Source organism: Pedobacter xixiisoli, from assembly GCF_900215335.1.
Lineage (GTDB): Bacteria > Bacteroidota > Bacteroidia > Sphingobacteriales > Sphingobacteriaceae > Pedobacter > Pedobacter xixiisoli.
Genome location: NZ_OCMT01000001.1, coordinates 692,057 through 922,742 on the forward strand (window position 1 = coordinate 692,057; position 230,686 = coordinate 922,742).

Consider the following 230,686-nt stretch of genomic DNA (forward strand, 5'->3'; position numbering starts at 1 on the left):
ATAAGCGTTTCTCAGAGCTTCTCTAAGATCAATTTCCTCTCCGCTTAAGTGCGATACTGCATCATTATAGTACCATTCTACAGAATCTGAAATGCTACTTTTACCTGTACCATTATCACCATATAGCAATACCGACTTTTCACCCAATGTAAGGGAGAAAGTATCTTTGACGCCACGGAGGCCTGTAATTTCCAGTTGTTTGATTTTAACCGCCATCTTTCTCCCTTAGCTTTTGAAGTTCATTTCTAACATTTGTGTCTGTCAGCTTTCCCTGCTCGTACAGAGATGCGAGAGATTTTGCAATTTCTTCATTAACCTCTGGCATCTTTTCAATGTATTTAAAGAAATCATCTAAAATCTCCTTTCCGGACTTAACCTCTTTTTTTTCCATATCTATTTAAAGTAATTCCAATCAATCTTAAAATGGGTTGCAATATCATTGTTCATCACATCAAGCCCTGTTTTATTGTTGCATATTGGGTATACACCAAAATGCTGCACAAAATCTAAAATGAAGTAGCTTTCTAAATCTTCAATTCGATATGCCCATATATTTTTGAGCATATCAAAATTGATGTAGGTAAACCATAGTGGTTCCACATTTCTGTAATTTGTCAAGCCAACGTTTTTTGATTTACCTCCAAAATGACCATTTAAACGATTACCAATACTATTAGTTCTTTTCTCGCTCATCCCAATATATAAAAGTCTTGATTTGTCAAATGGATATTGGATTTGGATGGATGAAGAGAAAATAAAATATAGTCCTGCAATTCCATTAAGCGGAAGGATATTACTCGCTTCAAAGTTTTTTGGGGAATCGAAATATATATTTACAGTTTGGTTTATTTGGTTCATTAATCGGCTGGTGTTTTTTGCTAAAGTTAGGAAACTGATGTTTATACAATGCCTTAGTCATTTCTAAGATTATTTATCCATTCACTATCAAGATTAATCAAAGTAAATGGTAAACCATAATTGCTAAAACGCTGATGAAAAATAAAGATTCTAGAGAAAAATTGATCTTTCAAGTTATATCCAGCTGTCTTATCATAGTTAAAAAGCAGCCATTGCTGAACTAGGTTTATTGGTACATTAAATTTAAGCTCTAATCGATCGGTCGAAATGTTACTTCCTCTTATACTTAGCGTCCATCGGGTTGGGTTATCAGCATTATAATGTATTCTTGCCTCATTTTTATCCGAGAACCGAAATTCACTCATGAGATTCCTTACGTTATCCTGTCTTGAAAATAAGAACAACAAATCTCCAGTTTCAAGCAATCCGATTACAAACCTATTAATTGTTCTATCAAAAGTTCTAAGTATTGCACCGATTAGTAAATCTCCCATCAGATAATCTAATAGGGGTTCGTATATAGAATCATCTTTTGAATCTGGAGATTTGTCTTTAAGGTACCTATATAGAAGTTGTCTAACATTTTGAGGAATTGATGTTAGGTAATTTTGATCAATCTGATGAAACAAATCACAGGTATTGGATGGGAGAAACCAGCGTAGCGATAATAAAGGAATTTTATTATTTGCAGCAAACTCAAACGCTGGCTTGCTAAACTCTTCAATGGAGGCTACACCAATCTGATATTGATACCTCTTCCTGTTTGAAATGGCATAATTGGCTCTTCTATTGTTTTGCCTTTGCTTGATACTATCTTCGCTAACAATTTCAAATTCATTTATGTCGTACCTCAAGCCTAGGGCATTTCTAATCACATCAAGTCCAATTGTTTTATCATAACTTTTACATTCAAACAGTAATCTTGATGGATAAGAAAATGGCATTTGGATTGGTGGCTCCATGAGTACATCTGCATCATGAGCAGCACCTTTTCCATTGATGAAAAATAGCCCAGTTCCACGTTGCTGAAATATATAATGTCCATCTGGCCTCACAGAAGCAAAACCACAATTTAACATCAAGCTCCTTATTGTAAATTCTAAAAGAGCACCTTTCAATTGTCCTGTTGTCATATAGAGAGGTTAATTAACAGCATTTAAATATACAATTATCATTAAATAATTCAGCTATATAAAAGCAATCAGTCATTTAACTAAAAGATACATTCACTTGGAACGTTTCTTTTTGAGTTTTAAATTTCAAATTCAGGTATCAACAAAAAGGGACTGCTATATAGCAATCCCCTCAAACTTTATAAAACAAAAAATGCCTGTTACCCTCAGGCCATGAAAAATTTCTTACGATGATCTAATATACAATTAAATCATTAAAAATCAGCAAAATACCGTTGGAGTTCCCACTGCAATGCCAACCTCCAAGCGAATTTCCCACCGTAGATGCCAAAAGCGGGAACTGGTGCGGGCAAGTGCGTGGGCGTTCCGCAGGCCGAAAATGAGCGTGGGGAAATATGACCTATACATCATCGGACAGACCATCCAGAAGATACTTGGAGCGGTATGCCAGTATTGCCTTGTGCCATTCGACCATTAGGTTTCTCGCTTCTGTTTCAGTCAGCTCAACCTCTTCTTCGCTGGTAGATGGCTTCTGGGAAACGATATTGTGCAGTTTTTCCATATAGGGTTCGTGTAGGGCAAGTTTCTCCTCGCTAAAATCAATTGTGTCCAAGTGCTCCAACATGATCAGTGTCGACCAAATTTCCTTTCCATTCTGGCCACTGTAATAGCGTGGAAGTGATATTTCATCCAGTATCTTTTGGATGAACTCCTGCGGTCGGATCTCGAATATTTCACATATCATGATGAAGTCTTCGGGCAGTTCAAGTTTAATTGGCGTTTCCATAATGATTTCCTTTCTCTTTTAGTATATTGTAGTAATGCGATAAAAAGAAATCCCGATAGCATTCGGTTCTTTTCTTCAGGTCTCGCACGATAAAGTGCCTTGCGTTGAGCTTCTGTAATTCTGTAATGTACAAATCGATTGCCTCGGTCAAGGGTATGATCTTCGATCGCTCATCCCTGTTCCTGCTGATATAATCAAAGACGAAAAGTTGGGGCATACTTTCGAGCTGTCTCTTCAATGCGACCTGCGCCCTAAATTCCGCAAGGGAGATACACGACATAAAATACTGTAGATAGCTGATCGCATCCACTGCATATAGTTCGCAGATGATCCTAAGGTCCTTTCCGAAGACCAGACAAGCCCCATCTTCCAAAAACAGCTGCTCGGGGCTGCTCTGATACTCCTTCCTATAACCATAGAGCTTTTCCACAAGCGATATACTACGCTGATGCCGCTGCTGCTCACTACCGACATTACTTGTTCCAAGTGCTACCAACTGCCGCAATACCTTTAGGGCGGGCAGGCTGAATGCCGTATTGATTGCTCCCGTTTCGGCCGATTTGCCGTTACCGTTTTCTGTTGGTAGCTGTTCAAGGTTCAGGTCGGTTATGACACTGGTAGCCTCGCTAAAGCCATCAAGCGGGCCGCCCCCTAGAAAACAGTATACCGAAACATGGTCGATAAAGCGCTGTAGTACCACACCTATCTCTAGGTTTAATAATTTGCAGGCAACCCTGAACTCTAATGGTATTTCAATAGGGACTTCTTTTCTTTTTTTCATATCATTCGGGATTTTCAGCGGTAACCAAACTATTCCTTGAAAGCAGGTTTGCATCGCCAACAAATGCTTCGGTTTTCCTGTACAGCCCCCACGCATCACTCCAGTCATCGATCTCATCTATGCCATATCTTGCGTTGGACTGCCCTTCGGACAGCCTGCGGTACATACTTTTATCATTGTTCAATACCGTCGGAAAATACAGTCTTGCCTGCGGCCAGAACATTCCACAGATATTCAATAGATGAGCTACACGGCACAAATTCGGCTTATACTCAAGATATTTGAGGATAAGCCCGAGGCAGGCCTGTTCCACCGCTTGGGACATCAGGGAAATTGAAAGCACCATATGTCCCTCGTCTATCATCTCGCCCGAACATCTTAAAAGTTCCTCAGCCCTTGTATTCCTGTTCAGTGTGCTGCGATCCAGCTTTTCTGCGCTGTACCTCCGTGCATCTGTTGCGACCATTTTCGAAGGGATTTTGCTGCCCAGCAATAATTTTCCAGATTTGGCTATCGCATGAAAAAAACTATTCCCTCTGCTTACAGCCTTAGCGAATTCATTCTGTCCATGTATCAACAACAATACCGATACGCCCTCTCCACATCTATGGGTGATATGCTGTTGAATGTTCAGTCCATAGGGATAGGCCACTTCACTAATGACCAATAGGTCATAATGCACACCGCTTCGTGCAATACTCGCGCTGCTATCAAAGATGCCATCCTGCTTATCGCTATCAGTGCGCATCCCAAGCTGATAGACCGCCTGCGGCTCAAGATAATGTGTGATGATCTCCAATATGCCTGTAATTTCCTCCCCACAGGTTTGTTGTTCTGTAAACTCCGATAATTGCAAAGGTATTTTAGTATCGCTTGGTATATGTGTAGCAATGCTATCCGCCTTGGCAAGTAGAATTTCCATCTCTGCTTCTACAGCATTACGGAATTCCTCCGCTAACAGATACACCGCCTTTATATCTATTCCCTCGGCAGAAAATCCGCTCTCGTACCTTACAGCCGAATAGGCCTTGTCCAACTGTTCAAGCAATCCACGGTCGAATAGGCCATCGTTAGGTATGATCCTGATCTCTGGCATCATGGAGCGCAGGAACTTTAGATGCTGGCTAATGTTGTGCGTTCGTTTCTCCCGTCCACACATACCGATCTCCAAAGCCCTGCAACTCAATTCACATACCTGATGCAACATAAAGAGTGCTACAGCAGTATCGGTATTTTCTATGAAGAACTTTGCTCCATTATCGAACGAAGCTATGCGTGACATCGCAGCCCTAAAATTTGCCTCGGCCTCGACAGACCATTTTTTGATCATTTCTTTTGTAAACGTTGGCATTTCATCAGCTCCGCTAGCCTCATATAAAAGATTGGAAACATCGCAACAGACCAGATGGTAGATACTGCCCTCCCTCTGCAGTTTTCTGATTTCGCTTCTGTCATAGATCTTAAAGGTCAATTTATCATTCTGTTTTATCGCCATCCTAACGAAAGGCTCGAGTTCTCCTATCTTAATGCCGTCTGAAGATAGTGCCACAATAATTAGGTGGAGACAATTTTCGCCACCGTATAGAAATTCCATTCCGTAGATGCGCTCTACAGCTATCGCATCAGCAATGTGCCCTGCGATAATAATCTTGTTTTCCTTTTCCATAATTCCTAGCTGGTTACCTTTTCGTATGTGATTTTTCTTCCTTCATTAGACTTATTCAGCAACAGCTTGGGATAGCTGCGCCTTGAGGTCATTTCCCCGAGAACCTTCATGACGTGTCGGGGTAGTACGTACTGATCGGTCAACAGACTGCAATGCTGACAGATTTCGATTGGTGTCTTCGAGCTAGACCAATTGTCGTTCAGCTCGACATCGAGGATTTCCCGTACCGCTTTCAATTTTTGATCTTCGCTATTCGGAAACTCGATATAACTTGGATTTTGTTCAAAGAGCTTGAAGGCCAATCTTTCAGTTCCAATACTATCCATCACGTATAGCGCATGCTCTATGATCTTCTTGCGCTTAGTCCGAACCATGTGGCAGGGAAAGTAGCCTCCCCTGAGGTCTGAACTGAAAACTATAAGACCTGCAAAGGATCGTTCTCCCAGACCAGCGACCATACCCAAGAGTATGCCCGCTGTCATCCTCTTGCGGAGGAGCTTTTCTAATCTGCCGATAATGTCGCTGCTCATTCCCATAAGGAATGATGTTTCCTCTGAGAGATATCCCTTTGATATCCTGAGCAACATCATGCTGTATAGGATGTTAATGTCAGGTCGGGACAAATCGGCCTTGTAGTGGCCTGTACGGATCACTTTTCCGCCGAGTAGGATGTCGTCTTGATTTTCCATTGTCTTTAGGTTTAGGTTATCATCCTAAAGTTCCGCAGGCCATTTGCCGTATCCTACCAATTATATTGGTATCTTACCACAGAACCGTAGTTCCGTACTATTTCAGAATTTATTATATTTGCTTTATGGAAACGCCTACAAAATCTAACAAAGTGCATCTCGGCAGAAAGATCAGCCGCATCAGGGAAATACGTGGTATCAAGCAGGATCATCTTGCCATCGAACTTGGCGTAAGCCAGCAGACCATATCAAAGATTGAGCAGAGCGAAGATGTGGAAGACGCAATGTTAGATAAAATTGCAGGTGTGCTTGGTGTTAGTGCAGAGGCAATTAAAAATTTCAGTGAGGAAGTGCTTATCTTCCATATTCAAAATATGCACGATAATGCTTCGGCATATCAGTATAACTATCAATGTCACTACAATCCGCTTGATAAAGTTGTTGAGCTGTACGAAAGACTGCTTGCTAGTGAGCGAGAGAAAATAGAATTATTGAAAAAAGGAAATCAATAAACCAACAGTTTAGATAAAATGAGAAGAGACAGCTTATACAAGCTGTCTCTTTTTTTATGTAGTCGAACTACATATATGCTTCATCAGCCATGCTGAGATAGCCATTTTCACTAATGATCAAATGGTCGTGGACAGCTATATCCAACAACTTACCACCTTGTTTTATCTTTTCGGTAATCCTTATATCCTCACTTGACGGTCTTAAATTACCACTTGGATGATTGTGGCATAATATGATGCTGGTTGCGGTCGCCTTTAATGCAATTGTGAAGAGTATTTTGGTATCCAATACGGTAGAAGCACTGCCTCCAGTAGAAAGGTTGACGATCCCAAGCACCCTGTTATTACTGTTTAGGAGGATCATTTTGGCCTGTTCGATATAGTTGATCAGTTTCATATCCCAGTTGTTGAGCAATACCTGATAGGCTTGTTCGGAAGTACTAATCTGTGGTCTTTCCTGAGCTCTGAAATGTGGCTTGTAGCTTAGTTGCACCTCGGCAACCCTGAAGATTTCGTTCTGTTCCATTGTTAATGTATTTAAATTAATGAATGGAACCCTTCAATCTTTCTGTCCAACTAAGCAAAGGAGGAACGGAATAAATGGGTCAGAGCGCAAAGGCCGTGAGCGTTTATGCCGTAGTTCCTTTAGGCGTGTTGGAGAGAAAGGTTAACTTTGTGGGAGTTATTAATTGAATGTTTTTATTATTCTTTTTTCATTGGGCAATATGATTAGTATCTAATAATCATTGAACTGAGGATAACGACTTGCAACTTGACGAAGTAGCGGATTAATAAGTAGAAAGTTTGATTTTAGGACTAACCTTTATTAGAAAACCAAAACTTGATTTAAATACCGAACCCACCATTTCGCCAAATTGCGGTTAGCCGTTCGGTGTTTTTTTCGTTATTTTCCACTTTTTCGTCTGTTGTCGTCTTTGCATAACATTTGGCAATTTTCTTCTATTGTTTTTCCGCCTTCGTGCCAAGGTGTTATGTGGTCACCTTCCATTGCTGAAATATCATAACTTTTCTTGCAAATAGGACAAATTCCTTTTTGTTTCTCGTAAACTTTTTGTTTTACGCTATCCGAAAAAGTTCTAATTCCTAAATATCTTTCGTCTCTTGTCAAAATATAGGTATAAATACCGCTCTTCTTTTCGACTTCATCATCCGCGATTAGTCTTGCTGTTTCTTCTTCAATGGCTTTCGTGTCATAAACAACATCCTTGTATTTGTTGTAAAGAAAACCCCATTGAATACCTTTCATAAACTTTTTACGTTTATTGGTAAAAGTTGCATTTACCCACGTTATGACAGACTGAAAATACATCCATAACGCTGTTGCGTTTGGGTCGTGTTGGTGCGTTGCCATATAGTTTTCAATTTTGCCTTCTGAAATCCAAGAAATGGCAGTTTCTAAAAATTCTTGTCTGATTGGTGAACCATTTAAATAATCGCCACCTATATTATAAGCAACACAACTACTTTTACTAAAATATCGTTTCGCATCAGAAACCCAACTACCTGTATAAACTGCATTTCGCAGTTCTTGTTCAGTTAGTTTTTCACCTGCAATGTTTATCGTTTTAAACCATTCTAATTTTTCGCTTTCAGTTCCGCTACAAATATATACCATCAATTTGTAGTTTAAGATTTGTTCTTTTTCGTCTGCTTTTAAGTTGTGAAAATATCGGTTTTGATATGCAAATTCTCCATCAACATATTGGCAAATTGAAATAGTTCTTTGTTGTCCGTCAATAACTTCGTAAGTTCCGTCTTCTCGAACTGCCCAATACATTACATTTAAAGGAAAGTTTTTTTTAATTGTATTTATTACAGCATCTCTTTGTTTGTCTTTGTAAATAAATTCACGTTGGTAAGGTGGACGAATGTCCAACTGACCACCAAAACCAACAACTCCGTTTTCATTGTTGTCTTGAAAGCCGTCAAATAATTCTTGTACTGTTATTTCTTTAAGGTCTATATTCATTTTTGTATCTTTTTAATTATTATTCTAGCATAAATGCTTGAATATAACTCTCCTGTTTCAACATTCTTAAAACTTGGGGATTTATCAGTTAATGGATTATATTTTCTGTATAATGTACCTTTTGCATTAAATGTAAATTTTCCTGTTGGCAAACCATTTTTGTCTAAAATTTCCATTTTCTTATTACACTTGAAATCTATTGAGCCAACAATACCCAAAGCAATAATCTCAAACTGGTCAAGACTAAATTTATCTAAGAAAGTAATTGGTACACCCATTTCACCGTCATAATCAATTGGAATGTCTTTTGTTTTCTCAACATTTATAGCATCGTAATTGTCATACTTTGGATATTCTTCGGGTGTATAATTTTTGTAGAGTATAATATTTTCGTGCCTTTTTGCATTGTCTAAATTAGTTAGCCATAAACAGTTATTTGTAGCAATAATCCTGTTGCCTTTCTCATCAACACGAGCTTCTGAACCATATAATTCATAATGTTTAGGTACTATGAAACCTGAAATACCTCGCCCCATATTTACACCTAGCCACGCCTTTTTTTCCTTAATTAACTTAAAAATCTCTTTGTATGTAATTGCGTTTATATTCCCTACAATTAGAAATTTTTTGTCGTATTCAATAAGTTGAGCTACATATTCACGAAATAGTGAAAATGGTGGATTTGTTACAACAACGTCTGCTTCTTTTAAAAGTTCAATACATTCTTTGCTTCTAAAATCTCCATCGCTTTTTAAGGGTTTTACACCGATTTCTTCTGCATCAGGTACACTATTTCCGTTTTTGTCGCCTGTATATTCAAGATAAATTGCTTGTTCGCTGTCATTCGTACTAAACAAGTCCATACTTTGATTTTTAAAACAAGTTGTCATCAATTTTTTAAGTCCTAATTTTTCAAAATTGAGAGCAAAATAATTGAAGAAATTACTGATAAAAGGGTCATCACAGTTGCACAAAACAACTTTATTTTTAAAATGCTGTTTATAGTGTTTTAATTCACGTTCAATGTCAGAAAGTTGAGTATAAAACTCGTCTTTCTTATTAGTTTTTGCGTCTGTAAATTGTGAATGTTGTATTTCTCTTGCCATTAAATTTTTATCAATTCTCTAAGTCGCAAATTTGCGATTTTAATTTATGTTATTTATTGGTTTTGTCTTTCGGTTTTGCGGTTCGCTAAACTGACGGCTAACTTGTATATTTATGTAATAAAACTACATAAAAGTACTAAAGTTTATCGGTTTTATGTGGTAATTCTCTTTATACAATTGATTACGCTAACTTTCAATAATCATGATGTAATTGATTTTGAACCAAACTTAAAATACAGAACCTATGTAAAGGTAGTCAGAATCAACGGAGGTCAATAGCCGACTTTTTAATGAGACAAAAAGTATACTTTTTGGGCAATACTTGGCAGTGAGTTTCAAACAAAAAATTATCTCCCTATTCCTTGATCTAGTGAATTTCCTTTCTTCTTTCTCTTTATTTTTTTTTCAAATCCTTGGGGTTCTGGTTCAAAAGATGGTGCTAAAAGCAGTTCAAAGATATTTGTGTGGTTAGATTTCGATATCAAATCATCAAGGGTTGGAAATTCGCCATTTCCAATCTTATTGACCAAGTTATTTAACAAGGGCTTATTGTCAGGGATATTATTTATAACATCCAATTGCATTTTCTGTTCCAAATTTCCATTCTTTTGAATATTAGCATATGCCATTTTATCTTTTAGCTGCCTATCAAAATCAAATGTCCTGTCAAACAAGTCTTCGCCACATTGTTTGAATGCAACACGATTGAATTGCCCAAGCTTTTTTGAATGGTCTTCGTTTTTTCCCCTAGAATTGTTCATCGGACTAAGTTTGATACTGTTGGTCACATTCTTTCTACTGACTATGATCTGCACATGCAACTGGTTCCCATCCTTCAGCTCGCCCCGTTTTTTCTCTCCATTGATCACATCCTTATCCTTGAAGCCGTAATAGCGATGGTTTTCGATCTTTCCGAACCATAACAGATCTTTAGCCGAGTTTACACCTTCACGTTTAAAGTTTCGGGCATACTCATCCATCAAACGCTCGGCATAGCATTTCAATTGATCCCTGATGTCCGTTACTCCATATTTATCCGTAAGGTGCTTCAATTCCTTTTGGCTGGGGCTGATATTGATCAGGAAGAATTTCGCATCGGCCTTTCCCAATTTGGCAACATTTCCGTCTATGGCATGGCGAACCTCGTAGGGCTCAAATCGCCGCCCTTTAGCATTGAACCAATATTCTTGCTCTAGCTTATTTTCAATTCTGTTCTCCTTTTCCAGATAATGCACCAGTTCCCCGCTGCTTCCCTTGTTGTTTGCCGTTTTACTGTCGGTAATATTGATGTACATATCAGAGCAGTTCTAGTTCCTTACGTGCCTGTTTTGCCAATTCTTCTTTTTCCCTTGTAGAACTCATGAGGCCTAAACTTTCCCTTTCCTTTATGTACCGGTTGAGGATGCTCATGGACTTTTGTTTCAGCATTACTTTAGCCTCTAGCTTTTTTTCGATATAATCCAAAGTCTGGTAAACGGACGATAAGCTTTTGCCTTGAATAGATTGGTTTAAAAGCACTTGTTTATTGTATTCCAGTACTTGGTTATTGAATGATAACACTATCTTCTTCAATAATTCCACTATGGAAGTTGCTTCCCGTTTGATTGGGATCAAAAGTTCTGTCTCCTGCGTTCTGATAAAACCAATGTAATCTTTCTGTCCCTTAAGGATGGTATTTTTTAACAACTCGTCATTAAGGTCTGTCGGATCTTTCTTGCTCCGGTAGAAATAATCTATCATCTGTGATAGTACCTGACGCTTAGATCGACCTAACTTAACCGCTATCTTTTCAAACTTGATATCGTCACTTATCGAATACTTGACTGTTCTCAATGCTTCCTGCATATCCATATATCTATCAATCTTTGTTTAATGATTTCAAGAACTCCGTGTGGAATTCCTTTTTCGCACTTGAATGCTCTTTTAGAAAGGAGAAGAACCCTTGGAGGGTTCTTCAAACCCCATTTGTGTAGCAAATGGCAAGCAAACTAGGGCGCAGCCCAAGTTCCGCTTGCTCCATTTTTTTTATGAAAAATGGACTTTCTGCATTATGCCTATCCCTCATGGTTTCCCAGCGAAATCCAACAGCCTGATACGACTGGCAATTGTCGGATGATATGAAGGTTCATACTCTAAAAGGCCGTGATCAACCAGATCGCTCATACATTTATGGTAAGTTGTGTATGAACGGATGGCAGAATACTTCATTAGCTCCCTTCTGGACACCCGAAATTTATCAAGTTTGGAAGCCTTGTCCTGAACGGCTAGTATTGCCGAGAATAGGCTAATATGTGACTGGCGGAAAATCTGGTTTCCGCTGGCCAGTTTCAAAAAACTGGCGAGTATCGTTGCCGTCTCCATTATGACCTCCCGATTTCGCCCAACAACTGTTCAATATCTGAATGTGCATAGTAGAATATGCCACCAAGCTTCTCATATTTCAGCACACCTTTAATGCGCAGGTTCTGCAAAGTCCCAGCAGAAATTTTCAGTAGTTTCCTGACCTCTGAACTTCTGAGCCATTGCTTTTCTTTGTAGCTCTTATTATTGATGTTAAACTTTTCCAACTTCTCGAAAAGTTCTTTTTTGAAAGCTTCGAGATCCTCCCTAGTAATCAAATCCAATGTTGTCATAAATCAATACTTTAGTTGACGATTATGCAATTAAATGATAAACCTCGTTTTAACTTCTCTAGTAGATAGAAATTTTTAATTCGGGGGCTCAAGAAATTACAGATTTATTTAAGACACGAAATTGAATTAAGTAAATAGAAGTATTTGACAAGCACCTAGGGACGTCCCTAAAAAAAAATAAATTTTTATTTGTAAATTTTAAATTATAAAATAAGCGATCGCTTTATAATTGTAGCTGAATATCTTGATTATGAAGCTTCGAGGCTTAGAATTTAAAATTCGTTTTAAATAGAAAACTGTATCAGAATACACTTTAATTTAGGATGCCCAATTATATAATTCTTCATAAACCATAAAACCCTATTCTAAAGCAACCATTTATAAAAATGCTTTGAGCTAAATGAGAATTATTAGAACAAATTATTTACTTTAGCATTCTAACGCTTCTCTCATGTCAATCTATTTTGCAACGGCGATATCAGGCCTAATAATCAACTCTGTTAGGCTTAACAATGGCTTAATTCCAACCAACACCGACATAGTTTAAACATAAAAAATAACTTTTTGTGCATTCAAAAACATTAATAATTTAATATGGGAAAAATTAACCATTTTGATCCTTCCGAGTATATACGGGGAGTGCAGCAGATACTGATTTCTGATAAAAAGAAAATTGGATTTTTATTTGGCGCTGGCAGTTCTCTGGCAAAAAAGCATTCAAGTTCACTTGTAGTACCAGCTATTGGTAAAATGACTGAAGAAATTGTCGAAGAATTATCGAACGGAAATAAAAAAAATGAGAATGTATTTTCTGAGTTAAAAGAAGAACTTGGGGAAAAGTTCAACATCGAAACATTATTATCTAACCTTGAACTAAAATTGTCTTTCATAAGCAAGGCGAAGTTAAATGGCATAAATAAAGAAGAATTAGCTACTTTAATTCAAAACATAAAAAAATCAATACATAAAAAAGTTAGCGTTCATATTTCCGATGGAGAAATAGTTTCAAAGGAAATAATTGGAAATTTAGTACAAGCAGACTTCTCGAAATGGATTGGTCAGGCAGACAGAAAACATCCTGTTGAAATATTTACTACAAATTATGACTTCTTGTTTGAATTAGGATTAGAACACAATGATATAAGTTATTATGACGGCTTCTGTGGAAGTTTAAGGCCTTTTTTTAATCCACACACTGTCGAAGATTTACGTTTTTTGCCAAATCAGACTAAGCTATGGAAAATACATGGATCTTTAGGATGGAGCTTTGATAATGAAAACCAAAAAATTCTACGGAGTATATCTAATGATGAAGATTTTTTGATTTATCCATCGACATTGAAATACAAAGATTCAAAAAAGCAACCCTATGAGAGCTTACTTGATCGACTTTCAAATTTTATAAAACAGGACGACTCAGTTTTAATCACTTGTGGCTATTCTTGGGGTGATGAACATATAAATTCTAGGATACTTTCGGCTTTGAAAACAAATACAACTTCACATGTATTAGCTTTGTTTTATGATAAGTATGATAAGATAACTATTGAATCAAATATTAGCAAAATAGGTTTGCAAACATCAAAAATATCAGTGTATGCAACGAGCCATGCAATCATCGGTTGCAAATATGGTAAATGGAGATTAAAGTCAGAGCCAAATAATGATGATACGATCAATGTGAACCAATACTTTGACGAGGATGCACCGATTTTAGAGTCTGAGGAACTCAATAAAGAATATAAAGGGGAAGAAAAATGGACAGGAGAAGGGGAATTTAAACTATCGGACTTCGGTAATTTAGTAAGTTTTCTGCAAATAATGCTTAATGAAGACGACATTATAAAACTATCAAAAAATGGCAAGAAATAATATTACTGAGATTGGGGAAATCGATAGTATAAGTGGAAATGTTATTTCTGTAAGACTATTCGACAACCTAAAATCCAACATGCCAATTATTGACGGTATAGTATATAGGATAGGTCAAATTGGATCTTTTGTTAAAGTTCCTTTAGGATATGCGACACTGTATGGGATAGTAACGCAAATTGGTTCTTCTGCAATACCAGATAATTTAAGAGAAGTATATCTACAGGATTATGATAAACTTGTCAATAATCGTTGGATAAACATAGCATTAGTAGGCGAGCAAATCGGCAAGAAATTTGAAAGGGGAATAATTCAATTTCCTAGTACTGGAGATAAGGTACATCTTGTGACCATTGATGATCTTAATATTATTTACGGTGGATACGACGAGATAAACTCAATTACAGTAGGTAATATTAGTGTATCAGAAAGTTTAGATGCCAAAGTAGATTTAGATAGGATGATATCTAGACATACGGCTATAGTTGGCTCTACAGGAAGCGGAAAATCGAATGCGGTGTCGATACTTTTACAGGCAATAGCTAAAAGAGATTTTAAGAATTCTAGAGTTGTAATAATTGATCCTCATGGAGAATACAATGAAAGTCTAACTAAACACTCCAATTTAATTGAAGTAAATGGGGACGATGATAGTAAGCTTGTTGTTCCATTTTGGGCACTTCCCTTCAGTGAATTGATAAAGGTTTTTTCGGGATCATTATCGGATCAAAATAGAGAATATATAAGGGAAAAAATTGTTGACGCTAAGTTAAAAAGTGTAAAAGACAATAAAATCGATGTAGAAGAGCAATCTGTGACCGCAGATTCACCGATTCCATTCAGTTTGAAAAAACTATGGTTTGAACTTGATGATTTTGAAAGAACTACGTTTAACGCAGACAGGACTACACCAGCAACAAAAATTGCGGTTGGGGACATCGAAACTTTGAAATCCAATATATATCCTCCCGCTGGAACTGGAAATTCTGCTCCGTTTGTCAATGTAAAAGCAAAGGGCATTCTATCTTTCTTAGATGGTATGAGAAATAAATTAAATAACGCTAGCTACAACTTTCTTTTTAATCCTGGAAACTATACTCCTGATGAAAATGGAAAGATAAAATTAGATTTAGATTCCCTTTTTAAAGTTTGGTTAGCTAATAAACAACCAATTACAATATTAGATTTGTCAGGTGTACCTAGTGAAATCATGACTTCAATATCAGGTACACTCCTTAAAATAATTTATGATGGATTATTTTGGGGAATTAACACTAATGTTGGAGGCAAGAGTCAACCATTGTTATTAGTACTAGAAGAAGCACACAATTATTTGAAAGCTGGGGAAAATTCTATTTCTTCGAGGACTGTGCAAACAATTGCAAAGGAAGGCAGGAAATATGGTGTTGGGCTGTTGTTGTCAACACAAAGACCATCGGAAATAGATGAGACTGTTTTAAGCCAATGTGGTACATTAATAGCATTAAGAATGAATAATTCAAAAGACCGAGGCCACATTCGTTCAGCAATACAAGACGAACTTCAATCTATGATAGATATTTTGCCAAGTCTTAGAACTGGTGAAGCATTAATCTCTGGAGAAGCAGTTAAAATTCCGTCAAGAGTAAAATTTTATAAAGCCAATAACACAGCAAAAGGCTCAGATCCTAAAGCCTCAATACTCTGGAGTAGGGAGATACATAATATAGATGAAGAGTATAGTAAATTAATAAAATCGTGGAGAAACCAAAATTATAAAATATGAATATTCCAGAATTAATACCAGTAAGCTCATCTAATATTGAAAGTGTGGGCTATGATGCAGAGAATGAGTTCGTTTTCATTAAATACACCAATCAATCGATTTATGTATACAAAGGGGTTTCACAAGTTGAATATGAAAATTTATTGTATGCACCTTCAGTTGGCTCCTATATGCATAGGAATTTTAAGAATGTTTATCCCTACGAAAGAATTTCGTAATTAACCTCGATTACGATACAATCAACTAATGTAGTTTATTTATGATCTTTATTTAGTTAAATGAGCAATATACGAAGAACCTTTAAAATTGCTGTCAAAGACGACTTACTTACTCTCAATGGTACAGAATTTGAAGAGCTTTGTACTACTCTTTTGGAATTAATACTTAAAGAGCCTGTTACGCTGGAGGGGCAAAATCTTTCTGCCAAACCTGTAAAGTATACCGGCGATATGGCTGATATTCGTTTCGATATTATTGGCCAGTGTGGAACAGATGAGAACTATTTCGATGATCCATTCTCAAAACCTTTGGCAGATTTAAAGGGAGCGATAAAAAATCATCCCCAATGTAAAGAAGTTTATCTGTTTTCCAACAGATTTGCACGAACTAATCGCATTTCGTCTTTGACGAAAGAAATTGAAAACTTGAAATATAGCCAAAAAGCTTATCCTTATGATGCAGATAAAATTGGAGATGTAATCTTTGATAACCTTAATTCCCCAAAAATTTTAAAAATACTGAGTTTTTTGGTTAGGTCAAATGAGCTTTATAGGCTTTTACCAGATGCAAATCAAATTCCAAAACATAAAGCTAACTACTTTAATAGAGATGAAGAAACGCAAATAATAAATAGATTTAAATCCCAAGACGTTATTCAAATATATGGGTTAAGTGGTATCGGTAAAAGTGAATTATCAATCAGCATCGTTGAGGCATTAAAACAAGAGTTTGAATTTACATTTTTCATTGAGGGTGATTATGAACAAAATACTAGGTTTAAATTCGAGGGAGTACGTTTATCGAAGCAAGATCATTTGATAAATCTAGCAGGAAAACTTGAAAATTCAAGAGTATTACTAATTTTAGATAATTTCAATCAGAACGTTAGACAAATTGTACAAGATTTTAAGAATCTAAATAAGCTAAATTCTAAATGCTTAATTACATCTCTAGAGATATCGCTTCCAAAGAAAGAAGCTTTTCACTTAGGATATTTAAATAGGGAACAGTCAGAGAAAATACTGAATAGCTGTAGCGTCCCTCCTAATTCTTCACAATTAGACGTATTGTTGGATTTTGTTGGCGGATATCCTTTAATCTTAAATATTTTAAAGTCTAATATAGACGATGGATCATTCGAATGGGGAGATGTAATTAACGAACTGGGATTAATACATTCACTTAGCGATCCCGAAATGCTTAATAAAAATATAGCTTCAAGGATAATAGGTTTCGTTAAAGATAAATTTGAACGCCAATTAGCATTTGTAAAATATATTAATCCACGGAATAGGAAGATTAATAAATACTTTATTAAAAGTATGCTTGGTCGTCTTCCATTGTCGGATTTTGAAAAATCTTCATTAATTACAGCCCAAGATTCAATCTATTTTGATATCCATCAAATTGTTTTGGATTCAATTAATGATGTAGCTAAAACGACTTCTTTTGAGTCTGACTTCGACACTTTGTTATTAGATTTTCTTAATGAACAACATCAAAAAAAGGGTGTCGATTTCTATGGCTTCATTTTTAATCATAGGACATTTTTAGATAGAAAATTGTCTTCAGCAACTGGTCTGTTAAAAAAGTCGATACTCTATTCGCTAATACAGTCGAACGACATCAATACATCTACTTCTGATACTATTTCGAAAATTAAGTCAATCGTACCAAACGGAAATGATTTTATAGATATACTTCTTTTAATCGAACAATTTGAATTAGAGCTTTATTTGATTTCCGAAACTGAATCTAGAAAAATAACAGCGCTTTCGCAGATTGATGCCCTAAAGACGATACTATCTTCGGTGAAAGAACATAATAGTCAATTGGCTCTTTTACATCATATCGGCAAAATCTATAGTAAGATTAACGAAAATAATCTTGCTCTGGATTTTTTTGAAAAAGTGTTGAAAATCGATCCATACGCTGATTATACTATTCTTCAAGTTACTAAGATTTATTCGAAAGCTAGAAAAACCAATGAAGTCAAAGAAAGATTAAATTTTATTTTCACAAATGAGGAAATTCGTAGAAAAGGATCTCTGACCGTTCTCTTGGCATTTTATAGTTTAATTTCTGATAGTAACCATAATGAACTTAGAAAAGAATACATATTTAACAGAATTGACGATTTTATAATTGAGGTCAAACGTTGTTTGGATGATAAATTCGATCAGCCGTATGAAGTGCTAAGCAAATTATCTAGCTCACTATGCTACGAATTTCCTATTCAATTTGGAGATTTGGTAGAAAGTCTTCCTGAGCCAACAAATATAGACACTAACGACAAATTAAGATTCAACTACGCGAAAATTCTATCGGAGTATTACAAGTTCTTGTACTCAAACTATACAGATGACGATAAAGATATTAAGTTGGAGAAAACTAAGCAAAAAGCAATTAATTACTTTAATCAAATAGTTTTGGATTCATTTAGTAGACGTGAAGCTGCTAAATTCTTTCTTCTAATAGAAGATTTTGCTGGAGCACTAGCTTTAGCTAAAGATTTTGATTTTAATGATGCTTTTCAATATCAAACTCTATGCAAAATACAGCGGGGTCTCAATAATTATGATGATTCATTAACTGCCATTGATAAAGCAATTGATATGGGAAAATCTAAAAACCTTCAGAGCTTTTTTGTTGCCGCATTTTACAATGACAAGGCAGAGACAGAATATTTATTAAAATCAAGTGACTGTATCGCTTCTCTACAGCAGGGAATCGACCTTCGTGCTAATGATCAAGAAAAAGAGCGCTGGATGAAAAAAAATGAGGCTTGGAAATTAGAATTTGAAAAATGATAAAATACTTTTATTATTTTTAAGAAAAATGATTATATTTAATGTATAGCAATTGCAACTAAAAAATACAGATAAAAAGGTGAGCGATTCGGTGAGTTAGAAATCAAAACCTTTGCAGATAGTCATAAAACGCAGGAAATGGGACAAGGTTCTTATCCCAGCGGGATCACAAAGTAAGTTCAAAAACAAAAGCTCCTTGAAAAGGGAGCTTTTTTCGTTTAATACACATAGCTCTTTTTTGAGCTACCAAGAAAAATATTTTTATTTATCCTGCGGCGGACAATCTACTTTTTTCAATATAAAAGATAAGGCAATAGTGAGCGCCACGTAGCCCACAAAAATGATGTAGCCAGGCTGTAAAGAAGTGTAGTTAACAGTTGTAGTCACCAAAGTTTCGGTTTTCATGTTTAGTCCGCCCAGCTGACTTTGTAGAATGCCATTCAGACCAATGTAGGTCATTAAGATACCTACTACCATCACATCTGCCATATCCCATTTTCCCGCTTCAAACGTTAAGTATCTGTTAACCTTATTTTCTGCAATTGGAGGTTTGCAGAGTAAGTGGATTCCTCTAGCAATCATTCTTAAGATAGGTAAGATCAATACAAAGACTATAATTAGTATTCCAACAGTAATAGAATCTGGTTTAGGCTGCTGTAATAAAACTTCAGCTACGCCTAAAATACTTTTGGATTGGAAAAACAATACCTGATTGCTGAAAGCGATTTTTTCTCCTAGCAAATGTATTTCAAGTGTACTCAACCTAGCATCTACTTCAATGATAGATACTGTTGCGCCAACGAGTAATAGGGCTAAGGCAACCAATAACGACATGATGAAAAGCGGCGTGTGCAAGTGTTGTTTTTTTCTTAGTGGTAGCCATAGGCATATCGCTAATAAGGCACATCCCAACATTGCATAAGCATAATTATAGGTGGTTTTTCTAATTTCTTCTAATTCGGTTTCTAAATGCTTATTAAAAGTAGAGATGTTGTTTACTTTGTATTTCTTGAATAAATAACTGCTTACTTTGCTTTGGGCGGTAGCGGTGCTGTCGTAGATTTGCTCGGCCAGCTCATTGAACTCTGTATTTGCAATGCCCTTTAATTTTTTAATGGCTCTTGGGGAGTTAATGCGATTAACTATGGTTTGTGCAAAAGAAGGTACTTGCGCATGAAGTTCCTTGGGTTCTACCAGCTGCTTAAAAGCAAATTTTTTAAGCTTATCTCCCAATGATTTTTGCGGCTTGTTAAATTGATGCACCACTTGGTCTATCATACCGTGGAGCTGCTTTTCTACTTCTTCTTTTAGTTCCTGCTTTTGTTCTTTAGTAACCTTAAAGCTCTTGATTTTATTGGTAACGATACCGGAAAGTTTATCTCGCCATAAATCAAGAGAAAATACGCCAAAAGTAATGTTGTTGGCGGTAGAATAATCTTCTTTCAATTGTTCCTGCTGTGCAGAAAGTGTATAAAGTTTATAGCCAAAATAGCTTTCTGCCGATAATAGGGCAGCCATCACTAAAATCACGAGAATTTGTGAGATTAAAGGCTTTTTGGGTTTGTTTAATTGAGCTGATGTTTCCAATGTTTTTAATTTAGCTAAGATTAATCCTTGTCTTTAGTGGTTTCAATGGTTTGTCTTTAGCTACAGTCGTGTGGGCTAATAGATTTTAATATAGTAGAGAGGATAAGCCCGAACAGTACAAAAGCAATGAAAATCAAAAAGCCTGGTTGTAGGGCTGTGTTATGCGTAGATATCATCGTAAGCGAATTGACCGGAATATCCAATTTAGCTAACTGATTTTCCAGTAATCCGTTTAAGCCAATGTAGGCCATTAAAATAGCAATAACAATCACATCAGCCATGCTCCATTTACCCGATTGGAAAGCAAAATACTTAATGAATTTATTCTCTGCCAGCTTCTTTTTTCCAAGTAAATGAATACCAGTTGAGCTGAGTTTCATCACCGGAAACAAGATGCTGAAAATTAGGATAAGTACACCTACGGCTATAGAATCAATAGCGCTGCCGCTGATTAAAATTGTCACCACGTCTAAAATACTTTTAGATTGGAAAAAGAGCACTTGGTCTTTAAAGACAATATGCTGCCCCAGCAATGTAAAGTCGATCGCTCCAATTCTAGCGTCTACTTCAATCATAGAGGCGGTGAGGCCTACCGCTAAAAGGATAAACGCGGATACTAGAGAAAGTATAAAGAGTGTAGCGTGTAAATCTTTGCGTTTTCTGAAAATGATCCAAGCAGTTAAAAATAAACCAATGCCAATAAGCATCGCAATGCAATAGTTGTAAGTGGCTCGATGAATGTTTTTCAACTCGGTCTTTACTTTGTTATTAAACGTAGCCGAATCTTTTACGCCGTATTTACTGTAAGTTTTAAGTATGGCGTTTGCGTTGGCTGTTAAGGTGCTGTCTATGGTTTCAATTTCATCAATTTTATCTAGCTTTTCCATAGCTAGCGCTCCCAATTGCTTTTTAGTCTTCGAATTATCTATTTTTCCGATAATCGTATAGGCTATTCCTGGTACTTGTTTTTTAATGCTATCTACATCAATAAAGTTTTTTACAGCAAACTTTACAATTTTACCACGAAGCGATTTCTTTTTTGGTTTGGTTACCAAATTTTCCGCTTTGTTAATTAATGCAATGATTACACCTTCAATTTCATTTTGAAGCTCTTTTTTTTGTTTTTTGCTAAGCTTTAGACTGCGGGTTTGGCGTTGGACTATCGTTTCTATTTTATCTTGCCATTGGGAGATAGAAAATAAACCGAGTGTGATGTTGTTCATCTCAGCATAGTCGTGCTTTAGTTGTTGTTGCTTTTTTGAAAGCTCATGTAGCTGATATCCAGCATATCCTTGAGCAATAATTACAGCTAACAAGGTCAGAATTAAAAAGATTCTGGTTAAGTTAAATCTACTTTTTGGTTCGTTGGTATTCAAGGCGCTGCAGTTAATGGTCTGGCTAATAACCATCAGATAGCAAATATTGTTTTTGTGGTGAATGTTTTTTGCGAAATTTTCTGATAGATGATTTTCGAAGTAACTAGTAAGTAGATATTGTGCATGCCATTTGTATGTAAGGTTTGCTTTAAATTGCTAACATCACAACGCAAAAATTGTTACTTGCATTGAATAATCGTGTTTTTAGGCGATGAATTTTTTAGAGGCGAATATTTACATTAATATCAAGATGTCAAAAACGAAAATCAACAACACAGATTTAGAAATTTCTCGTATCAATTTTGGAGGTAATGTATTTGGATGGACTTTAGACGAAAAACAGTCTTTTGATATACTGGATGCTTTTGCGGAAGCGGGTTTTAATTTTATTGATACTGCCGATACTTATTCTTGGTGGGTAAATGGTTCTGGTGGTCAATCGGAAACAATTATTGGAAAATGGCTTAGAGCAAGAGGAAACAGAAGTGAAATGGTTATTGCTACAAAAGTAGGTTCCGAAACGAAAGAACATGGCTTTGATATCAGTAAAAAACATATTCTAAAGTCGGTAGATGAATCTTTGAAACGTTTACAGGTTGACCACATCGATTTATACTATACCCATTTTGACGACAATAAGACGCCGATAGAAGAAACCCTTTCTGCTTACGACGAAGTGGTTAAAGCAGGTAAAGTTCGATACATTGCTGCGTCAAATGTTTCACCAGAACGACTTGAGGCATCGTTAGAGTTCGCCACCCAAAACCAACTTCCAAAATATGTTGCCTTACAGCCTCATTATAATCTGGTAGAACGCAAAGGATATGAGACAGATTATGCCCCTTTAGTTGAAAAATGCGGTTTGTCTGTTTTTCCTTATTGGGCCTTGGCCGCTGGGTTTTTAACAGGCAAATATCGTAATGAAGCTGATTTCGGAAAGAGCGTAAGAGGGCAGGGGGCAAGTAAGTATTTAAATCAAACAGGTTTATCTGTTTTAAATGCATTAGATGAAGTTGCAGCCAAACATCAAACTAAACCAGCAGCGGTTTCATTGGCTTGGTTGTTAGCCCAGCCAAATATTACTGCGCCAATTGTAAGTGCTACTAATGAAAATCAATTGGCTACACTGATACAAGCACCTCAACTGAATTTAGATCAACTAGATTTAATACTGTTGAACGAAGCAAGCCAATATTAATCAACCTGCCGCATATTAATGAATAGGATGGCATTTTGTCATCCTATTTTTTTATCTACCTAAATCGGAGAGGCTATGCGTGAGCCGTTAATAATTCGGAAATTTGTTTATTCAATTCCTCGGGTAATTGCTCGCTACTTCGGTTCACGAGTAGATGTTGAGCCGAATTATATTTTTCAATAAAAGTGCCCGTATCACTATTGAATTTCAAAAAGCCTTCTTCAAAATACCTCTCTTCAATTTCTTGAGAAGAATCCATCGAACGAAAAGTTAACCGAGAACTGAGGTGATTGAGTTTTGAAATCTTCAGCCATTGAAATTTTTCTGAAACTGGAGCATAATCGCCAAGGTCATTCCTCTTGATTTCTATTAGATAGAATTCGTTGTTGTCCAAAAAATAAAGAAAGTCAAACAGTTGTGTGGTAGATGCTTGCATAGGTGAAAAGGTGAATTAGGTTGCTTATTTCATGGCTTGGAGCGCATTATTTAGTGTTTATGATAGCTGTTTTTGTAAATAGTTAAACGCTTTGGATTGCAGAAAAGTTTGTAACCAATTGAAAATTACATAGTGCCACACGTGGAAAATCCATAAAGGTTTTAGTAATTAATTTTGCCTGTGGCTGATAGATAGCCAAGCCATTTTCAAAAAGTTTCGTTAAGCCTAGATCGTCAGTAGAATCTTGTGCCAATTCCTGCAATATTAGTTTTTCTGCATTGTCTTCTGGTATCAGTTCTATACGAACTGTGGTAGACGAGATGCGCATATAGTGGTATTTCATAACATTGGCTAAAATAATAAAAAATACGAAATAAAGTATTTGTTTTTGCTAATTATTTTAGTAAAATTGCGTAATGGCTTCAGGCAAAAATAAAAACGAAATTAATACTGCTACAAAATATGCAATTGTGGATATTGAAACCACTGGGGGGAGTGTATCGGGAAGTAGAATAACAGAGGTAGCTATCTTGTTGCACGATGGTGAAAAGGTAATTAGCGAATGGAGTAGTTTAATTAATCCTGAAATGGAAATTCCGCTACATATCACCGCTTTGACGGGGATTGATGATGCAATGGTTGCCGAAGCTCCAGTTTTTGCCGATGTTTCCGATAAGATTTATAGCTTATTGAAAGATGTAGTTTTTGTAGCCCATAACGTTAATTTTGATTATTCTTTTTTACGTGGACAGTTTGCAGTTTGTGGTATGTTTTGGGACGTTCCTAAGCTTTGTACAGTGAGGCTTTCTCGTAAATTGATTCCTGGTATGCCTTCTTATAGTTTAGGTAAGTTGTGTGCGCAGCTGGGAATCACTTTGAAGGATCGGCACCGTGCCATGGGCGATGCTTTGGCAACGGTAGAGCTTTTTTCGATGTTGCTGGAGCGAGATGTTGACGCTGTAATTTCTGGAATGCTGCGTAAAATATCTCCAGAGCAGCGCTTACCACCTAATGTGCCAATGGAAGATTTTGCTGCGTTGCCAGAATGTGCCGGAGTATATTACTTCCACGACCAGAAAGGAAAAGTGATTTATGTGGGCAAGGCGATTAATATCAGAAAGCGTGTAGCTTCTCATTTTACAGGAAACAACACTGCTTTACGTCGTCAAAATTTTCTTCGTGATATTTGGAATATCTCTTTTGAACGCTGTGGCTCTGAGCTAATGGCTTTGTTATTGGAATGTACGGAAATTCAGAAGCATTGGCCCATATATAATAGTGCACTTAAACGTTTCGAACCTAAATTCGGCTTATATCATTATATGGCGGTGAGCGGCTATTCGCATTTAGCAGTTGGAAAATTACCAAAGCAGCAGCAATGCCTAAAAGCGTTCAATAGCGAGTCGGAAGCAGTTAGTTTTTTGGTGGAAAAAAGCGAAGCATTTAATATTGACCGCCGATTTTGCAGATATGGTACTGCAAGTGTGTTCAAGTCTGAACTGCCGATACCCGATGCAGTTGGTCATAACGCTAATGTGGATAAGTTGCTAGATGAGTTAGGTTTAGAACAGAATGATTTTGCACTAATTTTGGATGGAAGGGAAATAGGGGAGAACGGATGTATATGGGTAGAGAACGGAAAAGTTAATGGAATTGGTTATATAGGGGAAGATTTTACGGGAAAAATTGAAGAAGTTAGGGATAGCTTGAAAAAATGTAAAAGCAACCACTACATGCTTCAATTGGTGATGACGTTTGCAAGCCAATATCCATCCAGAGTAGTTAAGGTTGCTTAAAAGGGCTAGTTTTTTTGAGTGGAAGCAGAAATGTTATCGAATTATTTACGGGCACCAAAGTTTTTAACCTTTTAGTGATGTTTGCTTAACATTAACTTAACATACTGGCTTTACCTTTAATGTATGAATTATCCAGTATTTATTTTCCATGAGTTAGTGCTCCGTTGCTCTTACATCAATCGTCAGGTTGGTAGATACATTTCTAGTACCATAGAAGATGGGAGATGTTTAATCCAAACTACTAGTGGCAAAATTGCAATTGAGCCAGAAATGTTAGAGAAGCAATATCGTAACCCTAACGAGATTTCTGCAGAGCAGTTAAAAGAGCTGGCCACTGCATTTCAAGTAGGATAATCAAAGTCAATTCTTAAGTTCCGTTTATTTTAACTGATAAGCGATGACACTGTTTTGGTTAAATGTAGGTACGTAAATGATTTTATCCTGCGGATTGTAACCTATATCAGCAGTATTCATTTTTCCCTGCACGTCCTGAATTTTATGCATAGTACCATCTGCTTTTATATGATAGATGATACCTGCCCAACAGGTGACTATAAATTCGCCATTTCCTATGGGCTCTAATCCATCACCAACCTTTTCAAATCCTTTCGCTATAATTTTTATTTCCTTTTTGGAGTCGATTTTCCAAAGTTCAGTTCCGGCTAATACGAATAATTCATTTTTTATCCATTTCAAGCCGTTTGCGCTGGTTGCATTTTTAAGATACAGCGAATGTTTATTTTTTTTTACCTGATGGATTTTATTGGTGCGTGTGTCAGAAACGTACAATGTCCCTTTTTCATCAACAGTGATGTCGTTTAAAAAAACTGCACTATCTATTTCTAACTTGTTTTTTATTTTTGCACTTCGGATATCAATACTCACAACTGCGGTGATGTCGGCAACATAAAGTGTGTTTTTATAAATTGCTAATCCTTTTGGTGCATTTAGTCCAGTGATCCATTCAGCGTTTTTCATCGAGCCATCTAAATTTAAAATAGCGATTCCGCCTTTGCCATCTTTCACATTGCCAGCACCGTCAATAAGGCTTACATATAATTCTTTGGTATCAGCCTTGTAAAGAACAGATTCTGGAACAGGTAAGTTGTTTTTGGCTTCCCATATTGGTGCTGATAATTTAATTTGCGCATTTGAATAATTGCTTATTAGGCCTAATGCGATAAATGCTATTGAAAATAGGTTTCGGGCTCTCATGAGAGTAAAGATAGTAAACGAACTAAGTAAGAAACAGCACAAATAAAATAAAGTTCAAATAAAAAGCCCTTAATCTGTTAAAATTAAGGGCTTTCTTATATCTGTCTTAATATTGCTATTTGCCTGCAGCCTTAGCGTGGTCTGCTAAGAAAGTAGCTAAACCGCTATCGGTTAATGGGTGTTTCAATAAGCCTGTAATTGCAGAAAGTGGTGCGGTAATTACGTCAGCACCAATTTTAGCGCAACTTACAATGTGTAATGGTCCGCGGATAGAAGCTGCCAAAATTTGAGTTTCGTAACCGTAGTTGTCAAAAATTAATCGGATATCTTCGATTAAAGTCAAACCATCAGTAGAAATATCATCTAATCTACCTAAGAAAGGAGAAACGTAAGTTGCACCAGCTTTTGCTGCTAATAAAGCTTGAGCAGGAGAGAAGATTAACGTACAGTTGGTTCTAATTCCTTTGCTGCTAAAATATTTGATAGCTTTTAAGCCTTCTTTAATCATAGGTACTTTAACCACGATTTTAGAATTTAACGCTGCTAAAGCTTCACCTTCTTTAATAATGCCATTATAATCGGTAGCAATTACTTCTGCACTCACGTTGTCATCAACAATCTCGCAAATTGCTTTGTAGTGGTTAATTACGTTTTCATCTCCAGTAATGCCTTCTTTGGCCATTAAACTAGGATTGGTGGTTACGCCATCTAAAACGCCTAAATCTTGCGCTTCTTTAATCTGGTCTAGATTAGCTGTGTCGATAAAAAATTTCATGGTTATTTAAATAAAAGGTTTTCAGAACAAAAACCCTGATTATTTATATCCCCCCTTCAGGGGGCTAGGGGGTAAAAAAAGGGCAAGCAACTTCTATCGCATCGCTACAACCTTCTACCCTTGCTTTGTTCCCAACCTGGGGGAGTTCAAAGGGAGCTGATCGTAGAAGACTTGCCCGGCACAAAGGTAGCAAAAGGAGCAATTCTACAAAACATATTTTATATTAAAATTTGATGTTTTTTTAAGCTGTTTGTTGTCAGGGTTTTAAAATATGCTGGTAGCAGATTTTCTTCATTGAGGTGTTGCTTTGAGAGACTGTTTAGGGATGATGAGGGTGTTTTATAGACTGAATTTGGTGAAAAATAAATTTGATAAGCAAACTAAACTCGGGTATACTATATGTAGACTAGAGGTTGTTGTCGCTACCCGTTTATGTATTTATGTTAATCGAAATAGTTATTTAAACCATTTAAACCAAGTATTTGATTTTTTATGGTTTTGATAAATTTTCAATTGGTATCGTTATCTTTTGATATATTGATAATTTGAAACCTTTTTTTTGCTTATAATATTGTTTTTTTACAAATATTTTATCAAATGTATAATTTGTAGATATTTTTTCTTATCTTAGTGTTCACTACACACTAACTACAACCAACTAATAAATGGAAAATTTAAATGAACAACAAGGGTTGTACCGCGACAGTTTTGAGCATGATGCGTGCGGTATAGGTTTTGTTGCCCACGTGAAAGGGAGAAAATCACATCAGAACATTACAGATGCGCTAACCATTTTGGAGAATTTGGATCACCGTGGCGCATGTGGTGCTGAACCTAATACCGGAGATGGTGCTGGTATCATGATACAGGTTCCCCACGAATTTTTATTTGACGAATGTTTACGCACAGGTTTTAGTTTGCCGCAATATGGCGACTATGGCGTAGGTATGCTTTTTATGCCTAAAGAGATTAGGGCTAGAGAAGAATGTCGTGAAATTATTTATCGCACAGCAGAAAAGCTGGGTTTTGAGGTGCTGGGCTTTCGTAAGGTTCAGGTAGATACTACGGATATCGGCAATATGGCCCTTTCTGTAGAGCCGGAAATTGAGCAAGTCTTTGTTTCTCGCCCTTACCATATTGCTGCAGGTGCAGATTTTGAACGTAAGTTGTTTGTGCTTAAAACTTATGTGACCAAAACTATTTACAATTCTGTAAAGGATAGTAAGCAAGATTTTTACATAGCGTCGTTTTCGTCGCGAACCATTGTGTATAAAGGTCAGCTTACCTCTTTGCAAGTACGTACCTATTACACCGAGCTTAGCGATAAGCGCATGGTTTCGGCCTTTGGTTTGGTACACTCACGTTTTGCAACCAATACCTTCCCATCTTGGCGTTTGGCGCAACCATTTAGGCATATTGCACATAATGGTGAGATCAATACGTTACAAGGTAACTTGAACTGGTTTCGTTCTAGTGTGAAATCATTTGCATCACCATTTTTTACTCCGGAGGAGTTGAATATGATTTTGCCAGTGATCGACGAAACGCAGTCTGACTCGGGATGTTTAGATAATGTAGTAGAATTACTATTGCATGCTGGCCGTTCGTTGCCGCATGTGTTAATGATGTTAATACCAGAAGCATGGGACGGAAACAAGGATATGGATCCGATGAAAAGTGCTTTCTATCAATTCCACGCTTCGTTAATGGAGCCTTGGGATGGGCCAGCGGCTATTGCCTTTACAGACGGTAACCTAATTGGTGCTACTTTAGATAGAAATGGTTTGCGTCCTTCGCGTTACGCACTTACCAGTGATGATAGAGTGATCATGGCATCTGAATCGGGAGCGGTTGAGATTGACCAGAGTACTGTAATCGAAAAAGGTAGGTTAACTCCTGGGAAAATGTTTGTAGTGGACATGGAGCAGGGGCGTATCATTAGCGATGACGAGATCAAGCAACAAGTTTGCGGTCGTCGTCCATATGCGGATTGGATTAACCAATATCAAATTAAATTGGAAGAATTACCAGAACCTAGGGTAATGTTCACCAACTTATCAGAAGAATCTATTTTCAATTATCAACAGGTATTTGGTTATACAAGAGAAGATATCGATTTATTGCTTAAACCAATGGCAATAGATGGTAAAGAGGCAATTGGTTCGATGGGTACAGATACACCTTTAGCGGTGCTTTCTAAACAACCTCAACACTTGTCTTCATATTTCAAACAGTTGTTTGCCCAGGTAACCAACCCACCAATCGATCCAATTCGTGAGCGAGTGGTAATGAGTTTGGCTGGTTTTATGGGTAACAATGGTAACTTGTTGGAAGAAAACCAAATGCAGTGTCACTGTGTGGGAATCAAACATCCAATATTAACCAATCAAGAATTAGAAAAATTAAGAAGTATTGATACAGGCTTGTTTCAATCTAAAACCCTACAAATGTATTTTAGGGCTGATGGAAAAGCGGGATCATTGCAAAAAGCTTTAGATCGTTTGTGCCGTTACGCAGTGGATGCTGTGGAAGATGGTTTCCAAGTGATTATTTTGAGCGATAGAGCATTGGATTCTACCCATGCTGCAATTCCTTCTTTATTGGCAGTTTCTTCGGTACATCATCACCTAATTAGAAAAGGTTACAGAGGTGCGGTAGGTATTGTGGTAGAGGCTGGGGATGTTTGGGAAGTACACCATTTCGCTACCTTAATTGGTTTTGGTGCTACGGCGGTAAACCCTTATTTGGCTTTAGAAACTATCAATACTTTTCAAAAAGAAAGTGGCTTAACGCAGGATCAATTAAATTATAACTATATCAAATCTGTTAAGGATGGCTTATTAAAGATTTTCTCTAAAATGGGAATTTCTACTTTGCAATCTTATCACGGAGCACAGATTTTCGAGATTTTAGGTATTAACCAACAAGTAGTAAGTACTCACTTTACTGGAGCTGTTTCTCGTATCGGCGGTTTAGGTTTGGATGAAATTGCGCAAGAAGCATTGATTAAACACAACCGTATTTTCGGAAAGCATACACAAACGGAGCATATTTTAACTGCTGGTGGTACCTATAAATGGAGAAGACGTGGAGAGAAACATTTGTTTAATCCAGAAACGATCCACTTATTGCAAAATGCAACCCGTAGAAATGATTTTCCTACGTTCAAAAAATATTCGAAACTGGTAAACGAGCAAACTACACAGGCTTATACCATTAGAGGTTTGTTCGAGTTCAACTATACTCGTCCATCTATCAGCATTGATGAGGTAGAACCAATTGAGAACATCTTCAAAAGATTTGCTACAGGAGCAATGTCTTTCGGGTCAATTTCTCATGAAGCGCACTCTACTTTGGCTATTGCGATGAATAGAATTGGCGGTAAAAGTAATACTGGCGAAGGTGGTGAGGATGAGATCCGTTACCAAACCATGGAAAACGGCGATTCAATGCGTTCATCGATCAAGCAGATTGCTTCAGCTCGTTTTGGAGTAACTAGTTACTATTTAACAAATGCTGATGAGTTGCAGATTAAAATGGCTCAAGGTGCAAAACCTGGAGAGGGTGGTCAATTACCTGGTCACAAAGTGGACGATTGGATTGCAAAAGTCCGTCACGCTACGCCAGGTGTAGGCTTAATTTCTCCGCCTCCACACCATGATATCTATTCTATCGAAGATTTAGCGCAGCTGATTTACGATTTGAAAAATGCCAACCGTGCGGCTAGAATTAACGTGAAATTAGTTTCTAAAGCTGGTGTAGGTACTATTGCTGCTGGTGTAGCTAAAGCTCACGCCGATGTAGTTTTAGTTTCTGGTTACGATGGTGGTACGGGAGCATCTCCTTTAACTTCAGTTCAACACGCAGGCTTACCTTGGGAACTTGGCTTAGCGGAAGCACATCAAACTTTGGTGAAAAACCGCTTGAGAAGTAGAGTAGTACTACAAACTGATGGTCAGTTGAAAACAGGTAGAGACATCGTAATTGCTACTTTGCTAGGCGCTGAAGAGTGGGGTGTGGCAACGGCTGCATTAGTAACTGCAGGTTGTATCATGATGCGTAAGTGTCACTTGAATACTTGCCCTGTGGGTGTAGCTACGCAGGATCCTAATTTGAGAAAGTTATTTACTGGCGATGCTGACCACGTAGTGAGCTTGTTTCATTTCTTAGCGCAAGAAGTTCGTGAATTAATGGCTGAATTAGGTTTCAGAACAGTGAACGAAATGGTTGGTCAATCTGACTTGCTGAAAGTAAGAGAATTTGCGGAAGCAGATTGGAAACTGAAATATGTGGATTTATCTCCAATCTTGTACAAAGAACCCGCAAATGGACAGCCTTTGTACAATACGGAAAGTCAAGACCACGGTTTAGATAAAGTATTGGATCATCAGTTAATTGCCGCTGCACAGCCAGCTATTTTAAATAATGAGCCAGTATTTGCCAACTTCGATGTGAAAAATACAGATCGTTCTATCGGCACCATGTTATCTAACGAGATTTCTAAAGTTCACAAAAGTGCTGGTTTAACACACGATACGATCAACTTTAAGTGCTTCGGCTCTGCTGGACAAAGTTTTGGTGCTTTTGCTACCAAGGGCTTGACACTTACTTTAGAAGGTGAAGGTAATGATTATGTAGGTAAAGGTTTGTCGGGCGCTAAAGTAGTGGTTTATCCTTTTGGTAATATCAACTACGTGCCAGAGCAAAATATCATTATTGGTAACGTGGCATTGTACGGTGCAACCTCTGGAGAATTGTATGCTCGTGGAAAAGCAGGCGAACGTTTTGCAGTACGTAACTCTGGAGCTACGGCTGTAGTAGAAGGCGTAGGCGATCACGGTTGTGAGTACATGACTGGTGGTGAGGTGCTGATTTTAGGTGATACAGGAAGCAATTTTGCCGCAGGTATGAGTGGCGGTATTGCTTGGATTTACGACACCAGCAAAACCTTTGCTAACAAATGTAATCCAGAGATGGTGGATTTAGATCCATTACAACAAGAAGATGAAGAAAGGATTACTATGCTATTGAAAAACCACTTGAGGTTAACCAGTAGTAAAGTAGCAGAATTTATCCTTAGCGATTGGGAAAATCAAGCTAAACATTTTGTGAAAGTTTTCCCTAAAGAATACAAAGCAGTTTTATTACAACGTCAACAAGTAAAAGTTAATTAAGATGGGAAAAGTGACAGGATTTTTTGAATACGAAAGAGTTTCGCCTTCAAAACAAGTGCCTCAAGAGCGTTTAAATCACTACAACGAGTTTGTATCGTTATTGCCATCTGATGAGTTGAACAGACAATCTGGTCGTTGTATGGATTGCGGTGTGCCATTTTGCCAATCTGGTTGTCCGCTGGGAAATGTAATTCCTGAGTTTAACGACGCGGTTTATCAAGGTAAATGGTTGCAAGCTGCCGAAATTTTATTAAGTACAAACAATTTTCCAGAATTTACAGGTAGAATTTGCCCTGCGCCTTGCGAAAGTGCTTGTGTGTTGGGAATCAACAAATCTCCAGTTTCTATTGAGGAAATTGAAAAGCATATCATTGAAATTGCTTTCGAAAAAGGTTATATCAAAGCTAACGAGCCATTAATTAGAACTGGTAAAAAAGTAGCTGTGGTGGGGTCTGGTCCTGCGGGATTAGCTGCCGCTGCGCAATTAAACAAAGCTGGTCACGAAGTGGTAGTTTATGAACGTGATGACGTGGCTGGAGGATTGCTTCGTTATGGTATTCCTGACTTTAAACTACAGAAAGATGTGGTAGAAAGAAGGATCAAGTTAATGGAGGAAGAAGGTATCACTTTCCAATACAATGCAAATGTTGGCGAGAATGTGGAAATTAGTACACTTTTACGCGATTACCAAGCGATTGTACTAGCAGGCGGCTCAACTATCCCTCGTGATTTAAACTTGCCAGGAAGAGAGGCTAAAGGTGTTCATTTCGCAATGGATTTCTTGAAGCAACAGAATAAGCGTGTTGGCGGTCGAAAAGTTGAAACTGAAGAAATTTTAGCTACAGGAAAAAATGTGATTGTGATTGGTGGTGGTGATACAGGTTCAGATTGTATCGGAACTTCAAACCGTCACGGTGCAAAATCAGTGACTCAGTTTGAGATTATGCCAATGCCGCCACAATTGCGTACTGCACACATGCCTTGGCCAAGCTATCCAATGTTATTGAAAATCACTACTTCTCACGAAGAAGGTGCACAACGTGCTTGGTCGGTAAATACAAAAGAGTTTATTAAAGATGAGCAAGGTAATTTAAAAGCCTTAAAAGTGGTAGATGTAGAATGGGATATTGATGCTGCGACTGGACGACCGCTAGGCTTTAAGGAAGTTCCAGGAACTGAAAAAGAATATCCTTGCGAACTAGTGCTTTTGGCGATGGGTTTCTTGCATCCTCAAAAAGAAGGCTTAATTGAAAAATTAGGGGTAGAATTGGATGAAAGAGGTAATGTAAAAGCTGTTGAGGGTCAGTACCAAACTAACATTCCCAAGATTTTTGCCGCTGGCGATATGCGTAGAGGTCAATCTTTGGTGGTTTGGGCAATTTCTGAAGGAAGAGAGACTGCTCGTAAAGTGGATGAACACTTAATGGGTTTCAGTAAATTACCATCTAAAGATGCCGTAGCTTACGCTTAAGAACTTTTGTTTTTATACTTTTACAACCAAGGTCCAGACGAGTTTCGTTTGGGCCTTTTTTGTTGCAACAATAAGTTGCCGTCATTTCGACGATAGGAGAAATCTAGCAAGTGGAGGAGTAAAGAAGAACTTGAAGATTTATACTATGCATTAGATTTCTCTTCGTACCTCATCGAAATGACGGTAGGATTAATGTTGAATAGATTTACGAAGTTTTCAAAACTTCGTAAGTCTTGAAATACATTTTTAGCGAATGGTGTAGTTATCCTGGAATATTGTTCTTCAACAAAAAACTCGCTAATTCCAAATCTTCAGGATAGGTAACTTTGATGTTGTTTCTATTTCCTTCAATCAGATTAATAGGAAAACCAGCAGCTTCTACAACAGAGGCATCATCGGTGAATGTAGCGGAGAAGCTTTGTTGATAAGCAATTCGTAGTTGACCTAAGTCAAACGTCTGCGGTGTCTGTATCAAAACCAATTTATCTCTATCAATAATCTTGCTGCTATTGTCATCAAGCTGCCTCACAGAGTCACTTGGTTTAATGCAGGGAATTGCATTGCCAATTTCCAAGGCGTCTTTAAAAGAATGGGTAATTAAGCTTGAGCTTACTACAGGTCTAACAGCGTCATGTATCGCCACAACGCCATCTTCTTTAATGGTCATTAAGCCGTTCCTTACCGAATGGAAACGTTCCTTACCGCCCTCAACTAAGGTATGTGGGATATCGAAATTGTATTTTAGGCATAAATCCTTCCAGTATTCATGATCGTTTTTTGATAAAACCAATATAATTTCTGGTTGTACCTCGGAAAGATAAAAAGCCTGTAATGTGTGCATCATTACAGGCTTATTGTTAAGCAATAAGAATTGTTTGGCTATTGTGGTTTGCATTCGCTTACCTGAACCACCAGCTACTATTATTGCGTAGAATTTCATATTTTAAGTATCGAGATTTTAGTATCAAGTATCAAGATTAGCTTAAAACTATCTTGATACTTGATACTCACTACTTGTTATTATATAATCAACATCGCATCTCCATAGCTGTAGAAACGATATTTCTCTTTTACAGCAACTTCGTACGCATTCATTACATTTTCGTAGCCACCAAAAGCACTAACCATCATCAATAAAGTAGATTCAGAAGTGTGGAAGTTAGTGATCATTGAGTTTGCAATGCTAAAATCGTAAGGAGGGAAGATGAACTTACTTGTCCAGTCGTTTGCTGCTTTTAAAGTTTTGTTTGCAGAAACAGCAGATTCGATAGCACGCATAGAAGTTGTACCTACTGCACAAATCTTTCTTTTTTCCTCTAATGCTTTGTTTACTAAGTTCGCATCTTTTTGCTCGATGATGAACTGCTCAGAATCCATTTTGTGTTTAGTTAGATCCTCTACTTCAACTTGGCGGAAAGTTCCTAAACCAACGTGTAGAGTTACTTCGGCAAATTCTACACCTTTAAGTTCTAAGCGTTTCATCAATTCTCTACTGAAGTGTAAACCTGCAGTAGGTGCAGCTACTGCACCTTCGTGCTTAGCGAAAATAGTTTGATAACGTTCTTTATCTTTCTCTGTTGCTTTACGTTTGATGTATTTAGGAAGAGGAGTTTCGCCTAAAATCTCCACGTTTCTTCTAAATTCTTCATCAGTTCCATCAAATAAGAAACGAATAGTACGACCACGAGAAGTTGTATTGTCTACTACTTCTGCAACCAATAAATCGTCATCACCAAAATATAATTTATTTCCTACACGGATTTTACGAGCTGGATCTACTAGTACATCCCATAAACGTAGCTCTTTATTTAATTCGCGTAATAAAAATACTTCTATAGTAGCACCTGTTTTCTCTTTGTTGCCATATAAACGAGCAGGGAAAACTTTAGTGTTGTTAAGAATCATTACATCTTTATCGTCAAAATAGCCTAAAACATCTTTAAAGATTTTATGCTCAATCTTACCAGAGTCTTTATGTAAAACCATTAAACGTGCTTCGTCTCTCTCTTCAGCAGGATCATTCGCTAAAAGTGAGTCAGGTAAGTTGAACTTGAATTGAGATAATTTCATGTGTAATTTTTAATTGTTTTTGATCGAGTCAAGATTGGTATCTAATGTAACTGTCCTACAGGGACAGGTGATGGCTCAAACTTGCTTTTGATACAGTAAATTAGGGCGCAAATTTACGAATTAATATTGTGTTTCTGAAATGGAAAAAACCTAATGAAAAATTATTGAATAATAAAGACAAATTATAACCATTTAAGTTTAGCTTGCTTTGTTTTTACTTTAGTCTTTTTACATTTAACTTAATTTACCTGTAACCTTTTTAACTAAATTTGGTCTAACCGTTATGCTGCTAGTTTTTCGACTTATTGGAGAGAGTTTTAGGTTCGCTTGGGATGCTCTTAGACAAAATAAATTACGTACCTCTCTTTCTTTGTTGGGGATAACCATTGGTATTTTTATCATTATTGGCGTTTTTACTGGTGTAGATACCATGCGAAACAAAATACAGGCTAGCGTTGATAAACTAGGCTCTAATACACTTTTCGTACAGAAATGGCCTTGGATTTTCGGAGATAGCTATCCTTGGTGGAAGTATGTAAATCGTCCAGAACCATCTTACAGAGATTATTTAGCCTTGAGAGAAAGGATGGAAAGTGCAAAAGGAGTTTGTTTCGAGATTTCTTCGGGCAGTAGAACCATTAAATATAGAAGCAGTTCGGTAGAGGGGGCAACCATCAATGCCGCCACGCAAGAATATGATCAAACTTGGAACCTAGAATTTGAGAATGGAAGGTACTTTACAGAAAGCGAAAGTAAGTCTGCTACACCCGTTTGCATTTTAGGAGCAGAAATAGCTGAAGGACTTTTTGGAAGTGCGGAACCCATAGGGAAGCAGATTAAAGTGATGGGACGTAGGGTAACTGTAGTTGGTGTTTTCAAAAAGGAAGGCGAGGATATGATGGGGATGTCGCAAGATAAAAACGTTTTGATTCCAATGAGCTTGGCCAAAGGTATTTTCGATGTTAATAATGAGAGATACAATCCTCAAATTACAGTTAGGGGAAAAGATAATATTAGTTTGGAAGAGGTAGAAAGTGAATTGAAGGGGCAGATGCGTGCAATTAGAAGGTTAAGCCCTGGACAGGAAGACGATTTCTCATTGAACAAAACTACAATGCTTTCTAACCAATTAGATATCATGTTCTCTGCGGTTAACATAGGCGGTTGGATCATTGGTGGTTTCTCCATCTTGGTTGGCGGCTTCGGTATAGCGAATATTATGTTTGTTTCTGTAAGGGAACGTACCAATATCATCGGTATACAGAAATCATTAGGCGCTAAGAGCTACTTTATATTGTTGCAGTTTGTTTTTGAGGCAGTAGTATTGTGTTTAATGGGGGGCTTATGCGGATTGTTCCTAGTTTATCTACTCACTTTAGCAGCTTCTGGTATATTTGATATGCCCGTCGTTTTATACCTTAACAATATTATTTTAGGTATTGGTGTTTCGGTAGGTATTGGAATTATCTCTGGTTTTTGGCCAGCTTATTCAGCATCTAAATTAGATCCAGTAGAAGCGATTCGGAGTTAAATAAACTTAATGGTCATTAATAGAAAAAGCGCCTTGAAATTAATCAGGGCGCTTTTTTATGATGGAGGTATTAAATAATTAACTTAATTTACCTAATGCTTCTTTGATTCTTCTTAAAGCTTCTACCAAACTTTCGTCTGATGCAGCATAAGATAAGCGGATATAGTTGTCGTTGCCAAAGCTATCGCCACCAACGGTCGCTACGTGGCCAACGTTCAATAAATAGAGAGCTAAATCGCTTGAATTTTTAATTACGTTACCTTCAGCATCTTTTTTGCCAAAAAACGAACTGATTTCAGGGAAGAAATAAAAAGCACCTTCAGGTAAGTTGGTTTTAACACCTGGGATTTCTTTCAATAAGTCATAAACCAATTGACGGCGACGAGCAAACGCTTTTTTCATTTCGTTCACTGTATCCAAACCTTGCTCGTAAGCTACAATACCAGCACGTTGTGCGATAGAACAGGTTCCCGAAGTAGTTTGCCCTTGTAATTTATCGTTAGCGGCAGCAATTTCTTTACTAGCAGCAATGTAGCCTAAGCGCCATCCTGTCATTGCGAAAGCTTTAGAAAAGCCATTCACAATAATTACACGGTCTTTAACACTTGGAAATTGTGCAATAGATTCGTGTTGGTCAACAAAGTTGATATGCTCATAAATCTCATCAGAAAGGATATAGATATTAGGATGTTTCTCAAATACTTTCGCTAAAGCTGCTAATTCATCTTTGCTATAAACAGTTCCTGTTGGGTTATTTGGCGAAGAGAACATAAACAACTTGCTTTTTGGGGTAATTGCTGCTTCTAATTGCGCTGGAGTAATTTTAAAATCACTTTCGATAGAGGCATCAATGAAAACAGATTTACCTTCGGCAAGCGTTACCATTTCAGAGTAAGAAACCCAGTAAGGCGTAGGAATGATTACTTCATCACCAGGATTAATCAAAGTAAGGATAACGTTAGAAAGTGACTGCTTTGCACCAGTTGAAACCACGATTTGAGAAATGTCGTAATCAAGGTTGTTTTCCGTTTTTAGCTTATTCACAATCGCTTGGCGCAAGTCTGGGTATCCAGGTACTGGCGAGTAGCGAGTAAAGTTGTCATCTAAAGCCTTCTTTGCAGCCTCTTTTACATGTTCTGGGGTGTTGAAATCTGGCTCGCCTACACTTAGGCTAATTACGTTTACGCCTTTTGCAGCTAGTTCGCGACCTAGTTTGGTCATTTTTAGCGTAGCTGATTCTGATAGGTTATTTATTCTGTCTGATAAAATACTCATGATGTTTCTGTGAAGTAGCAAATATAAAAACCTTATTCATAAAGCACTAATAAAAGATGTTTTTTAATAGCATTTGTTTAAGCTTTGTGGGGTTTTGTTAGTATTTTGATAATTCGATGTTGGAATCTGAAAGTTGAAGTGTTGTAATGCTGTATAGATGTGTGATTAATTTCTAATATCATCATTTTCTAATTCCATTATTCAAAACTAAAAAGCGTAATTTTGGAAACACAAAACAAAGGTCTTGACGTCTAATAAAAGAGCCATATTAATATCGCTATGCACTAGTATTTTGCTGATGGGAGCAAAGTTTATTGCATTTTTTATCACAAATTCTAATGCAATACTTACCGACGCAGCAGAAAGTATTGTGAATGTATTGGCCAGTGGTTTTGCATTTTACAGTATTTATCTCGCTACTTTGCCAAAGGATGAAAACCACCCTTATGGCCACGGAAAGGTAGAGTTTTTTTCGGCCTTTGTAGAAGGTGTTCTTATCGGTATTGCTGGAGTTGTCATCCTCATCAAATCTATTTACAGTTTGTTTTACGGTAACGTAGTGTCAGATTTGTACGATGGAGCAATGATTATTACGTTAACTGGTTTGGCGAACCTCGTTGTAGGTTTGTATTTGATCAGAACTGGAAAGCAGAACAAATCTTTGACGCTGGAAGCAGACGGCAAACATTTGCTAACTGATGCGGTAAGTAGTGCAGGTTTGGTAATCGGTATCTTGATCATTCAACTTACACAGATTTATTGGCTAGATAGTGTAATCTCTATTCTTTTGGGAATATATATTATTTTTCACGGCTATAAGCTTACACGCAAGTCTGTTGGCGGTTTGATGGATGAAAGTAACCTAGAATTGGTTGAAGAAGTTGTGGAGATTTTGCAGGATAATAGACAGGCACCTTGGATAGATGTACATAATTTAAGGGCACAACAATACGGCGCAGATTTACATATCGACTGTCATGTTACGTTGCCCTATTATTTTGATTTAAATGCCGTTCATCACGAAATTTCAAGTATAGATAAGATGATTAACCAAGCGGTAAGTAGGCAAACCGAGTTGTTTATTCATGCAGATCCATGTTTGCCGGCATGTTGTAACTATTGTAAAGTGGAAAATTGTCCAGTGAGAGCCGAAGCATTTAGAGCAGAGATTAAATGGAGCATGGAAAACGTAACCAAAAACCAAAAGCATTTTGAACAATGAGCTATTTTAATGTAAGAGTTTATGGTTTGTTAGTTAATGATGAACAAGAAGTTTTACTAAGTGATGAATTTGCTGTAGAGCGATATTTTACAAAATTTCCAGGGGGTGGTGTGGAGTTTGGTGAAGGTTTGATAGAAGCGCTAAAAAGAGAGTTTGTAGAAGAGTGTGATGCAGAAGTGGAGGTGATTAGCCATTTTTATACTACAGATTTTTACGAGAAATCTTCTTTTAATGATAGTCAGGTGTTGAGCATATATTATTTGGTAAAACCGGTGAAACCTCTTGAGTTAAATTTTAAATGTAAGTGTTTTGATTTTGATGAGGGAACCAGCCAGTGTTTTAGATGGAAAAAAATAAGCGAGCTTACTGAGGATGATGTAACTTTTAAAACGGATAAAATTGCAGTAAAATTGTTAAAGGAGGTTTCTAAGTAATGATTGAGGAAAGTAAGCTTGGGTATTATTTGATGCCGGTATTGAAGGTTTGGCTGTTCATGTTTTTCTTGTTGCTTTGCACTATTCCATTCGGTCTAATCTCGCAACTTAACTTTTTACCTACCATATCTTCTCCAATTATAACTGATATTATTGCGCAGTTCAGCTTAGTCATAGTAGTATTAGGTGCATTGTTGATGATGTTTAAAATCTTGCCTGATCTAGATTTTTACCAAGTTTTCGTCAGAAAGACTAGCTTTTTTTCTGAATTTTTTAAAGGAGCAGGATTGGGTTTTATGACGATGGTGCTTTGTGCATCGCTATTGTATGCCAATGGTAATGTTAAATTTGAGGTGGCTGTATTTTCGTGGAGTACTATTGGCTTATATCTTGTTTTTTTTCTCCTAATTTCCTTTTTCGAAGAGTTGCTATTTAGAAGTTACCCTTTGTTTGCGCTTTCAGAAAGATATCCACTTTGGTTTGCGATTTTAGTAAACGGATTTTTGTTTGCGTTAGCGCATTTCGCAAATCCAGGACTTACTGTTTTAGGTATAGTTAACATTACACTAGCAGGAATACTTTTTGCACTTTATACCTTGCAAAAACGTAATGTTTCATGGGCAATAGGTATGCATTTCGCATGGAATTTTACACAAGCTATCCTTTTAGGTTATCATGTAAGCGGTAATAAGATGTCTGGTTTCGTTAAAGCTATACCTCAGGGAGCCGAATATATTTCTGGTGGAAAATTCGGGATTGAGGGCTCTGTGTTCTGTACCTTTTTTCTAGTGATTTTCATTGCTTGGCTAATTTACAGGAATGGTTTTGGTATTATAGAAAGCAAAGAATTTGAAGAAATAGAGGCTGATAATTAGAATTCGTTTCAAATTTTAAAACTTATAGTTTTATTCGTAAAACGACTTTCTATTCTTAACTTAGTCCAACTTCAATATGCGCCTTTTACAAAATTTTATCGCGAGAATTACAGATAAGGAGGTGGATCTTATCAATAAAGCCCGTATACAAATGCTGGTTTTTTTGTTAGTTGCCTATTTTTTATTTGGCTTATCATTAGTTTTAGCATATTCCTATACTAATCAGGTGCCGCAAATGATGAGAGCTTGCGTAATTTCGGGGTTTTCTGCCCTGCTTTTCGTAATGTTATATTGCTTTAATTCATGGCGAATCATTTCGCATTTTATTTTAATGCTCATTACGATATTAGGGGTTTGGGCTAATCTGCTTTTTTTCGTAAAAGGAGTCAATGCGGCAACACTGCAGTATATATGGTTGGCCTCGGCATTAGGTTTCTATATGCATGGCAATAAATGGGGCTGGATTTATACCATTTTAAATATCATTCCTGTTTTAATAGACGCTATGTTTTCTAAAGGCTATTTCTTTTTAAACAATGGTGCACAAGTGATTGCTAGGCCAATTTACATCTATGTCTTGGTTTTCGATTTCTTCGCTATCGCATTTTTGCACTATTATTTCTTTAAGGCTTTCAATAAGAATATCATCACCCTAACAGAAACTAAAAATCAGCTTAATGATATCAACCAACGTTTAAACATCAAAGTGGATGAAATTAAAAAGTTATCTAATGCTAGGATGAGTTTTTTATCTACGATGTCTCATGAATTGAGAACGCCCTTGAATGGAGTGGTAGGCTTAACGAATGTGCTACTTTTGCAAGAGCCGCGAAAGGATCAGGAAGAAACATTATCTGTATTGAAGTTCTCGGCAGAAAATTTATTGTCTTTAGTTACCGATATTTTAGATTTCAATAAACTAGAGTCTGATACCGTTGAATTGGAACGGATTCCTTTCAATCTTTCAGAGCTTGTAGAAAATATCTACGCAAGTACCCGTTTGAAGGCTTCAGAAAAGTATTTAGAATTTCGTATTGAAGTTGCTGATCAGCTTAAAGCTGTTAATCTTATGGGAGATCCGACACGTTTAACCCAAGTGCTTTTAAATCTGTTGAATAATGCAATAAAATTTACAGAAAAGGGAAGTGTAAGATTAATTTGTAGCGTAGCCGATATTACTAATAAGGATTTAAAAGTGAGATTTTCAATTGAAGATTCTGGAATTGGAATAGAAGTGAATAGGCAGCAAGAGATATTTGAGGATTTTATTCAAGCATCGAGCAGTACGAATAGGAATTATGGAGGTACAGGTTTAGGCTTGGCCATTGTGAGAAGGGTGCTAAAACTTCATCATTCGGTGGTAGAAGTTGAAAGTGTAATAGGAAAGGGGACTAAGTTTACTTTCGATATCGTTTATCATTACCAAGATAAAATAGAGGTGGCTCATGGAAGTAGTGTTGTAACTAGTGATCATAATAGTCTTTCTGAAATGCGGATATTGGTGGCGGAAGATAATGTTGTGAATGTGATGGTGATTAGAAAAACGTTAAATAGGGTAGGGATAAATCCAGCGGTTGCTGAAAATGGGCGAGAGGCCTTATCCATGCATTTAGAAAATAATTATGACCTCATTTTAATGGATTTATATATGCCAGAAATGGACGGCTATGAGGCTACAAGGAAAATCAGACAGATAGAAGATGTTGTGAAGTCTGCCATTCCTATTATTGCACTAACTGCTACTGTAAATAATCAGGTAGAGGATGATGTAAAAGCGGTAGGGATGAATGGCTATTTGTCTAAACCGTTTCATGCTAACGATCTTTTTGCGGAATTACGTAAATATGCAAACTAATTTTTTAATATAAGATGTAGCAGTGCAGCTAAGGTAGCCCCAATTACTGGACCAATTACTGGGATCCAGGCGTAGTTCCAATTGCTGCTTCCTTTTCCTTTCATTGGAATTATCGCATGAACAATTCTTGGGCCCAAATCTCTAGCTGGATTGATGGCATAACCAGTTGTGCCGCCCAAGCTTAAGCCTATTACCCAAACTAAAAAAGCTACAGGAAGTGCACCAACAGAACCTAATCCAATTGGGGTTTTTTCTTTGCCTAATTCTCCGCCAGTGATATAGAAAATAACAAAAATGAGCACAAATGTGCCGATGATTTCAGAAAATAGATTTGATTTTCTATTAGCGATTGCTGGGCCTGTGGCAAAAGGAGCAGTTTTCAATCCAGCGTCTGCTGTTGCATCAAAGTGATCTTTGTAGAATAACCAAACTAGAAAAGAGCCCGTCATTGCACCTGCTAATTGAGCAAGTATGTAGTAAGGAACTTTTGCCCATTCAAATGATTCTGTTAGTGCAAGAGCAAGGGTTACCGCTGGGTTAAGATGAGCGCCGCTGTGTGGACCAGCCACGATAACTGCTACAAATACAGCTAAAGCCCAAGCAGTGGTAATTACCATCCAGCCGCTGCCGTTACCTTTGGTGTCTTTCAGTACAACATTTGCTACCACGCCATTTCCCAAAAGGATCATAATGGCGGTGCCAATAAATTCTGCTACGTAAATATTCATAAGTGCTTGTTGGTTGGTTGGTTGGTTGGTTGGTTGGTTGGTTGGTTGGTTGGTTGGTTTGGAATTGAAAACTGTCAACTGTAAGCTACTCAGTATTTGCTATAGTTGCTTTGATTGCTTGTTCCCAGCCCTTAATACGTTTCTGATCTATTTTTTTATCAGCGGTAAATATTTTGTTCACTTTCCATTGAGATTTTATTTCTTCGATATCTTTCCAAAAACCAGTAGCTAGGCCTGCTAAATAAGCAGCACCAATTGCTGTAACTTCTGTAACCTCTGGTCTAATTACTTTGCATTCCAATAACTCTGCCTGAAATTGCATCAATAAGTTGTTTGCGGTAGCGCCACCATCAACTCTAAGTTCAGCGATCGGAGTGCCAGCGTCTGCTTGCATTGCTTTTAAAACATCCATAGTTTGATAAGCGATACTTTCTAAAGCAGCTCTGGCAATATGAGATTTATTCGTGCCCCTGGTAATGCCCGTTATTGTTCCTCTGGCATCTTGGTTCCAGTAGGGAGCGCCTAAACCTGCAAATGCAGGGACAATATAAACACCTTGTGTATCATCAACTTGTTTGGCTAATTGTTCTACATCTGCAGATTTTTGAATCAATCCCAATTCGTCACGTAGCCATTGAACAATGGCTCCAGCAATAAAAATACTTCCTTCCAAAGCATAATTTACTTCTCCGTTAATTTGCCATGCTATGGTAGTTAGTAAGTTATTAGTTGATGTTTTTGGCATATTGCCGATGTTCATCAGCATAAAACAACCAGTGCCATAGGTGTTCTTTACCATGCCGGGTTGTGTGCAGATCTGTCCAAAGAGTGCCGACTGCTGATCACCAGCTATACCTGCAATAGGTAACTGAGCTGCTAAAATGTTTCCTGCAGTTGTCCCGTAAATTTCGCTCGATGATTTTACTTCTGGCAGCATCGACTTTGGAATATCAAATAGCTCTAGCAGATCATCATCCCAAGCTAAAGTATGGATGTTGTAAATCATAGTACGAGATGCATTACTTACATCTGTTACATGGACTTTGCCGGCGGTTAAATTCCAGATTAACCAGCTATCTATGGTTCCAAAAGCTAATTCTCCATTTTGTGCTTTTTGTTTTGCGCCTTCTACATTTTCTAGTATCCACCTCACTTTGGTTGCCGAGAAATAAGAATCTATAATCAATCCTGTTTTCTCTTGAATGAGCTTTGAGTGGCCTTGCTGCTTGACGGCATTGCAATATTCAGATGTTCTTCGGTCTTGCCAAACAATAGCATTGTAAACTGGCTTTCCAGTGTTTCTGTCCCAAACAACAGTCGTTTCCCTTTGGTTAGTAATACCAATAGCATTGATGTCGCTCGCTGTTAAGCCAGCTTTGGCAATTACTTCGGTAGCAACTGCGAGCTGGGTAGACCAGATTTCGTTTGGGTCATGTTCTACCCATCCAGCCTTCGGGTAAATTTGTGTGAATTCTTTTTGAGCCAGCGCTATAATCTCGCCACCGTGATTAAAAATAATGGCTCGCGAACTTGTCGTCCCTTGGTCTAGAGATAAAATGTACTTGCCCATAGTAAATATTTGGTCGGAAGTTTTATCCTGCTAAAACAGGCTCTTCCTTTGTGTTTTTGCTTTTGTAAGTGTAACCTTCTGCTAATTTAATAAAAGATTTCACTTGCTCATCTTCCCACTGCTTGTCTGCTCCAGTTTCTTTAGCCATAATACTCGCAACAATAGCACTCATCTCAATGGCAGCTTTTGCATCAATAATTAATACTCTTAAACGTCTGCTCAAAATATCTTCCACCGTCTCTGCCATTTCATTTCTAGTGCTCCAAATTACTTCTGCATAGGTATATGGGAAATCTGGATGAAGCAGTTGTGCTAATTCTGGGTTTTGCTTAATTAAAGTTTCAATATGGTTTTTATCTGTTCCATAAATATTTAAATACTTGCTATCTGTAGCATTTTCACAACCATGTATAGGCAAATGTTCGGTTTTGCAGGGAGTAAGTGGGATTCCAGCTTCTTTCATAGCTAAATCAACAGTTTCTTCTGCCATGCGACGATAAGTGGTCCATTTTCCTCCGGTAATAGTAATCAGACCTTTTGCAGAACGCATCAATTTATGGTCTCTACTGATTTCTTTGGTGCTGTTAGCTTTGCCTTCGGTGGGTGCTGCAAGTGGTCTTAAGCCAGAAAACACGCTCAGTATATCGTTTTCTGTTGGTTTGGTTTTGAAATAATTTGCTGCCGTGTTTAAAATGAAATCAGTTTCTTCTTTCAATGCTCTTGGTTCTAAGCTGTGTTCATCTAATGGCGTATCTGTAGTGCCAACCAACAAATGGTTATGCCATTGAACAGCGAAAAGAACCCTTCCGTCTGAGGTTTGAGGTATCATTAGCGCAGAATCACTGTTAAGGAACTCCTTTTTTAAAACAATATGAACGCCTTGGCTAGGTCTTACGGTTTTTTTAGCTTTCGAATCGTTCATTTGTAAAATCTCGTCTACAAATACTCCAGTCGCATTGATTACTACCTTTGCCTTTAGTTTAAAAGTTTCGTTTGTAATCGTATCTATTGTTGTAACGCCATTTACTTGTCCTCCTTCTTTGATCAAGTTGGTAACTTTCATGTAGTTGATTAGGGTAGCGCCTTGTTCTTTCGCTGTTTGAGCGATGTTAATGGCTAATCTGGCGTCATCAAAACGACCATCGAAATAACGAATGGAGCCTTTCAAGCCTTTTTCTTTAATGCCAGGCATAATTCGTAAGGTTTCGTTTTTTGAAAAATATTTCGAAGTTCCGAAACTGAATCTTCCTGCTAACCAATCGTAAATTTTTAAACCAATAAGGTACTTAGCTACGGAGAACCAACTATAACAAGGTATTAAAAACTCTTCCTTGTGAACCAAGTGCGCTGCATTTTTCTGCATTAAGCCTCGTTCTTTTAAGGCATGCTTTACTAGGGCTATATCACCTTGGGCTAAGTATCTTACACCTCCGTGTACTAGTTTTGTACTTCTGCTCGACGTTCCTTTTGCAAAATCTGCTTGTTCAATAAGTAATGTTTTTAAACCTCTACTTGCCGAATCAAGAGCTGTTCCTAGTCCAGTTGCACCTCCGCCAATAATAATAATATCCCATTCAGATTGGTCAACTAGGTTGTGGTTATGTATTCTCTGCATAATAAAGTGTAATAAAACGAAACAATAAGCAATTATAAGTAATGTAAATCGAAATAATACATTCTTAATGTAATTATTTTTCTTTTGTTAAAGATGGTAAGCGTATTTGTATTAATTATTAAATTGCGATTAAATATAAAAGGCTATGAGCATGACCCTCGCCGAAAGGCATCAATTTATACTTAACCGTATCCAGCAAGATCAATATATTAATGTCGTAGAGCTTTGTAAAGAGCTTAAGGTTTCTTCGGTAACTATTCGTAAGGATTTGAAGCTTTTGGAAGATAAAAGTTTGTTATTTAGGACGCATGGTGGGGCAACGTTAAATAATCCTTATACGGTTGATCGGCCTGTAAATGAAAAGGAGCAACTGCAATCTGCCGAAAAAAATAGAATTGGTGTTGCGGGAGCTAAGTTGTTAAAGGAAAATGATTCTATAGTTGTGGCTTCTGGTACCACCTTGCTTTATTTTGCTAAAAGTATTCCTAATGCATTGAATTTAACGGTAGTTACTTCATCATTGAATATATCTTTGGAGTTTCTTAGGAATCCAGACGTTGAAGTGATACAGTTAGGTGGTCTATTGAGAAAAAGTTCTTCATCAGTAATGGGTGCGTATGCTGAACAGGTTCTGCAAGATTTCTATTTTAATACATTATTTCTAGGGGTTGATGGTATTGATTTGGAACATGGTTTTACAACTACAAATGCAATGGAGGCGCATTTGAACCGTCAAATGATTAAAGTTTCACAGAAAGTAGTTGTGCTTGCCGATTCTACTAAGTTCGGAAAAAGGGGCTTCGGTAAAATATGTGGCTTTGAAGATGTTGACCAAATTATAACGGATAAAGGGGTTTCTCAACAGATGATAAATCACTTAGAAGGCTTGGGGGTTACAGTTACTGTTGTCTAGTGATTTTCTAGATTCTTAATAAAGAGAGCGCAATCTATTCGTATTGTGCTTTTTTTTTGCTCTTATATTTTCGTATTGTTTCTTTACTATTTCGTATTGTTTTGGTGTTTTTAGTGTAAAATGCGTTGTTTATGTTTTTATGCTCTCTATAAAAAATTTTGCGTTTTATTTTGATTGTTTATTATTTATATTTAGTTTCAGTTTGTTTTTTATTTATTGCTCAACTGTTGTTTGTGTAGCAAAGTTAAGTATATTTGAATTTCGAAATGTTTCAGAATAGGTTAATGTCGAGTTAATGTACAGTTAACACATGTGGTCTAGTTTTGCAGCGTTCGGGAAAATAATAATTAGAAACTAGTAAATAACCCGATATAACAATTATGAACAAAACAACTACTCAAAAGGCTGGCGTGCTCCTGCATGTCTCAGAATGTGAGAACATTCTGCAGTCGCAGCTTTCTGTAATAGGTATTTTGAAAAAGCTATTTTTAAGAAATGTAAGCGTTATGACATTTCTTTTTGTAGCAATTTTTCAATTTTTGCTATTGCAAAATGCTACAGCTCAAAACGCATCTCAAAACGTCACAATTAAAGGTACTGTCTTGGATGATGGGGATAATAACGGCGTTCCTGGAGTTAGTATCATTGATAACAATCGAAAGATGCTTGGTCTTACAGATGCTAAAGGTGATTTCACTATTAGTATTGCTAAAGGAACAACAGTTAGTTTTTCTATGATTGGTTATGCTGCAATATCTAAGACTTTTACTGATGGGCAAACTGGTGTTAATATTAGGTTGAAATCTTCTACTAATGAATTGAATACTGTTGTTGTTACAGCATTGGGGATTAAGAGGGACCAGAAGGCATTGGGCTATGCGACTACTACTGTGGATGGGGAGCAGCTTACTAATGCTATTGCTAATAACTGGACTAGCGCATTAAGCGGTAAGGTGGCTGGCTTAAATCTTATTAAGTCTGGAGGCGGTCCCGCAGGTTCTAATAAAATTATTCTTCGTGGTGAAAATTCCTTAGCTGGAGAAAGTGAAGCTTTGATCGTTATCGATGGAGTGATTACCAGTGGTAGTAGTGGTAGAAGATCTACGGGTTCGGGTAGTGGCGCATATTTATCTGGAGATTCGCCAACGGATTTTGGAAATAGTTTAGCTGATATTAACCCAGATGATATAGAGAGTGTTTCTGTTTTGAAAGGTCCCGCAGCTACAGCCTTATATGGTTCTAGAGGAGGAAACGGAGCTGTAATTATCACTACAAAATCAGGAAAAGTTAATCAAAAAGGAATTGGCGTTTCTTTTAACTCTAATTCTTCTTTCGAAACCATTTCAAGATGGCCAGATTATCAAAACGAATACGGTCAAGGTGCTACAGGTCAAGATTTATATTACTCTTATCTGGCTACGGCTGACGGTGCAAGTACAAGAAGTACTAGTTCGGCTTGGGGACCAAAATTTGATGGACAATCTTATTTTCAATATGATCCAGTAACGAAAACTACAAGTGCAACACGCTTGCCTTGGGTCGCTTATCCAAATAATCATAAAGATTTTTTTCAAACAGCAAATACTTTTATTAATAGTGTAGCACTTGACGGAGGAACGGATAAAACTACTGCTCGCTTATCAGTTACTAACTTGCAAAATAGATGGATTATACCTAATACTGGTATGACTAGAAATACTATTTCGTTATCGGTGAGTAGTAAATTAACTAACAAGTTGCAAATAGCAAGTAAGGTTAATTATACTAATAAGTATTCTGATAATTTGCCTTCTACAGGTTATAATAATCAATCTATTATGTATTTTATTAGGGGGCTTACACCTAATATGAATATGGACTGGTTTAAAGAATATTGGATGCCTGGACAAGAAGGGATTATGCAGAATAGGCCTTTTAGCAGTTTGTTAGATAATCCTTATTTGATTGCTAACGAGATGCTTAATAAATCTAATAGGAACAATGTGGTTGGAAATGTGAGTGCAACTTATAATTTCCTCAAGAATCTGAGTTTAATGGTTAGGACTTCAGTTGATTTGTCTTATGAAGGTCGATCACAGCAGAGGCCGTTCAATACAAATAAGTATGCTAATGGAATGTATCGTACACAAAATATATTTTCTCAAGAGATTAATAGTGATTTCTTGCTAAGATATAATGATAAGGTTGGAAGTAAGTTTGATTATACAGTAACTTTAGGTGGTAGTAGGATGAAAAATAGATATACTGTTGACGAGCTTAGGGCTGATCAATTGTTGTATCCTGGTATTTTTAGCTTCGCAAATTCTAAAAATACACTTATTACTTTGCCTAATAGACAGAATTACGCAGTTAACAGCTTTTATGCATTAGGTACTGCTAGTTATGATAATTTTTTATTCTTGGATTTAACTGCTAGAAATGATTGGGCAAGTACGCTAGCTACTCCAACCGGCACTGATAATGTTTCTTTCTTTTATCCTTCTGCTAGCTTAAGTGCTGTCCTTTCTGATAAAATTAAATTTCCAAAACAAATTTCATATCTTAAACTAAGAGCTTCTGTTGCCGGGGTGGGTAGTGGAAGTACAAAACCTTACCAGACTGCTTATGCTTACACTCCAACTGGTTTTCCAGGTAGTTTGGTTAATCCAACAGTAATTGCAAATACCGAATTAAGGCCTCTTAAGACTAGTAGCGTGGAGTTGGGGCTAGATTTGAAATTGTTTAAAAACAGATTAGGTATTGATTTTGCAGTCTATCAAAATAATACGAAAGATCAGATCATTCCTTCTAGGATTGATGCTTCATCAGGCTATTCATCAGTAATATTGAATATCGGTGAAGTAAGAAATAAGGGGCTCGAAGTGCAGTTGAATGCTAGTCCATTAAAGTCAAAATCAGGTCTGAATATTAATCTTTTCGGTACTTTTGCTACCAATAGGAATAAAGTTATTTCTTTATCAGATAGTGTAGGTTCTCTTGTGCTTTCGTCAGGTCCTAGGGGTACTATAGAAGCTAGAGTGGGCGGTGCTATGGGTGATATTTATGGACTGGGCTATGAGAGATCTCCTGATGGGCAAATTGTTTACAAGGACGGAATTCCAGTTTTAGGTCAGACTACCCAGTATTTAGGGAATTCTACTGCACGCTATAAGTCGAGCTTGGGTACGACTATTAGTTACAAAAGGTTCAGTTTGAATTTGTTGTTTGATGCGCAGTTCGGTGGAAAAGCATATTCACTTACTCATGCTGTTTTGGCAGAGGAGGGTAAGTTGCAGAAAACAGTTCCTGGCAGGTACAATGGTATAGTTGGTAACGGGGTGATGTTGAAAGACGGGGTGTACGTACCAAATACAATCGTAGCAACTAATATTCAGGCGTACTATAATGGGCATTTTAATAGGGATAATGTGGAGTCGAATTTGTTTAGCACAGATTTTATTAAGTTCAGAGAAGCCCGCCTAGATTATGCCTTAACACCTAAGTTCACTAGTAAATTAGGCCTGCAAAAAGCAACTATCGGTATATATGGGCGTGATTTGTTGATGTTCACTGATTGGCCTGCTTTTGATCCCGAGTTCGGTACCATTGGTGCCGATGGTGATATCTCTGCTGGATTTGAATCCGCTCAGTTCCCATCAACCAGAACCTTCGGTATAAATCTAACTATCGCCTTTTAAGAATTAAGAAATATTAAGTTATGGCTATAAAATTAAATAAAATATTGGTTCTGATTACCGCTTGTATCCTAGTTACTTCTTGTAAGTCTGGTTTCGAGGAAATGAATACAGATCCAAACAAGAGCTCGGCTGCATTGCCAGAGGCTTTGCTAACTTCATCTTTGTGGGATGTTGTAAGTAGAAATAATACCAGAGCACTTAGATTAACAAATGAGTTGATGCAGGTACATGTTACTACTTCGGATGGTGACGAAATACATAGGTATGTAGTCCGTCCAGGAGAATCAGATTACATGTGGAATAATTGGTACTTACAATTAACCAATTTTAGAGATATGTATCAGCGAGCGAAGGATTTGAATAGAACCACCCACATGGCAATGGCATTAATAAGTGACGTTTACGTTAGTTCTTTAATAACAGATACATTTGGGGATGTTCCTTATTCAGAATCAAATAAAGGTAGGGAGGGCTCTTATCAGCCCAAATTTGACACCCAACAAAGTATTTATTTGGATCTTTTTAGAAAATTGGAAGAAGCCAATACGCTATTAACGACTGGAAGTGTGCTTACCGCCGAACAAATAGCTTATGATCCATTGTATGGTAGAAATATACCGTCTAGTGTAGCAACAGCAACAGCTTCTACGATGGTAATTAATTCATGGCGCAAATTTGGAAATAGTTTGTATTTGCGTTTATTACTGAGAGCATCTGGTAGACCGGAATCGAATGCAGCCGCTAAAATTAGCGAAATAGTAGATACAAAAGCTTCGACTTATCCAATTTTTACGACAAATGATGAATCGGCAGTTTTGAAATATACGATGACTGTTCCATTTACTTCGCCTTTTAATACTTACAGAGTGTTTGATTTTAATGGAGATAACGGATTGTCAGAGTTTTTTATAAATACTTTAAATGAATGGAATGATCCACGTCGTCCTTTTTGGGCAAATCTATCAGGTGGTACTTATATAGGTATCCCTAGTGGATATGTTAGAGGTAATGTGCCTGATAGACAATCTACATATACTACTAATTTGATGAATGCGCCTTTGTTAGGTAACATTATGAACTATGCAGAATTGCAGTTTATTTTAGCCGAAGCAGCTGTGAAAGGCTACATAGCTGGTGATGCAAAAGCTTATTATGAAAGAGGTGTAAATAATGCGATCACATTTTGGAGTGCAACAGTGCCTTCAGATTATTTAAATAATACCTTTTTGGCTTGGAATTCTGCTGATGATGAATTTTATAAGCTGGAGAAAATTCATAAGCAGAAATATTATACTTTGTTTTTTACTGATTTCCAGCAATGGTTTGAATATAGGAGGACTGGACATCCTGTATTGCCTAAAGGTGCTGGTTTGCAAAATGGTGGTGTAATGCCTTCTCGTTTTAAGTACCCAGTTTATGTTCAGTCATTGAATAGTACAAATTACACTGCGGCGGTAGCGGCCTTTGGCGCTGATGATATGAATACAAAAATGTGGTGGAACAAATAATTTGAAAAACATGAAATATATTAATATTACATTATTAACGATAATCATAAGCGCTATTATTTTTAGTTCTTGCAAAAAAAATATCAATCAATCAGAAGGTGTAGTTAATTCCTTTGCTGCTTTACATGTTTTAAAAAGTGCTTATAAGGGAAGTGAGATTACGTTATCTGCTAAAGATCTGGCAGGCGCCAATCTTGTTGGCGGGGTGGTGATTTCTAATTTATCTGGTAAAAATTTTCCTGAGGCAGGTTTGATCATTCAAAACTCTGATAGAGGACTAACCAGAGGTATTTTGATAGGCGTAACAGGTGGGACAATTCCTTTTGCCACTGGAGATTCTGTAGTTGTAGATGTATCTGGAGCTGTATTAGGAAAGGTTTCGAGCTCATTGCAGCTTAAAAACATTTCTTTAGATAAAATAAGAAAAGTTAGCTCAGGAAACTCAGTTTTAGTGAAATCAGTTTCTCTAGGTGAAATGGTTACGAATTTTGCTACTTATGAGAATACATTAGTAAGTATAGTTGCGGATACTAAGCCATTGCCTGAGGCTGGTGAAACTTATTCAGGTAATAAAACTTTAGATGATGGCTCTGGTTCTACAATTTCTTTATTCACGCAAAATAATGCAGCTTTTCAAGGAAATAGCCTTCCTGCAAGTGCGACTTATAAGGTAATCCCCATATATGGAAATGCTACAGGTGGTTATGGAGATGTAAAGCAAGTAAGAATTAGAACTATTGCTGATGTTTCAAATGCCAGCGGACCTATCTATCCAAATTGGCCTGAAAGCTTTGAAAGTCCAAATTATTTAGTGAAAGGTTCGTACAATATGAATACACCAGCTATTCCAAACAACAATGTTGATCTTAAAACTGGTAATTGGAAATTAGAACAAGCTATTTTGGGATTTACAGATGGCCGGGATAGGTTTAATGCTCCTGGTTTACAGTGTATTCGTATGCAGCAAAATTTAACAGTTCCTGCTTACGTACAAATGAATTTCGATTTGCCTAATGGGGCTTCTAAGGTTACCTATTGGCAAGGTGCTTATTATACCGATGCAATTAGTACACTTCGTCTAGAATATTCTGTTGATGGCGGTGTAACTTGGGTTGCAGCAGCTCCGGACGTTAGAGCACAAAGCGGCGGTTCAAGACAAGAAACAGTATTGTTAGATATTAAAGGTAAGGTGCGTTTCAGGATTACCAAATTAGGTCTGGGTGCTACTAGTGTTCCTAATGTTTTAAACGGTAGACTATGTATAGAAGATATCGCTGTTTACTCTAACTAGTGGTGAATTATTGAAAATTTATAAGGAGAGATTTATTCTCTCCTTTTTGTTAACACAGACTAATGTTTTGAGAATGAACCGTAGAATATTTTTAGAAAGATTTGGGCTTCTCGCTACCGGAATGGTGGTAAGCTTAAAATCAAATGCTTTCAATCAACTTAAGCATGGCAACACTATAACTGGTAAAGTAACCGATGGTAAAAAGGGTATAGCCGATGTGGTGCTGTCTGATGGATTTGCAGTCGTAAAAACTGATGCCAATGGAAATTACTCCATTACTTTAACTGAAAAATCAGAATTTCTGTTTTTAAGTACGCCTGCTGGCTATGATTTTAAAACGGATTTAGGTAGTGTAAATAGACAGTACGAAACTTTAGGAGCTCGTAACGAAGTCAATTATGTGCTAAAGAAATTAAAGCAAGATGATGATAAGCACCATTTCATTATTTGGGCAGATCCACAAGTTAAAAACAAAAAAGACGTAGCGCAGATGATGGCAACATCAGTGCCTGATGTAAAGCGCTTGTTGAAAGAATTGGGCTCCAGAGCTTTAGTGCATGGTATTGGTGTGGGCGATCTAGTTTGGGATAATTTGCCTCTTTTCGATGATTATAACAAAGCCGTGGAGTTGATGGGCATTCCGTTTTTCCAATGCTTAGGTAACCATGATATGGATTATCGCATGGGCGGAGATGAAACTTCCGATAGAACTTTCAAAAAATACTACGGACCAACTTACTATTCGTTTAATAGAGGTAAAGCGCATTATATTGTATTAGACGACGTGAGGTATTTAGGTGAAGACAGAAAATATGATGGTTATATTTCTAAGGAGCAATTAGCTTGGATGGAGAAAGACTTGCAGCATGTGCCAAAAGATAATTTGGTGATCATTAATGCGCATATTCCAATCCACAATAGTGTGAAAAACAACGAAGCTTTTTATGATATCTTAAGAAGCTTTAAGAATGTTCATGTGATGTCTGGTCATACGCACTACAACCGTAACGTTATTAGAGATGGTGTTTTTGAGCATAATCATGGTGCGGTTTGCGGTGCTTGGTGGACCGGTCCAATTTGTAGCGACGGTGCGCCTCGTGGTTATGGTGTTTATGAGGTAACTGGCAAAAAACTGAAATGGTATTATAAAGGAACTGACTTAGATAGAAAACATCAGGTAAGTCTAGATATTGAAAAGCTAACTGCTAATAACCGGATTATTGCTAATGTTTGGAATTACGATCCTGAGTGGAAAGTAGAGTGCTTTTTAGACGGCGTTTCGGCGCCGATGGAAATGATGAAAGGTTTCGATCCAGAAGCAGTGAGACTTTATAAAGGAGATAAGCTTCCGGCAAGTAGACCATTTGCCGAACCAAGCAGAACGGAGCATTTGTTTATGGCGCATTGTAGTTCTTCTGTTAAATCGGTGAAAATAGTAGCTACTGATCGTTTCGGCGAACAATTTAAAGCAGAGAAGAAACTAAGCTAATTCAATAATTTTCCACGGCTGAGCGATGAATAAGTTTGATATTAAACCTGTGCATCTGTGGCCAATTTTCCAAATTTAATTTTTAACTCCATCCATTGATAATGAAAAAACTATTTTACCCATTAGGAATTTTACTTTTAGGGATAGCGGCCTGTTCTGTTAAAAAATCGACTACAATGACTCAAGTTGCTTTTCCAAATTTCAGTGCCGAAGCACATAGGGGTGGTAGAGGCCTAGTGCCAGAAAATACCATCTTGGCAATGAAAGATGCGATGTCTTATCCTAATGTGACTACTTTGGAAATGGATACACACATCACCAAGGATGGAAAAGTGGTGGTAACTCACGATGATTACCTTAGTCCAGGTTTTATGCTTACACCAGAAGGTAACGAGATTCCAGCTTCAGATGCTAAAAAATATAACGTTTTTAAAATGGATTATGAGTTGTTGAAGACCTTTAATATAGGAACTAAGTTTCATAAAGATTTTCCTCAGCAAAAGAAAGTGAAAACCTATATTCCATTGCTAGCTGATTTGATTGATGAAGTTCAAAATGAAATCAAGACTAAAAACAAAAAGCAGTATTTCTACAATATCGAAACTAAATGTAGTGCAAAAGGCGATGGGGTAAGTAATCCAACACCAGATGTGTTTGTGAAGTTGTTGATGGAGGTAATCAAGTCGAAAAAAATAGAACCGTACGTGGTTATTCAGTCTTTCGATAAGCGTACTATCCAAATCATCAATAAAGAATATCCAAATATTAGAACGTCTTTTTTAGTGGCTAATAAGAAGACTTATGAACAAAATATTGCTGATTTAGGATATAAACCATTTATTTTAAGTCCGGCTTATCAAATGGTAAATGCTGAAATGATTAAGAAAGCACATGCGGATGGGATAAAAGTCATTCCTTGGACGGTAAATACTGATAAAGAGATAAAAGAATTGAAGGCTTTAGGTGTAGATGGTATTATTTCAGACTATACAAACCTTTTGTGAGTTTTAAAATAACGATTTGTAGTTTACAATTAGCCTAATAATCAATCAACTAATTTGTCATACATAACGATTAACCGACTAACCAGTTAATCAATTAACCTAAATTACAACTAACCAACTAAATATGGGATTTAGAATATTTCCAGGACCAGCACCTCATAAGCCTTTATTGCCAGATGAAAAAGTAAAATCAATATATAGTAGAGAGCGAATTAAAGTATTCATCGGTATTTTCGTAGGTTATGCCGCTTATTATTTCGTTCGTAAAAACTTCTCTTTTGCTATTCCCGATCTTCAGCTTCAGGAAAATGGAGGTTTCAGCAAGAAAGAATTGGGTTTTGCTTTCTCTGCGCTATCCATAGCTTATGGTTTCAGTAAGTTTTTGATGGGGAATATCTCTGATCGTAGCAATGCCCGTTACTTTCTTTCTATCGGATTGGTTTTGTCGGCTTTTACGATGATTTTTATGGGCTTAGTGCCGTTTGCAACTTCTTCTATTGCGTTAATGTTTGTACTACTTTTTATTAACGGATGGGTGCAGGGAATGGGATGGCCGCCATGTGGTAGGGTAGTAGCGCATTGGTATTCTGTACGCGAAAGGGGGACGGCAATGTCTATCTGGAATTTGGCTCATAATGTTGGTGGTTTCTTAGTTGGGCCTTTAACCGTTTTAGGCTTAGAATTATTCGCTGATTGGCATGCGAAATTGTACTTCCCTGGCTTAGCGGCTCTTTTGTTTGCTGTTATAGCCTTTGTATTTGTAAGAGATACGCCACAGTCCGTGGGGTTACCTGCCATAGAAGAATATAATAATGATTATCCTAAAAGCTACGATGCTAAAACTCAGGAAAAGGAATTTTCTGCTAAAGAAATCTTTTTTAAATATGTGTTCAATAATAGGTTGCTATGGTTTATTGCCATCGCTAATGCTTTTGTTTATTTGGTAAGGAACGGTATTATCAACTGGGCTCCAACTTTTTTACAGGAGGCTAAAGATTATACACAGGCAGAAGCAGCTTGGGCTTCGGGCGGATATGAATTGGCGGCTATTCCAGGTACTTTGCTTTGTGGTATCATGAGCGATAGATTGTTTAAAGGCAGAAGAGCTCCAGTTACGATCATTTACATGGCCTTTACGTTAATTTCGGTAATTCTTTATTGGAAAACCTCAAACCATCACTTGATGCAAAATATCTCTCTTTGGGCTATAGGTTTCTTTATTTATGGTCCGGTAATGTTGATTGGTGTGCAAGCTATAGATTTAGTGCCTAAAAAAGCAGCAGGTACGGCGGCTGGTTTAACGGGGTTGTTCGGTTATTTTATTGGCGATTTACTAGCAAATGCGGCATTGGGTGCTTTGGTAGATGATTATGGCTGGGATGCTTGTTTCATTACCATTGCTATTTCTTGTATTTTAGCAATCTTCTTTACCGCCTTTACTTGGAATAGAGAAAAGAAAAATTTAGCTAACCTCGCACCTTTATCGCATTAATAAAAGAATCATGATAGTTAAAAATAGATTTATCGTTATTGTACTAGCCTCTTTATTGTGGTTTGGCAAAGCTGATGCTCAAACTAAACCCTATGATAGTACCTACCGTCCAGGTAAATACAAAGAATTGGTGCAGAAGTTTAACGCAGAGCCAATTACTAAGAAAGAATATGTTTTTTTGGGGAATAGCATTACCGCTGGTACAGATTGGAGCAAATTGTTGAATTTGCCACAAGCAAAAAATAGAGGAATATCTGGGGATATTACTTATGGGGTTTTGGAGCGTTTGCAAGAAGTGATTGACAGAAAACCAGCAAAGGTTTTCGTGTTGATTGGTATCAATGATATATCTAGAAATATTCCTGATAGTTTGATTTTGCAAAACTATAAAACAATTATCGAACGAATTAGGAAAGGTTCGAAGAAAACCCAAATCTATTTCTATACGATGTTGCCTGTTAACGCATCATTCGAGAAGTTTAAAAACCACTATGGTAAGGATGAACATATCCTTTATTTAAATGATGAGATTAGAAAGTTTAAGGCAAAAAAAGTAGATGTTATTGATTTGTATCCACACTTTCTAGATGGTGATAAGAAGCTAAGGGCTGAGTTGACCAAAGATGGCCTGCATTTAATTCCAGCTGGTTATGAAGTTTGGGCAAAGGTTTTAAACGAAGGCGGATATTTGAAATAATACTAAAACAAAACCTCCTGTAAATTTTTACAGGAGGTTTTGTTTTTAATCTATACTTGATTACTTGTTAGAGCTCTTTATTGATGTGTCTAAAAGGTGTTTTTCATTGTTTTGACTAGCCTTTAGCTGGAGCTTCTTCTGTTTTTGGAGCTTGGTGAGGTCTTCCTCCTTTTCGATCTTTCATTCTTTCCTTTATTTTACCTCTCATTTCTTCTCTAGAAGCAGCAAGCTTTGTTTTTTGTTCTGGCGTTAATACAGCATCAATCTTTTCTTGATGTGCTTTCATTTCAGACTTTCTTTCTTCGAATCTGGCTTTCATGGTAGCTTCGTCTTTTTGTCGCACGCCATCATGTTTTTTGATTCGGTCTAGCTCTAGCTGTTTGATTTTTGCTTTTTGGTCAGCGCTTAGGCTTAATTTAGTCTCTAATGCAGCTGCTGATTTTTCAGCTCTTTCTTCAGCAGTTAATTTAACTCTTTCTGTTCTTTGTGTTCTCTCAGGTTTTTGAGCGTAGCTAGCTGTAAAGCCTAGTATAGCAAAAGCTACGGTAAATAATAATTTTCTCATCTCTTTTCAATTTTAAAGTTTCATTGTTTTATTATTGAGATGAAAAGATTGACCAAAAGTTTAAAAGCTGCTATGTTAAAAAATGTTAATTAAATTTAGTTAGACTTACGAAGTTTTTTAAAACTTCGTAAGTCTGTTTGATCAGTATCTGGGGCTAAAAACTAATTCTTATTCAATTGAGAAATTGATTTTTGCATTTGCGCCATCATATTAGATAAAGTCTCGATAGTTGGCTCTGGTGTTGGTTCTGGTAATGCTGTAGAAAGATAAGCCTTCGCTTTCCAAATCTCTAATATGTCTTCAGCAGGTACTGAATACGGATCATATACTTTATTGTCAGATACCAGTTTCAATTCTCGTTCTTCCTTAAATTTATTACCAGCACGTTTGTAAACTACACCTTCGTTTTTGCTAATGATGACATAAGTTTCCCCAATTTTGATGTCATTCCAGTTATCAAGATATTCGCCAATAATGATACTGCCAGATTGAATCGGTAGCATCGAATCTCCCTTGATCTCAAAGGCTCTGTAAGTGCCTTGTTTTAAAGAGGGGATAGGTAATTGGAATTTAGGTAAGTCTTGGATGTATTGTGGGTCAGAAAAACCGTTCATGTAACCGGCACTAGCTTTAACAGGAACCAGTTCAATGTTCTCGTTATCGTCTTTGTCTACAGATATACTTAATACGCGTAGATTAGAACCTTGGCTTTTGGGCTGTGGTTTCCAGTTATCATTTATCTTTTCGTTGATGAACTCATCAATCGTTAGTTCGAAATATTCTGCTATTTTTTTTAGTAAATCGTATTTTGGCTCTGCCCTGTCTTCTTCGTAAGCGCCAATTAAAGAACGCTTAATTTCCATGTTATCAGCAAATTGTTGCTGTGTTAACCCTTTTTTCTTTCTAAGGTATTTAAGATTGGCTGAGATATTAGACATACAAAATAATTTAAAATAAATTTGTTTTTACTAAAATTGTTAGTATTATTGTGCCAATAAAATTAGTAATTATAATTTGTATCGCCAAATAATATCTAATATAATTAGTTTTTAACCTTTAGTTATAGCATTATGAAAAAGATTGTTTACATCGTTACCGACAGAAATCGTACTACTTTGCACGTTGGCATGAGTGCCGATTTAATGAAGACTTTAGATTTCTATAAGAAAATGCCAAACCTATTCTTCGATAATGCACAACAACTAACTCGTTTGGTTTATTTTGAAGAATTTAGAACAGAGGCTCAAGCTTTGAGCAGGTTTAAAATCGTAAGCAGATTTACCAGAGCTCAAAAAGAAAGATTAGTGCGTGCTTGTAATCCAGATTGGATTGATTTGACAGCGGGATTAGATTTCGAAAATATGCACATCCATCGAATCAACAATCAATCTTTATTGCCATTTGTTGCTATATAAAATAAAACGAGCGCTAATTTTGTTAGCGCTCGTTCTTTTTATTATTCTAGAGTTTTAGCTTTAGACTTTCTGCTTTTTAACTTTCTACCATCCTGGAGCAAAGGTTAAACCAAATACACCGCCGTTAACATCTTTACGAGTAAAAGGAAAAGCGTAATAAGGCTCTAAAATCATTGCGCCAAATAAATTTACCCTAACCGATATACCAGCACTTAAAGCAGGCACACGTTCTATGAAATATTGTTGCCCGTTTGGATAGGTGCCAATCCTTGTTTCAGATGGACTACTTTTAAATTTCACTTCTGTATCTTCTGTCCAAGCTACACCAGCGTCAAAAAATAGGTTTAAATCAGTAAATAAGAAGTTTGACGGTATTTGTGCTAATTTCTTAGGTCCAGTAAAAGGTAATCTTATCTCAAAATTAAATACAGCTAATTTACTTCCTGATAGTTGGTTGATATCAAAAGCACTGGTATTTGCATTTTGATTATTGTAGAATGAGTTAGGCTCATATCCTCTAATCAAATAGTTATAACCGGCGTAAAGAGGGTATAGATTTTCTCCATGCCTGCCTAAACGCATGTAATTATGAGAACGTACTGCAATAGTAATTGGCTTTATTCTAAAGTATTTCCTTACATCTATAGCTACTGCCGTGAAATTGTAGTCTCCGTAATATCTCTCTGCACCAATTCTGTACCTAAAACCATCTAAGGGAGCAGTAACACCGAAGATAGAGTTGTCTCCTACAAAGTACGCATTGGTTTGAAAGATGTTAAATGACCTTAAGCGAGTGCCTAGTGAATTTTCAATTTCGTCTGTGCCTACTTTTTCTCTCTCCGATCCAGCATACCCGAGTATATTTCCGTTAGCATCAAGTGCGTAAAAATTATTGAAACGAGTTACGCTATAACTGTATCTAGAAACTGCGCCTCCTAGTTCAAAGCGATGTGCTTTGTTGAAGGGATAGGCTCCGAATAGTTGTACTTGGTCTTCAAAGGTTCTTAAGATATTGGTTTGGTCCACTAAATAATCTTGATTATCTCGGGTAACTTGCTCTCTGCTTAAAAAACCTGTAATGTATGGAATGTGTGAGATTGAACCACCCCAATTAATGCGACTCGCTTGGTTGATATAGGCAACCATTCCGCCAAAATCTTGAATTTCTCCATTGATAGCCAAGTTGGCTACAATTTGATTTTGACCAACGATATCACTGAACATACCCATTACTCCACCTTGCATACCTGTTCCAAAACGGCTGGTACTTACACCAACGCCGCCACTATTGGCCAAGTAATCTAAACGGAACTTAGGACGGTAAGGGATATTCCTCAATGAATCCAAATGCGTACGTTCAAATCTGCTAAAATTGCTCAGGTTCGAGTTCACTACATTTACCCCTATATTTTCTTTAGGAGGAAGGATAGCTGCATCGAAATTAACGTCATTTGCATTAACATCTTTTGCCTTGAAATTGCTGTAGGCCGAATTATAAAGTGTATAACGTTGGTAACGGTAGTAGCTATAAATTATATCGTCATTTCTAGATACTGTAATTGCTGGTGAGAATTCGGTAATGCCGCTAATACCTGTAAAATAGTCGGTAAGCTGTTTTACATTGCTGTTCTCTAAATTATACTCGTATAAGTTTCTAAAACCATCACGATTGGATAGGAAGAATATACGTTTACTATCTCCAGAAAACTGTGCATTAAGGTTGTTAGCTCCTGCAAATACAGGAACATTGCTTAAAGCTTTAGTATCGATATCAAAAATTGTTAGGTTGATAGGATTTACAGCTGCTAAATTTCCCGATTGTATAGCAGCTCTGTCAGAAGAAAAGACTATTTTCTTTCCATCTGGAGAATAACTCGGTGCGTAATCGGAGTACTCATCGTTGGTAATTTGAGTTACCTGCTTGGTGTCGAAGTTGTAAGAAAAGATATCACTTTGGCCTTCTACCATTCCAGAAAAAGCAATGTCTTTGCCATTTGGCGACCATGTTAAGTTTCCGAATTGCTCTACTTTATCCATTCCAGTGTTCAACAGCGTTTTGCCATTGGCGATATCAATTACTAGCATTTTATTTCGGCCTTTGCTAAAAATACTGAAGGCAAATTTTTTGCTATCCGGAGACCAGGCACCTGCGGATTCTAGGAAGTTGAAATCGTCAATATGGCTGCTGGAAATCTGACTGCTGAGCTTACGGATGATTTTTCCAGTTTTCGCATCTGCTAAGAAAAGGTCTATACCAAACAAATCTTTCTCCGATAGGAATGCTAAATATTTACCATCGGGGCTAATTGCAGGTGCAACGTTCATATTTCCTGCATTTTTGTTGTCTATAATTTTAGCACCGGAGATTTTGATTTGCGAACTGTCTGGTCTCAACATTGGACGATAATGCTGTTCGATAGCGTTTTTCCATAAGCCAGATAAAGTTCTGTCATCGTACCCAAAAGTATATCTGATACCGTTTTCATAACCAAATTTTGCCGTAGCTTTAAATAACGGAACGATAGTGGTATCGCCATAAAGCGAACCTACAAAAGTCCAGAAAGCTTGTCCGTAACGATACGGGAAATATTTGTTAGAATTGGTTAAATCTTTCAAAGAAGGGATATCCCTGTTGAGTAAGGCGTCACGCATCCACATCGAAGTAAATGCATCTTTTTTGCCTACAGAAAGATATTCGGCCATACCTTCAACCATCCAAAGTGGTGTTTGACCCACGTTTTCTAAAGGAATAGAATCCTTTTCTAGTAGTAAATGGTATTGAAAAGCATGGACAAGCTCGTGGCCTAAAACGTGTCTGGTTTGACTACCTAGCTCCATTACAGGCATAATCACCCTGTTTTTAAATGCTTCGGTAACACCGCCCGTACCCACACCAATTTCACCTTGTAGTGCTGTGGTTTGTTGGAAATCTGGATGGTTGTTGTAAAGGATAATCGGATTTTTCTTAAAGAAAGTATCTCTAAAAATCTCCTGATGCATTTTGTACCAAGTTTCTGCATCCTGTGCAAATTTCTTAACTACCTTGTCGTTTTTTAGGTAATAGTAAATGTCAAAATGTGGGGTTTCCATCACTTTGAATTTCTCATTTTTATATCGAACCTTATTTTGTCCGAAATACTGTGCTTTTGAAGTAGAAAAGCATAGTAATGCAATAGATAAAACTAGAGTGACTTTTTTTAAAAAATTGTTCATAAACGAATAATTTTAAGACTATGGTATTATAAGCGTATTGTTAGGCGAGAATTAGTTGTTTTTCTCGTTCTTTTCTTTCTCTTTTTGTTCTTTTTTCTGCTTTCTCTTCAGTTCTCTCTCTTCTTTTCTAGTGAGCGGAGGAGTGGTAGCTTCTTGTTTTGGCGGTGTTTCTGCAGTCGGTTTTTTCTCTTCTACTTTTGTTGTAGCAGGCTCAGTTTTTATGGCCTCATTAATTTCTGGCATTGGTAAGTCTAAGTCCAACGAGTCAACTACTACAGAGTCAGTTTCTACTGTATCTACTGGCGGGCGAGGAGTAGGGCAGTTATAGGTACGGGTAATTTCTACTTTTGGTTTAGCAAAAGATCCATAGGTGTAACCACTCAAAGGGTCTAGGTAAACTTTCTCCATAAATTTGGCGAAAATTGGCAATGCCGTTCTTGAGCCTTCGCCCTGTTCGCCATTTTTGAAGTGTGCGGTACGTTCATCGCAACCTACCCAAACACCAGTAACCAAATCTTTGGTGATGCCCATGTACCAAGCATCTACGTAATCCGAAGAGGTTCCAGTTTTACCACCGATTTGATTGTTCTTTTTGAATAAGGTATTCCATTCCCACAAGGCCTGAGAAGTACCTCTTGGCTCTTCTATACTACCTCTAAACATGTACAGCATTAGCCAAGCAATTTCTTCGCTAAGTGCACGCTTAAACTTGGCCGTAAATTCTTCAATAACGTTATTATTCCTGTCGGTGATTTTCTCCACCAGAATAGGGTCAACTTTGTTTCCTTCGTTTAAGAAGGTACCGTAAGCTTTAACCATTTCGTAAACCGTAACATCATTAGAGCCTAAACTTACAGACGGAACAGATTCTAAACGACTATCAATACCACATTTGTGAGCCCATTTTACCACGTTGTCCCAGCCTACTTTTTCGGTAACCTGTGCAGTAACGGTATTTACCGAGCGGCCCATTGCCCAACGTAAAGACATTTCTTGATAGCTAACGTTGTAATCAGCATTTTTTGGTTCCCAATATTTGGTTTCGCCTTTATCCTGATAAGAAATACGAACAGGTTTGTCGGTAAATTTATCACATGGGCTCATACCACTTTCTAAAGCTGCTAAATAGGCAAACGGTTTAAATGTAGAACCTGCTTGACGTTTCGATTGATTAACGTGGTCGTATTTGAAGAATTTATGGTCAATACCACCTACCCAAACTTTGATTTTACCGCTTTTAGGTTCTAAAGTCATCATTCCTGTATTCAAAATTTTTCCGTAGTAACGGATAGAATCCATGGTAGAAAACAAAGTATCTCTATCTCCCTTGTAGGTGAAGATTTTCATTTTCTTTTTCTTGTTGAAATAAGCTTCAACAGAATCAGGTTGGTTAGGGAATTTTTTCTGTAATAAGGCGTAGATAGGTAGTGATTTTTTCGCTCTATCTGGATAGTCTACTTTTTTACGTTCGCTGTCTTCCCAAGGATCTTCGTTGCCCCAAACGCTATAAAATCTGCGTTGTAAAATACGCATTTGGTCTTTTACGGCATCTTCTGCATAGCCTTGCAATTTAGAATCAATGGTAGTGTAAATTTTTAAGCCATCCTCATAAAGGTCGTAGTTGTTTTCTTCGCACCATTTCTCCAGATATTTGTCTACTGCAGCTCTAAGGTAAGAGTCACCATCGCTAGTTTCCTCATCATTGCCCGCTTCGATACCAATAGGGGCAGCTTTATACTTTACAGCTTCTTCTTTGGAAATGTAGTCGTATTTGCTCATCTGAGAAATAACCACATTTCTTCTTACCATAGATTTTTCAGGATTTTTGATAGGATTGTATGAAGTGGTAGCTTTTAACATGCCCACCAATAATGCCGATTGAGGCACACTCAGCTGATTCGCTTCTTTGTTGAAATAAATTCGTGAAGCTGTTTTGATACCGTAGGTGTTATTTCCAAATGAGACCGTGTTAAGGTACATCGTGAGGATGTCATCTTTACTATAGTTAGATTCGAGCTTTATCGCCGTCATCCATTCTTTTAACTTAGGGATGATGGTTCTTGCCAAAGGAATGCGTTTAGTCAAGCCAGATGATTTGTTGTATCGAGTTCTGTAAAGGTTTTTAGCCAATTGTTGTGTAATGGTACTTGCGCCACCTTCTTTACCCATTCCTGCTACGGCTCTTCCCAAAGCTTGGATATCGATACCAGAATGCTTATAAAAACGAACATCTTCGGTAGCAATTAACGCATTCACTACGTTTTTAGAAATATCTTTGAAATCTACAGGTGTTCGATTCTCTTTGAAATATCTACCAATCAATTTTCCGTCAGAAGTGTATAACTCTGAACCAACTCGTTGCGATGGACTTTTGATATCGGCATAAGAAGGAGAGTAACCAAATAACCATAAGAAGTTGATTTGCAGTGCACAAAAGAAGAGGATGGTGAAATATATAAAGATGATTAAATACCTGAAATATTTATTTTTAATTTCTTTAAACATGCTGTAAAGATGTAAAAAACGTGAAAAATTATCTGTTAAATTGTGTTAAAACAAACAATACAAATTAACGTATTTAATTTACTTAATTTTAGTTCTATCTTTAAAATTTTAGCCACAAATGCACAAATGATAAATTTTGGATGTGAAATTTAAGATGTGCTGTTCAGTACCAATTAAATAGAAAACAAAATCGTCTGTAGGTCTGTTGCCAATTTCTAAACTCATAAATAATTGTTAATTCGCTATTAAGCCTAGATATAAATAATTTTGTGCTAAAAGACAGTGATTATTTTATCGAGCGCTCATCATCCATTAAAAAACAAAAAACAGAAAGATGAAAACCAATACCGATAAATACTTAGTAAAATCTGATAAGAAAGTAAAGATTAAAGATTTTGATACAGATTATAATGGACATTTAGATAAAGAAGCCGGTAAACAAGAGTTGGATGCCGTAAAGGAAGAGCTGTCGGAATTTCAGGAGGTGTTGTATGCCTCAAATACACATTCGGTTTTAGTGCTTTTTCAAGCGATGGATGCCGCAGGAAAAGATGGAGCTATTGCACATGTGATGTCGGGCTTGAATCCGCAAGGTTGTCAGGTTTACAGCTTTAAAACACCAAGCAGCGAAGAATATGACCATGATTTTTTATGGAGACATTACAAAGCTCTGCCAGAAAAAGGGCGAATAGGTATCCATAATCGTTCGCATTATGAAAATGTGCTGGTTTGTAAGGTGCATCCCGAATATATTATGAGTGAAAATCTACCTAATTATAGTTCTGTAGATAAGATTGATAAAGGCTTTTGGAAAAATAGGTATGAGAGTATTCGCAATTTTGAGAAGCATTTAACAGCTAACGGTGTAACGATATTAAAGTTCTTTTTGAATGTTTCGAAAGATGAGCAGAAGAAGCGTTTTCTAGATAGGATAGAAGACCCAACTAAGAATTGGAAGTTTTCATCTAGCGATATCAAAGAAAGAGCGCTGTGGGATAAATATATGGACGCTTACGAAGACGTATTGAACGAAACTTCGACTGATTATGCGCCTTGGTATGTAATTCCAGCAGATAAAAAGTGGTACACAAGGTTGGCGGTAAGTCAAATTATTGCAGAAACTTTAAAGGGGCTGAAATTGGAATATCCAGTGCTAGTGCAGGAAGAAGCCGATAAGTTAGCTGAATACAAGAAGCAATTGTTAGAAGAGAAATAGGGTTCTTGGTAGGGCATGAGGCATAAGTTATTTATAAAACACATAGACACATAGATTTATTGTGATATAATTCTATGTGTCTATGTGGTTAAGTTTGGCTAATAAGATGATAAGTTTTTGCGCTTCAAAACTCACCTAATCTCAATTAAGCCGCCCATTTTCGTAAATGTATTTGTACTTTTGCAACTTTAAATAAAATATCCTTTTGAAATATCCAAATTTTAAAGACCTCATACTTTTTGAAAACGATGATTATATCGTTGTCAACAAACCTCCATTTGTGGCCTCGTTAGATGAGCGTGGTGCAGCTGGTGCTGGCGAAATCAATATTTTGCGCTTGGCTAGGCAATACACAGATGATGCGCAGATTTGCCACAGATTAGATAAGGAAACTTCGGGAGCTATTGTGGTTGCTAAAAATCCAGAGGCCTACCGTAATTTATCAATGCAGTTTGAAAAACGTAAGGTCAACAAAGTTTATCACGCAGTGGTAGATGGTCAGTTTCAATTTGATAACCTTTTTGTGGATTTGCCGATCTTAAACGATGGCAATAAAAACGTAACTATTGATAGACAAGAGGGAAAAAGAGCAGAAACTTATTTTGCTTCCTTAAAATATTACAAGCATTACACTTTGGTAGAATGTAAGCCAGTTACTGGTCGTATGCACCAAATTCGTATCCACTTGGCTACACAACGTGCTGCAATTTGTGGCGATATCATGTACCGTGGAAAGCCTGTTTTTCTTTCTAAAATTAAAAGGGGTTACCGTTTAACGGATGAAGAAGAGCAACCAATCATGAAACGTTTTGCGCTTCATGCTAAACAAATTACTTTTAAAGGTGTAGATGGACAAGATATTTTTGTGGAAGCACCTTATCCTAAAGACTTTGCAACGCTACTCAAATTGTTAGATAAATTTGATGCATAATTAAAGAGAAATAAAATGTACATAAGGTTTGTAAGTTTTGTAGACCAGCTAAATAAATATAGACAAAGCAAAATTTCTAACCGAAACTTCCTAGTGTTTGCTGCTGTTTTCGTTGGGATTTTCGCAGGTTTGGCGGCGGCTCTTTTAAAAGGAATTACACACCACATTCAACATTTTCTTCAGTCAGATTTACATTGGCAATATAAGTATTACCTGTACCTTTTATTTCCTACCATTGGTATCTTGCTTTCGGTAATTTACGTAAAGCGCTTTATCCGAAAAGGTAAGTTTGAGATGGGTTTAACGCCATTGTTGTATACCATTTCAAAGAAATCAAGCAGGGTAGAAGCTCATAACACTTATTCACAGATTATTACTGCTGCAATTACTGTGGGCTTTGGTGGTTCTACTGGTTTAGAAGCGCCTATTGCTACTTCGGGGGCTGCAATTGGTTCTAATGTTGGTAGATTTTTAGGGTTGAGTTACCGCGAGATAACTTTGTTGCTCGCTTGTGGTGCAGCGGCAGGTATTGCAGGAGCTTTTAACAGTCCAATTGCGGGTATTGTATTTGCCATCGAAATTTTATTGCCCGAATTTTCTATTCCCGCTTTCATTCCCTTATTGCTTTCTGCAGCTACTGCTTCGGTTGTGGCTCGTTTGTTCTTTAAAGAGCAGCTTTTCTTTTTGGTTACCGAAGGCTGGGAATTGAAAGCATTGTTATTCTATGTAGTTTTGGCTGTGGTTATTGGTTTGTATTCGTACTATTTCACGAAAATGAATAAACTGATTAAAGGTTCGTTCTATAAAATCAAAAATCCTTACTATAAAATAGCTGTTGGCGGTTTAATTTTAGGATTGCTGGTGTTTCTTTTTCCTAGTTTGTATGGCGAGGGTTACCTTACGATTAACAGTTTGCTTAAAGGAGACCATACTGCGATTATTAGCAATAGCATTTTTTCTCAATTTAGCGATTTACCATTTGTAGTTATCGTTTTTGCACTGGTTACGGTAATGTTTAAGTCGGTTGCTACGCTGGTAACCTTGGCTGCTGGTGGTAATGGCGGTACTTTTGCACCAAGTTTAATTATTGGTGGTATGTTGGGCTTTATCATCGCTTACACGGTTAATCTTTTAGGGATTGCCGAGCTGAATGTGGCTAACTTTATTGTTGCAGGCATGGCAGCGGCCTTAGGTTCCGTAATGCATGCGCCATTAACGGGTATTTTTTTAATTGCAGAAATTACTGGTGGATATGTATTGATGGTTCCTTTGATGATTACCACGGCCATTGCTTATTTTATCAGTAGGGGCGTAAGTCAGTATTCTATTTATACCAAACCCTTGGTAGATGCTGGTCATCTTTCGCATCACGAAGATAAAGACACCACAGTGTTGAATATGATGAGCCTAAAATCTCTGATTGAAAAAGACCAACTAATTTTAAAAGATACTGACCTTTTGAGTGATAGAATTGCCGATATTTTAAACTCGAAAAGAAACGTAATCCCTGTGGTGAACGAAAGTAAGGTTTTTCAAGGTGTGGTTTACATTGAAACTATCTTGAAGCATGTCTCTGAAAAATCAATAGCTAGTATAGCTATTATTGATATTACCGATATGCCTGCAGAAGTTGCTTCTATCACTAATAATGTAAAAGAAGTGCTGAAGAAGATGGAACAAGAAAATTTATGGGTAATGCCGGTTATAGATTACTCTGGCGCTTACGTAGGTTTAGTTTCTAAAACCAATATCTTCAACAAGTACAGAGCAATGTTAAGCCGCCAAAATTAACTTTTATTTTAAAGGTAATTCTACGTAGAAGATAGTTCCGCCATCGGCGTTATCTTCTAACCATATTTTACCACTGTGGCTTTCGATAATCTGTTTGCTAATAGAAAGACCGATCCCAAAAGGTTGTTCTCCCGCAGTTCCCGTACGTTTGGCATTGGTAAACATTTCGAAGATTTTCTCCTTGTCAATATCTGGAACGCCAATACCTTGGTCAACAATTTTTACGCATACAGAATTCATTCTTCGTTCTAAAACGATCAGTATTTCTGTTTTAAGTGCACTGAATTTAATGGCGTTAACTATTAGATTGTTAAAAACACGCCAAATTTTTTCACGGCTAATAGGAATTACAATTGGACCACCACTAATGAAGATAATTTTCTGTTTCTTCTCATCGGCTTTGTATTGCAGTAATTCGGTGCATTGCCTCAACAGCTGCTGTAAATCAATGCTTTCTTTTTTTAGAACTTCATTCTCAATAGCCAGCCCCGAGTTAAGCAGTTGGTTAATCATTTCGATAGAATTAGAGCCAGAGCTTTCTATCAATTGAAGCATCTCTTTGTCTTCCTTAGTAAACCTATGTTCTTCGCTCAATAACAAATTTGCAATGCCCACCATTCCGCCGATAGGATTTTTAAGGTCATGCGCCATAATTTTCATCATTTTTGCATAATCATTGTTCCTGCTCTCTAGGCTAAGCATGGTTTTTTCGAGTTGCTTATTATATTCTAACGTTCCTTTTTCTGTGATTTTTGCCTGTTTGGCATTTTTAACCACTAGCCAAACCATAATCAGTAGCATTAACCCAAATAAAATAGCGCCTACCAAATAAACTGTTTTGCTTTGATTTACTTTTTCTAGGTTTTTTAGTGTTTGTTGGTCCTCAAAACTTTTAAAAGCTTGGTCAATATTGATTTTGCTTAACTCGCTATTTACTTTATTTAAACTATCTGAAGCATTATTGTAAAGTCTAAGATTTTCTAAAGCCGCTTGGTAGTCACCTTCTTCCGTAGCAATGTCGCTTTTTACTTTGTAGAGTCTTAAACTATTTGCCAGAGATAGTTCTGGCTCCAATTTGATGAGCTGTTCTGTCACATTCAACATAGAATCTGCCTTCTGTGAGTTGCCTGTGCTGCTATATACCTTGGCCAATTTGATATAAGCAGTTATTTTGGATGCATCATTAGCGTAATCGTTAATGGCAATGCACTGCTCTAAGTAATCTTTTGCGAGTTCAAAATTTCCCTTCTTGCTAAATAGTCCGCCAATGTTATCTAATGCGACAATTTTAGCAGACATTACCTGTGCATAATTTACATCAGTTTTTTTCTCTTGGTTTAAAATATAGGAAAGATTTTTCTTGTAAAAATGTAAAGCGCTATCTAATTTTTCTGCTCGCTCATAAGAAAAGCCAGCGTTATTTAATGCTCCCTGTGTTAGATAAAATAAACTAGAAGGACTTACATCTTTTGCAGCCTGTATGGCATTATAAGCATCAATTTGGTATTTAGCGGAACTAGAAAATTTTCCTTGTAAGTAATAAATCTGTGCTATTTTAGATAGAAAATCACAGTAATTTACTGGGTCGCTTTCCTTGTTTAAAAAAAGTCTAACCTTAAAATAATACTCAAGTGTTTTATCATACTGTTTGAAATACAAAAATACATCACTCTTTAAAATTAAAGCTCTAATGTAATTTCGTTTGTTTGCTGTAATAACCTGTTCATTTTTAAATAAATGCAAAAGACTATCTGCATAAATGTTCATCAAGTTTTTGTCTGGAAAAACAGCTTGAGACCTGAAAATATAATAAGGTGTAAGACTTTCTATATCTGTAGAAGAAATTAGAGGCTTTAAAGAATCTAAGGATTTTGTAACCTGATTTAAATTTCTTGATTTATAAAAGTTGTCAATTTTTTCGAATTCAGTTTTATATTTAGCGGTTTGTCCATTTTCGTTACCGTTTTTATTGCAAGCGTAAAAAAATATGATGATAAAAATTAAAAATACCGAACTAAAAATATTAAAGTGAGATTTCTTATTTAGATGTTGCCATAAATTTAATTGGGGCATGATAGGTTGAAACTTTTTCAAAAATAATAGAGCTGTTAATATGAGGTTGTTCAAATCTACTCAAAACTTTTAAGAATGCCTTGTTGTTTTTTGTAAAATTCTATCATTGTGCTTGTTGTATAATTTTTTTGTTAGGTAATTATTGTGCTGTTGATAAGAAAATTTGCTAATCAGCTCAAATTGTTAAACCTTAGCGTTTTCAAATATATATTATGCAAGATTTAAGTGCACTGAGCCAAGTTGCCGAGTTTCATCAAACTTTTAAACATCCAATTGTAGAAGAAGCGTCAATTCCTTCTAAAGTTAGAAGCCAATTGAGGATAGATTTAATAGCAGAAGAACTGAAAGAATTACAAGAAGCTGTAGAAAATAACGACTTAGTAGAAGTAGCCGATGCCTTATGTGATTTGCAGTATGTTTTGGCTGGTGCTGTATTAGAGTTCGGTTTGGGCGCTAAATTTAAAACATTGTTTGATGAGGTGCATCGTTCTAATATGAGCAAGGCATGTAAAACCGTAGAGGAAGCAGAGCAAACAATTGCGCATTACAAGCAAAAGGATAATGTAGAAGCTTATTATAAAGAAATAGAAGGCTTATATTTGGTGTATCGAAAAGGGGATGATAAAACATTAAAATCTATCAACTATTCGCCAGCAGATATTAAAGGATTAATATAAAAGATTATAGAGCGAGATATTTATGATTAAAATTAGCAGTCACGATCAGTTTGCGGCCTATTTGGGTAAAGAATTAGGTACGTCAACCTGGTATCAGATTAACCAAGAGCAGATCAATAAATTTGCAGATGCCACTTTAGATCATCAGTGGATTCATACCAATCCAGAAAAAGCGGCTACAGATAGTCCGTTTAAAACCACCATTGCCCATGGCTACTTGACTTTGTCGTTAGTACCGTATTTATGGCAGCAAATTGCCGAAATCAGCAAGTTAAAAATGGAGATAAACTACGGTATAGAAAGTTTGAAGTTTGGTCAAGCAGTTACTGTAGATAGCGAAGTTAGATTAAAAGCAAGTTTGAAATCTATTTTAAACTTAAGAGGAATTACTAAGGTTTGCATAGAGGTAGTGTTAGAAATAAAAGATCAAGCAAAGCCTGCATTTACTGGCGAGGTATTGTTCTTGTATCATTTCGAGGCATAATAATTCTATTATCCTTATCATAAATAGCCGATATATTGTATCGGCTATTTTGTTTTTTGTACTATCTTTAGCATTACCAAATAACTACCGACAAGTGCATACAAACTTGCTCTAATAACCCTGTAATGTTTAAAATGCTATTACGAACTGCTGTATTTTTACTGTTCTTATTTTGTTTTATTTCCGCTGATGCACAAAAGGCAGTTGTTTTTAATAAGAAAAGTTATGAGCATATCTTTGTACGGGGAGAAATTGTAGCCTTAGAAGATCCTGAAAGCAAATTAACTTTTGAAGAAATTTCTAGTGAAACTTATCATCATAAATTTTTAACTAATGTAGACTATTATCCTAAAAACTATAATCGAAATTCGAGTTATTGGTATAGGATAAAGGTTCGGTTTGAAGAAGATTTAGATAAATCAAGCGTAATAGAATTCTTTGATCAGGTAACCGATTACATTGATGCCTATGTTCCTGATCAAGATGGGAAGTATATTCATGCTAAAACTGGTGCAGATTTAGCTTTTAATGAGCGCTTATTCAAACATAAAAATTTCGAGTTCCTGATCAAAAACCTTAAAAAGGGAGATTATTACTACTATTTCAAGGTAAAATCGAAAGATAGGGTAAACGTCATCATCGTTTTTAGAACTGTAGAAAGGTTTATTCAGTACGGGTTAACTGAGTATCTTACCTATGGTCTGTTTTATGGAATGATTTTTATCTTCAGTTTCCATAATTTGTTAATGTATTTGGCCGTACGTAGAAAGCAATATCTCTATTACATCTTATATATTATCAGCGTTGGTCTTTACGAGGTTTCCATAGATGGAATTGCTTATCAATACCTTTGGCCTCAGCATCCGGTTTGGAATGAATACGCTTATGGTATCGCACTGTTTTGCATCAGTTCTTTTGCACTTATTTTTACGAAAGAACTTTTACATGTCAAACAGAAAGCACCTTTCTATTTTAAGTTGATTAATATAGTTCTTGCGTTGCGTTTGCTGTTTTTCTTATTGTGCCTATTTTATAATCCTGATTGGTTTAAATATAAGTTCATCGAGTTTATTCCTTTATCGGTTGGTTTTATTACTGGTATCTATATTTTATGGAGAAAAAAATACAGACCAGCACGGTTTTTTGTGGTCGGTTATTCCTTTCTTTTCCTAGGCTTTGTCATCAAAATCATTCATATTTTGGGCTACGCCAGACATATACCTGGAGCTTTAGGTTATTATAGTTTAAGTTTCGGTTTCTTATTGGAAATGGTATTTCTTTCATTTGCGATTGGTGACCAAGTGCGCATCCTGAAACGCAAAAAAGAAAACGCTCAAAAACAGATCATCAAGCAAATGCAGTTAAATGCTGAAATGCAGGAAAATTTGAATAGGGAATTAGAAGCTAAGGTAGAGCAAAGAACAACCGAAGTTAAAAAACAAGCCATTGCTTTACAACAACAAAACGAGACCATAGAGCAGCAGAACGAAGAATTACTTTTAAAAAATACCTTGCTACAAGATCAATCGGAAGAGATTTCTAGAATGAATGTGTTGCTCGAAAAAGACAATATTAATTTAAAAACGAGCATAGAAAAAGTTACGGATGCCCGTGTAAATGCTACCGAGCTAGATTTTGATGAGTTTAGTCAGAAATATCCTGATAAGGAATCTTGCTATAAGTTTCTATCAGAATTGAAGTGGGAGAGTGGTTACAGCTGCTTAAAATGCCATCACACCAATTACTGTAATGGTAAAGTTCCTTATAACAGGCGCTGTACCAAATGTGCTTATGAGGAATCTGTTTTGCATCATACCATTTTCGAGAACAACCGTATCCCTATCAATAAAGCATTTTATCTAGTTTATTTAATGTATAATTCTAAGGGTACCATCTCTTCTCATAAGCTATCAGATAAGCTTGGAATTAGACAAAGTACCTGCTGGACATATGCTTCTAAAGTTAAAAAAGTAATGGAAGAGCGTAAAAAGGACCTGCGTGGCAGTGGAAAATCTGGTTGGAGTAAGATTGTACTCGACAAAAAAGCTTAAAAATCCCTCAAATTCTTTCTTACGCAAACGTTTTCGTCTTTTTTTTATATTTTTTTTCATTGCGTTTTAAACGTATCATCTCTAAAAAATAACGATTGCTCATCAGGCAATTAATCAGTTACTTATGTCTTTTGCTACTTGAGATTAAAGCGTATCAATATTTTTATAATAGTCTAATTTACAGTTGTTTATGTGTTTTTGTTTCTTGCAAATGAGGAAAGAACACGGCTATATTTACAATGTCGAATTTGTTTGACAATAACCATTCATAAACCAAATTAACTGTATGAGTAAAATTCTATTCAAAAGGATTTTGCAGAAAACAATGCTTACACTGTTCTGGTGTATCATTCTGCAATTAGATGTTTTAGCCTTTAAAAATGGTAACGAAGTACCATTCTCCATCGCAGACAAATCTGTCATCAATAGAGCAGATGTAACTGGTGTGGTTAAAGATGATAAAGGTTTGCCATTACCTGGCGTAGGTGTAAAAGTTAAAGGAACGCAGCAGGGGGTAAGTACAGATGCTGAAGGTAAGTTCATTTTAAAAAATGTACCATCAAACGCGGTAATTGTATTTACAAGTATTGGCTTTAAAGAAAAGGAAGTGCTTTTTGATGGCAAGTCTGTAATTAACGTAACGCTTGAGGAAGATGCTAAGGGATTAAGTGAAGTAGTGGTAGTGGGATATGGAACTCAAAAGAAGGTAAATCTTACCGGTGCTGTAACTGCTATTAGCGGCGAAGACCTAAGAAATAGACCTGTACCAAACGTAACTGCGGCCTTACAGGGGCAGGTACCCGGAGTTGTAGTAACCAGAAGTGGCGGCCAACCAGGTAAGGAAGGCTACAATTTGAGAATTAGAGGGACTAATTCTATTAATGGAACAGGGGCTTTAGTGCTGGTAGATGGTATTCAGATGGATTTGAACTTAATTAATCCAGATGATGTAGAAAGTATTTCCTTTTTGAAAGATGCTGCAGCTTCCGCTATTTACGGCGCTAGAGCTGCTGGTGGTGTAGTTTTGGTAACTACCAAATCCAGTACAAGTGGTAAAACCAAAATCAATTTCAATTCGTTTTACAGCTTCAATATCACTGCAAGACAACCAGAGCGTTTAAACTCTTGGGATGAGCAAACCTTGATAGATGAAGCACGTTTTAACGCTACTGGTGCAAGAGAGTTTACTCCAGAGCAAATTGAGTGGCTAAAAAATCCAAACTTTAATTACCGCCCAAATTTAACTTCAAACCGTTGGGAATATTTTGATAATACCGATTGGATTAAAGCGGGTATGAGTACGGTAAATCATTCTCAAAACCATTCTCTATCTGTAGGCGGTGGAACAAAAGAACTAAATTATTTGCTTTCGGGAGGTTTTCAGAATAGTGACGGAGTATTACGCTACGGACCAGATGATAACTCGAGATACAATCTCAAGCTTAATTTAAACACACAAATTAACAAGTACATAGATGCGAGTTTTGTGGTTGGCTACATCGGTCAGATTACCAATTCTAATTCTTTTTCTACTGGACAAATTGTGAATGCACTTTATCGGGTAAGAACACGTCAATCGCTTTATACACCAGCAGAAGACACTACTGGTCAACCTTACAATGGCGATTTGCAAGTCAACCCTGTTGATATTGAAAAAAATGCTGGATTTACACGTGAAATGTATGAAAGTATGACTGGCAAAATCGACCTGAAGTTCAAGAATTTCATCAAGGGATTGCAAATCAATACGGTGGCTTGGAGAAACCAAGATAATTTCAATTACGAGCAAAATAGACGCTCATTATATTGGTACGGTCGTAGCAATACAGAAGCCCCACGTTTTACTGCCAACGTACCTAACGGAATTACGGTCATTAAAAACAGAGGTTATTACGACAATTTACAAACTACGGTTGATTACGATTTGAAAGTTGCTGAGAAGCACAATTTTAAGGTAATGGGAGGTGCTTCTTATGAGCAATATCGTAAGGATGAAGTAAATGCTGCTGCAAATGGATTGTATAGTAATGATACTTTCAGTTTAAATTTTGCTGAGCCTCTAAATAAGTTAGCAAGTGATAACGTAGAGACATACGCCTTTGCTTCTTTATTTGGAAGGTTCAATTATAATTACGCAGAGAAATATTTATTCGAATCTACTTTTAGGTACGATGGAAGTTCGCGTTTAGACCCTAAAGCCAGATGGACTTTCTTCCCGTCGCTGTCAGCTGGTTGGAGAATTAGTGAAGAGAGCTTCATTAAAAATAACATCAAGCCAATCTCTAATTTAAAAATCAGAGCATCTTGGGGACGTGTAGGTAATGCTGTAGGTAGTGGAATTGGTAATTACGATTACATTACCGTTTTGGAATCTGCTAATAATTTAGTGCTAAATGGCGCAAGAGCCAATTATTTTTACCAAAATCGTTTGCCGTCTCCAGGTAAAACTTGGGAAACAGTGCAATCTGCCAATATAGGCCTAGATTTTGGCCTATTTAAAGAAAGACTTTCTGGAGCATTAGAATTCTATCGTAACAAAAACATCAACATGTACGTAGATGTGAACTTACCAGGTATTGTGGGTGTGCAGCCCTCAAAAATTAACGGTGGTACTTTAGAAAACTGGGGTTGGGAGACAAACGTGAGGTGGAGAGATAAACTCGGGGCTGTTGGCTATAGTGTAGGATTAAACTTCTCTGATAACCAAAACAAATTAATAGATTTTAACGGTGCTCGATTGATTGGTACTGGCGGCTTAATGAATGCGATCGAGGGTTTTCCGCTGAACACCATTTGGGGTTATAAAACAGGAGGTATTTTCCAAACTGATGCAGAAGCGGCTGCTTACACTGCGCAAGCAAAATATCCATTTTTTGCTACGCCAAAAGCAGGAGATATTAAATATTTGGATTTGAACGGAGATGGCATTATAGATGCAGGAAAAGGAACGCCAGAAGCTCCTGGAGATTTAGTGTATTTGGGTAATACAAGTGCTAGATATTCTTACGGTTTCGATATAGGCTTAAACTGGAAAGGATTTGATTTCTTAGCGGCTTTTCAGGGAACACTTAAAAGATCATTTCTAATTGCTACAGAAACTTTATCCCCATTAAATGGTACTGCTAATATGCCTTGGAGCATTCATATGGATAGATGGACACCTGATAATCCGAATGCCTTTTTCCCTAGGATGTACCAAACCAGCGACCACAATTACAGACCATCAGATAGATGGGTACAAAATGGAAGTTATATCCGTTTGAAAAATCTCCAAGTGGGCTATAACGTGCCAATTAAAAAGAAATATCTGCAAAATGTAAGGGTTTACTTCTCTGGACAAGATTTATGGGAAAGCACAAAAGTAATGAGCGTGTTCGATCCAGAGGTACCAAATGGTGTAAACTCGCAAGCATATCCATTCTATAGAGCATACGCATTTGGTTTAAATGTTACTTTTTAATTCAGAAATCATGAACAAGCATAAAATATTAATATACATCATTTCCGTTAGTTTTCTTTTTAGTTGTACTAAGCTAGATTTACTTCCGGAAACCAATATGCCCGATGCAGGTTATTGGAAAACAGAGTCAGATCTTCAGATTGCAGCAAATAGGTTATATCAACAAATGGCTGGTCACACTATTGATAATAGGGCCGATGACAATACTGGACAAAACATCAACGCAATTAGCACAGGTAATAGAGGTATTCCGGCTACTTCTGGGGACTGGAATGATCCATATCAACTTATATTTACAGCAAATAATATTTTAGAAAAGGGCGGTGCGGCTACAGTGAGCGCTGCGGTAAAAAACAGATATTTTGCCGAAGCTCGTTTCTTTAGGGCATACGCTTATTCAATGCTAATTGAAAAATATGGAGATGTGCCTTTGGTGCTTAGAACTTTGGCAATTGGTGATCCAGATTTAAAAATGGGCAGAACAGCTCGAGCAACTGTGGCAAAGGCTATTTACGACGATTTAGATTTCGCTGCAACTTGGTTGCCAACTAGAGCTGCACTACCAGCGGCACAGTATGGTCGCATCACTAAAAGCGCTGCTTGGGCATTAAAAGCTCGCGTAGGTTTAATGGAAGGTACCACCGCAAAATTTAGTAACCTAACGGGATGGCAGGACCACTTAAATATTGCAGTAGCCGCTGCAACATCGGTAATGGGGCAGGGACATACCTTGTTCAATAACTATTTGGGAGAGTTTACCCATTTAGGAGATGGAATGAGCAATACCGAAAATCTATTAATGAAACAGTATGCACTTACCATTTTAACACACAACACTTCTAGGGATTTGGAAAATGGTAGAATTGCACCAACTAGAAACTTAATTCGTCAGTATTTATACAGCGATGGTTTACCTGCTTGGAACTCAGACCAGACACCAACTACAACTAGATCGCCGTTATTTGTAGCTGAAGCTAGTGAAACCAGTTACAATACCATTTTAGATAACAGAGATCCTCGGTTAACTACGTTATTGTATCGTTCTGGCGAGCAATCTTATCAGCGCCCTTGGGTGCCGCAAACAGCGTTAGGTTCTAGAACTGCTTATGCTGGCAAGAAGGGATTTGATGCTGCCGATTGGGCAACTAACAACAATGCTACAGTGCAAAAGAATTTGATACGTTACGCAGAAGTATTATTGATTTATGCAGAAGCTAAATATGAGCTTACGGAAACTATATCGGATGCAGATTTAAACTTAACGATAAACGCTTTACGTACGAGGGTTGCATTTGGCCCTAAATTAACTAACGCTTTCGCTACTGCTAATGGATTGAACATGAGAGAGGAAATAAGAAGAGAGAGAACGGTAGAACTAGCTTTAGAAGGTTTTAGGTACGGAGATTTGTTAAGATGGAGAACAGCAGAATCGGTAATGGCCAAGCCTATTTTAGGTGGCAAGTACGTGGCTAGCGAATGGGTGGGTACCAATGCTGCTGCGGTAGTGCTTAATGCCGATGGTGTGTTAGTGGTAGAAGATGCTACTAAGCGTAAATGGAATCCTGCTCGCGATTATTTATATCCAGTGCCGTTAAATGAAATCACCCTAAGCGATAATAACATTAAGCAAAATACAGGCTGGCAATAGTAAACTTTAATTGATAAGAACATGAAAAAACAACATATTTTAATATTGCTACTAACTGCTTTTGTAATGGCTTTTACGGCTTGCGAAAAAGATGATCCAGATGGACCAGTAGGCGCCGATGGTTACGATAATTTCTATTATGCAGGTTTTTTGCCTTGGAATAATACCGCTACAGAATCTGTATTTAGAACACAAACTACCTTGGTGAAATTCCCAGTTCAATTTCACTCGGCTTTTGTGAGAAATTATGATGCTGCTGCACATTTTACCTTGGTTACAACAGGCATTGCCAATCCTGCCGTATTAGGACAAGATTTTAATGTAGTAGATAAAAGTGGTAATGCCATACAAGCTACAAATGGGATTTACAGCCTGAATTTCTCTCAAGCTAAGGCAAAAATAGATACCATTTATTTTAAAGTATTGAATAGCGCTGTTGTGGGAACACGACGAATTGAAATTAATTTGGTTCAGCATAACAATGCTCAATATACAGTAGGTACTTTTACACAAGCCTACAAACGCTTTTTAGAAGTTAAATAAATCATTTCGCCATCTCGATACGAAAGCTATTGAGATGGCTTTTCTTAGCACTTAATAATGCCACCTATTATCAAGAAACTAATATCGTATTCCACTTTTATCTTATGTTTTACATTTGCATTTGCACCTATTAAAAGTATAGCACAAAGCCGTAAAACGATAGCTATCAACCAAAATTGGCATTTCGCTAAGCACCAAAAAGCTAAAAGTTACACTCAATTAAAATATACATTGGTAAATATCCCACATACGTGGAATGCCTTTGATGTGTTAGATGACGAGCCAGGTTATTACCGTGGAGTTGGTTATTATAAGAAAAAGTTAAACTTACAACCAGCATGGAAGGACAAAAAGATCTATCTCGATTTTGGAGCAGCAAATCAAGAAACGGAGGTTTTCTTAAATGGTAAAAAGGTTGGTCATCACATCGGTGGATATACAGGTTTTACCATCGCCTTAGACCATTTGAAATTTGACGGAAAGGATGAACTGCTAGTGAAGGTTGACAACAGCCATAACGATAACATCCCACCGCTAACCGCTGATTTTACTTTCTTCGGAGGTTTGTACCGCAACGTATCGTTAACTATTGTAGACCAAGCACACTTTGCCGACCAACTTTATGGTACAAATGGCATTTACGTGCATGCAGAAAACGTTAGTGAAAATAATGCTATTATCAAAGTCGATGGGAAATTGCTTAATGAAACCAACATCAAACAGCTATTGGTTAATGCCTTATTGATTGATGCTAAAGGTAATAAAGTTGGAGAAGCTAAATGGCTAAGTGCAAGTAACGAAGATATTAGCTTCCAATTGCCTAATATCATGGTTAAGAATCCGGTACTGTGGTCGCCAGAAAATCCTTACCGCTATCAGATGATTACCAGATTAACAGACTACAAAACAGGTAAAGTGCTGGATGAAGTAAAGACAAGTGTTGGTCTTCGTTACTTCAGTTTCGATGCCAATAAAGGCTTCTTCTTGAATGGAAAATCAGTAAAGCTGATTGGTGCTAGTCGACACCAAGATTTTGCCAAAATGGGAAATGCGGCGCCATCAGCCTTGCAAGTAAGAGATGTAACCTTGTTAAAAGAAATGGGCGGTAACTTTTTGCGTGTAGCCCATTATCCACAAGACCAAGCAGTTTTAGATGCCTGCGACAGTTTGGGAATCTTAACCTCGGTAGAAATTCCAATAGTAAATGAGATTACCGAATCTGAAGCTTTTTACAATAACAGTAAAGCCATGCAATTGGAAATGATTAAGCAGAATTACAACCATGCAAGTGTAATTATATGGGCCTATATGAACGAAGTATTGTTGAAAATGCGCTATAATAAAGAACCAGAGAGGAAGAAAACCTACTTAAAAAGTATTGAAAATTTAGCCCAACAGCTAGAAGACCTTACTCGTAAAACCGACCCCACGAGATATACGATGATGAGTAACCATGGTGATGTAAACGGTTACACCAATGCAGGTTTGGTAAAAATACCAATGATTGTAGGCTGGAACTTGTACCAAGGTTGGTATGGTGGTAAATCAGAGGATTTTGGACCTAACTTAGACCGTATTCACGCGGCAATGCCCGATAAACCTTTAATCATAACCGAATATGGTGCTGATGTTGATCCAAGAATCCATTCAGATGAGCCAATTCGTTTCGATAAAAGTTTGGCTTATGGAATGGAATACCACCAAATTTACATCAAAGACATCTTGAAACGACCTTTCATTGCTGGTGCAGCAGCTTGGAATCTATCCGATTTCAGCTCGGAAACAAGGAGTGAAACCATGCCAAGTGTAAATAATAAAGGTTTGCTAACGTTAGATAGGCAACCTAAGAACACTTACTTCCTTTACAAAGCTCACTTCAGCAAGCAGCCTTATATTAAAATAGGGGACGGTTCGTGGAAATTAAGAGGTGGAACTACAACAGCACAACAGGTAAGTGTAATCAGTAATTTAGATAGCATTGTGCTTGTTGTAAACGGAAAAAAGCAAGTAAAAAAAGCAGTAATAGATGGAGTAGTTGGCTGGAAGATCGATTTTAAAGCTGGCAAGAACGAGTTGGAAGCATTGGCATATAAGAACGGAAAGGTTTATAAAGACAATTCCACCATCGAATTTATCTTACAACCACAGGCATTTCTAAATGCTACTAAGTCTTTCAATCTATTACTAGGGTCTCAAAGGCAATTTATCGATGATAAAAACCAGATTTGGTTACCAAGTAAAGCTTTCGAAAAAAACAGTTGGGGAGCTATTGGGGGCGAGCCCTTTAAGATTAAAAATAGTAGCAGGCAACAATATGGCTCAGATAAGGATATCAAAGGCACTTTAAACGACCCAATTTATCAAACGCAGTTGGTAGGACTAGATGCTTATGAATTGAAGGTGCCAAAGGGTAAATACCAAGTAACTCTACACTTTGCAGAGCTGATGGGAAATGGTATTCAATCTGTTTTGCCCTATAACTTAGATAGCTTAATCGCAGAAGGCAAGGAAGTGCCGCCACAGCGCATATTCGATGTCTATTTGAATGGCAAGCTGGTCATTAAGGCACTAAATATTGCTGCTAAATATGGTGTAGCCCATAAAGTAGAACAACAATTTGATTGCGTAATTACCGACGATAAAGGTATAAGATTGGATTTTAAAGGTATTGCAGGCAAGCCAGTTTTAAATGCTTTACAAGTAAGAAGGATTAAATAAAAGGAGAATATAGCTTTTTCGCAAACGTTTCCGTGTTTTCTGAAAAAATATTTTGCTTAAGTTTTAACCTATTTAATGAGCTTGATAGGTATAGGATTATAAACATTAAAAATGCTATGTTTTACTTTTTATACAAAACTTTAAGTTTTGTCTTTAATGTTAAGTGTTTGGTTTTGAGTTTGATATTGTTGTTTTTGAAGTCTGTGCTTATTAAGTTGATGACTACAGCTATAAGCAATGACTTTTGTAAAATGCCCTTAGTGGGCAAGAATGTTAGTGTAAATACTACATTAAGTAAGTGTTTGTTGTGCCAATAAGGTTTTGTAGCTTCATATCACCAATTGGTTAACCAAATAAAAATACTTTGTATGTTAAAAAAACTGAAAATAGCCGTTCTTTTATTACTTGTTGCATTTCAATATGTGCAAGCACAAAAATCAAAGCGTTTAAATGCAGATTGGGAATTTGTAAAACAAGATTTAGGCGGTATTTGGGAAGCAGTGCGCCCAGTAGGAAAAGGTAACCCCGAAGAACTCCCATTTTGGCAAAAGGCAAGTTTGCCGCATTGTTTTAACGCAGTTGATGCGGTAGACCCTGATGTGCACTATTATCAGGGTGCAGGTTGGTATAGAACTAACTTGGATATCGAAAATCCTTATGCTAACGGCAGGACCTTGTTGCATTTTGAAGGAGCGGGACAGAAAACTCAGGTTTATATTCACACCACGAAGGTGGCAGAGCACGTTGGCGGCTATGACGAATGGACCGCAGATATTACCGATGCAGTAGCGGCTTTCAAAAAATCTCCTCTATTTAAAACGCAGTTTAAAGGGAAAGTTCCCGTAATCATCCGTTGCGATAATTCTCGTGATTTAGAAATGATGCCTTCTAGCTTATCCGATTTTAATGTTTATGGAGGGATCTATCGTTACTTAAACCTAGTTTACAATCCACAATTAGCAATAGATAAAGTTTTTGCCCATGCAACGGTTGATGCCAAAGGAGCACAAGGAAACGTAACGGTAAAAGCTCGTTTCCTAAATCAAGATGGGTTAAAAGATGCCAATGTTAAAATCAGCTTGGTAGACCCGAGCGGTAAAATCGTATTTAATACTAATAAAAATATTACCAGCTTTAGCGGCGATGAATTGCTAGCAGAAACCAATTTAAAATCACCAAAATTGTGGTCGATTGAAACGCCACAGCAATATGAAGTAAAAATAAGTGTAACTGCTAACGGACAAACGTATCTTACTACACAAAAAATAGGCTTCAGGCACTTCGAATTTGTAAAGAAAGGTCCGTTTACCTTAAATGGCAAGCGAGTGTTGTTGCGTGGTACGCATCGGCATGAAGACCATGCTGGCGTAGCTGCGGCAATGACTGAAGAAATGATGATTACCGAAATGAAGATGATGAAAGAAATGGGGGTCAATTTCATCCGTTTAGGGCATTATCAACAATCTCGTATCATTTTAGATTTATGCGATAGCTTGGGGATTTTAGTTTGGGAAGAAATTCCTTGGTGCCGCGGTGGTTTGGGCGGAGCCGTTTACCAAGCGCAAGGCAAAAGAATGCTCACCAATATGATTGAACAACATTATAACCATCCATCTATAATCATTTGGGGCTTGGGTAATGAGAACGATTGGCCTGGCGATTTCAGTGAATTTGATAAAGAAAAAATCAGAACTTACATGAAAGAACTGAACGATTTATCTCACAAATTGGACGCATCGAGAAGTACAGCAATTAGACGTTGCGATTTCTGTAGAGACATTGTAGATGTGTATTCGCCATCTATTTGGGCGGGTTGGTATCGTGGTAACTACACAGAATATAAAGATGTTTCAAAAGGGGAGTTCGATAAATCGGAACGCTTTTTACACGTAGAATGGGGCGGAGATAGTCATGCTCGTCGCCACTCAGAAAATCCAGATAATGCTTTGGCAAAAATTAAGGTTGGCGTAGGTGCCGATGAAAGAGCTGGTGATGCTTCTCTTTATGGTGGTGGTGCAAGGGTAAGTAAAGATGGTGATTGGAGTGAAAGTTATATGGCAAACCTCATCGACTGGCATTTGAAAGAACAAGAAACCATGCCTTGGTTAACAGGTACCGCATATTGGCCATTTAAAGATTTCAGTACACCCATCCGCCCAGAAAATCCAGTTCCTTATGTGAACCAAAAAGGTGTAGTAGAACGTGATTTCACCAAAAAAGAATCCTTCTATATTTTTCAATCTTATTGGACCGATAAACCGATGGCACATATTTACGGTCACTCTTGGCCGGTACGCTGGGGAGCTGAAGGCGAAGAGAAAATGGTAAAAGTTTATTCGAATTGCGATGAAGCCGAGCTTTTTGTGAACGGAAAAAGCTTTGGTATGAAGAAACGTAATAGTCAAGATTTCCCTGCTGCGGGTTTACGCTGGTTGGTGCCGATGCAAAAAGGCACTTACGAAATCAAAGTGGTTGCCAAAATAGGAAAGGTAACCGTAACGGACGAAATTACGCAGGAATATCAATCAGAGAAATGGGGCAAGCCAGCGAAGTTGGTGCTTCAAAAAATAAGCGAAGCTGATGGTGTAGCTACTGTTGAAGTTAAGGCTTACGACGCTAACAATGTACTTTGCTTAGATGCTGCAAATGAGGTTAAGTTTAATTTAATTGGTGATGGTGAACTAATTAAAAATCAAGGTACTTCAACTGCTGCTTCTAAAGTTCAACTTTACAATGGAAGGGCGGTAATTAGCTTAAAAACTAATAGCCAAAAGAATGTAGTTTCAGTAAGTGCAAATGGTTTGTCAACTGAATTTTTAACGATTGAGAAGTAAATTATAAATGTTGGCGGGGACACCAACAAGAAAGCAAATTCATGCGTTGGCGTCCTCGCCAACGCGTATTTTAATCCGCAATAATGAAGAGACACTTATGGAAAATGCTACTGTTTGTGGCAACGATAAATATCGCCTTTGCACAAAATACATTTAAGACACAGGCTACCCAGATATTAAAAGTACAGGTGTTAAAAGAAGCCGAATGGGCAATGCAACAAAAATCAGTTACAGTAACTGCCGAAAGTTCTCCACGTAGCGCTGGTGGTAAACACGATTTCTTTTCCGAAGGAGATTATTGGTGGCCAAACCCTGCAAATCCCAATGGACCGTATATTCAAAGAGATGGAGAAACCAATCCTAACAATTTCGTGGCACATCGCTACGCAATGATTCGTTTCAGTGAAATTATTGGTGCTTTGGCTTCTGCCTACCAAATAACTGGCGATGAAAAATATGTAAAGCAAGCTCTAGTGCATTTAAAGGCTTGGTTCGTTAATCAAGAAACGTTAATGAATCCAAACTTAGCTTATGCACAAGCTATACAAGGTTTATACACAGGTCGAAGTATTGGCATCATTGACACTATCCATTTAATGGAAGTAGCACAAGGGATCATGGTGATGGAAAAAGCCAAATCTTTCGATAAGGCCAACTTAATTACCATCAAAAGATGGTTTGCTGATTATATCCTTTGGTTAAATACCAGTAAAAATGGTATTGCCGAGAAGAATGCGAAAAACAATCATGGTACTACTTGGGCTATGCAAACAGCTTCTTTCGCCAAATTGGTAAACGACCAGCCTATGCTAGATTCGCTCAGATTACGCTATAGAAATGTGTTTCTGCCTAATCAAATGGCTGCGGATGGTGGTTTTCCGTTGGAGTTAGCTCGTACCAAACCTTATGGTTATTCCATTTTTAATTTGGATGCGATGGTAATGCTGTGCCAAATGCTATCTACACCAAAAGATAACTTATGGACATATCAAACTGCTGATGGGAAGTCGATTAAAAAAGGATTGGAATACCTATATCCATACATCGCTGATAGATCTAAATGGCCTTTAAAACCAGACATCATGTTTTGGGAAAACTGGCCAGTGGCACAACCATTTTTGCTATTTGGTGCAAATTACTTTGGCGAACAAACATGGTTTAACACATGGAAAAGCTTAGATTTAAAACCAACTAACGAAGAGGTAGTCAGGAATTTGCCAATTAGACATCCATTAATTTGGTTATAGCATGAAAATGAAATTATTCTTTCTTGGTTCTATAGCAATCCTGCTTTTTGCTAACAAGGCGCAGGCGCAAACATGGCAATCTAAATTTGTAAAATTAAACAAAGCTGGAAATCTAACTTATGTGCCCGATGCCAAAGGCGATATCATTCCCGATTTTAGTCGAGTAGGTTACCATCAAGGTGATAAAGCAATTCCGCAAGTTAAAGTGGTAAAAGAACTATCGTCAAATGGCATTAACGACCAACAACAAATACAGGGAGCTATTAACGAACTAGCAAAAATGCCACTCAATAAAGATGGTATACGAGGAGCAATATTGCTGAAAAAAGGAACTTATGAAATTCCTGGAACTATCAATATCAATGCAAGTGGGATTGTATTGCGGGGCGAAGGTTTATCGACTAAATTGGTGGCTACAGGAACTGGTCAGCGTAAACTGATTAGCGTAAATGGCAACGGAAAACCTAAAGAAGTACCGCAAACAAGAACGAAAATTACAGATGCTTATGTGCCTGTGGGTACAAAGTTTTTTAAGGTAGCTAACGCAGCTCAGTTTAAAGTTGGCGATGATATTGTAGTTTTCCGTCCAGGTACCACAAAGTGGATAGAAGATTTAAAAATGAACCAAATTGAAGCTCGTGAGGGAACCGTCCAATGGAACGCAGAAGATTACGGTTTACAATTCGAAAGAAAAATCACTGCAATAAAAGGCAATCAAATATTTATTGATAATCCTGTGGTAATGGCGATGGAAACACAGTATGGTGGTGGCGAAATCTACAAATACACTTTTGATGGGAGAATTAGTGAAATAGGAATTGAGAATATGTTGTTGGAATCTGCTTACCAAAGCGATACGGATGAAAACCATGGCTGGGATGCAGTATGGCTAAACAGAGTGGAGAACGCATGGGTAAGCAACGTAACGAGCAAATATTTTGGTTATTCTTGTGTAAATCTTGCTACTTACAGTAAACAGATTACTGTTATAAGTTGTACTTCATTAGCTCCAAAATCTAAGATAGAAGGCGGTAGAAGATACTCTTTCAATAATGATGGACAGTTGAATTTGGTTAGAGATTGTTCAGCAGACGAAGGACGCCACGATTATGTAACTGGTGCCAAGGTATCGGGACCAAACGTTTTTTACAATTGTAAATCAACTAACGCAAAAGCGGATATCGGTCCGCATCATCGTTGGGCGGTAGGCACGTTATATGATAATATCATTACCGATGGAGATATCAATGTACAAGACCGAGGAAATTGGGGAACAGGACATGGTTGGGCTGGCGTAACGCAAGTGTTATGGAACTGCGAAGCTCGGAAAATAACGCTGCAAAATCCTTATGCAAGTGGAAACAACTATGCAATTGGAATCAAAGCCGAGAAAAGCGAAGGTAGATTGAAGGGCCGCCCAGATGGTATGTGGGAAGGTTTAAATGGAAAAGGGATAATTGTGCCATCATTATACGTCAAACAGTTGGCAGATAGAATAAAATAGGATGCTAAAACACCCCGGTCTTCGACCACCCCTCTAAGAGAGGGGAATGATGGTTGCTAATTCCCCTCTCTTAGAGGGGTGCCCAACGGGCGGGGTATTATAATAATAGAACTAAAATTATTAAAATAACAACGTATGAAATTAAAAATCACAGCAGCGCTCTTATTAGCTACAATTAGCGTACAAGCACAGAAAATAGACGTTCCTAGAGCTTTTAAAGCTGCTGCGCAACGAACAGATGTACTAATCAAGAACGTAGATTCTGCTAGAAAAATAAAACCCAATTTGGTATCTCCACGTACAGTAGAGAAGGGACAACTTAAAATGGTGGTTTCTAGGGATTGGACCAGCGGATTTTTCCCTGGGGAGCTGTGGTATTTCTACGAATATACCAAAGACAAAAAATGGTTAGAATTGGCCAAGAAATATACCGAAGATATTAAGAAAGAGCAGTTCAATAAAGGTACCCACGATTTAGGTTTTATGATATATTGCCCGTTTGGTAATGGCTACCGTGTGACTAAAGATACCGCCTATAAATCGGTGATTATCCAAGCGGCAAAATCGCTATCCACTCGTTTTAATCCCAAAGTTGGGGTTATCCGTTCTTGGGACCATAGCGGCACTAAATGGGATTATCCAGTAATTATCGACAACATGATGAACTTAGAATTACTGTTTGAGGCCACTAAATTCACTGGTGATTCATCGTTCTATAAAATTGCGATCTCTCATGCCGATAACACCATTAAAAATCATTACCGACCAGATTTTAGCTCTTATCACGTAGTAGATTACGATGTAAACAAAGGCGGTGTAATCAAGAAAACTACTGCACAAGGTTATGCCGACGAATCTTCTTGGGCGAGGGGACAAGCTTGGGGCTTGTATGGCTACACATTGATGTTCCGTTATACCAAAAGTGATAAATATTTAGCTCAGGCAGATGCTATAGCTAAATACATCCTTAACAATAAAAGTACCCCAGCAGACGGTATTCCATATTGGGATTACAATGACCCGCAAATTCCGAATGTCTCTAAAGATGCTTCTGCAGCAGCTATCACGGCTTCGGCATTGTACGAATTGGCAAAGTATAGCAAAAACGCAAAAACCTATAAAGCAGCGGCAGATCAAATTTTACACTCGTTAAGTACCGCTTACACAAGTAAAATTGGCGATAATTATGGTTTTATTTTAGAACATAGCACAGGTCACCGTCCGAACAATTCTGAAATTGATGTGCCTATTAATTATGCAGATTATTACTACATCGAAGCATTACGCAGGTATCAAGGGAAGTTCAATTTTTAGGAATCAGTGGTCAGGAATCAGTGTTTATCTCTTATTAAATCTGCGTTTGCATCAGCGAAAATCTGCGGGGAAAAAATGAGTGTACTAGGTATAAAAAGTCAGGAATCAGTTTTTATCTCTTATTAAATCAGCGTGTCCATCTGCGAAGATCTGCGGGCAAATGTAAGAGTAAGTTAAAACTAAGAAGTCAGACATTTTTTTAAGGCTAAAAGCATCTTTCTTACCTAATCCCGCCATCTCCACCGTAGCGGAGAGATCTTTGGATATTACATCTCTTTCGATAGATTGTTTAAAGATTTCTCCATTACTGTCAAAATCCGAAACTTCGAGAAGCTAATGAACCAATAACCAAAACAGTATCCGGAAACTGATACCTAACACCTCAAAACTGACCACTAAAAACCTTACCTTTGCCGGCTAAAATGTGGTACTCCTTCAAGCAATTTTTCTCGGCAATAAAGCGCTTATTCACTAGCGAGCACACGGTAGATGCCTTGCGTAACACTCTATCAGTTATTTTGCCCATTATTGTTTTCTACAGAATGGGCTGGCCAACAACGGGTATAGGCGTAGGCATTGGTGCATTAATGATTTGCATGACCGATTTGGCTGGCAACCGTAGTGATAAGTTTAAAGCCGCTTGGATTAGCATACTGATTTTTACAATTGTAGCTATTTTAACTGCTTGGAGCACTGCCATTCCCATGCTAATGATTGTAGTGGTGGTACTCATCACTTTTATACTTACCATGTCGGCGGTAATGGGGCAACGTATGGCTGGTATAGGATTAATGGGCATTATTCTGGCTACTTTTACTATTGGATTAAAGCCAAAAGACGCACTGCTTTATGGCAATTATATTTTTTGGGGTGGTGTTTGGTACTACGTCATTAGCTTAGTCCAAATTTCAATATTCCCTTACCGCTCGTTGAGTAGAGCCATTGCCCAAACCGAGCGAGAAACAGCCGCTTTATTGAATTTGAGGGCGCAAGGCTATAACCCAGAAATAAGCTTATCAGGTTTTAATCAACGTAACATGCGTTTGCATCTAAAACTGGCAAATCATCACGAATTGATGAGACAGCTGCTGTTAAGCGACCGTAGAGCCATCCGCCAGTTAAATGCTAAAGGTGGGGTTTACTTGGAGAAAGCTATTAATCTGATTGATTTGTACGAACAGGTAAGTGCGGTACATTACGACTATCCGTATTTGCGTAAACAGTTTGAAAATACAGGTGTGCTACCATTTATTCAGCAAAGCATAGAGCTGTTGGCTAACGTGCTCATTAAGCCAAATCATCAACTTTCTATCACTCAATTCGAAGATTTGCATATCGCTTTGCTTCGACGGGCGGAAACACTAGAAGGGGATAAAAAAACGTTGCTTAAACAAATCGTAGCCAATATTGATGAAATTTATACTTTAATTGTAGCTATTCATCAAAATACAGTAGTAAACCAATTAGAAGAAAATACCGAGCGTTATCAGGATTTTTTAACCTTAACGCCAGTGCAAGCTAAGGCAATACGCAGCCATTTTTCTTTAAGCTCCCCCATATTCCGATTTTCGCTGCGTTTATCTGCACTTTGTTTGGTAGCTATGATACTAATTACTTGGTTAACCCACGAGCATTATAGCTATTGGTTGCTTTTAACTATGGTAATTGTCAGTAGACCTAGTTACGGACAGACCATGAAACGAAATGCAGAAAGGGTAGGTGGTACGGCTATCGGTTTGCTCATAGGCTGGTGTTTAAGCCAGTATGCGGGTATTCCCTTACAACTGACTGTAAGTGTATTTGGACTGTTCGGATTTTTTGCATTTAACAGAGTTGCCTACAGCATAAGTGCGCTTTGTATTACGGTAGCGGTTATTTTGTGTCTCAATGTTTACGATGGCAATTTATGGAAACTCATTTCTGATAGAGCCATATTTACCATCGTTGGTGTATTGCTGTGCTTGGGCGCCACATTTGTATTCCCTATTTGGAACGCTCCAAGGTTAATCCAATTAATGACCGAAGTCACCAAAGCAAACCTGCTATATTTCCAGTCGGTAGTTAATTTGAAACCTCACGATTTAGAAGCAATACATCAAACTCGGTTAGCTAGGAAATTAAGCCACCAACAATTATCTGCGCTAAGTGAAGCCATACAAGCAGCGCAAAAAGAACCCTTCAAAAAACAGCTCAATTGGTCGTTGATAAAGCGTGTTCAACTTTTTAACTACCAGTTCAATGTGCTTACGGCTACGTTTGCTGGTCTGCAAAAATTAGATAAGGCTTCATTATTACAAACGGAAATCGTGAGCATTCAAAACAACTTGGAACAGTCGTTAATTCATATTAGACAACTCAATTTAAAACAATCCATCGATTTACCTTCTTGGGGAGAACAGCCGTTGAACCTGTTAGAAGTATCAAGCTACTTAGCAAGTATTCAAAAAAATAGTTGAGACAGAACAAGCTTCGCCAAAAATTGTTGTAATGCTAGTTTTAACTCAATCAAAGGTGATGAAAAGAAGATATTTGTTCGTAATGGCATTGGTAGGTTTAATGTGGACAGCTTGCAGCTCAGACCGTTCAGGGAATGCAAATGATACCATAGCTTTAGATAGCCCTGCGGTTTCAGATAGTTTAGCTATCAAAACTACCGATGCTGATAGTTTGGGCATAGATACAGTTAATTTGGATACCACCAAGAAATAAGCCCCTGATTTAGTTTTAGTTAAGTAAAAGCAAGCTTGGCTGTTTTTAAATAAGAAAGTATTGCCTTAATTTACGGCATGGCAATCCTAAAACCCTTATCTTTTCAGTTAGTACTGTCGATGTTGTTGATAGCTTGTAATGGCAGAAATAACCAACCCACTAAACTTACGTACATTAAATATATTTCTCATTACGAGTATGATAGTGCCGTTGTAGTCATCAATAAATCTAAGAAGATTTTCAGTGGTTATTTACGTATCGGAAACGGCGGCGATAACATAGATTCTGGGCAGGTAAAAGGTGTTGTGAAAGGAGATACCTTGATAGGGGAGTTTCATTTTAAGCATTACCAATTGGAGTGGAAGCGTAAACCTGTAGCATTCCTCGTGAAAAAAGATACATTGGTAATGGGTGAAGGATTAATGAAGCTCACTGTTGGTATTCCGCACTTTGACCCATCTGTACCCATTGATTTTAAAGATAAAAAGCGTTTGGTATTTGTAAGAAGTGATCAATAGCATTTCTTTAATCTATGTTGATATTTTTACCGCAAAGATTTTTAAGTAACTGGAAAGAAAGCAAAGGCTAAATCTGCGTGAATCTGCGTTTTACATCAGCGAGAATCTGCGGTAAACAATAAAATAATCAATAATCAAATCACAAATTTACAAAATCATCAAATAACCAATAATCCCTATCTTTGCTCCACCAAAAAATATCAATGCAGGAAAGAGAAGATGATATAAAACTTGAGCTCAATTATGATAAGCTGTTGCCTGTCATCAAAAAAGGAAACTCAAAGCGCTTAACACCTCAAATTCATCCTGCAAATTTGGTGCTCGTTTTCAGTCGCCACCGCCACTACCGCCATTTGGTAATAGAATTGGTAAGTGCCGAGCAGACCAAGCACGGAAAACTCAAAAATCCACTGCAAGTGGTAGATCCGCTAGACCTGATTTGGAAAACTGAAGATCAACAGGAACTGAAATTTTTTGCTGCGGTAAGTAAGTTCAAAAACCATTATCAAGAAAGCCAAGCAGTTTCGGATGTAGAGGCATTAAAAGCAATAGTGGTTAATCCTCTAAAGCTACCAGTTTACCTGCACGACGAGAAAGTTTCTGCGAGTGTAAACGCCAGTTCTGTGGTTGGTATTGATTTGTCTGTACTGAAACCAGATTTTGAACTGAATGTAGATGAAAGGGCAGACCAATTTGCCATAGAAGGTGTTTTACATTTAAACGGTAAATCCTTTGCGCTAGAAACTGTGGAATTGCGTTATCAGTATTTTGTACAGATTAAGCAACAGTTATACCTCGTTAAAGATCCATTTTTTCTTTCGCTAATTGATTTTTTTAAACAACATCGCAACCAATTGGTGTTGGAACGAGAGTTATACGAAGATTTCCAAGAAAACATTCTCGAAGCGTTGGAAGAGAAAGTGAAAATTAATTATTCGTTTCTGAAACCTGCTACCAAAAATCAAATGGTAGAACAAGGTTTTGATTTAGAAAACGAGCAACTCATTTATTTAACTGAGTCGGAAGATTATGTGCTGCTTACACCAGTAATGCGTTACGGAGCACTCGAAATTCCAATTATCTCCCAAAAACAAATCAAAGCGAAAGATAAGCGTGGACAAATGTTTACGCTACAACGAGATGCGGAACGTGAACTACAATTCATTACCGATATCGCTAAGATGCATCCCTATTTTGAGGAACAGGCCGTTGAGTTTTCGGAGCAACGCCATGCTGATTGTTTTTACATGCATCGCAAACATTTTCTGTCGCCAGAATGGTTTTTAGAAGCTTTTGAAGCTTGGCGTAGTAAGGGAATTGCTATTTTAGGTTTTAACGGTTTGAAAGATAATCGCTTGAGTCCATTTAAAGCCAACATAGCTATCCATGTCATCAGTGGTATAGATTGGTTCGAAACCGCAATTAAGGTACAGTTCAACAAACAAACGGTATCGTTAAAGCATCTGCATAAGTCCATCAGAAACAAAAGTAAATTTGTGCCTTTGGATGATGGAACCATCGGAATCTTACCAGATGAATGGCTGAAGAAGTTTGAAGGTTATTTTGGTGCTGCAGAAATCTCGGAAGAGACACTGCATACACCAAACATCAATTATTCGGCGGTAGAAGAACTGTATGAAGAAGCCTTGCTCAGCATCGACGCAAAAGAACGTTTACAGCTTTATCGCTCTAAATTGGCAAGTTTCGAACATATCGATCAAACCGAAGTGCCAAGCACATTAAATACAACTTTACGCGGCTACCAAAAAGAAGGACTGAATTGGTTGAACTTTTTAGATACTTTCAATTTTGGCGGTTGTTTAGCGGATGATATGGGCTTGGGTAAAACGATACAGATTTTAGCGTTTATCCTTTCTCAACAGGAAAAAGTAGATCGAAACACCAATTTGATTGTGGTGCCAGCATCGTTGGTGTTCAATTGGCAACAGGAGATTAAGAAGTTTGCGCCAACGCTAAAAGTAACTACCATTTATGGTGCTAATCGGGTAAAACAACTGAAAGGTTTCGATAAATATCAGGTGGTGCTTACCTCTTATGGTACTTTACTGGCAGATGTAGCTTGGTTAAAGGAATATCACTTCAATTATATTTTCTTAGATGAATCTCAGTTGATTAAAAATCCAGATTCGCAGCGTTATAAGGCAGTTAGGCTATTGCAATCAAGAAATAAAGTTGTGCTTACAGGTACGCCAATAGAAAATAATACTTTCGATCTATATGGTCAGCTCTCTTTTGCTTGTACTGGCTTATTGGGAAATAGAGAACATTTCAGACAGCAATATTCTGTACCAATAGACCAATTTAACGATGCCAAGCGAGCAGAAGAACTGCAACAGCGTATTAAACCTTTTATTCTGCGTAGAACGAAGGCCCAAGTTGCTCAGGAACTGCCCGATAAAACTGAAATGGTGATTTACTGCGAAATGGGGCAGAAGCAAAGGGAAATTTACGAGAGCTGTCGCAACGAAATCAGGGATTACTTGATGGGGCGTTCGGAAGACGAATTGACCAAAAGTAGTATGCATGTGCTGCAAGGCATCACCAAATTGAGACAAATCTGCAATTCTCCAGCATTGCTCAGTAAAGAAACTTTCTACGACAATGCTTCAGCTAAAATGGATGTGTTGTTGGAGCAGATTGAAAGTAAAGCGCCTTACCATAAAATATTGGTTTTTTCTCAGTTTGTGGGGATGCTGAACTTAGTGAAGGAAGCCTTGGAAGAGCGCAATATTCGTTTTGTCTATTTAAGCGGGCAGACCAAAAACCGAGAAGCTGTAGTCAACTCGTTTCAACAGGACGAAGAAATGAGGGTTTTCCTGATCAGTTTAAAAGCAGGAGGAGTGGGGCTAAACCTTACCGAAGCAGATTATGTTTTTCTCATCGATCCTTGGTGGAATCCAGCGGTAGAAAATCAGGCAATAGATAGAACCTATCGCATTGGTCAGCATAAAAACGTAATGGCGGTGAGGCTGATCTGTCCAGATACCATCGAGGAGAAAATCATGCTGATGCAAGAGAAAAAGAAAGAACTCGTTACCGATCTCATCAAAACGGAAACTTCTATTTTTAAATCGCTTTCTAAGGATGATTTATTGAGGTTGATTTAATGACCAATGGATCAGTAATTAATAACCAATGACAAATGAACTAATGAACAGTTTTCCTGACCCCTGATTACTAATTCCTGATCCCTCAATATCTACGCTAACGTTTCCGTAACTATTTTAGCTGAGGTATCATTTTAAATATTCTAAAATATGTATACTTGAACTATCCATTTATAAATAGCAAATGAGTAACCAAAAACATAAACTATTACAAACTTGGCGTTGGTACGGTCCAAACGACCCAGTATCATTACAAGACGTTAGACAGGCTGGGGCTTCAGGTATCGTAAGCGCATTACATCATATCCCACATGGCGATGTTTGGCCTTTAGAAGATATCAAGGAACGCAAAGCGATTATAGAAGCAGCAGGTTTAACTTGGAGCGTGGTAGAAAGTGTACCCGTTCACGAAGCAATAAAAACACGCAGAGCTGATGCTGGTAAATACATCGAAAATTACAACCAATCTTTACGGAATTTGGCGGCTTGTGGCCTAAAAACCATCTGCTACAACTTTATGCCAGTACTAGATTGGACACGTACGCAATTAGACTTAGAAATGCCAAATGGTGCCAAAGCACTATATTTCAACTGGACTGATTTAGCCATTTTCGATATCTATATTTTGGAAAGGGAAGATGCCGCCGCTGATTTTCCGGCAGGAATTTTAGAAAAAGCAAAAGCTAAATTTGCTGCAATGAGCCAAGAGGAGATTGATTTCTTAAGAATCAACGTATTAATGGGGATTCCTAACGAGAAAGAAATCGAATTAGAAACGCTTAGAGCAAGTATCAACGAATACAAAGCTATTGGTCATGATGGTTTGAGAGATAACTTGGCTTGGTTTCTATCGAGCATTGCAGAGACTTGTACAGAACTAGGTATCAAGATGACGATACATCCAGATGATCCGCCGTATCCAATTTTGGGCTTGCCTCGCATCGCCAGTACAAAGGAAGATTTTTTAGATATTTTAAAAAGGGTAGACCAACCATTTAACGGCATTTGCTATTGCACGGGTTCGCTTGGTGCTGGCACCAAAAATAACTTAGTAGAGATTTTTGAGGCAGTTAAGGAGCGTGTTTACTTCTTACATCTACGTAACGTAACCAAGGATGAAGAAGGTAATTTTTACGAAGCTGACCACTTGGGTGGCGATGTAAATATGTACGAAGTGATGAAAGTAGTAGCTGCCGAAAATGCTAAACGTAGCGAACCTATCCCATTTAGGCCAGATCACGGTCACCAAATGTTAGATGATTTGAACAAAGTTACGAACCCAGGTTACTCAGCCATAGGTCGTTTACGTGGCTTGGCAGAATTACGTGGCTTAGAATTAGGGGTGACTGGAAATTATTAGAAAAGAAATTTTCATTTTTTTTTAGTTTATCTGTAGGAAATTATATCTTTGCACCACCATAAGAAAAACGGATAATTATTTGTTTTCCTTATAAGGGCCTCCATAGCTCAGCTGGATAGAGCACCGGTTTTCTAAACCGTAGGTCACAGGTTCGAATCCTGTTGGGGGTACAAAAAATCCTCTCTAGTAACTCTAGAGAGGATTTTTTATTTTTAGGGTACGGTTTAAGGTACAATTTTTTATTTATCCGACTACTTCCGTAATTTCTTCATTTCGTTTTTCCAAACAGTTTATTAATTTGTTTTACTGTGTAAAGGTTTGTATAACCAACAATAGCAGTCTCGCTATCCGATGTTGAATGAGCAATTTTAACAACCTTTCCACCCAGAAATTTGCTAAATCTTAATATTAAATAACCGTCCCCAATATTCAACAACATGGCCTCTTCTGGCATTTTAGAAAATCCTTCCTCCAAGTAGCTATACAGAGTGTTAAAATCTTCTGTAGACTTTATTTTAAAATCCTTCCAAACTTCAATTTTACTAAATTTAGTATCCAAGTATCTAAATAAATAAGTATCATCTTCATATCTGTAACACTCCATAGTCAAAGTAATTGCTCCACCGGGTGCAATCTTACCAACAATTTCCTTTTTTGCTACTTCGATTTTTTTTATTTGACTGAACGCCGTAAGGCTTAATACAGCAAAGATAATCGTCAATTTTAATCTATTCATAATATAAATTTTTATCGAAAATAATAAAAATTATCTCACTTATAAGTGATTGTGTTTTTTTCTCATTAAAGTGATTTTGCTACACTAATGTATTAGTGAGAATGAGCGTATCAATTGATGATTATGTAATAGCAAAAGTTAAGGAGTTAAGGCTGAAAAAAGGCTTTAGCCAAATCTATATTGCTAATGAATTAAATGTCTCCGTTGGCTTTATTGGGATGGTAGAGAGTTCCAAATATACTAATCACTATAATTTAAAACATCTCAATAAATTGGCGATTGTTTTAGGGTGTAGCCCAAGAGATTTTTTACCAGAAAAACCTCTGTGATTTTTGTAATGATTTAACTGGGGTAAACTTTGAAAAACACAATTAATTCTTGAGTGATTGGGTCGTTTTCATCTTTGTTTACTAATATTTGTCTTAAACCATAAAAGAGTACAGCATAAAAAAATGACCTTAAATTATTTTCAAGTCTTTTTTTTATTGGATTGTTGCTGTCTAGCTGGTTAATTTGCTCTTTTAAAAGTATTAGACTATCTCTAAGATAAAACATGTACGTCAGCTCTGGAGCTCCTTTAATATGGTCAATTTTATAGTTAGATGCATAGACACAGAATTTAAAAAAGCCTCTATGTCCCGTTTCATTAGCCCCTCCACCAGCAGGCTTCTGAAAAATAAAGGCATCTAAATCTTTCATAAATCGTTCATAGAACATCAAAACGTATTCCGCATCCATCTTTTGAGTTTGAATTTTATTTAATTTAGCCTGCTCTTCTCCATCTATTTTTAATTGTTTGTTTGCTTCTAGCTGCTTGTTAAACGCGAGGTAAAGAAAGATAATTGATACAATAGTCAAAAGAGGGCTTACTATTCCACTAATGGAAGTCACTATATCAGATGTTTTATCTCCTAAACTAAAGGAGTATGCTTGTGCCGGTAGTTGTAGTGTGTAAAGTGATACAATAGTGAGAAAAATGGTAATTAAGAAGCCTAAAAATAGATGCTTAAAATTCATAAATATAACTTGTTTTTTCAATCTGTAATTAAAGAACTAAGATATTAAAAATGTTCTTTTCGTTTTAAGCCCTCAAGTCTTAAACGTTTTCCAACATTTGTTTTATCTCGTCCAAGTTAAATAGTTTTTAACGCTCGCTACGAGTTTAATTTGTTTACAAATGTTGGCGTTTGAAAATTCTAGTTTTTTAGTATGTATTGATAAGCCAATAAAATGCCCCCTTTGCGGCAAATAGCTAATACTTAAATAAACAAGGGTTTAAAATCATTTTATTTCTGGTACTACGTTGTAGAACCATTTGGGTATTCCCGTATGTTTAATTAGCAGCGTAATAATTTGCAACTCAAATCCTAATTAAAACTTGAATTTTGAATTACGTATAAGACCTAATTAAATGTTGGTGGTTAAAAATCAAGACGTACAATAAACAATAATCTCAAAAAGATTTATCTCATTAGCAGAATAGTGTGTAAAGGAAGGAATAACTATCCTTTATACTTAAATAACGTGCTTATAATTTCGGTTTTTAAATTAGTATGGAAGACTAAAATCAATTCATCAAATTTGGGTTCATGAGACAATTTAACTCCATTATCAAATACAGTCTCAGATATGTGTTGTTGAAAATTGTCTAATTTACTTAAGACAGTATTGTAAAGACTGTTGTCAACTGCTAGAAGTAAATCTACGAACTTCATTCGTAGGCTTATAAACTCGTCCGCAATTTTATCATTGATAATTGATTTTTGCTCGTCCGAAATATTATCTGCCTTAAATTCATTTAGCAAGGGTATTGTGTTCTCAAAGAAACTATAAAGGTGTTTTAAGCTGTGGTCTAAAACTAATACCTTGAGAGATTGGAAATTTCTATCTTTTTCTTTATCCGCCGCCTGACTTTGGCTGTTATATTTAAAGATGTAACGGGTAAAATATAAGCTGCATCCAGCAATAACAATTGTGGCAATCTTATGTATAATGTCGATGCTACTTTTCAATAATTCCTTGTCTATTGTTTTTAACGATGTTATAATATCCTTACACGACATGTTATCCAATTGCCGTGTTATTTCTCAAAATTCTTTCAATTGCTTCATGAAGCGGCTTTTGATATTTATATTCTCCCAAAGACTTAAACTTGAACTTTTCTAAGAACTTATCACGTCCAAGTTTAATTACGACATTTAAAAATAATTCTTCAAAGAAAGATGGGATTATTGAATATATATTGTCCGGTATAATAACGATAACTTCGCTATTATTCGCTTCAATTTCATCAATCATGCTTCTTTCTCTAACATCAAGACCTCTATCCCTCCCTGTAAAAACCTTTGAGCCTTGCGTCCTGAAATCCTCTAAATCAATAGTGTTGTTGCTAGCCATTGTTGTTTTCAAAATCATCTTCATTAAATAAAATCTCCGCACAAATTAGCGTGCCGGGAAAATATTGAGGTACAAATTTAACGAATTTTGAGTCAGGTTTGTTTGTAATATCTCCTTCGTTATTAAAAGTCATGTATTGAAATTGCTCTCCGCTGACATTCTTTGTTATAATATTGTAAGTGCCATCAAAAATAATTTCAGTATTTCCAGAGATTATTCCTAGTCTCGAAGTATTATCTGTTAATATTTCCCTGCCACGAAGTTTAAAAAAACTATCAATAAATCTTATAGAGCCATTACCTCTTTTCTTGTAAATTTTCGGGTCAGTACTTGTGATTCCTTCTTGTAATGAATAGAGAGTCCACAACGTCTGCTCCTCGAAGTTTTTATTCGAAAATAGTTTACGCTTGTTATATCTTTTCGATAGCGCTTTCATCTTTTCTATGCTGTTTAAATTTAGGCAATTTGGGTCTTTAAACTTCTCGTAAATGCTTTGCCCGAAATTCATTATCACTAATCTGAAAACTCCAAAATGTTGTTCATTATCATTTTTTTCTACGAAATAACCAATAGAGAACCTGTAGTTAAGTGAAGAATGTTCTTCCGCATTAATTAGTATTTCACTTATAACAACACATAAATCTTCTATTTTATCGCCTGATAGCTTTCTATTTAGACGACCAAGACAATTTAAAACATAGTCAACTAAATTTGTAGTATCGACATCTTTTCTGCCAATTGTTTTTCTGTTTTTACTTAAGCTGTTATGTATACAGAGTTTATAAGATTCTATATCACCGTATCTAATAAAATTATTTGCATGTATAACTGGAGAACCGACAGAAAATAACATTTTTCTGACGTCCTCGTTTGTTACATTATCACCTTTTACTTGCCTAACTATAGGCATTAATTTCTCATAGCTTCGACACCGTTTGTAAAAGGTAATTATGTCTTTTAAAATCACATCGAAGTATATTTGGGCATCTAATCCGATATGCTCACAATGTGTATAGTCTATTGAGACAAAATGACTTTTCTGTAAAAGCATAACCGATACTACAAATCTTACAAATTCGTAACTCTCAGCTGGTTTATCAATCAAAGAAAATGTTTTTGGAACATAAAGAGGGTGGTTGTATAATAATGGCGAAAAGTCTAGCTTATCAATGTAAATGTGCGAATCTTCACACTCAAAAATTAAATATTTCAAATTTTTGGGTAAAAATGTAGTTAGAACATTATAGTAAGAAAAGTCCTTTTTAAGTATCTTATTAAGCTCTATACTTTTAGCATTAACACGATGCCTGTTAGCTGCTCGTTTTTTCTCGCTTTTTTTTCTTCTTCGATAGCGTTTTAATTGGATATAAATGTTTGATTTTTTGAGCTTCATTTAGATTTGTAAGAGGTGTCTAAAGCCTCTTTTTATTTAAAAAATATAAACGCCTAATATAATAAAAATAAAAAACGATAAACATGGTTTTGGAAGACGCTTACTAAAACTTTATGTCGTAGCTTGATTAGCAACCCTAAAAATTGATAATTTTAAATTAACTTCTCAGACTTCACCGCTACATACTACTAAACTGAAATACAACACTTGCTATCTATCATCTAAATTGAACAATTGTAGCCTCTTGCTACGGAATTAAGGTGTTTGCAAATGTAGTCGCTCGTAAATTATAATTTTGTGATATTTGAATTAAATTACTGTCTAATTCTCTTATTATAACTTTGTTGTTTTTACATAGGTTTTTCCATTTGATTTGTACGCTGTTAATGACTTCTTCATAGTATTTTTCATTACCATATTTTCGCATAAGTAATTTGAAACGCTCAATAGCTTTAGGAGCTGCATGTCTACTTTGCATTGGCCAGTATTTCGGATTCCGGTAGTTAGCTAAAGCAATTTTTTGACGAGTTTTAAGTTCTTTTAAATCAATCGATTTGTCATCGACTAAGATTTGATTTAGCGTGTCTAAAAGGTCTTGTCCTAAAGTAGTTAAGTTTGTAAGAGTTAGGTCTGACAAATTATATATTTTTAATTTATTTAAAGCCCTAGATTTTGTAACTTTTTTTTCTATTCTCAAAAGGTTAAAAGGTAATTTACACAGTTCACTTTTGTCATATAATTTTATCCCCCAGTCTGTGAAATAGTGTTCAAAGCCAAACTTTTTTATTTTGCTTTTTATTCTGTCTAATGGTTGATATTTTAGACAAATGAGACGTTCTAAAAACTCTTTAGGGGCAAAGTCCGTTTCAATATTAACTCCGTATTCCATTTTTAGAACTTTCCAGTTTTCCACCGATACACCAAATTTTTCACACAGGCACCTAATGCTGTCGGTAAGTTCGGCGTATGAAAAGTTAGTATAGTTATTGCCTTTCCAAAATTTATGTAAGCTTCCGGTTATGTGTAGCCTACCAGATGTATATAAAGTTATTTTTAGTCCCTTGTCAACCGCAACATCAAACCTAGATTTTATATCTGCCGTGTAAATATTTACAGGTCTGATAAAGTCAAATCTATCTAATAGCTCTTCTGGATTTGGGTGTATGGTTTCTAGCTTTATCCAGTCTATCATTTTTTGTTATTTTCAATTTTTAAAGCTGCATCTACTTCTGATTTTATAAAGTATACGGTACGTCCAGTTTGATAAAATTTGAAAACACCACGTTTTTTATAGGCGTGTATAGTTGCTTTGGTTACTTTAAGATATTCCGCTAATTCCGATATTGAAAAGGTTTGCTCATTGTCTTTTGAAGTAGTTTCTGGGATTGATGAGGCAATTGCTGCGGCCACACTATTTTTAATGATTTTTTCTAAACTATCAATATCGATTGAAGTTAAAATGATATTTTCCATTTGCTTATAAATTTGTATTGCAAATGTATTATCGTAATATATTATACTTGATTATCTTGGTTAGAGAGATTAGAACAGTTAGAATAAGTTCTAATTTTTCTAATCATTTTTAGTAAAGGGAGGTATATTTGGTAAACCCGCAGCTCTTGTTTTATGATTGTCTGCTGTTGCTTTGCTTATCTCCACCTTAAATGTATTCCGACAGATTTCACGATATTCATGTGTTGTAGGTCTTCGTTTGAAATAGCCTTTTTCAAACAACGATATTATAGTGCTATAGAAATGACCTTTAGCGGAAGCTCGTTTATCAATGAGTATGTAGGTTTCCTTATCAATTAAATTAGCATTAACTAAAATTTCTATTATCTTTTTAAACGCTCTATCGTAAATCACAGCATCTTCTAAAATCTTGTAATTTTTTTTGGGTTCAATAATTGTTTTTTGATTGCTCAATTCAGATATAAGTATCGGGAGCCATCTTACTTCCATCATTCTTTTTAACAAAAAGTACGCTGAAACTGATAGAAACACTATTTCTGTTTCGTGATTTGTAGAAATTTTATAATTTCTATGAAACTCAATACTATATTCATACTCTTTTATCGCATCTTCTAATCTTAATTTTAAGCGAGGTATAATCGCATTTACGCCTATTACATTAAAATCGTCTTTTATATCCATTATTTCCTTAACAATTTCGTCGGGAATTTTTATATATTCTGCTTCCAGTAATTCATTGTGGTTCGGGAATTTAGCTTTAAAAAAATCTAATGTATCTTCTATAACGGATATGTATTTTTCCATAATCTATAACCCTAATTTCTTTAACGTTTCTGCCAATAAGTTTGCTTTGTCCTCATTATTCGCTCTAATGTATTTCAAAAAACTTGTTTCTGTTTTATGCCCTGTGGCACTCATTATTAGCATAGGCGGCACACCTGCTTTAAACATATTGGTGGCATAACTACGTCGACAGCAATGCGAAGTAATTAGGTTGTATAGGGGGTGAAAACTTTCGTTTTTGATGTTGCCTCTAGTATCAGTTATTTTTCGTTCTTCTGTTAAACCAGCAAGTTTAGCTACCTCCTTTATATAATCATTAAATTTTTGATTGGATAGAGTAGGCAAGTTGCTTAGATACTTGTTTAGAACAGGTCTCAAGCGGCTCATAATTGGAATAGTTATTCTACCCCCTGTTTTGACTTGCTTAACGTTGATAAAGTTATTTTCAATGCTTTTAAGCTCTAACGTGTTAAAATCACTAAAGCGTAACCCTGTATAGCATCCAATTAAGAAAAGGTCTCTAACCTTGTCTAATGAGGCATAACTCAATTTTTCTACTCTATTTCCCTTTTTTAAATCTATATGTTTTTTGTAATCCGATAAATCTAAACTGGCGATTTTATCAATCTGTTCTAATGTCAAATAAATTGTATCTGCTTCGTAGCTAGGTTTAACAAAATCTTTTGATTTAAACGCTGTGGAGCCAATTTCATTCATTGCCATTTTTATGTCCTTTACATATCCAGCAAAAGTGCTTACTTCTTTTTTTTCAACGTCGTAGCAATAGAACCTAAAATCTTCGTAGAAAGCTTTGTTTATTGTCTCAAAATGTAGAGTATTTATTTTATTATGCTTCATGTATCTTTTTAGTGCTGATACAGTAATGCCATAATTTTTAATTGTATTTCGTGTATATCTATTCCCTGCACTTTTACCGCTGGAGATTAAACGTTTGCCACTAGTGCTGTCGGCAATTATTTGCTCCAAATAAGTAATAAGATTATGCTTAATTTCTGGAGTTGGGTCTGGCTTAGCTGGCTTAGGTTTATAGATTAGGTCTAGTTGCTCCCTAACATACTTTACTGTTAATTCATCTCCTTTGGCTGCGGTTACTATATTAACAGCATCTAATGCAATATCTGCTAACCGCTTATTATGTTGCTCTCCGTAGGGTGCAATTGTTTTGACTGGCTTAATATTGGTGCTAGTATTGCATTTAGGCTGAAAGTGTTTTTCATTAACGCTTACTTGTGTATGGTACTTTAGCCTTTGTCCGTTAAAGGAGTACATCATTTTTATCGCTTGTGTATCTCTTGCACTTTTAGCAGTATCTAGATAGAATTTAGGTTTAGCCATACTGTACCCGATTTAATTTAAAAGGTACAATATTAGGTACAGTTTTTTCTAAATCCTATTTTATTTAAATTTATTTTAACACACGTATAAAGGCTTTATTTCGCTAATAATGGTGTTTTTTGCTTTCAGTATTATATTTAGATAAACTTAAAGCATTTCGAAATCGTGTTCCTGTTGGGGGTACTAATCAGATTTATTTCGAATTTTTGAAAGGATTGCTTGTTGAAAAGTAATCCTTTTTTGTTGATTTTCAGTATGTTGTCCTGAAGTATTGGGTCGATAAAATTTGTTCGAAATAAACCCCTATCCCATACAAGATTATCTTTGAACATTCCCCTGATTAAAGTGTGTTTTTGTATGACGTTGCTCTTGTCATAGATTAAAAATAGGTTTTTGAGGTAGGGAAGCAGCTTTTCGACAATATCCTTTTCCGATTTTATCCTTGGTTTCTCCTCGGTGTTCAAACTAGCTTCTGTCAACCTCTTTTCCTGCTGCAACTTCTTGAACCATGTCTGGTAGGTAGTCGCATCGATTTCCTCGTTGACAAGCCTTTCTTCTAGCTTGTAGATCTTCTCGTTAATGGTTATCAGTTCTGCCTTCAATTGTTTCTGCCGTTCGTTCTTTAGTTTGACAGGTTTTTGCAACATCACCTTAGAAGTTTCACCGTGTTTTTTCTCGAGTTCGGCGATTTTCATCAATGCCTCTGGAAGGTTTCGACTGAAACGGTCATGGTCTAGTACGATGACAAATTGGATCTTGCCCTTATATTTATTTAGATAGGCCTCTAGGGCGAGATAATCTCGACGGTCAAAAGTATAGCTGCTTTCGCCATTGTCCTTGAAAACATCCAGCACCGTAAGATTGTTGCGCCTGCAATATTCCCTAACGGTAGATTCTTGGTATTCAAGAGATTTAGATTGATCTCTTGAGCTTAATCGCATGTACCCTAAAGCATTCATAGTTCCTCCTTGATAAAAATTTCGACGATTATTCTTGCTATTAAAGTTAGCAATTTTTTTTCGTCGCGAGACAGCTTGGAGGCAGGCTCAGTAGGCTGTTGAGGGAAAGGTTGGAGAGGGATATCTTCAATGAGGAGAACGAGACTTTTCCGCAGGAAGAGCGTCTGCTGGAGAACGAGTACTCCATCAATCTTCCGGCAAGGTATCGATTGGGGAAGGACTATCGGGACAGCTATATCAACGTGGTCAATCCCTTTCGGGGAATGTTGATCGCGGGTACGCAATAAACTGCGGATGTATCAGGGAAACTACGCCATTGCGCCGAAGTTCTATGTGATCAACTTTGATGATCTACAGCGGACGCATCGCTGCAACCCGCTCTATCCGGAGAACATGCAGGATATTACCGATGCCACAGAGGCTTCTAGAACCATCATGATGGGGCTCAACCGGGACTGGATCAAGAAACAGGGGGATTTCTTTGTAGAGAGCCCGATCAATTTCCTTACGGCCTGCATCTGGTACCTGAAGAGATACTAGGATGGCAGATATTGTACGCTACCCCATGTGATCGAACTGATGCAGTCTGATTATGACCGTCTTTTCGCTGTACTGGAAACGCAAGAGGAGATCAAGGTGCTGATGAATCCGTTCATTTCCGCCTACAAGAGTGATGCTATGCCACAGTTGGAGGGGCAGATCGCCTCGGCCAAGATCGGATTGGCCAGGCTGGCCTCGCCACAGCTGTACTATGTGCTCAGTGGAAATGACTTTACGCTCGATGTCAACAATCCAAAGGAACCGAAAATTGTCTGCGTGGGCAATAATAGTCCGAGGTGATTACAGGGGTTGTGGGCAACATCATCAGTGGACAGGTCACGGGAACTACGGCCAAGACGCTGTCCGAGAACTTTGGCAAGATTGCCCAGCAGAAGGATTCGATGAGCATTAATTCCTCGGATACCTCTGTGACCAAGTCCACGCAGATGGACTATGCTATTCCGGCAAGCAAGATCGCAACGTTATCATCGGGTGAATTCGTTGGGGTCGTGGCGGACAATCCCGAACAGAAGATCAAGCTGAAGATGTTCCATAGCGAGATACAGAATGACCACCGGGCCATTGCCGATGAGGAACAGGGCTACGTATCCATTCCAGTGGTAAAGAAGGTAACCGAGCACGATGTCCAAGAAAATTACCTGAAGATCAAAAGGGAGGTGGAAGAATTGATGGATATTGTGCTTTCGGTAAATGGGCATCTTCAGACCAGTCGTGAAGACATCAATGTCGGCAGAAATAGCGCCATATCTTTATAGCCTTTTCCTCGTCCAAAACGACAAGGCATCCAGGGTGCACAGCTGTTTTTGGGCTGCTATATAGCAATAACTTGGACAATGGCCATCAAGATCTATAAAAAAGCGATCTGATGCGAGGGATGCGCTGGAGTTCTAATGGCGCAAAGAGCAGACAGAAGCTGGGTGTAGGAGAGGTAGGGACACAGGTTCTACGCTATTGTGGATCCAGAAAAAGAATAGAATCCATAGGCTGTCCCATAGATTCGGGCATAGGGTGAGGCATGCAGGGGATTTTCGCTAATGTCAAATTCCCCTTTGGGAATTGACCAGGCAGCTAGGTCCCTGTTTTTCCAAAATGGGCCACCCGGGTGGACCAGAAGAACTTCTATGGTTCTTTGAACGCTACGGTAGAGAAGGATGCCTGCACTCGCTTTCATGGCCCATCATTTAGTTCAATCCATACGGGTGCATGGTCGCTTGTTTTTTCCCATCCGCGTACATGGCCGTCTACGCCCCCAGTGCTCAACCTGTCCTTTATGGTCGGGCTGAGCAGGAAATGGTCGATCCTAAGCCCGGCATCCCTACCGTAGGCATTGCGGAAATAATCCCAAAAGGTATAGATCTTTTCGTTGGGATAAAGTGTACGGATGGCATCGGTCCATCCCTGGTCAAGTAATTTTTCGAAAGCCCTACGGGTTTCGGGCCTGAACAGTGCATCGTCCAGCCAACGCTCAGGCTTGTAGACATCCAGGTCGGAGGGGATGACGTTAAAATCTCCGATAAGCAGCACGGGCAGCTTTTTTTCCAGCAGCATGGCCGCATGTTGCTGTAGCCTTTTGAACCATTGAAGTTTATAATCGAATTTTGGCCCAGGTGCGGGATTTCCATTGGGCAGGTAAAGACAGCAGATGAGCAATCCATGTACCAAAACCTCCAGATAGCGTGACTGCCCATCGTCCTGGTCACCAGCCAATACATTGCTGATCTGTCTCATATCCTGGTCCTTCGATAGGACGGCTATGCCGTTCCAGCTTTTCTGCCCATGCCAAATGGCATGGTAACCCACCTCTTCAATAGCCTCGAGCGGAAATTTTTCCTGTGGTGCCTTGAGTTCCTGTAGGCACACGATATCAGGCTGGGCCATGGCCAGCCAACGTAGCAGGACGGGAAGCCTGCCATTTATTCCGTTGACGTTATAGGTTGCTATCTTCATTACAATGTTTTGACAGGTATTCGAGTGAATATTTAATGCCGTACCCATCAACTGATGGACATACTACTTTTTGGAGCTGGACTTATTGCGTTTTGTCTTTGTGTTTTGACTGGGAATGCAGTTGGGCACAGTTCTTCCGTCCTTTTCTTTCGTGCCTGCCTTTTCATAGCCTTTCCAGCAGGGGTCTTTACTTTTTTCTTTTTCCATGTAACATTGTTATCTATTGAAATAAACATTTAAATACCTTCCATGGTTCTGCTGTAGTCAATTTTTATTGCTCGTCACCTTGATCTAATTCGGGAACGTGCTAATATGGAAGGTTCCTGAAAGGGAATAGTTATTTCTACTTATTCCATGGCAGTGGGTTTATGATGAATTTTGTCACTATAATACTTTTTAAATGATATGCATGTAGCCATTTTCATCTGGTGGACCCTCATCGTTTCCGTATCCGCACTGGTTAGCTTTCTACGACGTAGGAAGAAAAAGCTGTCTATAAAGAAAGAGGAATTCGAATATCACAAATCGCGTAGTGCCTTCCTGCGTAAAAAAGTATTTCGATTGTTGGACCTCGAGAAAAAACATCAGCACAATCTCCAGCTACTTGAGAGAGAGTTTGAACAATTGCACGAAGAGGTTTTGCTCAGGCACCATGCCAACCGCTGATCGTAAATAGGTATTTCTCCCTATTTAGGGGAACGATTTAAAAGTTCATATTTAACTGCGGCAAAGGGTAAAATCTCCTGTTGCATATAAGTTGATGTAAATCAATACCTTTCTTTTAGAGATTTGAGGAATAAATATATATTTGAATATAATCTTGCCGACCTAGGCCAGCAAGATTAACCAGACCAACTAAACGCAGAACTAGCTAATGAAACTATCTTTTTCGATTGTACTGATCCTGTTATGCCTATCAGGCTATGCCCAGAAAAATAATGCCATAAACAGTGCGCAAAAAGAAGTAGACAATTTGTTAGCGGCCGCCCAAAAATCTATTACCACCGATATCCCAAAGACCAAGCAGCTGTTGAAAAGAGCGCTGCAGATTTCAGGGCGATATCATTTGGAAAATAGCATGGGCAAAATACATTCGTTAAGTGGAGAGCTTGCCGGAAGGGCCAGCAATTATACCGAATCACTTGCATATATTTTAAAAGCACTTGAATTCTACAAAAAAACGGATGATACCGCTGGTACTGCCCATATGTACAATAATCTCGGCAATATATACGACAGTACGGGGCAGATGAAAAAATCCGAAGATAGTTACCTGGCTGCCATTAGGATCTATGAAACTTTAAAAGACAAAGCTGGAGCAGCCAAAGCAATGATGAACATAAGTATCACATTTTTTAAGCAGCAAAAGTATCAGCCTGCATTAGCATATGCCTTTAAGTCCTTAAAAATACGGGAAGGATTAAAGAATGACGAGGATTTGGCCTATTCGTATGCTACCATTGGCACGATGTACCTATACACCGACAAGTTCGTGGAATCTATCGAGTACAATAAAAAATCTCTTCGAATATCCGACCGTAGAAACAATGCCTATGCTATGGCTATCGATAGAATAAACATCGCAAAGGCATTGACTGGGTTGGGAAATTACAATGGAGCGAAAAACTACCTTTCCCAGGTACTGCCGATAGCTGGAAAATATGGAGATAAGAGAGCCTTGCGTCATGCCTATGAGGACTTGTCTGCCATTGCCCAGAAAGAAAACAAGGTTGAGCAGGCCATAGCTTGGCTGAATAGAGCTATTGATGTTTACAAGGGCACGGACGATGCCTACACAGAACTTTCACAACTGGTAAATAGGCACAGTCTTTACGTGCTGCAAAAAAAGTACAAACAGGCCGAAAATGATCTGCTGGCGGCCGAGAACATTGTAAAAAAACAAAATATGGTAGGTGAGATGGAAGGCATCAAACGCATGCAGGTCAATCTCTATATAAAAATGGGCAAGGCAGATGAAGGCAGTGCGGTCTTTGAGCAGTTTGAAAAATATAAAGATAGTGCGCTTAGCGCTACCAGTCTAAAACAGATAAACGAACTTAAAACGAAATACGAAACGGAGGAAAAGGAAAATCAGCTGAACAAAAGCAAGTTACTTTTAGCAAAGAAAGAGAACGAAGCACGTACCAGAAATTTATGGCTTTTTGGCATAGCGGGAATAGCGCTATCAACTCTTGCCGCAAGCTTATATAGCTACAGACAACAGCAACAGAAACATACGCTCAAAACAGCGATCCTTAAAATTGATGGGGAAAACAGGCTCAATGAGCAGCGTTTGGATATTTCACGGAACCTGCACGATAACATTGGTTCGCAGTTGACCTTTATCAACTCCTTTATGGAGACCCTGAAGTTGATGTCGGATGCCAAAAATGAAGCGATAAACGATAGGATAAATAACATTTCCACTTTTACAAAGGATGCCATTGTTGAACTAAGGGATACCGTTTGGGCCTTGAATAGTGATGAATTTACTTTCGAAGATCTACGTCTGAGAATTTTGGATTATATAGATAAAGCGCAAACGGCGAAAGAAAATATCCAGTTTAAATTCGAAGCAGATGAACAGTTGGAAAGCATCAGGTTTTCGTCGGTGCAGGGAATCAATCTTTATAGGACCATTCAGGAAGCGGTAAACAATGCCATAAAATATGCCGAGGCTACCCAAATCAGCATCAACACCAAAGTTGAAGATGCTGGTCTGGCCATATCTATTATTGATGATGGAAGTGGATTTAACCCCCAAAATAACATAGGCGGAAACGGGCTTTACAACATGCGAAAACGCATTGAAGACATTGGTGGAGAGTTTGTCCTGAAATCAAAAGTTGGCGAAGGAACCCAGATACACATCACGCTTAAAGGAAACCTAAATGCTTAAAATTGCGATTGTAGAAGATAATATTTTCCTGCAGCGGGCCATTCGGGAAAAGCTTTCGCTGGAAGCCGATCTAAAGATCAAGTTCTGTGCAAGCAACGGTATAGAAGCACTTGAAAAACTGGAAGCCGATAGGGTAGACCTGATCTTAATGGACATTGAGATGCCCAAAATGAACGGCATAGAAACGGTGCTGGCAATAAAAGCTAGGTTCCCGCTCATCAAGGTGATCATGCTCACGGTTTTTGATAACGATGAAAATATCTTCAACGCGATAAAAGCGGGAGCTGATGGCTATTTCCTGAAAGATGTTTCTCACCAGGAACTCTGTAGAGGCATTTCTGAAACGATGCAGGGCGGTGCGGCAATGACACCGTCAATTGCTGCTAAAACCTTAAAGTTACTGCGGGAGCCCCAGGCTTTTAAAAACATCTCCAAACCTCGGGATTTTGCCCTTACTGCAAGGGAGGTAGAGGTGTTGGATTTGCTGAGCAAAGGCTTAAAGTATAGTGCCATTGCCGACAACCTTTTCCTATCTGTCAGCACCATAAGGAAGCACATCGAAAACATCTATGGTAAACTGCAGGTCCACAATAAATTAGAAGCTATCCAAAAGGCAAAAAATAACGGTGTTTTCTAAGATATAGGTATTTCATCTTATTGATTACGGCCACCTAAAAGGTAAAATTTGTATTGCAATAAAATTAGCAATATGAAAACCCACAAAATTTACCAAGCCCTAGTGGCAGCATTTTTCGCATCCATAACCATTCTTACAGGTTGTAGGAAAAATGATAGTACAGCACCCGAAAACAGACTGGAAAGCAATCTCGTATTTTTTGTAGATACTTTCAGGGTTTACAGCAGCGATCTGGAAGGCGAAGGCCTGAAGGCTCTGGTTGACGAAGACGAAAAATCGGGTAATAACTACATTAACGCAATCACGTTTAGCAACAACAAAAAGTTTGTTTACGGCTACAAAACTGCGGGTGGTGCCATGCAAATTAAGGTTGCTAATGCGGACGGCAGCAATAAGAAAGTTCTGAAATCGCTTCCATCAACCGCTAGCATTAGCTTTTTGGGCGGGTTTGGCGATAAGATCTTGTACTCAATTGTCGACTACAGTTCTTCGAAACCTGTAACGACAATTAGAACCATGTCGGAAGATGGCAGCAACGACAATTCAATCATTTTGCCACGCCCTAGCATTGCAGCGAGCGGTGGCTCTACGTTTATTTCTACTGCAGAAGATTACTCTGGCACAAAGCCATCTTTTAGCTCTTACGTGCTAAAATTTAAGAACGGCACATGGGACGAAGCCAGCAGTTTTAACATTGCGAAAGTGAATGGTCTGCTTAGGGCAAGTGCTATTTCCGATGATGGTAACACACTGGTGTATGTTATCTCTGCTGATTATTCCACTTTGGTTTACGATGTATTTGTGCTCGATATTTCCAAAAGAGACAACATTGCTAAAAAAGTGCTAAGCCATACTTTTCCAACTACAGGAGAGGGAGCTGTCCAGTTTCCCCCACAATTGTCCATCGCATTGGCCAACGGAAACACCAATATTTCAGTAGGCTATGGTGTAGATGTAGACAAACAACGCTATGCTACCAAAAACGACTATTACTACGTACAGAATATTGATATAGAGAAAGGCACCATCGCCAAAAAATGGAAAATTACTGGTGAGTACGGAGGTGGTTTGCTAGCGAACTAATCCGTCAAAACCATATGGTCAAAAAACAGCTATATCACCGCTAGAACCAAATTATATTCCAATGAAAAAAAACTACGTAATGCTATCGTTTTTAATCCTTTTTAGTTTAACTGCTGATGCACAATTCGGAAAGTTAAAAGGACTTGTGGGCGGTAAAAAAGACACCGCCGCAAAAGTCGCAGACACGGCCAGCAAAACCAAGGATAAATCTGGTGGAAGTTTTTTTAGCAAAGCTGTAATCAAACTGGCAAAAGCTTCGAGCGGTCTGGTGGCAGGCGCAACGGGCATGATGGTCAAAACTGGTGACCTTGGTGCGGTTGTGCCGATGGTTGCGGCCAGCAGCAATCTATATCCTACCGCCTTAGGAACGGTAGACATGTCGTTTTTTAACGGTTGGATATCCAACGGAAGCTTGTATACCGTATTCTTTTCACAAAAAAACAAGAGTGGTTGGGCAAAAATAGATGGAGAAGTTACGGTCGACGGAACGCCTGCTGATTATGTGAGTACCGGGGTCTATGTCGCCTTTAACAGGGATAACACCAGGCCGGCCAACATCGCTGTTACCACAAAAACTGGTCAGAAAACTGCGTTTACCATCAACCCTTCCAAATATCCATTCAAAATTGTGGCAATTAATGGCCAAAAGGGCGATAATATCCCTTTAGACCTGACCAAAGATGCGGTAATTGAATTGCAGCATGCGCCAGGCTCAGAAAATATGCAGCTGCATGCCAAAATTGCCATCAGTATTTTGGGACTGAAAACCTTTTACGATCTAGGCTACTTTAAGGGCGGCAATAAAATTACCATTCCGGCGGCGGCATTTAGAAATGTAAACATTGGTCCGGGAAGTACGCCAATGCTAAGCTACAAAAACAGCTACCTGTCTATCGATAGGGTTGAAAGTAAAAAAACAACCAATAATTCTGGCGTTTACGGACCGATCAGCTACATGGCCATCACCCAAGATGGACGTTCTATAGAGGTAACCAAAGAACCTGAACTGAACAAAGGCTTAACGGTGAAAGGCACGGATAAATTAGCCAATGGCAATGTCGATTACAATTTCTATAAGGCACATGCGTTTGCCAGCAGGCCGTTCGAGCATATCAGGAAATTGGGCGTAATGTCGTTCTCCATTCGTGGTACGACCTACGTCGATGGCAGATCGAGCAGATCTTCCAGTTCATATAGCGTTGGCGGAACTACATATACTACCACTACCACCACGCATACCTGGGCGCAGTTTCCAAACGTTCCCGATGATGTTTGGGCGGCAGCGTTAGCCTCTCTTTATACCGATTTTACAGGCGCTGTGCAACACGAACTGAAAGCACCTTTGCTGCCGATCGAGCAGATTACCGCAACTCCCGCGTACCAGCATATCTCTGCATTTTCTAAAGATGATGAAACGACCAGCGTGAGCTTTTCGCACTCGTACAAAAACAGCAAGCTAATTTCTGCATTCATTCCGATTAGCGAAGGTTTTGGAGAGAACTCCGCCGATGCTAAGATCATCAGGGAATCGGGTGCAAATGCTTTGATGAAATTCACTTTCGATCTACAGATCGCCATTGAAAAAGGGAGGCCCGTAATGGTTCCAAAGCTGGCCTTCGAGATCACGGGTGAAAATAATGGTGCTTTCTACGGTACCAAATATTGCTCGGCAACCATCTCTGGTAAAGGTGTAAGGTATCCAAAAAACATCACCGCCGCAGACATTAAGGAGATCGTCCGCCAATCAGATCTACTTGCGGTTTTCCGAAAAGGTTTACAAGAGATTAAAACCGCTGAAGTACAGAACGGCGATTATAGCTTATTGTGGGATCTGCAATAAGCCCGAATCTATTTAACATTTAATAAAAATACGATGAAAAAACTTTTACTAATTGTCATGCTGCTGAATACAGCTATCGCTTCAAAGGCACAATTTGCCAACGGTGGGGACAGGGCCATGAATTTTGGAGGTGCGGGATCTGATGTGGAGGAGTTACGTTACGTAGGTACAGACCTTTATTTCTTCGCCAGGATGATGGGCAAATACCAGTTTGCGGGAACAAATTATGATGCTGGTGCAATCGGAAGTTATCCAGACCAGGATCTGCTGTTCGGTAAGATTAGTGCTTCGGGAACACAGACACTGCTGCGCCGTTTCAAATCTGTAGAGCTTTCCGCAATCAACGGCGGGGCGAGGATCGGTGCCGATGGCAGTTTGTACGTATTAAGATTGGGAATGGGTATGGCACAGAACATAGGCAGTTTGACTACGCCCACCTACGGTGTGCAATTGTTGAAAATCGATGCCAGTGGACAACCTGGTGCGGTAAAGAAGCTGAATACTTTCTCTGATATCGAGTTCGGGACCACGGGTGTTGCCGGCCCGAACCTGTATGCCATGCAGGTAAAGGATAATGGGGATATTTATGCCATTCTAAAGTCAAACACGATTAGAGGTAGTGTCTATGCCGCACGGGTATTGAAATTAGATAATGCAGGCGAAGAGATCTGGCACTATGAAATGACTTCTCCCAATGCGGGAACATCAACCGCGGGAATTCTTGTGGATGGCATGCCCAGACAATTTGTGGACGATGCCGGCAACCTAACATTTAAAGTGGCTACCACAGGCACGATGTCGTTCAATGGGGATAACTTGCCTTATGAGGAACCCTACGTCTATGCTGGCTACGGTAACCTAAAAAATTGGATCATTTCGCTAAACAGCAGCGGAGCCAAAAAATGGAATACGAGTGCTTATATTTCGCCTACTTTTTACGGTGTGGACCCACAAAGTGGAGAAATCTATATCAATTACCAATATAGCCGTCAAAGTCCAGCTGTGGCAGCTTCCATTGCACCTTTTTCTTCGCTACCCAATATCGCACCTCCACCCGCCTTTAGTTACATACCGGCAGTTTACGCATGGAGCGGTATCATCACATTGAATACTTCGGGCAGTATTGCCAAATCTAAAGCGAATTATGTAAATGCGACTGCCTATCCAACACAGATGCAGATTGCCGATAACGGACGCAAAGTTTTGTTTTCGGCAACGGCCAATGGAAACGTTTTCAAGGCTGGGGATAATTTTATCAGTTTTGATGCAAGTGGCCATGCGGCCATGGAAGTTGATGCAGATTTTAATCCCCTGACCGTATTCAGGTTGCCGGCAGGTTCGGCAATGGCCCTTGGCAATCATAAGTTCGCCTTTGGTGGAAGCTTCAAAACGCAAACTACAATTGGTAGCACAACTTTAATCCCAAATTTTATCGATACAGATTTTGGTACCCGTTTCCCGGCGTGGGCAAGTATAAAAACAGATGTTTTAATTGCAGAGGGAAATCTGGACCAAGTTTCGACAATACCAGAAAGCACCACCTGGAAAGGTTTATCAACCAATTGGAACGATGTGGCCAACTGGACTAATGGTATTCCCACAAATTCGATGCGGGCAGTATTTTCCGGAACCCCGGCAAATATGCCTGCCAATATACCTTCATCGTCAAAGGCTGGGCAGATTTATATCCCCGTTGGTGCTGAAGTTACATTGCCGTCGGGTTATGGCCTGCTGACCTTGGCAGATCGGATATTCAATGATGGCAAACTTACGGTAGAGAATGCCAGTTTCCTATTCAATTTCTTCGGTGCTAGCGAAGTTAAAGGCAATGGAGAATTTTATTTCAAAGGTTCGGCGTCAACATTCAATTTTACAGGAAAAATAGCGAATACGGTTTCGTTCGATAATAGTCTTACCATGTCGGGCGTTACGGTAAATGCATTAAGGTTTATTGGTGCCGGTGCGAAATTCATTGGAGATGTTACGGTAAGCAGTCCCGCTGAAAATGCAGTTTCGGGATTGTCGGCCAGTTCATTTGTGAACGGTACTCTAACCAGGGCCGTCAATGCCAACGGCACTTATATCTTTCCGGTAGGTACAGGCAGCGGCAGCAGCGAAAAATCTGCATCGCTAAGCTTCAAGCCCAATAATTTGTCGGGTACAAATTCGCTTTCGGTAAAATACGCCTCGACCATACCAACAGGCACAGCACCAAGTGTCAGCGTGAAAGGCTCGGTAATATCCTCGGTATTGAACGGTGGTTTTCTTACCCTTACGCCCAACCAGCAGCCTACCGGTGGTACTTATGGTCTGGAAACTTCCATAAAAGGCTCTAGCAATACGGTTGCCGATCCTTCGAGATATATACTGATTAAAAGACAGGATAGCAGCAGTCCCTGGATTTTCCAGGGAGAGAATACCATTGTACCTACAAGTATAGGTACCGGAACAGCAAATGTAGTAAGTGTAGGCTTAACGGGCATTACCAGTTTTTCCGATTTTGCGGTAGGTATAGGCAGTACGCCGATTACACTTCCCGTAAAACTCACGAAATTTGCTGCTAATGTGGAAAATGGCGGCGTATTGTTGACTTGGGAAACCAGCTTAGAACTGAACAGTGATAGATTTATCGTGGAGCGCAGCACAGATGGAAATCTTTTTCTCCCTATTGGGGACATAAAAGCGAAAGGTAATTCCAACGGAGTAAATAGTTATGCCCTACTGGATAGAAATCCCCAGGCTGGGATCAACTACTATCGTCTGAAACAAATGGACTTGGATGGCAGCGCCGAGCACAGTGAAATTTTGCCGGTTAAATTCGCCGTTACTGCTACCTTGCTAAAGATCTATCCAAATCCGGTAACCGAATGGCTTTACGTTAATGGCCTGGAAGGTAAAAATGGAGTGGTCAACTGGTACAGCTTGGACGGTAGGAAAGTAGGGGAAGCTATATTGGAGCAGGAAAGGACTAAAGTACCGCAGGTGTTGGTTAACGGACCATATCTGATCAAGGTTGTGTTTAAAGATGGAAGTAGCTTCAACCAGAAAGTTCTTGTAATTGGCAAATAGTTTAGGGAAAGCACACAGTCGGCAAGTTTACAATTAGTGCTGGGCTGGGAAACAGGGGCGATGAGCGGATATTACTGATCAAGGTCGTCGAACCTAAATAGGCTGGTCGGTAATGTTGTTCCAATCTCGTTCTACACGCCATCATATTCGGTATCCTTTGATATTTGGCTGCCCAGACGGCAGATCGATATCCCTAGTCCACCTGTTTGAAGCGCAGGTGGAATGAAGGCTTTTTATCGTTAATTCGTGTGTAGATGGGAACGTACAAATCCGGATGCTCGGGCCGCCGTAGCGTTATGGGTTGGCATGATACGGGCTGCCGATTTCAGGTGTTGGTCGATTAATCTCCTTTTTGATTTCAGTTCGCTTGCGATAAAATGCTTGGCCGCGGACTGATACAGGGAACGTGTTTCCGCATCTGCTTCGGCAAAACCAGGTATGGAACTGATGGCCAATGCCAGGGCGTAGTCGATCAGCTTCGGGAATTTGAGGGTCAGTGGTATCATTTTCATTATCGATCCAGCTGATACAACTTCTATGCCCTGTTGCATTCTTTAGGATATTCTTCATCTAAATTAAGTTTTGAACTGTAAAAACAGATGATTGAACTGGCTGGGGCATGGAGTTGGGGAAGCACCTAACAGGATCTTCGAGTTTTGTGTCTGTTAAACTGTACAGTGCTCCTGACCTGCTGGCCGATATTCCGATAAACATATCACTTGTGGGCCAGGTAATAACTTTATGGAAAAAGACAGCAGATTTTTTGTTGCCATATTGGTACTTCGATAAACTCTTGGATAAATTGGTGGAAAACTTCTTTCAGGATTTATAGACATGGATATCCGGTTTCTGCTTGGATTTAAAACTTTCCGCTAGCAGATCAAGGCCTATCTGCATCACAATGAACCAAGATCTGCCTAGGCTAGATTTACTTTTGATGGTCAATGGAACACCATTCCCCTGGGAAAGGAGGGATACGATTGTCAGTGGCTCCACGTGATGTTGGTCGCTGGTAATGTGTCCATATATCAAAACAAAAAATACGGTGCTTTGTTGCGTATCCAGTATATCGCCGAATTTGAACATTTTAACATGACAGGAGCCACCACTGTGCTGAAACCATTCCCTCAAGAATCCATAAAACTCGACCAATTCCGGACCGACGTCATCGAGGGGCTTACCGCCAAACGCAAAAAACTGCTTTCAAAATACTTTTATGACCATAGGGGAGACCAGCTTTTCCAACAGATCATGGCGATGCCAGAATACTATCTGACCAAATGTGAACTGGATATTTTCCAGAACAGGACGGCGGATCTGGCCAGTGCGATCTGTTTTAGGGAAAGTCCCTTCGACCTGATCGAGCTGGGTGCCGGAGACGCGGTCAAATCTTCGTTCTTATTAAAGTTCCTATTAGATCAAGAAGCCGATTTTACCTACCGCCCCATAGATATTTCGGGCAATATCCTTTCCGAACTGGGGGAGCGGTTGGCCATGCAGCTTCCAGCGCTGAAAATTGACTCCCTGCAGGGGGAATATTTTGAAATGCTCCGGCAAGCGACCGGATCTAACAACAGACGCAAGGTCGTGCTTTTTCTTGGCGGAAACATCGGGAATATGGAAATCGGGGAAGCCGGTCTTTTCTGCAGGGAACTCCGCAGCCATCTCAATGCCGGAGATATGGCACTGATTGGTTTCGACCTCAAAAAAAATCCGCAGCAGATCCTCGACGCCTATAATGACAGGGCCGGGATCACCGCAGCATTTAACCTCAACCTGCTTTCAAGGATAAACCGGGAGCTGGGCGCCAATATGGATACGGATAACTTCAGCCACTATCAAAATTACGATCCCGAAACCGGTGCCTGCAGGAGCTACCTTGTAAGCCTTGTACGCCAACAGGTGGATATTGCCGGGAATCGTATCGTTTTTGAGGAAAACGAACTGATCGATATGGAGGTGTCACAAAAGTTTTCACGGCAGCAGATAGGGGAACTGGCTATCCGATCCGGATTCATGCAATTAAGGGAAATCAGTGACTCTAAAAATTGGTTCATCGATGCCTTGTGGATGGCAGGACATTAACTACTAAACTGACCGTTCAGGGATAAAGCAAATAAGATATGTTAAGAGATAGATATGTTGAAGTCAGGAACCAGAGCGCTGCGATCTGTAGTCCTTTACAGACAGAGGATTATGTGGTACAGCCGGTCGCGGATGTGAGTCCGCCCAAATGGCATCTGGGACATAGCACGTGGTTTTTTGAAACCTTTATACTGATGCCGCACCTGATTGGTTATCAGGTTTTCGATCCGATGTATAACTTTGTGTTCAACAGCTACTACGAATCGGTCGGCGCAAGGGTGGTCCGTACCGACCGTGGTAACCTGAGCAGGCCTTCGGTAGAAGATATCTACCGTTATCGAGCATATGTGGATCGCCACATGATATCCTTTTTAGAGACCACCTTATTGGATACCGGGCTAACTGCTCTGGTCGAACTGGGCCTGAACCATGAACAGCAGCATCAGGAGCTCCTATATACGGACATCAAATATATTTTGGGCCATAATCCCCTTTTTCCCATTTATGCGGGACAGTTCGATTTTGGGCAAACAAATCCGCAGCCCAACGAGATGGTCCACTTCGGGGAAGGAGTCTATGAAATTGGGTTCCGGGGAGAGGGATTTTGCTTCGACAACGAACTTGGAAGGCACAAGGTATACCTTGGCAGCTTCGGGATATCAAAAAAATTGGTTACCAACGGAGAATACCTACAGTTTATGCTTGCCGGTGGCTACACCGATTTCAGCTATTGGCACTCCGAAGGTTGGGATTGGCTAAGGCAGCATGGCATCACCGCGCCATTGTATTGGCATAAGATCGATGACAGATGGATGTATTACACATTGGGTGGACTAAAGGAGCTCCAACTGGATGAACCTGTCTGCCACGTCAGTTTCTATGAAGCTTCGGCATTTGCCGCCTGGAAGGGAATGCGATTGCCAACCGAGGCGGAGTGGGAGGTCGCCTCTGGCAGAATAGATTGGGGCCAGCGTTGGGAATGGACCGATAGTGCCTATTTGCCTTACCCGGGATTCAAAAAGGAAACTGGCGCTATCGGCGAGTACAATGGGAAATTCATGGTGAGCCAGATGGTGTTAAGGGGGGCATCGGTAGCCACTCCGCAGGGGCATAGCCGCAACACCTATCGAAATTTTTTCCATCCTAGGCACCAATGGCAGTTCAGTGGCATCAGGCTGGCAACCTGGTCATAGCGTGCTCCTTATGCGAAGATATGCCGGCTATAGAATACCAGATGGACCAGGATCATGTGCATACCTTATGGCAGGCCACCACTTTCGGACACCGTATGGTCACTATCGTCCCTATCTTGGCGGAGCGAGAAAATGAAGGTAGTTCCCTTTTGCTTGACACTCTCCACACGGATATTGCCGCCATTGGCTTCGATAAAGCTTTTGCAGATGATCAGCCCAAGTGCGGTGCCCTTTTCACCACTGGTTCCCAACCGGCTCTGTCCATCGAGCCTGAAGAGCTTTTCCGCAGTGTCGTTGTCGATACCTATTCCATTGTCCGAGATGCTGAAGGCTGTAAGTCCGGCTTTGCCGGTATCCGATTTCCGTATCTCGATTTTTCCTCCCTGAAAGCTGTATTTGATGGCATTGGACAATAGGTTCCTTACCACAAAGTCCACATGGGAATGATCGGCAAAGACCAGCGTAGGCCCCGTTAAATGGTTATTCATCCTTATATCTTTTTCGAGCGCCTGCGCCTCCAACAGCCGGATATTATTTTCGGCGATAACGGCGATGTCCGATTCCCCTTGGGCTGTGCTTGTCCCCAACTCAGAAGGTTGTTGAGCAGCTCCATGGCACGGTGCTTCGCTGATATAGCCTTTCGGCGATCTCCCGGCGCTCGGCCGCTTCCAACAAGATTGTATCTCTGACGTAAAAGGTTGGGATCAAAACTGGTAATTGTGCCGATTATGTATTTACAAGGTTTTTAAAGGAAAAAAGTTTTATTTTTATGGGATGTGGTGTTTACTGAGGTATTTCATCCGTTGATGCTCATCGTTTTATATTTTTTTAATGTTGACCGTATGCCGGGAAAAGAGTTGGAAAGGCTTCAGGCCGTAGATAGGTTTTTAAAATTGAAGATCAGCAGGGAAGATGAACTGCAGGAGATCGTCAACTATGCCGCCGAAGTATGTGAGGTGCCAATTGCGATGATCACCTTGATCGATGCAGATACCCAGCACATCAAATACCGGGTTGGGAGCGATCTTGTGCAGACGTCCCGTGCCGATGCCTTTTGTGATTATACCATACTTGGAAAAGAGGTTTTGGTAATCCCCGATACGGGAAAGGACGCACGCTTTGCGGATCATCCCTATCGAAACGGTGCCACAAATATCCAGTTTTACGCCGGTGCGACGCTGACGACTGTAGATGGGATCAATTTGGGCAGCCTCTGTGTGGTCGGGCACCATCCCAAGCAGCTCAGTGAAATGCAGCAGGGAATCCTTGGCATTCTTTCCAAACAGGTGGTCCATATCCTTGAGTTCGAATATAGTCTGGATGTGCTAAAGAAACAGTTTTTGGAATCCAAAGCCAACGAGATCAAGTTAAGGGCACTTTTCGAGAGTTCCAATGCCTGCCATCTGCTGGTGGGGAAAGAAATGGATATTCTCTATTTCAACCGGACACTGGCAGAATTCATGCTGGACAAGCACGGTCAGAAGATGGAGATCGGTGCGCCGATCCTAAACTATGTGGGACCCGATTTTGCGGAAAGTTTTGGGTCGAATTTCCATAGGTCGCTTGGTGGGGAGAAGATCACGTTCGAGGAAAGTTTATGGCATGATGGTTCGGAAATCTGGTGGCAGTTTGATTTTAGTCCGGCCTACGATTCTTCGGGTGCCATCATAGGTGTTTCCTACACGGCATCCGATATTTCCGAACTCAAGCGGACAAAGGAGGAGGGGGACTCCAAGAACCGTGCCCTTGACAGGATTGCCCTGATGCAGTCCCATAACATCCGCGGACCGCTGGCTGCGATACTTGGATTGGTCGATATCATTGATGGGGCCGGGGTCAGCGAGATAGCGGAAGAGATCCGGATGTTGAAGAGATCGGCGGGAGAACTTGATGACATTATTAGACGTTTAGTGTATCAGGCCAGCTTTACCGACCATCGGAAATAACATGTTCCGTTGCCCATGGTCAGCGATGTTTGAACAGCTGGTGATAAGCCTAATTGATGGAGATTGCGATCAGCTCATTTTCGCCAAAGCTGCGAAAGTGGATGTCCAAGTGTTGACGGAAACTGATCTTATCGAACAGGTCATCACAGATTGCTTTCATCACCTGGTCCAGGTCCAAAAATGGTTTAGCCAACAGTAACAGTGCACCGTTTTCCGTGAAATCTGCCAGCAATAGATACGCTTGATGATTGATGATCAGTTCGTTCCGGAGATGTTCCAATTGTTCAGCCATGTCGATGTTCTTTCGATGAATAACAAGTACATCTTGGCTTTGTTTTCTACGTAACAGTCGGGGATTGCCAAACCAACGGATAAGGTAGTTTTAGGATGTATATTGAGTGTTCATTCTTCAGCATTGCGTTTTACAACTTCTACCATATGATCTATGTCGAAAGGTTTTTCAATGAAGTCGTCCGCCCTACAGGCTTCTGCCTGCTCTGGCAACCGATTCGATGTCGAAGTCAGGATGACCGGCACATTTTCGGTCTGTGGGTCATTTTTAAGGTCTGCAACGACCTCGCGTCCAGTGACTTCTCCGGGAATATGGTCATCGATCACAACGACGTCGGGATCAATCTGTTCAATATTTTGAATGGGATCAATCGTTAGCGACGGGGTGACATCGAAACCTTCCTCGGTCAGGACATGATCCATGATTTCCAGGATATTTTCATTATCCTGGACAAGAACGACTTTTTTCTTCATAGCTATCATAAAAATCTTCTCAAAGATACGAACATATTAGCAATATATGGGAAATGCCGCTGCACACCTGAATCAAAACGATGGGGCGTGCATAGCATGGACTTAGGGCTGTTTGCTGCTCCGGATAAAGTACCTTTCCTTGAATAGTAAGCTACAATTTGGAGATTAGTCCTGAGCGGGTTGGCTCTATTGGCTTTACGTGTAAAAAAAGAGATGCGACCGAAGTTATATCCCCAATCATCTAAAGTGATATGCTGGTAAATGATGCGGCTATATTAGTCTAGCTGTCAGATGGTTAGAGGAGGTATGCCACCGCATCCTGTACAATAGGTTCCCTGATAAACCAAAAGATGGCACCAAGCCCCACGAGAGACTCTTACAGGTGAGGGGCGCACTCGACTTATTGGGGAGGTACTATAACAACAGTGGGCATATTGGGTTTCTGGTCATTGATGGTCTGGATAATGTTCCTAACCATCTTATAGACGACTTTCTTTCCATTCTTCCGCTGACCATGCCGGAGGGGCTAAAAGTCATTTTTTTATGTACTTCCAAAAAAGCACTAGGTGTAGAGCTGGGAGCGCTCATAGGCGAGCGTGAAGAGGTGATTATAACACCCCTCAGCCAAGAAAAGACCGAAAGATATCTCAGGAAGAAACTGGACCACCTTAATATTGCAGAGGAAGATATTTCAGAGCTCGCTGTAAGATCAGAAGGCCATCCGCTGTACCTTAGGTACCTGTCCAGATTTGTCCTGGGAATGAAAGACATCTCATCTCTTTCCGATTGGATAGGGGGCATACCGGTCATACATGGGGAAATCGAAAAATATTACAGCAGGCTATGGCTTCAGTTGGATGCGAGCAAGGGTGAAGGAAGGGGATTTTAAAAAATTGGGAGCGGACAGTACTATAGGCCCTAATGGACCGGAATATTTTACAATTGATTGCCCATAAAATGATATGAATAGAATAGTAATCTGTATAGCTACAAGTTTCTTTTTCAGTTGTGCCCCGTCTTCGGAAGGTGAGCAGGAATCGATTCAGGGGGAGAATCGCAAAGTGGTGATCCATGAACGTGTGGATACGGTCCGAGCGATCAGACCTTTGCTAGCATTTAAAAATGATACCCTGAAATACCTGAGGGGAAATTTTATATTTCGAAAGTCGGTTTACCTTGGCCATCGGCTGGAGAAACTTTTCAATGACCTTGATCTTCCGGTACGCGGGTATACGTTAGCCCCATTGGATACAAAAAAGATCGATGAGTTTCAGTCCCTTGGGCTGAAGTTGGATGATGGTGCTACGGTAATCTCGAAATATGACGGCAAGAAGGTGCCGAACATTTTGGTCATCAAACTGAAGTATCCAGTGCCATACAGCGAAGGGCAAAAGGTCAATGCGGCGAGTAAGGGCAGGTTTACTTCAGATGCTAAAACATTTTTTGCCAGTAGGGAGATTTCGGATATACTGCTGATAGATGAATAAGTATCCTCCTAATAATTATCTACCTAAAATTAAGATAGTGTAATTTTTGTAAAACTTTTATACTTTAAATTTCTATTATTGATTTAAACCTATCGTTCTTTAATGATTGTTTAGATATGAAAGCTCGGCCATTTGTCGGGCTTTCTCGTAGTTATAGAATGTCTCCTAGATTAGTACATTGTTTTTCTTTCAACCGTTTGGATATTCGGCTGCTAAGATTAACTGGCTAGGGAATCAGTGATTAGTAAGCACTGCATTGATAATTACATTATAACCAAATCACAATTCGGCGAAAGCTACAAATTCTTTATCTACACGAAATCCTGCAGCGTTTACTTGATGGTTGTAAAACCCACTTGAACCTGTACCTATCGGCAATTGAATTGAGTCTTCTAGTTATTTAAATCGTTATTTTGTATAGTCTTTTTAGCTTTACGCATTTCTCCTTTTACCTGACCGAATCTATAAGATACCTTTGCGCTAAAAACACGATAGTAGACTTGTGTGTTCGAGTATTCATTGAAGTTGTCTCCTTGAGTTACCGTTGAAAAGTTCCTATGTTTTGCAAATAGATTAATAGCAGATAGCCCAGCCGTTATCTTCCTATCCATAAAATCTTTGTTTATAGTAATCGTAGAGCCGAAGTTCGAACCGATTTTCGATTGTAATGTTACTCTCGGTTTTTGAAAATCGAAATTGGAATTAAGTCTTAAGCCCTTTTTTATGGTGTAGCTCAAAGCCAGATTATAGTATTGGAAAAGACCTTCGTTTTCTAAAAGATTCTCACCAACCAATCCCGATATCCAGACATAGCTTAAGCTACCATTTGCGGTTGCCGTTACTTTCTTGGCGAAAGTTTTTCTAAAATAGAAGTTGGCACCTAGCGCTCTGTCCTTTGCTATGTTATCGTATCTGATCAACGTAATATTGGTGTTCGGGTCAAATGTCCTTATCCTTTGTATCATGTTGTTCTGGAAGGAATAGTTTAAACCGATATCGATTATACTTTTATCATAACGGCTAAAGGAAAACTGGAAATTATTCCCTACTGACGGTTCCAAGCTTGGATTGCCGGTTCTTTGCACCAGAGGATTTGATTGGTCTACGAAGGTGTTTAAATCGTTAATTGACGGTCTGGATATTCTCTGTGTATAACCAAAGTTAAGACTTCTGTTATTGGTTAATGGACGCTGTATAGCTATGGAGGGTGAGAGGTTCAGGAAGTTAAATTCTGTTCTATCCGAAATGCCATTCAAATTCTTTGATATTCTGGTATGTTCCAATCTTGCCCCAGTCTTAAATTTCCACTTTCCTAAATCAAAACTATAGGAATTATAGGCGCTAGATACATTTTGGTCATTTTCAAAACCATTAGAAAAACTTGTAACTCCGTCCTCTACATACTGGTATCTGCTGTTATTGTTTCGAAGAATCAGTTTTGCACCGGCCTCCATAATGACTTTCTTGATTGGATAGGAGAAATCTACCTGCAAGGTATGCTCGAGTGCTTTCTGATCATTGAATTGAGTGAAATTATTATACGTGGGAGCATTAAAAAGGTTGCTGAAGACAATGTCGCTATTTATGTTGTCAGATTGCCTACTGTAACGGTAAGCTAATGATAACAACTGATTGGAATTACGTTTAAAAGACTTCTCATAGTTGAGTCCTACAGTAGCAATGTCGAAAATTTCATCCATTAAAGTGCTGTTTGTGAAGCTTTGTCTGGCCGATCCCGGTTGGTCAAAGTTGGAAATAGTGTGGAATGTGACATCGTTGCTGCTTCTATAAAAATTTAATTCGCCGCTAATTAGGTTCAAGGAATCAAGTTGTAAACTCATTTCTGTGCTTGCGTACGCGTATGGTGATTTGAATCTATTGTTCTTGATCTGGGTCAAACTACTTTGGTCTATCTTACCGTTGCGCATATAATCTACATCCTCTTTTGGGCGGTCATCTGTCGCCCCAGCTGATATTGATAAATTAAATTTATCTTTTTTGAAATTGAAAGCGCCTCCTAGAGAACGTCTTTTGTAGGCTGACAAAAAGTTGCTGCCTAAATTCACATTGCCTCCATATCCATCTCCTTGTTTTTTAACCGTAACAATATTAATTATTCCTGCTAAGCCTTCGCTTTCATATTTTGATGGAGGTACTGTAATAACTTCAATTTTATCTACGCCAGATGAGGCCATAGTCCGTAAGACATCCGCCGGCTTGTTACTCAATAAAACTGATGGTTTTCCATTAACCATGATTCTAAAATTAGATTTCCCTTGTATTGTAATCTTTTCATCAGCATTTATAGCTATTAACGGCACTTTTCTCATCATATCCAACATTACTGTATTCTTATGATCTTCGTCCGCTTGTACGTCATATACGAGCCTGTCTATTTCCTTTTTAATTATTGGCCTGCTTCCCAAAATTAAAACTTCGTTTAGCTTTTTTGAAGTCTGTTCGAGCTTAATCGTCCCTAGATCGATTTGTCTGTTCTCTATGAACACCTCTATTTTCTTTTGGAGGTAACCATAGGCTGAAAATGTGAAAATATATTTGCCTTGCTCCAGATTGATATTGAGCGTTCCATCATCTGAGGTGAGGATCTTTTTGGAAACTTTCTCAGATTTTATGTAGATCGAGGCATATCCAATTGAGCTAGTCGAAAGTGAATCCACTAGTTTTGACGTAACTGAATAGGATGACTGACTGCGAGCGGTAGTAATGAAAATATTTACGAGAAGTACGATTGTAAGAGAGAGAATCCGATTCATTTTTAGTAATGATTTGTTAGAACATGATTATTTAGATATTGAATCAGTTTGCGGCCTTGGCGAGCATAGGATGCGAACATACGAAAATTACTGACTTCTTGATCAATATTGAAGCCTGCGATGGAGCTAGGTATTTCTTCGAACGTTTTACGTTCCCAGAAATTTATTTTTTCAGTTATACTTTGGATGGGAAGATTTCTCATATTGATATAAGAAAGTAAAATATCAGCATTTGTGTGACTTGAAACAGAACTCTCTTTATTGATGAAATGATTAAAAGTTTCCTCGTGTTCTGCGAGCATGTTATTAGCCATCTCATAAAATATTTTTAATGCGGTCTTTTCAAAGCTGGTGTTGAATAGGCTTGCGAGAAATATGGGGTTATAGTTCTTATAGTCTTGCAAATCAACTCCAGAACTCAATCTTTTTGCCGTCTCGAGAAGTTTTTCTTCAATGACTTGTTTGCTATCTAATAGTTCGTAAGCGAGGGTTAACATATCTAGGGTTAGGGGAAGGTCAATTCTATCGATTTCAAAGATGTCGAATCTGGAAAAATACTTATAGAGGATGGCTTCAATATCATTTTTGTTAGCGTCATTGCTATTGGCTAAGCGTTTTAGTTGGCAATAGATGACACATCCAAGACCATTCATCATGTCTGAACTCTGGATGGTCTCGGCGTCTGATAGAATTTTCGAGTAAACTTCTTCAAGGATATTCTCGTCGCCCAGATCTATGATTCCCTTAGAGACCAGCTCTTCGATTGCAAATGTTATACCACAGAGCCCGCGTTTAAAATCATTGCCCTGGTTAATGTTAAGATTTTCAATTATTTCGTCGAAAAGATCACAACTCAGTTTGAAAACTTTTTCGTCTTCGAAAAATGCAGCGTATTCCATTAAATAAAGGCATACACCTATTTTACCCTCAATGAGGCCAAGTGAAGGTATAAAATCCACATTGAGTAACAGAAACCTGTTAATCCTTTCCAATCTTTCTTTGACAGTATTTTCGTTTATATTCATCTTTTTTTGCTAAATGTCAGCCTCTTTTTTTTAAAATCGATTTTTTTAGCCTCTGTAATAAGGTTTGATCATGTGAATAGATTTCGCCGCTTGCCGATAAGGATTCAAGATTCACGTATTTTTTTCTGACATAAGATTCTAGTTCTTTGGGACATGAAATGATAATTCTTGTCTTTTTAAATTTTCCATCAACACCCGGATCGAGAATCGATTTTAATACATTTCCCTGCATTATGTTATCATTAAATTCTTTGAGGTCAGAGATTTGAATGTTAACTAATTGCCCATTAATTATATCGGTTGCTTTCTTGCTGTCAACCAGCATCTGGGCATAAATTTTCTTTTTTGAAGTTGAAATAAGCGTGTAGATAGGTGTTCCAATTTCGAATTGGTTGTTGAGCATCTCAACCTCGTTGAAATAGATTCTTCCTGTATTTTCGGCGGTAAGGAAAAAACCTTTCTTCCAGTCATCAAATTTATTTTTGAAAATGGCCACATATCCTTTGACATCCTGTTGACGTGATTTTTGCCGAAGTAACGAAAGTAGTTCCCTGTATTCCTTTTTTAATCCGATAAAATTGAGATGCTTTACTTCCAATAACATGGATGCATCGAGGTTACCGCCCAAAACTTTTTCAATGAGGTTATCCATTGCTAACACATCACTATTATTAATATCAGGTATTCCGTAAGCAATTCTTTGCCCAGAAGTGACAGAGGAGGAATCTTTCACGAGAAGTTTCGTCAGTACAAGTGGCTGTGTTGAGCGAATAATTATTGGTTTTGAGTCTGTTGAAATGAAGGTAATATTTCCGCTTTGCTTTGTCGGAAAACTTGTAAATGAAAGCCCAAGAAATAATGATAGGGAAAAGAAAAGAAGTATGATACTGCTCCATATCAGAATGTTCCTAGGGACTTTGCCTAACAAATCATCATGTTGCTCATTGAGTATTTCAATTTCTTCCATATTCTTTACTTCATTTTGCTAGTTCTAATTGATTGCTTATTAGATCGTAATAGTATGATCTATTTGATACTAGGGTCTCATGGTTCCCCATTTCCATTACTTTACCATTTTCCATTACGATAATATTATCTGCGTGTCTTACAGTGCTGAGACGGTGTGCTACGATTACTACAGTTTTCCCATTGAAAAACTTGTTCAGGTTCTCTATAATAATTTTCTCATTTTTAGCATCAAGTGCATTTGTTGCTTCATCGAAAAAGATGAAGTCTGGGTCTTTATATATTGCCCTCGCAATAAGTATGCGTTGTTTCTGTCCCTGACTTAATCCATTACCTTCATTCCCAATAACCGTGTTGTAACCCGATGGTAACGCTTCTATGAAATCGCCAATATTCGCCATCTCCACTGCATAAGCTACCTTTTGCATGTCGTAGTTACTGTTGCCTAGCGTAATGTTGTTGATGATGCTCTCAGAGAAAATATACCCGTCTTGCATCACTACCCCAATACAATCTCTCCAAGTATTGGTATGGATGTTATCTAACGAAATATTGCCGACTTTAATGTCACCAGTTTGCGGTGGATATATTCCCATCAATGCCTTCAGCAGTGTGGTTTTGCCGCTGCCGCTGCTTCCAACGATCGCAGTAATTTGGTTAGCGTTAATGGTAAGATTTATATCACTTAATGCAGCTGGAGATCTAGGCCCATTATAATGAAACGTGAAATTCTCGATAGTGATATTTGAATGATCTGGAATGATCCTTGCCAGGTTGTCGCTTGCGTTTTCTGGTTCAAGATCCTGGATCTCATTAAGTCGTTCAAGACTGATCTTGGCATCTTGATGACTTTGGAAAAAATCAACAAGCGAATCAATTGGTCCTGAAAGCTGCCCTATGATGTACTGTACAGCTACCATCATGCCAAGTGACATTTTTCCGTCCATAACATATTTCGCAGCCAAATAGCTTATGAACAGGTTCTTCATTCCGTTAATCAGGATTGCACCGGAATTCTGGTACTGATTTAATACTAAGGATTTATTACTTACTTTAAATAATAGAGCCTGTACGCTTTCCCACTGCCATCTTTTCTGTTTTTCTGAATTGAACAGCTTTATATCCTGCATGCCATTGATGAGTTGTATAAGCGTGCTTTGGTTGTTCGATTGATAGGTGAAACGTCGATAGTCGAGCTCGCGTCGATATTTTAGGAAAAGCTTAATCCATAGGACATAAATGATACTGCCAAGAACAAAAACAAGAAATATTATTTTATTATAGTAGGCCACCACTGCGCTTAGAGCAAAGATGTTCACTACAGAAAAGAAGAAGTTGATCAACGTTGAGGTCAGAAAAGTCTGCACCCTTCCATTGTCATTGATACGTTGCATCAGATCTCCAGTACGCTTTGAATCAAAAAAAGACAAAGGTAGGTTCATCAATTTCGAAAGAAAGGTTGTTATCAAGGAAATATTTATCCTGTTTGTCAACTGAAGCATAATCCAGCCTCTTATAAAGCCAACACTTGCTATTCCCAGCGTAAGGAAAAGTTGCCCAACTAGTATGATAATTAACAGTGATTCACTTTTTCCATTAATGCCGATATCCACTAGCGCTTGGGCTAGTATTGGGAGTGTCAGGGAAAAGATACTCGTTAATATAAAGCCCAAGATAAGATGAAACAATAGAGCCTTGTACTTTTTAGCAAAATATATAAAACGAGTTAAGGAACCACTTTTGTTTTTCTCGTCCTCGTCTTGGTAGAAAGTTTCGGTTGGTTCTAAAATAAGGCAATGGCCTTTTTTTTGACCATTAGTCTTTGTGCTTATCCATCCATTTTCAAATTCAGACGATTTTAGCTTGATCTTTCCTACCGCTGGATCGGCAACATGTATCCAAAGATTACCTTTTCGTTTACTCGTCTTATAGACTACTACGAAGTGATCTTTTTTCCAATGGACAATGCAGGGTAGTTTTACATCATTTGTTAACTGTTCAATTGTGATCTTAACTCCTACACTATGAAAGCCCACTGCATCTGCTGCATCACTAATCCCTAGCATGCTAACTCCATTCTTGGTAATGTAGCTTTTCTCTCTCAATTTGTTAATATTGAGAGTTCTGCCATAAAATTTGCCGACCATCTTGAGACACGTCGGTCCACAATCCATTGCCTGTTGTTGAGTATAATGTGGAAAGAAACGCATAGCTTAAATCTGGTGGGCAGTCCTGTAGTTCAAATTTGAAGACTCGTTGCTGATTACTGATGGCACATTTTCCCAATCGTAATGACGTAGTAGGACATATCCAATACCGCACAATCCTGTGAATAAACCTAACATCTCCATCTTATTGCCATCACCATACACCATTTGATAACTATTAGACAAAATGTTTTTATTCAGAGCATGTAATTTTGAGGTAACTTTTTCTTGAAGTTTTTTATCCCTGAGGTAGCTAGCACATAAGGACAATACCTCATAATCACTTCCTCTTCCGTGGCATAAACAATCAGACTCTGTCTTACCATTCAAGATATTATTGACAGCATATTTTACTTCATCAACTAACATTGGGTCGGCTCTATATTCTGACAAGTAAACCCTACTTAATGCGATGCCAGTAGAGCCATGGCACCAGGAAATACTATCCCAATTCCTTTCGGGCTCTCTCATGTCTTTCCATCGTTTCTTATTCTCGTCAAATAATTGTCTGTCATAATTTAAAGCACCTGCAATAGATTCTTCAATTTTTTCTTTTTTAAGTACTGCTTGGGCTTTGGCTAATACCAATGCGATACCCGCTGTACCATGAGCATAACCACCGAAATATTTATCAATTTCATTGGTTACCATATTTGTATAAGACCAAGCAACAGATTGATTTGGAAAACTTGTGCCATTTGAAACAATGCGGTTGACTATTTTTATTATCAATTCATCGAAATTGGGAAAATTAGGGTCGTCATTAAGATTGATAAGGAGTTCTAATAAACCTGCTTGTCCCATAAGAATATCCCAATTTTGGTTTTCCTCTAACACAGAATTGATAAACTGGATGTATAGATCAATGAATTCTTGATCTACATATTTTTTATCAAATGCAGAAAAGTGTTCCATCATGTACAAAATGGATGATGGATAGTATAATGGGCTTACTGGTAGACCTTTTTTCTCATTACTGGTTAATTGTTTAAAAAAGCCATTAAGATACTGTTCTCGAAAGACCTTTTTGGAACTTAGGAAAATTTTTTCGGCAACTTCAAAGTATCCTGATTCTTTGATATATTTCGATGCGTAGAGTAGAAAGAATGATATTCCAAGGGTTCCATCATACATGTCGTAGCTTAGTGGGGTAAATTCATACCTTTGATCTTTTTGATTGGTGGTTTTGCCCAACCAATTGATCTCTTCCTCTATCTTGAACATTTTTGACATATAGTGGTCGGCAATGATTTTCACACCACTCAAAAGATCAGTTTTAGGAAGATCCTGTTTTGGGAAATTTATGTAGCGAGTCTGATCCGAAATGTCATATTTTCCAAATTTAATATGAAAGTAGAAATTGCATGTTCCTTCAATAATCCGTAGTTGAGAGTCGATCGTCTGTTTATCTAAGTATTTCAGACGATCTAGAATGCCCTCGATGCTGTCTTTTGATTTAATAAAATGATTTTTAACAGCAACTTGATTGCCACTTGTATAAAGGTGCTTTGAGTCGTGATAAGTATAAAAATAGGGGATGTCTCCTTCTTTGAATTGAGCAGATATGCTCGTTACTATTGCAGAATTGATTGCTTTTGTGTTAAAACTAAATGTTCTTTTTAACATACTTTTTACTTCCCTTTCTTTTGCTAATGATTTAAATGCTTCAGGAATGAGGAAGCTCCGACTCAATTTGTCATATACAGCTGTTGGATGGGTGAGTATCCTGAACGGAACTCTTGAGAATAGTCCTGAGTTAAGAATGTATTCGGTTATTTCCTGCTTGTGTAGGTAGATAAAATTAATGGTCTTGGAGAAACCTTTTAATAGATATTCCAGATATTCCTCGGTAATCCCATACTTTTTGCCCTTAAAAACCGGAAGATGTTTCTCGTCGTCGGCCGCTACTCGGAAAACTTCTTTTGCTGAAACAGTTATATCCATTCCTTCTAAAGAATTCCATACGTTCGTTTTTATTTTTTCTGAGCCTCTGGCATGTAGGGCTCCACCAAAATAATCTCTTTCTAAATTATCTCCAATATTTAAGGTTGGTAATACTCCTGTTGATGTAACGCTCTCCTCAAAATAGTTTGTAAAAGCAGACGATCTGTCAATTGGAGCATGTCGGCTTAGGAGGCACTCTAGATCGATAATTGTTGGATGTTTTCCAACCGCAATAACATTATCTCCAATAATATCTACTGTTCCTAGAATATAAAAAAGTGCTAATGCCTGGCCATGGATAGTGTAGAAATCATTTATTTCTTCAAGTGTAGCGACTTCTGTGTTGCTAACATGCTCTACCCAAGCATAATGGTCCCTGTTAATAAAATTAGGAATTTTTATTGTTATATCTTCTCCTTGATGCTTAATGAAATCCAAAAGAGAAATTAGACATTCCTCTAAGTTTTGGTTCCTGGGTTTGTAAAGTATTGAGCGTGATTTAAAAGATATTTTGGATACTGATTGGCCATGTTGGTGTGCATCGCCTAGAAATAGATCAATCTTGGTAATTTTTTCATTTTCTTGATCAATAAAGTATTGTATCTCCTTCCAATCGGTATCAATACGGCAAAGTATATTCTCCAGATGCTGGAGTAGATTGCTAACATTGACTTCTAGTCTGTGCTCTAGGTATTTGTATTTTTCAAAAATATATTCAATCCATTCTTCATCCGCCGAAAGTTTATTGAAACTTTTACGTTTCGATTGATCATCCGCTCCTTCGAGCAGGCCCGCAATGTTTGCGATCCGAAGCTCATGTACCAACAAGTATTGGAATAGCGTATTTCTCAGCTGTATGTTAAGCTGGAAATTCAGGTCAAAAATAATTTCCGCGGGTTTGGCAAATCTATCCTCTATATCAAATTGTGAAACAAGTTTGCGGATCCTTCTTGCAATGTATTTATTTAAAGGAAAGAGCGTAAAATATAAGTCTGTAGACTTGATAAAATTATTTATTTCCTCTGGTTTTAATTCTCTCGAAATCTTAAGTATCTCTGATTTAATGCTTTCTTGTTTCATTCTGTATAGATTCTCAAATAAACATGAAAAGAGGGGTAGCATCCCCTCTCTTCAACTTTTGAATAATAAACGTTAGCTGTGATTGATCAATAATGTTATTAATCGATGTCCTGTACTTCCGGATCATCTACACATTTAATTGTACAGTTGCATACCGCTGTAGAATCACAAGCTTGGCTGCTAGAAGAAGTACTACAAGAACCACCGCCGGTCAAACGCAACATTTGGCTTTCGTTCAATACTTCGAACTCGCTTTTCAATTTTACTTTGTTAAGTAACTTTTTCATAATAAAAAATTTAAGGTTAAAAAATATGTGAATTAAAGATTTTTGGTCAGGTTGTAATTTTAGTCTTCAATTAGTTAATAGATGATGTGGTAGGGTATTTTTCCTTAACAAGAACTAACTTCTTCTTTTCGATAAGCATTTCCAAAGCAGAGTAAAGTGATTCGGACTTTACAGACATTTTCCCACTTTCATCTCTACTTCGTTTTACTATTAGGCAATTGGGATTATTTTCATAGTACTCTTTAAATCCGCTGGTGTCTGTAAGGATCAATGGTAAATTCAAAGCATTCATTTCGAGGGCTGTGAATGAGAATGAACCAAACTGGAAAGGAAGAATACCGATGTCTGCAATTTTGTATAGGCAACACAGATCTTCTTTGGTTAAATAGCCGGTAAATATGATCTTGTTCCAAATTCCCTTACATAATGGTAAGAACTTATCCGTATTGCCTCCTCCTGCCAGAACTAACTTTATATTTGAGTGCTTTTGGACCAACTTCTTAAACGCTTCGATAAGCTCTGCTATACCGCTTCTATTGAGTATCCTTCCGGCAAAAAGTATGATTTTTTCATTTTCGTCAGACTTTATTCCTTTAAGTACTTCTGACATCTGAAATACTTGTTTAGAAATAAGCTCAGTCGACTTATCAAATTTTATATCTACCACCTTAGAAGAATCCTTCTGATAATGTTCGGTAATAAATTCGATGTGATCGTTTGTAAAACATTGAATTTCATCTGACATATGAACCAGCTCATATTCCTTTCTGGCAAGGTGGGTTAGTTTTTGTAAATCGGGATTGGCATTTAGGTATTCCACAACCTCTTTTCGATTTCCTGGAAATAGCTCGTCCAGTAATAACGATTGTGGTGCGAAAACGATTTGCCAATCTGTTTTTGTCTTTATTGACTTTGCTAGTTCATAATCATCCACCCGACGCGATATGACAGTGATTTTATTAGTCTTTAATATCCCAGTTAGTATATCTACAATCCTTGTCGCATAAGTCATTTCATTTACATGGGTTTTAATATAAAAGAGTGGGGATGGAAATGAGATTTCACTATAATTACCAAGATCAACTATGTTAACTTCTTTGGTTACAGTTGAATGATATCTGACAATAAAAAAATCATCAACGCCTTTACTATTTTTTATAAGGTAATCACGATAGGAGCGCATACCGTAAAGTGATGATTTAAAATCTCCTTCAAGGAAAATAACCGTGTTCATGTAATAGTGTTAAAAAGGTTGAGAGTTTAAAGCGTTCGATAGCGACATACATGCAAAACAACTTGTAGTTGATAAGCAGTATATCGAATTATAATCTAGGTAACAGACCGATACTTGTTACTGTATTTATTGTATGGTAGTCATCAATTATCGCAGACTGCTTTTTTGGCATGACAAGAATAGTATTAGAGAGCATGTGTTTCATTCTGAGCTTTTATTTAAATGCGTTGTCCTAAATTAGTAATTCTGATTATAACCAAAAAAAAATGGGAAAAAATTGCACGTTTTATGTATTGTAGATTTTAATGTTATTTTATTGAGCGAGTTAAGAATCTTATGGTGAATATGCTTAAACAGGATACGATTTTAATGGGGCGTAACATTTTCTGCTTTCCCTAAACATAAACGTTATGTCTTTTTATACGGATAGCGAAATTGGAAAGGTTTCAATTTTTCATTTTACGCTACTCCTTGTTCGGTAGTGGATTATTAATCTAAACGATTTCATTATCTTTTAAGCGTCAGGTGTACGGCGGCGCTTCCAACCACATGTCCTGCGTCGGTGAAAATAATGACACTTCTTCATTGTGATCAAATACCTCTCCGTAATCTACAATCTTGAACTGTCCCATTGTTGTGATCACATCCTGTTCGGTGTAGAGCGGCAGCTGTTCCGCCTGATCGATGTTCAGGTTCTGGTTGACATGCTCGGCATCCTGTTCGTGTATCTTTGCAGAATCCATTAATCCTCAAAGCCTTCTGCAACCAACCTCGGCAATAAACCACAATGATCAATGTGGGCATGGGAGAGTACCATCATGCTTACCTCTGAGGGCTTAAAGCCAAAGTAGCCGTTGAGCTTATCGGTAATTTCGCCCATACCCTGAAACATGCCGCAGTCCAAAAGGATCTGTGTTCCGCTATCTAGTTTAATCAGGTGTTTGCTGCCCGTTACTGCTCTTGCAGCACCGTGAAATGCTATTTTCATATGTTGATTTTTATGGAGTTGATAATAATTGTAGGCAGGTTAACAATCTTTTTCCCGTAATGGTTTGCTACGGCCCGAGAATGGATGGGCGAGGCAATCTTTACTTCGTTTCTGTCAAAGGAAGCTGTAGATGTTTAAACAACGTATTTCGATTTAAATAAGATTGGTTTTGTGATAAATTCTCGAGACAAGATAATTGGAAGTCTAGATTTGGCTTTATGGCTTGCTGACGTTCGAAGTCTAAGTCGGAAAAATGCAAGAATGGCTTACGGGAGAAATGTACTATGACCTATTTACAAATTTGCAACGAAATAGAGTGAATAGTATTACGGTGCAGAGGGGCGGCAGAAGCTGGTTTATGATATAGTGATAATTACAGGATTTTAACAAGCAGGGATGATAGTATTTGCTCTTGGCTGCTGTCACATGGGTATAGGTCTAGCAATGCAAACATTGAAACGCCATAATCATTCCGATTATATATGGTATGAAAAGGGTTGTACGTAAAAATAAAGTTTTTTTCTTCAAAGGATATGGAAAGTAATTTAGTTGAAGAAAATGAAGCCCGACATAGATAATGTCGGGCTTTATCACTACCATTCTGGATTTTGTACCAGTTTATTGTTCCTGTCAATCTCAGATTGCGGTATAGGCCATAGCATGTGTTTCTTCTGAAAAGCCCTAGTTTCTGATTGCGTTCTCTTGTAAAAGTTTAGATCGGTAAAGCTAGTGCCAGCGGTTACATTCATGCCGTAAATTGGTGCTGAGTCGGTTTGTTCCGCTATTTTCCAACGTTTTACGTCCCAAAGTCGGTGCTCTTCAAAAGCCAACTCTATTCTGCGTTCGTGTCTGATCTTTTGACGCATCTGCTCTTGGTTGAGACCCGCAGGCAGAACAGGTAATCCAGCTCGTTCCCTTATCAAATTGATGTATTTGGCAATATCTGCATTCCCTGGGTCATATTCATTTAAAGCTTCTGCATAATTGAGGTAGGTTTCGGCTAAACGGAAGAAAATCCAGGATTTAAGCACGTGTACGCTATTCCTTACATTACTTTCAGGATGTACCATTTTCACGGTGGTGTAACCGGTATTGGAATGGTCATTGGAGCCGTTGTATCCGTCTCTGCCTGTAGCGTACAACTCTACACGGGTAATGGTTTTTCCGTCTGTACCCTTAAATATCCAGTCCATGCCATTATAGCCAATAGAAACATAGAAACGAGGTTCGCGACCTACATACATGTTGTGTATGCCTGCTTTGGTGTAGGTAGTGGCAGTGGTTGAAAAACCGTTTTCAGAATACCCCGATGCCGGATTGATGACGGGATTTGCGGTGGTACTTCCATCCGCAAATGGGCTTAAACCATTGGCCATTTCATACTCGTCCACCAATTGTTGGCTAGGTGCCAAGCCAATGTAGCCACCCAATTGTCTAGGCGAGGCGCAACGTTCCCAACGTATATTGTCACCGGTATTGGGCCTTGCCCAAATCACTTCACTGTTCCAGCGATCTAAGAAAACATATTGATAGGATAGATAAGGGTCAAACTGTCCATTGGACGCATTTTTTTTATAGAGGCCATTGGGCAGTTTGTCAATCAAGGCTTTCGCTGCGTCTGCCGCTCTACGCCATTTGTCTTGGTTGTAAGTTTGGCTTACTAAAGCTTTGCCGTCCTTGTTTTTTAAGTCGGCATATTCGGTATTGCCGTTCCACTGTGGACTAGCGGCATACAATAGAACCCTAGCTTTTAAGGCTCTGGCCATTTGTGCGGTTGTTCTTCCGTATTCTGCAGCACTCACTGGGTTTTCAACCAAGATTTGCATGGCCTTATCAAGTTCTGAAACAATGAAATCCACACATTCATCATAAGAGTTTCTTGGTAACTGGATTTCAGACAGCGGTGCATCGATAGGCAAAGGTTGGTCTGGCAATAGAGGTACAGGGCCATATTGTCTCAACAACAAAAAGTAGTAAAAGGCACGCAATACCCTGGCCTGCTCCCTTGTTTGCTCGCGAAAGCCTGTGTAACCGCCGCTGGTAGATTGCTCACATTCCGTACACTCTTCCACACGGTGAATATAGGTGCTAGCTGCTCTTATTCCTTTATAATATTTCGACCAAATATCGTAGGGCGTATTTACTGGCGACCAGTTACCGGTATTGAGCTGTTGATGAGGCCAATTGAATACCCAGTCTGCTTCGTCTGAAATAGGTGTATAGTTTACTCCATTAGACACTAACGGATCTGGGATATAACTATAAACGTTCGCTAGATACCTGTCTGTTTCTGCTCTTAATAAAAATACCTGATCAATATTGAGCATGTCATTAGGTTGTTTATCTAAGAATTTTTTGCAGGAGATTAAACTCATGACAGCGATAAACGCGATTATACGTATTGCATTTCTTTTCATCTTTTTCATCGTTTGTTTTCCAATTTTATTAATTGAACACATTATAGATTAAGGTTTAGACCAAAATTGAAAGTCTTTTGGATGGGATAGGCAGCGCCATTCGCACTTCCCAACTCCGGGTCCCAAAAATCAAACTTGCTCCATGTATGTAAATTGAGACCGTTAATATATAAGCGAAGTGTGTTTATTTTGAGTTTTTTTGTAAGCGATTTTGGAATGGTATAGCCCAGCTCTGCCGTTTTTAAACGGATATAACTGCCATCTCTTTGCCACCAGGTAGAAGACTGATAGTTGTTGGTGTTATCGCCAAAAGATAACCTCGGGAACAGTACATCCTGTCTTGGGTTTTCTGGTGTCCATCTATCTATTGCATTGATGTTCACGTTGCCATTTAGACCGCCAGCTTGAAAAGGAAACCATCCGGTACCACCTAGATTGAAGCTCGCACCGCCATTGCCCTGAAAGAATACAGATACATCGAAACCCTTGTAGGCTAAGGTAGTGCCAAAGCCATAAATAGACTCAGGCACCGACGGATTGCCGATAGCAATCGCATCAAATGAGTTCACCACCCCGTCATTGTTGTAATCCTGATATTTGATATCTCCTGGTCTGACGGTACCGAACTGCTGTTTAGGAGAATTGGCAATCTCATCCTGATCTTTAAATAAACCTAAGGCCACTAAACCAAATGGTTGATTGTATCGCTTGCCCACACGGTTTTGATAGGTGTACATATAATCGGGTTGATCGGTATTGATCAATTTATTGCGAGCAAAGGTATAGTTGCCTCTAAACGAAACATCGACTTGGCCCAGTTGTGCACGGTATTCTAACGTAGCTTCAAAACCTTTGTTTTCAAACTCGCCCAAATTTCCGAATGGATTATTTTGCAGACCTAAAATGGCTGGTAGGGCGGCACGTTGAAGAAATATGCCTTCGCGATGACGTTTGAATACATCGGCCTGTAAATTAAAGCCTTTCAGGAACCGCATCTCTAGGCCGAGATTAGTCTCTCTTTCACGTTCCCACGTTAGGTTGGCTCCCCATTGGTCTTCTCCACGTCCGCCAACTGCGGTATTGGCATCTATACCAAAGGTGTAACCTCCATTACCACCACCTACTGTTGTGAGATAAGCAAATCTTCGGCCTCCAATTTGGTCGTTACCTTTAATCCCGTAAGAACCTCTAAACTTTAAGTATTGGATGGCTTTGATATTATTCTTAAAAAACGGTTCTTCTGATACAATCCAACCTAAGGCCGCTGCGGGGAAGAAGCCAAAGCGATTGCCTTCTTGAAAATTTTCTGATCCGTTATAGCCTGCGCTCAGCTCTAGAAAATATCTGTTGTTGTAACCGTAAGACAACCTAGAGACTAAACCTTGCAATCTGAAAGGAAGAGAACTAATGGCATTAGTGGCGTCAGCATCTTGATAGTCTTGCTGGTTATAAAGTAAAAGACCTTTTACGTTATGTTTTCCAAAAGTACGGTTGTAATCGATATTGGCTTGTATATAGATACGACGGTTACCTCCTGAAGCCTTTGAAAAATTTAAATCTGCTTTACCTGTTACTAGTCTAGTTAAGATCAAGTTTCCCTGCGCATCTCTTCCAGTTGGAAAATATTTATCCACCTGATCGTTGTTTACCAGATAATTCCTCGTTTGGTTGATATTATGATAATTATAACCATCGAATGCGAATTTGGCTTGTGCATTTAAGCCTTTTACGAGTTTAGAGAAATCGTGTTTTAGGGTAAGGTCAGACTGAATGTTGTTTCTCCATTCTGTTCTAAATCCAGTTCCGGTTAACTGTCCATACGGATTAATCAAACTGCTGATACCGCCATAAACTGATTTAGATGGATCGGCGGGATCAGGATAAGTAGGAGAGTAGCCTATTGGTGTATTTTGTTGGATAGTATTCCAAATTGTTCCGCTAGCAGTTCCAGGATAGTTAGAGGTTATTAAGATGCCACCAAGACCCAAACTCAATTCCGTATATTTTGTTAGGTTCAGATCCACATTTGCACGGAAGTTGTAACGTTTTAGTTTTGCATTGGTATTGTAGGCATTCAAATTATCACCCCTCCAAATGCCATCCTCTTGGTAATATCCTGCCGAGACAAAATATTTAGCCATATCGCTACCACCAGTAATGTTCAAGTTAGCTCGTTGATTTGCAGCTCGATCTTTCAACATCATCTCCATCCAGTTCACATTCGGATACAGGTAAGGATCTTCACCGGATCTGTACTTTTCAATGATAGCAGGCGTGTAAGGTGATGCAAAACTAGGGTTTGTGGCTAGCTGCGCCTCGTTATACAGGGTTAGCCAAGTTGCACCGTCTACATATGATGGTAGCTGGGTAGGCTTGTTGGTGCCATTTTCCAACTTAAAACTGATGTTTGCTTTTTGCACTGCTCCTCGTCGTGTAGTTACTAAAATAACTCCATTGGCACCACGTACCCCATACACCGAAGTTGCAGCTGCATCTTTCAGTACCGAAAAGGTTTCAATCTCTTCAGGCTCGATGTTGCCCAACGGTCGTTCTACTCCGTCAATTAATACCAATGGACTGGCACCGGCACCAAAAGTGCTGATACCTCTGATCCAAAACTGAGCATCGTCATATCCAGGTTCGCCACCTCTTTGTACAGAGATTAGACCAGATACCTTGCCCGCCAAAGCGTTGGTGAGCGACCTTGGTGCAGCTTGTTTAACGTCTCTTACGTTTACCGTAGAAATAGACGCTACCAAACTTTCTTTCTTTTGTGTTCCGAAGGCTACAACTGCAACTTCATCTAAACTGCTAACATCCGGTTCTAAAATTACGTTAAGGTTTCTACGTGTATCAATTGCGATTTCTTGCGTTTTGTAACCTATGTATTTGAATATCAATGTTTCTCTGCCTGTATTAACATCGATCTTATAATTTCCAGATACATCAGAAACGGTGCTTCGGTCTGCACCTTTTACAATAACACCTACGCCTGGTAAAGGATCTCCTTTTTCGTCAGTAATTTTTCCCGTTACCTGCATGTCTTGAATGCGTTCGCTTTGGTTAGCAGGCAGATTAGCTTTAACATTTCTACTAAGATTTCGAATAACAATGACATCACCCGAAACTTCATAGCTTAGTTTCGTACCACTTAACAAACCTTTCAATACGTCTGAAAGCATTTTTTGTTGGTATTTTGCATTGATCTTGTTGCCAATGTCAATTAAATCGGCACTGTAAACAAAATTGAGTTGGTATTTCTGTTCCAGCTTATCGAGTATAGTCTTTAGCTCAACCCCAGTTTCGTTGAGACTTACCTTTCTATCCATGATAGGCTGTGCACTACTTTCTTTGGCAAAGGTTGTCCCTAATAGACAAAGGGCAATGATTAACTGTAAAAAACTTATTTTCATGATTTTTACGAGTAGAGGTTTATATTTCATACTTAGTTTTTAGGTTAATATTCAGTGTTAATTTGGCAATAGAAGCCTTAGCTCAGCCCTTGGCTAAGCGATAAAAGATGCGAATCGTTTAATAGGAAAGGCAATAAATGGATCATCCATACGCGAATATGGATTTCCCATTTCTTGGAAATTAGGAATCTCTGGTGTTCATAAGTTTAATTTGGTTTGTTTGGATTTATTGATGTTCTTTTTCGATGATGATCATGCCGTCTGGAAAGCTACAATCAGCATTGATAGCCTTACAGATTAACTTAACTTTCTCATCTAATGGTCTATCTGAGAGCGATGCGGTTATCTTCATATTTCCGTACATGTGCTTGTCGTATTGGATTTCCACACCGTAGGCCATTTCCAGTTTTTCGATAATTTCAGCTAATGGGGCATTGTGGAATGAGAAGGTTTTTTCGATGACGGGAGTACTTAAAGGAAGTGGCGAATGAAGCTGTTTCTTTTTAAATGACGTATTATGTTGCTGAAAGGTGAGTTCTTCGTTAGGAAGTAGAAACACTGACTTTTGTTGATTGATATCTTTATTCATGGATACACTTACTCTGCCTGTGGTTACAGACACTTTTGCATACTCATCATCGTCAAAAGCCTCTACAGAAAAGCTGGTGCCAAGAACTTTAGTGGTAATCTCTTTGGTTTGAACTAAAAACGGCTTGCTCTTATTGTGCGCTATTTCAAAAAATGCTTCTCCGCTTAGTTGTACGACTCTTTGCTTATCGTTAAAAACATTTGGAAAGGTTAACGTAGAGCCAGGCTGGAGTATGGCAAGGCTACCATCACTTAAGCGTACTATTTTTGGTTTATTAGAATTATTTTCGGCTTGATTTAGATTTTTTTCGATCGATATCTGCTGGTAGATACCTGTTGTGGTTTCATTTTTAACGATATATACCCACAAACCAGCTGAAATGAATAAAAGTAATATAGCTGCTACTTTTGTCCATGATTGCTTATAAATCTTAAGCCTTGGTTTATTTTGTAGCTCGCTTGTTCTTAGTGCTATTTCTGCTGACATTGAAGCAATTTCCTCATTAGATAGCTTGGTTTTAGGTAGATTGACAGTGATACCAGAAACAATGTTGAAAGCAATAGCAATGTTTTTTTGCTGTTCTGGATGTTCTAAAAGCCATTTATCCCAAAAATCAATACTTTCAGGTGTTCGTTCACGTACCCAAGTAATGAAAAAATCGTCATAGATGAAATCATTGACTTCGTAATTAGTGTAGTCGTTCATTTGATTTACTTTGGTTTAAGTAGATAAGCAATTGCTATGCTGATATTACCCTATTTCTTTAGTTTTATTTTTTAAATTATGTTTAACTGATTGATTTTCAGTTAAAATATTTTTTTTATTTTGGTTTAATACTGTTTTAACTGAATGGTTATTCTTCATTTTTTTAAGATAGGGAATACGTTTTCCGGATTTCATTAGCTAGCTATTATTTCATAGCTTTGAGTAGGTTAATATTCAGTGTTAACTCGCCAATCAATGACGCGAATCGTTGAAGGTAAAATAAAGGCCGTTGTACGCGAATACATCGGCCTTTTTTACATCTTTTTTTAAAGAAATTGATTTGCTATTGCTGAATAGGTAGAAAGTAAATGGCCAGTAAATAACTCCAATCTTTACGGAAATTATGATATGCTTTTTGAAGCAGGTTATGGACAGATTGCTTACTGATCTGCATAATAGTTGAAATTTCATCGAAGTTTAAATTTTCATAGAACCTTAGGTACATAATTTCACGCTGTCTACCAGGAAGCCGATTTAAAACACTTTTAATTCTTGAAGAAAGTTCTTGGGTTTCTAAATCGACGATTAATTGATGTTCGATATTAAACTCAACAGCGAACTGATAGTCTTCCTCTAGGGGCAGGTTTTTATTCCATTTAGGTGCTTCTCTAAAAATACGTAACCTCACAGACTTGAAAAGATACCATTTTATAGAATTGGTTCCATTAATGGAATTACGCCTATTCCAAAGTTCTATGAAGACCTCTTGTACGCAGTCTTTTACAAAATCGTGATCAGTGTATATCCTGTAACCATAATTGAATAATGAGTTGGAGTAGGTATGGATAAAATAAGCATAGGCCGTTTTGTCACCATTTCTAAAAAGGTTCCATAGCTCCATTTCCTTGCTGGTAGTCCTGCTGGTTTCCATTTGCAAGATTTTACCTGTTTAGTTTAAATAAGTTTGATGTCAGGGATTCAGTAAAATGAGAACTCTTTACAGGTGGGATAAACATCATTACTGCTGTTTTATAATCAGTAAATGATTTTATTACTTTTTTCATAATTGGGTTATGTTGGTTAGACTTAATCTCAAGGTAAGATAAAGATATGTCTACTAAACTGTTGAACCTTTGTACATAATTAAACCATTTCTGTACAAAATTTACCAATAGGACCAATTTATTAGCAATTATAAACTTTATAAAGTAAAGGTATCAGCCATCTGCCGCCTCGTTCTAGGGTTACTGGTCGTTGTTATTGTTTTGTGTTTTAGTTTGTGAAATTCATCGCATTGATTGTGACCTTTTTTCAACCCTTACATCTCATCGATTAGCTGAGATTAGACTTTTGACGGAGTTAAAATATATGTATACTACACAACTAATCGATGCCTTGATGATGTATTATAGACTTGATTTGCTTAACGATAAGGAATTTGAAGAGCTTTCGTGACAGATCTTGGAGATTGAAATAGATCAGAGAATCATCAATACAACTATATGCATAATTGGCCGTGGTAACTGCGGCAAAAGAACTATTCGTTACTTGACCAATTGCAAGAAAAGTTTGGAGTAACAACTGTTTGAAGTAAACTGACAAAAGTCCGCCATTTCAAAACACTTTATAGATAAAGGCTAGAAGAAAGAATGGATAATATAGTCCAGTATTCTTCAAATAAAGGTCTCGATATATGAAGGTTATATGTTTGATATCGAATTGATAGTGGTGAGTAGAAATTATGATTTTTTAAATGTGGTCACGCAACTCGCGTTTCTTTCATAATAAATTCTAAATTAATTCCCAAGTTTTTGGTTCAAAGCTTGTACGCTAAATGTTATAAAAATTTTTTAAGATTGAATCATCTGATAATTTTCTGATTATTTTAAAAAATCTTTTGACCTTAACTCCTTCACTATTGGCTCGATAAGCCGCAAAAAAGTTTTCTAGGTACTGAAGGTATTTCTGTTGTACTGTACTTGGAGAATTAGTCGTGCACTAATTCTAACCTTACCTGGTGGAACGTGTATTGATCATTTGAAGGATCGTCTGAATGATTGTGGTGTTAAAGAAGTTTTAATCTTGAAAAGTTTACTAAAACTCTGAGAATGGCTAAAACCCAATCCATAGGCGATTTCACTAACGGAAAGATTAGTTGTCGACAACTTTTCCTTTCCTGCTGCTATAATCTTGTCATGGATATGTTGTTGGGTATTTTGTCCAGTGAAGATCCGCAGCATGTTGCTCAAATAACTTTTCGAAACCCTAAGCTCATCTGCGACAAACTGGACTGTGGGAAGCCCTTTTGTAATCAGGTCATCCTGATCGAAATAACCATTTAACAGTTTTTCGAGACGTTCCAAGATCTGATGGTTGGCTTTTTCCCTGATAAGGAACTGGCGGTTGTAGAAACGCTCAGAATAATTTAGCAGGGTTTCCAGATGTGAGATAATGATCTGTTTACTAAAATTGTCAAGGTTAGTTTGGCACTCTTGAAGGATGTTTCCGATGATCCCATTGAGGATAGCCTCTTCTTTCCCAGAAAGAAATAGGGCTTCGCTTACAGAGTAGCCAAAAAAATCAAAGCGTTTGATCCCCTGTGCAAGTGACGTATTCCAAAGGAAATCCGGATGGACCAGCAGTAGCCAGCCAGCCACTTCTGGACTGTCTTTAGCCGAGAGACTGAATACCTGTCCGGGTGCCATAAAGAACATAGTTCCTTTATCAAAATCATATTCCTGCTGCCCGTATCTGAGACTGATATTCAAACTTCGTTTGATACAAATAGAATAAAAATTAATAACGGTGCTCTGGATAGTCTGGCCCGCGGGGACATTCTGCAGATCTACTACGCTTATCAAAGGATGCTGAGGTTCTGGGAAGCCTCGTAAACGATGATATTCACCAATCGTTTTAATTCTGTCGTCTGTCCTCATATTATTTCCAATAAATCGATGACAAACTTTCGGGAAGGGCAGCAAGCTCCTCTTCCGAGATATTTCGTACTCCCGTACGCTCATATTCCATCTTAACCATATGGACAAGATAGGAAAAACGTAGCAAGTGGACTGCGAATGATAGCTGCCGTTCGCTGGATAGGTGGTATGTGATGCTCGTGTTTGGAACATATCTGTGCTTTTGTACCAAATCTTTTTTCAACAATTCTGCCTTTACCTGCTCGGTGAAGGCAATGTCGAGATCCCCGTTCTGGTGTATATGTCCAAATTCCTCGCCAAGGAATAAAAATGTTTTTGCATCAAAATCGCCCGTTCTTACATTTGTATCATCCCATTGCAAAACAATACTTTCCAATTGGGTTATGATTTGATATTTATCCATTACTCAGCTAATTATTATCTTTAGTACGTTACTAAATAGGTATTCTGGAAGGATGCTAATGCTATGCCAAGTAACTACTTGTCTATTAATATTGAATTTCTTTTACCGCCCTTTCCAGATACATGTTCCAGAACTTATTCGCCAAAATCCTTGGTGAGTGGGTATCGCTATCCGGCTGGATAGCATTATTGACGGTCAGGGTACCTACATAGATTTCTTCACTTCTGAGCACATCGTGCAACTGGAAACTGAGATTTCTTAACGCGGCCTTACCGAGCGACAAAGAACCAACCTTTGGATTGGGATGGATGGCCAAGCCTCCACCCGTGATGAGAACCGCACCGTTAGCTTCTTTCAACTGCTGGTAAACCGTCTTTACTGCATGAAAGGCGTTCGCAACTGTAATCTTGAAATCATTGACCAAATCTTCTGTTTCTTCCTCAATGATATTTTTATATTTCATTGCCGCTGCATTGTAAAACAAAACGTCCACACTCCCAAGTTCAGATGCTAGTTTAGATATCGCCATCTCTAATTCCCCTGTATGGTAAGCATCGGCTCTGGCATACATTGCCTGTATTCCCATACTTTTTAGGTTTTCAACCTGTGATTTTAGTTTTACCTCACTTCGACTGATGAGTCCTATATTAAAATTATGTGCCGCAAACTTTTCCGCAACTCCCCAACTCAGATTGGGGCCCGCTCCGATGATGATGATATTCTTTTTCATTGCTAATTATTTGAATTATGTTACAAAGATGCAGCGTTAAATTAGTGCAGATGTTACCATATCCACTATTTTTGTAGCCAAAATGATGTTGACCCCAACCATTTAAAGTAGCTGCGCTTACTTTCTCGATAGCAATACTTTAATTTTCCCTCGATGGTAGTTATGCAAAATCGTCGAGAATGGGTAGTAGCTTAGGTTTAGGTAATTAATTTAGGCTCAAACTGACTATTCCCGCAAGAATGAGAATACTCGCCACAATCCTTTTCTTGCCATCCCTTTCGTTTAGGGCGCTTGATCCCATGAACACCCCGATCAGGATGCTGGTCTCTCTTGCTGGAGCAATGACAGAAAGCGGAGCAAGTTCGAGCGCTTGCAACACTAGGATATAGGCAGCTGGACTGAGCAGTGCAATTCCGAGGATACTCCATTTATGTTCCCTGAGGTCCCTTTTAATGTTGCTAGCTTTGCCTATAACGAAAGGTAAGAGTAATAGAATGCTGATTGCATTTGAAGAAAAGGTAAGTTGCATCGGTGAAAGGTGGTAACTTTTGATCGCAATGGCATCGTTAAGCGTATAAAGTGCGATGAGCAGGCCGGTAAGCGTTCCCCATAAGATACCAGCTTTTAGCTTATTGTCGTCATTGGAGAATTGGAAACCGGTAATGACCAATACACCGGCAAGGATGAGGAATAATCCGAGGCCGATATGATAGCTGAAAGCTTCCTTCAGGATAAAAATTGCGCCGATGGAGGAGAGTAAAGGGCCAGAACCTCGTGCAGTGGGGTATACCACTGAGAGGTCGGCTTTGCGATAGCCGGTTTGTAGGGTCAGGAAATAGGCGATGTGGAGAATGGCGCTGCTGACGGAAAACCATACCAAAGGCTCTGTGAAACGTAAATCACTCGATTGGTAGATGAGTATAGGAGAATAAATGACGGTGCTGGCAATATACATGAGCCATATGAAAGGTACCTTTCCATTTGCTTTTTTGGAAATAAAGTTCCAAACTGCATGTAAGACTGCGGCACTTAGAACTAAAAATAGTACATATGAAGTCATTATTCACTCAGATAAATTGAAAATAAGGGTGTTAATTAATGTCTGGGCACATCCCCAAAAGATTAGCCGCTAGGGTTAATTCAATACTCTCTTGAGACTATCATAGGTATATCGATTTCTTATCTCTTTATTCAAAGATAAAAATTAAGCAATCAAGAGTACAACAAATTACATTTAGTTTACGGCAAGTCGGTCTTTATAAGTCTGAAAGTTTATTACTTTTGTTAAAATGGAAAATAAGCATTCAGGAACTGTCGGCGTAAAGAAAATTGCCCAGTTGGCGAAGGTCTCTATCGGCACTGTAGATCGCGTACTGAATAATCGGGTAGGAGTTTCGGAGAAAACAAAAGCTAAAATCCTGAAGATCATCGAAGAATTGAATTATCAGCCCAATATCTTTGCTAGAAGGTTGGCTTCTAAGAAAAAGCTTCGTTTTGCTACATTAATTCCTAAAGTATCAGAAGAAACCAAATATTGGGAAGCTCCTTTAACTGGGATCTTACAAGCGGCGGCAGAAATCAAGGATTTTGGTATTGAAGTAATTCCTTTCTTTTTCGATCAAAATAACAAGACCACATTTAAAGAAAGTACCAGTAAAATAAACGCCGAAGAATTTGATGGCGTATTAATGGCCCCAATGTTTGAGGACGAAAGTATTGCTTTTATTGAGCAATGTAATGTAAAAAAAATCCCTTTGGTGTTTATCAACTCGGATATTCCTGGTCATGATAACTTGTGTTACATTGGGCCAAATCTATACCAGAGCGGTTATTTGTCTGCTCATATCGTTAATTATATTTCGCCAGCTAATAAAAAAACATTGATTGTAAATATCTCCAGGGAAATAGACTTACACCATCACTTGCTGCGTAAAGAAGAAGGCTTTAGAAACTATTTTGAGGAAAGTGGTAGTACTAATGAATTGACGAAAATTGATATTCAACAAACTGGATACGCACATATACAGCAAAAATTAACGGAGCAGCTAGCAAAGGATAACTACGATGTAGTGTTTGTAACAAACTCTAGAGTTTCTACAGTCGCAAAATATTTCGAAGAGAATAATATCAAGGATGTTAAATTAATTGGTTACGATTTTCTGGAAGAAAATATCAACCATTTAAAAAATAAAACCATCGATTTCCTAATTTGTCAAAAGCCGCAAGAGCAGGGCTACAGAGGTTTAATGAGCCTTTATAATCATTTGGTACTGCACTCAACCATAGAAAAAGAGCAGTTCATGCCAATTGATATCATCACCAAAGAAAATTATCAATATTACAGCAACTAGGCTTGTTTTGCCTAGTGAAAATGTTAAATAAGAATTTTTTTCCTTAAAAATTTGCATGTAAAATAATTATTTATAATTTCGTGTACGTTACCGTTAACCAAATATAACTTTACTATATGTTTTGTATGTATAAAGGCGTAGCCTAATTACATAAAATATATAAATATTAACTATTGTATCATGTTAAAGCATCACGGGTTTTTAAAAACTGTCAATGTATCAACAAAGCAGTTTTCATCTTTTTTAAATTTTCATCAAAAATCCACTTTAGAAAAATTGGCTGGCCTTTTCCGCATTAGATTCCTAGAATTTCTAAAAAATGAACTAATCCTACACAAAGAGAAGGGGATTTATTATTTTAATCGATTCAATGAGGCATTATTTATATTTAGAAATATGTCCCATCAAAACAGGAAGTTAGTTCATGTACATATTTTAGATACGATAACAAATTTTGAAAGAAAATGGTAATCATATATTTTTTCAACAAATAACGTGTACGTACACGTAGAAATACAACCTAAACCATAACCAAATAATGAAAAAAAACAGACTATTCAATTTAATGCTGATGGTATTGCTCGCCATTGTTTTTAATGCTTTCTGTGTAAAGGATGCTGCAGCTAAAAACCATCGGCTTACTGCCCAACAGCAATTTTCGGTAGTAGGGACCGTGACCGATGACAACAACTTCAAAACCGCTGGTGCGACAATCCTTAACAAGAAGACCAAACAGGCAGTGGTATCAAACGTGGACGGGGGCTACAGTGTTAGGGCATCCAATGGTGATACCATACAGGTAAGGATGACAGGATATGCTACCCAGACATTCGTCGCCAGGGACACCAGGAAAAGGGTGGACATTTCACTGAGGGAGGATATCCAGATGTTAAAAGCGGTAGAAGTTAGAACTGCCCTTGATATTAGGAGAGGCGAGAAGGAATTAGGTTATTCGGTTACACAAGTTAGCGGCGATGATATCAATAAGGCGAAAGAGACCAACATTATGAATTCACTGTCGGGTAAGGTTGCAGGTTTGGTTATTAATAGTGGTGCCGGTGGACCGGCAGGTTCATCTAGAGTGGTAATCAGAGGTGCAACGAGTATTACTGGAAATAACCAGCCTTTGTATGTAATAGATGGTATTCCGATGGATAATTCTAACTACGGGCAGGTAGGAAGTGATCAATTTGGCGGTGGCGTGGATATGGGAGATGCGATATCAGCTATCAATCCAGATGATGTAGAAACCATTACGGTATTAAAGGGCCCAGCGGCTACCGCTCTATACGGAAGTTTGGCAGGTAATGGCGTCATCTTAATTACCACTAAAAAAGGGACTAACAATAAAGAGTTGGGTATTGACTTCAACAGTACAAATACGATAGAAACACAATTGACAAGGTATGACGATGTACAATATTTGTACGGGCAAGGTAGAAGCCAATTAATACCTTCAGATCAGGCTCAGGCTTTTAACAGTTTGTTCGTGAATTTTGGTGCAAGATTAGATCCAAACGTAACTTATGTTGGTTTTGATGGCGTAACCAGACCTTATGCACTGGTTGAAGATAACATCCAAAACTTTTTCCGTACTGGTTCTTCGTTCAACAATACCGTCGCTTTATCTAGTTCAACAGAAAAATCTAGTTTCCGATTTTCTGCAGCAGACTTAAGATATCAAGATATTGTACCTAAAAGTGATATCCGTAGAAATACCTACACATTTACAGGTCGCTCAAAATTTGGAAATAAATTAACATTTGATGTAAGAGCTACCTATTTAAATGAAGATGTAAATAACAGAGCTGGATTAGGCGACTCTCCATCTAATATAGGCATGAACTTTAATGGATTGGCCAATAACATTGATCAGGCATTGTTTGCAACTAATTACAAAAATGCACAGGGCGATTACCTGGATTGGGGAGGTGGCCAGTATCGTTTAAATCCATACTGGGTAATTAACGAAATGTATAACAAAACACACAAAGACAGGTTTACTGGTGCACTTAATGCCACTTATCAATTTACCAAGGCATTTAGCCTTAATGCTAAAGCGGCTACCGATATCACATTTTTAGACTATGAAAGTTATAGACCTAGAACTACACCTGGAGCGTTAGGTGGTCAGCTTGATCAAGTTAATCAACGTTACACTACAAACCAAGTAGAGGTTTTGGCAAGCTATACCAAACAAGTAAGCAAAGATTTCAATGTTTCTGCTAGGCTAGGAGGAAGTATTAACGATCGTATTCGTAAAGGAACCAACTCTTCGTTCTCGAATATGATTGTGCTAGATGCCATCAGCGCTACTAGTTACTTAGATAAAGTAGTAATACCTAATGACATTCCTCGCCAAATTAGATCGGTATATGGTTTGGCAACAGTAGGTTATAAAAACTATTTATTCTTAGATATGTCGGTTAGACGAGATCAATCATCTACATTACCAGAAAGCAACAATTCTTACACTTATCCATCGGCCGCTTTAAGTTTTGTATTTACTGATGCATTTAAAATTAAAAGCGATATCCTTTCATTTGGTAAGTTGAGATTTAACGTAGCAGAGGTAGGAAGTGATACTGACCCATTTTTGTTAGATCGTTACTACACACTTAACCAACTTACCTTTAATGGTTCATTGAATGGTAAAATTTCATCGAGAGTAATACCTCCACTAGATTTAAAGCCAACGAGAACAAGATCTTATGAAATAGGTACCAACATGAAGTTTTTCAAAAACAAGATCAACTTTGATGCAACTTATTACAATTCTGACTCTAGAGATCAAATCAACATTGTACCGGCGCCAATTTCTTCAGGATATCCTCAACAGTTGATCAACGCAGGTGTGATTTCTAACCAAGGTATCGAATTGTTGATTTCTGGAAGTCCGCTGTCTAGTAAAAGTAAGGTAAAATGGGATATGAGTGTAAACTTCGCCAGAAACGTGAGCAAAATTAAATCTCTATCTGATCGTGTGGGTGATCACCTTAGTTTGTCAGAAGCTCGTTGGGCAGGTTTACGTGTGGTGGCTAGACCTGGAGAGCAGTACGGAACATTAATGGGCTACGACTTTTTGAGAGATCCTAATGGTAATGTAGTTTTAAACGCTACGAATTTACTTCCAATTATAGATCCGAATATGAAGGTATTGGGTAAAGGCGTGTTCGATTGGACAGGTGGTTTTACCAGCCGTGTTTCTTACAAGAACTTTAGTGTAAATGCGGCAATCGATGTAAAATATGGCGCTGATTTGTTCTCTATGACTAACCTATTTATGCATGCCAGAGGATCAGCATTGGCAACCCTAGAGGGTAGAGCAGAGTGGATTTTATCTGAAGAACAACGTTTAGGCGAAAAGAAAACAGCAGCACAATGGCAGGCCGAAGGTAGAGTAAGGGGCTATGTTCCTAAAGGTGTAGTAAATACCGGAACAGCGACAAATCCAGTATATACTGAAAATACAAGAGCAATAGACCCTACAAATTACTGGCAAACCTTTATTACGGATGGTTCTAATATTGCTACGCCATTTATATATAAAGCTACTTATGTGAAACTTAGAGAGCTTACGCTAACCTACACATTAACTCCAGCTTTTAGTAAACAATTAGGATTAAAAGGTGCTTCACTCGGCTTAGTAGCTAGAAATCCATTTATCCTCTACAAAGATGTACCCAACGTAGATCCAGATTCAAATTATAACAATAGTAACGGACAAGGATTGGAGTATGGTTCACTGCCAACGCGTAGAGGATTTGGTTTTAACCTAAATGTGAAATTCTAAGGATGTTATAAAATAATGTGTTGCACATTAATAATGATAAAAGATGAAAAAAATTAAATATATCTTATTGCTTACGTTGGGCTTAAGTACCATAGGATGCAAGAAATTTGGTGATATGAATACGGACCAAACTAGGTCTACTTCTCTAGATCCTGCTGCTCAGTTGATGTATGCGCAGGTATATTTCTCAGGAGATTTAGGTATTCAAGAGCGATCAAGTTATTTTATGCTCATTCCCATGATGCAACAGTTTGCTGGTGCGTTCAACATGAGTTTTGGTGCAGTGTATAAAAAAACACCAAGTTATTTATGGAGAACATTTGACGAGAGTTATGCAAATGATGTTCTAAACATTGTAGATGCAGTAGATCGTACCAATGGAGTTGCAAACAAAACAAATTTGAATGCAATGGCCCGCATTATGAAAGTATATACGTTTGCCCGCTTAACTGATTTGTACGGAGATATTCCTTATTTTGAAGCTGGTAAAGGATATGATGGTACAATTAGACCAAAATATGATGCCCAAAAGGATATTTATAATGATTTTTTCAAAGAACTAGCAGTGGCCTCGGCTCAACTAGATCCTTCAAAAGACCAAGTGCCAAACGAATATTTCTATAAAGGCAACATTACAGCTTGGAAAAAATTTGCCAACTCTCTTCGTTTACGATTAGCGTTGCGTTTGGCAAAAAGAGATCCAGAGAAGGCGAAAACAGAGATTCAGGCAGCTTATACTGCTGGTTTATTTACTAGCAATGCAGATATCTGTATGACTAGGCATGAGAATATCCCTAATAGCTACCAAGATCAAAGACCTAACGGAATATCTGCAGCTTGGAACGTTAAAAATGAAATGGGACGTGTGGTAAATACTTTCTTGAGTGCTTTAACCACTACCAATGATCCACGTGTAAACGCTTTAATTAGATGTTACAAGGAATTTAACCCAGTTGCGCCTACAAGATTTTTAGAAAGAGAAGACATTACCGCACAGGTGAAAGCTAGAATAGGTTTGGTAGGAGCGGTTCCGGGTGCCTATAACTATGATAACGTATTAAGTTCGGCAGCAATTACTTTAGCTGATGGTAGCTCTTACACCCCTAGAAGTATTGATTTGAAACCGCAACTTAATCACAATTTATTAAGAAATGATGCGCCTTTCTTCCATATTACTTACGCAGAAGTAGAATTGTTGCTGGCAGATGCTACACAACGTTTTGGATTAAACTTAGGCGGAACAGCTCAAGATCACTACTACAAAGGTGTAGAAGCTGCAATGCAACAATTGAGCTTGTATCCTAACGGCCCAGTAATTACAGCTACAGAAATCAATAACTTTAAAACTGCCAATCCATTAGTTGCTGGTACCGAACTACAACAAATCAATACTCAAATATGGATTGCCTTGTTGCTAAACGGCAATGAGACTTATTCTAACTGGCGTAGGAGTGGATATCCAATATTAATTCCATCGCCAAATAGCGAATCTGTATCGCAGACCATTCCTAGAAGATATGAATATCCAATATCTGAGAAGCAACAAAACACAGTTAACGTAAATGCTGCTATCCAAATTTTGGGCGGAGATGACTGGAATAAACGTGTGTGGTGGGATCAAGAATAATTGATTTAGACAATCTGATAATCGATCAAAAATTAAAAAAGTAGACAGTTGATACCGTTAGAATGGTGTCAACAACATTGAATATAAATCTTAAACAGATGAAAAAGATTAAATTATTAGTATGCATCCTGCTTTCGCTCAGCTTGTTTGCAGGTTGTAAAAAAGATGAGGTAGCAGAACAGGAAAAGAATAATGTTTTTACACCGAGAATTCTTGGAGGAGACATTGCGGCATTATTTCCAACCTCAGACTCTCCCCAATTATTAGATGTGGGAACAGAAATAGATTTTTCTCCAGTTCAATTCTCACCGTCGGGAAAGGTAAACGTGGTTTGGAAAGTAAACAATGTAGAAGTAGCCACTGGCGAAAAATATAAATACAAAGCCACTACAGCTGGAGAGCAGCGAATAAAAGTGGAAGCAACTTATAACGGAACTACGGTTAGCAGGTACAAAGATGTGATCGTATTGGGCCCGTCAACTGGAACTTTTACACCTAAAACTTACACGAAAGTGGTAATGCCTTATGTTTCGGCTACGTCAACTATTTTACAAATCAGAAACAACATTAAATGGGATAAAGTAACTCACGTAGCTTTAAAAGGAGCAACTGTTAATTTGGCTGGAGAATTGACTTTTACAGATTATACCACTTCACGAAGAGGGGAATATTTATTGCAAAAAGCGCATGCAGAAGGTGTACCGGTATTGCTGGGTGTTAGCGGTACTTTATCTGCGGATGGTTGGAACGTTTACAATAGCAATGATTTCGGAGCTAGATTGGCAAATGCTACTAGCAGAGAGACTATTGCTACATCACTAGCGAATTTTGTTACTAATAATAAGTTGGATGGGGTTGAAGTAAGGATGTCTGACGTTGGTAATGATGTAGAAGCAACTTTTCAGGCTAATATCCAAGCTCTTGGCGCTTTCGTAGATCGCTTGCGTGCTTTATTGGGTGCTCAGAAAATCATTACGGTTTCTGTGGCTTCTCCAACTTTAACAAGAGCAACAGGCTTATATTCTACATGGGTGGTTTCTAAATATGTACCTGCTCATTTCAATAATGCCAATTGGATTAACGTTAGGGCTTATTCTCAATCAGGTTATTGGGGCGGTACAAACGTAATCGGTCAACCTTCTAGTTACGAATTAATGGAAGCTGGAGTTAATTATTGGAAAGCAAGAGTGCCTGTAAATAAATTGGTAGTTGGTATGTCTGCTTTGGGAATTAGGCATTTACAAACTTCAACCATCAATGGAAACCTGGTTAATAATGGTTGGACAAATACATTCTTTGACTTTATGCCATACCGAGATATCATTGCCCAAGATGCTACTGCCTCGACAAAAGATAACAGTACAGCTATTGCAAGAGGTGTTTATTATAATGGCATACCTACCATTACACGTAAAGTACAATTGCTAAAAACTGAGAATGTTTTAGGTGCTTACTTGTGGGCCGGCGAGAATGACACTGTAGACGAAGCGACTTCACTAATAGGAACAATTTCAAAAACCATACAATAATGAAGTCAGCAAAGATTTTAATAACCTTATGTTTAGTGCTTGTTGCTGAACTGTCTATTGCCCAATTTAAGGTAGTGGGCTACATCTGGTCTAGAAAAAACATGGTTCAAGATTTGAAAAAAATTGACCTTGATAAAATTACGCACCTAAACATCGCATTTATTAACCCTACACCAGAGGGAGATTTTAAGGATGTGCCTGGTTTAGATACCGTTGTGCAAATAGCGCATCAAAAAAATATAAAAGTTTTGATGTCTTGCGGTGGTGGTAGCAGTCATGCTTATTATGCAAAACTACTCACCGAAAAATACAGAAAAGATCTCGTTAAAAACTTTATTAAAGTAGTAGATAAGTACGATTTAGATGGTGTAGATATAGATCTTGAGGGAGATGATATTGATGTGAACTATGAACCTTTTGTAGTTGGATTGCGCAAGCCTTTAACCAAAAGGAAAAAGCTGTTAACTTCTGCAGTTGCTTGGTGGACTAGAGGTCGTATCACTGACGTGGCATTGGCGCAATTCGATTTTATCAATATCATGGCTTATGATAAAACGGGTCCGTGGAAACCTGAAGTGCCTGGACAGCATGCACCTACTTCGTATGCGGAAGACCATTTAAATTATTGGCATAAGGAGCGAGGTCTTAAAAAAGAAGCCTTAAACGTTGGTCTGCCTTTTTATGGCTACGGATTTGGAGAATTGCCAAGCAAAGACAGAGCATTTAGACAGATTTCTTGGAACGATGTAGTAACCAAATATGCGGATAGAATGGATTACGACGAAATTGTTTTACCAGATAATGGAGGAACCTTGTACTATAACGGAAAGAAAACCATCAAAGAGAAAACCGAGCTAGCGGCAAAACAAGGCGGTGGCGTAATGATTTGGCAACTGCTATATGATAGCTTCAATGAACATTCGCTGCTAAATCTAATTAACAATACCTATAAAAATCAAACCACTACAGGTAAATAAGATTTAATATGAAGCTTCCTTTCTACTTATTCTTTACGTTAATGGTGTGCCTTTTCGCTTGCAAAAAGCAAAAAAAGGAAGAGGTATTACCTCCGAGGGAAGATGTAGTTGAGGAAACCTTTCTGCCCAAAAAGCAGGATTTTAAGGTAGTAGGTTATATTTGGTCTAGAGCAAGCATTGTAGATGATTTAGCAAAAGTAGATTTTGATAAGATTACGCATTTGAATATAGCTTTTATCAATCCTGACCCAGCATCGGCCACTTTTGCAGATATGCCAGCTTTAAATACTGTTGTAAAGACGGCACATCAAAAAGGTGTGTATGTAATGCTTTCCTGTGGTGGTGGTAGTCCTCAAAGGTATTATACCGATTTGCTAAACACTAAACGACCTGCTTTGGTCAAAAACTTTATCGATTTTGTTGATAAATATAAGTTAGATGGGATTGATGTTGATTTAGAAGGCGATGATATTGATGCCAACTACGAAGCATTTATTACCGAGCTAAGAACGCCATTAACAGAACGCAAAAAGCTACTTACTTCTGCAGTTGCCTGGTGGACTAGAGCAAGAGTGACCGATAAAGCATTGAAATCTTTCGATTTCATTAACATTATGGCTTATGATGCCACTGGTCGTTGGGACTTGACTAACCCTGGTCAGCATTCTACTTTCGCTTATGCGGTACAGCATTTAAATTACTGGCATTCGCAACGTGGTCTAGATAAAAAGAAGCTAGTGTTAGGTGTTCCGTTTTATGGCTATGGCTTTGGAACCTTATTTAACAGCAGTGCTTCGTTGGCTCAAATGTCCTGGCAAACGGTTCAGCAGAATTATTCTGATTGGGTAAACGTAGATGAAATCCCTTTTCCAAATAATGGAGGTACTTTTTACTACAACGGAAAAAATACCATTAAAGCAAAAACAGAATTGGCTGTAAAAGATGGAGGGGGGATTATGATATGGCAATTGCTTTATGATAGTACAAATAGTCATTCGCTTTTAACACTAATTGATAAAACTCACAGAGAAGCAACGAAATAATATTCGATGGTTAGCTGTAATAAACCAGTAATTATGAAGAAGACACTCAATTTATTAAGCTTGTTGCTTATTGTATTTATGTCCTGCAAAGGAGATAAAAGTATAATGCCCGAAGAGGAAGAAGTTGTAAAGAAACAAGCTAGCGTTAGCGTAAGGGCAGGTAGCCCTTTTGATATCAATGGCAGATTAACATTATTAGGCACCAACATCGTTAATAAAAATGGTGCTGCCATTCAGTTACGCGGTATGAGTACGCATGGTCTGCAATACAGGGGCAATTGCTACAATGAAACATCATTAAACCTTTTAATGCATGGATGGGGTATCGATATTTTACGTATCTCGATGTATATACAGGAAGGTGGTTACGAAACTGACCCCCTTCGCTTTACCAATTTTGTAGACGAATTAGTGGAAAAATGCTATAAAGAAGGTGTTTACGCATTGGTGGATTTCCACATGCTGGATCCCGGAGATCCAAATTACAATACAGAGCGTGCTAAAGTTTTCTTTGAGCACATGTCTAAAAAACATGCAAGCAAGGGCAATGTCATCTACGAAATATGTAACGAGCCAAACAACAAGCAATATGAAGTTACTTGGCCAATCATTAAAAATTATGCAGACCAGATTGTTCCTATCATTAGAAATAACGATCCTCAGTCTATCATCATCGTTGGCACGCCAGAGCATGCGTCGCGACCAGATTTAGTAATAGGTAACAAGTTGGCTTTCGAAAATATCATGTACACCATGCATTTTTATGCGGCAGACAAATGGAGTGCTAACCATCAAGGTAAGAGAATGGGTTATGTTTCTAAAGCAATTGCCAATGGTGTACCTGTATTTGTAACCGAATTTGGAACTCAAGATGGTTGGGGCGATGGCGCCAACGATTTCGTAATGTCTGCCAAGTGGTTGAAGTTTATGGAAGAGAGAAAAATTTCGTGGTGTAATTGGAATTATTCTGATAGTCCGCTTACTGGTGCCGCTTGGAAAACAGGTACTTGCCCAAATGGACCGTGGACCGATGATAACTTAAAAGAGGCAGGTAAGTGGATTAGAACTCAAATAAGTACACCAGCAGATAACTGGACTGGAAATTACCTTGCATGGAATTGGGAATACAATTTAGCCTCTGGCACTGGGACAGGCAGTAGTTTAAATGCTACATCGACTGTTCAAGTTTCAGAGTCTAAAGTGGGTACTCCAGGTTTTTTACCTTACCCCGCTATTGGTGCAGCAAGAACAGTTGTGGCAGCCAACGCCGGTGCAGGTTTCAATCTTAATAACGGCGTGCTAGCTATGGGTGCAAGTAATGGTACGGCTCCCAATAAATTCTCGCTCTATGACATTGCGGGGTCGTCAACTTTGGTTAATTTATCTTTCAAATTATCATTTAACAATAGTGTAAGCGGTACGGCAATTTTAGCTATAGGTGGTGGAGAAGGAAATCTGTTCAAAGGCAATGATGCTTATGCAAATAGTAAGCAGGATGGTGTTTTTACTGCAATTAGGTTTTTGGTTGGTACTAATTCATCAAATGCTCAATATAGATACTCAGATGGAACATCTTATGTACACAGATCTCACGATGTGGATGTTTTCCCTAGGACAGGCGATTTGAACTTCGAGGTGTATTGTAACAACACGGGAAATCCGAGAGTGTATCAAAAAGCGGGTGCAAGCTATACGTTACCTGCCGCATCGTTTCATATGTATGTAAATGGAACAGCTGTTAAATACAGCGGCTCACAAGACATCGCTTCAACAGGAGAGTTACTGCCTTATATGCCAATTGACGCTTTCATGTTGTCTGGTGCAAACAGCACGGGTAATACCTTAAATTTTTCAGTAAGCAACATTAAAATCAAATCATTAATAGGAAACTAAACTAACTAAACAACAAAACATGAAGACAAAATTTTTAACGTTAGCCGTTTTGGGCTTGGCTATAACAGCAGCAAAAGCACAAACTTATGGCACTTGGAAAGGTTCAAAAGAAGCTACATCTTGGACTTATGATTTAAACACAGGCACTGGTTCTGGTAAGAAATTCAACTCAGGTTCTGAGGTGAAAACTTCTGAGTCTAGCAAAGAGAAACCTGGTTTTTTACCGTATCCTGCTGTTGGAACGGCTAGGATAGTGGTAGCACCATCTTCGGGTTCAGGTTTCTCTTTAAATAAATCCGTAATCAATTTCGGTGCAAGCAATGGTGAAGCTCCAACCAAATTTTCAGTAACCGATATTCCCCAGTCGGCACCAGTTGGTAGTTTATTTTTCACTTTGTCTTTTAACGATGGAGTAAAAGGTACCGCAGTTTTGGCTTTCGGAAATTCACAAACAAGTATTTTTAAAAATGCCGCTGCTTATAATAACAGAAAACAGGAAGGGTTATTTGGCGCCATAAGGTTTATTGTGGGTAGTACATTTACCAATCCAGAGCATAGAACTGCCAGTGGTTCTTCTTATGTGCACAAAGCTTACGATGCCGATATCTTCGATAAAAGTGGAAACCTTAACATAGAGATTTACAGCAATAACTCAAAAGAAGAACAATCTTTTACACGTAAAGGAAACATTTATACTTTACCAGCGCAGACATTCAAAATTTTTGTAGGCGATAAGACCTTGAAATTTAATGGTTCAGAGAATTTACCTGCAACTGGAGAACTAGATCCTAATATGGCTATCGATGCATTTATGCTATCTGGTGCTAGCAGTGCAGAAAATACCTTGAGTTTTTCTATCAGCAACATAAAAGCAGGAACGCTAGCGGCTAATTAGCCGATCAATACTTAAACTCTAAACCAATTATTATGAAATTAAAACTTCTACTATCTACAAGTCTGCTTTTAGGAGCAGCATATCTTGCCAAGGCACAAACTTATGGGCTATGGCAAGGTGCAGCGCAAGCTACATCGTTCGATTATGTACTTTCGGGCAACGCAACATTTAGTAATGGACCTTCTATAAATTCGTCTGTTTCCTCACAAGCTACACCAGGTTGGTTACCCGCACCGTCTGGTACGGCAAAAGCACGTATTGCTACTGCTGCAGGTGCTGGTGCCGATATTACATTAGCTGGGTCGGTACTTACTTTAAATGCGAGTAAAACCAATGAGCCTAATAAAGTTGCTCTATACGACGTCCCAAATGCAACGGCTGTAACAAGCATTTTTTTCGATTTGTCTTTTGATGGTGGAACTCAGGGAACCGCGGTAATTGGATTTGGAAAAACCAATGACATCTTTACGGATAATAATCCACTAATCAACGCATCGGCTGCAGGTATTTTTGGAGCTTTAAGGTTTACAGTAGGTAACAGCAATAGTAATTCTGGTGTACGTTTAGGTACTTTCAGTTATGCTGCGCCATCGCCAGAGGTTTTTCCAAAAACTGGTACAATTAATGTCGAGGTTTACTGTAATAATACAGCTTTGGCTAAAAGCTACGCTAGGGGAGCAACGAATTATTCATTGCCGGCCAGGTCTTATCACATTTACGCTAACAATAACGCGGTTAATGCATCAGGCTCTGTTAATTTAACCACTACTGGTGAATTAGCTGTTGATCAAAGTATCAACGCAATTCTATTTGCAGGAACCAGTAGTGCGTCTAATACTTTGAAATTTGCTGTAAGCAACATCAAATTCGGTTGGATACCGCAAAACGTACTTCCGGTAGAATTAAGTGCTTTCACAGGTAAAAAAGTAAATAATGGCGCACAATTGAACTGGACTACCTCGTCAGAAAAAGACAATGCTTACTTCGATGTTTTAAGAGCTTCAGAAGATGGTGTTTTCAGATCAATTGATAAAGTAAGCGGTAAAGGAACTACTAACGGAAACAGTAATTATCAATTTGTAGATCAAAACCCCTTAAATGGAAATAACTACTACAAAATTAAGCAAGTAGATCAAAATGGCGATAGCAAAGAGTATGGTCCGGTAACCGTAGGTTTTGATCTGACAACAAGCAAATTAGCAGCCTTTGTAAACGCAGGTCATCATTTGGTACTTACTTATCAAGCTGCCGAAAATGCCAATGCAGATATCACTATTGTTGACTTAAACGGGAAGAAATTGATTTCTCAAAAAGTAAGTTTAACGAAAGGTTTAAACCAAGCAAAGCTTGATGTAGGTGCCTTACCTAAAGGATTGTATGTGGTTAGAGTTGGATCGAAAGGAAAAGGTAGTACTGCGAAATTTATAAAGTAGCATAAAGATATCAGTATAATGGTGAAGGTCTTAGACGCAATCGGGGGATGTAAATCTGAGACCACATTATACTGTTTTGAACTAATAATTTTAGTGTTTGATTGTTTTAAACCCATTGTCTAAATAACATCTCAATTTTAAGTCGACAGGTTTAATTAAATAAGAAGTGGTAATGAAAGTAAATGTACTGAGCTTGGTTGTATTAGTAGCTTTGTCTTTGGGTGTGATAGTAAATGTCAACGCCGGCAAGCCAGTTATTGTCAGAGAGTTTCCTATAAAAGGTTTCCATCTCGATTTAAGGATACAGGCGATGAAAATGCCCGCATTAAAGGCATTTGCGAACAAACTGAGTCAAAATGGTATTAATACCTTGGTAATGGAGTGGGAGGCAACCTATCCCTATGAAAAACATGCCGTAATTTCTAATAAATATGCTTACAGCAAGGCTGAAGTTAAATCTTTCATCGCTTATTGCGATTCGTTAAAGATTGATGTTATTCCCTTACAACAAAGCTTCGGTCACGTAGAATATATACTTAAACATTATCGCTATAAAGATTTAAGAGAAGATCAAAAAGATTATTCTCAGGTAAATCCTATTAAAGAAGAGCAGTGTAAAGCACTATTTGCAGATTTGTTTGCTGATATGGTAAGTACACACAAATCGCCATATTTCCATATTGGTGGCGATGAAACTTATTTGCTGGGACGTTCGAAAGAATCCAAACGCAAAGCTGATTCGTTAGGTATGGGTCGTTTATATGGCGATTATATTAAAATGCTCTGCGAATTGGTAGTTAGTTTGGGTAAAAAACCTGTCGTTTGGGCGGATATTGCCTTAAAATATCCAGATGCTTTAAAATCATTACCAAAACAAACCATTTTTATTGATTGGAATTACGGTTGGGAGTTAGACCGTTTTGGCGACCACAAGAAATTGATGGAAAGTGGTTTTGAAATTTGGGGTTCACCCGCGATCAGAAGCCATCCCGACAATTATTTCTTAACGGATTGGGCAAAGCACTTCAATAACATCAAAACATTTATTCCGCAAGGAAAGGAATTGGGCTATAAAGGAATGGTGATGACTTCTTGGTCAACTTCGGGTATCTATACGCAAATTGCAGAGTCACATAGCGATTTCATCGATTTACATGCCATCAGAAGAGTTTACCCAATATCGGGCTTTAACTTATTAATCGATGGTTTTTTTAATGCTGTTTCTTCAGAAAAACCATTTCAGCCTAATGAGTTCGTAGAGAAATATGCAGCAGATAAATATGGCTTTAGCAAAGCCGATGCAAAAACATTTTGGAATGCCTTAAAAATAGCTCCTTACGAAATAAATCAAGGTAAAGTGAACAAGCCAAACTTTACAGTAAAACAGTTAGCTGACAGTGCTTTACTTTCGCTAAATACCTTAAAGCAGTTAAAACCTGCAAAAAACAAAAATGAATTTAGCCACTACACGCTCATGTCTAATATCCGTTACAACTATTTGGTAACAATCGAAGTAGAGGTTGCTTTAAATCAAACAACTTTTAAACTAGCAGATGCTAACGGACTACTACAGAAATTGACTGCATTAAACACAGTAGAGGTAGATCAGCAGTTTAAGGAGTTAAATGCTGATTTGTTGCACGATAAAGAAATTGACGAAGAAACAAGATTAAGGAATTTTAGATACCTAGACCTTCTTGTGAGATTAAATAAAATTAAATAAGCTATAGCAACATACCATGCCGACACAAAATAACATCGTTCAGGTTTCATCACTAAGTAAAAAAGATACGCTTATTTCTATTTCACTGATAGGAGTGCTGTTTTTTATATTCGGTTTAATATGATGGCGTTGGCCGATGTTCCATTGTTGGATGCTGTTAAAATGGCTAGTGCTACGCCTGCTAAAATCTTGAATATTCAGGATAGGAAGGGGGAGTTGGTGAAAGGTAAAGATGCCGATATCGTAATTTTTGATGATGAGATAAATATAGATACCACTATGGTTAAAGGGAACGTGGTTTATAGTAAGGATAAGATAAAAATTTAAGGGGAACCACTAAGACACGAAGAACACAAAGTAAAGCTTATTATTGAAGATGCTAGATTAAATCTTTGTGCCCTTGGTGCCTTGGTGGTTAATTATAACGAGTGTGAGAAGATTAGAGATACCTTTTTTAGATACAGATGGAGTGGAGGAAGTTGTACAAATCAGCCAGTTAATGGATGCTTTGGAAACTACACCTATTGATTGTAATCCTTGGCCTGCTTATCAGGCAAATGCCGATGCAAAGTTTTCGATGGCACATAACGGTCAATCTATATTATTGAAATATGTGATTGCCGAAAAATATCTTTTAGCTAATGAAGTAACCAATGGAAATATTCATAATGATAGCTGTGTAGAGCTTTTTATTGCTTTTGATGATAATGGATATTATAATTTAGAATTCAATTGCTTAGGTTTTACAAAGATAGGTTACGGAACGGGAAGGCACGGACGTAGATTACTGCCCATCGACGTGATTAAGCAGTTGAGTTTTTCTTCTAAGATTAACTCCAATAGTACCATTAATAGCAATATAGGTTTCGATTGGGAAATTATGTTGGTAATACCTAAAGCGATTTTTGTCAAACATCAAATTACTTCTTTTAACAACCTAAAAGCAAAAGGTAATTTCTACAAATGTGGCGATGGTTTACCGCAACCTCATTTCTTAACCTGGAACATGATAGAAGCAGACAAGCCAGACTTCCACAGGAAAGATTTTTTTGGGGAGCTAGCATTTAGCTAGTTGCTAAACAAAAAAATCCCGCTAACAAAGCGTCAACGGGATTTTTTATAGCAGTTGCTTTGGTTTATTTAATGACATTCACAGTTCTACCACCTCTTCCTTCATTATTAAATACCCTTAATCTAATGTTATTTTGGTATGGAATTGCCGAAGTGTATTTCGGGCTTTTTGTGCTTGGAGTTGAACCATCAACAGTGTAATGGATGGTTAAATCTGGATATAGTACATTAGCTTCTACTTTATTGTTAGCTACCACATATCCCGCAGTTGGAATTCTATATTTAAATCCGCCAGCGTAATAATTTAGCCTAGGAAATTCATTTCTACCAATTCTGTTTACAAAGCTAGACCAGTCTTTCTGATAAAGTGTTTTGCTTTTTGTTAGGTCATTCTCTGTAGTCCAAGCTGGATCTGCTGCCCAAGCACGTTCTGCTAATCCCATTATTTTTGGTAAAAACAAGTATTCAAAACGTTTCTTACTATATAAAACTTCGCTCCATAAAGGCGCTTGTACACCAATAATATTCGCTTTGGCATTATCATTAAGTTTATCCATCGCATCATAATAACCTTCTGGTAATGGATTACCATATTGGTCTTCAGTTTGATTCTTGTAGTAATTGAAAGGAATGAAATTGAATGGTTTATCTACATCTACATAACCGCCCCAATACTGACCAATTTCATTGTAGTCTTTATTGTAAGATAAATCTAAATACATATTGGTTACATTGGTTAATACCACTTTGTAGCCTGCATTGGCTAATTTGTAAGCTAAATCTTCGTTTCCTTTTAGGTTGTTCCAAACATCAGTATGGAAGTTCTCATTAATAAAGCGAGTATCTAACACCATTTGTTTTTTGCCATTTACCAATTGCTTTTTCAAACCAATTTCTTCCCATCCCGATAGGTAAAGATTTTTAGCCTTGAGCAAAGCACTTACCTTGGCGAAATAATAGTGCCACAGCTCATCTACATTTTCAATTGACTTGTCTTTTTCCAATAAAGCCTTAACTGCAGGAGATTTCTCCCAAACACCGTTCGGGACTTCATCGCCACCAAAATGGATGCTTTGCAATGGCGCACCAGCGGCTTTGTACATTACCACTGTTTCATCGATTATTTTGCCAATGAAATTATAAACAGAAGGTAGTGCAGGGTTTATGACGTTATCATTAAAGCCCTGTACCGAGCGATAAACAGATTGGTCTTCTAAATCTCTCAATAAATATTGCTTGGCTTCTTCAGGTTTTCCAGCGGTGATTAGTCGTTTGTAGCGGGCATCCATTGCTTTAATGGCAGCTCTGGCATGTCCTGGCGTTTCGTACTCGGGAATAACTTTGATATGTCTGGCATTGGCATATTTAAGTATTTCAATAAAATCAGCCTTGCTCAAATGACCACTTCCAGAAGTATTGTTTACCGACGGACCAGAACCGTAAGATGGAAATAAATGTGCATCTTCTGTTAAAGTATGACCTCTTCTGCCACCAACTTGGGTAAGTTCTGGTAAGCCTTCAATTTCAATTCTCCAACCTTCATCATCATTAAAATGTAAATGAAAAACATTGATTTTATACAGTGAAAGTACATCTAACACTTTTAGAATTTGAGCCTTAGTCTGGAAGTTTCGGGAAATATCCATCATAAACGCACGATGCGGAAAACGTGGTGCATCCTTAATTTTCCAATTGGCAATAGTGATATTGTTTTGTTTGGCTTTCCAAGATTTGGAAGGCAGTAGATTTTTTAAAGACTGAATGCCATAAAATGCTCCAGCAGGTTTTGATGCGGAAATGCTAATTCCAGAAGCTGTGATTTCTAGCTCATAGGCTTCTGCCACTAATCCAGCCTTTTCCTTTAGCGTAATGCTGTTTTGCGAAACAGATGATACAATTTGTGGTGCTTGAACTAACACTTTACCTAGTTCAATTTTTAGTAATTCTGCTTCTTTGGTAAATGCAGCGTTACTTACAATTTTGGTGTTTCCATTTAGCGAAAAGCTTCCATTTGTTTTTTCAAAGCTTACTGGACTAGGTATAAAAGGAGGGATGTTGTTTTCACCCACTTTCACTATCGCCTTATTTTGCTCGAAAATTTGATTAGCTATAGCTTTTTCCTGCGCACTATAATCAACTTTAGATACGCTTTTTACTGATAGTGCTACTGGTTTTGATGACTGATTGTCATAAACGATGTAAAAACCTTCTGAATAATCCGTAATGTTTTTTAAGTTTCTTGAAAGGATTTTTATACTGACCGATTTTTTAGGTGCAATGCCTTTGAAGTTTTTACCAGGACTAACGGTAAATAAATCTCCGTTAAGATGGCTGATTTTCAAAGTTAACGAATCTGCACCAGCGTTACGAGGATTTCCAGAATTGAAATATATTTTCCAACCCGAAGCAGGAAATGAGGTAGTAGATGGGTTCGTTAAAACTAATTCAGAAAGTGTATTTCCAGTATTTTTATGGTTTGCCTCTACGATAATCCAAGTTAAGTTTATCTTTTGTGGTACAACCTTTTTCTGCGCATAAGCTTGAGCCGCAATTAGCAACAAACATAGACTTGTCAATAGTTTTTGTTTCATGGGTTTTATATTTAGTTCGGTTAATTTTAGACTTTAACGTAGATTTTTTTCTTATCAAGGATTAACCCTATAACCCAGAGCAACAGCATATAAAGTACTGCAAATACTAGAGAAGCATTTTTATCTGCCAACCAACTAGTTAAACCGTTTTTATAAAATAGGGAAGGTAAAGAAGAACCGTCAATTTTAATGAGGTACAAGAGCTTCATAATTACCCAAGCTAGAATATAGATAAACAGTGCATTTTTACCAAAAACCTCAAAAAAGTACGTCCATTTTTTGAAATTAAATACATCTATCAATGCAATTAATAAGCCTGTGATTACTAAATCCCAACCTAAAGAAAATAATACATAAGAGCTGGTCCAAATGGGTTTGTTAATAGGGAGGCTGTAGTTCCACACAAGACCTATTACTAAAAAGGTGATACCTACACCCATCAAGCGATAAACAGCGGTAGTATTATTTCCTTGTTTTTGCAGATATCTACCAGTGAGGTAACCAATTAATACATTTACGATGGCAGGAAAAGTGCTTAATAACCCCTCCGGGTCAAAAGCGACACCAAAGCCTTGGTATAAATTCTTGCTATTGAATAGGAAATCATCTAAAGCTTTGGATGCATTTCCTTCTAAACCGTAAGGGTTGCCCGGCTGACCAAAATAGCATAAGATACCCCAGTAAGCAAGTGACATGGCTGCACTTATAACTGCAATGGTTGTTGTTTTTCTAAAAAAATAGATGATTAAGCTTCCAAAGAAATAACACAAAGCTATACGCTGTAAAACCCCGAATATCCTTACTTCTAAAAAGTTTTTTAGTGAAACACTGCCATCTTCGCCAAATACTATAAATGGAAAGAGATTGAGTAGTAATCCGATGATAAATATAATGAGCGCCCGTTTAGCTATTTTTTTAAAGAAATCTCCGAAAGAAACATCTTCTAATTTTTTTAAACTAAAGCTCAAAGCGTTTCCCACCACAAAAAGAAAGGTAGGGAATACAAGGTCTGTTAAGGTAAAACCATGCCATTCTGCGTGTTTAAATGGTGTGTAGATGTTACCCCAATCGCCAGGGGTATTGACTACGATCATTAAAGCAACGGTTAATCCTCGTAAAACATCTAAGGATAAATACCTTTGCGAAATTGTCTTCTTCATAATTTTATAGAGTTCAGGTTTGAAGCATCATATGATTGCTCCTTAAATTTATTTGGTTTTTGAAAAATGGGTTAAACAAAAATATAAATTTTTCGTTAACGTACACGAAAAATATTACTTTAGCGGAAATATTAGTTGAACGCGGTGGAAAAAGCCTCTTTCAATTATGTTAACTAACCAACCTAATAAATTAAGATGACAAACCCTGTTCAAACCAAACTAGATGTAAGAATTTACGAAGACAGAAAAAGCATGGGAGCGGCTGCTTCAGAGAAATTCGCTAAAGAAATAACAGCTCTTTTAAAAACCAAGGATGAAATTAACGTAGTATTTGCCGCAGCACCTTCACAAAACGAATTTTTAGCAGCACTAGATTATGAAAACCTAGATTGGAGCCGTGTAAACGCTTTCCACATGGATGAATATATTGGCTTAGCTGCCGATGCCACACAAGGTTTCGGTAATTTCTTGAAGCACCGACTATTTGATAAGTTCAATTTTAAATCTGTAAACTATTTAAACGGTAATGCCGCTGATATTGCTGTGGAATGCGAAAGGTACACAGCATTATTAACTCAAAACAAAGTTGATGTGGTGTGCATGGGCATAGGAGAGAATGGACATTTGGCTTTTAACGATCCTCCTGTAGCAGATTTTGAAGATAAGTATACTGTAAAAATAGTAGAATTAGATGAGGTTTGTAGACAACAGCAAGTAAACGATGGTTGTTTTGTGGCTTTGGATGAAGTGCCGACGGAAGCGTTGACCTTGACCATTCCGGCATTATTAAGTGCTACGTATATTAATTGTGTAGTTCCTGGACCGACTAAAGCTGAAGCCGTAAATCATACTTTAAACAGTGAAATAAGTACAGAAAACCCAGCGACGATATTAAGAACACATTCAAATGCGGTACTATTTTTAGATAAGGATAGCAGTAAGTTGTTAAATTCATAGTTTTAAAAATATGGCCGAGCAAACTTTAAATCCAATGCAGAACAGGTACCTATCTTTAGACGTATTGAGGGGATTAACCGTGGCACTGATGATCGTAGTAAATACTCCTGGTGACTGGAGCAATATCTACGCACCTTTAAAACATTCCGATTGGCACGGCTTTACATCTACTGATTGGGTTTTTCCAACTTTTTTGTTCGTGGTAGGTAATGCCCTAAGTTTTAGCATAAATAAAATGGGGCAAATGAGTGCTTCGCGATTTCTTTCGAAGGTTTTCAAAAGAACATCGATCATCTTTTTGATTGGTTTGTTCCTCAACGGTTTTCCCTTTTTTCATTACGAGGAAGATAAAATCGTGTTCAATAATTTATTGGATATTAGACTTTGGGGAGTGCTGCAACGTATTGCTGTATGTTATTGCTTGGCTAGTTTAATGGTTTATTTCTTCAAAAAAACTACAGTAGTTGTTTCAAGTATTGCTATTCTTTTTGGTTACTGGGCTATATTGTATTTCTTCGGGGACCAACCCGATCCTTACAGTTTGGAAGGAAATGCCATAGGAAAGGTAGATTTAGCTTATCTGCCAGCTAAAAATATCTACAAGCATTATCCAATCCCTTTTGACCCACTTGGTCTGTTAAGTACATTACCTGCTATTGTTAATGTAATCGCTGGATATTTTACAGGATTATTTATTCAGAAGAATGGTAATAACTTATCTTCCGTATGGAGATTAACTATTGCGGGCGTAGCTATAGTATTCATTTCCATGTTATGGGATGTCTATTTTCCTATAAATAAACCTTTGTGGACGAGCAGTTATGTACTATGTTCCTTAGGTTACGATTTAATAATTATTGCCTTGTTAATGTTATTGATAGAAATTTGGCAAATGAAAAACTGGGTATATTTCTTTGAAGTGTTTGGTAAAAACCCTTTGTTTATATATGTATTGGCCTGGTTGGTAATTAGTGCTATGGCCGTAATTCGTATCGATGGCAAACCGCTAAAAGGAATCGTTTATAAAGCAGGTTTCGCAGATTGGTTAACGCCAATTAATGCCTCGCTTTGGTTTGCTGTTGTCTATATGTTAGCGATGTGGGTTGTTGGAATAATTCTCGATAAGAAAAAGGTTTACGTTAAAGTGTAAAACGAGCAAAGGCGCAGTATCCACTGGGACAATTGCTACTAACCTAAACAGACTATTATTTTTAATGGCGATGTTTGTCAGGATTTTTTTAAGAAGGTTGATATGATTATCCCTTTTAGATGATTCTTCTTCGTAAGAGTGATCATGTCTACATCCAGTACTCATTAAACTAAGACAAATGAGCATTGCTATTGCTCTAATTGCTTCCATCTATTGAGTTTTAATGCTAAAATTTTAATTGTCTGCCATACAGATTTATATGTGAGCATAATCAAGAAATGGAAATCTCCTGCATCAATGTTTGCAGGGATCTCGAAGTGCCCGGTTCTTAAAGCTTGATCGGCGACCGTTTATTAGGGTATCGATTATTGAGATAGGAAGGTAGTGATTGTACACGAACCTACAGCATCTAGTTGAGTGTTAAGGTAGCCAGGTTTAGGGAATCGCGATTTCCAAAATATTTGCAGTATCGTTTTATAGACCAACAGATATCACAGCACGATAATTTGTAGGTAAAGGCCTGTCTGATGGTCGGGAGAATGAGACCTTTTATTTATTATTAGATAAGTAATCTCAACATCAATTTAAAGGAAACAGTCTGGATTATTACCGATTTAATTTCTTTAAATCATTGGGCTCTAAAGGTGTGTAAGCTCATTGCCTCATCGAGTGCCTAACTATCTTTATGTAGGAGATTGACAGAAAGTAAAGGCATATCTATCAGTATTTTTTATGGTGCTGGCGTATTGATTTTTCTTCCAACTGCCTGTAATAGGCTATACGTTCCAGTAACATCTTGTGAGAGTTCCCAGATCATTACGCCCCTTATATATTGTGCAGCATACTTCGTTTTTGCTTCAATCGCTGTAATGCCGTTATACTTATAGCCATCGTAGTAATCGACGTAGGCCATGCCTGTACCATATTGTGCCAATAGATCCTTATAAGCTTTATAGCCCGTACCCACCGTTGGTTTATAGCCGTAAAACGGAACACCTAGTACCAGCTTAGAGGCAGGACAACCTAAGTTTAAGAAATTCTGAATGTGTTGTATTGCTGCATCATATGTCGAATGGTTTCCTGTGCCGTTCCATCCATTATCATATGACATAATGTTGATCAGGTCCAAATAGCTATAGGATGATGCCGGGATCATCGCATTTACATAGCCTGCTGTGGCCGCTGTTACCAATTTCCCCAAGGGATTAATCTTGTTTCGTAGTGCTGACACGAATGGTGCGTAGTTTTGCTCGCTTTTGATAGTAGCCAATGTGGTGCCCTCGACATCGATGTCAATGCCATCAAGGTTAAAGTAAGTTACAAAAGCTGCTAGGTTATCGATAAAATTTGTACGATGTGCAGTTCGAAATTGAACAGCGATATCACCCGCGTTGGGGTCGGGACTGCCCCCGCCTAATGAGGCCAAAACTTTACGCCCTTCTGCATGCGCTTTGGCCACCACGTAATTGATTTCTGACGCATTGAAGTCACTATACAAGGGCTGCCCGCCTGACATCATCGCTCCTGAAGAACTAGGTGCGAAAAATGCCAAATTAACGTGGGTTACGATGCTAAAATCGATCGCATTGGTTACGTTAGTGACATTGGCCCATCCTGGAATATACCCGATAACAACCTTGTTCGCGGGCGTTGCCAGTGCCTGTACAACGCCGTTATTGCTGTTCAAAACTTTAGAGTCTGTTGATATTTTTTCTACCGGAACCTCTAGCTGTTTGCTGCACGAAAATAATACAAGCAACATTATAGATAGAGATAGGGATTTTAAATGTTTCATTCTTTTTTGATTTAGTTTAATGAGTCGGTTGTTAGTATACTTAAGATATGCCTTTAAAATTCCTACGATTGAAATATCAGCCTTCAATCTCGTATTTGTTTACGAAGTTTGAGAACAAACGGGGGAATAAATTTTCATTCTTATCTAACGCACAAATCATTTTCAATTAAAATCGTGTACGTAAACATTTATTCAAATTTAATAAATTGTATAAGGAATACAACTTTTTAGACAATTTTTTCGATGATATAAACTTGATGATTGTGCAAGCATTTGCCATGTCTCTTTACGTATTATACTCTTATCTATTATATCAGCAATTAATCTTGAGTGTTGAATGGGAGGCGTAAAGCGAGATGTAACGCTACAGCGATTCTGCGTAACCAATTAAAGAACTTCATTACTTAACTTGCTATACCTTTTTGGCTTAACTCCAATTAGCCCTTCAAAAACTTTGGTAAAATGGCCCAAGTTTGAAAAACCAAGCTGATATCCCACTTCGGAAACAGACAGCCGTTCTTCTCTCAACAAGCGGGCAGCTTCCTGCATTCTGAAATTTTGGAAATATTGAAATATACTCTTGCCAAAAACTTGGTTAAATAGTCTTTTTAATTTTGTCTCGCTCATACCGGAAAATTTTGATAGTTCGGAAATTGAAGGCGCTTCTTCAAGGTTATGTATTAGACGTTCTTTTACCTGATACAACATCCTGATATCAGCAATATTCAAACCTTGCACTTTCTTGTCGTCTCGGCTGACAAGCGAAATCAGTAATTGGCAAATGAGTTCCTGCGTTTTTAGCCTATAGTAAAAATCTTGAAGCTGTACGGGCAAATTACTCGTCGTGATATCATCCACAACCTTCAACAGCGGAACAAATACAAACTCCTCAAACAACAAGGGGTGCTTATTTTCCAAAATAGTATTTATTAAAGGGTGGTTTATGCGTGCTCCTATTAATTCTCGTAGGTAACTCGCATCGATACTCAATGATATAGAATTTTGAACGGTGTTTTTTGGAATAAAAAGTTCCACATTTAATCCTTGGGTCGTAATTTGAACTGATGGTTGGAATTTGGTGCCTTTTCGTGATTTAGGTGAATTTATGATGTGTTGAAAATTAAACAGGAGCATATTAGCAGGTTGATTTCTTCTGCTAATGGCAAAGTCTTGATGTAGCTCATAGTTCAATACCATCATCCGCAATCGTTCATCGAAACTATAGCCTTGTATAAAGCCTATTCCAAATCCTTCTGGTACTTCCACCCTTCCATTTTCGACGGTGCTACCTACTTTTTCGGCAAAAGCAGCGAGCATTCCTAATCCGTCTTTTGATTTAATTTCAATTTTCATTAGGTCTTTTATGAGTATTTTTATGACTAAATTAGGCTGTTTTGCTTCATTATACAACTTAATTATGCATTAATTTATTAGTTAGATGACAGCACAATTAATAAATGCCTGCATTGATTAGTATCTTTATCTCATCATTCCTTAAACCTCAACTCATCAAGGAAATTGGACGAATATTATTGACATTAGGTTAATCAAAACCCTAATTGGAGTAGGTTATTATGTTTCTAATCAACCTTTGCTGTCACGAAATCCACAGACCTTTTCATCGGCCATCTTTTTGACTGGCAGAGGAATGGTGCTCTGTTTCGGATCCTATTCGACTTAACCACTAGTGATCTCAGTCCCGGAGAGGCAGGCAGGGACTGGGGTTTTTCGAGTTCGGTGAAATAGCTCTCCAGTAGCTTTGGTGCGACAGCTATCACTTCGAGTTTCTTTATTGCACAACTATCAGGATCAATTAATTTTCCAGTTGAGCACAGTTTAATTATGATTGTATCATACTGTGCCCGATATTGATGCGTTTGCTGCCTAAAAATATACGAAATGCTGAACATTGAGTTTAGGCCATTCGATAAGGTTGAAGCCGTTTACGACTATTTTTAAGTTGCATTCAATTATTATGCTCGGTTAAGGCTTGCTAGCTTTGTGTTATCAAATAAAAATCGATATCAAATGAAAAATAAAAAAATAGCCATTATTGGAGGCGGTCCTGGAGGATTAACACTCGCCAGGTTGTTGCAGATGAAAGGGTATGAGGTAAAAGTATATGAAAGGGATACAGACCAAAATGTGCGTCAGCAAGGTGCAACTTTAGACTTGCATGAAGAGTCCGGGCTTAAGGCCTTGATTGCAGCTGGTTTGTTAAATGAATTTAAAAAGCACTATCGTCCTGGTGCTGATAAATTGCGTGTAACCGACCATAATGCGGTGGTACATTTCGACGATCATACCAATGAAACTCCGGTTGAGAAAAGTAGCGCTTCTTTCCGTCCGGAAATTGACAGGGGACCATTCCGTGATCTGCTTATTGCTTCACTTGAAAAAGGTACCGTTGTTTGGAATTCGAAATTTGTATCTCTGCAGGCCAAAGATAATGGTTGGGATATTTTCTTCGCTAGTGGCAGTACAGTTTACGCTGACCTTGTCATTGCCGCAGATGGTGCAAATTCAAAAATCAGAAAATACCTTACCGATATAGCTCCCGTTTATTCGGGCATGACCATTGTGGAAGGCAATATATACAATGCGGAGATCAATGCGCCGGAACTATGGAAACTGGCCAAAGGTGGAAAAATATTTGCGTTGGGACTGGAAAAAAGCATTATTTTAAGTGTCAAAGGCGATGGCTCCCTATCCTTTTATACAGGAACAAGGGAAATGGAGGACTGGGTAAAAACTTCTGGTATCAACTTTGAAAATAAGCTGGAAATATACGATTGGTTCAAGGAGCGTTTTGCCGATTGGGGCAATCAATGGCATGAGCTATTTGTTAGTGATGACAGCTATTTTGTCCCCCGGCCCCAATACCACTTTCCAATCGACCAGCAATGGGAAAGTTTGCCCAACCTAACGATGTTGGGCGATGCTGCACATCGTATGCCTCCCTACGCCGGTGAAGGGGTAAATATGGCAATGCTGGATGCACTGGAACTCGTAGAACAGCTTACAGCAACGGATATAAGCGACCTCAAAACTGCTGTTTCAAAATATGAAAGGACGATGCGAAAGCGTGCTGCCGAAATCACTGAGGTCACCATGCAATCCATGGAAAATATGCATTCTAAAGAAGCCCTGAAATTTATAGTTAATACGTTTCACCTTATCCACTGATAAAAGCTCATTCAATTTTTAAAAATGAAGATTAAAATTTTTGTACTGCATATGGCCATTGTGGTAAGCAGCGGATTACTGTTTGTCAACCTTTACAATGCTATCGTCGATGCGTCCAATTGGGGTCATCAGCTTCCGCAATCCATTAATATTGCCCGAAACTATTTTGCTTTTAAAAATCCGGCTGATTTTTTCAAATTCACAGGTCCATTGGTACACATCATCGGTATCAACTGCGTTATTCGATTTTGGAAAACCGACAAGAAAGTGCGTTGGTATAATGTAACCGCGTTAGCAGCAATCCTATTTAACGACTTACTTACCTTCATATTTATCTTTCCGCTAAATATAGTTCTTTTTGGCGCTACGCAAGATATAAAGGCGATTCAGCAAGCCTTCCATCAATGGTATTTACTCAATTGGTTCCGGTCAATTATTTTAACGGTAATTTCTGTAATGTATAGTTTATCGCTTAACAGGTATTCGCGAATGCTTTTGAAGGGTATATAGTGGGAAGAGTCATCATTTTATCTTTATTCTAACTCTTCGCAACGAAAGCCTAGCTTTAAGAGTAACCTGATAGTATCTGAAAATCAGTTTAGCCAATTTATTAGATAAAACTGCAGTTTTAAATCTGAAATGATATTAACGGCGGTGTAATTACAGGTTTCGCTGAAACTGATCACGGTTATGTATTGGCTTTTAATGCTTATAGCTGAACCTATATCCAAAAAGTTTGGGAGAACCACTTTTGGCAGAACTCCCACTTTAGCCAGCTAATTAATATTCGATAAGAAGGAGAAATTTAATTTATAGCCTGCTTTTTGATTACGTCAAGATTTATCAGGTTGTTAAAAAAGTTATTTTTTTAACAACCTATAGTTCTAAGGATAATTACGATAAATTCGTAACGGATTAGTTTTTGAATTAACCAAATTTTAGAAACATGATCAAATCATGCTAAGAATCCCTAAATAAAGATAAATTGATATGAAAAAAAGTTACATGCTAGAAAAAATAATTCGTTTTTTAATGTTCCCGTTAATCAGCATCGCTATGTTGAATGCAGAGGCTTCATTATCCAAGGGTGATCTTGCGGTTATCGGAATGAATGGCGGTGCCGACGCGGGCGCTGGATCTGTTCGGAGCTTTGCAGTTGTTGCCCTCAATACGATAGCAGAGGGAGAAGTGATTTTTTTCACCGACCGTGGCTGGGTGAATACCTACACGGGTGCGAATGGTGTAGTAAACGGACATTTTCTCACAGCTTCCACTAGCAGCTTTACAAATGAAGGCATTTTTAAATGGACAGTTTCAGCAAAGATAACAGCAGGTACGCTCATCATATTCAAACTTGATCCGACAGTTAGTGGCGTGAGGGCAAAAAAAGGTGACGGTTCAACGATTCCCAACGCTGATCTTGCGATAGTCGCAGACACCTGGACGAACACCAATAACTCAGCGAATCCCTGGCCCCCAACAACTGGCGATCAGCTGATTATTTATCAAGTATCTGAAGCTAGCCCATCGTTTGTTTTTGCTTTTAACAATATTAGCCTAACTAACACGAACAATTCGAATGGTTGGCATAACAATACTGGTGCGGAACCCCCTACGCAGTATCCGGTATATAGCGAGCTGCCTACTGCACTGGGTGCCGCCTATTCAGTTGGTTTTTTTACTCAACCTTCAGCATTACGTTATCCGAATGTAATCTATAATCCAACTTTAGAAAGCGGAAATAAAACTAATTGGTTGGCAAGTATCACCAATGTGAGCAATTGGGCCACGCAGACTACCGCTAATGCCGTTACCTATGTATTCGAGGACGGATTTGGTTCAGGTAGCCCCAAGCTGACAGAATTTTCAGTGGTATCGGCAAATGCGCCTGCCGTGAGCAATGTTGCACACACAGGTACCTTGAAAGAAGGTCAGACGTTGACTGGAAATTATACCTTTTCAGATGCGGATGGCGACACAGAAAGTGGCTCTATGTTTAAATGGTATAGATCAGACAATGTAAATGGAAACCCAAAGGTAGAAATTAACTCGGCGACAGGAAAAACGTATTTGCTAAGCGTGAATGATATCAACAAATACATTGGTTTTGAGGTCACCCCAAGAGATGGAGGACTGAATGGTACAGCCGTTCAGAGTCCGTTTCGCGGCCCTGTTACGTCAAGTGTGCTTCCAGTGGGATTTCTTGGACTTGTGGCCAAGCTATCGGGCAAGGGCGTATTATTGAGCTGGCAAACAGCTAATGAGCAGCATAACAAGGGCTTCAAAGTTTATCGCCATGCGGAGGGAACAACACCAGCGCTAATTGGATGGGTTGAGGGTAAGGGTAATACTGCTGCCAGCAGTAATTACATCTTTACCGATAGCAAACCGCTGAACGGAGATAACTACTATAGTTTGGTACAGGTAGATCTGGATGGTAAGGAGAATGAGCTGGATACTAAAGTTGTTGCTTTCTTATTAAGCGGAACTGCTATAGTTACCTATCCAAATCCAGTGACCGATAGGGTAGACATTAGTTTAGGATCTGGTAAATTTACAGAAGCAAAATTATTGGATACACAAGGGAAATTGATTAAGAGAATTGCGCTTGCAGTCAATGCGACCTCACTAAACATGGATTTGACTGGGCTTCCGAATGGGGTCTATCTTTTAGGTCTGAGAAGTGGCGCAGGTTGGAAATATGAAAAGCTGATAAAGAAATAACTTCAAATACGAGTTTTAGCCCCGTCAGATTTTTTCTGACGGGGCTAAAATATTTATAAACTGGTATGCTTCTTACGTAAAGGAGTGCATATACATCTTTATACCATAGCGACCATTATGGTAGATACGCTAATGAAATCCCAGTAGAGCTCAACATAAAAACATATTCGAAGATTTTAGGGTAACTACCTATCGAAAATCGACTTATAGTATCAATGCCCATCTTATCGTAATGCACAAAAACAACTCAAAGACAAGATTAAATATAGAATTTTAATCATGGCGATATTTTGCGTAACATGCACTTTTGCGCAAAGTTCTTCACTAGTAGAGATATTAAATCCATACGCCCCTTTAAATAAATAAGTATTTATGGGGGATCGCAAAACTAATTAATTCAAATTCAAAATACCGTGCAAATTATATTAATAACGGTTAATATGCGATATGATTTTAAGGCGGTTCGATATAAAATTGGAAAAATGATATATCATCAAAAAATCAGGGAAAACATAAATTTTCTTGAATAATTAAACGACATCGATTTAAAAAATAGGCCGAGATATTTATCCCGACCTCACATGAGTTATTTTTTGGAATTCCGCTTCTTGCCTTTTAGAACGATTTTTAGAGGCTCTAAGTGCCTATGGAAAACAGGTTCGTCGAGCTTTGAAATTTTTGTAAAACTCTCTAATAATCGGTTCGGGTCTACTATATCATTGGGTACATAGTAAAATTTCTTAAAATCAATCTCTACTAGAGATTGATTTTTTTTTATCTTATTCTCTTTTATAGATTGGTGGTTTTGGAGGTAATGTTTTCTTTATTAGTTGCTTTTCACTGATAGTGCAAGCAGAAAATAAAAGTATCTAATAGTTATTTCTCTCAAATAACTTTAGTGTAGACCCGAATTACAATGGAAAAGTAGAGGGATTTTAAACTCCTTTTATTTAACACTAAACTGTGGACTTTTATGCCCTTGTACCACTATCAAGTTCTGTTGCTACGGGTTTAAGCTACCCAAATCAAATTATCTTCTATTTGATGTTTGGCAAAGGGCTATTGATAGAAAATTCATAAAATTTGATATTAAATTACGCTATCCATTTCGGTATTGAACAATAGTTTTGGGAGTTAACCGTAAGGTGCAGTTGTTACACTAATAACCAAATATTTCTCATGTTCAAACCAGTAAACATATCAAAGAGCGGATTTTCTAAATTCGCCAATCAGAATACCTTTTCCAGCTTAAATGTATTTTCTGAAGTGAAATTTCTTCGTTTAGGTCATCTAATTAATATAGATGTTCATTTCAATTTATACTATAACTGATGGGGGAACTAGTTTTAAGCGCCGATATAGGCGGTTCCCATATTACCACTGTAATGATGGACGTAGAGAATAGAATCGAAGTACCCGATACTTGGTTTCGGACTAGACTAGATTCCACAGCTTCGGCACAGGAAATCATTGGCAATTGGTCAAACGCTATTAATACTTCTATAGCATTGAAGAATATTACGCCTTCTAAGATCTGTTTGGCTATGCCAGGTCCAATGGATTATAAAAAGGGCATCAGTTTAATTCAATCGCAAGATAAATACCGAGAATTATACAACTTAAATCTGAAGGATAAATTAGGCGAACGACTCAATTTCAATCCTAAAAACATCCATTTCAGTAATGATGCAGCATGTTTTCTAAAAGGTGAATTGTTTTGTGGAAGCCTTTCGGGGTTTAGTGAGGCCATTGGGCTAACCTTAGGAACTGGACTAGGTACATCGCATATAGAAAAGGGTATTGCTCATGATTCTAATTTATGGAAAATGCCATTTTTAGATGGAATTGCGGAAGACTATATCTCTACCAGATGGTTTACCAAACGCTTTGAAGAGTTAACGGGTAAGTCTGTAAAAGACGTGAAAGAGATTATCGATGAACATAAAAATTCGGATCATTTTAAAACTTTATTTAGTGAGTTCAGTAGCAACTTGGCAAAATTCATTTATCGATTTGCACAAAGTAAAAAGCCTTTAGCTGCTGTAATAGGTGGTAATATCGCGAATGCGGAAGCCTATTTTTTAGCAGATACTCGTAAGCATTTATTCGAAATGATGGGCTACAGTCTGCCTGTTAAGAAATCCATTTTGGGAGAGAAATCCATTTTATGGGGAGCTGCCACTAGTCATTAATTATTTGAAATTTAACCTAACAAAATATGTTTAGTCATCAAAAGTTTAAGCTATTAATTTATAGCGTATTATTTACATTTTGTGTTGGTTCTGTAAAAGCCAACGTTATCGATTCATTGTGGTTTCACCAAGCAGATTTTACTAAAGCCAATGACCTTTTTGTAGGTCCGGGAAAGTTGCCTCGAAAATTAGCAGTAGCTGGAAAAAACTATGAAACTGGATTGGCATCGCCGGAAGGCTTGGTAACCATCGAACTGAAAAAAGGTGGGCTGCGTATGCAGGGCTTGGTTGGAATGGACGATAATGTGCCAAAAGGTGGCGTTAGGTTTGTGATTATGGGAGATAGAAAGGAACTTTTTAAAACGGATATTATTCGAAAAGGAGCGGCATTGGTGCCTTTTGATGTAAGTTTGGCTAATGTAGAAAAACTCTACCTAATTGTTGAAAACGACGGAGACGGTATCCACACGGCTCATGCCAATTGGATTAACACCGTAATCACCTATCAAGGTTTAAGGCCTGTAATTTTACCAAAAGCAGCTTTTGTGCCTTATATTCTCACGCCAAAAGCTTCTGCTAAACCGAAAATAAATGGTGCAAAAGTGTATGGTGCAAGACCAGGAAATCCATTTTTGTATTTAATTGCAGCTTCTGGGCAAAGGCCGATGACTTTTAAGGCAACTAATTTGCCTAAAGGTTTAAAGCTGGATGTAAACAAGGGGATTATTTCTGGAGCTTTGGCAACTGTTGGTACTACTGAAGTTATTTTAACTGCTACAAACAGTTTAGGTTCGGCATCAAGAGTATTGAAAATAGTAGGCGGCGAAGAAATTTCTTTAACGCCAGCTATGGGTTGGAACAGTTGGAACTGCTTTGCAGATGCCGTTAGTGCAGATAAAGTAAAAGATGCTGCTGATGCAATGATCAATTCTGGTTTAACACAGCACGGATGGAACTATATCAATATTGATGACTGTTGGGAAATTAAACCAGATTCGAAAGATCCTTTACTGATGGGTGAGGTTCGTGATGCAAATGGAATGATTAACAGCAATAAGAAATTTCCAGATATGAACCAATTGACAGATTATCTGCATGCACAAGGTTTAAAAGCTGGTATCTATTCTTCTCCTGGAGAAACTACATGTGGCGGTTACGCAGCTTCTTACGGTTATGAAGCGAAGGATACACAGCGTTGGGCAGAATGGGGTTTTGATTATGTGAAATACGATTGGTGCTCTTACTATAAAATCTACGATAAGTTAGAAAATCCGCCACTTGCTGAGTTACAAAAGCCGTATCAATTGATTGGTGATGGTTTGAAAAACGTAAAGCGTGATATTGTCTTCAGCTTATGCCAATATGGAATGGGCGATGTAGGTAAGTGGGGCAAGAGTGTCGGGGGTAATAGTTGGAGGATTTCTAGAGATGTCCACGATACTTGGGCAAGTATGTCGGGAATTGGATTTGCACAGGCAGGAAGAGAGGTAGATGCCAAACCTGGACATTGGAACGATTCGGATATGTTGGTGATTGGTATGGTAGGTTGGGGACCAAAACTTCGTCCGACTAGATTAAGTGCAGATGAACAATACACACACGTCTCTTTATGGTCGTTATTAACTACGCCTTTGCTGATTGGCTGCGATATGACCAAAATGGATGATTTTACGCTGAATCTGCTCACTAATGACGAAGTAATCGATATTAATCAAGATCCGCTGGGGAAACAAGCTAGTAGAGTTTATGTTAATGGTAAATTGGAGATCTGGATGAAAGACTTGGAAGACGGTTCGAAAGCAATTGGTTTGTTTAATAGAGGGATTTTTCCCGAGAAAATTAAAGCTGATTGGAAGGCGATTGGTGTAAATGGAAAGCAATTGGTACGCGATGCTTGGAGACAAAAAGACTTAGGTGTGTTTGAGCAAAACTTTGAAACAGAATTGCCTGCTCATGGGGTGAGATTGGTGGTTTTGAAAGCGAAGAAATAAAAATATTAACGAGGTGAAAAAGCGTCTTTGCAATTTTGTAAAGATGCTTTTTGGTTTTGCAGTCTGCGTTGGTCGGGATTTGTAATCCCGCACCCAAGAATAATGGATTTAAAATCCATAGTTAGTAAATCGGGATTGCAAATCCCGACTAGCTAGAGTTGGTAGGGGTTTTCTATGTATTATCGCATTCCCGTGAAAACGGAATCTTAAAGCATATACATGAATGTTGGCGTTTTTATAGCATTAAGATCCCAGACTAAATCTGTGATGACGGACGTATTATAGGCATTGCGAACCTACATTAAACGGTAATATGCTGTCACAACTACTTCTCTTTCAAATAATCACTGGCATTTTTGCCATAGAATTTCTTAAATACCGTACTAAAGTATTTTGGATCAGAAAAGCCAACCATGTAAGCCACTTCGTTTACGTAATGCTCACCTGAAACCAACAATTCCATTGATTTTTTAAGACGATAATGTTGAATAAATTCTAATGGTGTTTTACCTAGTAACCCTTTAAACTTACGATATAAGCTTGCATGGCTCATGCCTATTTCCTTTTCTAACTCTTCAATAGAAAAGCTAGAATTCGACAAATTTTCTTCAACTATTTTTACCACTTCTTCAATAAACTTCTTATCCAGTTCATTTAATCCTTCACTTAAAGGCGCATCTGCATTGGCAAATCTTTCCCGTAATTTTTTTCTGCCTACCAATAAATTATCAATACAGCTTCTCAATAAATCTATATCAAAAGGCTTTTCAAGGTAAGTATCTGCACCAATTTTGTAACCTTCAATTTTATGTTCATTTGTTGTTAGCGCTGTTAATAAAATAAACGGAATATGGCTGGTTTTAAGATTGTTTTTTATCTCGTAACAAAATTCATTGCCATCCATTAGTGGCATCATCACATCTGAAACAATTACGTCTGGTGCTATTTTAGAGGTGGTAGCTACGCCTTGCTGACCGTTATTAACATGGTAAATTTGATAATATTGCTTCAAATGATCGGCCATTAAATTTCTCAATTCATCATTGTCTTCTGCAATAAGCAGTTTTGGTTTTTTATGTTGTTGAGTTGCCTGGTCTGGCAATTCGTTAACAATTAGTTCATTGCTTTGTGGTACCAACAACGACTGCTGATCTTGATATTCTACCTCACTCATTGGGAAACGGACGTGGAAAGTAGTACCTTGATCTTGGTTGCTTTCGAACCAAATTTCTCCCTGGTGCAGTTTAACCAATTCTCTGGTCACCATTAAACCAATACCAAAACCAACTTCATTGGAGTTAACTACATTTTTAGCTCTGAAATATCGCTTAAAGATATATTTCTGTTGCTCTGTCGGAATTCCCACGCCACTATCTCTAATATCGATTTGGAAATTCTTATTGATCAAACTTGTAGTGATATGTATCTGTCCGCCTTTTGGCGTGTATTTTACCGCATTAGATAAAATGTTGAAGATGATTTTGTCAAACTTGTCTTTATCTACCTTTAACAACGTTTCTTGATGCTGATGGTTTCTAGTGAGGATAATTCCCCTTTGCTCCAATAGCGGAATAAAGTCATCACAGATTCTATCTAACGTTTGTTCTGCATGGATAGAAGTACGATTCAACTTTATCTTCTTGAAATCATCCTTTTCAAAATCTAGTAATTGATCTATCAAACTGGTTAGCCTAGATGCATTATGGTTAGCTGTTTTTAGGATACTTTGCGTGCTTTCAGAGAAGTCGTTCTTTTTAAGAGCAATATTCAGTGGCGATCTAATTAGCGATAGAGGTGTTCTGATGTCGTGTACAATGTTGATGAAAAAACGAATTTTGTCTTTCGCATGGTTTTCACTCAGTTGCACCATATAAAACTTAATTACAGCGTATACAATGCCGATGGCAATTAAAAAGTATAGCAAATAAGCCCAAGTTGTAGCCCAAATAGGGGGAGAGATCTGTATGCGTAAAACTCTTTCATTCTTTGCGAATTCTGATACTAACCCAGAGTTGGCCCATTGTACCCTAAAAGTGTAGTTTCCAGGTCTTAAGTTGGTATAGTTGGCAGCATGTTCGGCTGTTGCTGGAGACCATTCGCTGTCTAAACCGTCTAACTTCCAGCGGTACAGGTTGGCATTGTTTGTGAAGTTTACCGAGCTAAATTCTAGGGTAATTGCATTTTGATTGTAGGCCAAAGCTATCTTTTCGGTTTCATCAATTGCCTTTTCTAAGGGTGTGTTTTCATTACTGATATCCGCAGTTTTATTGAACAACTTAAAGTCGGTAAATATCAATCGGGTATTAAAATCACTGTTAATGATGTCTTCAGGGTTAAAAATCACCAAGCCATGGTTTCCGCCAAATACCATTTCTCCTTTTGCAGTTTTGGTATAAGCGCCATAGGCAAATTCCTTAATCGGTAGGCCATCAGCTATGCTATAATTTCTAAAGGTTTGTTTTTTAATATTGAAACAAGAAAGCCCTTTTGTGGTACTCAGCCACAAATTGTCATTTTTGTCTTCTAAAATGCCATAAATTAAGTTTGAAGGTAATCCGTCTGCGGTGGAGTATTTTTTAAATGTTTTCTGGTCTACATCAAATTTTATCAAACCCTGACCTTCGGAACCTAACCAAATCTGATTTTTAGTGTCGGCCATCACACAAAATATAGAACCAATTTTGTAAGTGCTAGCATTGAAAATTGTGATCCGGTCATCGCTATTAATAATGTGAACGCCGTTATGTCCACCAGTGATGATCTGACCATATTGATTTTTAGCAATAGAAAGCACGTTAGAAATGTCAAATGTTTTAACAGCCCCATCGCTCAAATTTATACGTTTTAGGTAGCCGCCCGCACCACCATACCAAATGTCGTTACCATTTACCAGTATCTTATTGACGTTGTTTTTTGGAGAGAAGTTGGTTTCTTTACTAAGGTGTTTGATTTGATAACCTGTACCAATTTCATAAATACCACTTTGATAGGTTCCGGCAATCACATTTTGGCCATTCCCTTTAGCTAATGCGGTTATTTTATTACTACTCATACTGCGCTGCTGGTTGTGCGTATTAAGGTAATCCCAGTTTTTTCTATCAGATTTCAAGATGCTAATGCCAAAATTGGTGCCTACCCATAATTTGCCGTTTTGATCTTCTACCACAGAGCGGATGGAGTTATGGACTAAGCTATTTGGATTGTTTAGCTGATGGGTGTAATAATTAAATTTTAATTGTTTGGTGTTAAGATAGGAGATTTCGTGCCCAGCCATCCAAACACGATTTTCTTTATCGATAAATACGTCTATAGCCTCATTTTCTGGTAAACTGGCTAAATTATTCTGATCGGTGAGGTAGGCTTTTATAATGTTCAAATTGGCATCAATTTTATATACGCCCTTTCCTTCGGTACCGAAATAGATAAACTGCTGCTGGTCTGGCAATATCTTAGTTACCTCAACCTTGCTAATAGAATTATTTAAATTTGAATTGGTTTTTAAATTCTGATCTGTGATTTTAAAGGCAGAAATTTGACCTGTGGAACCCACAAAAATATTTTTTGTTGCATCTACACAAATGCTTGATATGCTTAGCTTACTGATTTCTTTTCTGAGGTTGGCGCTCAGCTGGGTAGCACTTATTTTTTCTGCTTTCAGGTTAAAGAATAGGATATCGTTCTTCAGTGCGATTAACAGAAACTCATTGTTGTACCTGTAAAAGCCAATGATGGGCTGATTGATGTTAGCGAAGGTGCTAGCTTTTTTAGTCTGATAATTATACTTGATCAGGCCTTGGTCGGTAGCTAACAGTATATTTTGTTGATCGTCTTTTACAAAGAGGTCTCTGATGGTGTTATTTTTAGCTACGTTATATACAAAATCGAAACGATCTAAATCGTGTTGGTACAAAAAAATGTCAGAGAAATTGTTTACCCAAATTCGCTGCTTGTGATCAATATGGAATTTGTTTCTGCGAAGACCGTATCTGGTCAGTTTATCGGCAGGGTAGAGGTTGTAATGCTTGTAACCAGAGCCATCATAGCGGTCAATCCCTTCTTTGGTAGAAAACCACATTAATCCTTTATGGTCTTGTGCTATGGCAAAGGTGGTACTGTTGCTTAGACCTTGTTCTACCAATAGGTTTTGAAAATTCTGTGCATAGCTTCTAGCCCAAAATAAAAGAAGTACAATAACTAAGATCTTCTTGCTCGGCATCGGGAAAATATTTTATAAGGTTGATTTTGGTTAGATTCGTTTTACAAGATACAATCACAAAAATGATCAGGCAAATATTTCGATTAGAGATTTAAGTGCTAAGTGCATTTTGTTAGCTTTCTTTGTAAGATCTTGTAAATTTTCGAAAAAATAGAGGATTTTCAATGTGTTGATAGGATTTTCGTAAACGTTGGTACGAATTTAAACCGCTTCTTTTTTTCACTTGTGTAAAATTGTTCTCTGTAATATCAGACTCATGTTGGTATTGCGGAACACATAACCAGATAACCTAAATATGAACAGAACTTACTCACTCCTATTTCAGGATGTAGGAAAGAGAACAGCAGCATTGCTGATTTACTTAACCTTGTTTTCTTACTCCACGCTTTTTGCGCAAGTTACACCCACTAAAACACCTAAAATTATAGGTACGGTTACTGGTGTCGTTTCTGGCGATGGCGCTGCTATTCCAGGTGCTACGGTTAAAAATAAAAATGCAAATCTTACTGTAGTAGCCGATGCAAATGGTGTTTACAAAATTGGTATCACTGGTGCCAATGATATTCTTACTTTTAGTTATTTAGGTTATCAAAATGCTGATCGTGTAGTAGGTACCTTGAAACAAATTAGCGTAACATTAATAAGTGTAGCCAACGAACTTAAAGATGTGGTGATTGTGGGCTATGGTTCGCAAAAGAAACGCGATGTGACGGGAGCCATTGTTTCTATCAGTGCAGAAGATATTGAGAAAAAAGCACCCACCAATGTTTACGAAGCTTTACAAGGTCAAGCAGCTGGTGTACAAGTAACCACTGGTTCTGGACAACCAGGAGAAAGTGCTTCTGTAGTAATTAGGGGTATTTCTACGATGAACAATGATGGCGTGGGACCATTATGGGTGGTAGATGGTGTACCAACTACCAACGTAGATGCGCTAAATCCTTACGATATCGAATCGATGGAAGTGTTGAAGGATGCTGCTTCTGCTGCTATTTACGGTTCAAGATCTGCAAATGGCGTAATCATCATCACTACAAAAAAGGGATCTCCAAAAGCTCCGGTAATAGAATTGAGATACTTGCATTCTTTGAACAATCTTACACATACCATGCCGCAGATGAATTCGAAGCAATATCGAAGCATGCAAAAAGGTTTAACGGAATATATTAACGGAGAAGGAGCAACACTGGTACCAACCGCAGTTAAGAACGTAATGGCTGCTCAAATAGCAGATTCACTTAACTTTTTGCTAAATGCGGACAACGATTATCAGGCATTGGTATTTAGTACAGCGCAAAAAGATCAAATAGACATGAGTTTTGGCGGCGGTTCTGATAAATTGAAATATTTTATTGGCGCAGGTTACTTAAACGAAGAAGGTATCATCTCGAACACCTCTTTCAATAGAATTTCTACCCGCTTAAATGCAGATTACATTGCCACAAGCAAATTGACTTTGGGTAGCAGACTTACTTTAAGTTATGGTAAGAAAATGGGTGTTGATGAAGGTGGTTTTTTAAATAGTTTATTATCTAGAAAACCGAATTTGGCGCTGTATTATCCAGATGGTACCATTATCGGGACACTTTGGGGCGCAAACCCTATCGCACTAGATGTGCAAACCAACTTTACTAATATTTACAATGCTTCGTTTTTTCAATTTGCAGAATATAAATTCAATAAAGATTTAAAGTTCACTACCAATGTGAGTGGTACGTTAAGCTTATATCGTTATAATTTCATGAGACCAACGTTATTGAGCGACGGTTATCTGAACAATTTTGGTTCGCACACCAGTACTTTAAACTACAATTGGTTAAACGAGAACTATTTTAATTATACCAAATCGATCAACAATACACATAATTTTACGGGATTATTAGGTTTCAGTATGCAAAGCTGGAGAACTGAGATCGACAGCTATAGTGGTAGAAACTCTGCTACAGATGCCGTTTATACTCAAAATGCTTTTGCTGCAAATTTTGATCTAACCAGAACCGGAACAACGGAAACCGCACATACTTTAGCTTCGCTTTTCACTCGTTTTACTTACAATTATAAATCGAGGTATTTGTTTACGGCAAACGTAAGGGCCGATGGTTCATCTCGTTTTGCGAAGGATAAGAAGATTGGTTATTTTCCATCGGCTTCTGCGGCATGGCGTTTCTCTGATGAACCGTTCATGAAATGGACCAAAAAACTGAAAATTACAGATGCCAAGTTTAGATTGAGTTACGGTGTTACCGGAAATGAAAGTATCGGCGATTACGAATCTATTTTAACCTACGGTATTGGCGGTATTTACGACGGTGTTGCAGGTGTTACTGCGGCCAGAATTGGCGTAAACGATTTAGGTTGGGAAGAAACAGCACAAACCAACGTAGGGTTAGATTTGAACTTCAACAATAATCGTATTGTTTTTACGGCAGATTACTATAATAAAGCTACTTCAAACTTATTGGCAGCTTACGAGATTCCTAAAGAATGGGGTTTTAACACCGTACGTAAAAATATCGGCTCTATTGTAAACAAAGGCTTAGAGTTCTCTTTATCTGGCGATGTGATCAAAAAGAAATTTGTGACTTGGAACATTGGTGCTAACATCACTTTCAATAAGAATAAAGTAACCGAAATTGCCGGTGGTATCCCTTACATTTTTAATGATACTTGGTGGATTTCGCAAGGTAAACCATTGGGAGATTTCTATGGTTATACTTCTAATGGCATTTTTGCCTACGATCAATCTAACGCTTTTACTAATAACTGGGAACAGTTAACTCCCGTATTCCAAACGGATGCCAGTGGGCAAATGATTAAAGATGGCAATGGAAAATACATCTTACAAAATTATTTGTTGGGCAATGCCGTATATACCGGTACTGTAAATCAAAAAAAACTAGCAGACGGCACACCATTTAGAGGTGGTGATGTCAATTGGCAAGAAAGTCCAGAAGATGTTAATGGCGTAATTACGGATAAAGACAGAACTGTAATTGGCAATGCGCAACCAGATTTTATCGGTGGTTTCAATACCAACTTACGTTACAAGAGTTTAAGTCTGTTTGTATCTGCTTACTTTTCTATAGGTGGCGAGATTTACAATTTTGCCAAATACAATTTGGTGCAAGGCAGTATGAATGGTCTTTCAACCGTTCCTCCAGTAGATTTCCTAAATAATTTTTGGGTAAAACAAGGTGATGATGTGACTTACGCTCGCCCATATTCAGATCGTTTCCAAAATGCCAGAGCGGTTAATTCGATGTATCTAGAAGATGCTTCTTATGTGAAAATCCGTACCATTAGGTTAACCTATGCATTGCCGGCAAAATGGGTTAGCAAAGTAAAATTACGTGGATTAAGCGTGTACTCTTATGTAAATAACGCCTTCACATTTACAGGTTATTCGGGCTACGATCCAGAGTTTTCTGCCTATAGTGCTTTGGCTTTGGGTATGGATGTAAACAGGTATCCGCGTAAGCGAGAGTTTGGAATGGGTTTAAACGTTAACTTTTAATTAGAAGGAGACATTAAATGAAAAACGTGAAAAATACAATATATACAGGAATATTAATGACGATGGTGTTGGGCACCAGCTTAATGTCATGCAAGAAGTTTTTAGATCCTAAACCGATCAGTGAAATTCCTGCCGAAAATATGTGGCAAAACCAGAGAGATGTAAACGCAGGCATTGCCGAGATTTACTCATCTTTTAGAACGGCCCTCAACAGCAACTACTTCGCTTGGGGCGAAATGCGCTCAGATAATTTTGTGTTGTTTAATGAGCAACCAACTGAAAATGGAAGACTGATTCTCAATCAGCTGACTACAGATATGCAAAGTTCTAACTGGGCAAGTTTGTACAAGGTGATCAGCAATGCCAACTTCGCCATTAAAAATATACCAAACGCGAACATTACCGATGCGGTACTAAAAAACGACTATTTAGCACAGGCTTATGCCATGAGAGCTTTATGTTATTTCTATGCGGTACGTGTTTGGGGCGATGTTCCTGTTTATTTGGAACCGATAGACAACTTAGATAAAGGCGAATTTAGACCTAGAACAGCAAAAACGCAAGTACTTAGAAATGTGATTTTGGAAGATTTAAAAACTGCCGAACTCAACATTAATCCAGGTAATGTAGAAAGAAAGAGAATTTCTAGAAATGCCATTTACGCCATCATGGCGGATGTTTATATGTGGTTAGAAGATTACGATAATGCCGACAAGACTATTGATAAATTGAGATCAAACGTTACTTATACCAATTTTGAGCCAGTTATGGCAACAATGAAGAAGACCTTTGTAGACGACCTGAACAACAAGCCGTCAGATAACGATCCAACGAGAGATGAATATGGTCCAGGAGCTAACGAATTGATTTTTGTGATTCACCAGAACGTAGCCGAAGCTGGCTTAAATAACTACAGTTTAACTTGGTTGTTGTTGGGTAGCGGCACTGGACAAGGTTCTACGGTGGTTTTATCGCCAAAATTACAAGCTATTTATAATGCAGCAAAAGCAGCTACACCAAGCGATAACCGTTTTGATAACTATTTAGCAGCATCGGGTGGTGGTACAACAACTTACCAAGTGCATAAATACATTGCCAACGGAACGGCATTGGCTTACCAAACTTTTATCAATTGCCAAATGGCGTATCCAGTTTATCGTTTTACGGATATTTTATTGATGCAGGCAGAAGCAAAAGCTTACTTGGATAAGTGGCAAGATGCACTCAATATTCTATCTACCACAGTAAGAGCTAGGGCAGGTGTAGCGTCAAGCACACGTACTTTGGCCAGTTTCTCTTCGAGAGATCAAGTGGTAGATTACATCTTGGATCAAAAACAAATTGAGCAAGTAGGGGAAGGTAAACGTTGGTTCGATTTGGTAAGGAACAAAAGAGCGGTAACCGTAATGAAACCAATCAACGGAATGGATAACATTAACCAAACGCTTTTCCCGATCCACCAGAGTTTAATCAACCAAAATCCTGCAATAAAACAAAACTTAGATTATTAATCGCAACGCAATGAAAAAGATAAATCTAAAATTATCAGGCTTCCTATTCATCAGCATATTTTTCTTGTTGAGCAGCAGCGGTTGTAAAAAACTAGCTTTGCAAAAGAGCTATGATTATGAAGGTGAGGCACTAGATCCGCATGTGAATATGACGGCTTGGGCTTATATGAACAGCAGACCAGACGTATTTTCTACGATGATTGCCGCTGTAAATTATGCTGGCATGAGTGCCGAGTACGAGCAAACAAATGCTAAATACACTTATTTGTTCATCAATAACACAGGTATGACAGCCTTTTTGACCAAATATGGTTTCAGTAGCATTACACAAATAGACGTACAGAAAGTTAAAAAACTGCTACAATATCACATCATTGTGGGCGAATATCATGCTTATGATAAGAAATTGCCAGTAGAACCAATTTACGTGAAAACGCTATTAGCAGGAGAAGACGGTTTGCTAACCATCAAAGTGAACAAATCATCTGCAAACTCAGTGGGCTCACCAATTACCAACGGAAATATCTTAATTAACCTAAGACCGAGTAATTTTTTAAGCGCTTCTATTAGTTCGGTAACCTCGAATATTTTACCAACCAATGGTGCCATACACGTTTTTCCAGGTTTTGCTTTTTATAGAAGAGACGCCAATTATACACCAGCATTTTAATCGAAAGCTTAATTATTGATCATGAAAATATTTAAAATAATCAGCTGCTTTGTTATTGCCATTTTGGTGATGAATAGCTGTAAGAAAAAAAATGAGGTTGATTACTCTAGCACTAAAGCGCCAGAAATTAGCTTGATTTTGGACGAGATTAAGCCAGATTTAAATAAGGCAGACAACATCCCTTTGGTTTGTGTGATTTTTTCTGAAGCAGGCTTAAAGTCGGTGAAAATGAAAATTGTTAGACAAAACGTAGAAAGCGATTTTAAGGAGGTGACTTCATTTTATGATGTAAACCAATATTCAGTGAAAGAGTTGCCTCTGTGGGATGAGAACATGAGCTTTTTCAAAATCATTGCTACCGATAGGGCTGATAGAACTGTAGAAAAATTAATCCCAATTTCGGTGATTAAATACATGGCTCCGCCAGAAATCACATTTGAAAAACCTGAAATTGTAATTGATGAAAATACTGGTACAATTGTAATTCCCAGAACTAAGTTTTCGGTAAAAGGAGCCTCTAAATTAACTAAGGTTGAAGTGAACTTATACGGCAAAGCTGGAATCATCAGTGTGCCGCTAAGTCCTGCATTTGCACAAGGTCTTACTTACGATTTCGATCAAGAGATTTTATATAAAGACGGCGATAATGCTTTACAAGTTTCTGCAACGGACGAGTACGGAAAGATAAAAATCGAAACTTTACCTATTAGGTATATTGCTGTACCTGCACCAGTGATAACTGCTACCGGCACTACTACTTTAAATCCAATTATTGCCAACAGCGGTACCAGCAGAACCTTAACTTTTAATGTAACATCGGCTACTGGTATCAATTCCATTAGAGTTTACAAAGTAGAGAAAAGTGTAGTTACCGAAATACCAGCTCCAGTTTCAAAAACTTATAATGCTGAAAAGAATGTTGATTTTTCTGCAGAATTGCCAGCTTTTGCCGCTACAAATAACGGAATCAGAATTGTCGCTTTTGATCAGTTAGGTCGTTCAACACAGGTTGATATTAAAACCATCATCGATTTAAATTACAGTGCCAGCCAACGTATCGGTTCACAGTTTTATTCGAAAGATGCAGACCCAGCTTATCCTGGTATTTATAACTTTTTTTCTGTAAAAGATTTGAAAACTTATAACCTAAGTCAGTTTTATGCAAATAAAACAAACATTGATTTATATTTCTATTTCTTTGGTGGTGCGGTAAGAATATATACGCCAATTACCAACAGACCTGGAGAAGCATGGTCTAGTGATCCTGCTAACAATGTCCCTTTGTTAGAAACTTGGACTGGAAGAAACAATACTAAAATCAAAAAGTACGTTCCTGGCTCATATAGTTTTAATTTCGATGATGTAACGTCTACAGATTTAAAAACTCCCGCCATACAGAATTATCTAAATACTGCATCTACAGCCACAGATTTTGCTGGTTTGGTAGCTGGTGAATCTATTTTCTTTCAAACTTCAGCTTTGTCAACTGCACCTTCTAAAATCGGCATGATGAAGATCGAATCGTTTACCGTAGATCCTACCAATAATACCAAAGGATTTTATATCGTATCATTTAAAGTTATCCAATAACATAAAAAAAATAAAATAATTTGGGCTATCACCTCGCTGATAGCCCATTCAAAAAGACCCATTCGTAATGAAAATTTTAGCTGCCCTATCCCTGTTTTTAGTAGTGCTGTATGCCTCCTTTTTGAGTAAACCAAAGGAAAATGAGTATGATGTTGTGGTCTATGGTGGCACTTCATCTGGTGTAATTGCTGCCTATGCTGCTGCAAAAGAAGGATTAAGTGTAGTCATTCTAGAACCCAACAAACACTTAGGTGGATTAACCACCAGCGGTTTAGGTCACGTAGATATTGGCAATCACGAAACTGTGGGCGGTTATGCCATGGAATTTTTAAAAAGAGTGGGTGTGCATTACGGAATGAAACGCTTTTGCACCGAAATGGAAAGTTCTGCGGCAGAAAAGGTTTTTCTAGAAATGACGAAAGAAGCTGGTGTAACTGTATTTTATCAATCACGCCTACGCGAAAAAAATGGAGTCGTAAAAAAGAACAATAAAATTGAAAAAGTAAGCTTAGAAAATGGTAAGACCTACACTGCAAAAGTTTTCATAGATGCTACCTATGAAGGCGATTTGATGGCAGGTGCAAAAATTCCTTATACGGTTGGTAGAGAAAGCAACAAAAAATACGGAGAGTCTTCTGCCGGAATTCAGAAGTATAGCCAAAGTGGTGTGCTAAGTAATGCGAGATTAGAAGAAATTAAAGAGCTGAGCGCTACTTTTCCATTAGACTATATTTTTGCGAACAAAGCCGAAAAAGGAAGTGCCGACAATAAAGTGCAAGCTTATACTTATCGTTTAAGTTTAAGTACCGATAAAAATAATCAGGTTCCTTTTACGAAGCCTAAAAATTATCATCCTAAGCGTTACCACGACAATTTAGTTAGAATTTACAAATCGAAACTAATACAGTTTGATAAAGTGGTTACGGTTTATCCGATGCCAAACAACAAAACGGATATCAACCACTTAGATGTTATTAATGCATCTTGGAATTATCCAGACGGTTCGTATAAAGAAAGAGATTACATCGCTAATTACCACAAAGAATACGAGCAAGGTTATTTGTATTTTCTGGCCAACGATGAAAACGTGCCAGAAGCTTTGCGTAAAGATGCGAGTCGCTATGGTTACTCGAAAGACGAGTTCGCTGATAACGGTAACTGGCCATATCTTTTATACGTAAGAGAGGGCAGAAGAATGTTGGGCAACTACGTGATGGTACAACAAGATGCATGGAGCAACATCAACAAAGTAGATGGTATTGGCATGGGTTCATATTTTATGGATTGCCACACGGTACAGCAAATTATTACGCCAGACGGCAGGGCTATGCAGGAAGGTGAAATGGAACACGCACCGTTTAGACCTTACGAAATTTCTTACAATTCTTTAGTGCCAAAAATTAGCGACTGCGAAAACCTTTTCGTTACGGTTTGTATGTCAGCTTCGCACACTATTTACGGTTCGTTACGTATGGAACCTGTATTTATGATCACCGGACAGGCAGCAGGTGTGGCAGCAGCAATGGCCGTCAATACTAAAAAAGCAGTGCAGCAAATCGATATCCCTCAGTTGAGAGAAAAATTGTTAGCGCAAAAGCAGATACTAAGTCACCAAACGAAACCAGGTTTTTTCATCACTAAAGAAAGTACCCAAGGTTACGTGATGGACGATACGGATGCAGTGGTAAAAGGGACTTGGCTACATTCTATCAGCAGTGCGCCATTTTTAATGTACAATTACCAGTTTGTCGCACAAACACCAAAGGAAACAGCTTCGGCAGTTTATCAGCCTAAATTACCTGAAGATGGAAATTACGAAGTGCAATTAATGTACTCGGCAGATACCAACAGAAGCAAAAAAGCCAGAATTGTAATTACCGACGACGAAGGCGAGAAGGAAGTTTGGGTAGACATGAGCAAGAAGAATACCGCGGCTAATCCGTGGCATTCACTAGGAGAATTTAAATTCTCGAAGCAGAAACAACCAAAAGTAACCATTTCTAACAAAGGCGACGGTGGTATTGTAGTCGCAGATGGTCTCCGATTTAATAAAATATAAGCACATAAAATGAAACAGAAATTCCTCATTACCACAGTAGTTGCCTTGTTGGCGTTTATCGGGATGGCACTGACTAAAAAGTCGGATGTAATCATTTATCCCGCACCAGCAGGAGAAAAAATTAGCGAAGCCTATACCGTTTCGGTTAACCGCGAAAATGTACCTGTTTACATTGCCAAAGTAGCGCCTTTAGATAAAAAGTTGCGCTATAAAGCGATGGACGATAAATTGAACTCGGCAAAGTTCTTTGATGAAGCTGCTTTTGCTTATTTCGACCTTAATGGCACGGCACAAGTGAGTGTTAAAGCACCAGTTCAAATTAAAGAAGTGAAGATTTTACCAAGTTCGTATCAAATTAAGCATGAGGTAAGAGGTGGTGTCATTACGTTTCCAATTAAAACTGGGCAGCAAGTAACGGTAGAAATTAATGGCGAAATCATTAAATCGTTGCACATTTTTGCGAACGAAATAGAGAAAGATAAGCCTTCGACAAACGACCCTAATGTGATTTTTTACGGTCCCGGTGTACATGAAATTAGCCGTTTAATTGTAAAAGACAACCAAACACTTTATTTAGCTGGCGGTGCAATTTTAAGAACTGTAATTGGCGACAAAGAACAAACCACCAACGTACCAACAAGTGGTTTACACAACAAACCTTATCCGCCATCTATCAGCTTGGTAGGTAAAAATATCAAAGTTAGAGGTCGTGGTATTATCGACGGTTCTGCTTGTCCCACCCATTCTCGTAACATGATTATGGTGCAGGGAAGTGATATCAGTATCGAAGGAATTATTCTCCGTGATGCAAGTTTATGGACTTTGCCTGTGCGTATGTCTCACAATGTACACATCAATAACATCAAGTTAATTGGCTATCGTGCCAACTCTGACGGCGTTGATATCTGCAACAGTACCGATATTTTGGTAGAAAAGTGTTTCATCAGAACACTGGATGATTTAGTGGTGATTAAATCGCTAAAAAATAAAGGTGTTACCGAAAGAATTACCGTTCGTAAATGTGTATTGTGGAACGAAGTAGCTCATGCATTAAGCATTGGTGCCGAAATTAATGGCGATATCAAAGATATTCTATTTACAGATTGTGATGTAATTCATGATTTGGGTAGAGAATGGTCTCTACGTGTGTACCATTGCGATGCTGGAAAAGTGAGTAACATCCGTTTCGAAAACCTAAGAATTGAAGAGTCTAAAAAGTTCATTTCCCTATGGATTAACAAAGCTGTTTGGTCTACAGATGCAGAGCGTGGCCATATCGATAACATCTCATTCAAAAATATCAGCGTTGCTGGAAGCCCTGTAACTGTAGAATTATTAGGCTACGGCGCAGAAAATAAAGTGAACAAAGTTGATTTTAAAAACATCACCTTGAACGGGACGAAGTTGACCAAAGATATCATCAAACAAAACGATTTCGTGACTAACGTAACTGTAAAATAATGAAGAGAATAATTCTCCTTTCTTGTTTAAGCCTCGTATTTTTCATCGCGTTTGCGCAGAAGAAACAATATGACGTAGTGGTAGTTGGTGCCAATCCAGGTGGAATTATGGCGGCAATTAGTGCTGCAAAATTGGGCAAAACGGTGTTGTTATTAGAGCGTACCAATCATATTGGTGGTTTGCCTGCTAATGGTTTGGGCGCTACAGATATCGATACCAGAGGCGCAACTACAGGATTGTTCTTGGAGTTTGTGCAGCGTATTAAAGCGCATTACGTTAATCAGTATGGTGCACAATCGCAGCAGGTAAAAGACAGTAGAGATGGCTACCATTTCGAGCCTTCGGTAGCGGAGAAAGTATTTTTAGCCATGTTGGCCGAACAGCCAAAAGTTACGGTGTTAAAAATGCGTCAGTTTGATGCTTTGCCTAAAAATATCGTACTACAAAATAATGCCGTAAAATCGATAACAGTTACCAATCGAGAAACGAAGAAATTAGAGCAATACATAGGAAATGTATTTATCGATGGCACTTACGAAGGTGATTTAGCTGCAGCCGCAGGCATTCCATTTCGTGTAGGCAGAGAGGGCAAAAAAGAATACAACGAGATTGGTGCCGGCGTAGTTTACAAATTTTGGGATGGCCCAGAAGTAGATTCTTTAACTACACACAAGGCCGACACCGCCATTCAAGCTTATAACTATCGCGTAAACCTCACTAAAAATACAGCTCAGAAAGTAGATTTTGTGAAGCCAGCAAATTACAATAGAAACGAATATCTTTCTTTAGTAGACGATGTTAAACTAGGTCGCCAGCAAGCCATTGGTCCATTGAAAAGTGGTATTGATATGGTGGTGAATAGTGTAGGCATTCCGAACGGAAAAGTAGATGCCAACAACCAACATGCTGCTTTAATTTCTACAGACTTGCCCGAAGAAAACTATTATTGGCCAAAAGCCAGTTGGGCTTGGAGAGACCAGTATGCAGAAAGGTTGCGTTCTTACACTTTAGGCTTGCTATATTTCGCCGCTCATGACGAAGCTTTGCCTCAAGAATTTAGAACCAAAGTGCAACAATGGGGCTTAGCGAAAGATGAATATCAGGATAACCAAAACTTCCCAAGACAGGTTTATGTACGTGAGGGAAGAAGAATTGTGGGGCTTCATACCTTCACCGCTAACGATGCGCTTCCTGTAAATGGTTCGGAGAGACCGCCAGTTTACGCTAAAAGTATCACGGCGGGGCATTACTCTTTAGATTCGCACGCTACCCGAAAAAGAGAAAATGGAAAACCAGTGTTGGAAGGTTTTTTAAGCTATAAAACAAAGCCTTACACTGTACCGTTGGAAGTTATTATTCCGCAGAAAATAACTAATGTTTTATGCCCAGTTCCAGTTTCTGGTACACACATCGGTTTCTCTACTTTAAGGATGGAACCTTGTTGGATGGCCATTGGACAGGCTGCTGGAGTTACTGCATCACTGATGTTGGATAAAAAAACCTTAGCAAAGGATATTCCTGCGGTATCCATACAAAACATCCTGATTGACCAAAAAGCAACGCTCATTTATGTTGAAGATGTGAAGTTGAATGACCCAGATTTTAAAATGGTACAGTTACTAGGTTTAAAAGGTTATTTGCCATCTTTTAAAGCCAACTTAAACGATAAAATATCAGCGGAAACGCTAAAAAACTGGGAAAAGCTAGCTGGACGAAAGCTTTCTTTCACAACAAGTCATACGAGAAGAGAAGTGCTTCAATACATTTTTAACAAAACCTATCCAAATATTTAAGATCCTCGAACATGAAAATAGCTTTTAAACTTTTTGTATTTGCCGTAATCACCAGCTTTCATCTAGGTGTTTTTGCACAGGGTGGAAACTCAAAATATGTAAACCCGTTTATTGGAACTAGTGGTTTTGGACATACTTATCCAGGTGCAACCGTACCTTTTGGTTTAGTGCAGTTAAGCCCAGAAACTGGAAATTTCAAGTGGGATTACACCTCTGGTTACCAATATAAAGACAGTACCATTTTAGGTTTTGCACACACGCATTTAAGCGGAACAGGTGTGAGCGATTTGGGCGACGTGTTGTTTTTTCCTTTTCAGGGAGATAAGCAAGTTTATAAAAGTGGCTTTAACAAAAGCACAGAGAAAGCCAGCCCAGGTTATTACACCGTGGTACTAAAAGACAATAACATTAAAGCCGAATTAACTACCACAGCTAGGGTAGGTGTACACCAGTATACTTTCACCAAAGGCGGCAAGGCCTCTATTTTAATTGATGCGCAAAACGGATTGGTGAATTCGCCAAGAGAATTAGCAGGGTACATTTTAGAAGGGCAGGTTACGGTTTTGGGAAACAACAAACTAACAGGTTACATCCAATCGAAAAAATGGGTTAAACGCCGTACGTTTTTCACCATTTCATTCGATAAGAATTTCACAGCACATCGTTTCATTGATGGCGATAAAAAACGCAAAGTTATCCTTGATTTTGAAGTAACTGCAGGTGCAAAAATTGGTGCAAAAGTAGCTTTGTCTACCACAAGTGTAGCAGGTGCGCAGTTGAACATGAAAGAGGCAGAGAACCTTTCTTTTGCTCAAATAAGAGCTAATTCTCTTGCCCAATGGGATAAGTTACTAGCTACCGCAACCATTACCGGAAGCTTGGCACAGAAAGAGAATTTCTATACCAGTTTGTACCATTTGTTAATTCAACCAAATAATATTGCCGACACCGATGGTAAATATCGTGGAGCGGATGATAAAGTGTATCAATCGCCCACTAAGGCTTATTATTCTACGCTTTCATTATGGGATACTTTTAGGGCAGCACATCCACTTTATACCATTCTTTACCCAAAACAAGATGGAGAAATTGTAGGTTCGATGGTACAGCATTTTAAGGCTGCCAATACTTTACCTGTATGGACTTTGGCCGGAAAAGAGAATTACTGCATGATTGGTAATCACTCTATTCCGGTAATTGTAGATGCGTATTTTAAGGGATTGAAAGGTGTTGATGCCGAAGAAGCATATCAAGCTATTAAATATACCTTAACCAACAACGGAAACTATAAACACGACTGGAAACAGTACGACCAGTACGGTTATTATCCATCAGATTTAACGAAAGTAGAGTCGGTTTCTCGTACTTTAGAAGCAGGTTTCGATGATTGGTGTGCCGCACAAATGGCGCAAAAATTAGGTAAAAAAGAGGATTATGCCTTTTTCATGAAACGTTCTGGTTTCTATAAAAACCTGTTCGATCCTTCAACACAGTTGATGCGTGGTAAAACTTCAGATGGCAATTGGGTTAGTCCATTTGACCCTTTGAAAGTATCTCACGCCAGTACTTCTGGTGGCGATTACACCGAGGGAAATGCTTGGCAATATTCCTTCCACGTTTTGCAAGACGTTCCTGGTTTAATCAATTTAATGGGCGGTAACAAGAAATTCATCAGCAAACTCGATTCGCTTTTTAGCTTAGAGCCTAAGGTTTATGGCGATGGTGCTTTGGTAGATGTTACTGGTTTAATTGGGCAATATGCGCATGGCAACGAACCAAGTCATCACATTACTTACTTATACACTTTGGCTGGAGCTCCTTGGAAAACGCAACAACTTATCCCAAAAATATTAAAAGAACAGTACATCAACAAGCCAGATGGTTTAAGCGGTAACGACGATTGCGGACAGATGAGCGCTTGGTATATTTTCAGTTCGCTGGGTTTTTATCCAGTAAATCCGGCAGATGGAAAGTATGTTTTTGGTACGCCAGCATACACTAACGCAAGTATTAAAGTTGGCAATAAAACGCTAACTATAGAAGCTAAAAACCTATCGGAAAAGAATAAATACGTGAAATCAATTCTATTGAATAACGTGAAATTGACTAACAACTACATTACCCATGACCAAATTATGGCTGGTGGTAAATTAACTTATATCATGTCCGCAACCTATTAATCACAAACATGAAAACGCAATTTAAATACCTATTTATATTTTCAATTTCCTTTCTTTTTAGCTTAAGTGCAAAGGCTTTTATTGTATTGCCCGATGTAATTACCGACAATATGGTATTGCAACAAAAAGACATCACGATGTTTTGGGGAAAGGGCGCACCAAACAAAACCATTACGATTACCCCATCTTGGAACAACCAAAAAATAACTGGAAGCATTGATGCAGAAGGTAATTGGAAGGTGAAAATTAAAACGCCAAGTGCAGGTGGACCATTCACCATTACTTTAGATGATGGCGAAAAACTAACGTTAACCAACATTATGATTGGCGAAGTTTGGTTATGTTCTGGCCAATCTAACATGGAAATGCCTTTGGCTGCTTGGGGCAAAATCAAAAATTACGAGCAGGAAATTGCCAATGCTAAACATCCTATGATTAGGATTTTGAAAGTGAAGAAAACCATTACCAGTACACCACAAACAGATTTTAAATCGAACACGATGGGCTGGCAAGAAGTATCACCTTCAACCATTGCTAATTTTTCATCGGCAGCTTACTTTTTTGCAAGAAAATTACAAGAAACGTCGCCAGTTGCCATTGGTTTAATAGATGCTACTTGGGGCGGTACCGTAATAGAGTCTTGGACTAGCGCCGAAGCGATTTCGAAAGTGGAAGTATTTACCGACACCGTAAAAAAAATACAGGCTTTGCCATTAGAAACAAAGTTAACCAACCCAAACAAGCCAACTTTATTGTACAACGGTATGATTAATCCTTTTTTGCCAGTGGCGATAAAAGGTGTGATTTGGTACCAAGGCGAAAGCAATAACTCGAGAGCTTACCAATACAGAGAATTATTTCCGTTAATGATTAACAACTGGCGTGAGAAATTCAATAGACCAAAATTGCCTTTCCTTTTTGTGCAGTTGGCCAATTTCATGGCGGTTAATCCGCAACCTGTAGAATCTACTTGGGCAGAACTTCGCGAATCGCAAGCGGCGGCCTTAAACTTACCAAATACAGGAATGGCAGTAGCAATTGATATTGGTGAGGCAGGAGATATCCACCCTAAAAATAAACAAGATGTGGGTATTCGTTTGGCATTGGTAGCACAAGCAAAAGTGTATAATCAAAAAGTAGTTTATGAAGGGCCAGTTTATCAAAGCTTCGCAGTTAAAGGCGATAAGATTGAATTGACTTTCAAACCAGATGCTACTGGATTAAAAGCTAAAGAAGGCGAATTAACAGGTTTTGCCATTGCTGGCGAAGACAAACAGTTTCGTTGGGCAAAAGCAGAAGTTAAAGGAAATACTATTTTGGTTTCAGCCAAAGACGTAGAAAAACCAGTGGCGGTACGTTACGCTTGGGCTAACAACCCAGTTTGTAATTTAATAAATGGCGCAGGCTTACCAGCGGCTCCATTCCGCACCGATACTTGGCAAGGCATTACATTTTTTAAAAAATAGATGAAGATGAGGAGCGTTAAAATAGCGATTGTTTTTGCAGCTTGTTTTCTAAGTGGTGCTTTAATGGCACAACAAAAGGAAGCTGTATTGAAATACGTAGACCCAACCATTGGCGGTGTAGGACATTTGTTGGAGCCCACTCGGCCAACCATGCATTTGCCGAACAGTATGATTAGGGTATTTCCGGTAAAGAAAGACCAACTGGATGACCAGATTGCCTATTTCCCATTGAATATGTATTCGCACCGAATTGGAAACATATTTTCGGTGATGCCTTACAAAAGTGGCGAAGCACCAAAAGCGGGTATGAAATTTAGTTACGATTTGGAGAAAACGGCACCACATTACTACACAGTTTTATTAGAAGAGGCGCAGGTAAAAGTAGAATTTTCGCCATCAGAGCGAAGCGGTTACTATCGTTTTACCTCTTCAGAGAAAAAACCAATAAACCTACAATTTGGTATCATCAACAAAGGCGAATTAAATGTAAAAGGCAAAAGGATTATCACAGGAACAGAGCAGTTTAAAGATATGCAAGCTTTTGTATATGCTGAATTGAGCGAAGATGTGACCGCTACTAAAACTACTACAGGCGAAACTAAAAAACTGGAAGTAAAAGGTTCATCGGCTGTGCTAAGCGTACGTTATGGCATTTCTTACATCAGCATTGCACAAGCTAAAGCCAACTTACAAAAAGAAATTCCTACTTGGTCGTTCGATGCCGTGAAATTGAAAGCCCAAAATGTTTGGGAAAAAACGTTGGGTCAAATTCAACTGACTGGCGGTTCGTTGCAGCATAAAAGGTCTTTTTACACCGCTTTGTATCGTACTTACGAACGCATGGTCAACATTAACGAATACGGAAAATATTACAGCGGGTACGACCGTAAAGTACACACCGATAACCGTCCGTTTTATGTAGATAACTGGATTTGGGACATGTATTTGGCACAAGAGCCATTGCAAACTATTTTAAACCCAGAAAGGGAAGGAGATAAGCTAGAATCTTACGTGAAAATGTACGAGCAATCTGGATGGATGCCATCTTTTGCGTTAGTTTTTGGAGATAATCCTTGTATGACAGGTAATCACGCCGCGGCTTGGATGGCAGATTCTTGGTACAAAGGCGTAAAGAATTTCAACATTAAAAAAAGTTATGAAGGTTTGCGTAAAAATTCATTGGAAGCCACTTTGCTGCCTTGGAGAAATGGGCCGGCAACAGAGTTGGATGCTTTTTATGTCAAGAACGATTACTTTCCAGCCTTGCGACCAGATGAAAAAGAGACGGTGAAAGAGGTAGAAAGCTTTGAAAAACGTCAGGCGGTAGCGGTTACTTTACAGCAAAGCTACGATGATTGGTGTATCTCCAAATTGGCCAATACTTTAGGAGAAACAAAAGACGCTGAATTATTTGCTAAAAAGGCAAATAACTACAAAAACGTTTTTAGGGTAGATAAAGGTTTTATGTGGCCTAAAGACAGTGAAGGAAATTGGATTGAACCTTTTGACCCTAAGTTTTCTGGAGGTTTGGGTGGTAGACAATATTTTACTGAGAACAATGCCTACACCTACAACTGGGATGTAAAACACGATTTGTTTACTCTGTTTGATTTAATGGGCGGCAAACAAAAAGCCGAGGCCAAATTAGACCAATTATTTAGGGAAGATTTAGGCAGAAGCAAATACAATTACCAAGCTACTTTTCCAGATGCTACAGGCGGTGTTGGTCAGTTTGTAATGGGTAACGAACCTAGCTTTCACATTCCATATTTATACAATTATTTAGGTTCGCCTTGGAAAACGCAGAAGCGCATTCGCAGTTTAATTGATACTTGGTTTGGTGATAATTTATTCAGTATTCCGGGAGATGAAGATGGTGGCGGTATGAGTGCTTTCGTGGTTTTTTCGATGATGGGATTTTACCCAGTTACGCCCGGTATTCCTGAATATGCTATTGGAAGTCCAACTTTCAATTCTATTAGCATCCGTTTAGATAACGGAAAAACATTTACGGTTTTGGCACACGGCAATTCGCCAACGGCAAGATATATCCAATCTGCAAAAATGAATGGCAAAGTTTTAAACGAACCTGTATTTACACATGAACAACTTTTACAAGGCGGAAAATTAGAACTCACCATGGGCGAAAGACCCAATAAAACATGGGGAACTAAAGCCAACTAATAACGAATTAAAAATTAACCATATATAAACAGTAACATGAAAAAAACTTTACTTACAGCGGCACTTGTTGCAGCTTTATTCTCGGCAAAAGCTCAAGTTTTTACAGAAACTTTAGGCACGGTAACGGCAAACACTAAAGTGGCAGATCACGATGCTGCAAAAGGTTTTGCTAACACAGGAAAACTTAAATTTAGCGGTAGTGCAGAAGTACAAATGCAAGGTTCTTCGGCCGACAAGTATTCTACAGCAACCGGATCGGCATCTGGTGGAGCAAACTTAAGATTTGCGAACGTAGCAGAAACAGATTTCGTAATTAGTGGCATTAACACCAGCAACGTAAACAATCCGGTAGTGGGTTTTGGAATTTTAAAAGGTCCAAACAGCTCTAACGGTGCAGAACTAGTAGTAGAATACAGTACTGATGGTAAGACTTGGTTTGCTCTTAAATATCCATTATTGCCAACGGGCGAAGGAACTGGTTTAGTGTGGAATTATAGAGAGACTTCGGCTGTTCCTAAAGCAGAAAAACTATCTATTCGTTTCAGACAAACGGGCAACTTTGTAGTTTTCCGTGTAGATGATATCGCTATCGTTTCAAAAGGATAATCTTAAATAAAGGGTTCGGGAAATTTCTCGAATCCTTTAACATCAATTCTTAAAAATTGAACCACATTTTTTTTTAAGATGATAGCCTGTAAATAGCTATTAAACAGCTAAATAACCTAACCAAAATATAAACTAATTCATCATGTGTAAACCTTCACATTTGCGCAAGCTATGTCCAAAATTTCTTGGAAAAATACTGCTATTTTTCATCATTTATTGTTTAACGCCACAATCAGCAAGCGCTGTTGTCAAGCTTCCAAAATTGGCTACTGATAGTATGATCTTGCAACGTAACATCAACATTCCCATTTGGGGAACGGCGGCTGTTGGCGAGGTGGTAACGGTAACTTTCAAAGGAGCTACTTATACTGTGACTACACCATCCACTGGTAAATGGGCAGTAAGTTTAGCACCATCTGCAGCGGGCGGTCCATACACGATGACTGTTGCTGGTACCAATACTATTAATTTAAAAGGCATACTAGTAGGAGATGTTTACATCTGCTCTGGCCAATCGAACATGCAGTATACATTTAGTTACGGTGCAACATCCACTTATTATGCTGATGAAATTGCAAATTCTGCAAATACCAATATCAGGCAATTCAAAGTCAATTTTGGTTCAAGCGCTACGCCTTTAGACGATATTATAGCTACGCCTTGGAAATGGCAGTCTGCAAGGCCATCAACCATGAATAATTTCAGTACAACAGGCTACTTTTTTGCTAAAAGTTTGTACCAAAAATATGGTGTACCTATTGGTATCATCACAAGTACCTACAGTGGCTCCATCATTGAGGCTTGGATCAGTCACGAAGGATTAATTAATTTTCCAAATCTTTACAATCAGGCAGCTGGTTCCGCTCCGAGTGATCCAAGTGCAATTTACAATGCTTTACTTTCTCCTTTAAGAAACTATGGTGTCAAAGGTTTTGTGTGGTATCAAGGCGAGTCAAATACATCTAATTCAATCGAATATCGAGATTTATTGCCAGCATTTATTAATGATGTAAGAACAAAGTTTAATAAGCCAAACCTACCTTTTTTATATGTGCAGTTGGCCGGTTGGAATACCGCTTCAGAATTAACGCAAACCTCTGCCATTGCACAAGTTAGAGAGGCACAGGCCATGGCCAACAGCATCAACCTAACAGGAATGGCAGTTGCCCACGAGATCAGTTTATCTGGCGTAGATATCCATCCCATTTGGAAAAAGCCAGTTGGAGACCGTTTGTCTTTAGCGGCACAAAACATCATCTATGGCGAAACAAATGTCGCCTATGAAGGGCCATCTTACCAGTCACACACAGTAGTGGGAAATAAGATTGTGATCACCTTTAAAAACGTAGGCACTGGCTTATATAAAACAGGAACAGATCTTAAACAATTTACTATTGCCGGTGCAGATCAAGTCTATAAAATTGCCACGGCAACTATTGTGGGCACCAATAAAGTAGAAATTACGGCAGCAACCGTTGCTAACCCACTTTATGCTCGATATGCTTGGGTAGATAACCCGCGAAGTGCTAATCTATATGGCTCGACTGGTTTGCCAGCAGAATCCTTTAGAACTGGGCAAACTCCAGTCACTCCACCTTCATTATATGGTGCAACACCTTTTGCCGCAGGCAACTTAGTGGTAACCAGATACGGAAATGGATCTGCACTGCCGGCCATTGGAACAACTATTCCTGTCTATTTGGAAGAGTTTAATACGTTAGGAGTAAGTCAAACGGCTAGTCGATTAATGCCAAGTGTTGCAGGAAATTACAATGCTGGAATTACCAATTTAACCGTAGGTACCCATTCTTTTGGTGTTGAAGCTTTATTGAGCTTAAGTGAAAATAAGAAATACTTAGCTTTTGCGTCCAATAACCTAGAAGTAGGTGTGCCTGTAAATGCATCTGGAAGTAAAACGATTGCAATTCTTACCGCAGATGGTGCATTAAATACAACCACTTCTGCCAATTTGGGCGTAGCCAGAACGGCCACAGTAAATGATGACCTTTCTCGTATCTATTACAATTCTCAAACACAGGGAATCAGCTATGTGCCTTATGGAACTAGCGGCGCCAATGTAGTTTTAGCTGCTGGCGAAAATGCCTATCGTGGTTTGGGTATTTACAATGGTCAATTATATGCTTCTACAACAGTAGTAGCAGCCAATGGAAGTATTCCCGCGGTAAGCAAGCAAGTAGCAACAGTAGGTACGGGCATGCCAACATCTGGCATTCAAACATTAACAGCGCTACCAGGAATAACCACTACAGAAATTGTAAGACAGTTTGTTTTACTGTCAACAGCTAACAATACCAACTATGATTTATTCTACGGAGTTACTGAATCAGGCAAATTAATTAAGTACAAGTTAATTTCTGGAAATTGGGTAGACCGTGGTAGTCTAAACATTGCAAATGTCGTATCCATTACAGGTAAATGGAATACCAATGGCACTACCCACTTGTATTGCACAACTTTAAATACATCAACATATGCTTCTAACTTGGTTAAGGTTGAAGATTTTCCAGCTACTAGCGCTACTTTAGCTACAAATGCGGTTACTGTAATTGCTACTGCTGCTGCAAATACCTATTTCAAAGGGGTTGCTTTTGCTCCGGAAAACTCGGACGCCACCATGCTTCCAATGAATGTAACCTCATTTAACGGTGCGAATGACACACAAGGTGTTAAACTTAAATGGGAAACAACCAGTGACCAAAATGGGGATAGCTTTGAAGTAATGCGCTCTACCGATGGTGTTGAGTTCAAATCAATTGGTAATGTAAAAGCTGTAGGTAACGCTACCGACAAACATCATTACACTTTTACTGACTTCAATCCAGCAGAAGGGGTGAATTATTACCAATTGAACCAAAAATACTTGGATGGCACTTCGGGTAAATCGAAACTGGCAACTGTAAATTCACAGCTAAGCGAAAACGTATTTAAGATTTTTCAGGTCGATGCAAATCAGTTCCGAGTAACTATTTCAGCGCAAACAGCTGGCCGCACCTCGTTAATAATTACTGATGCGGTTGGTAAAAAGAGATTGGTTCAACAAGTTTCTTTACAAAGTGGAATTAGTCAGGTGATGGTACCTAACCAAAGTTTTTCTACCGGAGTATATATTCTTCACGCTGTAATAGATGGTAAAAAACAGTCGGTTAAATTTCTTGTGAATTAAATAGAAACACCAGAAATCTTTAATAGAAATTATGAAACTAAGGTTAAAAAATTATAATAGTGATATTGTTTATATCGCTAGCAAAAAACTCAAATGCACAAGCTAACCTATATGTTTAAACAGAAGTTCAAACATCAGCTTTACTTAGGCTTTTTTGCTAAAACTTTGCTATTCATCAGCTGCTGCTTATTGCCGCAGTTGATGTTTGGCATTGTTAAGCTACCCAAACTAGTTGGCGATAATATGGTGCTGCAACGTAACGTAAACCTGCCAATTTGGGGCACAGCTGCCGTGGGAGAAAATGTAACCGTTACCTTTAACGGACAAACACATAGTACGGTAACTCCAGCATCTGGAAAATGGAGAATTACACTTACGCCGCTAACCGCAGGCGGTCCATTTACCATGTCGGTTCAAGGCAGCAACACTATTACGCTTACCAATGTATTAATTGGTGATGTGTATTTGGCTTCGGGGCAATCTAACATGGAACTCGAGTTTGATTATGGTACCGCATCTAGCTTTTACGCTGATGAAATTGCGACTTCTTCAAATTCAAATATCCGCCAGTTTAAAGTGAGTAAGAGCGTTATTGCTGCAACAGATGATGTTTCGGCAACACCCTATGGCTGGCAATCAGCAGCTCCTGCAAACATGAGGCACTTTAGCATGGTAGCTTACTTTTTTGCTAGAGACCTTTATAGCAAATACGGCGTTCCAATTGGCATTATCAATAGTACTTACGGCGGCACTATTATAGAAGCTTGGATTAGCCACGAAGGACTAATTAATTTTCCAGATTTGTACAACCAATCACCACCTAGCATAGCTGATACCAATCCTAGTATCTTACATAATGCTATGATTTCGCCGCTTTTAAACTGCAAATTTAAAGGAGTATTGTGGTATCAGGGAGAATCGAACGTATCCAACGCATTTGAGTATAGAAACTTGTTTCCAGCACTAATTGAAGATTTTAGAACAAAGTTTAATGAGCCAAACCTGCCATTTTTATACGTTCAGTTGGCTAATTATTCTGGCGTAACAGAACCACAGCAAACATCGCAAATTGCTGAGTTAAGAGAAGCGCAGGCTTTGGCTCAAACCATCGGTAATACTGCCATGGTGGTAAGCCACGAAACGGGTTTAAGTGGGGTAGATATTCATCCCATTTGGAAACTGCCTATAGCCTTGCGACTATCGGCGGCGGCACAAAACCGTATTTACGGCGAAACCAATATTGCCTATGTCAGCCCTTCGTATCAGTCTAGTGTTGTTTCTGGAAACAAAATGATTGTCACTTTTAAAAACGTTGGAACGGGATTAAATAAAGTAGGTTCGGTGCTTAATCAATTTACCATTGCAGGGGCAGATAAAGTTTACAAAACTGCCACCGCAACCATTATAGGCACCAATACGGTAGAAGTAAGTGCTGCCACAGTGGCTTCGCCAATGTATGTACGTTACGCATGGGCGGATAATCCTAGAAATGCAAACCTTTACAATTCGTTTTACTTACCAGCAGAATCTTTTAGAAGCGACCAACCGTCGGAAAGTGTTTCTTATACCGCTATGCCATTTACCAATGGTAATCTTGTAGTTACTAGATATGGTGATGGGAATGCTTTACCAGCAACGGATACTACCGTTCCTATATTTCTAGATGAATACAGCAGTGCCGGCGCAAAGCGAAATGTAAACCGACCAATGCCGAATATTGCTGGCAATTACGGTGCTGGTATTTCTAATTTGATTTCGGGCAGGCACTCATTTGGCGTTGAAGCCTTATTGAGCTTAAGTGAGAATAAGAAATTTCTAGCTTTTGCGGCTAACAACATGACGGTTGGTTTGCCCGTAAATGCAGTGGGAAGTAAAACCATTGCAGTATTAGCAGCAGATGGTGCATTAAATACAAATACTACAGCCAATTGGGGCGTTGCTCGTATGGCAACGGTAAGTAATGACCTTTCTCGGGTTTATTACATTTCACAAACGCAGGGTTTAAGTTTTGTGCCTTATCAATCTACAGGTGCAAACGTAGTTTTAGCAGCTGGCGAAAATGGCTACAGAAGTGCTGCTATCTACAATGGGCAATTGTATGTGTCTACGGGTACATCGCCAACAACCCAAAATTATGCAGAAGTTACCAGACAAGTGAGTACTGTTGGTGCCGGCATGCCTACGGCCAATACACAAACTTTAATGCCATTACCTGGCTTACCAACCAATGAGATAGTGAGGCAATTTATTTTTTTGTCGACGACTGGAAACAATAATTACGATCTATTCTACGGCGTTACCGAATCTAATAAATTGATAAAGTACAAATTGGTTTCGGGCACTTGGGTGGCCAAAGGAAGTGTAACTGTTGGAAGCGTTGTTTCTTTGACTGGGAAAATGGATGGTGCAAATGCCATTTTGTATAGTACCACCTTAAATTCATCCAATTTTGCTTCAACTTTAGTTAAGATTGAAGATCCAGCAGCATCAAATTCCACACTATCTACAAACGTAGTGAATGTAATTGCTACAGCAGCAACCAATACTTATTTCAAAGGTGTTGCTTTTGCTCCCGAAAATTCAGACATCAGTACTCTACCCGTAGAACTCAACAATTTTGAAGGTGCAATGAATATGCAAGGAGTGAAGTTAAACTGGGAAACTTCGCAAGAGAGAAACGCAGCATATTTCGAGGTTTGGCGTGCCGATGATGGTGTGGCTTTCCGCAACATTGGATCAGTAAAAGCAGCAGGTAATTCGGACATTAAAAAGACTTATTCATTTACAGATTTTAACCCTGCTCAAGGCATAAATTATTACCAGCTAAAACAAGTGGACTTGGATGGGAAATCTGCGCCGTCTAAAATTGTTGCAGTAAATTCTGGCTTAGTATCAAATATCTTCAAAGTAGCACAAACTTCAGCAACTAACCTTACGCTTACAATTACCGCTGTTCGCCATTCCCTAACCAATCTAACAATTACAAATATGATGGGTCAGAAGGTGTACGATGGCAAAGTGGTGCTGAACAATGGGTTAAATAGCCTTCAAATTACTCCAATTAATTTATTAACAGGAATATATATCCTTCAAGCGGTAGTCGACGGAAAAAACAACAACATCAAATTTTATTTGAATCAACAATTTTAAAAATCAAATTATGAGAAAACATTTACTAATGAGTGTGAAAACACACTTAAAAACTGTGCTAACGGCCAGCTTTTTGGTAGTTGGCTTACTGCAGGTTAATGCGCAAACGCTAACCTATGGAACTTTATATTACGGTGATCCGGTGGGAGGTTCATCTAATGCTTCAACAAATGCGGTTTTAAATATTTTGCCCAATACAAACGGTGATCCTGCAAGTCTATTCGTGAAACCAATAATGAGTCCAACATGTATGGTTGCAGATGGAGACGGTAATCTCGCAATTGGTGCAAGTGCTGGCAATAGGATTAGCAGAATCAATAAAAATGCGACCACTACCACTATATTTTTAACAGGAATTGCATATTATAGTTTAGCAATCGATAAACAAAATGAATATCTTTATTTAGGAGGAGCTAATTCAATACAAAGGGTGATTTGGTCTAACACTGGAGCCAATACATCAATAGGTTATTATAACAACATGCCTGCAGGAACTACAACAGGAAGTGCAAGTTTTGGAGCTCCATCTTTAATTAGGTCTATTCCATTTTTGACGAATAATGATCTTGTATTTTTTAATAACGACGTTACGGCTTCGGCGTTGCCAGTGGGTAATGTAAGAGGAGCTATATTTGATGCTGCTGGAAATCTATTTTACGCAGACGAAACCTACGATGTGATACGTAAGATTTTTCTTGAGAAAAAGACGGTGGCTAATACAGCAGTAGTCAACGCAACAACGTTGGAGTTAACAGACGTTAGCAACATTAAAGTTAACTGTTTAGTGAGTGGAATAAATATTCCAGCCACCACCTACGTAACGGCCATTAATACCGCAACAAACACTGTAACATTAAGCAAACCAGTTACTGGGGGAAGTATCGATAACACAGCTAGCCTTGCCTTTGTTACTAAAGTAGAACACGTAGCAGGTATTTATAATACACCCTCAACTACACCTGGTGCAACAATTACAGGTGCAAGTGTTGCGGGAACAACTGGATTAAATCTCAACGCCACTGCTTATAGTGTAGGTTTAGCTTTCGATACCGATGGAAGTTTATTTTTAGTTGACCAAGCTTGGCAGAGGATTTTAAAAATTGCAGCAACTGCTGGTGTGGTAAGTGCAGCGTCTAATATTTCTGAATTCCTTGCTGGGCCGATTAATGTAACTACTGCAGCTTCATCTATTGCATTTGATAACGTTGGTAAATTATATATTACTAGACGTTCTTTATATAATGTAGCGAGAACAACTGGAACACCAGGCGAAACAGAAACTGTAATTGGTTCAGGTAGTGGCAGACTTATCATTTCTTCAGGTACTGCAGCAGCTGGAAGTGTTACTGTAACCAATATTCCGGCAGCAACAGTTACCGCCCTAAAAGTAGGGATGACCTTGCGATCGGCACTTAATTTTGTAATCGGTACCAAAGTTGTTGCTAAGCCTACAGCAACAAGTATTACCATTTCAATTCCAGCCATTACTGGTGCGGGAAGTATTGCAAATACAATTGCTACCGCAGAAGATGATTTTGTTTCTGGTATCGGAGCTTTGAGTGCAGGGTCAATTGATGGCCCAACAAGCATCGTTTTCGCAAACAACAATGTTTATGTAGCAGAAAGTCCTGGTAACTTTGTACGTGTTCTTACATCGCTAACAACCTTGCCAGTTGTTATTTCTAAAGAATTCTCAGCTAAACTAAATGGAAGTGCAGTTAATTTAAGTTGGTCTACCTCATCAGAGCAAAACAATAATAAGTTTGTAGTTAAAAGAAGTACCGATGGTTTAAATTATAAAGAAATCAATACTCAAGCTTCTAAAGGAGATTCTGGCGCTGCTTATGCAACTGTAGATTTTAACCCAATTAACGGAACTAATTACTACGAGTTAAGTCAAATAGATAACGATGGTAAATCGAAAGTTTTAGGCGTGCAAGTTGTTAAAGTTGTGTTGAAAGAAAATACATTTACAATTTATCCAAATCCTGTACAGCAAGGGGCATCTTTCTCGATAAAAAATGTTGCTGGCGACACTAAAGATGTAGTGGTGAAAGTTTCTGACATTTCTGGAAAACTCATCCATAATCAAACCTTTAACAGAAACTCATCGGGCGTGTATACCGTACAGTTGCAAGCTGCTAAAGGTATTTACATTGTTAGTATTAATGATGGTAACGCTCAAAAAATAACTGTGAAGTAATACAAATGTCAATCCAATAAAAACTGCGGTAGAAATACGTCAATGGTAATTCTGCCGCAGATTATGGATCGCAATACTTTAACCAATTTCATCGAATGTTTTGCTTCGTGAAACAGTAGCTGTTTAGTGATAAATAGCTTTTAAATGAATAAACCAAAACAAACAGTATAAACTATAATGGAATTTCTAAACGGCGTAAATGCCCTCACACTCGTATTTGTTTCACTTTTGGTATTTGCCATTGCTTATCGTATTTATGGGATATTTTTAGCAAATAAAGTATTGAGATTAAATGCCAATAATGTAACTCCAGCAATAGAATTTGCAGACGGTAAAGATTATGTGGCTACTAATAGAAATGTGTTGTTCGGTCACCATTTTGCGGCAATTGCTGCGGCAGGTCCATTAGTGGGGCCTGTATTGGCTGCACAATTTGGATATTTGCCAGGCACCTTATGGATTTTGATTGGTTGCGTGCTTGGCGGTGGCGTACATGACATGATTGTGCTTTTTGCATCGGTAAGACACAAAGGTGAAAGTTTGGCCACCATTGCCAGTAAGGAAATTGGCAAAGGAACTGGAATTATTGCAGGCTTTGCTATTCTCTTCATTCTTATATTAACGCTTGCGGGTTTATCGTTAGCCTGTATCAGTGCCATGCATGAAGCTTCGTGGTCACTATTTACGGTAATTGCTACCATGCCAATCGCAGTAATTATGGGACTGATTATGCGTTACAAAAAAAATAGCGTCACAATCGCAAGCATTATCGGCGGTATTTTACTGATTGCGAGTATTATCGGCGGGCACTCCCTTATGCAGGTGAAGGAAATCAGTGATTTGTTCCATTGGAATATCAAAACAATTTCTATTTCAATTACGGTGTATGGATTTCTAGCATCGGTTTTGCCTGTTTGGTTATTGTTGGTGCCTAGAGATTACCTTTCTACTTATTTAAAAATTGGAACCATTTTAATGTTGGCTGTAGGCGTAATCTTTGTTCACCCAACTTTGCAGATGCCAGCCATCACCGAATTTATTAATGGTGGCGGGCCAGTAATTGGCGGACCAGTATTACCCTTTATTTTTATCGTTATTGCTTGTGGCGCCATCTCTGGTTTCCATGCGGTAATTGCAACGGGAACAACGCCGAAAATGTTGAATAACGAGCGGGAAATTCTTTTTGTAGGCTACGGTGCCATGTTGGTAGAAGGCTTTGTAGCATTAATGGCACTAATTGCAGCTTGTACCCTAGTTCCGGGAGATTATTTCGCCATCAATACTCCGAGGGAAATGTATGATTCCTTCCTCGCTCAGCACCCCAATTTGCATGCCGTTGATTTGGCACACTTCAGTGAAAAGATAGGCGTTGACCTTCACGGTAGAACTGGCGGAGCGGTTTCATTAGCTGTGGGTATGGCTCATATTTTTAACAAAATTCCTTTTATGGATGATGTAATGGCATATTGGTACAATTTTGCCATCATGTTCGAAGCTGTGTTTATCCTTACTGCTATTGATGCTGGTACAAGGGTAGGGCGCTTCTTTCTTCAGGAAATGATAGGCAATGTTTTTCCAAAGTTTAATGATAAAAACTGGATACCAGGCATCATCATCTGCAGCGCATTATTTACCTTTTCTTGGGGATATTTGGTTTACACTGGAAATGTCAGTAGCATTTGGCCGCTTTTCGGTATCAGCAACCAATTGTTGGCCGCTTGCGGACTGATTGTCTGCACTACAATGCTAATTAGGTTGAATAGAAGAAAATATGCACTCTGCTCTGCAATACCGGGTGTATTTATGGCTATTATTACATTTTGGGCTGGCTATGAGCAAGTTGTAAATATCTATCTGCCCAAGCAACAATACCTGCTTTCATCATTAGCCATATTGGCGATGTTACTCATGTTTATCGTTTTCATTAACACGTTTAAAAGATGGAGCAAGCTGTTAAAAATGGAAGCAAAGCACATCGATTATTATGGTGATGAGGTGAAGGAACTTGTAGAAAGATAGAATGAATTAGATATGGTAAACAATTACGCAGTATTGCCCCCATATCTGTCTATCAAATAAAAACGCAAGATTTTCCAAAAGCATAACTTAAACTAAAAATTTTGAACTACGCCATTTTATGATTTCCAGAACGAATAAAACTATAGGATTATTTTTTTTAATTGTTTTTATCCAATCTTCTGTGTTTGCTGCAATTAGGTTACCTAAGCTAATTAGTAGTGGGATGGTGCTCCAAAGAGACAAACCCATAAAAATATGGGGCTGGGCAGATGCTGGAGAAAAAGTTGAGGTTCTTTTTAATGGAAAAAAGTTTAATGCAAACACTGGTACTGGCGGAAAATGGCAATTGACACTTCCGGCAATGAAAGCAGGCGGGCCGGAAACAATGGTTGTTAAAGGAAGCAACGTAATAAGGTTGGAAGACATATTGATTGGTGATGTATGGCTTTGTTCTGGACAATCTAATATGGAACTTACAATGAACACTGCCAGAAAAAAGTACCAAAAGGAAATAGCTGATGCTAATAACAATAAAATTAGGCAATTTGCTGTAAAGCAACAGTGGAGCTTTCACCAACAAGAAGACCTAGAGCCATCAGCTTGGAAGTCAGTTACTCCCGCAAATGTACTCGAATTTACAGCGGTTGGCTATTTTTTTGCTTTAGAAGTTAATGGCAAGTATGGTATTCCCATTGGCTTAATTAATAACGCCGTAGGCGGAACTCCAGCAGAAGCTTGGATGAGCGAAGATGGTCTTAGAAGTTTTCCTTATCTTCAGAAACAAGCTTTGTTGTATAAGGATCCAAACGAAGTTGATAAAGTGAAAAAGACGGATGAAGGTAGGAGAAAGGTGTGGTTTGATCAGGTAAGATCTACGGATAAAGGTTTGGCTACAAATGACAAATGGTACGATCATAAAATCGATTTTTCTTCATGGTCATCTTTTTCAATCCCTAATCTTTGGAGTAGTGATATTCTTTCAAATAAAGGTGGTGTGGTCTGGTTCAAAAGAACTATTTTACTTACAAAGGAACAAGCGTTAAAGCCTGCTTATATAGAATTGGGTAATATCGACGAGCAAGACAGCACCTACATAAATGGCACGTTAGTTGGCACTGGCAGTAACAAATATCAACCCCGAAAATATAACTTGCCAAAAGGTGTGTTAAAAGAAGGTGATAATATTATTACCGTAAGGGTGATAGACACAGAGCCTCCCGGTGGCTTCATTTTGAACAAATCTTATCAGTTGGTTTTGGGTGAAGAAATAATTCCGCTCAATGGTCTATGGAAATATAAAATTGGTGCTGAAGTTCCGCCTTTGCGTAATAATACTTTCATCAACTTTTCTGTTAAACCAACGGTTTGGTATAATGGCAAGATTGCACCAATATTAGATTATCAGTTTAAGGGCGTGCTGTGGTACCAAGGCGAAGCAAATGTGCATAAAGCGAAAGAATATCACACTTTATTTCCAGCGATGATCAAAAATTGGCGAGAAAAATTTGACCAAGGCGACTTTCCGTTTCTCTTCGTACAGCTGGCAAATTTAGGAGCTTCAGATTCGTTACCATCAGACGATGCATTGGCAAGACTCCGTGAAGCACAAGCTACCGCTCTTTCCGTTGCCAATACAGGGATGGCTGTTGCACACGATATTGGCGAATGGGATGATATCCATCCGATGAATAAAAAGGAGGTAGGAAGGCGTCTGTTCCGTTCCGCGGAACGTGTTGCATATCATGCTGCTGGAGCCTTTGCTACTGGTCCAGTTTTCAAATCAATGGTGAAGCAAGATCAACAATTCCTTATCTTTTTTGATAATGTAGGCAGTGGCTTAGTTTCAAAAGGGAAAGAACTTCGCCATTTTGCTATAGCGGGAGAGGATGGCAAGTTTGTTTGGGCCAAAGCAGAAGTTAAAAGTGCTAATTCCGTTAGTGTTGAATTTGGAAGCGTGAAAAACCCAATTTACGTACGTTATGCGTGGTCACGAAATCCAGAAAGAGCTAACCTATATGACAGCAACCAGCTTCCTGTTGCGGCGTTCCGTACAGATAATTTGGAACAATGAGGAATTTGATTGCTTTATATCTAAATTCAGATAAGTAGGATTTTTGTATAGTTTGATTTTATTTCCATACGAACGCTGAACTTGTAGTCGTATTGGAAAAGGGTCGGGATGTAGAAAAATGTAATATACATAACAACTATATATACCTACTAGAGGTGATTTTGTTTCTGCGTTCCCTAGTAGAGACTTTTTATATTTTAATTAGACGTGTTTCGCGTCAGGGTAGTTTTACTAATGTCATTAAGCCTTAATTAGAATGTCTTGATTAGACCAGGAAATCCTCCTAAAAGGTTAAATATAAAGAAGGTTCGAGGTGAAATTGGAAAAGGACAAATTCTAAAGAAGAATTAAAAAAATCCGAAATATTATAATAAGGCTAAGTAAACCGGCTATAAAAAAAAAGATCGGGATATTTATCCCGACTTAACGTAATTTATTTTTTCTGATTGCGCTTTTTGCCCTTTGCAATTAGTTTTTGAGGCTCTAAGTGTCTATGAAACAGAGGTTCATCGAGTTTTGAAATCTTTGTGAAACTCTGTAATAAACGGTTCGCGTTAACTATATCAGGGGGTACTATTTTTTTAGGGAGACAGAAAATAAAAAAGGTAGCTATTTCCATTAGATGCTACATGTTCCATAATTTTATCAGTATGGTAACTTTTACATTTGCCAACTTTTTTGTTCTAAAATAGTCCTGTCAAGGTATGAAGTACTTTGACAGAACTATAATTCAAAGAAAAATTATATGAAATTTTTTCTGACTAAATCTTCAATAATCGGCTCTATAAGTATTAGGAAGCGCTTTAGATGTTCAAAATACTCCTCTTGATCGGTACAACCCAAAAGCCTTTAGCATTACGCTAGAGGCTTTTTTGTTTGCAAGCCATTTAGTGAAGGATATTCGAAAAGTCGTCAATTTTTTTCGGTATAAAGTGTTCTTCTGATTAGTTTTAAAGGGTTTTAATGTGTGTTTTGGGTAGTTTGAGAGTTCTGGTAGCATTTAAATCTTTTATCTAAAGCTCTAAAATAGTCCAGAATGCTTGGAATGTTTTGAACTCGGTGCTTACTTTAAGCGTAAGGCACGACATCGCCTTTGGCTATGCTAAAGAAAGCCTGATAGCTTGTTCATATCGAACTACTTAAAGTATAATCTCAAAAAAATGGTAGGATGGGGCGATAGTACTATGAGAATTGGGCAGTTTGAAACGAAATAGCGTGGCTACTTTTACAGATACATACTCAAGCTCCTAATGGAATCCTACGATCCGCTGAAAGATGTGACACTATAGAAAGTGGTGTTATTTTCTTAGTTATCGTTTGAAAACGATACTTGTCGATTCAGTTGAATTGAAGTATCTATTGGGTAATATTATTTCTCATTGGATTTATGGTCAGTGGTTTACGGAAAATCATTTTTTTACCTTACTAAAAGTATATATTTGTCTTTAGAACAGTTATATCCTTGCGAAACCTTACTTCTCTTTTCGACCGTTACTACCGTACTACATTTGGTGTCATTTGTATGATACTGATTTTTTTTTACAGTAAGAAACAAGGCTACATGCTTTTCCATACGCTGGTCGAGCTCTTTTCCATCGTTATTGCTTTCGCGGTGTTTATTGTTGCCTGGAACTCTAGGAAAATGCAGGATAACAAATACCTACATATGGTAGGCATTTCCTATCTGTTCATCGGCGCCTTGGATCTCTTGCATACCTTGAGCTATAATGGGATGAATATGATCCCGGTACCTGGATATCCCGCCAACCAGTTTTGGGTGGCAACACGTGGTATGGAAGCGTTGATCTTCTTTGGTGGTTTTCTCATGATCGGTCGTAAGCGCAAAATCAATACGGAGCTACTTTTCCTTTTCTATTTTGTAGTATCTTTAGCGATTGCTGCGAGTATTTTGGTATGGAAGGTATTCCCGGTATGTTTTGTGGCCGGAAAGGGGCAGACCTTTTTCAAGGTGGTAAGTGAGTATTGCATCATTCTACTATTGTTGATCAGCTTGTTACTACTTTACGGGAGGAGGGCTAATTTCGATCGGAAGACTTACCAGCTCCTTGCCGGTTCTATTATCTTCGCCGTCTTGAGCGAGTGTTGTTTTGCTACCTATGCATCGAATACAGACACGTTGAATGAATTTGGTCATTATGGTAAGTTAATTTCCTTTTTTCTGATTTATAAAGCCAATGTGCAGATGGCTTTTGAGAAGCCCATGGCAAGTATATTCCGTGAGCTGAAGGCCAGCGAAACAGAGTATAAGACTTTGGCCGAGAATCTTCCGGATATCATCATGCGCTTTGATGAAAATCTGGACTGTGTATATGCCAATCGTGATATACGTGAGCTTCCTCAATTTGCGGACATCGATGCCCGGACGTTCAGCAAACGCATTAGGAATGAACTGGAGCAGGCACTCGCCGGAAGAAAAAATATAGCAGGAGAACTGGAAGTTGGAGAGCAGAATAACCTATCTTATTATTCATTTCAGGTCATCCCCGAAATCTTCGATAAAGCTGCCGAAAGTAGGCTTTTGGTGATATTTAGGGATATTACCAAAAGCAGGAAGGAGCGGCTCCATCTAACGAGCCTGCTCGATACGATCCCACAACAGGTATGGACGGCCAGTGCTGATGGTAATATCGATTATGTTAACGGCGTAGTCATCCGAGATTTTGCGCTGAATCCAGATTCCCCATTTGGGCTCGGCTGGCAACACTTTATCCATCCCGATGACATAGAGGAATGTGATAGGGCATGGAAGCTTTCACTAAGGAGTGGATCGGAATACAATGTACAGTTTAGACTGAAAATGGCCGATGGCGGTTATCTATGGCATTTGGGACGGGCTGTGCCCATCCTCGAAAATGGTAAGGTAACCTTATGGATAGGATCCAATACGAATATCGACCTGCAAAAGAAGGGGCAGGAGCAGCGTGATGAATTCATCTCTGTAGCCTCACATGAATTGAAAACACCATTAACCAGTATCAAGGCATTCAACCAGCTACTCGCCAGAGCTAAGGATCTCGATAAGGCAAAATCTTATCTGCAAAAGGTGGATATGGCCACTACCAAACTGGAAAGGCTGATCAATGACCTACTGGACGTCAGCAGGATCAACGCCGGCAAGCTCCAGTTTAATAAAACCGATTTCATTCTCAATGAGCTATTGCGGGAGTGCTGTGATAACCTACAGCTAAGTGTTGCTACACACCAGATCATTTTAAAGGAGAGCGAAAATATCTACATCCATGCTGACCGTTTCAGGTTGGAGCAGGTAATCGGTAACCTATTGAGTAATGCGGTCAAGTATTCTCCCTTGGCGGATACGGTACATGTTAGCTTTAGGGTAGAACAGGAAGGCGTTATCATCTCTGTGGAAGATCATGGTATAGGAATCGCCAGTCAGGAGCTTGAAAAGCTTTTCGACCGTTATTACCGGGCGGACAATGCAGCAGAGCGCTTCGGCGGTCTTGGCCTCGGGCTCTTCATTTCCTCTGAGATCATTAAGGCACATCAGGGTACGTTCTGGATTGAGAGTGAGCTGGGCGTAGGTACCACGGTTAATATCCGCATCCCTTTGGGAGAAACAGCAATCAAAAATCAAGTTGCGAACGGACTGACCTATAGTGACGAGTACCTTGCTATCACCTGTAATGATCAAAAGGGATGGATGGAGGTCAACTGGACGGGGTACCAGGATTTTGAAAGTGTGCAGAATGGCGGGCTCCGGATGATTGAGGTACTCGGATCATCGGGACTGAAAAAGGTTCTCAATGACAACAGGGAAGTGCTCGGTAATTGGTCAGAGGCATCGGACTGGGCGGGAAAGGTTTGGTTTCCGATGATGATCGAAGCTGGTCTTCGGGATTTTGCCTGGGTTTTTTCTCCGAGTATCTTTGCGCAACTTGCCGCTCAGAAGAGTTTCGATGTATCGGATGGTAAGGCGAACGTCCGTTTTTTTCATGATATGGAGGAGGCTAAACGTTGGTTGGGCGAAATAAATCATGTCTCAGGTTCGTAGCGTGTGAGTTGAATCAGCTGAAGCCCGATCGGTACTATTAAGCAAATAGGTGGAGGCTTTGGGGTACAATTGGAATAACGATTACATCCCATTTGATAGCTTTTAAAACAGGATAGACGTATCATGTAGTTTTTTCTAATAGGGCGCTATTTTTGGTATAAAAAAACGGAGATACGACCTAAGCCATATCCCCGTCATCTAAATTAACGCTCTCGTAACAAAGGTAACTGATCGGTTAATCCCCACAATAAGGTATCGATATTTTTGCTAAATGTGTCGATGAATTGGTTTTCAACTATTGGAATAACGGTGCTAACCTTTTAAGATGGCGATCGGTACGGTAACTATTTCCTCAGCGTGAACTCCACTGTTTCCCTATAGGTAATGCCATCGATAACTCTATTACGGTCCTCAAAAATAACATGCAGGTTGCTTTTGGTGAGTGAATTGATCTTGAAGTCTAGTCTTTGATCGTCTCCGCGGGTGAGCTGCAGCATATCATTGGTTGCCGTCCAGCCAACTACCTCTTCATCGCTATCGAAGTTTACCGTAGCGGTACCATCGTTCCTGAATTCCCAGGCCAGTTCGAGATTTGAATATTGCTCCCGTTGGGTTTCTTTATTGTTCTGGAATTCGATATAGGCTACAGATTCTACCTTCCACCTGCCTATCAATCGGTCCGAATTGCGCTCGGCCTCATCTTTTTTACAGGCAGATAGGATGGAAGTAATGGCCAAGAGTAGGAGTAATGTTGCTTTTTTCATGTTTAAAAATTTTGATTCGTTTGTTCAATGGATATGTTCAGTGCTATATTCCAACGGATAACAAGATTAAGCCCATTAGGTTTTATGCATTTTAAAACGATCAGTCTGCGTTTGCGGCATTTTACGAATTGCATATAGAACAGATTTACGCTTATGTACTAAATACGCTTAAGGTCAGATCGATTAATGACGACATGGTACAAGATATTTCGAAAAAATGTGGTCGGCTTCAGGTTTGTTGGATGATAATAGGATGTGGAGCCTGTCTTGTGCAATACGCTATCTAACTTTTCTAAATTGAACCAACTTAGAGATTAACATGCAAAAACTGCTTTAAAGTTTTTCAAATTCGTATTAAACTTGATTGCCATTTTTATTATGTAAATAGTAGGTGTAGTCAACTACTTAATTTATGGGAAACTAATACGTGTTTTAGCAGGTTTTTTACTTTTAATTAAGGTGTTTTGATAGTTTTAAAGCTAAGGTTCGTGTATATCAAACAATTCTAAAAGACTGCTGTTGTATTGCCCAGTAGGGGAGCAAGCAGCTCCTCAAAAATCAATTATAAAACAAAAACGAATCTTATGTCAACAACAAACACAGTGCTCAACGAGCTGATAGAAATTAATAACGACAGGGTAGCAGGCTTTCAAAAGGCACTTGCTGATATCAACGATGAAAACATCGATTTGAAAGAACTTTTTCAAAAATATTCGCAGCAGAGCCATAAGTTCAGCCAGGAACTAACTGCATTAGTAGCTGCCAGTGCAGGCGAGCCGGAAACGGGTAATAGCGTTGCAGGTACGTTGCATAGAGCTTGGATTGACGTAAAAGCATTATTTGGCGGTTCTGATAGGGAAAGTATTCTTTCAGAAGCCGAAAGAGGTGAAGATGCAATCAAAAAGGCTTATAAAACTGCGCTTTCAGAAGGCGGACTTTCAGGCCAAGCGCTTGAAACAGTTAACCGTCAATCGGGAGATGTGCAGGCTGCGCATGATAGTATCAAGGCGCTGAGAGATGCTGCCAAATAATTGAGCAGAATTTTAAATTTTTGGAACCACCTCTTTTGGAGGTGGTTTCTTTTTGAAAAGATATTTTGTAAATCTATAATTCAGTGTGATGAATAGCAATGTTACTTTAGAAAATAAGCAGATAGCCATTATCGGGGGAGGTCCTAGTGGACTTTTTATGCTGAAAAAATTGATTGATGCTGGACTTCCGGATCTGACCGTCCATATCTTTGAAAAAGGTAATCAGCTTGGTGCAGGAATGCCCTATAGTTTACAGGGAGCAAATGACGAACATGTAACTAATGTGTCGGGAAATGAGATTCCTCATTTGGAACAAACCGTCGGAGAGTGGATCAAGACAGTACATCCAGATACGCTTGCCCGTTTTCATATTCAACTAGATCACTTTCATGAGTATAGGGTGTTGCCACGGTTGCTATTTGGACAGTACCTTTCAGAGCAGTTCCATAGGCTAGAAAAAAGGGCTGCTAAATCTGGTATTCTGCTAGAAATTTCTTTCGGTTGTGAGGTGGTAGATATCCTAGACAAACCTGCCGAGGGAAAAATAGCATTGGAGCTAGCTAGTGGCAAAAATATAGAATATGATCACGTAGTGCTCTGTACCGGACACCTGTGGCCGAAACATTATGAAGGGAAAGTTGCTGGATATTTTGATTCACCTTATCCTCCAGCCAAGCTAAAGTTAGTGTTGGATCATCCGGTTGCCATACGAGGCGCATCGCTTACGGCTATCGATGCAATGCGTACACTTGCCAGGCAGCATGGCGATTATGAAAGGTCTTCAGATGGTTTATTGACTTATAGACTCAAAAATTCGTCTTCGAAGTTTAGGATGGTACTGCATTCCAGAGAAGGCCTTTTGCCGGGCGTCCGGTTTCATCTGGAGGAATCGATATTAGGCAGGGATAGTTTGTTCGATGCCAATGAGATCAAGACCATCAGGGCGGCTCATGAAGGTTTTGTACCGCTGGATTTGGTATTCGAGGAGAAGTTCAAAAAGCCATTGGCAGCACATGATCCAGAGTTTTATGCTCAGATTGCCGAATTGGAAATGGAAGCATTTGTAGATAGGGTGATGCAATTGCGTGAACGTCTGGATGCATTTCAATTGTTCAGGGCAGAATACAAAGAAGCAGCACAGTCGATTAAGCGTAGGCAGTCAGTCTATTGGAAGGAACTGCTTTGCGGGCTAAGCTATACCTTAAATTATCCGGCTAAGTATTTTTCTGCAGAGGACATGCTTAGGTTCAAGCAAAAGCTAATGCCGTTGATTTCGTTGGTGATTGCATTTGTGCCGCAGAGCTCTGCGGAGGAACTATTGGCGCTATACGACTCGGACATATTGGAACTAGTGGCTGTTGGTGCTGACAGCGAAGTGGTGCCTTTGAAAGACGGCGGCATAGTTTACCATTATAGCGATGAGAACAGACAGGATAAGATGATCGAATATCAGACCTTTATCGACTGCATCGGTCAGCCACATCTATCTTTCGAGGCTATCCCATATTTGGGGCTGAAGGAAAAGGGGACCATTGCCCCAGCAAAATTACAGTTTCGTGCAAAGGAAACCGCAAAGGAAATGATGGATGAAAAT

161 protein-coding genes, 1 tRNA gene, 1 other RNA gene and 1 pseudogene (2 of these 164 cut by a window edge) are annotated in these 230,686 nt (G+C 38.3%); 94 read left to right on the forward strand and 70 right to left on the reverse strand.

The window, feature by feature from the left end:
* The 8 genes from CRO54_RS02740 to CRO54_RS02775 form a co-directional block, all read right to left on the reverse strand.
* Positions 1-216, reverse strand: the start of a protein-coding gene (locus CRO54_RS02740; protein WP_097128417.1) for a sbcc family protein. The gene continues 2,211 nt to the left of window position 1, outside the view; only the first 216 of its 2,427 coding nucleotides appear in the window; it begins with the start codon at positions 214-216; its stop codon lies beyond the left edge, outside the window.
* Complete coding sequence (locus tag CRO54_RS02745) at positions 206-391, reverse strand: hypothetical protein (RefSeq protein ID WP_097128419.1); 186 nt, start codon at positions 389-391, stop codon at positions 206-208. Before CRO54_RS02745 ends, CRO54_RS02740 begins: the two co-directional genes overlap by 11 nt.
* A gap of 2 nt (positions 392-393) precedes the next feature.
* Positions 394-858, reverse strand: a complete 465-nt coding sequence (locus CRO54_RS02750) for a hypothetical protein (protein ID WP_097128421.1) — start codon at positions 856-858, stop codon at positions 394-396.
* Positions 859-911: 53 nt separating this feature from the next.
* Entirely contained in the window at positions 912-1,991 is a 1,080-nt protein-coding gene (locus tag CRO54_RS02755) for a hypothetical protein (RefSeq protein WP_097128423.1), read from the reverse strand.
* Positions 1,992-2,391: 400 nt separating this feature from the next.
* A complete protein-coding gene (locus CRO54_RS02760) occupies positions 2,392-2,778 on the reverse strand; it encodes a hypothetical protein (protein WP_097128425.1) in 387 nt (128 codons plus the stop codon).
* Positions 2,762-3,559: a hypothetical protein gene (locus tag CRO54_RS02765; protein WP_097128428.1), complete on the reverse strand. Its 798-nt coding sequence runs from the start codon at positions 3,557-3,559 to the stop codon at positions 2,762-2,764. The genes CRO54_RS02760 and CRO54_RS02765 overlap by 17 nt, the downstream gene beginning before the upstream one ends.
* A 1-nt stretch (position 3,560) precedes the next feature.
* Positions 3,561-5,225: a HEPN domain-containing protein gene (locus CRO54_RS02770; RefSeq protein WP_097128430.1), complete on the reverse strand. Its 1,665-nt coding sequence runs from the start codon at positions 5,223-5,225 to the stop codon at positions 3,561-3,563.
* 5 nt (positions 5,226-5,230) lie between these two features.
* A complete protein-coding gene (locus tag CRO54_RS02775) occupies positions 5,231-5,914 on the reverse strand; it encodes a hypothetical protein (RefSeq protein ID WP_097128433.1) in 684 nt (227 codons plus the stop codon).
* 125 nt (positions 5,915-6,039) lie between these two features.
* Here CRO54_RS02775 and CRO54_RS02780 point away from each other — a divergent pair, with 125 nt between their 5' ends.
* Positions 6,040-6,426, forward strand: coding sequence for a helix-turn-helix domain-containing protein (locus CRO54_RS02780; protein ID WP_097128435.1), 387 nt, complete (start codon positions 6,040-6,042; stop codon positions 6,424-6,426).
* 67 nt (positions 6,427-6,493) lie between these two features.
* Here the strand turns inward: CRO54_RS02780 and CRO54_RS02785 are convergent, their stop codons facing one another.
* From CRO54_RS02785 to CRO54_RS02815, 6 genes are all read right to left on the reverse strand, one after another.
* Positions 6,494-6,952 carry a JAB domain-containing protein gene (locus CRO54_RS02785; protein WP_097128437.1) on the reverse strand — a complete coding sequence of 153 codons (459 nt, stop codon included), beginning with the start codon at positions 6,950-6,952 and terminating at the stop codon, positions 6,494-6,496.
* Positions 6,953-7,330: 378 nt separating this feature from the next.
* The gene (locus tag CRO54_RS02790; RefSeq protein ID WP_097128438.1) at positions 7,331-8,416 is read right to left on the reverse strand and encodes an HNH endonuclease family protein; all 1,086 of its coding nucleotides are present in this window, start codon (positions 8,414-8,416) and stop codon (positions 7,331-7,333) included.
* Positions 8,413-9,522: an adenine-specific methyltransferase EcoRI family protein gene (locus CRO54_RS02795; protein ID WP_097128440.1), complete on the reverse strand. Its 1,110-nt coding sequence runs from the start codon at positions 9,520-9,522 to the stop codon at positions 8,413-8,415. Before CRO54_RS02795 ends, CRO54_RS02790 begins: the two co-directional genes overlap by 4 nt.
* A 347-nt stretch (positions 9,523-9,869) precedes the next feature.
* A complete protein-coding gene (locus CRO54_RS02800) occupies positions 9,870-10,817 on the reverse strand; it encodes a DUF5712 family protein (RefSeq protein WP_097128442.1) in 948 nt (315 codons plus the stop codon).
* 1 nt (position 10,818) lies between these two features.
* Positions 10,819-11,373, reverse strand: a complete 555-nt coding sequence (locus CRO54_RS02805; protein ID WP_097128444.1) for a BfmA/BtgA family mobilization protein — start codon at positions 11,371-11,373, stop codon at positions 10,819-10,821.
* 509 nt (positions 11,374-11,882) lie between these two features.
* Positions 11,883-12,155 (reverse strand): helix-turn-helix domain-containing protein, encoded by a 273-nt coding sequence (locus CRO54_RS02815; RefSeq protein WP_097128449.1) that lies wholly within the window; start codon positions 12,153-12,155, stop codon positions 11,883-11,885.
* A gap of 594 nt (positions 12,156-12,749) precedes the next feature.
* Between CRO54_RS02815 and CRO54_RS02820 the strand changes: the two genes are divergently transcribed.
* The 4 genes from CRO54_RS02820 to CRO54_RS02835 are packed head-to-tail and all read left to right on the forward strand — an operon-like array spanning position 12,750 to position 18,821.
* Positions 12,750-14,027: an SIR2 family protein gene (locus CRO54_RS02820; protein WP_097128451.1), complete on the forward strand. Its 1,278-nt coding sequence runs from the start codon at positions 12,750-12,752 to the stop codon at positions 14,025-14,027.
* A complete protein-coding gene (locus tag CRO54_RS02825; protein ID WP_097128453.1) occupies positions 14,014-15,792 on the forward strand; it encodes an ATP-binding protein in 1,779 nt (592 codons plus the stop codon). The genes CRO54_RS02820 and CRO54_RS02825 overlap by 14 nt, the downstream gene beginning before the upstream one ends.
* A complete protein-coding gene (locus CRO54_RS02830; protein WP_097128456.1) occupies positions 15,789-16,010 on the forward strand; it encodes a KTSC domain-containing protein in 222 nt (73 codons plus the stop codon). Before CRO54_RS02825 ends, CRO54_RS02830 begins: the two co-directional genes overlap by 4 nt.
* Positions 16,011-16,070: 60 nt before the next feature.
* On the forward strand, positions 16,071-18,821 hold the full coding sequence (locus tag CRO54_RS02835; protein WP_097128458.1) for a hypothetical protein: 2,751 nt from the start codon (positions 16,071-16,073) through the stop codon (positions 18,819-18,821).
* Between the two features lie 261 nt (positions 18,822-19,082).
* Here the strand turns inward: CRO54_RS02835 and CRO54_RS02840 are convergent, their stop codons facing one another.
* The gene (locus CRO54_RS02840) at positions 19,083-20,408 is read right to left on the reverse strand and encodes a paraquat-inducible protein A (RefSeq protein ID WP_240774997.1); all 1,326 of its coding nucleotides are present in this window, start codon (positions 20,406-20,408) and stop codon (positions 19,083-19,085) included.
* 56 nt (positions 20,409-20,464) lie between these two features.
* Complete coding sequence (locus CRO54_RS02845; RefSeq protein ID WP_097129878.1) at positions 20,465-21,784, reverse strand: paraquat-inducible protein A; 1,320 nt, start codon at positions 21,782-21,784, stop codon at positions 20,465-20,467.
* Positions 21,785-22,034: 250 nt separating this feature from the next.
* On the opposite strand from CRO54_RS02845, the gene CRO54_RS02850 reads away from it, so the two are divergent.
* Positions 22,035-22,982, forward strand: coding sequence for an aldo/keto reductase (locus CRO54_RS02850; RefSeq protein ID WP_097129880.1), 948 nt, complete (start codon positions 22,035-22,037; stop codon positions 22,980-22,982).
* Between the two features lie 73 nt (positions 22,983-23,055).
* On the opposite strand, the gene CRO54_RS02855 is transcribed toward CRO54_RS02850, so the two are convergent.
* Positions 23,056-23,418 (reverse strand): hypothetical protein, encoded by a 363-nt coding sequence (locus CRO54_RS02855; protein WP_097128463.1) that lies wholly within the window; start codon positions 23,416-23,418, stop codon positions 23,056-23,058.
* An 82-nt stretch (positions 23,419-23,500) separates the two neighbouring features.
* On the reverse strand, positions 23,501-23,761 hold the full coding sequence (locus tag CRO54_RS02860) for a hypothetical protein (protein ID WP_138765731.1): 261 nt from the start codon (positions 23,759-23,761) through the stop codon (positions 23,501-23,503).
* A 73-nt stretch (positions 23,762-23,834) separates the two neighbouring features.
* Between CRO54_RS02860 and CRO54_RS02865 the strand changes: the two genes are divergently transcribed.
* Both CRO54_RS02865 and CRO54_RS02870 read left to right on the forward strand, forming a co-directional pair.
* The gene (locus CRO54_RS02865; RefSeq protein WP_097128467.1) at positions 23,835-25,214 is read left to right on the forward strand and encodes an exonuclease domain-containing protein; all 1,380 of its coding nucleotides are present in this window, start codon (positions 23,835-23,837) and stop codon (positions 25,212-25,214) included.
* Positions 25,215-25,337: 123 nt separating this feature from the next.
* Positions 25,338-25,568, forward strand: coding sequence for a hypothetical protein (locus CRO54_RS02870; protein ID WP_097128469.1), 231 nt, complete (start codon positions 25,338-25,340; stop codon positions 25,566-25,568).
* Positions 25,569-25,592: 24 nt separating this feature from the next.
* Here the strand turns inward: CRO54_RS02870 and CRO54_RS02875 are convergent, their stop codons facing one another.
* The 3 genes from CRO54_RS02875 to ffs form a co-directional block, all read right to left on the reverse strand.
* The gene (locus CRO54_RS02875; protein WP_097128472.1) at positions 25,593-26,429 is read right to left on the reverse strand and encodes an NHL repeat-containing protein; all 837 of its coding nucleotides are present in this window, start codon (positions 26,427-26,429) and stop codon (positions 25,593-25,595) included.
* A 115-nt stretch (positions 26,430-26,544) separates the two neighbouring features.
* Positions 26,545-27,204: a fructose-6-phosphate aldolase gene (gene fsa, locus CRO54_RS02880; RefSeq protein ID WP_097128476.1), complete on the reverse strand. Its 660-nt coding sequence runs from the start codon at positions 27,202-27,204 to the stop codon at positions 26,545-26,547.
* A gap of 77 nt (positions 27,205-27,281) precedes the next feature.
* Positions 27,282-27,381: signal recognition particle sRNA small type (gene ffs / locus CRO54_RS02885), an RNA gene on the reverse strand.
* A 488-nt stretch (positions 27,382-27,869) separates the two neighbouring features.
* On the opposite strand from ffs, the gene gltB reads away from it, so the two are divergent.
* Positions 27,870-32,378 (forward strand): glutamate synthase large subunit, encoded by a 4,509-nt coding sequence (gene gltB / locus CRO54_RS02890; protein ID WP_097128478.1) that lies wholly within the window; start codon positions 27,870-27,872, stop codon positions 32,376-32,378.
* A gap of 1 nt (position 32,379) precedes the next feature.
* Complete coding sequence (locus CRO54_RS02895) at positions 32,380-33,849, forward strand: glutamate synthase subunit beta (protein WP_097128480.1); 1,470 nt, start codon at positions 32,380-32,382, stop codon at positions 33,847-33,849.
* Between the two features lie 262 nt (positions 33,850-34,111).
* On the opposite strand, the gene CRO54_RS02900 is transcribed toward CRO54_RS02895, so the two are convergent.
* Both CRO54_RS02900 and queA read right to left on the reverse strand, forming a co-directional pair.
* Entirely contained in the window at positions 34,112-34,789 is a 678-nt protein-coding gene (locus tag CRO54_RS02900) for a 2-C-methyl-D-erythritol 4-phosphate cytidylyltransferase (protein ID WP_097128482.1), read from the reverse strand.
* An 80-nt stretch (positions 34,790-34,869) separates the two neighbouring features.
* Positions 34,870-35,919, reverse strand: a complete 1,050-nt coding sequence (gene queA / locus CRO54_RS02905; protein ID WP_097128484.1) for a tRNA preQ1(34) S-adenosylmethionine ribosyltransferase-isomerase QueA — start codon at positions 35,917-35,919, stop codon at positions 34,870-34,872.
* A 286-nt stretch (positions 35,920-36,205) separates the two neighbouring features.
* Here queA and CRO54_RS02910 point away from each other — a divergent pair, with 286 nt between their 5' ends.
* Positions 36,206-37,450 carry an ABC transporter permease gene (locus tag CRO54_RS02910; RefSeq protein WP_171047836.1) on the forward strand — a complete coding sequence of 415 codons (1,245 nt, stop codon included), beginning with the start codon at positions 36,206-36,208 and terminating at the stop codon, positions 37,448-37,450.
* Positions 37,451-37,528: 78 nt separating this feature from the next.
* Here CRO54_RS02910 and CRO54_RS02915 read toward each other — a convergent pair whose 3' ends face one another.
* Positions 37,529-38,725: a pyridoxal phosphate-dependent aminotransferase gene (locus CRO54_RS02915; protein ID WP_171047807.1), complete on the reverse strand. Its 1,197-nt coding sequence runs from the start codon at positions 38,723-38,725 to the stop codon at positions 37,529-37,531.
* A 298-nt stretch (positions 38,726-39,023) separates the two neighbouring features.
* Here CRO54_RS02915 and CRO54_RS02920 point away from each other — a divergent pair, with 298 nt between their 5' ends.
* The 4 genes from CRO54_RS02920 to CRO54_RS02935 all read left to right on the forward strand — a co-directional run bounded on the left by CRO54_RS02920 (position 39,024) and on the right by CRO54_RS02935 (position 43,111).
* On the forward strand, positions 39,024-39,947 hold the full coding sequence (locus tag CRO54_RS02920; protein ID WP_240774998.1) for a cation diffusion facilitator family transporter: 924 nt from the start codon (positions 39,024-39,026) through the stop codon (positions 39,945-39,947).
* A complete protein-coding gene (locus CRO54_RS02925; RefSeq protein WP_097128490.1) occupies positions 39,944-40,381 on the forward strand; it encodes an NUDIX domain-containing protein in 438 nt (145 codons plus the stop codon). The genes CRO54_RS02920 and CRO54_RS02925 overlap by 4 nt, the downstream gene beginning before the upstream one ends.
* The gene (locus CRO54_RS02930) at positions 40,381-41,256 is read left to right on the forward strand and encodes a CPBP family intramembrane glutamic endopeptidase (RefSeq protein ID WP_097128493.1); all 876 of its coding nucleotides are present in this window, start codon (positions 40,381-40,383) and stop codon (positions 41,254-41,256) included. Before CRO54_RS02925 ends, CRO54_RS02930 begins: the two co-directional genes overlap by 1 nt.
* A gap of 238 nt (positions 41,257-41,494) precedes the next feature.
* Complete coding sequence (locus tag CRO54_RS02935; protein ID WP_179747328.1) at positions 41,495-43,111, forward strand: ATP-binding protein; 1,617 nt, start codon at positions 41,495-41,497, stop codon at positions 43,109-43,111.
* On the opposite strand, the gene CRO54_RS02940 is transcribed toward CRO54_RS02935, so the two are convergent.
* From CRO54_RS02940 to CRO54_RS02955, 3 genes are all read right to left on the reverse strand, one after another.
* Positions 43,108-43,839, reverse strand: coding sequence for an MIP/aquaporin family protein (locus CRO54_RS02940; protein WP_097129884.1), 732 nt, complete (start codon positions 43,837-43,839; stop codon positions 43,108-43,110). The two genes, CRO54_RS02935 and CRO54_RS02940, sit on opposite strands and share 4 nt — an antisense overlap.
* An 85-nt stretch (positions 43,840-43,924) precedes the next feature.
* Entirely contained in the window at positions 43,925-45,409 is a 1,485-nt protein-coding gene (glpK, locus tag CRO54_RS02950; protein ID WP_097128498.1) for a glycerol kinase GlpK, read from the reverse strand.
* A gap of 22 nt (positions 45,410-45,431) precedes the next feature.
* Positions 45,432-47,024, reverse strand: coding sequence for a glycerol-3-phosphate dehydrogenase/oxidase (locus tag CRO54_RS02955; protein WP_097128501.1), 1,593 nt, complete (start codon positions 47,022-47,024; stop codon positions 45,432-45,434).
* A 151-nt stretch (positions 47,025-47,175) separates the two neighbouring features.
* On the opposite strand from CRO54_RS02955, the gene CRO54_RS02960 reads away from it, so the two are divergent.
* The 8 genes from CRO54_RS02960 to CRO54_RS02995 all read left to right on the forward strand — a co-directional run bounded on the left by CRO54_RS02960 (position 47,176) and on the right by CRO54_RS02995 (position 59,095).
* Positions 47,176-47,937, forward strand: coding sequence for a DeoR/GlpR family DNA-binding transcription regulator (locus tag CRO54_RS02960; protein ID WP_097128504.1), 762 nt, complete (start codon positions 47,176-47,178; stop codon positions 47,935-47,937).
* Positions 47,938-48,317: 380 nt separating this feature from the next.
* Entirely contained in the window at positions 48,318-51,614 is a 3,297-nt protein-coding gene (locus tag CRO54_RS02965) for a SusC/RagA family TonB-linked outer membrane protein (RefSeq protein WP_097128506.1), read from the forward strand.
* Positions 51,615-51,634: 20 nt separating this feature from the next.
* On the forward strand, positions 51,635-53,122 hold the full coding sequence (locus CRO54_RS02970; RefSeq protein ID WP_097128509.1) for a SusD/RagB family nutrient-binding outer membrane lipoprotein: 1,488 nt from the start codon (positions 51,635-51,637) through the stop codon (positions 53,120-53,122).
* A 10-nt stretch (positions 53,123-53,132) separates the two neighbouring features.
* Positions 53,133-54,413 carry a DUF5689 domain-containing protein gene (locus CRO54_RS02975; RefSeq protein WP_097128512.1) on the forward strand — a complete coding sequence of 427 codons (1,281 nt, stop codon included), beginning with the start codon at positions 53,133-53,135 and terminating at the stop codon, positions 54,411-54,413.
* Between the two features lie 73 nt (positions 54,414-54,486).
* Positions 54,487-55,902 carry a calcineurin-like phosphoesterase C-terminal domain-containing protein gene (locus CRO54_RS02980; protein WP_097128514.1) on the forward strand — a complete coding sequence of 472 codons (1,416 nt, stop codon included), beginning with the start codon at positions 54,487-54,489 and terminating at the stop codon, positions 55,900-55,902.
* Positions 55,903-56,003: 101 nt separating this feature from the next.
* Positions 56,004-56,906 (forward strand): glycerophosphodiester phosphodiesterase family protein, encoded by a 903-nt coding sequence (locus tag CRO54_RS02985; RefSeq protein WP_097128517.1) that lies wholly within the window; start codon positions 56,004-56,006, stop codon positions 56,904-56,906.
* Between the two features lie 124 nt (positions 56,907-57,030).
* Complete coding sequence (gene glpT / locus CRO54_RS02990; protein ID WP_097128520.1) at positions 57,031-58,398, forward strand: glycerol-3-phosphate transporter; 1,368 nt, start codon at positions 57,031-57,033, stop codon at positions 58,396-58,398.
* Positions 58,399-58,408: 10 nt separating this feature from the next.
* On the forward strand, positions 58,409-59,095 hold the full coding sequence (locus CRO54_RS02995) for a GDSL-type esterase/lipase family protein (RefSeq protein WP_097128523.1): 687 nt from the start codon (positions 58,409-58,411) through the stop codon (positions 59,093-59,095).
* A gap of 115 nt (positions 59,096-59,210) precedes the next feature.
* Here CRO54_RS02995 and CRO54_RS03000 read toward each other — a convergent pair whose 3' ends face one another.
* Positions 59,211-59,660, reverse strand: coding sequence for a hypothetical protein (locus CRO54_RS03000; RefSeq protein WP_097128526.1), 450 nt, complete (start codon positions 59,658-59,660; stop codon positions 59,211-59,213).
* Positions 59,661-59,821: 161 nt separating this feature from the next.
* A complete protein-coding gene (locus CRO54_RS03005; protein ID WP_097128529.1) occupies positions 59,822-60,598 on the reverse strand; it encodes an XRE family transcriptional regulator in 777 nt (258 codons plus the stop codon).
* A 132-nt stretch (positions 60,599-60,730) separates the two neighbouring features.
* On the opposite strand from CRO54_RS03005, the gene CRO54_RS03010 reads away from it, so the two are divergent.
* Entirely contained in the window at positions 60,731-61,075 is a 345-nt protein-coding gene (locus CRO54_RS03010; protein WP_097128532.1) for a GIY-YIG nuclease family protein, read from the forward strand.
* A gap of 84 nt (positions 61,076-61,159) precedes the next feature.
* Here the strand turns inward: CRO54_RS03010 and CRO54_RS03015 are convergent, their stop codons facing one another.
* Together CRO54_RS03015 and CRO54_RS03020 are read right to left on the reverse strand one after the other, a co-directional pair.
* On the reverse strand, positions 61,160-64,288 hold the full coding sequence (locus tag CRO54_RS03015; RefSeq protein WP_097128534.1) for a basic secretory protein-like protein: 3,129 nt from the start codon (positions 64,286-64,288) through the stop codon (positions 61,160-61,162).
* Positions 64,289-64,339: 51 nt separating this feature from the next.
* Positions 64,340-66,793: a penicillin-binding protein 1A gene (locus tag CRO54_RS03020; protein WP_097128537.1), complete on the reverse strand. Its 2,454-nt coding sequence runs from the start codon at positions 66,791-66,793 to the stop codon at positions 64,340-64,342.
* A 334-nt stretch (positions 66,794-67,127) separates the two neighbouring features.
* On the opposite strand from CRO54_RS03020, the gene CRO54_RS03025 reads away from it, so the two are divergent.
* The 3 genes from CRO54_RS03025 to CRO54_RS03035 all read left to right on the forward strand — a co-directional run bounded on the left by CRO54_RS03025 (position 67,128) and on the right by CRO54_RS03035 (position 70,731).
* On the forward strand, positions 67,128-68,009 hold the full coding sequence (locus CRO54_RS03025) for a polyphosphate kinase 2 family protein (RefSeq protein WP_097128540.1): 882 nt from the start codon (positions 67,128-67,130) through the stop codon (positions 68,007-68,009).
* A gap of 205 nt (positions 68,010-68,214) precedes the next feature.
* Positions 68,215-68,940 carry an RluA family pseudouridine synthase gene (locus CRO54_RS03030; RefSeq protein ID WP_097128543.1) on the forward strand — a complete coding sequence of 242 codons (726 nt, stop codon included), beginning with the start codon at positions 68,215-68,217 and terminating at the stop codon, positions 68,938-68,940.
* 15 nt (positions 68,941-68,955) lie between these two features.
* A complete protein-coding gene (locus tag CRO54_RS03035; RefSeq protein ID WP_097128546.1) occupies positions 68,956-70,731 on the forward strand; it encodes a chloride channel protein in 1,776 nt (591 codons plus the stop codon).
* 3 nt (positions 70,732-70,734) lie between these two features.
* Here CRO54_RS03035 and CRO54_RS03040 read toward each other — a convergent pair whose 3' ends face one another.
* Positions 70,735-72,804, reverse strand: a complete 2,070-nt coding sequence (locus tag CRO54_RS03040; RefSeq protein WP_097128549.1) for a tetratricopeptide repeat-containing sensor histidine kinase — start codon at positions 72,802-72,804, stop codon at positions 70,735-70,737.
* Positions 72,805-73,016: 212 nt separating this feature from the next.
* Here CRO54_RS03040 and CRO54_RS03045 point away from each other — a divergent pair, with 212 nt between their 5' ends.
* From CRO54_RS03045 to CRO54_RS03120, 17 genes are all read left to right on the forward strand, one after another.
* Positions 73,017-73,481, forward strand: coding sequence for a pyrophosphohydrolase domain-containing protein (locus tag CRO54_RS03045; RefSeq protein ID WP_097128551.1), 465 nt, complete (start codon positions 73,017-73,019; stop codon positions 73,479-73,481).
* A 22-nt stretch (positions 73,482-73,503) separates the two neighbouring features.
* The gene (locus CRO54_RS03050) at positions 73,504-73,965 is read left to right on the forward strand and encodes a MaoC family dehydratase (RefSeq protein WP_097128554.1); all 462 of its coding nucleotides are present in this window, start codon (positions 73,504-73,506) and stop codon (positions 73,963-73,965) included.
* Between the two features lie 125 nt (positions 73,966-74,090).
* On the forward strand, positions 74,091-76,016 hold the full coding sequence (locus CRO54_RS03055) for a 7TM diverse intracellular signaling domain-containing protein (protein WP_097128556.1): 1,926 nt from the start codon (positions 74,091-74,093) through the stop codon (positions 76,014-76,016).
* A 286-nt stretch (positions 76,017-76,302) separates the two neighbouring features.
* A complete protein-coding gene (locus tag CRO54_RS03060; protein WP_097128558.1) occupies positions 76,303-79,476 on the forward strand; it encodes a SusC/RagA family TonB-linked outer membrane protein in 3,174 nt (1,057 codons plus the stop codon).
* A 10-nt stretch (positions 79,477-79,486) separates the two neighbouring features.
* The gene (locus CRO54_RS03065) at positions 79,487-81,124 is read left to right on the forward strand and encodes a RagB/SusD family nutrient uptake outer membrane protein (RefSeq protein ID WP_097129888.1); all 1,638 of its coding nucleotides are present in this window, start codon (positions 79,487-79,489) and stop codon (positions 81,122-81,124) included.
* Between the two features lie 21 nt (positions 81,125-81,145).
* Positions 81,146-81,667: a hypothetical protein gene (locus CRO54_RS03070; protein ID WP_097128561.1), complete on the forward strand. Its 522-nt coding sequence runs from the start codon at positions 81,146-81,148 to the stop codon at positions 81,665-81,667.
* A 57-nt stretch (positions 81,668-81,724) separates the two neighbouring features.
* Positions 81,725-84,385 carry a glycoside hydrolase family 2 TIM barrel-domain containing protein gene (locus CRO54_RS03075; protein ID WP_097128564.1) on the forward strand — a complete coding sequence of 887 codons (2,661 nt, stop codon included), beginning with the start codon at positions 81,725-81,727 and terminating at the stop codon, positions 84,383-84,385.
* Positions 84,386-84,753: 368 nt separating this feature from the next.
* Positions 84,754-87,219: a glycoside hydrolase family 2 TIM barrel-domain containing protein gene (locus tag CRO54_RS03080; RefSeq protein ID WP_097128567.1), complete on the forward strand. Its 2,466-nt coding sequence runs from the start codon at positions 84,754-84,756 to the stop codon at positions 87,217-87,219.
* Between the two features lie 83 nt (positions 87,220-87,302).
* Entirely contained in the window at positions 87,303-88,466 is a 1,164-nt protein-coding gene (locus tag CRO54_RS03085) for an alginate lyase family protein (protein WP_097128570.1), read from the forward strand.
* A 1-nt stretch (position 88,467) separates the two neighbouring features.
* Complete coding sequence (locus CRO54_RS03090; RefSeq protein WP_097128572.1) at positions 88,468-89,970, forward strand: hypothetical protein; 1,503 nt, start codon at positions 88,468-88,470, stop codon at positions 89,968-89,970.
* Between the two features lie 135 nt (positions 89,971-90,105).
* Positions 90,106-91,284 (forward strand): glycoside hydrolase family 88 protein, encoded by a 1,179-nt coding sequence (locus tag CRO54_RS03095; RefSeq protein WP_097128574.1) that lies wholly within the window; start codon positions 90,106-90,108, stop codon positions 91,282-91,284.
* A gap of 422 nt (positions 91,285-91,706) precedes the next feature.
* Positions 91,707-93,740 (forward strand): FUSC family membrane protein, encoded by a 2,034-nt coding sequence (locus tag CRO54_RS03100; RefSeq protein WP_097128576.1) that lies wholly within the window; start codon positions 91,707-91,709, stop codon positions 93,738-93,740.
* A 58-nt stretch (positions 93,741-93,798) separates the two neighbouring features.
* The gene (locus CRO54_RS21015) at positions 93,799-93,993 is read left to right on the forward strand and encodes a hypothetical protein (RefSeq protein ID WP_138765732.1); all 195 of its coding nucleotides are present in this window, start codon (positions 93,799-93,801) and stop codon (positions 93,991-93,993) included.
* Between the two features lie 77 nt (positions 93,994-94,070).
* Positions 94,071-94,511, forward strand: coding sequence for a hypothetical protein (locus tag CRO54_RS03105; RefSeq protein ID WP_097128578.1), 441 nt, complete (start codon positions 94,071-94,073; stop codon positions 94,509-94,511).
* A gap of 203 nt (positions 94,512-94,714) precedes the next feature.
* Positions 94,715-97,639, forward strand: a complete 2,925-nt coding sequence (locus CRO54_RS03110) for a DEAD/DEAH box helicase (protein ID WP_097128580.1) — start codon at positions 94,715-94,717, stop codon at positions 97,637-97,639.
* Positions 97,640-97,823: 184 nt separating this feature from the next.
* Positions 97,824-98,999, forward strand: a complete 1,176-nt coding sequence (uxuA, locus tag CRO54_RS03115) for a mannonate dehydratase (protein ID WP_097128582.1) — start codon at positions 97,824-97,826, stop codon at positions 98,997-98,999.
* Positions 99,000-99,095: 96 nt separating this feature from the next.
* Positions 99,096-99,169 (forward strand) — tRNA-Arg (locus tag CRO54_RS03120).
* Between the two features lie 98 nt (positions 99,170-99,267).
* Here CRO54_RS03120 and CRO54_RS03125 read toward each other — a convergent pair.
* Positions 99,268-99,735, reverse strand: a complete 468-nt coding sequence (locus CRO54_RS03125) for a hypothetical protein (protein WP_097128585.1) — start codon at positions 99,733-99,735, stop codon at positions 99,268-99,270.
* A gap of 101 nt (positions 99,736-99,836) precedes the next feature.
* On the opposite strand from CRO54_RS03125, the gene CRO54_RS03130 reads away from it, so the two are divergent.
* A complete protein-coding gene (locus CRO54_RS03130; protein ID WP_097128587.1) occupies positions 99,837-100,064 on the forward strand; it encodes a helix-turn-helix domain-containing protein in 228 nt (75 codons plus the stop codon).
* A 13-nt stretch (positions 100,065-100,077) separates the two neighbouring features.
* Here the strand turns inward: CRO54_RS03130 and CRO54_RS03135 are convergent, their stop codons facing one another.
* The 9 genes from CRO54_RS03135 to CRO54_RS03175 form a co-directional block, all read right to left on the reverse strand.
* Positions 100,078-100,773: a hypothetical protein gene (locus tag CRO54_RS03135; RefSeq protein ID WP_138765733.1), complete on the reverse strand. Its 696-nt coding sequence runs from the start codon at positions 100,771-100,773 to the stop codon at positions 100,078-100,080.
* Positions 100,774-101,237: 464 nt separating this feature from the next.
* Positions 101,238-101,747, reverse strand: coding sequence for a hypothetical protein (locus CRO54_RS03140; RefSeq protein ID WP_138765734.1), 510 nt, complete (start codon positions 101,745-101,747; stop codon positions 101,238-101,240).
* A gap of 52 nt (positions 101,748-101,799) precedes the next feature.
* Positions 101,800-102,150 carry an STAS-like domain-containing protein gene (locus tag CRO54_RS03145; protein WP_240775000.1) on the reverse strand — a complete coding sequence of 117 codons (351 nt, stop codon included), beginning with the start codon at positions 102,148-102,150 and terminating at the stop codon, positions 101,800-101,802.
* Complete coding sequence (locus tag CRO54_RS03150; RefSeq protein WP_097128593.1) at positions 102,125-103,525, reverse strand: hypothetical protein; 1,401 nt, start codon at positions 103,523-103,525, stop codon at positions 102,125-102,127. Before CRO54_RS03150 ends, CRO54_RS03145 begins: the two co-directional genes overlap by 26 nt.
* Before the next feature lie 247 nt (positions 103,526-103,772).
* A complete protein-coding gene (locus tag CRO54_RS03155; RefSeq protein WP_097128596.1) occupies positions 103,773-104,717 on the reverse strand; it encodes a hypothetical protein in 945 nt (314 codons plus the stop codon).
* Positions 104,714-104,998 carry a helix-turn-helix domain-containing protein gene (locus CRO54_RS03160; RefSeq protein WP_097128598.1) on the reverse strand — a complete coding sequence of 95 codons (285 nt, stop codon included), beginning with the start codon at positions 104,996-104,998 and terminating at the stop codon, positions 104,714-104,716. Before CRO54_RS03160 ends, CRO54_RS03155 begins: the two co-directional genes overlap by 4 nt.
* 99 nt (positions 104,999-105,097) lie before the next feature.
* A complete protein-coding gene (locus tag CRO54_RS03165; protein WP_097128600.1) occupies positions 105,098-105,802 on the reverse strand; it encodes a hypothetical protein in 705 nt (234 codons plus the stop codon).
* 3 nt (positions 105,803-105,805) lie between these two features.
* The gene (locus CRO54_RS03170; protein WP_097128602.1) at positions 105,806-107,137 is read right to left on the reverse strand and encodes a site-specific integrase; all 1,332 of its coding nucleotides are present in this window, start codon (positions 107,135-107,137) and stop codon (positions 105,806-105,808) included.
* Between the two features lie 137 nt (positions 107,138-107,274).
* A complete protein-coding gene (locus CRO54_RS03175; protein ID WP_097128604.1) occupies positions 107,275-108,096 on the reverse strand; it encodes a recombinase family protein in 822 nt (273 codons plus the stop codon).
* A gap of 77 nt (positions 108,097-108,173) precedes the next feature.
* On the opposite strand from CRO54_RS03175, the pseudogene CRO54_RS03180 reads away from it, so the two are divergent.
* A pseudogene (locus tag CRO54_RS03180) lies at positions 108,174-109,412 on the forward strand (conjugal transfer protein TraG); the annotation flags it as partial.
* Between the two features lie 412 nt (positions 109,413-109,824).
* Here CRO54_RS03180 and xth read toward each other — a convergent pair.
* The gene (gene xth / locus CRO54_RS03190) at positions 109,825-110,604 is read right to left on the reverse strand and encodes an exodeoxyribonuclease III (protein WP_097128606.1); all 780 of its coding nucleotides are present in this window, start codon (positions 110,602-110,604) and stop codon (positions 109,825-109,827) included.
* Between the two features lie 874 nt (positions 110,605-111,478).
* On the opposite strand from xth, the gene CRO54_RS03205 reads away from it, so the two are divergent.
* The 5 genes from CRO54_RS03205 to CRO54_RS03225 all read left to right on the forward strand — a co-directional run bounded on the left by CRO54_RS03205 (position 111,479) and on the right by CRO54_RS03225 (position 120,132).
* Entirely contained in the window at positions 111,479-113,503 is a 2,025-nt protein-coding gene (locus tag CRO54_RS03205) for a tetratricopeptide repeat-containing sensor histidine kinase (RefSeq protein WP_097128615.1), read from the forward strand.
* Entirely contained in the window at positions 113,496-114,140 is a 645-nt protein-coding gene (locus CRO54_RS03210) for a response regulator (protein ID WP_097128617.1), read from the forward strand. Before CRO54_RS03205 ends, CRO54_RS03210 begins: the two co-directional genes overlap by 8 nt.
* Positions 114,141-114,212: 72 nt before the next feature.
* Positions 114,213-115,223 (forward strand): hypothetical protein, encoded by a 1,011-nt coding sequence (locus CRO54_RS03215; RefSeq protein ID WP_097128620.1) that lies wholly within the window; start codon positions 114,213-114,215, stop codon positions 115,221-115,223.
* A 61-nt stretch (positions 115,224-115,284) separates the two neighbouring features.
* Positions 115,285-117,063: a hypothetical protein gene (locus CRO54_RS03220; RefSeq protein WP_097128622.1), complete on the forward strand. Its 1,779-nt coding sequence runs from the start codon at positions 115,285-115,287 to the stop codon at positions 117,061-117,063.
* A gap of 33 nt (positions 117,064-117,096) precedes the next feature.
* A complete protein-coding gene (locus CRO54_RS03225) occupies positions 117,097-120,132 on the forward strand; it encodes a hypothetical protein (protein WP_097128625.1) in 3,036 nt (1,011 codons plus the stop codon).
* Between the two features lie 239 nt (positions 120,133-120,371).
* On the opposite strand, the gene CRO54_RS03230 is transcribed toward CRO54_RS03225, so the two are convergent.
* A complete protein-coding gene (locus tag CRO54_RS03230; protein ID WP_138765735.1) occupies positions 120,372-120,644 on the reverse strand; it encodes a hypothetical protein in 273 nt (90 codons plus the stop codon).
* 580 nt (positions 120,645-121,224) lie between these two features.
* Here CRO54_RS03230 and CRO54_RS03245 point away from each other — a divergent pair.
* A complete protein-coding gene (locus CRO54_RS03245) occupies positions 121,225-122,217 on the forward strand; it encodes an L-histidine N(alpha)-methyltransferase (protein ID WP_097128634.1) in 993 nt (330 codons plus the stop codon).
* A gap of 38 nt (positions 122,218-122,255) precedes the next feature.
* Positions 122,256-123,410, forward strand: a complete 1,155-nt coding sequence (gene egtB, locus CRO54_RS03250; protein WP_097128637.1) for an ergothioneine biosynthesis protein EgtB — start codon at positions 122,256-122,258, stop codon at positions 123,408-123,410.
* A 65-nt stretch (positions 123,411-123,475) separates the two neighbouring features.
* On the opposite strand, the gene CRO54_RS03255 is transcribed toward egtB, so the two are convergent.
* The gene (locus CRO54_RS03255) at positions 123,476-123,997 is read right to left on the reverse strand and encodes a sensor histidine kinase (RefSeq protein ID WP_097128640.1); all 522 of its coding nucleotides are present in this window, start codon (positions 123,995-123,997) and stop codon (positions 123,476-123,478) included.
* A 255-nt stretch (positions 123,998-124,252) separates the two neighbouring features.
* Between CRO54_RS03255 and CRO54_RS03260 the strand changes: the two genes are divergently transcribed.
* Positions 124,253-125,356, forward strand: coding sequence for a PAS domain S-box protein (locus CRO54_RS03260; protein WP_171047809.1), 1,104 nt, complete (start codon positions 124,253-124,255; stop codon positions 125,354-125,356).
* A gap of 49 nt (positions 125,357-125,405) precedes the next feature.
* Here the strand turns inward: CRO54_RS03260 and CRO54_RS21020 are convergent, their stop codons facing one another.
* Positions 125,406-125,648, reverse strand: a complete 243-nt coding sequence (locus CRO54_RS21020) for a hypothetical protein (RefSeq protein WP_138765736.1) — start codon at positions 125,646-125,648, stop codon at positions 125,406-125,408.
* Between the two features lie 110 nt (positions 125,649-125,758).
* Positions 125,759-126,121, reverse strand: coding sequence for a response regulator (locus CRO54_RS03270; protein ID WP_171047810.1), 363 nt, complete (start codon positions 126,119-126,121; stop codon positions 125,759-125,761).
* A gap of 382 nt (positions 126,122-126,503) precedes the next feature.
* On the opposite strand from CRO54_RS03270, the gene CRO54_RS03275 reads away from it, so the two are divergent.
* Complete coding sequence (locus CRO54_RS03275) at positions 126,504-127,010, forward strand: hypothetical protein (protein ID WP_138765737.1); 507 nt, start codon at positions 126,504-126,506, stop codon at positions 127,008-127,010.
* 355 nt (positions 127,011-127,365) lie between these two features.
* The gene (locus tag CRO54_RS21025) at positions 127,366-127,608 is read left to right on the forward strand and encodes a hypothetical protein (RefSeq protein WP_138765738.1); all 243 of its coding nucleotides are present in this window, start codon (positions 127,366-127,368) and stop codon (positions 127,606-127,608) included.
* A 392-nt stretch (positions 127,609-128,000) separates the two neighbouring features.
* On the opposite strand, the gene CRO54_RS03285 is transcribed toward CRO54_RS21025, so the two are convergent.
* The 17 genes from CRO54_RS03285 to CRO54_RS03360 all read right to left on the reverse strand — a co-directional run bounded on the left by CRO54_RS03285 (position 128,001) and on the right by CRO54_RS03360 (position 152,366).
* Entirely contained in the window at positions 128,001-130,382 is a 2,382-nt protein-coding gene (locus CRO54_RS03285; RefSeq protein ID WP_097128658.1) for an outer membrane beta-barrel family protein, read from the reverse strand.
* 2 nt (positions 130,383-130,384) lie between these two features.
* Positions 130,385-131,407, reverse strand: coding sequence for a glycoside hydrolase family protein (locus tag CRO54_RS03290; protein ID WP_097128662.1), 1,023 nt, complete (start codon positions 131,405-131,407; stop codon positions 130,385-130,387).
* A 16-nt stretch (positions 131,408-131,423) separates the two neighbouring features.
* Positions 131,424-132,374, reverse strand: coding sequence for a hypothetical protein (locus CRO54_RS03295; protein ID WP_097128664.1), 951 nt, complete (start codon positions 132,372-132,374; stop codon positions 131,424-131,426).
* 10 nt (positions 132,375-132,384) lie between these two features.
* Positions 132,385-134,583 carry a peptidase domain-containing ABC transporter gene (locus CRO54_RS03300; RefSeq protein ID WP_097128666.1) on the reverse strand — a complete coding sequence of 733 codons (2,199 nt, stop codon included), beginning with the start codon at positions 134,581-134,583 and terminating at the stop codon, positions 132,385-132,387.
* Between the two features lie 3 nt (positions 134,584-134,586).
* Positions 134,587-137,604 carry a type 2 lanthipeptide synthetase LanM gene (lanM, locus tag CRO54_RS03305; protein WP_171047811.1) on the reverse strand — a complete coding sequence of 1,006 codons (3,018 nt, stop codon included), beginning with the start codon at positions 137,602-137,604 and terminating at the stop codon, positions 134,587-134,589.
* Positions 137,605-137,702: 98 nt separating this feature from the next.
* On the reverse strand, positions 137,703-137,891 hold the full coding sequence (locus tag CRO54_RS03310; RefSeq protein ID WP_097128670.1) for a hypothetical protein: 189 nt from the start codon (positions 137,889-137,891) through the stop codon (positions 137,703-137,705).
* A 70-nt stretch (positions 137,892-137,961) separates the two neighbouring features.
* Positions 137,962-139,125, reverse strand: coding sequence for a glycosyltransferase family 4 protein (locus tag CRO54_RS03315; protein ID WP_097128672.1), 1,164 nt, complete (start codon positions 139,123-139,125; stop codon positions 137,962-137,964).
* Between the two features lie 521 nt (positions 139,126-139,646).
* Positions 139,647-139,868 carry an MBL fold metallo-hydrolase gene (locus CRO54_RS21420; protein ID WP_240775002.1) on the reverse strand — a complete coding sequence of 74 codons (222 nt, stop codon included), beginning with the start codon at positions 139,866-139,868 and terminating at the stop codon, positions 139,647-139,649.
* Positions 139,868-140,113 (reverse strand): MBL fold metallo-hydrolase, encoded by a 246-nt coding sequence (locus CRO54_RS21425; RefSeq protein ID WP_240775003.1) that lies wholly within the window; start codon positions 140,111-140,113, stop codon positions 139,868-139,870. The genes CRO54_RS21420 and CRO54_RS21425 overlap by 1 nt, the downstream gene beginning before the upstream one ends.
* 593 nt (positions 140,114-140,706) lie before the next feature.
* The gene (locus CRO54_RS03325; protein ID WP_171047812.1) at positions 140,707-142,539 is read right to left on the reverse strand and encodes a RagB/SusD family nutrient uptake outer membrane protein; all 1,833 of its coding nucleotides are present in this window, start codon (positions 142,537-142,539) and stop codon (positions 140,707-140,709) included.
* A 32-nt stretch (positions 142,540-142,571) separates the two neighbouring features.
* Positions 142,572-145,943 carry a TonB-dependent receptor gene (locus CRO54_RS03330; protein ID WP_179747329.1) on the reverse strand — a complete coding sequence of 1,124 codons (3,372 nt, stop codon included), beginning with the start codon at positions 145,941-145,943 and terminating at the stop codon, positions 142,572-142,574.
* Positions 145,944-146,169: 226 nt separating this feature from the next.
* A complete protein-coding gene (locus CRO54_RS03335; RefSeq protein ID WP_097128681.1) occupies positions 146,170-147,237 on the reverse strand; it encodes a FecR family protein in 1,068 nt (355 codons plus the stop codon).
* Between the two features lie 343 nt (positions 147,238-147,580).
* Positions 147,581-148,168, reverse strand: a complete 588-nt coding sequence (locus CRO54_RS03340; protein ID WP_097128684.1) for an RNA polymerase sigma factor — start codon at positions 148,166-148,168, stop codon at positions 147,581-147,583.
* A 1,102-nt stretch (positions 148,169-149,270) separates the two neighbouring features.
* Positions 149,271-150,173, reverse strand: coding sequence for a helix-turn-helix domain-containing protein (locus CRO54_RS03345; RefSeq protein WP_097128687.1), 903 nt, complete (start codon positions 150,171-150,173; stop codon positions 149,271-149,273).
* Between the two features lies 1 nt (position 150,174).
* Positions 150,175-150,576, reverse strand: coding sequence for a luciferase domain-containing protein (locus CRO54_RS03350; protein ID WP_097128691.1), 402 nt, complete (start codon positions 150,574-150,576; stop codon positions 150,175-150,177).
* A gap of 85 nt (positions 150,577-150,661) precedes the next feature.
* Positions 150,662-151,306, reverse strand: coding sequence for an SDR family NAD(P)-dependent oxidoreductase (locus tag CRO54_RS03355; RefSeq protein WP_097128693.1), 645 nt, complete (start codon positions 151,304-151,306; stop codon positions 150,662-150,664).
* 205 nt (positions 151,307-151,511) lie between these two features.
* A complete protein-coding gene (locus CRO54_RS03360; protein WP_097128696.1) occupies positions 151,512-152,366 on the reverse strand; it encodes a DMT family transporter in 855 nt (284 codons plus the stop codon).
* A 229-nt stretch (positions 152,367-152,595) separates the two neighbouring features.
* On the opposite strand from CRO54_RS03360, the gene CRO54_RS03365 reads away from it, so the two are divergent.
* The 12 genes from CRO54_RS03365 to CRO54_RS03425 all read left to right on the forward strand — a co-directional run bounded on the left by CRO54_RS03365 (position 152,596) and on the right by CRO54_RS03425 (position 169,642).
* Entirely contained in the window at positions 152,596-153,657 is a 1,062-nt protein-coding gene (locus CRO54_RS03365) for a LacI family DNA-binding transcriptional regulator (protein ID WP_097128699.1), read from the forward strand.
* A 538-nt stretch (positions 153,658-154,195) separates the two neighbouring features.
* Positions 154,196-157,450, forward strand: coding sequence for a SusC/RagA family TonB-linked outer membrane protein (locus CRO54_RS03375; protein ID WP_097128705.1), 3,255 nt, complete (start codon positions 154,196-154,198; stop codon positions 157,448-157,450).
* 43 nt (positions 157,451-157,493) lie between these two features.
* A complete protein-coding gene (locus tag CRO54_RS03380; protein WP_097128707.1) occupies positions 157,494-159,077 on the forward strand; it encodes a SusD/RagB family nutrient-binding outer membrane lipoprotein in 1,584 nt (527 codons plus the stop codon).
* 98 nt (positions 159,078-159,175) lie between these two features.
* Positions 159,176-160,606: a glycosyl hydrolase family 18 protein gene (locus tag CRO54_RS03385; protein ID WP_171047813.1), complete on the forward strand. Its 1,431-nt coding sequence runs from the start codon at positions 159,176-159,178 to the stop codon at positions 160,604-160,606.
* A complete protein-coding gene (locus CRO54_RS03390; protein ID WP_097128713.1) occupies positions 160,606-161,583 on the forward strand; it encodes a glycosyl hydrolase family 18 protein in 978 nt (325 codons plus the stop codon). Before CRO54_RS03385 ends, CRO54_RS03390 begins: the two co-directional genes overlap by 1 nt.
* Before the next feature lie 8 nt (positions 161,584-161,591).
* Positions 161,592-162,626: a glycosyl hydrolase family 18 protein gene (locus CRO54_RS03395; protein WP_097128716.1), complete on the forward strand. Its 1,035-nt coding sequence runs from the start codon at positions 161,592-161,594 to the stop codon at positions 162,624-162,626.
* A gap of 33 nt (positions 162,627-162,659) precedes the next feature.
* Positions 162,660-164,519, forward strand: a complete 1,860-nt coding sequence (locus CRO54_RS03400; protein WP_171047814.1) for a glycoside hydrolase family 5 protein — start codon at positions 162,660-162,662, stop codon at positions 164,517-164,519.
* Between the two features lie 19 nt (positions 164,520-164,538).
* Positions 164,539-165,414 carry a hypothetical protein gene (locus CRO54_RS03405; RefSeq protein WP_097128722.1) on the forward strand — a complete coding sequence of 292 codons (876 nt, stop codon included), beginning with the start codon at positions 164,539-164,541 and terminating at the stop codon, positions 165,412-165,414.
* A 32-nt stretch (positions 165,415-165,446) separates the two neighbouring features.
* A complete protein-coding gene (locus CRO54_RS03410) occupies positions 165,447-166,847 on the forward strand; it encodes a T9SS type A sorting domain-containing protein (protein ID WP_097128725.1) in 1,401 nt (466 codons plus the stop codon).
* A 172-nt stretch (positions 166,848-167,019) separates the two neighbouring features.
* Positions 167,020-168,570, forward strand: a complete 1,551-nt coding sequence (locus CRO54_RS03415; protein ID WP_097128727.1) for a beta-N-acetylhexosaminidase — start codon at positions 167,020-167,022, stop codon at positions 168,568-168,570.
* Positions 168,571-168,693: 123 nt separating this feature from the next.
* Positions 168,694-168,897, forward strand: coding sequence for an amidohydrolase family protein (locus CRO54_RS03420; RefSeq protein ID WP_205943944.1), 204 nt, complete (start codon positions 168,694-168,696; stop codon positions 168,895-168,897).
* A gap of 103 nt (positions 168,898-169,000) precedes the next feature.
* On the forward strand, positions 169,001-169,642 hold the full coding sequence (locus CRO54_RS03425) for a carbohydrate-binding family 9-like protein (RefSeq protein WP_097128731.1): 642 nt from the start codon (positions 169,001-169,003) through the stop codon (positions 169,640-169,642).
* Positions 169,643-169,706: 64 nt separating this feature from the next.
* On the opposite strand, the gene CRO54_RS03430 is transcribed toward CRO54_RS03425, so the two are convergent.
* The gene (locus CRO54_RS03430; protein ID WP_097128733.1) at positions 169,707-172,232 is read right to left on the reverse strand and encodes a family 20 glycosylhydrolase; all 2,526 of its coding nucleotides are present in this window, start codon (positions 172,230-172,232) and stop codon (positions 169,707-169,709) included.
* A gap of 26 nt (positions 172,233-172,258) precedes the next feature.
* A complete protein-coding gene (locus CRO54_RS03435) occupies positions 172,259-173,392 on the reverse strand; it encodes an acyltransferase family protein (RefSeq protein ID WP_097128736.1) in 1,134 nt (377 codons plus the stop codon).
* A 195-nt stretch (positions 173,393-173,587) separates the two neighbouring features.
* Here CRO54_RS03435 and CRO54_RS03440 point away from each other — a divergent pair, with 195 nt between their 5' ends.
* Together CRO54_RS03440 and CRO54_RS03445 are read left to right on the forward strand one after the other, a co-directional pair.
* Entirely contained in the window at positions 173,588-174,349 is a 762-nt protein-coding gene (locus CRO54_RS03440; protein ID WP_097128739.1) for a glucosamine-6-phosphate deaminase, read from the forward strand.
* Between the two features lie 10 nt (positions 174,350-174,359).
* Entirely contained in the window at positions 174,360-175,499 is a 1,140-nt protein-coding gene (locus CRO54_RS03445) for an acyltransferase family protein (protein WP_097128741.1), read from the forward strand.
* Positions 175,500-176,229: 730 nt separating this feature from the next.
* Here CRO54_RS03445 and CRO54_RS03450 read toward each other — a convergent pair.
* Together CRO54_RS03450 and CRO54_RS03455 are read right to left on the reverse strand one after the other, a co-directional pair.
* A complete protein-coding gene (locus CRO54_RS03450) occupies positions 176,230-177,294 on the reverse strand; it encodes a glycosyl hydrolase family 18 protein (protein WP_138765739.1) in 1,065 nt (354 codons plus the stop codon).
* A gap of 387 nt (positions 177,295-177,681) precedes the next feature.
* On the reverse strand, positions 177,682-178,647 hold the full coding sequence (locus tag CRO54_RS03455) for a helix-turn-helix domain-containing protein (RefSeq protein ID WP_097128744.1): 966 nt from the start codon (positions 178,645-178,647) through the stop codon (positions 177,682-177,684).
* 675 nt (positions 178,648-179,322) lie between these two features.
* Here CRO54_RS03455 and CRO54_RS03465 point away from each other — a divergent pair.
* The 5 genes from CRO54_RS03465 to CRO54_RS03485 all read left to right on the forward strand — a co-directional run bounded on the left by CRO54_RS03465 (position 179,323) and on the right by CRO54_RS03485 (position 187,387).
* Entirely contained in the window at positions 179,323-180,480 is a 1,158-nt protein-coding gene (locus CRO54_RS03465; RefSeq protein WP_097128747.1) for an FAD-dependent oxidoreductase, read from the forward strand.
* 24 nt (positions 180,481-180,504) lie between these two features.
* Positions 180,505-180,990 (forward strand): anthrone oxygenase family protein, encoded by a 486-nt coding sequence (locus CRO54_RS03470; protein WP_097128748.1) that lies wholly within the window; start codon positions 180,505-180,507, stop codon positions 180,988-180,990.
* Positions 180,991-181,470: 480 nt separating this feature from the next.
* Entirely contained in the window at positions 181,471-183,204 is a 1,734-nt protein-coding gene (locus tag CRO54_RS03475; protein WP_097128749.1) for a T9SS type A sorting domain-containing protein, read from the forward strand.
* Between the two features lie 1,331 nt (positions 183,205-184,535).
* A complete protein-coding gene (locus tag CRO54_RS03480; RefSeq protein WP_097128750.1) occupies positions 184,536-185,396 on the forward strand; it encodes an ROK family protein in 861 nt (286 codons plus the stop codon).
* 26 nt (positions 185,397-185,422) lie between these two features.
* A complete protein-coding gene (locus tag CRO54_RS03485) occupies positions 185,423-187,387 on the forward strand; it encodes an NPCBM/NEW2 domain-containing protein (RefSeq protein WP_097128752.1) in 1,965 nt (654 codons plus the stop codon).
* A gap of 325 nt (positions 187,388-187,712) precedes the next feature.
* Here the strand turns inward: CRO54_RS03485 and CRO54_RS03490 are convergent, their stop codons facing one another.
* Complete coding sequence (locus tag CRO54_RS03490) at positions 187,713-191,603, reverse strand: hybrid sensor histidine kinase/response regulator transcription factor (RefSeq protein ID WP_097128754.1); 3,891 nt, start codon at positions 191,601-191,603, stop codon at positions 187,713-187,715.
* A 295-nt stretch (positions 191,604-191,898) separates the two neighbouring features.
* Between CRO54_RS03490 and CRO54_RS03495 the strand changes: the two genes are divergently transcribed.
* From CRO54_RS03495 to CRO54_RS03580, 17 genes are all read left to right on the forward strand, one after another.
* The gene (locus tag CRO54_RS03495) at positions 191,899-195,117 is read left to right on the forward strand and encodes a SusC/RagA family TonB-linked outer membrane protein (protein ID WP_097128756.1); all 3,219 of its coding nucleotides are present in this window, start codon (positions 191,899-191,901) and stop codon (positions 195,115-195,117) included.
* A gap of 26 nt (positions 195,118-195,143) precedes the next feature.
* Positions 195,144-196,628, forward strand: a complete 1,485-nt coding sequence (locus CRO54_RS03500) for a RagB/SusD family nutrient uptake outer membrane protein (RefSeq protein WP_171047815.1) — start codon at positions 195,144-195,146, stop codon at positions 196,626-196,628.
* A gap of 10 nt (positions 196,629-196,638) precedes the next feature.
* A complete protein-coding gene (locus CRO54_RS03505) occupies positions 196,639-197,298 on the forward strand; it encodes a fasciclin domain-containing protein (RefSeq protein WP_097128760.1) in 660 nt (219 codons plus the stop codon).
* A gap of 21 nt (positions 197,299-197,319) precedes the next feature.
* Positions 197,320-198,888 carry a hypothetical protein gene (locus tag CRO54_RS03510; RefSeq protein WP_097128762.1) on the forward strand — a complete coding sequence of 523 codons (1,569 nt, stop codon included), beginning with the start codon at positions 197,320-197,322 and terminating at the stop codon, positions 198,886-198,888.
* A 67-nt stretch (positions 198,889-198,955) separates the two neighbouring features.
* On the forward strand, positions 198,956-200,947 hold the full coding sequence (locus tag CRO54_RS03515; RefSeq protein WP_097128764.1) for an FAD-dependent oxidoreductase: 1,992 nt from the start codon (positions 198,956-198,958) through the stop codon (positions 200,945-200,947).
* Positions 200,948-200,956: 9 nt separating this feature from the next.
* Positions 200,957-202,408, forward strand: coding sequence for a glycosyl hydrolase family 28 protein (locus tag CRO54_RS03520; protein ID WP_097128766.1), 1,452 nt, complete (start codon positions 200,957-200,959; stop codon positions 202,406-202,408).
* Positions 202,408-204,201, forward strand: coding sequence for an FAD-dependent oxidoreductase (locus CRO54_RS03525; RefSeq protein WP_097128768.1), 1,794 nt, complete (start codon positions 202,408-202,410; stop codon positions 204,199-204,201). Before CRO54_RS03520 ends, CRO54_RS03525 begins: the two co-directional genes overlap by 1 nt.
* Before the next feature lie 11 nt (positions 204,202-204,212).
* Positions 204,213-206,381, forward strand: coding sequence for a GH92 family glycosyl hydrolase (locus tag CRO54_RS03530; protein WP_097128770.1), 2,169 nt, complete (start codon positions 204,213-204,215; stop codon positions 206,379-206,381).
* An 8-nt stretch (positions 206,382-206,389) separates the two neighbouring features.
* Positions 206,390-207,847, forward strand: a complete 1,458-nt coding sequence (locus CRO54_RS03535) for a sialate O-acetylesterase (protein ID WP_097128773.1) — start codon at positions 206,390-206,392, stop codon at positions 207,845-207,847.
* 6 nt (positions 207,848-207,853) lie between these two features.
* Positions 207,854-210,031 carry a GH92 family glycosyl hydrolase gene (locus CRO54_RS03540; RefSeq protein WP_240775005.1) on the forward strand — a complete coding sequence of 726 codons (2,178 nt, stop codon included), beginning with the start codon at positions 207,854-207,856 and terminating at the stop codon, positions 210,029-210,031.
* A gap of 36 nt (positions 210,032-210,067) precedes the next feature.
* Positions 210,068-210,637, forward strand: coding sequence for a hypothetical protein (locus CRO54_RS03545; RefSeq protein ID WP_097128778.1), 570 nt, complete (start codon positions 210,068-210,070; stop codon positions 210,635-210,637).
* Between the two features lie 142 nt (positions 210,638-210,779).
* Entirely contained in the window at positions 210,780-213,821 is a 3,042-nt protein-coding gene (locus CRO54_RS03550; protein WP_097128780.1) for a sialate O-acetylesterase, read from the forward strand.
* Positions 213,822-213,932: 111 nt separating this feature from the next.
* Positions 213,933-216,971 carry a sialate O-acetylesterase gene (locus tag CRO54_RS03555; RefSeq protein ID WP_171047816.1) on the forward strand — a complete coding sequence of 1,013 codons (3,039 nt, stop codon included), beginning with the start codon at positions 213,933-213,935 and terminating at the stop codon, positions 216,969-216,971.
* A gap of 10 nt (positions 216,972-216,981) precedes the next feature.
* On the forward strand, positions 216,982-219,174 hold the full coding sequence (locus tag CRO54_RS03560; RefSeq protein ID WP_097128785.1) for a T9SS type A sorting domain-containing protein: 2,193 nt from the start codon (positions 216,982-216,984) through the stop codon (positions 219,172-219,174).
* 177 nt (positions 219,175-219,351) lie between these two features.
* A complete protein-coding gene (locus CRO54_RS03565) occupies positions 219,352-221,193 on the forward strand; it encodes a carbon starvation CstA family protein (RefSeq protein ID WP_097128787.1) in 1,842 nt (613 codons plus the stop codon).
* Between the two features lie 118 nt (positions 221,194-221,311).
* The gene (locus CRO54_RS03570; protein WP_097128789.1) at positions 221,312-223,264 is read left to right on the forward strand and encodes a sialate O-acetylesterase; all 1,953 of its coding nucleotides are present in this window, start codon (positions 221,312-221,314) and stop codon (positions 223,262-223,264) included.
* Between the two features lie 1,522 nt (positions 223,265-224,786).
* A complete protein-coding gene (locus tag CRO54_RS03580; RefSeq protein ID WP_097128794.1) occupies positions 224,787-227,297 on the forward strand; it encodes an MASE3 domain-containing protein in 2,511 nt (836 codons plus the stop codon).
* 344 nt (positions 227,298-227,641) lie between these two features.
* Here the strand turns inward: CRO54_RS03580 and CRO54_RS03585 are convergent, their stop codons facing one another.
* Positions 227,642-228,061 (reverse strand): lipocalin-like domain-containing protein, encoded by a 420-nt coding sequence (locus CRO54_RS03585; RefSeq protein WP_097128795.1) that lies wholly within the window; start codon positions 228,059-228,061, stop codon positions 227,642-227,644.
* 584 nt (positions 228,062-228,645) lie between these two features.
* Here CRO54_RS03585 and CRO54_RS03590 point away from each other — a divergent pair.
* Together CRO54_RS03590 and CRO54_RS03595 are read left to right on the forward strand one after the other, a co-directional pair.
* Entirely contained in the window at positions 228,646-229,092 is a 447-nt protein-coding gene (locus tag CRO54_RS03590; protein ID WP_097128797.1) for a ferritin-like domain-containing protein, read from the forward strand.
* A gap of 88 nt (positions 229,093-229,180) precedes the next feature.
* Positions 229,181-230,686, forward strand: the 5' portion of a protein-coding gene (locus CRO54_RS03595; RefSeq protein WP_097128799.1) for an FAD/NAD(P)-binding protein. Its footprint extends 222 nt past the window's final position; 1,506 of the gene's 1,728 nt are visible here — the first part of the coding sequence; the start codon lies at positions 229,181-229,183; its stop codon lies beyond the right edge, outside the window.

What these genes read in the sequence shown, in the direction of transcription:
- CRO54_RS02745 (WP_097128419.1), bottom strand. Translation starts at nt 391, where the DNA reads ATGGAAAAAAAAGAGGTTAAGTCCGGAAAGGAGATTTTAGATGATTTC.
- CRO54_RS02750 (WP_097128421.1), bottom strand. Translation starts at nt 858, where the DNA reads ATGAACCAAATAAACCAAACTGTAAATATATATTTCGATTCCCCAAAA.
- CRO54_RS02755 (WP_097128423.1), bottom strand. Translation starts at nt 1,991, where the DNA reads ATGACAACAGGACAATTGAAAGGTGCTCTTTTAGAATTTACAATAAGG.
- CRO54_RS02760 (WP_097128425.1), bottom strand. Translation starts at nt 2,778, where the DNA reads ATGGAAACGCCAATTAAACTTGAACTGCCCGAAGACTTCATCATGATA.
- CRO54_RS02765 (WP_097128428.1), bottom strand. Translation starts at nt 3,559, where the DNA reads ATGAAAAAAAGAAAAGAAGTCCCTATTGAAATACCATTAGAGTTCAGG.
- CRO54_RS02770 (WP_097128430.1), bottom strand. Translation starts at nt 5,225, where the DNA reads ATGGAAAAGGAAAACAAGATTATTATCGCAGGGCACATTGCTGATGCG.
- CRO54_RS02775 (WP_097128433.1), bottom strand. Translation starts at nt 5,914, where the DNA reads ATGGAAAATCAAGACGACATCCTACTCGGCGGAAAAGTGATCCGTACA.
- CRO54_RS02780 (WP_097128435.1), top strand. Translation starts at nt 6,040, where the DNA reads ATGGAAACGCCTACAAAATCTAACAAAGTGCATCTCGGCAGAAAGATC.
- CRO54_RS02785 (WP_097128437.1), bottom strand. Translation starts at nt 6,952, where the DNA reads ATGGAACAGAACGAAATCTTCAGGGTTGCCGAGGTGCAACTAAGCTAC.
- CRO54_RS02790 (WP_097128438.1), bottom strand. Translation starts at nt 8,416, where the DNA reads ATGAATATAGACCTTAAAGAAATAACAGTACAAGAATTATTTGACGGC.
- CRO54_RS02795 (WP_097128440.1), bottom strand. Translation starts at nt 9,522, where the DNA reads ATGGCAAGAGAAATACAACATTCACAATTTACAGACGCAAAAACTAAT.
- CRO54_RS02800 (WP_097128442.1), bottom strand. Translation starts at nt 10,817, where the DNA reads ATGTACATCAATATTACCGACAGTAAAACGGCAAACAACAAGGGAAGC.
- CRO54_RS02805 (WP_097128444.1), bottom strand. Translation starts at nt 11,373, where the DNA reads ATGGATATGCAGGAAGCATTGAGAACAGTCAAGTATTCGATAAGTGAC.
- CRO54_RS02815 (WP_097128449.1), bottom strand. Translation starts at nt 12,155, where the DNA reads ATGACAACATTGGATTTGATTACTAGGGAGGATCTCGAAGCTTTCAAA.
- CRO54_RS02820 (WP_097128451.1), top strand. Translation starts at nt 12,750, where the DNA reads ATGGGAAAAATTAACCATTTTGATCCTTCCGAGTATATACGGGGAGTG.
- CRO54_RS02825 (WP_097128453.1), top strand. Translation starts at nt 14,014, where the DNA reads ATGGCAAGAAATAATATTACTGAGATTGGGGAAATCGATAGTATAAGT.
- CRO54_RS02830 (WP_097128456.1), top strand. Translation starts at nt 15,789, where the DNA reads ATGAATATTCCAGAATTAATACCAGTAAGCTCATCTAATATTGAAAGT.
- CRO54_RS02835 (WP_097128458.1), top strand. Translation starts at nt 16,071, where the DNA reads ATGAGCAATATACGAAGAACCTTTAAAATTGCTGTCAAAGACGACTTA.
- CRO54_RS02850 (WP_097129880.1), top strand. Translation starts at nt 22,035, where the DNA reads ATGTCAAAAACGAAAATCAACAACACAGATTTAGAAATTTCTCGTATC.
- CRO54_RS02855 (WP_097128463.1), bottom strand. Translation starts at nt 23,418, where the DNA reads ATGCAAGCATCTACCACACAACTGTTTGACTTTCTTTATTTTTTGGAC.
- CRO54_RS02860 (WP_138765731.1), bottom strand. Translation starts at nt 23,761, where the DNA reads ATGAAATACCACTATATGCGCATCTCGTCTACCACAGTTCGTATAGAA.
- CRO54_RS02865 (WP_097128467.1), top strand. Translation starts at nt 23,835, where the DNA reads ATGGCTTCAGGCAAAAATAAAAACGAAATTAATACTGCTACAAAATAT.
- CRO54_RS02870 (WP_097128469.1), top strand. Translation starts at nt 25,338, where the DNA reads ATGAATTATCCAGTATTTATTTTCCATGAGTTAGTGCTCCGTTGCTCT.
- CRO54_RS02875 (WP_097128472.1), bottom strand. Translation starts at nt 26,429, where the DNA reads ATGAGAGCCCGAAACCTATTTTCAATAGCATTTATCGCATTAGGCCTA.
- fsa (WP_097128476.1), bottom strand. Translation starts at nt 27,204, where the DNA reads ATGAAATTTTTTATCGACACAGCTAATCTAGACCAGATTAAAGAAGCG.
- gltB (WP_097128478.1), top strand. Translation starts at nt 27,870, where the DNA reads ATGGAAAATTTAAATGAACAACAAGGGTTGTACCGCGACAGTTTTGAG.
- CRO54_RS02895 (WP_097128480.1), top strand. Translation starts at nt 32,380, where the DNA reads ATGGGAAAAGTGACAGGATTTTTTGAATACGAAAGAGTTTCGCCTTCA.
- CRO54_RS02900 (WP_097128482.1), bottom strand. Translation starts at nt 34,789, where the DNA reads ATGAAATTCTACGCAATAATAGTAGCTGGTGGTTCAGGTAAGCGAATG.
- queA (WP_097128484.1), bottom strand. Translation starts at nt 35,919, where the DNA reads ATGAAATTATCTCAATTCAAGTTCAACTTACCTGACTCACTTTTAGCG.
- CRO54_RS02915 (WP_171047807.1), bottom strand. Translation starts at nt 38,725, where the DNA reads ATGAGTATTTTATCAGACAGAATAAATAACCTATCAGAATCAGCTACG.
- CRO54_RS02920 (WP_240774998.1), top strand. Translation starts at nt 39,024, where the DNA reads ATGGGAGCAAAGTTTATTGCATTTTTTATCACAAATTCTAATGCAATA.
- CRO54_RS02925 (WP_097128490.1), top strand. Translation starts at nt 39,944, where the DNA reads ATGAGCTATTTTAATGTAAGAGTTTATGGTTTGTTAGTTAATGATGAA.
- CRO54_RS02930 (WP_097128493.1), top strand. Translation starts at nt 40,381, where the DNA reads ATGATTGAGGAAAGTAAGCTTGGGTATTATTTGATGCCGGTATTGAAG.
- CRO54_RS02935 (WP_179747328.1), top strand. Translation starts at nt 41,495, where the DNA reads ATGAGAGCTTGCGTAATTTCGGGGTTTTCTGCCCTGCTTTTCGTAATG.
- CRO54_RS02940 (WP_097129884.1), bottom strand. Translation starts at nt 43,839, where the DNA reads ATGAATATTTACGTAGCAGAATTTATTGGCACCGCCATTATGATCCTT.
- glpK (WP_097128498.1), bottom strand. Translation starts at nt 45,409, where the DNA reads ATGGGCAAGTACATTTTATCTCTAGACCAAGGGACGACAAGTTCGCGA.
- CRO54_RS02955 (WP_097128501.1), bottom strand. Translation starts at nt 47,024, where the DNA reads ATGCAGAGAATACATAACCACAACCTAGTTGACCAATCTGAATGGGAT.
- CRO54_RS02960 (WP_097128504.1), top strand. Translation starts at nt 47,176, where the DNA reads ATGACCCTCGCCGAAAGGCATCAATTTATACTTAACCGTATCCAGCAA.
- CRO54_RS02965 (WP_097128506.1), top strand. Translation starts at nt 48,318, where the DNA reads ATGAACAAAACAACTACTCAAAAGGCTGGCGTGCTCCTGCATGTCTCA.
- CRO54_RS02970 (WP_097128509.1), top strand. Translation starts at nt 51,635, where the DNA reads ATGGCTATAAAATTAAATAAAATATTGGTTCTGATTACCGCTTGTATC.
- CRO54_RS02975 (WP_097128512.1), top strand. Translation starts at nt 53,133, where the DNA reads ATGAAATATATTAATATTACATTATTAACGATAATCATAAGCGCTATT.
- CRO54_RS02980 (WP_097128514.1), top strand. Translation starts at nt 54,487, where the DNA reads ATGAACCGTAGAATATTTTTAGAAAGATTTGGGCTTCTCGCTACCGGA.
- CRO54_RS02985 (WP_097128517.1), top strand. Translation starts at nt 56,004, where the DNA reads ATGAAAAAACTATTTTACCCATTAGGAATTTTACTTTTAGGGATAGCG.
- glpT (WP_097128520.1), top strand. Translation starts at nt 57,031, where the DNA reads ATGGGATTTAGAATATTTCCAGGACCAGCACCTCATAAGCCTTTATTG.
- CRO54_RS02995 (WP_097128523.1), top strand. Translation starts at nt 58,409, where the DNA reads ATGATAGTTAAAAATAGATTTATCGTTATTGTACTAGCCTCTTTATTG.
- CRO54_RS03000 (WP_097128526.1), bottom strand. Translation starts at nt 59,660, where the DNA reads ATGAGAAAATTATTATTTACCGTAGCTTTTGCTATACTAGGCTTTACA.
- CRO54_RS03005 (WP_097128529.1), bottom strand. Translation starts at nt 60,598, where the DNA reads ATGTCTAATATCTCAGCCAATCTTAAATACCTTAGAAAGAAAAAAGGG.
- CRO54_RS03010 (WP_097128532.1), top strand. Translation starts at nt 60,731, where the DNA reads ATGAAAAAGATTGTTTACATCGTTACCGACAGAAATCGTACTACTTTG.
- CRO54_RS03015 (WP_097128534.1), bottom strand. Translation starts at nt 64,288, where the DNA reads ATGAACAATTTTTTAAAAAAAGTCACTCTAGTTTTATCTATTGCATTA.
- CRO54_RS03020 (WP_097128537.1), bottom strand. Translation starts at nt 66,793, where the DNA reads ATGTTTAAAGAAATTAAAAATAAATATTTCAGGTATTTAATCATCTTT.
- CRO54_RS03025 (WP_097128540.1), top strand. Translation starts at nt 67,128, where the DNA reads ATGAAAACCAATACCGATAAATACTTAGTAAAATCTGATAAGAAAGTA.
- CRO54_RS03035 (WP_097128546.1), top strand. Translation starts at nt 68,956, where the DNA reads ATGTACATAAGGTTTGTAAGTTTTGTAGACCAGCTAAATAAATATAGA.
- CRO54_RS03040 (WP_097128549.1), bottom strand. Translation starts at nt 72,804, where the DNA reads ATGCCCCAATTAAATTTATGGCAACATCTAAATAAGAAATCTCACTTT.
- CRO54_RS03045 (WP_097128551.1), top strand. Translation starts at nt 73,017, where the DNA reads ATGCAAGATTTAAGTGCACTGAGCCAAGTTGCCGAGTTTCATCAAACT.
- CRO54_RS03050 (WP_097128554.1), top strand. Translation starts at nt 73,504, where the DNA reads ATGATTAAAATTAGCAGTCACGATCAGTTTGCGGCCTATTTGGGTAAA.
- CRO54_RS03055 (WP_097128556.1), top strand. Translation starts at nt 74,091, where the DNA reads ATGTTTAAAATGCTATTACGAACTGCTGTATTTTTACTGTTCTTATTT.
- CRO54_RS03060 (WP_097128558.1), top strand. Translation starts at nt 76,303, where the DNA reads ATGAGTAAAATTCTATTCAAAAGGATTTTGCAGAAAACAATGCTTACA.
- CRO54_RS03065 (WP_097129888.1), top strand. Translation starts at nt 79,487, where the DNA reads ATGAACAAGCATAAAATATTAATATACATCATTTCCGTTAGTTTTCTT.
- CRO54_RS03070 (WP_097128561.1), top strand. Translation starts at nt 81,146, where the DNA reads ATGAAAAAACAACATATTTTAATATTGCTACTAACTGCTTTTGTAATG.
- CRO54_RS03075 (WP_097128564.1), top strand. Translation starts at nt 81,725, where the DNA reads ATGCCACCTATTATCAAGAAACTAATATCGTATTCCACTTTTATCTTA.
- CRO54_RS03080 (WP_097128567.1), top strand. Translation starts at nt 84,754, where the DNA reads ATGTTAAAAAAACTGAAAATAGCCGTTCTTTTATTACTTGTTGCATTT.
- CRO54_RS03085 (WP_097128570.1), top strand. Translation starts at nt 87,303, where the DNA reads ATGAAGAGACACTTATGGAAAATGCTACTGTTTGTGGCAACGATAAAT.
- CRO54_RS03090 (WP_097128572.1), top strand. Translation starts at nt 88,468, where the DNA reads ATGAAAATGAAATTATTCTTTCTTGGTTCTATAGCAATCCTGCTTTTT.
- CRO54_RS03095 (WP_097128574.1), top strand. Translation starts at nt 90,106, where the DNA reads ATGAAATTAAAAATCACAGCAGCGCTCTTATTAGCTACAATTAGCGTA.
- CRO54_RS03100 (WP_097128576.1), top strand. Translation starts at nt 91,707, where the DNA reads ATGTGGTACTCCTTCAAGCAATTTTTCTCGGCAATAAAGCGCTTATTC.
- CRO54_RS21015 (WP_138765732.1), top strand. Translation starts at nt 93,799, where the DNA reads ATGAAAAGAAGATATTTGTTCGTAATGGCATTGGTAGGTTTAATGTGG.
- CRO54_RS03105 (WP_097128578.1), top strand. Translation starts at nt 94,071, where the DNA reads ATGGCAATCCTAAAACCCTTATCTTTTCAGTTAGTACTGTCGATGTTG.
- CRO54_RS03110 (WP_097128580.1), top strand. Translation starts at nt 94,715, where the DNA reads ATGCAGGAAAGAGAAGATGATATAAAACTTGAGCTCAATTATGATAAG.
- uxuA (WP_097128582.1), top strand. Translation starts at nt 97,824, where the DNA reads ATGAGTAACCAAAAACATAAACTATTACAAACTTGGCGTTGGTACGGT.
- CRO54_RS03125 (WP_097128585.1), bottom strand. Translation starts at nt 99,735, where the DNA reads ATGAATAGATTAAAATTGACGATTATCTTTGCTGTATTAAGCCTTACG.
- CRO54_RS03130 (WP_097128587.1), top strand. Translation starts at nt 99,837, where the DNA reads ATGAGCGTATCAATTGATGATTATGTAATAGCAAAAGTTAAGGAGTTA.
- CRO54_RS03145 (WP_240775000.1), bottom strand. Translation starts at nt 102,150, where the DNA reads ATGATTTTGAAAACAACAATGGCTAGCAACAACACTATTGATTTAGAG.
- CRO54_RS03150 (WP_097128593.1), bottom strand. Translation starts at nt 103,525, where the DNA reads ATGAAGCTCAAAAAATCAAACATTTATATCCAATTAAAACGCTATCGA.
- CRO54_RS03155 (WP_097128596.1), bottom strand. Translation starts at nt 104,717, where the DNA reads ATGATAGACTGGATAAAGCTAGAAACCATACACCCAAATCCAGAAGAG.
- CRO54_RS03160 (WP_097128598.1), bottom strand. Translation starts at nt 104,998, where the DNA reads ATGGAAAATATCATTTTAACTTCAATCGATATTGATAGTTTAGAAAAA.
- CRO54_RS03165 (WP_097128600.1), bottom strand. Translation starts at nt 105,802, where the DNA reads ATGGAAAAATACATATCCGTTATAGAAGATACATTAGATTTTTTTAAA.
- CRO54_RS03170 (WP_097128602.1), bottom strand. Translation starts at nt 107,137, where the DNA reads ATGGCTAAACCTAAATTCTATCTAGATACTGCTAAAAGTGCAAGAGAT.
- CRO54_RS03175 (WP_097128604.1), bottom strand. Translation starts at nt 108,096, where the DNA reads ATGAATGCTTTAGGGTACATGCGATTAAGCTCAAGAGATCAATCTAAA.
- xth (WP_097128606.1), bottom strand. Translation starts at nt 110,604, where the DNA reads ATGAAGATAGCAACCTATAACGTCAACGGAATAAATGGCAGGCTTCCC.
- CRO54_RS03205 (WP_097128615.1), top strand. Translation starts at nt 111,479, where the DNA reads ATGAAACTATCTTTTTCGATTGTACTGATCCTGTTATGCCTATCAGGC.
- CRO54_RS03210 (WP_097128617.1), top strand. Translation starts at nt 113,496, where the DNA reads ATGCTTAAAATTGCGATTGTAGAAGATAATATTTTCCTGCAGCGGGCC.
- CRO54_RS03215 (WP_097128620.1), top strand. Translation starts at nt 114,213, where the DNA reads ATGAAAACCCACAAAATTTACCAAGCCCTAGTGGCAGCATTTTTCGCA.
- CRO54_RS03220 (WP_097128622.1), top strand. Translation starts at nt 115,285, where the DNA reads ATGAAAAAAAACTACGTAATGCTATCGTTTTTAATCCTTTTTAGTTTA.
- CRO54_RS03225 (WP_097128625.1), top strand. Translation starts at nt 117,097, where the DNA reads ATGAAAAAACTTTTACTAATTGTCATGCTGCTGAATACAGCTATCGCT.
- CRO54_RS03230 (WP_138765735.1), bottom strand. Translation starts at nt 120,644, where the DNA reads ATGAAAATGATACCACTGACCCTCAAATTCCCGAAGCTGATCGACTAC.
- CRO54_RS03245 (WP_097128634.1), top strand. Translation starts at nt 121,225, where the DNA reads ATGACAGGAGCCACCACTGTGCTGAAACCATTCCCTCAAGAATCCATA.
- egtB (WP_097128637.1), top strand. Translation starts at nt 122,256, where the DNA reads ATGTTAAGAGATAGATATGTTGAAGTCAGGAACCAGAGCGCTGCGATC.
- CRO54_RS03260 (WP_171047809.1), top strand. Translation starts at nt 124,253, where the DNA reads ATGCCGGGAAAAGAGTTGGAAAGGCTTCAGGCCGTAGATAGGTTTTTA.
- CRO54_RS21020 (WP_138765736.1), bottom strand. Translation starts at nt 125,648, where the DNA reads ATGGCTGAACAATTGGAACATCTCCGGAACGAACTGATCATCAATCAT.
- CRO54_RS03270 (WP_171047810.1), bottom strand. Translation starts at nt 126,121, where the DNA reads ATGAAGAAAAAAGTCGTTCTTGTCCAGGATAATGAAAATATCCTGGAA.
- CRO54_RS03285 (WP_097128658.1), bottom strand. Translation starts at nt 130,382, where the DNA reads ATGAATCGGATTCTCTCTCTTACAATCGTACTTCTCGTAAATATTTTC.
- CRO54_RS03290 (WP_097128662.1), bottom strand. Translation starts at nt 131,407, where the DNA reads ATGAATATAAACGAAAATACTGTCAAAGAAAGATTGGAAAGGATTAAC.
- CRO54_RS03295 (WP_097128664.1), bottom strand. Translation starts at nt 132,374, where the DNA reads ATGGAAGAAATTGAAATACTCAATGAGCAACATGATGATTTGTTAGGC.
- CRO54_RS03300 (WP_097128666.1), bottom strand. Translation starts at nt 134,583, where the DNA reads ATGCGTTTCTTTCCACATTATACTCAACAACAGGCAATGGATTGTGGA.
- lanM (WP_171047811.1), bottom strand. Translation starts at nt 137,604, where the DNA reads ATGAAACAAGAAAGCATTAAATCAGAGATACTTAAGATTTCGAGAGAA.
- CRO54_RS03310 (WP_097128670.1), bottom strand. Translation starts at nt 137,891, where the DNA reads ATGAAAAAGTTACTTAACAAAGTAAAATTGAAAAGCGAGTTCGAAGTA.
- CRO54_RS03315 (WP_097128672.1), bottom strand. Translation starts at nt 139,125, where the DNA reads ATGAACACGGTTATTTTCCTTGAAGGAGATTTTAAATCATCACTTTAC.
- CRO54_RS21420 (WP_240775002.1), bottom strand. Translation starts at nt 139,868, where the DNA reads ATGGATTCTGCAAAGATACACGAACAGGATGCCGAGCATGTCAACCAG.
- CRO54_RS21425 (WP_240775003.1), bottom strand. Translation starts at nt 140,113, where the DNA reads ATGAAAATAGCATTTCACGGTGCTGCAAGAGCAGTAACGGGCAGCAAA.
- CRO54_RS03325 (WP_171047812.1), bottom strand. Translation starts at nt 142,539, where the DNA reads ATGAAAAAGATGAAAAGAAATGCAATACGTATAATCGCGTTTATCGCT.
- CRO54_RS03330 (WP_179747329.1), bottom strand. Translation starts at nt 145,943, where the DNA reads ATGAAAATAAGTTTTTTACAGTTAATCATTGCCCTTTGTCTATTAGGG.
- CRO54_RS03335 (WP_097128681.1), bottom strand. Translation starts at nt 147,237, where the DNA reads ATGAACGACTACACTAATTACGAAGTCAATGATTTCATCTATGACGAT.
- CRO54_RS03340 (WP_097128684.1), bottom strand. Translation starts at nt 148,168, where the DNA reads ATGGAAACCAGCAGGACTACCAGCAAGGAAATGGAGCTATGGAACCTT.
- CRO54_RS03345 (WP_097128687.1), bottom strand. Translation starts at nt 150,173, where the DNA reads ATGAGGACAGACGACAGAATTAAAACGATTGGTGAATATCATCGTTTA.
- CRO54_RS03350 (WP_097128691.1), bottom strand. Translation starts at nt 150,576, where the DNA reads ATGGATAAATATCAAATCATAACCCAATTGGAAAGTATTGTTTTGCAA.
- CRO54_RS03355 (WP_097128693.1), bottom strand. Translation starts at nt 151,306, where the DNA reads ATGAAAAAGAATATCATCATCATCGGAGCGGGCCCCAATCTGAGTTGG.
- CRO54_RS03360 (WP_097128696.1), bottom strand. Translation starts at nt 152,366, where the DNA reads ATGACTTCATATGTACTATTTTTAGTTCTAAGTGCCGCAGTCTTACAT.
- CRO54_RS03365 (WP_097128699.1), top strand. Translation starts at nt 152,596, where the DNA reads ATGGAAAATAAGCATTCAGGAACTGTCGGCGTAAAGAAAATTGCCCAG.
- CRO54_RS03375 (WP_097128705.1), top strand. Translation starts at nt 154,196, where the DNA reads ATGAAAAAAAACAGACTATTCAATTTAATGCTGATGGTATTGCTCGCC.
- CRO54_RS03380 (WP_097128707.1), top strand. Translation starts at nt 157,494, where the DNA reads ATGAAAAAAATTAAATATATCTTATTGCTTACGTTGGGCTTAAGTACC.
- CRO54_RS03385 (WP_171047813.1), top strand. Translation starts at nt 159,176, where the DNA reads ATGAAAAAGATTAAATTATTAGTATGCATCCTGCTTTCGCTCAGCTTG.
- CRO54_RS03390 (WP_097128713.1), top strand. Translation starts at nt 160,606, where the DNA reads ATGAAGTCAGCAAAGATTTTAATAACCTTATGTTTAGTGCTTGTTGCT.
- CRO54_RS03395 (WP_097128716.1), top strand. Translation starts at nt 161,592, where the DNA reads ATGAAGCTTCCTTTCTACTTATTCTTTACGTTAATGGTGTGCCTTTTC.
- CRO54_RS03400 (WP_171047814.1), top strand. Translation starts at nt 162,660, where the DNA reads ATGAAGAAGACACTCAATTTATTAAGCTTGTTGCTTATTGTATTTATG.
- CRO54_RS03405 (WP_097128722.1), top strand. Translation starts at nt 164,539, where the DNA reads ATGAAGACAAAATTTTTAACGTTAGCCGTTTTGGGCTTGGCTATAACA.
- CRO54_RS03410 (WP_097128725.1), top strand. Translation starts at nt 165,447, where the DNA reads ATGAAATTAAAACTTCTACTATCTACAAGTCTGCTTTTAGGAGCAGCA.
- CRO54_RS03415 (WP_097128727.1), top strand. Translation starts at nt 167,020, where the DNA reads ATGAAAGTAAATGTACTGAGCTTGGTTGTATTAGTAGCTTTGTCTTTG.
- CRO54_RS03420 (WP_205943944.1), top strand. Translation starts at nt 168,694, where the DNA reads ATGGCGTTGGCCGATGTTCCATTGTTGGATGCTGTTAAAATGGCTAGT.
- CRO54_RS03430 (WP_097128733.1), bottom strand. Translation starts at nt 172,232, where the DNA reads ATGAAACAAAAACTATTGACAAGTCTATGTTTGTTGCTAATTGCGGCT.
- CRO54_RS03435 (WP_097128736.1), bottom strand. Translation starts at nt 173,392, where the DNA reads ATGAAGAAGACAATTTCGCAAAGGTATTTATCCTTAGATGTTTTACGA.
- CRO54_RS03440 (WP_097128739.1), top strand. Translation starts at nt 173,588, where the DNA reads ATGACAAACCCTGTTCAAACCAAACTAGATGTAAGAATTTACGAAGAC.
- CRO54_RS03445 (WP_097128741.1), top strand. Translation starts at nt 174,360, where the DNA reads ATGGCCGAGCAAACTTTAAATCCAATGCAGAACAGGTACCTATCTTTA.
- CRO54_RS03450 (WP_138765739.1), bottom strand. Translation starts at nt 177,294, where the DNA reads ATGAAACATTTAAAATCCCTATCTCTATCTATAATGTTGCTTGTATTA.
- CRO54_RS03455 (WP_097128744.1), bottom strand. Translation starts at nt 178,647, where the DNA reads ATGAAAATTGAAATTAAATCAAAAGACGGATTAGGAATGCTCGCTGCT.
- CRO54_RS03465 (WP_097128747.1), top strand. Translation starts at nt 179,323, where the DNA reads ATGAAAAATAAAAAAATAGCCATTATTGGAGGCGGTCCTGGAGGATTA.
- CRO54_RS03470 (WP_097128748.1), top strand. Translation starts at nt 180,505, where the DNA reads ATGAAGATTAAAATTTTTGTACTGCATATGGCCATTGTGGTAAGCAGC.
- CRO54_RS03475 (WP_097128749.1), top strand. Translation starts at nt 181,471, where the DNA reads ATGAAAAAAAGTTACATGCTAGAAAAAATAATTCGTTTTTTAATGTTC.
- CRO54_RS03480 (WP_097128750.1), top strand. Translation starts at nt 184,536, where the DNA reads ATGGGGGAACTAGTTTTAAGCGCCGATATAGGCGGTTCCCATATTACC.
- CRO54_RS03485 (WP_097128752.1), top strand. Translation starts at nt 185,423, where the DNA reads ATGTTTAGTCATCAAAAGTTTAAGCTATTAATTTATAGCGTATTATTT.
- CRO54_RS03490 (WP_097128754.1), bottom strand. Translation starts at nt 191,603, where the DNA reads ATGCCGAGCAAGAAGATCTTAGTTATTGTACTTCTTTTATTTTGGGCT.
- CRO54_RS03495 (WP_097128756.1), top strand. Translation starts at nt 191,899, where the DNA reads ATGAACAGAACTTACTCACTCCTATTTCAGGATGTAGGAAAGAGAACA.
- CRO54_RS03505 (WP_097128760.1), top strand. Translation starts at nt 196,639, where the DNA reads ATGAAAAAGATAAATCTAAAATTATCAGGCTTCCTATTCATCAGCATA.
- CRO54_RS03510 (WP_097128762.1), top strand. Translation starts at nt 197,320, where the DNA reads ATGAAAATATTTAAAATAATCAGCTGCTTTGTTATTGCCATTTTGGTG.
- CRO54_RS03515 (WP_097128764.1), top strand. Translation starts at nt 198,956, where the DNA reads ATGAAAATTTTAGCTGCCCTATCCCTGTTTTTAGTAGTGCTGTATGCC.
- CRO54_RS03520 (WP_097128766.1), top strand. Translation starts at nt 200,957, where the DNA reads ATGAAACAGAAATTCCTCATTACCACAGTAGTTGCCTTGTTGGCGTTT.
- CRO54_RS03525 (WP_097128768.1), top strand. Translation starts at nt 202,408, where the DNA reads ATGAAGAGAATAATTCTCCTTTCTTGTTTAAGCCTCGTATTTTTCATC.
- CRO54_RS03530 (WP_097128770.1), top strand. Translation starts at nt 204,213, where the DNA reads ATGAAAATAGCTTTTAAACTTTTTGTATTTGCCGTAATCACCAGCTTT.
- CRO54_RS03535 (WP_097128773.1), top strand. Translation starts at nt 206,390, where the DNA reads ATGAAAACGCAATTTAAATACCTATTTATATTTTCAATTTCCTTTCTT.
- CRO54_RS03540 (WP_240775005.1), top strand. Translation starts at nt 207,854, where the DNA reads ATGAGGAGCGTTAAAATAGCGATTGTTTTTGCAGCTTGTTTTCTAAGT.
- CRO54_RS03545 (WP_097128778.1), top strand. Translation starts at nt 210,068, where the DNA reads ATGAAAAAAACTTTACTTACAGCGGCACTTGTTGCAGCTTTATTCTCG.
- CRO54_RS03550 (WP_097128780.1), top strand. Translation starts at nt 210,780, where the DNA reads ATGTGTAAACCTTCACATTTGCGCAAGCTATGTCCAAAATTTCTTGGA.
- CRO54_RS03555 (WP_171047816.1), top strand. Translation starts at nt 213,933, where the DNA reads ATGTTTAAACAGAAGTTCAAACATCAGCTTTACTTAGGCTTTTTTGCT.
- CRO54_RS03560 (WP_097128785.1), top strand. Translation starts at nt 216,982, where the DNA reads ATGAGAAAACATTTACTAATGAGTGTGAAAACACACTTAAAAACTGTG.
- CRO54_RS03565 (WP_097128787.1), top strand. Translation starts at nt 219,352, where the DNA reads ATGGAATTTCTAAACGGCGTAAATGCCCTCACACTCGTATTTGTTTCA.
- CRO54_RS03570 (WP_097128789.1), top strand. Translation starts at nt 221,312, where the DNA reads ATGATTTCCAGAACGAATAAAACTATAGGATTATTTTTTTTAATTGTT.
- CRO54_RS03580 (WP_097128794.1), top strand. Translation starts at nt 224,787, where the DNA reads ATGATACTGATTTTTTTTTACAGTAAGAAACAAGGCTACATGCTTTTC.
- CRO54_RS03585 (WP_097128795.1), bottom strand. Translation starts at nt 228,061, where the DNA reads ATGAAAAAAGCAACATTACTCCTACTCTTGGCCATTACTTCCATCCTA.
- CRO54_RS03590 (WP_097128797.1), top strand. Translation starts at nt 228,646, where the DNA reads ATGTCAACAACAAACACAGTGCTCAACGAGCTGATAGAAATTAATAAC.